Source organism: Mesorhizobium sp. WSM4898, assembly GCF_029625845.1.
Taxonomy (GTDB): domain Bacteria; phylum Pseudomonadota; class Alphaproteobacteria; order Rhizobiales; family Rhizobiaceae; genus Mesorhizobium.
In genome coordinates this window covers 54,453-282,812 of the sequence record NZ_JARTVQ010000002.1, presented here as the reverse complement: position 1 = coordinate 282,812, position 228,360 = coordinate 54,453, and the positions used below count along the sequence as shown (strand labels likewise).

Sequence of the window (228,360 nt, the reverse complement as noted above, 5' to 3'; positions counted from 1 at the left end):
TCGATCTCGCTTTCCAGATCGGCGACCAACAGGTCGCGTTCGCGCGGCGCCCAGCGCGGCTGGTCGAGCTCGGTCAGCTTGCGATAGATGCGGCGATGGATCTCCAGCACCGTGACGCGCTTGGCCTCCGTGGGGTGCGCGGTCATGGTCGGCCCGACACATAGCTCATCGAGCGTGGCCTGGACTTCCCCCGCCGAGCGGCCGTTCGCCGCCATCTGCGCGACCACGCTGGCGAAAGACCCGGGCACCTCGTCGGCGCCCGCGCCTTGTTCGAGTTCGCGCCGCGCCCGCATGGCAAGCAACTCGTCGGCAATCGTCAGCAACTGGAACCACACGCCGCTCGCCTGAAGCGCCGGGATGCGCTGTTCCGCGGCGAGAGAGACAAGCGACCGACGCCCGCTCAGAACGGCGGCGACCTCGGGCTCACGAGCGCTTGCGACCTGAAGCAGCAGGCGCAACAGGAGGCTGCGCTCGTCCTCGCGAAATTTGATGCGTCTGCTCTGTTCCAAACCGCTTTCCTCGGCTGCATCGATTGCAACTGCAGCAGCGCCTTGAATGGAGGGCGGCGCCGGCTGTCAGGCGACCCGATCGGGGACGGGGCGGCCCTCGAAGAAGGCGGTCAGGTTCTCCACCACCTTCATGCCCATCGCCACCCGCGTTTCCTCGGTCGCGCTGCCGAGATGCGGCAACAGCACGACGTTCTCCAACTGCTTCAGCGCTTCCGGAACGGCGGGCTCGTCGGCAAAGACGTCGAGACCTGCACCTGCGATCTCGCGCCGTTGCAGTGCACCGATCAGGGCATCCTGGTCGACGACGTCGCCGCGCGCGGTGTTGATCAGGAAGGCGCCGCGTTTCATCAACCCCAGGCTTCGAGCATCGATGAGATGGCGGTTTTCCGCGCCGCCCGGACAGTGCAGCGAGACGAAATCGGATGCCGTAAGCACATCGTCCAAAGTCGGCAACTGCTCCGCGCCCATAGCGCGCGTCTCGTCATCATCGACCGGCGACCGGTTGAAGAATACGATCTTCATGCCGAAGCCGAAATGCGCGCGCCTGGCCGTCGCTTTGCCGATGCGCCCCATGCCGACAATACCCAAGGTCTTGCCCGACACTTTTGCCCCGGCCATGTGGGTCGGCGACCAGCCTCGCCACTCTCCGGCTCGCAGCTGCCGCTCGCCTTCGCCGGTCCGGCGCGCGACGGCCAGCATCAGGCTAAGTGCAAGGTCGGCGGTGCAATCCGTCAGCACGCCAGGCGTGTTGGTCACCACGATGTCGCGGTCGCGGGCTGCCGCGACATCGATATGGCTGAAGCCGACGCCGAAATTGGCGATGATGCGGGTGCGGGCGGCGTTCTCGGGAAATACCGCAACCGGCAAGCGGTCGCTGACCGTCGCCAGGATCGCGTCGAAATGCGCGAAGGCGGAAGTCATCGCGGCAGGGCTCAGCGGCTCGTCGCTGTCGTTGAACGTCGTGTCGAAGCGTTCGGCGAGGATCGCTTCGACAGCCGCCGGCCATCTGCGGGTGACAATCAAACGCGGTTTCATCGAGTTTCCTGCTGATCGACGGGCCGCCGCGACGTTTGCGGCGGCCCAGACTTCACATTTTGTGGACTATGCGGCCGTGGCCCGGCCGTCACGCCGCCTTCTTGGTCCGCGCCAGCGTATCAGCCACGACCTCGCCGAAGGAGGCAGGCGTCGGCACGATGACGACGCCTGCGTCTTTCAGGATCTCGACCTTTTCCTGCGCCGACTCGCCGAAGGCGGAGATGATGGCGCCGGCATGGCCCATGCGGCGGCCCTTCGGCGCCGAGAGCCCGGCGATGTAGGCGATCAGCGGCTTTCGCATGTTGTCGCGCGCCCAGATCGCGGCTTCGGCTTCCTGTGGTCCGCCGATCTCGCCGATCATCACCACGGCGTCGGTGTCCTCGTCGCGCTCGAAGAGCTGAAGGATATCCTTGAAGGACGAACCATTGATCGGATCGCCGCCGATACCGACGCTGGTCGACACACCGATCCCCAACGCCTTCATCTGCGAGGCGGCCTCGTAGCCCAGCGTGCCCGAGCGCCCGACGATGCCGACGCGTCCGGGGAGATAGATGCTGCCGGGCATGATGCCCATCAGCGCCTGTCCGGGCGTGATGACGCCGGCGCAGTTCGGGCCGACGAGCCGCATGCGGTCTTCGAAGCGGTATCGGCGCATGTAGCGCTTCACCTGCATCATGTCCTGGGAGGGGATGCCGTCGGTGATGCAGACGCAAAGCTTAATGCCGGCGTCCGCCGCCTCCATGATCGAATCGGCGGCGAAGGGCGGCGGCACGAAGACGATGCTCGCCTCGGCGCGGGTCTCGCGCACAGCACCCTTGACGGTGTTGAAGACGGGCAGGCCGAGATGCGTCTGGCCGCCTTTGCCGGGGGTGACGCCGCCGACCAGCTTGGTGCCGTAGCGCTTCATGTCGTCGGCGTGGAAGCTGCCGATCTTGCCGGTGAAACCCTGGACGATGACGCGCGTGCTGCGGTTGAGCAGGATTGCCATTTCTCGACCTCCCTCAGGCTGCTTTCTTGTTCTTGGTGGCTTCGCGCCAGGCGGCGACGGCCTTTTCGGCGGCTTCGGCCAGCGTGTCGGCGACGATCACCGCCTCGCCGGAGTCGGCCAGGATCTTGCGTCCTTCCTCGACCTTGGTGCCGGAGAGGCGCACCACCAGCGGCACGTCGACGCCGACCTCGCGGATCGCCTTGATGACGCCTTCGGCGACCCAGTCACACCGGTTGATGCCGGCGAAGATGTTGACCAGGATGGTCTCGACATTCTTGTCGCCGAGCACGGCGCGGAAGGATTTCGCCACCCGCTCGGGCGAAGCGCCGCCGCCGATGTCGAGGAAATTGGCCGGTTCGCCGCCGGCGATCTTGATCATGTCCATCGTCGCCATGGCAAGGCCTGCGCCGTTGATGATGCAGCCGATATTGCCGTCCAGCCCGACATAGGAGAGACCGCGATCGCTCGCAAAAGTCTCGCGCGGGTCTTCCTGGCTCTTGTCGCGCAGTTCCGAGATTTCCGGGCGGCGGAACAGCGCGTTCTCGTCGAACGACATCTTGGCGTCGAGCGCGACGAGGCTGCCGTCGCGGGTCACCACCAGCGGATTGATCTCCAGCATCGAGGCGTCGTAGTCGCGGAACACCTGGTAGCAGCCGAGGATGGTCTCGGTGGCCTTGCCGATCAGGTTGCTTTCAAGTCCGAGGCCGAAGGCGATCTCGCGCGCCTGGAAGCCTTGCATGCCGACGCCCGGATCGACGGTGGCGCGGATGATGGAATCCGGCTTCTTTTCGGAGATGTCCTCGATCTCCATGCCGCCGGAGGCCGATGCCACGATCATGACGCGCTCTTCCTTCCGGTCGAGCACGAAGCCGAGATAGAGCTCCTGCGCGATGTCGACGGCTTCCTCAAGATAGAGGCGCGAGATCAGCTTGCCGCGCGGGCCGGTCTGCTGGGTGACCAGCTTGCGGCCGAGCATTCCCTCAGCGGCGTTGGATATCTCCTCGTCGTTGGAGCAGAGCTTGATGCCGCCGGCTTTGCCGCGCGCGCCGGAATGGACCTGCGCCTTCAGCACCCATTTCGAGCCGCCGATCTCGCGCGCTCGGTAGGTCGCCTGCTCGGGGCTGTAGGCAAGGCCGCCGCGTGGCACGTGCACGCCATGACGGGCGAGCAGTTCCTTGGCCTGGTATTCGTGAATGTCCATCTTGTCCTCCCGGTAATCTAATGCGCTGCGCTATGCGTCTGGCTGGCGCGCTCGATCGCCTCGCTCACCACCAGAACATTGCGCGCCATGCGCTCCGAGGCAGCGTCGATCATCTTGCCGTCGAGCGCCGCCGCGCCCTTGCCGAGCGCCTCCGCTTCCTTGAGCACCTCAAGGATGCGGCGGGCGCGCGTGACCTCCTTTTCCGGCGGCGAGAAGACGTCGTTGGCCAGAGCGATCTGCGAGGGATGGATCGCCCATTTGCCTTCGATGCCGAGTGCGGCGGCGCGCCTGGCGGCTGCTGTGTAACCTTCGGGGTCGGAGAAATCGCCGAACGGTCCGTCGATGGCGCGCAAGCCATAGGCGCGGCAGGCGACAGTCATGCGCGACAGGGCGAAATGCCACTGATCGCCGGGATAGTCAGGGTTGAGGCCGCCGATGCTGACGGTGCGCGCCTTGTTGCTGGCGGCGTAATCGGCGACACCGAAATGCATCGCTTCGAGCCGGCCGGGCGTGGCGGCGATCGCCTCGACATTGGCCATGCCGAGCGCGGTTTCGATCAGCGCTTCGAGGCCGACCCGGGTGTTGAAACCCTTGGCCATCTCGATCTGGTTGACCATGGCCTCGACCATATATAGGTCCGCCGGTACGCCGACCTTCGGCACCAGGATCGTGTCCAGCCGGTCGCCGGCCTGTTCCATGACGTCGACCACGTCGCGGTACATGTAGTGGGTGTCGAGGCCGTTGATGCGCACCGATACGGTCTTGCCCTTGGCGCGCCAATCGATGTCGTTCAGCGCCTGGATGATGTTCTTGCGCGCGCGCTCCTTGTCGGGCGGCGCCACCGCGTCCTCGATGTCGAGGAAGACGAAGTCGGCGGCACTGTTCGCCGCCTTGTCGATCATTTCCGGGCTGGAGCCGGGAACCGCCAGCTCGCTGCGCTGGAGCCTGAGCTTCTTGAGGTGGTTGATGGTGTGGCTCATCGTCCGTTCCTCACGCCGCCTCGGCGACCGGCATTGCGGCCGTGCGCCGGAAATGCTCGATCGCAGCCGCCACGCCCGAGCCCGGCGCCAGGCGCACGCCGCAATCAAGCAGCGCCATTTCGGCCGCCGACAGCGAGGCGCAGACCATCACCTCGTTCAGCCAGCCGAGATGGCCGATGCGGAAGACCTTGCCGAAGACCTTGTTGAGGCCGCCGCCGAGCGATGTCTGATAGGTGCGGTAGGCGCGCTTGACGACGTCGCCGCTGTCGATGCCTTCCGGCACCAGGATCGCGCTCACCGTATCGGAGTGCCATTGCGGCGCCTTGGCGCACAGCTTCAGCCCCCAAGCGTCGACCGCCTTGCGCACGCCTTCGGCCAGGCGATGGTGGCGCGCGAAGATGTTCTCCAGCCCTTCCTCGGCGATCAGGTCGAGCGAGGCGCGCAGGCCGCGCAGCAGCTGCGTGGCGGGCGTGTAGGGGAAATAGCCGGCGTCGTTGGCGCGGATCATGTCATCGAAGGAGAAGTAGCAGCGCCGGTGGGTCGCGACTCGCGACGCCGCCAGCGCCTTCTTGCTGACCGACAGGAAGCCGAGGCCGGCGGGAAGCATGAAACCTTTCTGTGAGCCGCTTACCGCGCAGTCGACGCGCCATTCCTCCTGACGGAAGTCGATCGAGCCGATCGACGAGACCCCGTCGACGAAGAGGAGCGCTGGGTGGTTCACCGCATCGAGCACCGCTCGGCAGCCGGCGACGTCGCTGGTAACGCCGGTCGCGGTCTCGTTTTGAGTGCAGAAGACCGCCTTGATCTGGTGCGACTTGTCCGCCCGCAGCCTTTCGGCGTAGAGGTCGAGCGGGACGCCGGTTCCCCATTCGCAATCGATGACGTCGACGTCGAAGCCGAGGCGCTCGGCCATATCGACCCACAGATGCGAGAACTGGCCGAAGCGCGACATCAGCACCCGGTCGCCCGGATTGAGCACGTTCGTCATCGCCGCCTCCCAGGCGCCGGTGCCGGACGACGGATAGATGAAGACGCGGCCGGTCTCGTTCTTGAAAACCTTCTTGATGTCCTCGAACAGCGGCAGCGTGAGATTGGGGAAGGAGGCGGCGCGCATGTCTTCCATCGGCAGGTTCATCGCCTGCCGGACCTCTTCAGGAATGTTGGTGGGTCCAGGGATGAAAAGATGGGTAAACCCGGCCATGCGCAAACTCCTCCTACGTTTTGGGATGCTGGAGGAAGTTTCGTGTCGATGGCGCCGAGCAACAACACCTTGCCGGGTAAGTTGTCGCCACGCGCGGGTAGGTCGAGCCTACCCGATCCGCCTACCCGAAAGGCGATTTGGAGCCGCGTCTCCTCTCGTTGGCATAGAGCGCGACAGCCATGGCGCGGTTGCGCACGTCAAGCTTGTCGTAAAGATTTTTGAGATGGTACTTCACCGTGTTCTCGGAGATCCCGGTGCGGGTCGCGATCTGGAGATTGGTCCAGCCATCGGAAAGCACCGCAAGCAATTCGCGCTCACGCACGGTGAGTTGCGACAGCGGCGTATCGTTGACCTTGTTGATGTCGATGTAAGGGATGCAGATGCGCCCATGCGCGACCGCCAGGATCGTCTCGAATATGATCGAGGGATCGTCGAACTGAAAGCAATAGCCCTGGGCGCCGAGCCGCACGCACTGCTTCAGGATGCCGATGTCATGATCATTGGAAAAGACCGTGATGCGCAGGTCGAGCTTGCGGTTCTGGACTTCCGCCAGGACATCGGCGCCATCCATGTCGGCGAGCTTCCAGCCGATGACGGCGACGTCGAACCCGGTGTTCGCCGCCAATTCCAAGAATTGCTTGCCGCTCGGCACGGAGCTCAACAGCTCGAAACGCCCGTCGCATTCCAGCATCTCGCGAAGCGCAGACACGACAAGCGGATTGCGCTCGGCGACGATAACACGCACGCGCTGCTCGCCAACTGCTTCGTTCGTTTTCCGGGACTTGAGGTTCAAGGCCTGCCGATTGTCCTGTCGATCTCGCGCTTGCCGATCCACCTGGACCTGCATCATGGCAATTCTGCCCCAACAGCAAAAGGGCGCTCTTTCCGCAGCGACATGCGCTGTCGCGGCGGCTGAACCCGCAAATGCGGCGCGACCCGCCCTTACCGGGAGGCGTCGCGGGGACATTTCTCTGAATATTCCGCGCGCTACGGCTATATTTTCTCAGGACGAATCGTGTCTCGACCCTATCTGCCGCATAAGCATCGGATTTCCCGAAATGCGGTTTCCACTTTTCGGGCTCATGCTCTAGACCTGATTCACACCCTTTCCGGATTGCTGTTGGCGGGAGGCGCTGGTGGAAGGCCAGGACAGAGAGACGACCGGCGCCAGGACCGTCGAGGAAGGCGGCGCCGACATCTATGGCGAGGACGGCGCCGTCCGTTCTGCCTTCCTTGCGCAGATCGGCGCGGCCATCGCCGATCGCGACACGCTCATCTTAAAACGCGAAGTCGACGACCTGCATCAGTCGGAACTCGGCGATCTGCTGGAAGCACTCCATCCCGAGCAGCGCCGCGCGCTGGTCGAATTGCTTGGCTCGGATTTCGACTTTTCGGCGCTGACAGAGGTCGATGAGGCGATCCGGCTCGACATCGTCGACAATTTGCCCAACGAACAGATCGCGCAGGCGGTGCAGGAACTCGATTCCGACGACGCCGTCTACATCCTGGAAGACCTCGACCAGGAGGACCAGGACGAGATCCTGTCGCAACTGCCGTTCACCGAGCGCATCCGGCTGCGGCGCGCGCTCGACTATCCGGAAGAGACGGCCGGCCGGCGCATGCAGACCGAGTTCGTCGCCGTGCCGCCGTTTTGGACCATCGGCCAGACGATCGACTACATGCGCGAGGACAAGAACCTTCCCGATCGCTTCAGCCAGATCTTCGTCATCGACCCGAGCTTCAAACTGCTCGGTGCCATCGATCTCGACCAGATCCTGCGCACCAAGCGCGCGGTGAAGGTCGAGGAGGTGATGCATGAGACGCGCCATGCCATCCCCGCCACCATGGACCAGGAAGAGGCGGCGCGGGAATTCGAGCAGTACGACCTGCTCTCGGCCGCCGTGGTCGACGAGAACGAGCGTCTGGTCGGCGTGCTCACCATCGACGACGTGGTCGACGTCATCCAGCAGGAGGCAGAGGAGGACCTTCTGCGCATGGGCGGCGTCGGCGACGAAGAGCTATCCGACACCGTGCTTGCGACCTCGCGATCGCGTGTGCCGTGGCTGCTCGTCAATCTGGTCACGGCGTTTCTCGCGGCCTCGGTGATTGGCCTGTTCGACCAGACCATCGAGCATATCGTGGCGCTCGCTGTGCTGATGCCGATCGTTGCCGGCATGGGCGGCAATGCCGGCTCGCAGACGATGACCGTCACGGTGCGGGCGCTGGCGACCAGGGATCTGGACATCTACAACGCCGCCCGGATCATCCGCCGTGAGGTGGGAGTGGGCTTCATCAACGGCATCGTCTTTGCGGTGCTGATCGGCATGGTTGCTGGACTGTGGTTCCACGACCCCAACCTGGGCGGCATTATTGCGGCGGCGATGATCATCAACATGTTCGCGGCGGCCCTGGCAGGCATTCTCATCCCGCTGCTGCTCGACCGCTTCAAGATCGACCCGGCGGTAGCCTCCGCCGTCTTCGTCACGACCGTCACCGACTGCGTCGGCTTCTTTGCATTCCTCGGATTGGCCACGTGGTGGTTTGGCGTTCCCTGAGACAGTGCTATAATTGACTTTTACGTAAATGCCGTGCGACGTTGCCCTGGGGTCAGATGCCGATTCCGGCACAGACGGGGTTGATTGGAGAAAGGGCGACGCTTCTGCGTGGCGATGCCTGGACGTTTGGGCGTGGGAGCGAGAATGCGGGAATATTACACGATCACAGAGCTGACGCGCGAATTCGACGTGTCCACCCGGACGTTGCGGTTCTATGAGGACGAGGGGCTGGTGCAGCCGATCCGGCGCGGGCGCACGCGGCTGTTTCGCCCGTCCGACCGGCATCTGATCCGCCAGATCATGCGCGGCAAGCGGCTCGGCTTCTCGATCGCCGAGATCCGCGAAATCATCCAGATGTACAAGGAACCGCCCGGCGAGGTCGGCCAGCTCAAGCTGATGATCAAGCGCATCGAGGAAAAGCGCGAGGACCTGCGCCAGAAACGGCGCGACCTCGAGGAGACGCTTGCCGAGCTCGACCAGGCCGAGGAGTCCTGCGTGGAGCGGTTGGCGGAGCTGGGCGTGAACACGTAGCCCGCTGACAGCCAAAGAATTCAGCTAGGCTAACCGTCGCAGACGTTCGAGATTGGCCGGAGCTTTCGAACTTCGTCATCCCACGGCGGAGCAGCCGCGAAGCGGCGTCGCGGCTTGCTTCGCCCTAGGATGTCACGGATGCTTCTGCTAATCGCCGAGGTGCGGCCCTGCTCGCACCCAGCAACCTTCATTGTCGATACAGCCTCAGATCCAGCGCCGGACCCGCTTGGCGTAATCGCGGTATTTCTTGCCGAACTTTGCCGCCAGTATCTTTTCCTCCTTCTCGATCGCCATTTTCTGCGTCGCGAAGGCAGCGAGGAAGGCAAACAGCAGGAACCATACGATGCCGGTGATGAAGGAGACGCCGATCAACAGCAGCGTATTGGCGAGATACATTGGGTTGCGGGTGATGCCGAAGGGCCCCGATGTCACCAGATGGTCGGGCTCGGCATTGGGATTGAGCGTCGTCCTGGCGCGCACCATCGCGCGGATCGCGGTAACCCAGAGCGCTGCCACGCCAAAGAGCGCTACCCAGCCGGCGCCGACGAGGATAGCGCCGAATATGTCCCCGATCCAGGGCAGCGGGTAGAGCATGCCGAGCACGACGCTCAGTGCGATCGCCACGACATAGATCACAGGTGGCCAGGGGATGATCCCGTGTCCGGGCTTTGCGATGCCTGTCATTGCTGCCCTCCTTCCATCTCGTCCTCGGTCGCGGCGGTACAAGTGCTCGCCAGATCGGCCAGATGCGATTTCCAGGCGCTGGACTGGTCGTTGCTGTAGAGCTTGTCGAGAGACCCTTCGCCCTTCAGCGTGTCCAGCATGCAGCCACAATAGCTGGAACAGAACTTGCTGTCCCGTTGCTGTTCGCACTGCGCCTGGCAAGCCGACAGGAAACCAGCGTCCTTGTCTTGTGGCGCGGCCGGCATGGCCTGCGAGAACAGCCACACCGCGCCGAACAGAAGCGGCTGGTGGATGAGATAGAAGGCGAGGCTGTGCCGGCCGATAAAAGTCAGCGGGGTCGACCAGCGGCCGGGCATCCAGGTCGCCAGCCGGGCGAGAAGCCCGGATGCCGAAGCGAGCTTGACGACCGCGATGCCGGCAAGCACTGCGCCGAACCATGGAAACAGCGGCACATAGTCGTTCGAGCGCGGGTTGGTCGGCGACAGTCCGACCCACCACAGCGCCGGATGGTCGAAGACTTCCGACCGCAGATAATAAGGCGCCGCAATCACGGCCGCGGCGACGATCGCCGTCAGCAATGTCGGCAGCCTGAGAAAAGCCAGGCCGAGCAGGCTTGCCAGCGCGATCTCGTGCAGGATGCCGAAGAAGATGAAGCCGTCCGGCGTGGCGATATAGGTGACGACCGAGATGGCGATCGCCGCACCCGCAACCATCGCAAAGCGCTTCCAGAAGCCAGGCCAACGGATATGGCGGCCATGTGCGAGGAACAGGCTGACACCGACCAGGAACAGAAAAGTCGAGGCGATGCAGCGGGCGTAGAGCTTCCACCAACCGAAGGCGGTGAGGCCCGGCGAGGTGTAGCCGAAGTTTTCGAGATCCCAGGTGAAATGATAGCTCGCCATCGCGATCAGCGCGATGCCGCGCAGGACGTCGATGGCGACGATGCGGCCGTGTTTCGGCGCGTCTTGAACGGCGACGCCGGTCGTCTGAAGGGTCATTGATCTCGCAATCCGATTCAGTCGTGCCAAACGACTATCACGGTTCGGGCGAACAACAGAGGGTGGATCGGCTGTTGCCATTCCGGCGGCATGGCAAGCCGCTTTAGGCCAGCGGCGGAAAGCCTTTGGCCGGCTTCGCTTTTCGGCCTCTCGGAGTCGGTTTCCTGCTACCGGTCCGCTACTGGTCCGGCCAGATTTGGCGAGCGATTCACTTTTCGGAGGGCCGATGTCCACCCATGTGCGCCATCCGATCTGGCTTCCGGCTCTCAGGCCCGCCGATGCGCGCACCTTCGCTTCGCTCTATGCGGTCGAATCCTTTGCTCGCGCCACATCTCCAGCGTCATCCCGATTCAGGCTTACGAGATCCTGCACAATGAGCAGATCGTCTCGATCCTCTACACCATCGTGTCGCTGCTCGGGCTGTCGGTGACGCTGTTCATGCCGATGCTGATCCGCCGCTTCGCGCGGCGCTGGATCTACACGGCCGGCTGCCTGATGCTGGCGATCGGCTCGGTGTTCTTCGTTACCCACACGCTGCCGGGACAACTCGCCGGGATGCTGTGCCGCGTCATGGGGGCGAGCGCGCTGTCCATCACGCTCAACCTCTACATCATGGACCACATCCGCAAGACCGACTTCATGCAGGCGGAATCGCTGCGCATGGCTTGGTCGATGTTCGCCTGGACCGGCGGGCCGACGCTTGGCATTTTCCTCTATACGCAGTTTGGCATCTATGCCGCGCATGGCGCGGTCGTGGCTTTCGCGCTGGCGCTGCTGGCGTTGTTCTGGACCTACCGACTGGGCGACAACCCTTCGATCCGTCCCGGCAAGAGCCGTCCGATCAATCCGCTCGCCAATATCGGCCGCTTCGTCGCGCAGCCGCGGTTGCGTCTCGCGTGGCTGATCGCCTTCGGCCGCTCGTGTTTCTGGACGACCTTCTTCGTCTATGGCCCGCTGTTCATGGTGATCACGGGCGAGGGCAAGCTTGCCGGCGGGCTGCTGGTTTCGGCCGGCAATGCGCTTCTGTTCATGGCGATCTTCTGGGGCAGGGCGGGAAAGCGCTTCGGCGGCCGTCGGACCATGGCTTTCGCCTATTTCGCCATGGCGGCGATGCTCTTCGTGGCCGGCGGCGTCGGCGCCGCCGCGCCGCTGCTCACCGCCGCCTTCCTGCTCGGCGGCGCCTTGTTCACCATTGCGCTCGACGCGCTGGGCTCGACAGCCTTCATGCGCTCAGTGCGTTCCTATGAACGAGCGCAGATGGCGGCTGTCTACCGAACCTATCTCGATTTCTCCGAGCTGACGCCGCCGCTGGTCTATTCGGTGGTGCTCTCCTTCTTCGGTCTCGGCTCGGTGTTCGTCACGCTCGGCCTGTTGGCCGCCTTCTGTGGCTTCTTCACCTGGCGCTATCTGCCGAAGTCGTTTTGACCGGCTGCAACGCGGCATGGCGCCCACGCACCCACTCGTGGAAGCGGCGCAAATCGTACTCCTCGGGCATCAGCACGCCGGCCTGGTGGCGGATCGAGTGCATGCCCTTCTGGTTGATCTCGCAGATCGCGGCGTCCTCCTCCAGCACCTGCGCGCCGAAGGCGACGATGTTGTCGATATCGGTTTGTGCCAGGGCATCGGGCGCGAACAGCCATTCGGCGGTGAGTTCCGTCTGCTCCGGCCCGAGCGGGGCGAGACGCACCGTGCGGACATAGTCGACATGGCCGACGACGAACATCGAGGGCAGCGAGGTAGCGTAGGTCTGGCCGGCGGCTCGCTCGGCCGGCGTCAGCCCGGCAAAGACCGGCCCATGGACGCGTCCGTCGCGCGACCAGGTCTCGGCGCCGGCGCGTAGGCCGCCGGAAAACTCCGGCGCATCATTATCCGCATAGCGCGCCCATTCCGGATCGTCATGCCTCGCCATCAGGCCGCGCCCATAGATCGGCACCAGCCGCGACAGGTCCTTGTGCACGCCCGGGCAATGCAGGCATTCGTTGAAGTTCTCCCAGAAGATTTTCCAGTTGCAGTTCATCACCTTGGTGAGCCGGTGCCCGGGGACGAGCGTCTCCAGCGGCCAGTTCGAAAGATCGCGGGAGGCGGAGTCGAAGGAGGCTTCCCCCGAGCCATCGGGATCCTCTGCGAGATTGATGAAGACGAAGCCGCGCCACACTGACAGCGCCACCCGGTAGAGCGGATAATTTTCCTTGTCGAAGCCTTCGGGCAGCGATTTCGATGGGACACGGACGAGATCGCCGCGCAGCGAATAGGACCAGGCGTGGTAGGGGCAGGTGAGCAGCCTTGCCTTCAGCCGCCCTTCGCTTTCCAGGCAGAGCTGCGAGCCGCGATGCCGGCAGGTGTTGTGGAAGGCGCGCAAGCTCCCGGCCTCGTCGCGCAGCACGACGACCTCCTGCGAGCCGATACGCGCGGTTCGAAAGGCAAGAGGTTCCGCGAGATCGGCTTCGCGGCAAACCATGAGCCAGCTCCGATACCAGATCGCTTCGAGATCGAGCCGGTAAGCGTCGGCTTCCCGATAGGCGCTTGCAGGCAACGTCGGCTCGAGGCTGGTGAGGCCATTGTAGCGGCTGTGTTCGCTAGGATTTGGCTGCATGAGCGGCTCCCCTTGGCTGATGACAGCCGACACCCGGGCAGGACCGTTGTCAATTGCGCGGCCATTGTCGCTTCCGGGTGCTGCCCTTAAGGTCACTTCGTAATCGCCTGCGGTTTCGCCGGCTGCCCAGGATTGCAAAGTATGCCTGCAAGAACGATGTCGCTGACCGTGGAACTGGTCGCCCGCTGTTTTCGCGCGGTCGATGACCCGGGGCCCGACCCGGATGCCGAGCATCTCGTGGACAGCGACTATGAAGCCATGCTGGATGCATTCGAGGCCGAGCTACCTGCAACCGAGCCTCTCTGGCTGTTCGGCTACGGCTCGCTGATCTGGAAACCGGAAATCGAGCATTTTGAGGAGCGCGTCGCCGTGGCTCGCGGCTGGCATCGCTCCTTCTGCATGAAGATGACGCGCTGGCGCGGCACCAAGCAAAGCCCCGGCCTGATGATGGCGCTGGATCGTGGCGGCCAATGCAAGGGCGTTGCTTTCCGCCTGAACGGTGGTGACCGCCGGCAGGCGCTGGACAGGCTTTTTCGCCGCGAGATGACGCTGAAGCCGACCAGCTACCGGCCGCGCCTGCTGCAACTCGCAACCGACAAGGGGCCGTTGAGAGCGCTTGCCTTCGTCATCAATCGCAAAGGCACGACCTATGCCGGCCCACTCAACGAAGACGAGGTGGTCGAAAGGCTGGCGACCTCGTGCGGCCACTGGGGTTCAGGCGCCGACTATCTCTACAACACGGTGAAGAACCTCGAACAGCGCGGTATTCACGACCGCCATTTGTGGCGATTGCAGCAGCTCGTCGCCGAGCGGATCGCCGGATCTTAGTCCGAAACCGGTGCCGCAATCACGCTGCGGCGTGACGGAATTTGGTTTGCCGGTCGCGACGATTCTGCCTATAGTCGCTGGCGTCGTCGGTTCCGTTTTTGGAGCCAAGAGGGAATGCGGTGAGGGTGGAGTCTTTGCCCTAAGCCGTGGCTGCCCCCGCAACTGTGTGCGGTAGTCCTCTCCATAGACCACTGAGGTTTGTCCTCGGGAAGGTGGGGAAGGGTGCGAATCCGCGAGCCAGGAGACCTGCCGGCGACAGGAAAGTTGACTTCGATGCCCTCGGGTGGAGGGCGAAAGGACAAGACATGAATACCGCTTCCGTCGCCCTCGGCGCCTCCGTCTCCTCGCAGTCGCGCATCATGCAGCTGGCTCTCGCCGCGCTGCTCGGCATTTTCGTCGTCGGTTTCGTCGGCTTCTCGCACATCGATGCGGTCCACAACGCTGCCCACGACTATCGTCACTCGATGGCTTTTCCCTGCCACTGACGAAGGCCCGATATCATGAATCTGTTTCGCAACGTCGTGTTCGTCGCGGCGATCGCAGGGCTCGTGGCGGGCATCGCGCTTGCCTGCATGCAGGCCTATGCGACCGTGCCGCTGATCCTCAAAGCGGAAGTCTATGAAAAGGCGGGCGGCGGTCATCACCACGACCATGCCGCCAACACTGGAACTGGCACTGCCATGAGCTCGGCCGAACCGGCGGGCAATGCGATGAGCAGCGCCGCTCCTGCGTCGACGGAAGCGGCGGCTCCGACCGAGGACGAGGGCTGGGCTCCGGCCGACGGCTTCGAGCGCTTCGCCTTCAACGTTGTCGCAAACATCGTCACCGGCATCGGCTTCGCGCTGATCCTGGTCGCGGTCTCGGAATTCGCCGGTGGCATCGGCAGCTGGCGCCAGGGCGTGTTCTGGGGCCTTGCCGGCTTTGCGGTTTTCACGCTCGCGCCCGGCCTCGGCCTGCCGCCGGAACTGCCGGCCATGCCGGCGGCGGAACTTCTGCCGCGCCAGATCTGGTGGATTTCGACGGTGGCCGCAACCGCGGTCGGCCTTGGATTGATCGCCTTTCGCAAGTCGCTGCCCTTGGCAATTCTGGCGGTCGTGCTGATCGTCGCTCCGCACGTAGTCGGCGCGCCGCAGCCCGTCAGCTTCGAGACGGCGATTCCCGAGGGGCTGCACCATCAGTTCGTGGTGGCGGTGACCCTCACCGATCTGGTCTTCTGGCTGGTGCTCGGTGCGGCCGTCGGTGTGGTGCGCGGCCGCTTCACCGGTACGTCGACCAGCCTGCGCGACAGCTTTGCCTGATCGCGCGGAGCGCGCATGCCGAGTGCCTGGTGGCGGCAAGCCCGTCGCCTTGGGCCTATATCGCCACCGCGCAGGCCTATGACGAGGAGATGCGCGAGCGCATCGCGCTGCATCGCTCGCGCCGCGGCAAAGGCTGGGTCACCGTCGATGCGCCGCTCGACCTGGTCGGCGCGATCGACGCCTTGCCCGATCACCAGCCGGTGCTTATCGATTGCCTGACATTGTGGCTGAGCAATCATATGCTGGCGGACCACGATATCGAGGCCGAGTGCCGGCGGCTCTCGGATGTGCTTTCGCAGCCGCGCGGACCGTGGTTTGTGGTGTCTAACGAAGTCGGGCTCGGCATCGTGCCGGACAATGCGCTGGCGCGCCGGTTCCGCGACGCCGCCGGGCGGCTCAACCAGCAGGTCGCGGCTGTCGCCGACAGCGTGCTGATGATGGTGGCGGGGCTGCCGCTCAAGGCGAAGTGACATGGGCGAGATCAAAGACACGATCATCGACTACAAGGATGCCGAACGCCATCGAGCCAAGATGGCCAAGCGCAAGGCGGTGCAGGATGCCGAGGTGGCCGGCAAGACGATCGAGAAGGGACTGCTGATCGTCAATACGGGGCCGGGCAAGGGCAAGACCACGGCTGCGTTCGGCCTGGCGCTGAGGATGCTTGGCTACGGCAAGCGCGTCGGCGTCGTCCAGTTCATCAAGGGCAAATGGCACACGGGCGAGAAGGATGCCTTCGCCGCCTTCGGCGATCGCGTCGTCTGGCACGCGATGGGCGAGGGCTTCACCTGGGAGACGCAGGACCTGAAGCGCGACATAGCCGCCGCCGAGGCTGCCTGGGCGAAGGCGCTCGAGCTGATTGCCGACCCTTCGATCAGCCTCGTCGTCCTCGACGAGCTCAACATCGCTCTGCGCTACGATTATCTCGAGCTGGAAAAGGTGGTCGCGGCGCTGAAGGCGCGCCGCGAGGGCCTGCATGTCGTCGTCACCGGCCGCAATGCTAAGCCGCTGCTGGTCGAGGCGGCCGATCTCGTCACCGAGATGGGGCTGACCAAGCACCATTTCGCGGCCGGTGTGAAGGCGCAGCAGGGGATTGAATTCTGAGGCGCCTTAGCCGCCGATCAAAATGGTCAGGTAGATCACCGTCGCCGATAGAATCGCGAACAGGCCGATCAACAGCCCGTCGGCGACGCGATAGAGTTCCAGCGCCTGCCTTATGTCGGTGCTTTCGGCCTCGCGCCTGCCGCCTTCGCCCATGAAGGCATCCTCGACGACCTCGCCGCCATAACTGCGCGGTCCGGCCAGGGCGAGCCCCAGCGCGCCGGCCATGGCGGCTTCCGGCCAGCCGGCATTGGGCGAACGGTGCTTCTTCGCGTCACGCCGCATGACCTGCCAGGCGTTGCGGGGGTCGGCGCCCTTGACGATGAAGGCCGCCAGCACAATCAGCAGGCCGGTGAGCCGCGATGCCGGCAGGTTGACCAGGTCGTCGAAGCGAGCGGCCGCCCGGCCGAAGGCCTCGTATTTCGGCGTGCGGTGGCCGATCATGGAATCGGCGGTGTTGGCGGCCTTGTAGGCAGCACCCCCGGCCAAACCACCGACACCGGTCCATATGGCAGGCGCGACGATGCCATCGGAGAAATTCTCTGCCAGGCTTTCGATCGCGGCGCGGGCAACGCCCGCCCTGTCGAGCTTGTCCGGATCGCGGCCGACGATGCGCGAAACGGCGATGCGGCCGAGCGTCAGGCCACCAGTCTCCAGCGCATCGGCGACATCCTCGACATGCTCGGCGAGGCTCTTCTGCGACAGAAGCGAGGAGCTGAGAATGGCCGCGATGACCAGGCCGGACGGAAAGATCAGCCAGAGCAGGACATGCAGCGTCAGGCCGATGGCCGCCGGCACCAGCAGGATGACCAGAAGCGCCTGGACGCCGCGGCGGCGACGCAATTCGTCGGAATCGGTGGCGCGGTTGAGCCTGCGATCGAGAAAGGATATCAGCCTGCCGATCCAGGTTACCGGATGACCGATGGCGTTGAACAACCAGTCCGGATAGCCAAGGGCACGTTCGATGGCGAGTGACAGGAAAGCGATCAGGATCGACATGAAGCTTCTAAGCGGAGCGGTTGCAGCGGTTGATCACGGCGGCAGCCTTGGCCGGGCAAGCGCGCTCTTCCCTCATGCGCCACAGCCTTTCCTTGACCTCTCGACAGGTATCAATCCGCACTCCTATCCGCTTTTCGATCTGCCCGCCACCGCCCTGTCACGATTGCCCGAGCCAGGACGACTGCGCGAATTGGCCGAAATTGCGGCCAAGGCGTATGGCGCGCGGTCGGCGGCGCATGTCGTGGCCGCGCCCGGCACGCAGATCCTGTTGCCGCAGGTCGCTTCGCTGGTGAAGCCCGGCAAGGCACTGGTGCTGGGTCCAACCTATGCCGAGCACGCCAGGGCGGCCGCGATTGCAGGCCACGCGGTTGTGGAGGCGCGCGACTTCGACGCCTTGGCGGACGCTGACCTTGCCGTGCTGGTCAACCCGAACAATCCGGATGGGCGAGTGATCGAAAGGCACCGCCTGGTCGGCCTTGCTGCGCGGCTTCGCGCGAAGGGCGGTCTGCTGGTGGTCGACGAAGCCTTCATGGATGTCGGCCCGGTCCAACACAGCCTTGCCGGCGATGTGGGCCAGGGTGGTATGGTGGTGCTGCGCTCCTTCGGCAAATTCTTCGGCCTTGCCGGCGTCAGGCTTGGTTTCGCGCTGGCCGACCAACTGACCGCCGAGCGGTTGGAGGCGCAGCTTGGGCCATGGGCTGTCGCCGGTCCTGCACTTGAATACGGAATCCGCGCATTGGCGGACGCCGAGTGGCAGGATGACATGCGACAGGGCCTGGCAGCCGATGCCAAGCGCCTCGACGCGCTGCTCAGCCGGTTAGGTATCGCGGTCGCCGGCGGCACCTGTTTGTTCCGCTATTTGTCTTTCTCTGATGCTGCCTCCCTGTTCTCCGCTCTTGGCGAACGCGGTATCCTGGTCCGTCATTTTGCCGATCGACCGCAGGTCTTGCGCGTCGGTCTGCCCGGCAGCGAAGAGGAGTGGCAGCGGCTCGAGAGCGCGCTTGCAGCGTGGGCCTCGCGGCGCGACTATGCGCCGAAGGAGTGCTGACGATGATCCATGTCTGTTCGCTGTCGAAGGTGGAGGAGACCGTTGCGAGAACCGGCGCGGAGCGCTTGCTGTCGCTGCTCGCCGACGGCACCGGGATGATCCGTCCGGCCTCGATACTGGCCGAAAACCATCTGCATCTCGTCATGCACGACATCGTCGCCGCGCAGGAAGGCATGACCATGCCGGGCGAGGAGCATGTGCGCGCGCTGCTCGACTTCGCCTATCGCTGGGACAGGGCCAAACCGATGGTCGTGCACTGCTATGCCGGTATCAGCCGCTCGACGGCATCGGCCTATATTATCGCGGCGGCACTGGCGCCCAAACGCGACGAGGCGGAGCTGGCGAAGACGCTGCGCTTTCTCTCGCCGTCAGCGACGCCCAATCCAAGGCTGATTGCCGTTGCGGATATGTTGCTTGGGCGAGAAGGCCGGATGATCGCGGCGGTCGAAGCAATCGGGCGCGGTGCAGATGCCTTTGAAGGGATTCCGTTCGAACTCAGCATTAGAGATTGAGCTCGCACTGTTCCGCTACGCCAGCCAGTCGGCAAGCCTCGCCTTACGCACATCCCTGGCCAGGCTGATGAAGCCATCGGCCTGATGCTCGGCCGTGAGCCGGCCTTTTTCGGCGGTGGCGATGCTGGCGTCGCCGACCACGCCGTTCGGATTGAGGTCGCTGGCGATCCAGGCGAAGGCGTGCGTTCCGGTGTGCCGCAGCAGGGCGAATTCCTTTTCGGCGCGACCGACATTGGAGACGAAATTGTCGGCCTTGCCCATATCAACGAGATCTGGCCGGAAATGCAGCATCAGCGAGGTCTCGACATCGCCGCCATGGATGCCGTGACGGTCCTCGAGCTCGGTATACATGCCGGAGGGACGGCCGAAGCGCTGCCAGCTCGTCTTCACCGCCAGCATCTTTGCGCGCACGCGCAATTCGCGCGTGACAATGCCCATGATCTCCTCGTTGCCGCCATGCGAGTTGACGACGATCAACTTTCTGACCCCGGCGCGGGCGACCGAGAGGCCAAGCTCCGTCCAGGCGTCGACCAGGGTGGTGGCCGGCAAGGTGAGCGTTCCCGGCGCATGCAGATGCTCGTTCGACTTGCCCACCGCCTGCACCGGCAGGAGGCGGATGTCGATGTCCTCGGGCAGGCGCGCAATCACCGTCTCCAGCATGCCCATCATGATCGAGGTGTCGGTCGAGACGGGAAGGTGAGGGCCATGCTGCTCGACCGCGGCCACCGGCAGAACGGCAATCGTCGCTTCCGCGTCGATCGAGGCGTATTCGGTCGTCCGATAGTCGCCCCACCACACACGTCTTGTCGTCACTGTCGTCTCCCGATGGTCTGCTGTTCGGCCCGAAGGTCTAAAGCGCCTGGGCATTCCGGGCAACAGCTAGCCTGCTGCCAGAACCTCCACCTCAACCTTGAATTCCGGGCGGGCAAAACCTGAAACGATCATCAGCGTCGAAGCGGGCGCCGGATCGGAAAACAGGCGATTGCGAACGTCCATATAGGCCTGCAGATGCGCGCGATCGGTGACGAAGGCGTTGATGCGCACGACATCGTTCAGCGTCAGCCCGGCTTCGCTTAAGATTGCGGCAATATTCTTGAAGCAAAGCTCGGTCTGCGCGCCGGCATCCTCCGGGACGGCGTCATCCGGCGCGATGCCCAACTGACCCGAACATAGCACAAGGCGCTTTCCCGCTGGAATTTCAACGCCATGGCTATAACGGGCAAAGGGCGGCTTGATCGACTTGGGGGCGAGATAATTGAGCATGGCATTCTCCTGTCGGCAGGCAGACTAAGGCCGGATTCATGAAAGCTTCAAGATGCGGTGCATGCCGCCCGGGCGATTATGGACAGGCGTCCAAAAAATGGGCACGATGCCATTTGTACAGCATGACCCGTCCGGTCTCGGCAATGACTGCCGCGCAAGCAGGCGGCCCAAGGCGGTGGCATGTGTCTTGCTTCTTGAACCAATGGAGTGGAGCCCAGCGCGCAGCGCGCCGGAGCCAAGAGAGGGTGATGTTTATGTACGGAAAAGAAAAAATCCTGGCGGGTGCGATCGCGCTGCTTGCTGCCAGCACGCTGGGCGCTGCGGCCAACGAGAAGGTCACCTTTGGCACCAACTGGCTGGCCGAGCCGGAACATGGCGGCTACTACCAGGCGATCGCCGACGGAACCTACGCCGCCTGCGGCCTCGACGTCACCATCATGCAGGGCGGCCCGCAGGTCAGCGGCCGGCCGATGCTGCTGGCCGGCAAGATCGATTTCTACATGGGCGGCAACCTGCTCTCGGCCTTCGACGCCGTGCAGCAGGGGATTCCGATGCGCGTCGTCGCCGCCGACTTCCAGAAGGACCCGCAGGTCATCATGTCCCATCCGGGCGAAGGGCTGGACAAGTGGGAGGACCTGAAGAACGCCGACCAGTATATCCTCGGCGACGAGGGCGCACAGACCTTCTTCCAGTGGATGGTGACCGATCTCGGCTTCGATGCCGCCAAGCGCGTGCCATACACCTTCAATCCGGCGCCCTTCATCGCCAACAAGAAGTCGATCCAGCAGGGCTATGTCACGTCGGAGCCCTACGCGGTGCAGAAACAGGGCGGCTTCGTGCCGAACCAGTTCCTGCTCGCCGACAATGGCTGGGATACTTATGCCACGACCATCGAAGTGATGCAGGACACCATCGACAAGCGGCCGGAGGTGGTGCAGTGCTTCGTCGATGGCTCGGCCAAGGGCTGGTACAACTACCTCTACGGCGACAACAAGGCCGCCAACGAGATGATCAAGAAGGACAATCCGGACATGACGGATGAGCAGATCGCCTTCTCGATCGAACAGCTGAAGAAGTTCGGCATTGTCGATTCCGGCGATACGGAAAAGCTCGGTATCGGCGGCATGACCGAAGCGCGCATCCAGAGCTTCTACGACAAGATGGTCAAGGCCAAGGTCGCGCAGCCGGGCATCGACATCAAGAAGGCCTATACGCTCGCCTTCATCAACAAGGGGGTCGGGCGGGAGCTGAAGAAGTAAGGCGGCCTGCCTGAGATGATCCAGGAGAAAGTGGCGCAGGCAACGGCATCGGGTGAGAGCCCGATGCTGCTTTCCTTACGCAATGTCGGCAAGGTCTTTTCCAACGGCGTCACGGCGCTGAGCAAGGTCGACCTGACGATCCGCGAAGGCGATTTCCTAAGCCTGCTCGGGCCCTCGGGCTGCGGCAAGTCGACGGCGCTCAGGTTGATCGCCGGCCTGTCGACGCCGACCTCCGGTCAGCTCGACTGGCGCGGCTCGATCGACCGCTCGAATATCGGCTTCGTCTTCCAGGAGCCGACGCTGCTGCCATGGGCCAGCGTCTTCGACAATGTCTGGCTGCCGCTCAGGCTGAAAGGCGTATCGCGCGCGGAGGCCAAGCCCGCGGTGATGGAAATGCTGTCGCGCGTGCACCTCACCGGTTTCGAGAATGCCGTGCCGCGCGAGCTTTCCGGCGGCATGAAGATGCGTGTCTCGATCGCACGGGCTATGGTGACCAAGCCGCGCATTCTTCTGATGGACGAGCCCTTCGCGGCGCTCGACGAGATTACCCGCTTCAAGCTCAACAACGATCTTCTCGAGCTTTGGCAGGACGAGCGGTTTACCGTCGTCTTCGTCACCCACAGCGTCTTCGAAAGCGTGTTCCTCTCCAGCCGTGTCGTCGTCATGGCGGCACGACCGGGCCGCGTCCACGGCGAGCTTGCAATCGAAGCGCCTTACCCGCGCGACGAGGCATTCCGGACTTCGCCCGACTATGCGGCGCTCTGCCGGCAGGCCTCGGACGTGCTGGTCAATGCCATCAACTCAACCGCCGGACCTCATCATGACGGCCATTGAAAACAATGCCCTGAAGCTCGACCCGGAAGAGGCGCGCCGCGTCCGCCAGGAGCGGCTGGAGCGGATCGGCAAATGGGTACTGCCGCTGGCGATCATGGTGCTTGCGATCTGGCTGTGGGATCGCATCTGCGTCTGGAACGGGATCCCGCAATACATCCTGCCGCGCCCGGGCGTGGTCCTGCAGACGCTGCATGACGATGCCGGGCTGTTGTTCTCTTCGCTGCTGGTGACGCTCAGGATCACCTTCCTCAGCCTGCTGCTTGCCGTCATCGGCGGCGTCGGGCTGGCGGTGCTGTTCGCGCAGTCGAAATGGGTGGAGATGTCGTTCTTCCCCTTCGCCATCGTGCTGCAGGTGACGCCGATCGTGGCGATCTTCCCGCTGATCAACATCTACATCAACAACCAGACGACCAAACTCCTGCTCTGTGCCTGGATCGTCGCCTTCTTCCCGATCCTCTCCAACACCACGCTCGGGCTGAACTCGGTCGACCGCAACCTGCGCGATTTGTTCAAGCTCAACGGCGCGACCCGCTGGCAGCAATTGCGCTATCTGCGCCTGCCGGCGGCGATGCCCTATTTCCTCGGTGGGCTGAAGATCGCCGGCGGCCTGTCGCTGATCGGCGCCGTGGTGGCCGAGTTCGTCGCCGGCGCGCAGGGGCAATCGTCCGGGCTTGCCTCGCGCATCATCGAGGCGGGCTACCGGCTCAATGCTCCCAGGCTGTTCGCGGCGCTGATCCTGATCTCGCTCACCGGCATCCTGATCTTCCTCGTGCTGTCGCTGGTGTCGCATCTCATCCTGCGCCGCTGGCACGAGAGCGCGCTGAAGCAGGAGCGCTAGGGTGCCTGAATGTTGATCCCAGCCTCTGGTCGTTACCAGCTCGCCAACGTCCGCGTTCATCAATCGCTGACGCCGGGCCTTGCCGCAAGCTTCGATGCCGATGGTTTTGCGCTTGCCGACATTGCCGTCGCCGACCGCAAGATTGCTAGCGTCATTGCGCACGGCAAAGCCGAGCAGCCATTCGACGCAATCGACCTTGGCGGCCGCATCGTGCTGCCCTGCTTCGTCGACTGCCATACGCATATCGACAAGGGCCATATCTGGCCGCGCAAGCCAAATCCCGACGGCACATTCATGGGCGCGCTCAACGCAACTGCCGCCGACCGCACCGCTCGCTGGAGCGCGGAGGACGTGGCGAGGCGCATGGATTTCTCGCTGCGCTCAGCTTACGCGCACGGTACCAGGGCCTTGCGCACGCATCTCGACAGCGTGGCGCCGCAGGAGGAAATTTCCTGGCCGGTGTTCGAGACGATGCGGGAAAAATGGCGAGGCCGGATCGAGCTGCAGGCCGCCTGTCTGCTTGGCATCGAAGGCGTGCGCGACAAGGCCTGGTTCGAGCGTCTGGCGAAACGCGTCGGAGCGGCCAAGGGCGTGCTCGGCGTTGTCACTTACATGGTGCCCGACCTCGAGGAACTGCTCGACAAGGTGTTCGCTGAAGCCATAAAGCATGGGCTCGACCTCGATTTCCATGCCGACGAGACGGACGACGTCGCGGCTGTCTCGCTGAAGAAGATCGCCGAGGCTTCGCTGTGGAACGGTTTTGACGGCAATATCCTGATCGGCCATTGCTGCTCGCTGGCGCGCCAGCCCGACCTCGAGGTTCTCGACACGCTGGATAAGGTGGCAAAGGCCGGATTGGCCGTAGTGTCGCTGCCGATGTGCAACCTCTATCTGCAGGACCGGCGCAACAACCACACCACGCCGCGCTGGCGCGGCGTGACGCTGCTGCACGAGATGAGGGCGCGCGGCATCAAGGTGGCGGTCGCTTCCGACAACACGCGCGACCCGTTCTACGCCTATGGCGACCTCGATATGCTGGAGGTATACCGCATGGCGACACGCATCCTGCACCTCGATCACCCTGTCGGTGACTGGCCGAAAGCGATAGCGGCGACGCCGGCCGAGGTGATGCGGCTGGAAGGTGTCGGCACTCTCGCCGCCGGCGGCAGCGCCGATTTCATCGTCTTCAAGGGACGCAGCTGGACCGAATTGCTGTCGCGGCCCGAATCGGATCGCATAGTGGTGCGCGAGGGCAGGGCGATCGAGCGCCGGCTGCCCGACTATGCTGAACTCGACGAATTGATGGTGTGATGATGGATATCGCAGCGCTGAAGCGCGATCTCGAAGGCCTCAAGATCGACGACCATCCGGCCATCGTCCAGCAGAAGAGCCGCGACTTCTACTGGTACAGCCCCGTCCTCAAACAACAGCTCGACCATGTCACCGGCGACCTGATTGTGACGCCGAAGAACGAGGACGAGGTGATCCGCGTTTTGGCCGCCTGCCACCGGCACGGCGTTCCAGTCACACCGCGCGGCAGCGGCACCGGCAATTACGGACAGGCGATGCCGCTGTCGGGCGGCATGGTGCTCAACCTCGCCGAGATGAACGAAGTCAAGGCGATCGTGCCGGGCCGCGTGGTGACCGGGCCCGGAGCGGTTCTGGCCGACATCGATCGCGCCACGCGGGCACATTCCGCGCAGGAACTGCGCATGTCGCCCTCCACCTACAACACCGCCTCCATCGGCGGCTTCGTAGCCGGCGGCTCGGGCGGTATCGGCTCGATCCGCTGGGGCGGATTGCGCGATCTCGGCAATGTGATCCGGCTGCGGACCGTGACGATGGAGGCGGAGCCGCGCGTCATGGACCTCTCGGGCGAGGACGTGCTCAAGGTCATGCATGCCTATGGCACCAACGGCATCATCACCGAGGTTGAGATGCCGCTCACGGCCTCCTACGATTGGGTCGATGTCATCGTCGGCTTCGACGATTTCATGGGTGCCGCGGGCTTCGGCAACGACCTCGCCGAGCAGGACGGCATATTGGCGAAGCTGATCACGCCGATCGCGGCACCCATCCCTTACGATTGTTTCAAGCGGCACCAGAAGTTCTTCCGGCGCGAGCAGAGCATCGTGGTGTGCATGATCGCGCCGCACGCGATGGATGGGTTCCTCGCGTTCGTCCGGGCCAGCAAAGGCGAAATCGTCTTCCGGGCCGACCAGGAGACCGACCTCAAGGGATTGCCGCCGGCCTACGAGCTGACCTGGAATCACACGACTCTGCGCGCCATAAGAGTCGATCCGACGATCACCTATCTGCAGGCGCGCTATCCGTCGCCGGACCATCTCGCGCACGTCAAGGCGATGGTCGACCGCTTCGGCGACGAGGTGCCGGCGCATCTCGAATTCATCCGCTTCGACGGCGCGATCGGCGCCGCCGGGCTGCCGCTGGTCCGTTTCACCACGGAAGAAAGGCTCGACGAGATCATCCGTATCCACGAGGACAATGGCTGCTGGATCTTCAACCCCCATCGCTACACGCTGGAAGAGGGCGGCATGAAGCAGACTGACGAGGTTCAGCTTGCCTTCAAGCGCGAGACCGATCCGCAAGGATTGCTCAACCCCGGCAAAATGATTGCCTGGGAGAATCCGGGCTATGACTATCGCTCCGGCAAGCCGTTCCTGTTCAAGGGGCTGCAAAGGGCGAGGTGATCGCGATGAGCGCCCGGCGCTGCACCCTCCTCTGGCCTGTCGCATTTGGCGACATCTCCCCCACAAGGGAGGAGATGTGGCATGGGACAATAGGGGTTTGTCGAGCTGACCTGCGGGATCCACTCCCGTGAACATCCTCGTGCTCTACGCACATCCGGTGGAGACCAGCTTCAACGCCGGACTGCATCGGACGATCGTCGAGCGGCTCGGCGCGGCGGGCCACACGATCGACGACTGCGACCTCTATGCCGAGGATTTCGATCCGCGGATGACGCGCGCAGAGCGGCTCGGCTACCACGATCAGCGCGGGCCGAACGAGGCGGTCGCCGGTTACATCGCAAGGCTTCAGAAGGCGGAAGCGTTGGTGCTGTCGTTTCCGGTCTGGAATTACGGCTATCCAGCTATCCTGAAGGGCTACTTCGATCGCGTCTTCCTGCCCGGCGTATCGTTCAAACTGGTCGACGGCAAGGTTCGGCCGACGCTGCACAACATCCGCAAGCTCGCGGCCATCACCACCTACGGCGGCAGTCGTTTTCGCGCCATGCTGATGGGCGATCCGCCGCGCAAAATGGTGAAGCGCACGCTGCGGGCCACCATCAAGCCAGGCGCCCCCGTCTCTTACCTCGCACACTATTCGATGAACCTTTCGACGGATCAGACGCGCAAGGCCTTCATGGCGAAGGTGGCCGCCAGCATGGATCAATTCTGATGCGCGTGCTGGTGGTCTATTGCCATCCGGTGCCGGAGAGCTATTGCGCCGCGATCCGCGACATGGCGATAGAGGTGCTGACGAGACGAGGCTGGGACGTGAGGCTGCTCGATCTCTATGCCGAGAAGTTCAATCCGGTAATGAGCTGCGAAGAGCGGCGCTCCTACAACGAGCGCGCGCCTGAGGATCCCGCGCTCCGGCCGCATATCGAGCATCTGCAATGGGCCGAGGCGATCCTCTTCATCTACCCCACCTGGTGGTACGGATTGCCGGCGATGCTGAAGGGCTGGTTCGATCGCGTGTGGGCGACCGACATCGCCTTCAAGCTGCCGCGCGGCAGAGGCCGGATCCAATCGCTGATGACCCATGTGACCAAGGTCGGCGTCATCACCACCTGTGGCGCGCCGACGTGGTGGAGCGTCGTTGTCGGCCAGCCCGGCCGCAAGACGATCCTGCGCGGCATGCGCGCCATCTGCGCCCCCCGCTGCAAGACATTCTTCCTGGCGCACTACCTGATGGATTCCTCAACGCCGAAGAGCCGGACGGCGTTTCTGGCGAAGGTAAGGGCGAGGCTGGAAAGCTTTTGAGGATAGCTCTCTTCTCCCTGTTAAATGAGGAGAAGATGGCGGCAGCAGATGAGAGGCGGCGTCGCAAAGGTGTGGCGCTGCCCCTCATCCGCCCTTCGGGCACCTTCTCCCCGTTGAACGGGGAGAAGGGAACGCTGCGCTACATCCGCACCCGTTCAGCCTTCGCGTCGTACATCGGCCTCAACGATGCTTCCGCGGCGAAGCGTTCGCCGGCGATCTCGACCTCGTAGGATGAGCCCAGCACATCCGCCTCGCTCTCGCCCTTGCAGGGCACATAGCCGAGCCCGATCGCGCCGCCGAGATGATGGCCGTAATTGCCCGAGGTGATCGGCCCGACGATCATGCCGTCGCGCAGGATCGCCTCGTTGTGGAATAACAGCGGCTGCGGGTCCTTGAGGCGGAACTGCACCAGCCTGCGGCTCAACCCGGCTTCCTTCTTCCTGAGCACCGCGTCACGGCCGATGAAGTCGCTCTTGGCCGTCTTCACCGCGAAGCCAAGGCCTGCCTCCAGCACATGGTCCTCGTCGGTGATGTCGTGGCCGAAATGGCGGAAGGCCTTTTCGATGCGGCAGGAATCCAGAGTATGCAGGCCGCAGAGCTTCAGCCCGACATCGGCGCCGGCTTCAATGATCGCCTCGAAGACATGGGCGGCCTGATCGGTCGAGACATAGAGTTCCCAGCCGAGCTCGCCGACATAGGTAACGCGATGGGCACGGGCCAACCCCATGCCGATCTCGATCTCCTGGAAGGTGCCGAACGGATTGGCCTGGTTGGAAAAATCGTTGGGGCTCACCTTCTGGATCAGTTTCCGCGAATCGGGGCCCATCAGGCAGATGACCGCTTCGGCAGCGGTTACATCGGTAATCACGACGAATTCGTCGGCGACGTGCCGCCTCAGCCAGGCGAGGTCACGCTGCAAGGTGGCGCCCGGCACGACGAGGAAATAGGCGGTCTCGGACAGCCGCGTCACGGTGAGGTCGCTCTCGATGCCGCCTTTGGCGTTGAGCATCTGCGTGTAGACGATCTTGCCCGGTTCCACGTCCATGTCGTTGGCGCAGAGCCGCTGCAGGAAGGCACAAGCGTCGCGGCCTTCAACGCGGATCTTGCCGAACGAGGTCATGTCGAACAGGCCGACGCCGTTGCGCACGGCGAGGTGTTCCTCGCGCTGGTTGTCGAACCAGTTCTGCCGCTCCCAGGAATAGCGGTATTCGCGCTCCTGTCCTTCGCGGGCAAACCAGTTGGCGCGCTCCCATCCGGCGACTTCGCCGAAGACGGCGCCACGGGCCTTCAAATGCTCGTGCAGAGGCGAGCGGCGCACGCCGCGCGAGGTCGCCATCTGGCGGTAGGGGAAATGATCGGCGTAGAGCAGGCCGAGCGTTTCGGAGACGCGTTCCTTGAGGTAGCGACGGTTCTTCTGGAAGGGCTGGGCCCGGCGGATGTCGACCTCCCAGAGGTCGAAAGGCGCCTCGCCGTCATTGATCCACTGCGCCAGGGCCATGCCGGCCCCGCCGGAGGAAACGATGCCGATCGAATTGTAGCCGGTCGCCATCCAGTAGCCGGAGAGTTCCGGCGCCTCGCCGAGATAGTAGCGATCGTCGGGAGTAAAACTCTCGGGGCCGTTGAAGAAGGTGTGGATGCCGGCGGTGCCCAGCATCGGCATACGATTGACGCCCATTTCGAGGATCGGCTCGAAATGGTCCATGTCCTCGGGCAGCTGGTCGAAGCAGAAATCCTCGCGAATGCCGTCCATGCCCCAGGGTTTCGCCACCGGCTCGAAGGCGCCGAGCATCATCTTGCCGGCGTCTTCCTTGTAGTAGGCGCACTCGTCCGGCACGCGCAGCACCGGCAGGCGGGTGAGGCCGGGGATGGGCTCGGTGACGAGATAGAAATGCTCGCACGCGTGCAGCGGGATGGTGACGCCGTTCTGCCGGCCGAGCTCGCGCGCCCACATACCGGCGCAGTTGACGACGATGTCGGTCTCGATCGTGCCCTGGTCCTCGCCCTGAGCCCAGGAGACACCGGAGACGCCGCCGTTCCTGGTGTGGACCTTGGTGACCTTCACGTTTTCGATAACCGTCGCTCCGCGTTGCCGCGCGCCCTTGGCCAGCGCCATGGCGATATTGGCGGGGTCGCACTGGCCGTCGAGAGGCAAATGCACCGCGCCGACCACATCGGAGACGTTGAGATGCGGGTACAGCTCCTTGACTTCGGTTGGCGAAATCTCGCGCACGTCGACATCGAAGGCGCGGGCTAGCGAAGCCTGCCTATAAATTTCATGCTTGCGTTCCTCGGTCAGCGCCACGGTGATCGAGCCGACCTGGCGCATGCCGGTGCCGACGTCGGTCTCCGCCTCGAGCTTGACGTAGAGGTCGGCCGAGTATTTCGCCAGCCGGGTCATGTTCTGCGAGGCGCGCAGCTGGCCGATCAGGCCGGCGGCGTGCCAGGTCGTGCCGCAGGTGAGCTGCTTGCGCTCAAGCAGCACGATGTCGTTCCAGCCGAGCTTGGCCAGATGATAGGCGACCGAGCAGCCGGAGACGCCGCCGCCGATAATGACCGCGCGAGCTTTGGTTGGAATGGTTTTGGTCATGCGGCCTCGCGGCGGTAGTCGGAAGCGAAGCGGCGCACGCGAAGCGCTGCTTCCTGAAGGACAGGTTCAGGCTGGCAGAGGCTGACGCGGATGTGACCGGCGGCGGCCTCGCCGAAGCTCGAGCCGGGCATGACGCCGATCTTCTCCTTGTCGAGCAGCGCCCAGGCGAATTTCTCGTCGTCGGGCTCGATGGCCGATATGTCGAGCATGACATACATGCCGCCTTCGGAGCCGCGCACGGTGACTTCATTTGCGCCGCGAATGGCGTCGAGGAACACGGCGCGGCGCCCGGCGTAACGCTCGGCTATTTCGTCCACGCCGTAGTGGTTTTCAAGCGCCTCGGCGCAAGCGATCGAGATGAAGGCCGGCAGGCCGTAGGTGGTCACCAGGTTGAGATCGGTCATCAGCGCGATCATCGCCTTCGGGCCGGTGAGCCAGCCCATGCGCCAGCCGGTCATGCCGTGGCTTTTCGACATGGAATTGATGACCAGCGTGCGCTCGGACATGCCGGGCAGCGAGCGCGGCGAGATGTGCTCGCCGCCGCCGAGCGTCCAGTAGACCTCGTCGGACAGCAACCAGAGATCGTGCTCCTTGCAGATTTCGGCCAATTGCTCGAGCCGTTCGCGCGAATACACTGCGCCTGTCGGGTTGTTCGGGGTGTTGATCAGGATGGCGCGCGTGTTGGGCCTGAGCGCCGCGCGGATCCTGTCGGCGCGCGGCTGGAAGCCGTCCTCGGCCGGCGTTTCGACCACGGTGAAGCTGGCGCCGGCGGCGCTGAAGGTGTTGGGGTAGGTGGCATAATAAGGCGCGACGACGATGGCGTGATCGCCGGGGTCGAGCACGCCGTGCACGGCGGCATAGAGCGCGCCCTGACCTCCGGCGGTGGCGATGACCTCGTCGGGCTCCGTCAGGACGCCGGTGCAGGCCGAGGAGGCCGCCGCCATCGCCTTGCGCAGGCGCGGCAGCCCGGAAAGCGGCGTGTAGTGGTGGTTGCTGCCGCGGACGGCGTTCACGCAGGCCTCGATCGTTTGCGACGGCGTGTCGAAATCATGGTCGCCGACCGAGAGCACGATGATGTCCTCGCCGGCTGCCCTGCGGGTCCAGGCGGCGAAGTGGACTTCCCAGCCATCCTTGCCCGATGGCACGATGCCGGTAATGCGCTTTGATGGTTTTGGCATCAGGCTACTCCCGAGATGTGATGGCCGGCCTCAATGAGCTGGTCGCGTAGCGCAGCGATGTGAGCCGGCCCGACTTCGCAACAGCCGCCTACAATGCTGGCGCCAGTCTCGACCCAGCCCATCGCCTGGTCGGCATAGGCGTGCGGATCGAGATCATGGCGCGCGTGCAGCACGTCGACCGTGCCGCCATGCTTGAGCGCCTCGACCGAGGTGAAGCCATTGGCATAGGCGCCAACCGGACCGCCGAGGGCCAGCAGTTCCGGCAATGCGGCGGCAATGGCTTCGGGCCGGCAGCAGTTGAGCAGCCGTGCCGCCACCGGCAGATCGCCGAGGGCGCTAGCCGCGGCGGCAATGCTCTCGCCGCTGCGCAGGCGGGGCGTGCCGTGGTCGGCGAGAGTCCAGGATACCCAGACCGGCTTGCCGCTCTCGCATGCCGCGGTGACCGCCGCGCGAGCCTCGTCGGCGGAAGCCATGGTCTCGCACAGGAACAAATCGACGCCTTCTGCCTGTTCGGCGACGATGCGGCGGTAAATGGCGAGTGTGTCCTCGAAGGAGATGGTCAGCGCCGGCGCGTAGCTGCCGAACAGAGGCGAGAGGCAGCCGGCGATGGCGGCTTCACCCGCTTCGTCGCGCGCCTGCCGGGCGAGCTCGATGCCGCGCTTCTGCAGAGGCTTAAACAGCTCTTCCGCGCCCTCGCGCGCCAGGCGCTCGGGCGTGGCCGAATAGGTGTTGATGGTAATGACGCGGGCGCCGGCACGGATGAATTCCGCATGCAGGTCGCGCACCAGTTCCGGTTCGTCGATCAGCACTCTGGCCGACCACAAAGGCGTCGGTTCGGACTGACTGCGACGGACCAGCTCCTGGCCCATGCCGCCATCGGTAAGAATGACGGATGTCATGCTCTCAACCTTTCGTTCTTCGGATCCCACAACGGCTCGTCCTTCTGCACCACCGCCTTGAAACGGTCGCCGAAGATTTCGACCTCGACCGCCGTGCCGGGCTCGGTCAGGTCGGAACGCAGCATGCCGAGCGCGATCGACTTGTCGACGCGATGGCCCCAGCCGCCCGACGTCGTCTCGCCGACAATCTTGCCGTCATGCCAGAGCGTCGACATATAGGGCGCGTCGCAATCGCTGGGGCTTTCTACGACCAGCGTGACGAAGCGTTTCTTCACGCCCTGCTGCCTTTCGTTGAGCAGCGCCGCCTTGCCGCGGAAGTCGGGCTTGTCCCATTTGACGAAGCGTTCGAGCCCGCCCTGCAGGATCGAATAGTCGGTCGAGAGGTCGCCTTTCCAGGCGCGGTAGCCTTTTTCCAGCCGAAGCGAATCCAGCGCGTACATGCCGAAGGGCTTTAGGCCATGCCTCTGGCCGGCGGCCCAGACCGCGTCGAAGACGGTAGCCGTGTCCGCGACCTTGGTGTGGATCTCCCAACCGAGCTCGCCGGCGAAGGAGACGCGCACCAGCTTCGCCCAGCGGCCGGCGATGGTCGTCTCCTGATGCGTCAGCCAAGGCAGGGAAAGATCGGCGTCGCAGACGTCAGCAAGAATAGCGCGCGAGTTCGGGCCGGCGAGAATCTGGGTTGAGTATTCCTCCGTGCGATCGGTCAGCTTGAAGGCCGCATCGGCCGGCATGCGCGACTTCAACCATTCGAAGTCGTGCCACTGCGCGACGGCCGCGGTGATTAGCGTCATCTGGTCCTCGCCATGGCGCACGACCGACATTTCGGTAACGATGCGGCCCTTATCGTCCGCGAAATAAACCAGGCCGATGCGGCCGGGCTTCGGCACGAGGCCGGTGACCTGCAGGGCCAGCCATTCGGCGGCGCCCGGACCTTCGAGGTTGAAACGCGAGAAGCCGGGCAGGTCGAGGATGCCGGCTGCGTCGCGCACAGCCAGGCATTCCTCGCGAACGCGCTGCTGCCATGGCCCGTCGCGGCGGAAAGTCAGCGTTGATTCTTCCGAAATGTCGTCGCCCGGTTGCGCGTACCAGGTGGCGCGCTCCCAGCCGTTATAAGCGTCGAACTGGCCACCCCGCGCTTTGACGCGCTCATGCAGCGGCGAGTGCTTGCGGTCGCGGCCGGCCGGCCAGGCGTGGCGCGGGAACTGGATGGCGTATTCGTTGCCGTAGATCTCCATGCCCTTGGCAACGCAATAGTCGGGTGCCGAAGCAAAGGCGGTGAAGCGGCGCGGATCGCAGGACCACATGTCCCATTCGGTCTGGCCCTCGGTCACCCATTCGGCCAGCACCTTGCCGGCGCCGCCACCTTGCGCAATGCCGAAGGTGAAGACGCAGGCCTCGAAAGCATTCGGCACGCCGGGCATCGGACCGATCAGCGGATTGCCATCCGGCGCGTAAGGGATCGGCCCGTTGATCACCTTGGAAAGGCCTGCGGTGCCGAGGATCGGCACACGGGCAACGGCATCGGCAAGGTAATGCTCGAGACGGTCGAGATCGTCCGGGAAAAGCTGGAAGGAAAAATCCTCCGGCATCGGATCGTTGTGGCCGACCCAATGCGCGCGGCAATTGCGCTCATAGGGACCGAGATTCATGCCGGTCTTTTCCTGGCGCAGGTAGTAGGAGGTGTCGACGTCGCGCAGCAACGGCAGTTTCTTGCCCTGTTCCTTGGTCCATGCGGCCAGCTCGGGGATTTCCTCGAACAGGATATATTGATGGCTCATCACCATCATCGGCACTTCGCGGCCGAACATTTTTCCAACTTCGGCGGCGCGATAGCCGGCGGCATTGATCACGATCTCGCAGCGGATCTCGCCCTGCGGCGTCGCCACCACCCATTCGCCGTTTTCGCGGCGAACGCCGGTGACCGGGCAGAAGCGGATGATTTTCGCGCCCATGTCGCGCGCACCCTTGGCAAGCGCCTGCGTCAATTGCGCGGGATCGATGTCGCCGTCGCTCGGATCGTAGAGCGCGCCTTTCAGCTCATGCGTCTCGATGAAGGGGTAACGGCGCTTGATCTCGTCGAGGCCGACGACGTCGATGTCCATGCCTTGATAGCGGCCCATGCCTTTGGCGCGCTGGAACTCCTGCATGCGCTCCTTGGTGTGGGCGAGCCGCAACGAGCCGGTGACATGGTAGTTCATCGGATAGTCGACCGCGTCGGCGAGGCCCCGGTAGAGCTCGGTAGAATAGCGCTGCATGTTCATCAGCGACCAGGACGACGAGAAGGTCGGCACGTTGCCGGCCGCGTGCCAAGTCGAGCCGGAGGTCAGCTCGTTCTTTTCCAAGAGCACGCAGTCGGTCCAGCCCGCCTTGCAAAGGTGGTAAAGTGAGGAGGCGCCAACGACACCGCCTCCGATGATCACCACGCGTGCCGTGGTCGGCAAACCGGCCATGTTCTCCTCCAACATCAAAAGCGCGTCAGGACGCGCTTTTGATTCTTTGTTTCATGCAGGCCTTGTCCCAAAAACCGCGGCACAGTTTTGGGCGGCATGCATTGGTTCAGTACACCGGTGGCGAAACCACCCAGATGACGACCGCCGGGTCGGCGCCAGGATTGCGCCAGCGGAACGGCTTGCCTTCGAAGCGGAACGAGTCGCCTTCGCTGAGCCGATGCCAGACGCCGCCGATCTCGAGCTCGAAAGTGCCCGACGCGACGTAGCCCGCTTCCTCGGTCGGGCGGCGCGCTTCGGTCTTCAATTCCGCGCCCGGCGCGAAGACCGAGCGCAGCATCTCGAAGCTACCGCCAAGATCGGGCGACAGAAGCTCCTCCACGAGGCCCGATTCGCTTGTGCCAAGCGAGCGGCGGCTGCCGGCGCGCACAACCACGCCGCGCTCCTCTTCGGCAGGCACGTCATGGCTGAAGAACAGGCTGAGCGGCACGCCGAAGAGTTCGGCGAAGGCCCGCAGGTCACCAAGCGAAGGGATCGACAAGCCGCGCTCGACCTGGCTGACCCAGCCTACCGAGCGGTCGAGCTTCAGAGCAATCTCGGCAAGCGTCAACCCGCGGGCCTTGCGCAGCGCACGAATGTCGCCGGCCAGCAGCCGCTCGCCATTGTCCTGCTCCGATCTGATGGCGGTCGAGGTCACCCGCTCCTCGTGAAAAAATCTGCTCAAATTTCATGAGAAAGCAAGTGCATGAAAAAATCAAGTGAATTTTCATGCAACGCAAGATTTGCTTGCGCCATTTTGGCGGTTGATGCAAAGCCTCGCCATCGAATCGCGAGTGGGGCGTCCGGTCGAGGACCAGTTAGTTATTTGTGTCTGCCTATGGTCGTTGCGGGAATCGGGTTGCCGGGTCCAGCCATGCGTGAAGGGACGGCCCATGCTGGAGAAGAATGACCGGAGCACGCTCGACGCAGCGATCGTCGATGAGGCGATCATGTCGCGCCGGTCGGTGCGCGCGTTTTTGCCCGACATGGTCGACGACAGCACAATCCGCGCCATCCTGACGGTCGCGGCAAGGGCACCCTCGGGCACCAACATGCAGCCCTGGCGTGTCTATGTGACCAAGGGCGAGGTGAAGCGGCGCATCAGCGACGCCATCCTCAATTCGGGCATCCGCGCCGAAAAGGCCGAATGGGACGAGTACCGTTACTATCCCGACCAGTTCTTCGAGCCCTATCTCAGCCGGCGTCGCGCCAACGGTTTCGGTCTCTACGGCGCGATCGGCATCGGCCGGCGCGAAGTCGACAGGATGCGGGCGCAGCACGACCGCAACTTCGTCTTCTTCGACGCGCCGGTCGGCCTGATCTTCACGGTCGACCGGCGGCTGAACAAGGGCTCGTGGATCGACTACGGCATGTTTCTGCAGAACATCATGGTCGCGGCACGGGGCAGGGGCCTGCATACCTGTCCGCAGGCGGCTTTCGCGCCCTATCACCGGCAGATCCGCCCGGTGCTCGACATACCAGACGAGGAGATCGTGGTCTGCGGCATGGCGCTTGGTTATGAGGACACGTCCAAGCCCGAGAACGAATTCCGCACCGACCGCGCGCCGCTCGAAGACTGGGTGACGTTCGCGACATAGCTCTCCGGCGCGGATCGCAGCCCGATGTGCTAATCCGTGCCGATATGCCCGCCATGGCCGCTGACATGGGCACCGTCCTGCGGGGTGAGCCTGAAATAGGCGAGCAGCGCGCAAAGCGTGATCAAGCCTTCGACAACGAACAGGAGCCGGTAGTCGTTGACGCTCGCCTGGCCGCCGCCGGCGAGCAGCGAGAGCATGGCAGCGGCCAGACCGACGCTGATCGCCACCGCCAGCTGCCAAAGGATGTAGTACAGGGCGCTGAAGCGCGAGAGCTGCTCGGGCGCGATGTCCGAGTAGGCGAGGTTGCCGGTCGAGGCCCACTGCACCGAACGGAAAAGGCCGAAGGCGAAGATGTAGGCAAGCACGATCCAGGGAGGCGTGCTTTCCTGCATCAAGGCAAAACCTGCGACCAGCAGGGCGGCGATCGGCGTGTTGACGATCAGAACCCGCTTGAAGCCGAAGCGGTTCAAGATGCGCGGCATGAAGAAGCGCATAAGCAGCGAGCCGATCGCCGCGACGAAGGTCAGCGATCCGGCCTGCACCGCGCTCATACCGAAGCCGAGCTGGAACATCAGCGGCAGCAGGAAGACAACGGAGCTTAGCCCTATCGTGTCGAGCCCGCCGCCGGTCAGAAAGCTGATGCGGAAGGTGCGGATACGCAGCAGATTGAGGTCGAGCAAAGGGTTTCGGGCCCGCAGACAATAGAAGGCGGCGACGGTGAGGATGGCGATTGCCAGGCCAAGCTCGACGCCGATAATGCTGGCGGCGGCGTCCTTCGCGGCAAGCGAATCCATGCCGAAGACGAGCAGCGCCATGCCGCCGCCGACTAGCAGGAAGCCGGGAAAATCGAAAGGCGTGCGGACCGGCTTGGTGGTCGTGGGGAACAGCGAGGCCGCGAGCAACGCGGCCGTCAGCGCGATCGGTATGTTGATGTAGAAGATCCAGCGCCAGGAGACGTAAGTGGTCAGCGCGCCACCGACGAGGGGCCCGACCAGCGGGCCGGACTGGCCGGCGAGCGAAATATACATGTTGATCCTGAGCGTGCGGTCGCGCGGAAAGCTCGACAGGATCACGACCTGCCCGAGGGTGCCCATCAGCGCACCGCCGAAGCCCTGCAGCGCGCGAGAGCCGACCAGCATCCAGATGTTTTCCGACAGGCCGCAGAGGGCCGAGGCGCTGGCGAAGACCAGCAGCGCAAAGCAATAGACGTTGCGCAGGCCGAAGCGGTCGGCCAGCCAGCCGCCGAGCGGCATCGTGACGATGAGGCTCGCGACATAGACGGTGATCAAAAGCCCGAGCTGGCTCGGCGGGCGGCCAAGGCTTTCGCCGATGCCGGGCAGCGCGGTCACAATGACATTCTGGTCGAGGCTCGTCATGAACACGCCGCACGCGACGGTCGCCGGCAACAGCAGCGACGGGTCACCCGCCGGAGCAAAGCGGGTCGTGGCTGTCGCCGTAGTCTCTGCGGTCATGGAAGGATGTTGTCGAACCGGTTGCCTGAGGGCTCCGAGAGCCGCGTTCCTTATCTATCGTCTTCGCTGGCCCAAGGCTCAAGCGGCAGTTGTGGCCGTCGATAATGCCACGCGCCGGCTGAACCAATCCCCGGGTGCTGCTTGCTCAGAGGCAAATTCGGCACGGAAAACCGCCGCGCAGTTTCCTGGAATTGCGCTTAGTGCACCTCGTAGCCGACTTCGTCGCTCGCGTGGCACAAGGCCTTCCAAAAGGAGCGCGCGAAGGAGCGGAACACATAGATGTCGAATTGGTCGCCACCGGTGCGCTGGATCTGTGCAAAGACATCGTGGTGGTTGGTCGAGCGGCCGGCGCCGAGCGGGAAGGCCGGCAAGGCGAAGTCGATAGCGAAGAATTTCGCCATCACCCACTCCGCTTTCGGCCCGGCGATGCGAATCGCGGTGCGGCCATGCGAGAGATCGGTAATCGTGCCGATGGACGGCGTGATCAGGCCGGTGAACGCGGAAGCCAGGCCCTCGGCCTCGTCAACCACGGTGAATTTGCCCGGCGCGAATCCGAACGCGGCTTTCGCGCCGTTGACGACGCCGCCGCCGGCTCCATCCGGCAGGGCAAGGCCTGTCACCTTGTATATGCCGGACATCAGCCGCTTCTCCTCGCCCGGCCATGCTGCGAGCTGCAGGATCGAGCCCGGCCGCGTTTCGGACAGGATAACGTCAACGCCATGCTCGAAATTACCGTGCGAGCCTGGATGATAGACCGGTTCAAGCGGCGACAGCCGCTCAGGCAATTGCCGCTCGGGAAGTTGTCGTTCAACCATGCATGCGGCTCCCGTCCGGATCGTAGAAATGGTTGGAGACGATCTCGACCGGCCCGAACCGGTTGCGCAGCGGATCGGAGACGAAGGCGCGCGTGCCGTGGCGCGCCTTGCCGCCTTTGACAAGCGCAAGCGCTATGTATTTGCCGAGCGCCGGCGAATAGCAGCAGGCGGTGATATGGCCGATCGAATCGTGCGGGTTCGCTTCGTCGAGTTCCTCGACGATATGTCCGCCACCGTTGAGCGCGCGGTTGTCGAGAGCGATCAAGCCGACAAGTTCCAGCCGGTCCGGGGCGATCAGGCCTTCGCGATCCATCATGGCGGAACCGATGAAGGGCTTCTTCTTCGACAGCATCCAGTCGAGATGCAGGTCGCGCGCCGTGGTGCGGCCGTCGATCTCCGCGCCGGTGACGTGGCCCTTCTCGATGCGCATGGTGCCAAGCGCCTCGAGCCCGTAGGCGACCAGGCCGAAAGGCTTGCCGGCCTCGATGAGAGCCTCCCAAACGCGCGTTCCATAGCCGGCGCCGGAATAGACCTCGAAAGCCATCTCGCCGGAGAAGGAGAGGCGGCAGATCATCACCGGCACGCCGGCGATCTCACCGTGCACAATGCCCATGAAGGGAAGCGCGGCGTTGTCGACGGCCGTGCCCTTCACGCAGGCAGCGAGGATCGCCCTGGCTTTCGGTCCGCCGATCGCGGCCCCCGCCCACTCGTCGGTGACGGAGGTGACGGTGACCTTCAGTTCCGGCCAGATCACGTCGAGGAAATACTCCAGATGCTGCATCACCTTGCCGGCATTGGCGGTGGTGGTGGTCATCAGGAAATCCTGTTCGCCAAGCCGCCATGTGGTGCCGTCGTCGAAGGCAAGCCCATCCTCGCGCAGCATCAGACCGTAGCGGGCCTTGCCGACCGCGAGGGTGGAAAACATGTTCGTGTAAACGCGGTCGAGGAATTCCGCCGCATCCGGGCCCTGAACGGCGATCTTCCCAAGCGTCGAGACATCGACGATGCCGGCGCTCTCACGCGTTGCCGCGGCCTCGCGGACATAGGCCTGCTCGACCGTCTCGCCGGCGAGACCGTAGATCATCGGGCGGTACCAGAGACCGGCCGCATACATGGTCGCGCCGTTGTCGATGTGCCAGTCGTGCATCGGCGTCAGCCGCTCGGGCTTCAGGTCGCCGAAGCGCTCGGCCGCCAGCGAGCCGATCGACACGGCCGTGTAGGGCGGCCGGAACCGCGTCGTACCGACTTCGGGGATCGGCTTGCCCAGCGCCTCGGCCATGATGGCGAGGCCCGGCACGTTGGAGTTTTTGCCCTGGTCGGTCGCCATGCCGAGCGTGGTGTAGCGCTTCAGATGCTCGACCGAGACGAAGCCCTCGCGGTGCGCGAGCCGCACATCCTCGGCGGTCACGTCGTGCTGGAAATCGACGAAGCTTTTGCCCTTGGCCTTGATCTCGAAGACTGGTGCCGGATCCGGTTCGCCGGGGACGGCCTCCACGACGAGTAGCGGAGCGGAGGACGCGCTTCCGCCGGCGGCCTGAAGGCCAGCCGCGCGGCCTTCGGCAATGGCTTCCGCGGTCGTGAAACTGCCGGTGAAGGCGCCGGCGCCGATCCAGCGCTGCGTCGGCTGCGGCGGCAGGAAGGCCTGCCTGGCAGGGTTCCATATGGCCCTGGCTCCAGCCTGGCTGGCGAGATGGATCGTCGGTGACCAGCCGCCCGACATCAACAGGCAGTCGGCATGGATGCTGCGCTCATCGCCGCTCAGCGCGCCGTTCATCAATTCGAAGCGCCGCACCTTGAGACCGGTGAGCGCCTTGCCGCCTTCGGTCGCAACCACGGCATGGCCGGCAAGCAGCTCTGCTTCGGCCTGGCTCGCCAGCCTGCTCATCTCGTTCGACACGTCGCTGCGGACATCGACGATGGCGACGACGGCGGCCCCGGCCTTCTTCAGTGCAACGGCGGAACGATAGGCGCTGTCATTGTTGGTGAACAGTGCGATGCGTCCACCGGGCAGCACGCCATATTCATTGGCGTAGCGTTCGGCCGCATGCGCCAGCATGACGCCCGGACGATCGTTGCCGGGGAATACCAGCGGACGCTCGAAGGAGCCGGTGGCGAGAACCACCGTTTTGGCGCGGATCGCCCAGTAGCGCTGGCGCGGCTCGCCCTTGGCCGGAACTTCCTTGTGGTCCGTCACCCGTTCGAGCGCGGCCAGCGTGTTGCCGTCGTAATAGCCCCACACCGTCGTGCGCGGCAGAAGGCGGACATTGTCATTGCCTTCGAGCTGGCCGACGATGCGCGCCGCCCAGTCGGCTGCCGACGCCCCGTCGATGGTTTCGCCCGACCAGTTGGCGGAGCCGCCGAACTTTGCTTCGAGCTCAGCCAGGATCACGCGGGCGCCCTGGTCGGCCGCGGCCTTCGCCGCCATCAGCCCGGCCGGGCCGGAACCGACGACCAGCACGTCGCAGAAGGCGTTCATGCGCTCGTAGCGCGAGGTATCGGGCGCGGTGCCGGCTCTGCCGAGGCCGGCGGCGCGGCGGATGAAATGCTCGCAGAACATCCAGAAGCGCGTGCCTTTCAACGGACCGATCACCGGTCCCATGAAGGTCTTGTAATAGAAGCCGGCCGACAGGAGCTTGCCGCCGAGCTGGTTGAGCGCGCCGATATCCCAGGCGAGCGAGGGGGAGCGGTTCTGGCTGACCGCGACCAGCCCGTCATAGATCTCGACCATGGTGGCGGGAATGTTGGGCTCGCGCACCTCGCCGCGCAGCACCGTCACCAGAGCGTTCGGTTCCTCGACGCCGGCGGCGAGCAGGCCGCGCGGGCGATGGTATTTGAACGAACGGCCGAACAGCGTCACGCCATTGGCGAGCAGCGCCGAAGCCAGCGTGTCGCCGGCGTGTCCGGTATAGCGCGCGCCGTCGAAGGTGAAGCGGATGGTGCGCAGCCGGTCGATGCGGCCGCCGGTTTCTGTGCGGCGAGGGCTCACTGGTGGCCTCCCGCTTTGTGGCCCGCGGACTTGTGTCCGCCACGGGCAAAGGCAGTGCTCAAGATTTCATGGGTTAAGGTGTTTCGCACCACCCGCAGATGCGCGCGGCAGCCGCCGGAATGCTGCCAGATCTCATTGTGGTCGCCGGCCGGGTTCAGCCGGTCGTAGACATAGGCATTCCAGGCGTCGAGATCCTGCGAGGCAGGCTGCGGCCGCTCGCGGTTGCCGTCGCCCTGGTAGGTGAACTCAATGACATCGCGCGGGCCGCAATAGGGACAAGTGATCAGCATATGATTCGAAACCTAATGCAGCCGCGGCGTCGCGCCCTGGCCTTTGTCGTCGATGATGAGGCCGCGATAGAAACGGTCGAGCGTGAAGGGCGCGTTGAACTCGTGCGGCTCGTCCTTGGCGATGGTCCAGGCAAAGCACCATCCTGAGGCTGGCGTTGCCTTGAAGCCGCCATAACACCAGCCGCAATTGAGATACATGCCGGGCAGCGGGCCGGTGGTGATGATCGGCGAACCGTCCATCGTCATGTCACAAAGCCCGCCCCAGGAGCGCAGCATGCGCACCCGCGCCAGGCCCGGGAAGAGTGCCAGCATCTCGCTCATCACCTCGTCGACGACGGGCAGGCTGCCGCGCTGGGCATAGCTGTTGTAGCCGTCGAGGTCCCCACCATAGACGAGGCCGCCCTTGTCGGATTGCGAGATGTAGAAGTGGCCCATGCCGAAGGTGAGAACGGTGCCGATGATCGGCTTCAGCGATTCCGAGACGAAGGCCTGCAGAACGTGGCTTTCGATCGGCATATGCGAAATGCCGGCAAGCTGCATGACTTGGCCAGTGCTGCCGGCCACCGCAAGCGCCACCTTCTTGGCGCGGATATCGCCGCGCGTCGTCGTCACACCGGTGATGCGGTCGCCGTCGCGCAGGAAGCCGGTGACCTCGCAATTCTCGATGATATCGACGCCGCGCCGGTCGGCGCCGCGCGCATAGCCCCAGGCGACGGCGTCGTGGCGCGCGGTTCCGGCACGCGGCTGCATCAGCCCGCCAAGGATTGGAAATCGCGCCGAGCCCGAAACGTCCAGGGCCGGAACAAGGCGCTTGATCTCTTTGACGCTCATCAGTTCGGCGTCGACGCCGAGATGACGCATGGCATTGCCGCGCCTTGCGTAGTCGTCGAGCTGAGCCGGCGTGTGCGCGAGGTTCAGGCAGCCCCGCTGGGAGAACATGACGTTGTAGTTGAGGTCATGCGACAGGTTCTCCCACAGCTTCATCGAATGTTCGTAGAAGCGGGTGTTCTGCGGCAAAAGATAGTTGGAGCGCACCGCCGTGGTGTTGCGGCCGACATTGCCCGAGCCCAGCCAGCCTTTTTCCAGCACCGCAACATTGGTGATGCCGTGCTCCTTGGCGAGGTAATAGGCGGTCGAGAGCCCATGGCCGCCGCCACCGATGACGATCACATCATAGGACGCCTTGGGGTCCGGCTTGCGCCAGGCCGGTTTCCAGTCCTGGTTGCCGTTGAGCGCGTTCTTGAGCAGCGAAAAGGCTGAGTATTCCGCCATTCTTCCTGTCGTCCTTTTGGTGCGAGCCGGCAGACTATAGAGCAGGCGAGAAGCGCAAAGCCAAGATTGCGCCATCGCTTTTCGACAGGCCGACTTCGATCCGCGCCGAGGCCCGCGGATGGAGACGTCTTGCCGCCTGATAGGCCGGTCTTTATCAAGGGCAGGATTTTCGAAGATTTTTCGGCCGTGAGTCGCCCGTCACGTCATGATTTTCCGACTGCTCCGCCTGATCCTGATCGCCATTGTCGCCGTCGCGGCGCAGCCCTCGCCCGGCGCGATGGCGCAGGCGATCGGCCAGGGCTCCACGCAGCTCATCGCCGACCAGACCAAGGCCATCCAGGATCTGACGGCCAAGACCGACGGACTGGAGAAGAAGTTAAGCGCCCCAGACCAGGACGACGCCGGCCTTGTCGACATCCGCTTGCAGCTCGAGGATATTTCACGGGCGGCGCTGAACAGCGCGCTCGCGTTCCGTTCACGCCTCAACGACATCAACGCGCGCATCGCGGTATTAGGGCCGCCGCCGGCCCAGGGGCAGCCGCCGGAGCCGGCGATCGTCGCCAACGAGCGCGCGGCGCTTACGGCCGAGAAGGCCGAGATCAATGCCGTGGTCGCCAGCGCGCAGAACCTGTCCATCCGCATCAGCGGGCTGGTCGACAGGATCGCCACGCTACGCAGTCAGCTTTTCCGCAGCGTTCTGACGAAACGCTACGAGTTGAGCGATGCGCTGAGCCCGCAGGCCTTTTCCGACGCGCACGACCAGTTCACCGGCCTCTATAAGGCGGTGGCGTCCTGGCTCACCTTCGCATTGAAGTTCAAGTTCCAGGCGATGCTTGCGGCGACGCTGATGGCGCTGGCGCTGGCGGCCGTGCTGCTGATCGGCGGCAGGCGTCTCTTCGGCCGCATCTTCGAGGCCGATGCTTCGGTGGAAGAGCCGTCGTACCTGAGCCGGCTTTCGGTGGCGTTCTGGTCGACGCTGCTGCCGACCGTGGCGCTCGGCGCGTTCCTCGCCTCGACCGTGTTCTTCTTCAACTATTACAACGTCCTGCGCGGCGACATCGGCGAATTCCTCAACGCGCTGCTCTCGGTCGTCGCGGTGGCGTTCTGCGTCAACCGGCTGACCAATGCCGCCCTTGAGCCGCGGCTGCCGAACTGGCGGCTTATTCCAGTCGCAACCGGACCGGCGCGTTGGCTGGTGCGGCTGGCCACCGCCATGGCCGTGGTCCTCGGCTTCAACTACTTCCTGTCCGTCGTCAACGAGAAGATGGGCTCGCCGCTTTCGCTGACGATCGCCAGGAGCTTCGTTGCCACCGTCATCGTGGGCGTCATCCTGATCCTGATGGGTGTGCTGAAGCCTTTCAGGGCGAAGGACGGCTCGTGGCGCCCGTGGCCGGCCTGGCTTCGCTTCATTGCCATCGGGCTCGGCGTCTCCACAATCGCCGCGGCACTGCTCGGCTATATCGGTCTTGCGCTTTTCGTCTCTATTCAGGTCGTCGTCACCGGCACCACGCTGATCACCGCCTATATCGGCTTCCTGTCGGCGCGGGCGATCGGCGAGGAGGGCGGCTTCGCCGACACTTCGGTCGGGCGCTGGCTGTCAGCCAATTCCAGCTATGAGGACACCGCGCTCGACCAGCTCGGCCTGGTGGTCAGCATCGCCATCAACCTGATGATCGTGCTGGTGTTCCTGCCGCTGATCCTCTTGATGTGGGGCTTCCAGCCCGGCGATATCGAAACCTGGGCCTTTAAGCTCGCAACGGGCGTGACCATCGGGTCGGTGACCATCTCGGTGCTCGGCATCCTCACCGGCATCGTCGTCTTCGCCATCGGCTATTTTCTCACGCGCTGGTTTCAGGGCTGGCTCGACGGCTCGGTCATGGCGCGCGGCAAGGTCGACACCGGCGTGCGCAATTCGATCCGGCTGGCGGTTGGCTATGCCGGCGTCGCGCTTGCAGCGCTGGTCGGCATATCGGCGGCGGGCATCGATCTTTCCAATCTGGCGCTGGTCGCCGGCGCACTTTCGCTGGGTATCGGCTTCGGCTTGCAGAACGTCGTCTCGAACTTTGTCTCCGGGCTGATCCTGCTTGCCGAGCGACCGTTCAAGGTCGGGGACTGGATCGTCGCCGGCGACATCAGCGGCACGGTCAGAAAGATAAGCGTGCGCGCCACCGAGATCGAGACGTTCCAGCGCCAGTCGGTGATCCTGCCGAACTCGAACCTCATCAACAATGCGGTCGGCAACTGGACGCACCGCAACAAGCTTGGCCGCGTCGACATCAAGGTGGGCGTCGCCTATGGCAGCGACGTCAAGCGCGTCCACGCCATCCTGCTCGGCATTGCCCGCGCCCATCCGATGGTGCTCAAGAACCCCGAGCCCTTCGTGCTGTTTGCCAATTTCGGCCCGGCTGCACTGGAATTCGAGATCCGCGTGTTCGTCGCCGACGTGTTGAACGGCAGCATCGTCCAGAACGACATCCGATTCGCGATCTTCGACATCTTCGAAGACGAGCACATCGAGATCCCGTCGGCGCCCCGCGCCGTGGTCGAGAGCAAGAAGCATGAGCCATGGCCGATCGACGACGACAAGATCGAGGCCGAATTCGCCGAACGCGAGCGGCTGGAAGCGGAGGCCGCGGCCGAGCAGGCGCGTCTGGCTAAAACCAAGAGAAGAGGCCGCAAGCCCGACCCCGACTAGCTTTGGCGGCCGCCGAAGCCGATTGTGGCATGAATGCGGCATTCAGTTGCGGTTCACGTTACATCTCATATAAGCTCTCACGCAAAGGGCGAGAATGCCTTGCGAAATTGAACAGAGGCGGTGTGGAAACACCGGAATTGCAATGTGGAAGTCTGTCGTTGCCGCCGTCGCTTTCCTGGCCCTTAGCGGTTCGGCTTTTGCCGCCAGCGCGGTCAACAAGGACGCCCAGACGCGGACGTTGATCGTGACCGAAGGCGGCGGCAAGACCGAGCTGGCGCTGGCCGCCGGCGAGACTGTGGAGTTCTGCCCGAATGGCTGCTTCGTCACTCTGCCCAATGGTGATCTCGAAGCGCTGACCGGTTCGGAAACGGTCGAGATCTCCGGCGGCGTCGCGCGGATCAAGTAAGAACTCCTTGAATATGATCGGCAAGGCCGGGCGTTTGTCCGGCCTTTTATCGTTCCGGTAGCCGCTGCTTAACGATAACGCCGGAAGTGTTCCCGTCGTGGCTAAGCTCAAGACTGCCAGCTGCCAGGTCGGCTTCCAGGCCGAGGACTTCGGGGTTTTCGCCTGAGCGAAATCGCATGTGGAGCCGAGCCGGCGCGGCGGGTCGCGCGGCATCCGCGATGTGTCGCAAACAGGCGGTAGCTCAATCTGCGTCCTCTGCATATTCTGGCGCAATTCGAACGGGCGCCGGCGCGCCCGCTTTAGCACTTTGGAGTCGCGGGCATGGCAGAGTTTCCGAAAAAGGCGAAGGTCGTCATCGTCGGTCTTGGCGGTATTGTCGGCGCGTCGGTCGCCCATCACCTGATCGAGCGCGGTTGGGACGACATCGTGGGCATCGACAAGTCGGGCATCCCGACCGATATCGGCTCGACCGCGCATGCCTCGGACTTCTGCTACACGACCAGCCACGATTTTCTCTCCTGCTGGACGACGCTCTATTCCATCGATTTCTACGAGAAGATGGGGCATTACGCGCGCATCGGCGGCCTCGAAGTCGCGCGCGTCGGCGACGATGGCCGCATGGACGAGATCAAGCGCAAGATTGCTTCCGCCAAGGCATTCGGCACCCGCGCGCGCCTGATCGAGCCGGCCGAGATCAAGCAGAAGTTCCCGCTGATCGAGGAGCATCTTGTGCAGGGCGGGTTGTGGGACCCCGACGCCGGTCTCGTCATCCCGCGCTCGCAGACGGTGGCCGGCAAGCTCGTCGACCAGGGTGTCGCTTCCGGCAAACTCCGGGCTTTCGCCAACACCTCGGCCAAGGACCTGATCGTCGAGAACGGCCGCATCAAGGGCGTCGTGACCGAGCGCGGCACGATCGAAGCCGATTATGTGGTCGTCTGCACCGGCATTTGGGGCCGGCTGACCGCGGCACTGGTCGGCGAAGACCTGCCGGTCATGCCGATCGACCACCCGCTGACCTTCTTCGGCCCGTATAACGAGTTCGCCGGCACCGGCAAGGAGATCGGCTGGCCGCTGCTGCGCGACCAGGGCAACTCGGCCTATATGCGCGACACCGGGGATCCCAAGACCGCGGAGGGCGGGCAGATCGAATGGGGCTATTACGAGGAGACCAATCCGCGCCTTTGCCATCCGCGCGACCTGCTGGAAAAAGACCAGGCGCGGCTCTCGCCCTCGCAGCGCGACCTCGACATGGAGCAGATCATGGCGCCGCTGGAGCGCGCCATGGAACTGACGCCGATCCTCGGCGAGCTCGGCTACAATGAAGGCCATTCCTTCAACGGGCTGCTGCAGGTGACGACCGATGGCGGGCCTTCGATGGGCGAAAGCCAGAAGGTCAGGGGCCTCTGGTACGCCGTCGCCATCTGGGTCAAGGACGGCCCGGGTATGGGCAAGCTGATCGCCGACTGGATGACCGACGGCCGCACCGCGATCGATCATCACGCCATCGACTATGCGCGCTTCTACCCGCACCAGACGAAGGAAGAGTTCATCTGGGATCGCTGCACCGAGACGGCGATGAAGGTCTACAATCCGGCGGTGCATCCGCGCGAGCCGTTCTCCAAGGGCCGCAACATCCGCCGCTCGCCGTTCTGGGAGCGCGAGAAGGAACTCGGCGGCTACTTCATGGAGCTGGGCGGCTGGGAGCGCGCCCATGGCTATGCCGCCAACGAGCATCTCCTGGAAAAATACGCCAACCGCGTCCCGGTGCGCGAGAATGAGTGGGACAACCGCCATTTCTGGCGCGTCTCCAATGCCGAGCATCTGGCGATGAGCGAGGATTGCGGCATCGTCAACCTCTCGCATTTTTCGATGTACGACGTGGAAGGGCCGGACCATGTCGCGCTGCTGGAATGGCTGTGCGCGGCCAAGATCGGCGGCGACAACAATATTGGCAAGGGCATCTACACCCACTTCCTCGACGAGGAAGGCATGGTGCGCGCCGACTTCACCGTGATCCGCATGGCCGATCGCTGCCGCGTGATCGACGGCGCCGACGCCGGGCCGCGCGACTTCCGCTACATGCAGCGCACCGCGCAGGACAAAGGTTTCGATGTCACTGTCACCGACGTCACCGAAAAATACGTCACCATCGGCATCTGGGGGCCGAATGCGCGCACGACCCTGCAGAAGGTGGTCGAGGACCCGAACGGGCTGACGCCGGAGAATTTCCCGTTCGCGGCGATCAAGCCGATCAGGATCGGCGGCAAGGACGTCACCGCCTTCCGCATCTCCTATGTCGGCGAGCAGGGCTGGGAACTGCATATGCGCTATGAGGACGGGCTCGCCGTCTGGGACGCGCTGCGCTCGACCGGTGTCATGCCGTTCGGCGTCGAGACCTACGCCAACACGCGCCGCATGGAGAAGAGCCTGCGGCTGCAGAACGCCGACCTCTTGACCGAATACAATCTGCTCGAGGCAGATCTTGCCCGCCCGAAGGTCAAGGAGAACGACTTCTGCGGCAAGGCCAAGCACCTGGAATATCGCGCCCGCGAGCATCAGCCGGCTATGCTCTGCACGCTGGTGATGACCGAGAACACCGATTCCAAGGGCGTCGCGCGCTATCCGGTCGGCATCATGCCAGTGCAGGATCCCGCGACCGGCGAGACGCTGGTCGACGAGCTCGGCCGGCGCTCCTTCACCACGTCGGTCGCCTACGGCCCGACCATCGGCAAGAACATCGCGCTCGCCTATCTGCCCTGGGCCTGCTGCCAGGAAGGTCGCAAGCTGCAGGTGGAGTATTTCGGCGAGACCTATCCGGTCGAGGTGGCCGGCGTCGGCTACAAGCCGCTTTACGACCCGGAGAATCTCAAGCCGCGCAGCTAAGCGAGCGCGCGTTCGTCCGGATTGGTGGAAGGCCCGGTCGACGCCGGGCCTTTTTGCTTTGTTCATGCGCGATTATCGCTTACCGTTGCGTCATGTCCGCTTTGGGCCGAACAAGGCATTGGCTTTCCGGCGCCGCCGCGCTGGCGCTGCTCCTCGGCCCGCCCACGCGATCGAGTGCGATAGAGCCGGTAGATGTCGAGCTGGTGCTCGCAGTCGATGTTTCGCTCTCCATGTCGCCGGCCGAACTCGAGATCCAGCGCCGTGGCTATGCGGCGGCACTGACGGATGACAACGTGCTCAAGGCCATCGCCGACGGCGTCCACGGCAAGATCGCGGTCACCTATGTCGAGTGGGCCGGCACTAGATGGCAGCGGGTCGTCGTACCGTGGACAGCGATTGCCAATCGCGCCGACGCCGAACGGATCGTTGCGCAGATGAACGCACGTCCGCCGGACAGCGCGCGACGTACTTCGATCTCCGGCGCGCTGGCCTTCGGCAGCGACCTTTTCGCCGAAAGCGGCTTTCAGGGGACCAAGCGCGTCATCGACGTTTCGGGCGACGGACCCAACAACCAGGGCGCGCCGGTCGACATCACGCGCGACGAGGTGGTGAGGCAGGGCATCACCATCAACGGACTGCCGCTGATGACAAGGGGCGGGTACGGCGGCGCCTTCGACGTCGCCAATCTCGACCGCTACTACAGCGACTGCGTGATCGGCGGGCCGGGCGCCTTCATGATCCCGGTCAACGACTGGACGCAATTCCCGGAAGCGATCCGCCGCAAGCTGGTGCTCGAGCTCGCCGGCCCGGCCTCGCGGCAATGGGCGGCAGAAGAGGCGGCTCACCCGCCGGTCGTGCTTGCCGACGACAGGCCGGCCGCCGATTGCCTGGCCGGTGAGAAGATGTGGCGCAACCGCGGCTGGATGATGGATAGCCGGTGACGGTCGGCAAGCTCCGCCGGAGCGGGGTTCGGACTTGCTTCCTCGTGTAGCACAATGGCAAAATGTGATCGGGCCCGCGCCATCGCGCAACGCGATGAAATGAGGAAATATTGCATGAAACGTTTGGTCATCCTGGCGGCGCTTGCGTCGACAATATTTGCCGGAAGCGCCAGCGCCCAATTTTACGGCGAGGCCGCCTGCGTGCTGTTCGAGAATGCGAACTTCCGCGGGCGCTCGCTTGCAATGGGTCCTGACGACGCCGTCAATTTCCGGGGCGGCTTCTGGAACGACCGCGTTTCCTCGGTGCTGGTGCGGCGGGGCTGCACGCTTGTCGCCTATGAGAATGCAGGAAGGCGCGGCCGCTCGATCGAGCTCAATCGCAGGGTCCGCGATTTCGGAGGTTCCGGCTGGAACGACCGCATCTCGTCCGCGGAGTGCTATTGCGACCGATATTGAGCTGCTCGAACCTGCCAGCGGTCATAACGCAACGCTGAAAAACAGCCCGGAATTCTCGGCGCTGAAGGCGCAGTTGACCGAGGACAATCCGCATCGAGGCGATACGGACCGCACAGCCGCCGTAGGTTTTCGTAGCCTTGTCGCTTAGGCGGCCAGCAACTGCTTGCGGTCGACGCGCTCCTGCTGCGGCGAGCGGGCATAGAGCTCGCGGTAGCATTTGGAGAAGTGCGAGGCCGAGACGAAACCGCAGGCGACAGCCACTTCCACCACGGGCAGCGACGACTGGATGAGCAAATGCCTGGCGCGGTCGAGCCGGATCTCGAGATAATAGCGGGCAGGCGAGCGGCCCATCTCGGTGCGGAAGAGGCGCTCGATCTGCCGGCGCGACAGATCGACATGGTCGGCGATCTCGATCAGCGACAGCGGCTCGGAGAGGTTCGCCTCCATCAATTCAATGATGGTCAGCACCTTGGAATTCTGCACACCGAGACGGGCGCGCAGCGGCAGGCGCTGGCGATCCGTCGGGCTGCGCACGCGGTCGGTCAGCACCTGCTCGCAGACGCGGTTGACGAGGCTTTCGTCGAAGTCGTCGCCGATCAGCTTCAGCATCATGTCGAGCGCCGCGGTGCCGCCTGCGCAGGTGTAGACATTCTGGTCGATCTCGAAGAGGTCGGCGAAGACATTGGCCTTGGGAAAGGCCTCCGAGAAGCCCGGCAGGTTTTCCCAATGGATGGCGCAGCGCTTGTTGGAGAGCAGGCCCGCAGCCGCCAGGATGTGCGCGCCGGTGCACAGGCCGCCCACGGCGACGCCACGGTTGTATTCCTCGCGCAGCCAGGCGAAGGCCGACTTGTTATGATAGCGCTCGACATTCATGCCGCTGCAAACGATCGCCATGTTCGGGCGGTCCGGCCCGGCCATCTTCCTGCGCTCTTCCTCGAGCGAGGTGTTGACGGCGCATTCGACGCCGTTCGAGGCGCGCACGGGCTTGCCGTCGATACTGGCCAGGCGCCAGCTATAGGCCTCGTAGCCGAGCATCCGGTTGGCCGAGCGGAGCGGGTCGAGCGCCGTTGCGAAGGCGATCATGGTGAAGTCGGGGATGAGGAAGAACACAAACGATCTCTTGATCGGGTGCTTGACGGCATTCACGGGAAACCTCACGCGGCCATGACGCGAACAGAATGTCGCTAATAGCATAGCGACATCAGGAAAAATCATTCCTGTCAATCGGCTAGACGGCTAAGCGACGATTAAATTTGCGACACGGGTCGCAAATGGGCAATCGTCGATGGCGCGAGACCGAAGGTTGCTACTTCAGGTTCCAACGAATGCGCCGTCAGAAGAAAAACGCCGCCACGGCGGAGCCGGGCGACGTTGAATTTCATTCAGCGCGACGGCAACCAGGTGCCGTTCGAAACTGCTGTGTCAGGCAACGAAGCCGAGGCGAGCGGCAGCCATGGCGCCGGTCTGGCCGGGCATGGTCTTGGCAAGACGCTGACGCTCAAGAGCGGTCGTCAGGTTCATTTTGCGACGGGGGAACAGGCGGGCAAACAGCTTCATCATCATCTCCATTTGGTTGCTCAGACGGGTCGCCTTCGCTTAATGGAGTGGGGCAGCTCGTTTTTGCTGGCGGTGATATAGGCCTGCTCCAGCCAAAACTAAATCGCAAAAACGAAGCGCTTGTTATGAAAAGCGACATCCCATGCGACTTTTTTGAGCTCTGCGCTCGAAATTTACTATTAGTTACAGCGCTTTAATTCGAAACGGACGTCGCTATGCGAGTGCTTCATATGCGTCATGCGACGGCCGCATGGCTGGAAAAGTCATTTGAGTACAAACAAAAGGGCCTGCCGGTCTGACACGCGGCAGGCCCTTAGCACGTGATGCACACTTATTTACTTGGCTCCGGCCCAGGTTCCCACGCCGTAGCGCAATCCAGTCTTGGCATCGGCGGCTTCCGGCCAGCCGATATCCTTCTGCAGTTCGATCGGCAGCGCATGGATTGCGCGTTCGGTCTGGTAGCGAGCGCGGGCGGCACTGAATTCGGTCGCGAGCCGACCGATAGACGACAGGATAGACATTTTCTTTCTCCTCGATTCGGGCAGGGAGGCGCCCGGCAATTGGTTACGTCAGGTCTGTTTCAGCTTCATTTCATGTCGAGTGCAGGCCTGTATCATGGTCGTTCGATGGCTGCTTTTGGCAGCATCCTGCATCGATCGAGTTGACTATGCGCTCGAAGTGATGTTCAATCAAACGAAATGGAATGATCATTTGCATCAGAAAAATTGAAGGCAAGCTCCGATGAACGCCCCACTCAACCATCCTTTGCCGCTGCTCGATCTCGACGTGCTGCGCACCTTCGTGGCGATCGCCGAGACCGGTAGCTTCACCACCGCCGCCAATGCGGTCTTCCGCACCCCCTCGGCCGTCTCCATGCAGATCAAGAAGCTCGAAGACATTCTCGGCCGTTCCGTCTTCGCGCGCGACGCGCGCTCGGTGACGCTGACCACGGACGGCGAGATGCTTCTCGGCTATGCCCGGCGGCTTTTGTCGATCAACCGCGAAGTGGTGTCGAAGTTCATCATTCCCGACATTGTCGGTGTGGTCAGGCTTGGCTCCCCGGACGACTATGGCGAGCGCGTGCTGCCCCACGTGTTGAAGCGCTTCGCGCAATCGCATCCGTCGATCGCCGTCGACGTCACCATCGACCAGAGCGTCAATCTGCGCCGCCGCATGGACGACCGTGCGCTCGACATCACGTTGCTCACCAATTCCTACAAGACCAGCGCGGTCGGCGCCGAGGTGCTGCTAACCGAGCCGATCGTCTGGGCCGGCGCCAAGGGCGGCTGCGCGCATCTGCGCGAACCGCTGCCGGTTTCGCTTTGGGAAGAAGGCTGCGCCTGGCGGGCCGGCGCCCTGGAAGCGCTCGGCCGGGAAGGCCGCAACTACCGCATCGCCTATATGAGCGCTCATACCGCCGGCCAGCGCGCCGCCATCATGGCCGACCTTGCCGTCGCGCCGCTGCCGAAGTCCTTCCTCGGCGACGAGATGGTTTCGCTGGGCGCGAAGGACGGCATGCCCGATATCGGCACCTACAATCTCGCCATGGTGGTGGCACCCGATGCCAGCGCGCCGGTGAAGGCGGTTGCCGACCACATCCGCGCGACCTTCGAACTGTTCCGGGAAACCGGCAAGTTCTGAGCTATTCGGCCGCCGGCGCAGGTCGCGCCGCATAAGTGGTTCGGCGTGATGCATGGGCTCGCTGCGGTAGGATCTCGGCTGTGAGGAAGTCGACGATGCTGTCACGTGCGCGCCGCGCTTCCGGCATATCGATCAGCGGCCAGACGTGGAACATGCCTTCCTCGTAGACGACCTCGACCTCGATTCCTGCGGCGCGCGCCCGTTCGGCGAAGATCAGATTGTCGGGGCTGAGCAGGTCGCGCGAGCCGGTGAGCAGCAGCGTCTTCGGCAGCACCGAGAGATCGCCGTAGAGCGGGCTGATGTGCCAGTCGGAGCGGTCGATGCCGGCGCTGTAGAGCCGGATCGCCTCGAGCCCGCCGGGGATGCCCAGCCAGGGGTCGTTGCGTTCGGCTTCGAACACTTCCGGATTGGACAAGGACATATCGAGGCCGGGCGAGATCAGCACGTGGCGCGCCGGCGAGGGCAGGCCTTCCTCGGCGGCCATCATGGTGAGCACGACTGCCATGTTGCCGCCGGCGGAATCGCCCATGAAGACGATGTTCTCGGCATTGGTCTCTTGCAGCATGCGCCGGTATACGTCGCCGACCATGCCGAACATGTCATGGAAATTGTACTCCGGCGCGATCGGATAGATCGGCACGGTGATGCCGAAGCCCAGCCGCTCCGCCATCTCGGCAATCAGCACCCAGTGATAGGACGTGATCTGAAAGACGAAGGCGCCGCCATGCAAATAGAGGATACGCCGGCGCTCGCCCGATTTCGGTGCGATCTCATAGACGGGGAAACCATCGACGCTGGTCTCGGCGATATCCAGCCGCGCCTTCAGAAGAGCCGGCGGATGATAGTCTTCGGTCTTGCGGGCGTAGGCGATCCAGCGCTGCAGATTCTCGGGACTGGAAAAGGCCTTCTTGCGGCTGTGCCTGAGAATGAACGAAACGACGTGGCTTTTCAAACTGGGCATACGGAACACGGATCGGTCGAGCCGACTAAGAGAAATTCCCCCTGCTATGCGAAGATTGTAGTTAGGTTGAAAATGTCAAGGTTCGCAGCGGGCACATCGGCGTGATGCGACGGCGGTCGCGTCAACGGCGCCCTGGCAGCAGCGCGGCGCGCAACTTGTTGTCGCCGATCGCCGAGGCCGCTTGCCGGCCTCGGCGCTTGCCGAGCAGCTTACATTTGTCGGCGAAGGTCATCAGCGGGCGGTTCCCAGGAGCAGCGCGTGCAGGGCTGCCTGCGGGTCGCTCGGCGGCGAAGCCGGCCAGCCGATATCCTTCTGCACATGCACGGGCAGGTCGTTGAGCGCGCGGATCGCCTTGCTCCGGGCATGAGCCTGCCTGATGGTCACGCCGAAGCGGCCGAGGTTATCGAACATCGACATAGTGGGTTCCTCCGGAAGGTCGCGCCGGCTCGAAGACATTTCGCGCCAGCCCTTCGATGGCGGGCTAAATGCGCCCGGCATGTTTCCGGCGGATTTCACGAAAACAGCGTTCCGGTTTCCGGATCGATGGATCCGGAAACATTTGCATGCATACGAACTAAAGAGAGGCGTCGGGCGAAGGGGACCCTATTCGCGCCCACGCCGCGCCGCCCGTTCCTCGCGCGAGCGCCGGCGCGGGGTGGCGTCGCCTGCGGTGCCGTCCTCGCCGACCGTCTTGCGCGGCGGCAGCTTCACTGCGGCCGCGAGCTTCGGGAAAGGGTCGACCTTGTTCGGCAGGGCCATGGCGTAGACGAAGTGCTCCTGGAATTTTGGTTCCAGCGCGGTTTCGATCTTTTCGATCCTGCTCACCGTCTCCTCGATCTCACGGCGGTAGCCGCGATTGAGGAGCGCCATGCGCGCGCCGGCGCCGGCGGCGTTGCCGACGGCCGAGACCTTGTCGAGATCGCAATCGGGAATGAGCCCCAGCACCATGGCGTATTTCGGGTCGATGAAAGAACCGAAGGCACCGGCGAAATGGATGCGGTCGACATGGTCGGTGTGCTGCTTTTCCATCAGCAGCTTGGTGCCGGCGTAGAGTGCCGCCTTGGCGAGCTGGATGGCGCGCACGTCGTTCTGGGTGATGGTGATCTTCGGCTCGCCGTCCTTCAGCACATAGGAGAAGGTGCGGCCGTTGGCGACGATGCGCGGCGAGCGCGCGCCAAGCGATCCGTCGACGACGCCGTCCTCGGAGATTATACCGGCGAGATACATCTCGGCCACCACTTCGATGATGCCGGAGCCGCAAATGCCAGTGACGCCGGTCGCCTGCACGCTTTCGGCAAAGCCCGGCTGATCCGACCAGAGTTCCGAACCGATGACGCGGTAGCGCGGCTCAAGCGTGTCGGGATCGATGCGCACGCGCTCGATGGCGCCGGGCGCCGCGCGCTGGCCGCCGGAAATCTCGGCGCCCTCGAAGGCCGGGCCGGTGGGAGAGGAGGCCGCAACGACGCGCGTGCTGTTGCCGAGCACGATCTCGGCATTGGTGCCAACGTCGACGATCAGCATCATCTCGTCCTGGCGGTGCGGACCCTCGGAGAGCGTGACCGCGGCTGCGTCGGCGCCGACATGGCCGGCGATACAAGGGAGCATATAAAGGCGCGCGCCCTGGTTCAGTTTCAAGCCGAGATCGGAGGCCTTGATGCGCACGGCGCCGGAAACGGCGAGCGCGAACGGCGCGCCACCGAGCTCGGTCGGATCGATGCCGAGAAACAGATGATGCATTATCGGATTGCCGACGAACACCGCGTCGAGGATGTCGTTGCGCTGGACATTGCCTTCCGCACAGACCTTGTCGACCAGGCCGGAAACGGCCTCGCGCACGGCGACCGTCATGCCCTCGCGGCCGTCCGGGTTCATCATCACGTAGGAGACGCGGCTCATCAGATCCTCGCCGAAGCGGATCTGCGGATTGGAGGTGCCGGAAGAGGCGGCGACGCGGCCCGACAGCAGCGACACGAGATGCATGGCGATGGTCGTCGAGCCGATGTCGCAGGCGAGCCCGTAGGCCTCGTTCTTCAGGCCTGGCCACAGCGCGATGACGCGCGCGATGTCGCTGTCCGCATCCTTGTGGATGGCGGCGGTGGCGGTCCAATTGCCCTTGCGCAGAATGCCCTGCACTTGCGGCATGAGATAGAAGTCGAACTCGACGTTCTTGAAACCCCAGTCCTTCATCAAGGCGATCTTGAGTCGGTCGAGGTCGCCGAGCGGCTTGTGCATGTCGGGCTCTTCAATCTCGACATAGCACATGCGGATTGCCGTATCGCGAGCGATAACCCTGGTGTCGGCTGCCTTGCGGATGGTCTGGGCGTTGATGACCGTGTCCTGCGGCACGTCAATGACGAGGTCGCCGAGAATCTGCGCCGAGCAGGAGAGGCGGCGGCGCTCGGGCAGGCCGCGCACGCGCTCGTAGCGCTCTTCCTTGGCGCCCTTGGGCGAGATGTGGTCGTTGGCAGAGACGATCTTGTGCTTGGCGAAATTGCCTTCCTGCACCTCGATCTGGCAGCGCCCGCAAGTGGCGCGGCCGCCGCACACACTCTCGACATAGACGCCGAGCTGGCGCGCGGCGTCCAGCACCGGCGTGCCAACGGGAAACCGCCCGCGCTTGCCTGACGGCATGAACAGCACAAGCGGATCGGTGATGTTGGGCGGGGGATTCATGCTGGCACGCGTCTCGATGGCAATTGCCGATACCGTTTAACGGATCGTTTTACTGTTGGGTGGAGTGTACGTTGGTCCAGGGGCCAAACATGTCGGATATTCTGCTGCCCGCCATCTTCACCGCTTTCACCATGGTGCGCGTGCTCAAAGGCCCATGGCTGCGCAATCCGCAATATCTGGCCTCCGGAATTCTCGGCGCGATCGTCGGAGCGCTCCTGCTCCACGCATTCTGGCCCGCCTACGACGATGATGTCATCGTCGGCGGCGGCACAGGCATCTTCGGATCCTGGGCTGGAATGGCGTTGTTCGACGCCATATTGGGCGTCGCCTGACCGCAAAGCAGACTTCTCCGACCGCATCGACGATGCGACCGGATCAGCGCTGTTTGCAATGCGGCTCACGATTGCGCGCTTACCCCCTGGCCATGCGGGCTTCACGACCGCCGCGGCGACGCCCGCCGGCAGCGGCGGCGCCATCGCCAGGGGCGGTGACCGCGACCGGAGCCGCGACCGCATGGCCGCCTTCGGCCGGCTTGTAGTCCTTGTAGGTGCGGATCCAGTTGGTGCAGTTCTCGTCGGTGCCGTTGAGCACGTTGGCGCCGCGCACGGCCTCCATCTCCTGCGGGCGGACCGGATTCATGATGGCGCTCGTCATGCCGGCGCCGATCACCATCGGGATGAAGGCGGCGTTGATGCCGTGGCGATGCGGCAGGCCGAACGAGATGTTGGAAAGGCCGCAAGTGGTGTTGACCTTGAGTTCCTCGCGCAGACGGCGCAGCAGTGCGAACACCTGGCGGCCGGCATCGCCCAGCGCGCCGATCGGCATCACCAGCGGATCGACGACGACGTCATGCGCGGGAATGCCGTGATCGGCGCAGCGCTCGACGATCTTCTTGGCGACCGCGAAGCGGACGTCCGGATCCATCGAGATGCCGGTCTCGTCATTTGAGATGGCGACGACCGGAACGTTGTATTTCTTGACCAGCGGCAGGATGGCTTCGAGCTTCTCTTCCTCGCCGGTGACGGAGTTGACCAGCGGGCGCCCCTTGGCGACCTTCAGCGCCGCCTCGATCGCGGCGGTCACCGAAGAGTCGATCGACAGCGGCAGATCGACCAGGTTCTGCACGATCTCCAGCGTCTGCACCAAAAGCGCCGGCTCGGTCGCATTGGGGTCGACGGCAGTGACGCCGGCATTGACGTCGAGCATGGTGGCGCCGCAGGCGGCCTGTTCCAGCGCATCCTTGATGACGGTCTCGAAGTTGCCGGCCACCATCTCGGCGGCCAGCTTCTTGCGGCCGGTCGGGTTGATGCGCTCGCCTATCACGCAGAAGGGCTGATCGAAGCCGATGACGATTTCTCGGGTCGCCGAGGCGACGATGGTGCGGGTCATGCAATCTCTCCGTCGGGATATAAAGAGTTCTTTATATCGTTATCTGGTCTTGTTCAAGCGGACGGGTGCCGGCCGCGCCTTGGACTTTAAGTTCATGTATGTCGTTGCCCCAAACCGGTTCTCACTTTTGGGCGACATACATCAATGCGCGGTCTTCACCATGTCGACCTGGGTTTCGGTAATCTCGTCGTGCAGTATGTGGTCGAGCCGCTCCGCGACGATCTGGTCGTCGCGACGGATCTCCCGTTTCCAGGGCTGGCGGCCTTTCAGCACGCCGGATTCATCGACGATCTCGGCGACATACTCTTCCTGGCGGTAGGCCATCACATGGACGCCGGCGACGCCCGCAATTTCCTTCACCTCGTTGATGATGTCGATGCAGAGCTGCTTGCCTTCCTTCTTCTGGTCCTGCGCGCCTTCGAGCCGCTTGATCACCGCATCGGGGATATGGATGCCCGGCACGTTGGAGCGGATCCATTTGGCGGTCTTGGCAGAGGCGAGCGGCCCGACGCCGCACAGGATGAAGACTTTTTCGGTGTGGCCGAGGTCGCGCGCCTTTTGCATGAAGGTTCGGAACATCGGCACATCGAAGCAATATTGCGTCTGCACGAATTGCGCGCCGGCGGCGATCTTCTTGCCGAGATGGATGGGACGGAAATCGTAAGGCGGCGCGAAGGGGTTTACGGCAGCACCGAGGAAGACCTGCGGCGGCGTCGTCAGCTTGCGGCCGGACAGGAACTTGCCGTTGTCGCGCATGATGCGGATGGTTTCGAGCAGCGACATGGAATCGAGGTCGAAGACCGGCTTGGCGCCCGGCTGATCGCCGGCCTGCACGCCGTCGCCAGTGAGGCAGAGCATGTTGGCGACGCCCATTGCCGCCCCGCCCAGCACGTCGCCCTGAATGGCGATGCGGTTCTTGTCGCGGCACGCGATCTGCATGATCGGGGCGTAGCCCATGCGGGTCAAAAGCGCGCAGATGCCGACCGACGACATGTGGCAGTTGGCGCCGGAGGCGTCGACCGCGTTGATGGCGTCGACCCAACCGTCGAAGATCTTGGCTCGGTTGTAGACGTCTTCAGGGTCGGCGCTGTCGGGCGGGTTGAGCTCGGTCGTCACCGCGAACTCGCCGCGGCGCAGCACGCGCTCCAACCGACCGCGCGACGAATGGCCGGGCAGGGGATCGAGCGGCAGGTGAACGCCGGCCGGGTTCTCGTCGCGCTGGTGGCGGATGCTCATGCTGAAGCTCCGGGGTTCTGCGGGTTCTGGGCGGCTTCACGCGCCGCGGCCGCCTGCGCGGTCACCCTGAGCCAGGCCGAGGTTTCGCGCAGCGACTGATCGACCGGCTTCTGCACGGTGAGGATTTTGTCGCCATGCTTCATGTTGCGGGAGCCTTCCCAGGCCTTGACCCAGACGCAGGGCATGTCCGGCTCGACCTCGCAATTGCCGTTGGCGCGTACGCCGCCGCAGGGGCCGTTGCGCAGCTGCTTCGGGCAGTTCATCGGGCACGACATGCCAGTGGAGGAGAGCACGCACTGGCCGCACATGCGGCAGTCGAACATGAAGCCCTTGACGCGTTTCTCGACGAATTTCACCGGCGCTTCGACGCGGCCGTAGCCGATGCCCTTCCACAAAGGATGCAAGAGCAGGAAGACATCGGCGAACCTGCCATAAAACCATTCGAGCAGTCGCGAATGGCGGATGGACCACAACCTCACGGCAAAAGTGCGCTGAACGCGGCGTTGCGGCGACACGTCCGCAGGCTTGTAGTCGGACTTCGGCGCCGCCTTCTTGACCAGGGTCGCCTGGGTGACCGCCGGCTGCTTCTCAGACATTTTCTTTCCCGCCAGCCTTGACCAGAGCGACCAGCCGCTCGCGGTCATATTTCGTATCGAGTTCCTGGTAGGCCTTCTCGACCTCGGCTTCGATGTCGTCGCCGACCGGAACCGGATCGGCCTTACGCCATTCGGCGAGGTAATCGTCGGTGCCGCCGGCGCCGGTGCGCATGGCGCACATGTCGATCGCCTCGGTGAAGCGCAGCGGCAACTCGCGCTTGGCGTTCTGCCGGCCTTTCTTGACGATGACCTGCGCAGGGATATCGCGCCAATAGACGACGATCAGATCGGCCATGAATTCTCAACTCCTCGATGTTGGGAGCATTGCCGCATGCGCCCTTGTGCCGCTTGTTATGGGACGACGCGCGCGCCTTCAAAAGCGACGCTGGCGATGACGCAAAGCGAGTGCTGAATTTCCGACGCCGGCAGATTACCAGACGCGCTTCGTCAGGCCGGTCCAGAGGTAGGACCAAATCGTCGGGTGAAACCACTGTTTCGAGGGCAGGCCGGGATCGATCGTCGTAAGTTTTCCCGCCAGCGCCTCGGCCACTGCCTGGACGCAGATGTCGCGGGAAAATGCCGCCTGCCGCAGCGCGTAGCTGGCGATGGTGTCGCCGCGTTTCGACTTGCCGCGCGCCTGCTTCAGCACTCCGCCGGTGTCGACGCCGGCATCGACCAGATGCACAGTGGTGCCGAAATTCCCTCGATCACCGGAGGCCAGCGCCCAGTAGCCGCCATTCATGCCACGATATTTCGGGGCAATGCCGGCGTGATAGTTGAGCACCGGGCAAGGCATCTTCGCGAGCATATTCCTCGACAGCAGCCGGCAGCCGGCGAGGAGCACGACGCCCGGCCCGATCTTCTCGATCGCCTGAAGGCATTCCGGACCGTTGGCGGAAGGCACATGGATGATCGTCTGGGTCGGGCGAGGTTCTGTCTCGAGCTTTTCCTCGGCAATCAGCCGTGCAGCATGGCCGGCAAAGAACCGCTTGCCAAGCCTGGTCAGCACCATCGTGCCGAGCTGGCCGATGGCCGAGATCCAGCCCTGGCGGCGGGCGCGGCCGAGCAGCAAACGCTTTTTTGATTCAGGGGTTTCGAGGATGACACTCACAGGGCCGACGCGATCGGCGATGGCGTTGACGATTGCCCAGATATGCGGACCGCCTTCGGTGACGACAACAGTCCGCCGCGGACCGGATTCCGACGTTGCCATGGCAAGCACCCGCTCTCAAAGTCGGGCGCATGCTAGGGAGAGCGGGTTAACCCTTAGTGAGCCAATGGTCGCGCATGATCCTGGTCCGAAAACTTTGCAACTTTTCGGGCTCAGTCAGCGCTTGAATTCCATGATGTCGAGCTTCGATTCATAATAGGGCGCGGGGAATTCGATGCGCCACTCGGTGGCACTGTTGCGGAAGGCATAGCCCACTTGGTCGCTTTCGGCGCCGCTGCCATAGGGCTTGGCCTTTTCGTCATTGACCGAAAACGAGCCGAGATAGATGGCGCGCTTCTCACCGTCGTCGAAGAAGCGACCGGTGGTGCGCTGCGAGCCGCTGATCTTCTGCAGCCGCCAACCCGAGCCGTCCCCGGTGACCTTACACTTGAACCAGCCATAGATAACTAGCGGGCTCAAGCCGCCGGCCTTGATGGTGCGACATTTCCAGTTGCCGGTCAGATCCTTGCCGGAGAAAGCGACCAGCGGCTTGGCGAGCAGCGCATCGAGCTTGACCTCAGCCGGATCGCCGGCCTTTGCCTCTTCGAGAGCCGCCTTGCGCGTTTCGCCATATTTATCCAGTCGCGCCTTGTCGGCGGCGGTGATCAGCTTCTGCACCTCGCCATCGGCATAGGCGGGCAGGGCGAAGCCGATAAGGCAAAGGGCGGGAAGCAGCAGGCGAGGGATCATGGACGTTTCCCGAATCGGTGGCTGGAATAGCTGTTTGGTCTGCTTGGGGCACAACTTACCCGTTCGCAGGCCGCTGTCATCCGGCTTGCCAGCGGAGGCGAGGGGGCTTCGTCTGCAAGTCGATCGTCCGACCCGCTGGCCGCCGTTGAAGCAGCCCTGCGAGAGCCTCAAGCGTTGGCTGCCGCCCGCGCCAGTTCGCTCGTCAGATCGCCATAGCCGGTCGAGCGACGCTCGTAGGCGAGGCCGAGCATGGCGGCGGCTTTCTCGGCAACCTTGTCGAGATCCGGATCGTCGGTTTGCGCGAGATAGATCAGCTTCTCGTAATTGCCGAAATAGTCCTTGATAAGCTCGGGATGCCTGTCGAGCCCGAGCGGCTTGATGAAGAAGGCGTCGAATTGGCGACAGAGGAAGTCGGTCATGTAGAACGACATCATGTCGCCGTCGGCGACCTTCGCATAGGCGTCCATGCCCTGGTAGAAGGCGAAGCAATGCGGGCCGGCCATGCGCTCCACGCCATGCTTCTCGATCACGTGGTCGAGCATGCCGCCGGTGCCGCAATCGGCATAGCCGACGAAGATGTGGTTGTAGCCTTCCGCTTTGGCCTTTTCGATGGCCTTGTCCATGGCCGGCGCGATGCGGTCCGGATAGAAGTGGAACTCGGCCGGCAGGCAGGTCAACTCAAGGTGATCGAGCTTTAGCTGTTGCTTGACGGCCAAAACTTCGCGCGCAATCATCCCGCAGGCGATGACGAGCAGCCTGTCTGTTTGATTCGGTTTCGTTTTTTGCGTTTTGACCATGAACCAGTCGAGCCGGTTTTCGCTGCGGGGCTAATTATCTGTTGAGGGAGACACCCATGAAACTGCTACGCATCGCGCCGATTGCCATCCTTGCCTGCGCGCTTGCACTCACCGCCTGCGCCAACACCATTCGAGGCGTCGGCAAGGACGTCAAATCGACGGCGAGGGCGGTCAAAGACACTGTCGCCAACTGATCGTTCAGCCTCATCATCATCTGGGAACAAAAAAGCCGCGCTGCAAGGCGCGGCTTTTTTCGATCCATCCTGATGCCCTGGGATCAGGCGGAAGCGCGAACGTTGTGCTTGCGCTTCATGAAGTCCTTGGCGGTCTCGACCGCCACCGCGGCATCGCGGCAATAAGCGTCGGCGCCGACGGCCTTGCCGAATTCCTCGTTGAGCGGCGCACCGCCGACCAGCACGACGTAATCGTCGCGAATGCCCTTTTCCTTCATCGTGTCGATGACGACCTTCATATAGGGCATGGTCGTGGTGAGCAGCGCCGACATGCCGATGATGTCAGGCTGATGCTGCTCGATCGCTTCCAGATATTTCTCGACCGCATTGTTGATGCCGAGGTCGATGACATCGAAGCCGGCGCCTTCCATCATCATGCCGACGAGGTTCTTGCCGATGTCGTGGATGTCGCCCTTGACGGTGCCGATCACCATCTTGCCCTGCTTGGGCGCGCCGGTGGCGGCAAGCAGCGGGCGCAGGATGGCCATGCCGGCCTTCATGGCATTGGCCGAGAGCAGCACTTCCGGCACGAACAGGATGCCGTCGCGGAAATCTTCGCCGACGATGCGCATGCCTTCGACCAGCGCCTCGGTCAGCACCGTGTAGGGCTGCCAGCCGCGCTCAAGAAGGATATGCGTGCCTTCCTCGATCTCTTCCTTCAGCCCGTCATAAAGGTCGTCATGCATCTGCTGCACGAGTTCCTCGTCGGAAAGCTCGGAAAGGATGATCTCGTCGTCGGACATTTTTTCCTCGGGCTCCTTGCTGCTCGGAATGCTTGCTGCAGCTCAAAAATCGATGCGCCAATACCTAACCCGCGAGGGCAAGGTAGCCATAGCTGATTTGCGACTTCCCGCAAAAGGAAAGCGACTGAAAAGTTGGCGGTTTTCTTGTCGATTTTGCGACAGGCGTTGGCGCTGGCGGGCCGTTTCCAATAGGGTGCATGGCTACGATCCGGAAAGAAGCGGCGGCGAACCGGCCGCCAGCCAATTCAGGCCCAAATCTAAAATCTATAGGAAGAACGATCATGAGCGATAACGCGGCAGTCGAGCAGGAAGCGTCGGGCGGACGACGCGGACGCGGCGCCAGCGGCGGCGCGGCGGCCAGGCGCGCGGCGCGCGCAGGCGGCGGTCCGGGCACCCAGCTCACCTATATCAAGCGCAAGATCAACGTCTACGAGGTCCTCGACGAGGAAGGCCTGGCGCTGATCGAGAAGAACACAGACACGGTGCTGGAAGAGATCGGCATCATCTTCCGCGACGACGCCGAGGCGCTCGCGCTGTGGAAAGAGGCCGGCGCCGATGTGAAAGGCGAGCGCGTGCATTTTCCCAAGGGGCTTTGCCGCTCGCTGCTCAAGACCGCGCCTTCGATCTACACCCAGCATGCGCGCAATCCGGAGCGTTCGGTGCAGATCGGGGGCAAGGGAACGGTGTTCGCGCCGGTCTACGGCCCGCCCTTCGTGCGCGACCTCGACGGCAACCGCCGCTACGCAACGCTTGAGGATTTCCAGAATTTCGTGAAGCTCGCCTATATGGCGCCGTCGATCCACCATTCGGGCGGCACGGTATGCGAGCCGGTCGACGTGCCGGTCAATAAGCGCCATCTGGACATGATCTATTCGCATATCCGCTATTCGGACAAACCGTTCATGGGCTCGGTGACGGCGCCGGAGCGGGCCGAGGACACGGTGGCGATGGCCAAGATCGTGTTCGGCGAGGATTTCGTCGAGAACAACACGGTGCTGACCAGCCTGATCAACGCCAACTCGCCGATGGTGTTCGACGAGACCATGCTCGGCGCGCTGAAAGTCTATTCGCGCCACAACCAGGCCTGCATTGTCACGCCGTTCATCCTGGCCGGCGCGATGAGCCCGGTGACGGTTGCCGGAACGCTGACGCAGATCCTGGCCGAGGTGCTTGCCGGCGCCTCGTTCACGCAGCTGATCAGGCCCGGCGCGCCGGTGCTGTTCGGCACTTTCGCCTCGTCGATCTCGATGCAGTCGGGCGCGCCGACTTTCGGCACACCGGAACCGTCGCTGGTTTCCTATGGCGCAGCGCAGCTCGCCCGCCGGCTCGGCCTGCCGTTCCGCACCGGCGGCTCGCTCTGCGCCTCGAAGGTCCCGGATGCGCAGGCGGCCTATGAGAGCGCCAACACGCTGAACTCGACCATCCTTGCCGGCACCAACTTCGTGCTGCATTCGGCCGGCTGGCTCGAGGGCGGCCTCGCCTCCTGCTACGAGAAATTCATGATGGACATCGACCAGCTCGGCATGACGCAGAAATTCGCCGAGGGCGTCGACCTGTCGGAGAACGGCCAGGCGATGGACGCCATCCGCCAGGTCGGTCCGGGCAGCCACTATCTCGGCTGCGACCACACGCAGGCGAATTTCCAGACCGCCTTCTACCGCTCCAACATCGCCGACAACAATTCCTACGAGCAGTGGCTGGCCGAAGGCGAAAAGACAGCGCCGCAGCGCGCCAACGAGCTCGCCCGCCGCTGGCTGGAAAGCTACGAAGCACCGCATCTCGATCCGGCGATCGACGAGGCACTGAAGGATTTCATCGACAGGAAGAAGGCCTCGATGGCCGACGCCTTCACTTGAAAGGAGCCCGAGTCAGGCCGGGCTAAAGTCGCCAACATCATCCATAAGGAAGTCTGGCGGAGCGCGTTCTCCGACCCGGACAAGAAGGGATGATCTTTTCGCGCGGCACGATCGAAGGGACCGCGGCCGCGCTTGCCGCCCACGGCCTGATCCTTCGGGGCGGCTTTCGCTTCGCCAGTGATGAAACGGCGCCTGCGGGGCTTTCAGGCGCGCCTGCCAAGTCCGCCCTCCTGGTCGGGCAGGCCGGCGTCGCACTCTGGCCGCACTTCCAGCGCTGGCTTGGGCAGCGGGCCAGCGGGATCGTCAACCCGCTCGACACCTGGTCGCGGGAGGTGATCGGCGCGGTGGCGCAAGCGTTCGGCGCTCGCGCCGTGTCGCCCTCCGACAGGCCCTATCTGCCGTTCCAGCAATGGGCGATGCGGGCGGAAGGGTTGAAGCCGTCGCCGCTCGGCATCCTCATGCATCCGCAGTATGGGCTCTGGCATGCCTATCGCGGCGCGCTGCTGTTCGAGGAAGAGATTTTCCTCCCCGAACCTCAAGAACCGATTCATCTCTGCGACACATGCGTCGAAAAACCCTGCATGAATTCCTGTCCGGTCGATGCCTATTCCGAGCAGGGTTTTGCCCATGAAGCCTGTCTTGGGCATGTGCGCGGCCCCGGAGGCGGCCTGTGCCGCACGAGCGGCTGCCTCGACCGCAACGCATGTCCCTACGGGGCGGACTATCGCTATCCGCCAGAGGTGCAGGCCTTTCATATGGCGGCCTTTGCTCGGCTGTAAGATGAAGGCCAACCGCACGAAATCTTGAACGCCAGGCTCCGGGATTGTCTTGCCGGGCCGCTCCAGCCGGATATCTATCGCGCGGACAGACGACGGAGAGCAGCATGGCCAAGCAAGAGATCGAGATCGAAACCCGGGACGGGAAGGCCAAGGCCGGGCTGTTCCGACAGGCGGCGGCGGCCAGGGCCGGCGTCATCCTCTACATGGATATTTTCGGCCCGCGGCCGACGCTCGACCAGATGGCCGAACGCCTCGCACGGCATGGCTATGCCGTGCTGTTGCCCGATCTGTTCTATCGCAGCGTGCCCTATGGACCGTTCGACCCGAAGACTGCGTTTGCTGAGGATAGGACCAGGGCTCAACTGACGGCGCTGAGCGGTGGCACCACGCAAGAGATGACCATCCGCGACAGCGCGGCCTTCCTCGATGCGCTCACTGCCGAAGGCCTGGACGGGCCGGTCGGCGTCGTCGGCTATTGCATGGGCGGCGCGCGGGCTCTCAATGCCGCCGCGGCCTATCCCGACCGCATTGCTGCCGCCGCCAGCTTCCACGGCGGCAATCTGGCAAGCGACGCGCCCGACAGCCCGCACCGGAAGGCGGCGTCGATCAAGGCACGCATCTACGTCGGGGTCGCCGGCGTGGACCGTAGCTTTCCGCCGGAGCAATCAGCCCGGCTGGCAGAGGCGCTCAGGGTCGCCGAAGTCGACCACACGATCGAGAACTATGTCGGCGTCGGTCATGGCTGGTGCGTCAAGGACCACAGCGTCTATGACGAAGCGGGCGCCGAGCGCCATTGGAAGCGGCTCATCACGCTGTTCGCCGAAACCTTGGGGTAGGGTGCGGAGGCTGCCGCAAAAAAATCTTTCCATCGCCCCAAGGAATCGCCATTAGCCTTCGTCCAACAGGCAAATGACGGCGATGATGCTGGACGACAGCGAAGCCTCCGATGCCGAATTGGTCGGGCGGGCGAGGGGCGGAGACCGGGGGGCTTTCGGCAAACTGCTCGAAAGGCACTATGGCTTCGTCTATCGCGCCGCCTATCGCTGGTGCGGCCGCAAGGCCGATGCCGAAGACATCGCCCAGGATGTCTGCGTGCGGCTCGGTCGGGCAATCCGCGACTATCAGGGCAATGGCGCGTTCACGACCTGGCTCTACGCCATGACACTGAACGCTTCGCGCGACATGATGCGCAAGCGCGCCCGCGACAGCGCCAAGACCGAGGCCTTCGGCACGTATGCGCTGATCGCGGGGGAGGGCTCGGCGGAAGCCCAGGACCCGGCCGAGGCGCTGTGGGCGGCGGTGCGCATGCTGCCGGACAAGCAGCGCGACGCGGTGCTGCTCGTCTATGGCGAAGGGTTGAGCCACGCGGCTGCGGCCGAGGTGATGGCGATCTCGGAGGCGACGGTTTCCTGGCACATCCATGAAGCGAAGAAACGGCTGAAGCTGCTCATGCGCTCAGCCGGGGAAGTGTGACCATGGTCGACGACAACGAACTCGAAAGGCTGCGAAATCTGGCAGTTCCGGCGCCGGACAGCGAAGCGCAAACGCGTGCGTTGGCCGCCGCGATGCACGCCTTCGACTTGAACGAAAAAATTTCGACCGCCCCCCAAGGATCGCCGGCAGGTCTTCGTCTCACGGAGCGAGCACAAAGGCTCTGGAGAGAGATCATGCAACGGAAACTCATTGCCACCCCGGCCCTGACCGCGCTGGTCGCGCTGCCTATCGCCGGCTATGCCGCTTTTGAGATGCTGAGGGAGCAGCCGCCCGTTATTTCAAACGGGAAGGTCACCGAAACGGTGGCCGACAAGCCGGTTGCGCAGAAGCCGATACCGAACCAGCCCGCGATCAGCGAGCCGCTGGCGGCCGCGCCTGCCAAGGAGAAGAAGACCGGCGCCGACAGCGAGAGGCGTGTCGAAGACGAGGCGCAGGTCGCACCGGCATCGCCGCCGAAAACTGAATTGAGCCGATCCGATGATCGGACCAGGCAGGAATACGGGGCGTTGGAGGACTTTGCCAAGCAAGTACCACAGGCGCTGCCTGCGCCGCCGCCTGCACCTGCGGAGGTTGACCAGCTGGCCGCCGGCGGACGAGCGAATGCCCAGGCGCCGGCAACCGCCATGCAGCCTGCAGAGATGCCGGCTGGCGCCGTCGCTGGTTTCGGGCCGAGGGTTCAGCCGGCGCCCATGCCGGCCGATCAAATGCAGCCGCAAGAGCAAAACCGCGACCGCATCGAGACCTTCAAGACCAATCCGGTGCACCAAGCTGCCCAGGATCCGGTGTCGACCTTCTCGATCGATGTCGACACGGCGTCCTATTCCTTCGTCCGCCGCTCGCTGAAGGAAGGTATTCTGCCCGACCCAGGCACGGTCCGGGTCGAAGAGATGATCAACTACTTCCCTTATGACTGGAAGGGGCCAGACTCGGCCGCGACGCCGTTCAATTCGACTGTCACCGTCATGCCGACGCCCTGGAACGAGCGCACCAAGCTGATGCATGTTGCGATCAAGGGTTTTGACGTGAAGCCGGTCGAGGCGCCGAAGGCAAACCTGGTGTTCCTGATCGATGTTTCGGGTTCGATGGACGAGCCGGACAAGCTGCCGCTCTTGAAGTCGGCGTTCCGGTTGCTGGTCAGCAAGCTCAAGGCCGACGACACCGTCTCCATCGTCACCTATGCCGGCAATGCCGGCACGGTGCTGATGCCGACAAAGGCCGCGGAAAGGCAGAAGATTCTTGCAGCGATAGACAATCTGGAGCCAGGCGGTTCGACCGCCGGCGAGGCAGGCATCAAGGAAGCCTACAAACTTGCGCAGCAGTCTTTCGTCAAGGACGGCATCAACCGCGTGATGCTTGCCACCGACGGCGATTTCAACGTCGGCCAGACCGATGACGACGACCTCAAACGGTTGATCGAGAAGGAGCGCAAGACCGGCGTGTTTCTCTCGGTGTTCGGCTTCGGCCGCGGAAATCTCAACGACCAGATGATGCAGACCATCGCCCAGAACGGCAATGGCACGGCCGCCTATATCGACACGCTTGCCGAGGCCGAGAAGGTGCTGGTCGAGGACGCGTCCTCGACGCTCTTCACCATTGCCAAGGATGTGAAAATCCAAGTCGAGTTCAACCCGGCCAAGGTCTCGGAATACCGGCTGGTCGGCTATGAGACGCGGGCGCTCAAGCGCGAGGATTTCAACAATGACCGCGTCGACGCCGGCGATATCGGTTCCGGCCATTCGGTGACGGCGATCTACGAGGTCACGCCCAAGCGAAGCGGCGCCGAGCAGGTCGATCCGTTGCGCTATGGCGAGGCGAAGGTCGACAATGGCGGCGTTGCCAATGCGGGCGAATATGCCTTCGTAAAAATCCGCTACAAGCTGCCGAACGAGAATGTCTCGAAACTGATCACGACACCGGTGACCGCGGCCAACGAGGTGCCGTCCTTCGATGAAGCCGGCGTCGACCAGCGCTTTTCGGTCGCGGTCGCGGCTTTCGGGCAGAAGCTGCGCGACGCGGATCAGACGGCGAATTTCGGCTACGACCGGATCCTGGAGATCGCCAACGCCGCGCGCGGCGCTGATCCGTTCGGCTACAGGGCGGAATTCCTGTCGCTGGTGCGGCTAGCCTCGTCGCTGGGCACCAACAGATAGGGCGGGTGCCGTCCATGGAACAAAAAGCCGGCGGAGGACCTGCCGGCTTTTGCCGATCGTTAAATTGCGCGGCTTTTCCGGAACTTCATCGCAATGCCCTCCTGTTAGTCAAAGCTGATAGAAGTGAGGGGCTGGAATTGCATATCACCGGGAACGTGACGCCGACTGCGGGCAATCTTCAGACGCGAGCACCGTCCGCTCCGTCGGCGGAATCCGCGCGGATCAGGAATAATGTCGATGCGGCCCGCGACACGGCGCTCTCTGCGCTCAACAACGACCGCTTTCGCGTGATGCTGGAGCAGATCAGCGACCCGCGCGCGTCCGGCGCGTTGATGACGATGGGCGCCGACGGCAAGAACAGCGCCGCCACCGATCTCGGTACGGCGCTGTCGCGCTACGCTGAAAACAGCGAATAGAGCAGGCCAACTTCAGGCGCGGCTGCGCCGGCGTTCGCGACGGCCTTCGCCTGCCTCGGCAGCGCTCGCTATCTTGTTGCGCATCGGCCCGATGCGCTCGACGATGGACTCGACCGTCGGACGCGCCGACTTGGTGTGCGCGTCGAGCGCCTTGCGCATCGCGGCAAGGTGAGCGAACGAGGTGCCGCAGCAGCCGCCGACGATCTTGGCGCCCGCATCGACTGCCAGCCGGACATAGTCGGCCATCAGTTCGGGCGTGCCGGAATAGTGGATCTCGCTGCCGCGGAATTCCGGAATGCCGCAATTGCCCTTGACGATCACGGTGGCTTCCGGCTCCGCGTCGGTCATGTCGAGCAGCGAGGCCAGGATGTCGGCTGCGCCGACGCCGCAATTGGCGCCCACCCCAAGCGGAGCCTGCGACAGTCCATCCGCAACGCCGTGGATATCCTTGGGCAACAGCCCCATCATGGTGCGGCCGGCCGTATCGAAGGAACCGGTATAGGTGTAGGGCAGGCCGACGCGGATCGCGGCTTCGGCCGCGGCGCGGATCTCATCCGGCGCCGACATGGTCTCGATCCATGCGACTTCGGCTCCGCCGGCCTTCAAGCCCTCGATCTGCTCGGCAAAGGCATCGACCGCTTCCTCATAGGACATAGCGCCGAGCGGCACCAAAAGCTCGCCGGTCGGGCCGACGGAGCCGGCAACGATCACCTTGCGGCCTGCCTTGTCGGACACCGAACGGGCAATTTCGGCGGCGCGCTTGTTCAAGTCATGCACGCGGTCCTGAGCGTGATGCAGCTTCAGCCGATGACGGGTGCCGCCGAAGGAATTGGTCAGGATGATGTCGGCGCCGGCATCGACGAAATTCTGATGCAGCGCGGCGATGGTGTCGGGCGCCGTCTCGTTGAGCAGCTCGGGGGCTTCGCCGGCCTCAAGTCCCATCGCGAATAAATTGGTGCCGGTGGCGCCGTCGGCCAGCAGCACGCCTTTTTCGGCAAGCAATGCGTCGATTGGATTGGTGGCGGTCATGGCTCTGGCTTTCGTGTCCTGAATTCAAATAACGATATAAAGAAGTCTTTATATCTAGTCAACGAATATGAGGCCCGCTCTTGCGTGAGTTTCCTAAAACGACGGTCGGCCAGGTTGGTCGCCGCATGCCAGCATTGCGATAGCGGCCGCGTTCAGACAAAGCCTGAGGTGAAGGAGATGCCGGCCAGTTTCTGCGTGAAGCTCGCAGCCTCATGCGCGTTGACATCGGCGGCTCGGATCAGATTGTCGAAGTGGCTGGTCAGGGTACGGACCGGCTGGGTGGCGTTCAACACCAGATACATATCGCCGACATAGATTGCGGCGCGGTACGGCCCGAAGATCGTATAAGGGATCGAATAGCGCATGCGGCCGTCATAGAGGAACAGGCGGAAGGTCGGGTAAAGGTCGTCGAGGAGCGTTGCCATGTGCAGCAATTGCCGGCGGCGCTCGGCTTCCGGGAACCGGTCCCAGACGCCGAGTCCGCGTGCGAAAATCTCCAGCGTATGGCGCGGCATGCAGACCTCCATGTCGGTCTCGGGCCGCCTGTTGTAGTCGATGCGGTATTGCGTTTCGCCGGCCTGCGCCTCGCGGCTCTTGTTGGTAATGCCGGCCTCGTATTCGACAAGGGCCTCGGTGCGCAGGAGGTCCGGAATGCCCGCCGGCACGTAGCGGATCTTGGTGCCGACCGCCTCGGCGTGCCATTTGGCAAGTAGCGTGCGGTCAAAGCCGTCCGGCGCCTCCTCGATCTCGAGGCTTTCGCGAATCTCGCCGGTGACGCCTTCGTCCTGGCTAAGGCCCAGCAGCCAGTCGAGCGATACCTTGAACTCGGCGGCAATGTTGAGAAGCGTCTCGGCGCGGGGCAGGCGCGTCGAGGCGCCCGACAGGAGTTGCGACAGCGCCGAACGATCGATGCCGACGGCGCTCGCGAAGGCCGACTGGTTCAAGTCCGAGCGTGTCAAGAGCAATTTCAGGCGCTCTCGGAAGACCGTCGACAGATCACGCTTGTCCATCACGCCGCTCCTTTCCAGTGGAGGAAAAATTTGCGCCCAGGCCTGCTGGTTAGGTGCTCAGGCGCAAATGAATCCCCAAATCTGTTTACAATATATAACATCTGCAGCTAAAAATGCGCATTCGCAACAGATTGTTCACTTTGTCGCGTTGCGACAACGACAGGCTCCTGACACAATGCTGTCAGGAATCAAAGTGGTTCCGGCGACTGGAAGGCAGTGGTCGATAGCATGACTGGCATACGCAAGAGACATAGCAGCACACCGGCCGTGGAATGGCCGACAGTATTCCTCACACTGTTCTGTTATGGCGCTTGGCTTGCCACCGGCTTCCTGCTTTGGCCTTCCTATCCGCTGCTGGCCCTTGTCGCCTTGGCCTTGATACTGGCCCTGCAATCCTCGCTGATGCACGAAGTGCTGCATGGCCATCCGACCCGCAACGCCAACATCAACGAGGCCTTCGTCATCCTGCCGATCGGGCTGGTCTGGCCGTTCCGCCGTTTCAAGGCGATCCATCTTCGCCACCACGCCGACGAGCGGCTGACCGACCCGCTCGACGATCCGGAAAGCTACTACCAGGCGCTCTGGATGCATGCGGAAATGCCGCCAGTGATGAAGGTCCTGCTCAAGATCAACAACACAATGGTCGGCCGCTTCGTTCTCGGACCTTGGCTGTCGTCGATCGGCTTCTTCCTCGAAGACGCCAGACAGATGGCCGCCGGCGACAAGGCGATCCGCAAAGCCTGGCTGCTGCATGCGGTCGGACTTGCAGTGGTCGTGCCGATCGTGACCTTCGGCTTCGGCATCCCGCTCTGGCTCTACATACTTGGGCCGGTGTGGCTCGGCCAGTCCCTGATTTCGGTGCGCACCTATGCCGAGCATCAGTGGTCGGAACACCCGGAGGGCCGCACGATCATCGTCGAGCGGTCGCCGCTCTCCTTCCTGTTCCTCAACAACAACCTGCATTTCGTGCACCACAAGAGCCCGACCGTCGCCTGGTACAGACTGCCGAAGATGTTTCGCGATGGCCGCGAAGAATGGCTGCGGATGAACAACGGCTACGTGTATCCGAATTATTTCGCGCTGATCAAATCATTTGCCTTCAAGGCCAAGGAGCCGGTGGTGCATCCGGTGCTGCGCCGCGCGCCCGAACCCGGCCGTGCCTTCAAGCCGCGCATCAGAGCGCGTAATGTGAGTGGACTTGGCACGGCTCCGGTGCCGGCTGAGCCGCCGAAAGAGTAATTTCGAACTTTCGCGACTGCTTTATCGCCGCGGAATTCAGGCGCCGATGACCGCCTGTTTTGAAAGCTGTTCGTCATGAGCAAGTTGATTGCGGCTCTGCCGATGTATGACTGGCCGGAAGTTCGCGGCGAGATCGACGCGCAATGGGCGCAGCTCCGCGACGCTTTTCGACGGAGGGGTATCGACGCGCCGGAAAGAATGACGCGCAGCAATCGCGACCTGCCGCCGGTGTCCGGCGGCATCCAAGACGGCGCCGGGACGCTGATAGCGCCCGACCCCGCGACATTGCCCCCGGACGAGTTCGACTTTCACCAGCTCTGGCTGAGCCCGGCGCTGCTTTTCGGACAGACCTGCTGGGGGCCGATGGAGCTCGGCCTTGCCAGGCATGTGCAGGTGGTCGCTCAGCCAAGCTATGACGCCTTCGAGGGCGGGCAGGGCGAGCTCTATTCCAGCGCGCTGGTGATGCCGGCTGATGGCGGGCCGTCGGTTGGCTCGCCCGCGGATGGCAAGGCCGTCATCCCGCTCGATCTCATCCGCGGCAAGCGCTTCATCTTCAACAATCCGGATTCGATGTCCGGGCTGCTCGGGCTGACGCGCGACCTGGAGGCGATCGGCGAAAGTCTGGGCGTCTTCGCCTCGTGCGGCGAAAGCGGCGGCCACCGGTCGTCGATCGTCGCCATCGCCGAGGGCAGGGCCGATATCGCCGCCATCGACTGCCAGAGCTGGGCATTGGCGCAGCGATTCGAGCCGGCGGCGCGGCGCGTGAAAGTGGTCGGCTGGACGACCAGGCGGAAGGGATTGCCGTTTATCTCGGCCAGGGCCACATCGGCGGACGTCGTTGCGTCCATGCGCGAGGCCATCGCCGAGCTTGGCTTGGACGGGTCAGTTGCCAAGCAGCTTTTCGTCGAGCGGGTAGGCTGAGAGTTTTTCGTTGCCGGTCTCGGTGATGAGGATCTGCTCCTCGATCTTGACGCCCTCGCGGCCGCCGAGCCTGCCGATATAGCTTTCCACGCACAGCACCATGCCGGGTTCCAGGACGCCATCCGGCGTGTCGTCCGTCCAGTCGCTGGCATGCGGCAGGGTCGGATATTCGTCCGCCAGACCGACGCCGTGGTAGAGCACGCCGTAGCGCGCCGGGAAGCAGTCTCCCGGCGGCACGGCGGAGCGTTCGACGAGATCGCGAAAGGAAATGCCCGGCCGCATCAATACTGTGTTGTGGGCGATCTGGTCGGCGGCGATGCGGAACAGATCACGCTGCTCGTCGGACGGCCGGCCATTGCCGCAGAGCCAGGTGCGCGAGAGGTCGGCGCAGAATCCATAGGGACCGATGAGGTCGGTGTCGAAGGCGACGAGATCGCCGTCCTCGACGATGCGCGACGAGCATTCCTGGAACCAGGGGTTGGTGCGCGGCCCGGACGACAGAAGCCGGGTCTCGATCCATTCGCCGCCGCGCGCGATGTTGCCGCGATGCAGTTCCGCCCAGAGTTCGTTCTCGGAAATGCCCGCCTTCAGCGCCGCTTCCATCTCGCCCATCGCCGCCTCGCAGGCGACAATGGCGCGGCGCATGGCGAGGATCTCGTCGGGCGACTTTATGAGGCGCGCATTCTCCATCACCGCCTCGCCATTGCCGACCGTGATGCCGTGGCGGGCAAGCTCTTCGACGCCTTCCGGGTTGACGTGGTCGACGGCGATCCGCCGATTGCCGCCGCCCTGCTCGGCAAGGAGCTCGGCGATGCCGGCTGCCCAGCGACGGACCTTCTTGTCGGTCAGCTCGCCGCTATAAAGATACATCCACGACACCGCCGGCCGCACCTCGTCGACGACGCCGGCGTGATCCGACAAATGCTCGCAGGAGAAATAGTCGAACAGCACCACAGGACCTTCTGTGGCGACGAAACAGTGGCGGGTCGGATTGTGCGCGACCCAGAGCTGCATGTTGGTCGAATCCGTCGCGTAGCGGATGTTGACCGGGTCGTAGAGCAGGGCGCCCGCATAGTCGCGGCGCCTGAGCTCAGCGCGGATGCGCTCGAGCCGATAGCTTCGCATGGCAGGCAGGTCTGGAGAGGCGATGCCTGCCGCCGCCCATTCGGCTTCGGCTACCGCGCCATAGCCCAGAGCGTGCTGGTTGAGCGCGGCAGCCTTCTCGCGGGAGGCGGCGCGCAGCGCCTCGACGGAGCCGGGTTCGAACGGCATGATCTTGCGGTGGCGGCCGAAACGTTGTGTGTCCATGCGGTCCCCTGGCTGTCTATTGCGGCGTCATCTTGTGCAGCCTGGTGATCGTGACCTGGCGCGGTGCGTTCCCCAACTGCGGCACCGCGATGCGCCGATGGACGGTGTCCATCACATAGCCGGCCTCGGTGATCCTCTTGAAGATGACGGAAGCCGGTTCCTCGTCATCCGCGAGCACAAGCACCGCGGGCTCGCGGATCGATTTGGCGAAATCGGGTATCTCGTCGTCGAGCACGATGAGATCGGGATCGACGAGGCGGAGATTGCCGATCCAGAACCAACTCGAGACCACAGTGCCGACCGGTCCGTCGGCTGTCAGCTGACGATGGAGCGAAGCGTAATCCAAGCGCACGATGCTGCCGCGGTTATCGCCGCCGTGGACCTGCATGTACCAGCTTACCGGAAGCACCAGGATGGCCATCATGGCGCCGACGAAGACGATTGTCGCTTGCGTCTTCCTGCCCCTTTCCCCCATCGCGTCCAGCCGCATGGCAATGGCGACTGGCAACAGCACGAATACGGGCAGCATCCAGCGATCGCGAAACTGTGTGATGCCGCCCGCCAGCACCACCACGAGCGTGATCAGCAAGGCGAAGCCTATCGCTCGCCAGACCAGCGTCTCTGGCCACGCTGCGGCCTCGGGCGGTGGTGCGGATTGCTTGCGCGCCAGGAAAAACGCGACGGCAAAGATCGTGGCCGGCAGCCCGGCGAAATTGAGTATCGCATTGCCCAAGCCGCGGATGCCGCGAGACAGAGTCTTTGCCGCGCTGCCCCCCTCGGCGACGCCCAGGCCACCGCTGTGCGCCAGCAGGTCTCCCAGATGCGTGAGGCTCCAGTAGAATGTGGGCAGGCAGGCGAGGATCGCCACAACCACACTGATCAGGAAACGGCGATCGAAGATCGCCTCACGTGTTTCGCGGACGGACAGCGCCGCGAGGAACAGCGCAGCGAGAAAGATCACCTCATTGTATTTCGACAGCATTGCGGCAGCCGTCGCCAAGCCAAGCAGCACATACGCGGTAGTCGAGCGCCGTTTCTGCAACTCGGCGATCACCAGCAGCAGCAGCGATGAAAAGCAAAAAACCGCGACCGAGTGGGTGAGGGCATGCTGCATCTCCCATACGATCTGTGGAAACAGCAGCAGGCCGAACATGGCGGCGGTCGCCGCGCGGGCCGTGTAGCCCAGGCGGCGCACTGTGGCGAAGGACGCGACCAATCCACCGGCCAGCAGCGTGTATTTGACGATCTTGAGCGCGAGAATGCTGGTTCCAACCAGCGAGGCCGTGAGGATGCCGAACCAGGTGTATAAAGGCGGCTGCGAGCCGCCATAGCCGGCCGCGAGGAAGCGCATCGCCATCAACTGTTCGGCGTCGTCGACGCCGACGCCAGTGCCCACGAAATGGGACGAGAGCGGCATCACCAGGATCTGGACCAGGCAATAGGCAAGTGCAAACGCGATTGCGGCACTGAAAGGACCGACCCGTTCATCGCAGAGCCAGTCGGTCCATTTCTCCAGCTGCCGCAAGGGTCGTCTTCTCATCTGATGCATTGGTGGCCGGTTGCTATATAGCCGGCCACCAACACGATCCGAAAGCGGTACATTGCGGCTTCCTGGAATCAGGTGCGCATCTTCTCGCCGCTCGGGTCGAAGGGCGGTTCGACGTTGATGCGGGCCGGGCGGCGGTGGCCGAGGATCTCGATCTCGAACAGGCCGGCGCTCTCGTCCTCGGCAAGGGCCGCCGGCACATAGCCCTGCGCCATCGACTTTTGCACGTAGTGCGCATAGCCGCCCGAGGTCACCCAGCCGACAACGCGCCACTCGCCATCGACGATGCCGCGCACGGCCGAAGCGCCTTCGGCGGCTTCGGAGCCGCGCACTTCCTTGCCCGTCTCGTCGAAGCGCGGCGCGCCGTAGCCATGCGGTTTCTCCACCGTGCCATAATCCTTGCTGACCTTGGCCCAGATCGGCTCGTCGCCCATCACGTCGGCGTCCGCAGCATCGACGATGAAGGAGACGCGGCGCAGCTTCGGCCCTTGCGCCTGCTCCCTGGCAGCCGCCTCGCGGCCAATGAAGTCGTTCTTCTCCAGCTTGATGAAGCGGTCCATCGAGCCTTCGAACGGCCCGTAGATCGGACGCAACTCGCGGAACCAGGTTGGGAAGTTCTTTTCGAGACGCATCGACAGCAGCGCGCGCATGCCGAAATCGACGAGGCCGAATTCCTCGCCTGCTTCCTTGATCGCCTTGTAGACGAGGCGCTGATAGGCGGGGGCCATCCAGATCTCGTAGCCGAGGTCGCCGGTATAGGTGATGCGGTTGACCATGCAGGGCGCGCCGCCGACCGCCATCTCGCGGAAGTCCATGAAGCGGAAGGCCTTGGTCGAGACGTCGACGTCCACGAGTTTCTGCAGCAAATTCCGCGAGCTCGGTCCGGCGATGGACAGGCCGACCAGCGTCTGGTCGAAGCGGTGGATGCGCACAGAACCATCCTTGGGCAGGTGCTTCTCGAACCAGCGCATATGGTATTTCTGCGCGGCCGAAGAGCCCCAGATCATGAAACGGTCCTCACCGGTCTTGGCGATGGTGAAGTCGCCGATCAGCCTGCCGAACTCGTTGACCATCGGGGTGAGCACAATGCGGCCGGTCTTCGGCATCCGGTTGGTCATCAGCCGGTTGAGGAAATCCTCGGCGCCCGGCCCGGAAACTTCGTACTTGGCAAAGTTGGCGATCTCGGTGACGCCGACCCGTTCGCGCGTCGCGCGAACTTCCTCGCCGATCGGGCCGAAATCGTTGGAGCGGTGGAAGGAGACGATGTCCTTTGGCTCGGTGCCCTTGGGCGCGAACCAGAGCGGGGTTTCCAGTCCCCACGAGTCGCCCATGACCGCATTGTTGGCGAGCATCGTGTCGTAGAGCGGCGTCGTCTGCGCCGGCCGGGCGGCCGGCAGTTCCTCGTTCGGGAAGCGGATCGAGAAGCGCCGCGAATAATTCTCGCGCACCTTGGCGTTGGTGTAGCGCAGCGTCGCCCATTCGCCGAAGCGGGCGACATCCATGCCCCAGACGTCGAAGCCCGGATCGCCGTGCACCATCCAGTTGGACAGCGCCAGGCCAACGCCGCCGCCCTGGCTGAAGCCGGCCATGACGGCGCAGGCACACCAGAAGTTGGTCAGGCCCTGGACTGGGCCGACCAGCGGGTTGCCGTCGAGCGCGAAGGTGAAGGGGCCGTTGATGATCTGTTTGATGCCGGCCTTCTCGATGCCGGGGAAATGCTTGAAGCCGATCTCCAGCGACGGCGCGATGCGGTCGATGTCGGGTGGCAAGAGTTCATGACCGAAATCCCAGGGCGTGTTGACCGGCGACCATGGCTTGCAGGCTTTTTCATAGGTGCCGAGCAGGATGCCGTTGCGCTCCTGGCGGGTGTAAATCTCGCCCTTGAAGTCGAGCACGCCGATCATCTCGCGGCCGGTCGATCTGTTGAATTCCTCGACCTCCGGCATCGGCTCGGTGAGCAGGTACATGTGCTCCATCGCCAGCACCGGCAGCTCGACGCCGACCATGCGGCCGATCTCGCGCGCCCACAGCCCGCCGCAATTGACGACATGCTCGGCTTTCACCGTGCCTTGCTCGGCGACGACGTTCCAGGTGCCGTCGGCTTCCTGCGTCAGCTCGACGACGCGGTTGCGCAGCACGATCTCAGCGCCGAGTTTTCGCGCGGCCTTGGCGTAGGCGTGGGTCGTGCCGGAGGGGTCGAGATGGCCTTCGACGGGATCCCACATGGCGCCGACGAAATTCTTCTCGTCCATCAGCGGGAACATCGCCTTGGCTTCGAACGGCGTAATCAGCTCGGTATCCATGCCGAGATAGCGGCCCTTGGCGTGGGCGAGCCGCAGGAAATCCATGCGCTCGGGGGTATCGGCCATCATCACGCCGCCGGTCAGATGCAGCGAGCAGGACTGGCCGGAAAGCTCCTCGATCTCCTTGTAGAGCTGGACGGTATAAGCCTGCAGCTTGGCGACGTTCGGGTCGCCGTTCAGGGTGTGGAAGCCGCCCGCCGCGTGCCAGGACGAGCCGGAGGTCAGCTCCGAGCGCTCGATCAGCATGATGTCGGTCCAGCCGGCCTTGGCGAGGTGGTAGAGCACCGAGCAGCCGACGACACCGCCGCCGATGACAACCGCTTTAACATGGGATTTCATGAAGATAGGTCCGTTCTTGCAGAGACTGAATCGAGTGAGCGGGGCGTGAAAGATCAAAAATCGGTCGGCGCGCCGCCTTCGGCGCGGCGCTTCTCGACGAAGTCGTTGAGCTCCTCGCGGATGGCAGGGTCCATATAGGGCTCTTCGTATGCCGCGAGGCGCTCCTTCCACACCTTGTTGGTGCGTTCCAGCGCCGTCGGCGAGCCCGCCTCGGTCCAGGTCTCGAAATTGCGCCAGTCGGAGACGATCGGCGAGTAGAAGGCTGTCTTGTAGCGCTCCTGCGTGTGCTGGGTGCCGAAGAAATGGCCGCCCGGGCCGACCGACTGGATGGCGTCGAAGCCGAGCGCGTCTTCGGAGAGATCAAGCGGGGTGAGAAATTCGGCCACCATCTGCAGGAGGTCGATGTCGAGGATGGTCTTTTCGTAGGAGCAGCGCAGGCCGCCTTCCAGCCAGCCGGCGCCGTGCATCATCAGATTGCCGCCGCCCTGGATGGCGCCCCAGAGCGAAAAGACGCTTTCATAGGCCGCCTGCGCGTCGACCGTGTTGGCGGCGCAGGTATTTGAGGTGCGGTAGGGGATATTGTAACGGCGGGCGAGCTGGCCGCCGGCGAGCTGCGCCTTCATGTATTCGGGCGTGCCGAAGGCCGGTGCGCCCGACTTCATGTCGACATTGGAGGTGAAGCCGCCATAGCCGACCGGCGCGCCCTTCTTCACCATCTGGGCAAAGGCGATGCCGGAGAGCGCCTCGGCATTCTGCTGCACCAGCGCGCCGGCGATGGTGACGGGTGCCATGGCGCCGGAGAGCGTGAATGGCGTGACGATCACCGCCTGGCCCATGCTGGCCATTTGGATGATGCCTTCCATCATCGGCACGTCGAGCTTGAGCGGCGAATTGGTGTTGATGATGGTGAAGACCGACGGCTCCTCCATCAGCTGCTCGCGGCTGACGCCGCGCGCGATGCGGGCGATCTCGATGCCGTCGACATTGCGTTCCTTGCCGAGCGAATAGATGTGGAAGACCTTGTCGGTCAGCGTGGCGAGGTCGCGGATGCATTCGAGATGCCGGACCGAGGGATGGATGTCGATCGGCTCGACCGGATAGCCGCCGGTGCACTGCAGGATGTTGTGCATCTGCGCCAGGCGCAGGAAATTGCGGTAGTCGACCTGGTTGCCGGGGCGGCGGCCGCGGTCGAGGTCGGAGCAGTTCGGCGCCGAGGCCATCATCGACAGAATGACGTTGTTGCCGCCGAAGCGCAGATTGTGCGCCGGGTTGCGGGCGTGCAGCGTGAACTCCGGCGGACAGTACGCGATGAGCTCGAGGATCATGTCGCTGTCGAAGCGAACGCGCTCGCTGCCTTCGCGAACGTCGGCGCCATGCGCCTTCATGATGCGGCGGGCTTCGTCATGCAGCACGTCGACGCCGATCTCCTTCAAAACGCGCAGCGAGGCGAGGTGGATCGATTCCAGTTCGTCGTCGGACACCAGCCTGGTGGGCACCAGCGGGTTCTTAAGCTGCCGGAACGGCGGCTGCTCGAAGGCTGCCGATCCGCCGGCGCGTTTGCCAGCACGGCCGCCGCGGCGGGCGCGATCTGTTGCCAATGCCGGTTCGGCGGGATGAAGGGCGGCAGTCATGAGAGGCCTCGTGGGGATGCGAAAGTGGTCGGCATAATGGACCGGCGGCAATGCTGCCGGTAAGGAGGCGGCGACCACTAGGGCGAGGGAAGCGACATGACGGAAGGGCAGATTGGCCCGCCGAATTGCCGCCGCCAAAGCATTCCCTGCCGGCGTTCCTGACAAGGATTGGCTGGAACATGCGCCCTTGCCGTCAGTTGGCCCTTACGGCTGTCGCCGGCAGCGGCTAAGCCTGCGTTGAATGGAGCAGGAATGATGGCTCTGGCGAAATCAGAGACTGGCGAGACGGTGCAGTGGGCCGCGATTACCGGCGTGATCGCGACCGTGTCGGTGTTCGCCATCGCGCAGGGGCTTTCCTATCCGCTGCTGAGCTTCATCCTGCAGCGTCAGGGCGTGTCGCCGGCGGTGATCGGCCTGTCGGCCGCGATGACGCCGGTCGGTTTCATCCTGTCCTCGCCGCTGATCCCGGGGCTGGCGCGCCGGTTCGGAGCGGGGCGGACTGCGCTCATCTGCGCCGGGCTCTCGGCCCTGGTGCTGGCGCTGATCGGCTGGACCCAGGACGTCTATTTGTGGTTCCCACTGCGCTTCCTGGTCGGCGAGGTCACCAATCCGCTTTATGTGCTCAGCGAAATCTGGGTGATCGCGCTGGCGCCGCCGTCGCGGCGCGGGCGCGTCATGGGCATCTATTCGACCATCATCTCGGCTGGGTTCGCGGCCGGACCGCTCTGCCTGCTGGCGGTCGGCACGGAGGGTTGGCCGCCTTTTCTGGTCGGCATCTTTGCTTTTCTTTTCTGCGGCGCCTGCCTGGCGGTCGTGGTGAAACGTCTGCCTAGGGTCGACGAGGCAGGTGAAAAAGTTTCTGTGCTGGGCTTCATGCCGCTCGCCTGGCTGCTCCTGTCGGCGGTCGTCGCCGCCGCCGGTTTCGAGCAGTCGGTGCTGGCGCTGCTTCCCGTCTATGGCACCCACTTCGACATTCCCGAGACGCGCATGTCGGCGCTGCTGTCGATGATGATCGCCGGCAACATCGCCATGCAGGTGCCGCTCGGCCTGCTCGCCGAAAGACTGACGGCGCGCCTCGTGCGATTCGGCTGTGTCTCGGTGACGGTTCTTGGCTGCGCGCTCTTGCCGGCGCTCATCGAGACGCCGCTGATCTGGCCTTGCGTCTTCATCTGGGGCGCGGTGTCCTACGGGATCTATACGATGTCGATCATCGAGCTCGGCGAGCGTTTTACCGGCTCGGCGCTGGTCGCGGGCAATGCCTCCTTCTCCTTGATGTGGGGCGTCGGTGGCATCCTCGTGCCGCCGCTGACCGGCGGTGTGATGGACCTGATCGGCGCCGCAGGGCTTCCGGTGACGCTCGGCGCGATCTGCGCGGCGCTGGCTGTAGCCACCGTCATTCGCCGGCGGGTGATGCAGGGCCGGCTGGCTGAGCGCAGGCAGCGCTGCTCTTGAATGTTGGCACGGCGAACGCGATGTAGGCAGGGCCGCCAGACCCGGAGACCAGCATGACCAGCCCGATGACCCAAACCCAGCCTGAATTGCCGGTCGAGGATCCTTTCCTGTGGCTGGAGGATCGCAACGGCAAGGAAGCGCTTGAGTGGGTCCATCGCCAGAATGCGACGACTGTCGCCGAACTGCAGGGCGATCCATCCTATCAGGCGGCATTCGAGACCGCGCTCGACCTGATGACGGCCGAGGACAATATCCCGGTCGGATCGGCGCTCGCCGGTTACGTCTACAATTTTTGGCAGGACAAGACCAACGCGCTGGGCTTGTGGCGCCGCGCGACAGTCGCCTCCTACAAGACCGACAAGCCGGATTGGGAAACGATCCTCGATTTCGATCAGCTCTCGGCCAAGGAAGGCGTGAAATGGGTGTTCGGTGGCGCGAGCCGGCTCTATCCCGATTTCGACCGCTGCCTGCTGTTCATGTCGCCGGACGGCGGCGACGCCAGCGAGATGCGCGAGTTCGACATTGCGAAGAAATCCTTCGTCGAGGACGGGTTCCGGGCACCGGCTTCGAAGTCGGGGTTTTCCTGGCTGGACAGGGATACGGTGATCGTCTCGGCGGCTTTCGAGGACGAGGACAAAACTCAGTCAGGCTATCCGCGGGTGATCAAGCTCTGGCGGCGTGGCACGAAGCTGGAGGAGGCGACGCCGATCTTCGAGGGCGAAAAAAATCATCTCGCGGTCGGCGGCGGCGTGGAGTTCGATGGCGACAAGAAACATGTCATGCTCGGCAAGACCATCGACTTCTTCACCTCGCACAGTTTCCTTCGGCTGGCTTCGGGCGAGAACCGGCGCATCCCGCTGCCCGACGACGCGACCGACACCGCGATCTTCAAGGGACAGCTGGTCTTTGGCGTCCGCAGTCCGTGGACGGCGCCGGACGGCACGCGCTGCCTGCCGGATGGGCTCTATTCCGTGGATTTCGACCGCTGGATTGAAACCGGTTCGTTCGAACCGGTCGAGACGCTGCTCAAACCGGAGCCCCGCGTTTCAATCGCAGGTCTCGCGAGGACGCAGGACCGGCTGTTCATCAACCTGATGGACAATGTGCGCGGCAAGGTCGTCGTTTGCGACCGCACCGGCAATGGCTGGTCGGTGAAGCCGGTCGACCTGCCCGACAAGGGCAATGTCGGCATCAGCCATGCCGAGCATTTCGGCTCCAGCGTCTCCTTCTCCTTCACCGATTTCCTGACGCCGAGCTCGATCATATGGTCGGACGACAATGGCGACACACTTCAAACCGTGAAATCGCAGCCGGCGCGCTTCGATGCATCGCCCTATACTTCGGAGCAGTTCGAGGCGCGCTCGAAGGACGGCACGATGATCCCGTATTTCGTCGTCAGGCGGCGCGACCAGACGGGACCGGTGCCGGCGCTGCTCTATGGCTATGGCGGCTTCGAAGTGCCGCTCTTGCCCGGCTATGCCGGGATCCGCGGCAGGCTCTGGCTGGACAAGGGCCATGCCTATGTGCAGGCCAATATCCGCGGCGGCGGCGAGTTCGGCCCGGCCTGGCATCAGGCGGCGCTCAAGGGCAAGCGCCAGAAAGCGTTCGATGATTTCGCCGCGGTCGCCGAGGATGTGGTCAGGCGCGGCATCACCACGGCGGCACAACTCGGCATCCAGGGCGGCTCGAATGGCGGCCTGCTGACCGGCGTCTCGCTGACGCAGCGTCCGGAGCTGTTCGGCGCCGTCATCATCGACGTGCCGCTGCTCGACATGCTGCGCTACACCGAACTGCCGCCCGGTGCCTCGTGGATGGCGGAATATGGCGATCCGTCAAAGCCGGAGGAGGCTGCATGGCTCGCCGCCTATTCACCCTATCAGCGTGTGGCGACCAGTGCCGTTTATCCGCCGGTGCTGCTGATGACCTCGACCGCGGACGACCGCGTCCATCCGGGGCATGCGCGCAAGATGGCGGCGCGGCTCCAGGCCGCCGGTCACGGCAAGACGCTGTTCTTCGAGGAGACCGAAGGCGGCCATGGCGGGCGCGGCGATCGCCGGCCCCAGGCCGCGCAAACGGCGATGCGCTACGTCTTTCTGCAGCGCACGCTTGCCGGTCCAGCTTGAATTGCTGGCCGTTGGCGGCTTAAGGTGCCGCCATGGTCCGCATCAGCACATCAGGCGCCTTCGGGGTCGCGGTGACGCCGTCACCGCGCACGCTGCGCGCCGAGCTTTTGCGGCTGTGCGCCCGCATCGGCTATTCGCCGCCCCGTTTCCTCTGACGAATCCGCCCCGGCCACCGCCGGATTGATTCAAGAGGAAAGACAAACCCATGACCTATCAGAACTATTCGCTGAAGCAGCTTCAGCAGATCGATGCCGCGCATCACCTTCATCCCTTCACCGACCATAAGGAACTGCGTGAAGCGGGCTCTCGCATCATCACCCACGCCAAAGGGCCGTTCATCTATGATTCCGACGGAACGGAAATCCTCGACGGCATGGCGGGCCTCTGGTGCGTCAATGTCGGCTACGGCCGCGACGAACTGGCGGAGGCCGCCTGCGCCCAGATGAAGGAGCTGCCCTACTACAACTCCTTCTTCAAGTGTTCGACGCCTACACCGGTGCTGCTGTCGCAGAAGCTGGCGGAACTGGCGCCGGAGCATGTCGGTCAGGTCTTCTACGGCTCGTCCGGTTCCGAGGCCAACGACACAGCGCTGCGGCTCGTGCGCCACTATTGGGCGCTCGAAGGCAAGCCTGAGAAGAACCGGATCATCTCGCGCAAGATGGCCTATCACGGCTCGACGATCGCCGGCACCTCGCTCGGCGGCATGGAGCCCATGCACAAGCAGCTCGGCGGCGCGGTGCCGAACATCGTCCATGTGATGATGCCCTATGCCTATGAGCTCGCGCTGGCCGGCGAAAGCGACCACGATTTCGGCCTGCGCGCCGCCAAGGCCGTCGAGGACGCCATCCTCGAAGCCGGCGCCGACAAGGTCGCCGCCTTTATCGGCGAGCCGGTGATGGGTGCGGGCGGTGTGAAAATCCCGCCGATCAGCTACTGGCCGGAGGTGCAGCGCATCTGCCGCAAATACGATGTGCTCTTGATGCTCGACGAGGTGATTACCGGCTATGGCCGCACCGGCGAATGGTTCGCGGCGCAGACCTTTGACGTCCAGCCCGACACCATCACCACCGCCAAGGCGCTGACCTCCGGCTACCAGCCGCTGTCGGCGCTCCTGGTCGGCGACCGCATCAGCAGGACGCTCGTCGAAAAGGGCGGCGAGTTCTACCACGGCTACACCTATTCCGGTCACCCGGTCGCGTGCGCGGTGGCCCTGAAGAACCTCGAGATCATTGAACGGGAAGGTCTGGTCGAGCGCGTCAGGACCGACACCGGTCCCTATTTCGCGCAGGCGCTGCAGGAGCGCATCGCCGGCCACAGGCTGGTCGGCGAGATGCGCTCGATCGGTCTTATGGGTGCGATAGAGATCGTCAAGGACAAGGCGACCAAGGAACGATACCTGCCGTCGGGAAGTGCGGCGGTCGTCGTGCGCGATCACGCGATCTCGCAGGGCATGATGCTGCGCGCCACCGGCGACACGATGATACTGTCGCCGCCGCTGATCTGGACGCGCGACACCATCGACATGTCCTGCGAGCGCATCGCCAAGGCGCTCGACCTTGCGGAGGCGGATTTGCGGAAGCGCTGAGAAAACACAGCCGGGCGCCCTTGCTGGAGGGTGCCCGGCGACCCGAATCTGCAGCGAAGCCTTGCCCAGACGCAAAAACCGCGTCCCAGAAGGGAACGCGGCTTTGCCAGATACGCATGGCGTTTCGCTACTCGAGACCTGCGAAACTTACGGGCTCCGGTACGCGAGACCTGATCCGGAGCGCCGGGCGGTTGCGATGTCCGCCTCGCAGTCCGTTTTAAAGGCACATCGTTACCGGTGAGTTAGCGAGACCTTAAGCAAATCTAAATTTGCCGGATTTCTGTCGAAAAAAATTGCTAATAACCCTTTGCAAGCAGCTGCTTAGGTTTGATCGCCGCGCAGGAAATTTATGATGCCGGAAAAGTCGGCGCCTGCGTTGCCCTGCGCATTGAACAGAGCGTAGAGCTGCGTCGCCTCGGCGCCCAGAGGCGTCACGGCGCCGGCGCTTTGCGCGGCTTCCTGCGACAATTTCAGGTCCTTGAGCATGAGGGCGGCAGCAAAACCCGGCTTGTAGTCGCGGTTGGCGGGCGACGCCGGAACAGGGCCGGGCACCGGGCAGTAAGTGGTCAGTGACCAGCACTGGCCGGAGGAGGTGGAGGCGACGTCGAACAGCGCCTGGTGCGACAGGCCGAGTTTCTCGGCGAGCACAAAGGCTTCGGCGACGCCGATCATCGAAATGCCGAGAATCATGTTGTTGCAGATCTTGGCGGCCTGGCCGGCGCCGTCACCGCCGCAATGAACGATGCGGCCGGCCATCGGCTTCAGGATCGGCTCGGCAGAGGCGAATGCTGCATCCGACCCGCCGGCCATGAAAGTGAGCGTGCCGGCGGTGGCGCCGCCGGTGCCGCCGGACACAGGCGCGTCGATCGAAGGCAAGCCGTGCCTGGCGGCAATGGCGTGAGCCTTGCGTGCCGATTCGACATCGATGGTCGAGGAATCGATCAGCAAGGCGCCTTTCTTCGCCTTGGGCGCGATGTCCTCGTAGACCGACAACACATGCTTGCCGGCGGGAAGCATGGTGATCACCACGTCGGCGTCCTTCACCGCGGCGACGGCATTGGCCATGACGGTGACGCCATGCTCTTTTGCGATCGTGAGGTTCTCCGGCACGAGGTCGAAGCCTTGCACCGCATACCCCGCCTTTACGAGGTTGGCAGCCATTGGGTTGCCCATATTGCCAAGGCCGATGAAGGCGATCGTTGCCATCGTTGTCTCCCGAAATTTGCTGCTTCAGCGGCCGATCAGCGTTCGCGCGATGATGACGCGCATGATCTCGTTGGTGCCTTCGAGGATCTGGTGGACGCGCAGATCACGCACCAGCTTCTCGATGCCGTAATCGTGCAGATAGCCGTAGCCGCCATGCAACTGCAGCGCCTCGTTGGCGATGTCGAAGCCGATGTCGGTGACGAAGCGCTTGGCCATCGCCGACCATTTGCCGGCATCCGGCGCCTTGCGATCGAGCTTCGAGGCGGCGGCATAGAGGAAGATGCGGGCCGCCTGCAGCTCCGTCTCCATGTCGGCCAGCCTGAACTGCAGGGCCTGGAACTGGTTGATCTTCGATCCGAAGGCCTTGCGCTCGCTCGTGTAGGCGAGCGCCTTGTCGAGCGCCGACTGCGCGCCGCCCAGCGAGCAGGCGGCGATGTTGAGCCGGCCGCCGTCGAGCCCGGCCATGGCCATGCCGAAGCCCGCGCCTTCGGTGGCAAGCAGGTTCTCGGCCGGCACCTTGCAATCCTCGAAGATGACCTGGCGGGTCGACTGCATATGCCAACCCATCTTGTGCTCATTGGCGCCGAAGGAGAGGCCGGGCGCATCCTTGGGCACCACCAGGGTCGAAATGCCTTTGGGCCCGTCGCCGCCGGTGCGCGCCATGACGACATAGAGGTCGCTGTCGCCAGCGCCGGAGATGAACTGCTTGGCGCCGTTCAAGACATAGTCGCCGCCGCTCCTCACCGCTCTCGTCTTCAAGGCGGCGGCATCGGAGCCGGAGCCGGGCTCGGTCAGGCAATAGCTCGCCAGCCATTCCATGGAGGTCAGCTTCGGCAGGAAGCGCCGGCGTTGCTCGTCGCTGCCGAAGCGGTCGATCATCGACGCCGCCATGTTGTGGATGGAGATGAAGGAGGAGAAGGCCGGATCGGCATGCGCCAGCGCCTCGAAGATCAGCACCGCATCCAGCCGACCGAGCGCCGAGCCGCCGACATCGTCGCGGACATAGATGCCGCCCAGGCCGAGCGGCCCGGTCTCGCGGATCACGTCGGCCGGAAAGTGCTTTGCCCGGTCCCAGTCGAGCGCGTTCGGCGCGACCCGATCGGCCGCGAAGGCCTCAGCCATCTCCTTCATGGCGCGCTGTTGCTCGGTGAGTTCGAATTGGCCAGTGCCCGCATCGACTGCCGCGTCCATGGCGTGCTCCCTGTCGTTTCAGGCCTTGTGGCCTGTCGTTTTTGGCTTTGCGCAGCGATCAATCTAGACCAATGATGCCGCCGCGCAACCCAGCCCGCCGTGGACCGGCTGTGCATGGATTGATCAACGGAGTCTTGCGTGCCGACAATTTTCGATCAGCTGCTGGACCGGTTCCACTTCTATCTCGCCGGCATCGACAGCGATCTGGTTGCGGACGCCGTCGCGCGCATCGATTGGCACATGCCCTCTCGTTCGCGCGAACCACGTGCGCTTCGTTGCCTTCGCCATCTCGATCGGATTGCGGAGCTTGCGCCGCGGGACGCCGGGCCGCTGACGCGGTTCATCGCGGACCATCGCAATGAGCTGTGCTGGGGCCAGACTTATACCGCTGCCGATTTCGGACAGCTCTTCATCGACAATTACGGCTGGCTGGAGGTGTTCGGCACGCGGGGGCATTTCGCCAATGACGAGGTCGCGGGCGGCCTGCTGATCCTCGGGCCCGACAGTGTCTACCCAGACCACCACCACACCGCCGAGGAGATCTACATTCCGCTGACCGGCAGCACCGAGTGGAGCATGGGCGGGGCCGGCTTTCGGGTTCGAGCGGCGGGCGAAATCATCCACCATGCGTCCAACGTCAATCACGCCATGCGTACCGGCAAGGAGCCACTGATGGCGCTCTATATCTGGCGAGGTGGACCGCTCGCGCAGAAATCGATCATCGGCGCGGAGGGCAGGGGCTGATGGCCAGGGCGATCATGCTGCAAGGCACCGGCTCGGATGTCGGCAAGACGGTGCTGGTGGCGGGGCTCTGCCGGGCAGCAAAAAAACGCGGACTGAAGGTCAGGCCGTTCAAGCCGCAGAACATGTCCAACAACGCCGCCGTCGCCGACATCCCCGGCAACAACAAGACCGGCGGCGGCGAGATCGGCCGCGGGCAGTGGCTGCAGGCGCTGGCCTGCGGGGTGAGGCCGACCGTGCACATGAACCCGGTGCTGCTCAAGCCGCAAAGCGACATCGGCTCGCAAGTGGTGGTGCAGGGCAAGGTTTTTGGCGAGGCGCGGGCGCGCGACTATCAGGCAATGAAGGCCAGGCTGATGGATGCGGTGCTCGATTCCTGGGCGAAGGTCGGCGAGGACGCCGACCTCGTCATCGTCGAGGGCGCCGGCTCGCCGGCCGAGATCAACCTTAGAAGCCGCGACATCGCCAATATGGGCTTTGCCACGCGTACCAACGTCCCGGTGGTGCTTATCGGCGACATCGACCGCGGCGGCGTCATTGCTTCCGTCGCCGGCACGCATCTGATCCTGCCGGAGGAAGACCGGCGCATGATCGCCGGCTATCTCATCAACAAGTTCCGCGGCGATGTCTCGCTGTTCGACGATGGGGTCAGCGCCATCGGCAAGTTTACCGGCTGGCGCTGTTTCGGCGTCGTGCCCTGGCTGAAGTCCGCGGCAAGGCTGCCGTCCGAAGATTCGGTTGTGCTCGAGCGACTTGCCTCGGGCGAAAGGCGGGCGCTGAAGGTGGCGGTGCCCATGCTGGCGCGGATCGCCAACTTCGACGATCTCGATCCGCTCAAGGCCGAGCCGCAGGTCGAGGTGGTGTTCGTGCCGCCGGGAAAGCCGCTCCCGGAAGATGCCGGGCTGGTGGTCATTCCGGGCTCGAAATCGACCATCGGCGATCTGATAAAATTCCGCGAGAATGGCTGGGATCGCGACCTTGCCGCGCACCGCAAACGCGGCGGCCATGTCGTCGGCATCTGCGGCGGATATCAGATGCTCGGCCGCAAGGTTCGCGACCCCGATGGCATCGAAGGCAGCGTCATCGAGACGGAGGGCCTTGGCCTGCTCGACATCGAGACGGTGATGGAACCGGAAAAGACGGTGCGCAACTCGAGCGCTCATTCGGTGCAATTCGGCCTGCCGCTCGAAGGCTACGAGATCCATCTCGGCCGCACCACCGGCCCGGACGCCGCGCGGCCTTCGGCGATCATCAACGGCCTCGAGGACGGCGCGGTCTCCGCCGATGGCAAGGTTATCGGTACCTATCTGCATGGGCTGTTTGCAGCGGACGCTTTTCGCGCGGCCTACCTTGCGAGCCTCGGGGTCAAGGATGGGGGCATCGACTATCGCGCCGAGGTCGAGAAGGCGCTGGACGAGGTCGCGGCCGAGCTGGAGAAGCATCTCGACTGCGATGCGATTTTCGGGCTGGCGCGGTAGGTCCTCCCGTCGATGCGCATACGCTTGCCATTAGCGAAAGCTTCCGCCGCATCGTCATCCACGGGCGGAGCAAGGAGCGAAGCGACGCGGCGCAGACCCGAGGATCCATTCCGTGACGGTAAGGCGTTGCTACCGTGCAGAATTCTGCTCCTCTGCGCCCTTCGATCGAGGTCACGGAATGGATCCTCGGGTCTTCGCGTCCGCTTCGCTCCCGCTCCGCCCGTGGATGACGAAGTTCAGGCGTTTTCGCCAGCCGCAAATGCCGGCGCGGATAGCAACTACGCCTTCTCGCCCGCCTTCGGCCAGTAGGTGCCGAAGGACCAGACATTGCCTTCGGGGTCGAGGCAGATGAACTCGCGACTGCCATAGTCGCGGTCGACCAGTTCCTGGGTGATCCTGGCGCCGGCCTTCTTCGCCTTGGCATAGGCGGCATCGGCGTCATCGACGGCAATGTAGATGGACTTGCCGCCGCCACCGCCGGGCTCGCCGACCATCTTGCCGTAATCGTCGTCGCGCGCGGTGCCCAGCATGATCATCGAGGACCGAAAGGTCAGTTCCGCGTGGTGAACGATGTCGCCATCGCCATAACGGGCGCGCAGTTCGAAGCCGAAGGCCTCGCTGAGCCAGTCGATCATCCTAGCGGCGTTCCTGTATCGCAGGGCTGGATAGAGACGGGGTGCTTCGTTTGTTGCTGGCATGACAATATCCCTGTGCTGGTTGAATGGATGCCAGTCTGTGCGAAGGCGGTTTCCACGTCTTGAAGAAATGTTACCTCGCCTGAAGCTTAGATCCACGTGGCGAGCCCGGATGGCGTTTCGCCGGCAAGCTGACGGAATTCGCGCACCAGATGCGCCTGGTCGGCGTAGCCGCAATCGGCGGCGATGCCGGCCCAGTTGTCGTCCTGCCGCTTCGACAGCGACAGCGCGCGGTTGAAGCGCACGATGCGTGACAATGTCTTCGGGCCGATGCCGGTCGCGTCGGTGAATTTCGCCGCCAGATGCTTGCGGCTCCAGCCGATCTCGCTGGCGAGCGCCGAAATGCGGGTGGGGCCGCCCGATGCGATGACCGTCCGGTAGGCCCAGGCGATTTCGGGCGAAAGCGCATGCGCGTCCGCGAGTCGGCCTGCGATGAAACCCTCGGCAATGTCGAAGCGCTTGTCCCAATCCGACGCTTCGCCGAGCTGTTCGCGCAGCGCGATGCCATCAAAGCCCATCGCATCGTCCAACCCGACCATGCGGTCGCGCAACTCACTCATCGGCAGGCCGAAGAATTGCCTGGCGCCAAGCGGCGTGAAATTGACCTGGACACAGCAGGCGGCGCCGAAGGATTCGATCATGACCGGGCCGGCATAGAGACCGGCGGCGAAGCTGGCGTAGCGATCGTTGTCGCCCGGGCTGCGGCCGAGCCCGATGGCGAAGGCTTCGGCGAAGCTGATCACCAGGGGTACGGTCAGCGAGGCATATTCGACCATGCGGAAATGGCCGGGCAATATTTCCCGATAGCCGCAGATATCCGTGACGATGCCTGCGAGCGGGGCGGCGGGTTTGCGCCGCACCATCTCGGAATGGAGGGCGGGAGAGCGAGTATCCTCCCGATGGCGCTCCGTCTCGTCGGACATGCCGCAAGCCTAGCAGAACACGCTCGCAAAAATCAAAAGCGCCCGGCAGGGCCGGGCGCTCCGAGTTGCTCCACACTTTTCCTGGATTGCTTTAGGCGCCGCGCATCAGGCAGCCGCCGGCGAGCACGACATAGGCGATGAGCATGATCCACACCGACGCGAGAGGAATGAACGCAAGAAGGCCGAGAGCGGCGAGAAGGCCGATGGCGGCGATGACCAACGAAATAATGAACACGATCTGCGTGGGCGCACTAAGATTCATGTCTGGTCCCTCCAACATGATTCGCAACACCCGAATTCTACCAGCAGGACAGTCACACACCAATGAGTTGGCGTAGGGGATTGGCCGGGTCGGCAAGCAGCTTCACCGCCAGCGCTACACACACGATCACCAGCAGCGGCTTGATCAGTCTTGCGCCGATTTTGATGGCGAGGCCTGCGCCGAGGCGGGCGCCCAGAAACTGGGCGACACCCATCATCAGACCGATCTTCCAGTCGATGACGCCGACGGCGGCGAAGACGACGAAGCCGCCGATGTTGGAGGCGAAATTGAGCAGCTTGGTGTGCGCGGTCGCCTTGAGCAGACCATAGCCGGCAAGGCTGACGAAGGCGAGCATAAGGAACGAGCCCGTGCCTGGGCCGAACAGACCGTCGTACAAGCCGATGGCAGGCACAACCGTTAGGCCGAATAGGAGCGGTGACAGACGCTCTGCGCGGTCAACGTCGTTCATGTTGGGTTTGAACACGAAGTATAGAGCGATCGCGATCAAGAGAACCGGCAAAAGGGCACGCAGGAAGTCGCCGGGCACGATCGTCGCCAGCAGGGCGCCGATGGCGCCGCCAACAAGGGCCAGCAGCGCGGAAGGCAATTGTCGGCGCAAATCGACCTGGCCGTTCGCGGCATAGTGGATCGTGGCCGAGCCGGACCCGAACATGCCCTGCAGCTTGTTGGTGCCGAGCGCTGCCACCGGAGAGAAGCCCGCCAGGAGCAGCGCCGGGATGGTGATCAGGCCGCCACCGCCGGCGATCGAATCAACGAAGCCCGCCGCGAAAGCGGCAGCGGTGAGCATGAAGACAGTCTGCAAGGTAAGGTCGATCATCGGGCTGTGGGTCAAGGCGGGGGACGGCTGCTTCCATCATGCTTAGACAGTTTGCGCAAGACCGATTCCACGCTAACAATTTCAACGGAATCGCAAGGGGAGGCTTACGGCGATGGCGCTGCTCGACCAGATACGTTCGATCTTCGACGGCGACCCGGGCGTGCGCAAGGTAGCGGACGATCCGGTGCTGTCGGCCGAGCTTCTGATGCTGTTCCGGATGATCCTGGCCGACGGCGCGGTGTCGGAGAGCGAGATGGTAGCCTTCCGGCACATCTGCAAGGAAGCCTTCGGCATTCCCGAAGCCTCGATCGACAGCGTCGTCGAATATCTCAACGACTACGGCTACGAGACCAACGGCTCACAAGCGATCGCGCTGTTCCGCGACCTCGATGTCGAGCGGCGAAAGCTGCTTGCGCGCCACATGGCCGAGATCGCGAAGGCGGATTCCAAGCTTGCCGAGAGCGAGGTGAAGCTGCTGCGTCGCACGCTCGACTTGCTCGACATCAGCCCGGTGGATTTGGTCAAACCGGAGGGCTGAGCGCGGGCTCGCGGCTTACCCTTGTTCCTGCATGCGTCGCGCGATCGCACGGTGAAGGTCCGGCGCCGCCGCGACCAGCGCCTGCGCGGCTTCCGAGCGCGGGCTGTCGAGCACATCGGCCGTCCTGCCGCGCTCGACTATCTTGCCCTCATGCATGACCAGCACTTCGTCCGACATGGCGCGGGCAACCGTCAGGTCATGGGTGATGAACAGATAGGCGATGCCGAGCTTCTGGTTAAGCTCGGCGAAGAGGTCGAGGATCTGGGCGCGGATCGAGACATCCAGCGCCGAGACCGGCTCGTCGGCGACGACCAGTTTCGGGCGGGTGATGATGGCGCGGGCGATCGATAGGCGCTGGCGCTGGCCGCCCGAGAATTCATGCGGATATTTGTCCATGTCGCGCGGGCCGAGTCCGACCTCATGCAGCGCATGCGCGACCATCTCGCGCCGCTCGGCTTTCGACGGCTGGGTCTCGAGAAGATGCAACGGCTCGGCAACCAGCTTCTCGACCTTCTGGCGTGGATCGAAGGAGCCGTAAGGGTCCTGGAAGACAACCTGCATGTCGCGCCTGGCCGGCTTCAGCTCGGCCTCTGACTTGCCGGTGATGGTTTGGCCGCGAAAGCGGATTGAGCCCGCCGTCGACTTGTCCAATGCCAGGATCATGCGGGCGAGCGTGGATTTGCCACAGCCGGAACGGCCAACGAGGGCTACCGACTGGGCCGGCTCGATGGTTAGCGATACATCGTCGACGGCGTGGATTGGCTCTGCCGCTCGGAACAAGGATTTGCGCCGACCCGGATAGTCGCGGCTCAGGCCTTCGACTTCGAGCAGCGGCTTTGCCGAACCGGCAAGGTGTTTTTTGGGCCGCGCCGGCACATGCATGGAAGCCAGCGCCAGCTCGCGCGTGTAGGGGTGGTGTTGTGCCGACAGCGTGCGCGCGGTGTCGCCGGCTTCCATCACTTCGCCACCGCGCAGGATGGTCAGGCGGTCGGCCATCTCGGTCACTACCGCAAGGTCGTGCGAGATGAGCAGCAGGCCCATGCGGTTTTCGCTGACCAGATCGCGCAGCAGGTCGAGGATCTGCGCCTGCAGCACCACATCGAGCGCCGTGGTCGGCTCGTCGGCAATCAGCAATTTTGGCTTCAGCGCGCAGGCGATGGCGATGACGACGCGCTGGCGCTGCCCGCCGGAGAGCTCATGCGGGTAGCGCGACAGTGGGAACTTGGCTTCCGGCAGGCCGACACGGTCGAGCATTTTTCGCGCGCGATCCTCGGCCTCGGCGCGGCCCGCCCTGGTGTGCCAGCGAATGCCCTCGGCCACCTGCTCGCCGATGGTCTTGACTGGATTGAGCGCCGTCATCGGCTCCTGGAAAACCATGCCGATGTCGTCGCCGCGCAGCGCGCACATCTGGTCCTCGCTCGCTGCAAGGAGGTCGATGCCGTCGAAAGTGACGCGTCCGCTGGTTTGAGCTAGATGCGGCAGCAGGCTCATGATCGTCAGCGCCGTCATCGATTTCCCGGAACCGGATTCGCCGACCAGGCCGACCACCTCGCCAGGCGCAATCGCAAGCTCGACCTGCTTCAGGATCCGCGTTCCGCCGATGACAAGCGATAGGTTCTCGATCTGGAGCAGGCTCATCGCCGCCGCCGCGATTTCGGATCGAGGATGTCGGCGATGCCGTCGCCGAGCAGGTTGAGCCCAAGCACGGTCACGATGATCGCCATGCCGGGAAAGATTGCCATCCACGGCGCCGTCACCATCCGCGTCTGCGCGTCGAACAGCATGCGGCCCCAGCTCGGCATTGGCGGCTGCGCGCCCAGGCCCACATAGGAAAGCCCCGCTTCGGCGAGGATGCCCAGCGCAAACTGGATCGTGCCCTGTACCAGCAGCAGCGTCGCGATGTTGGGCAGGATGTGCTCGACAGAAATCTGCGTCATGCCCTTGCCGGCAGCGCGCGCGGCGAGGATGAATTCGCGCGGCCAGATCGCCAAGGCGCCGGCGCGGGCGACGCGCGCGAAGACCGGGATGTTGAAGATGCCAATGGCGATGATGGCGTTGACGGCGCCCGGCCCGAAGATGGCGGTGATCATGATCGCCGACAGTAGTGCCGGGAAGGCGAAGACGAGATCGTTGATGCGCATCAGCGCCTCGTCGGCAAGGCCGCCCCGCGCCGCCGCGAAGGCGCCGAGCGGCACGCCGATGCCCATGCCGATGCCGACCGCCACGAGCGCTACCGCGATCGAGTTGCGTGCGCCGACCATGATCATCGAAAGGATGTCGCGACCGAAATGGTCGGTGCCGAACCAATGCGTCCACGAGGGCGCCTGCGTCTTGTCTGCGATGACCAGCTTGGTGACGTCGTAGGGCGTCCATACAAAGGAGAGCAGCGCAATCGCGGCCACCAGCAGCGTGATGGCGAAGCCGATCAGAAAAGAGCGGTTGCCGAAGGCTTTGGCCAGAACCCCGGCAAGCGTTTCCTCGGGCAGGTCGACGCGCATTATCATTGCCGGCCCCTGAGCCGCGGATCGACAACGGCGTAGGAGAAGTCGACCAGCAGATTGACGGCGATCACGGCGGCGACCAGCAGCATGACGACGCTCTCGACGACGATCAGGTCGCGCTGGGTGATGGCTTGGAAAACCAGCCGTCCAAGCCCCGGCAGATAGAAGACATTCTCGATGATGATGGTGCCGGCAAGCAGGAACGCGAATTGCAGGCCGAGAATGGTGAGCACCGGGATCATGGCGTTGCGCAGCGCGTGGCGCCAGAGCACGGCGCGGTAGGGCAGGCCTTTGGCGCGGGCGGTGCGGATATAGTCTTCGTTGAGCACCTCGATCAGCGCCGAGCGGGCGACGCGCGCCAGGATCGCCGCCTGCGGCAGCGCCAGCGCGATGGCCGGTAGCAGCAGCGATTTCACCGCCGGCCAGATCCCGGCGCCCCAGCCAGGAAACCCACCCGCCGGCACCAGCCGCAGCCAGACGGCGAAGAGATAGATCAGCATCAGCGCGAACCAGAAATTCGGCACGGCAACGCCGAGTTGGGCAGCGCCCATGGCGAATGTGTCGCCGGCCCGGCCCTGGCGGCCGGCGGAAAACACCCCGACCGGAATGGCTATGACGGTCGACAGCGCCAGCGCGATTAGCGCCAGCGGCAGGGAAACGACGACGCGCTCACCCACGAGGTCTATGACGGGAACCGAATAGGTGTAGGAGCGACCGAAATCGAGGCTGAGCAACCCGCCCGCCCAGTGCAGGTAGCGCAGGACAAGCGGCGCGTTCAGGCCCATCTGGTTGCGCAACAGCTCGACCTGGTCGGCGCTGGCGTTGAAGCCCAGCATCAGGCGCGCCGGGTCGCCAGGCAGGATTTCCATCACCGCAAACACCACCATCGAGGCCAGCACCAGCGTGATGGTCGCGATGATGAGGCGCTTGAGGAGATAGGTGGCCATGGGAGGCGATCAGGCGACCGCGCCGGCGTCAATCCGTCCACTTCACCTTGGTAAGGTCATTGGCCTGAATCGGTGCATTCTCCCACAGGCCCTGCAGCTTCGCGTCCCAGACCCCGACCTTCGGCAGCTCGTAAAGGAAGCCGACCACGGCGTCGTCGGCGAGGATCTTCTGCGCCTCTGCCAGCAGTTCCTTCCGCTTCGCCTCGTCCGAGGTCAGGTTGAGCTTGGCGATGATGGCATCGAAGGCCGGGTTGTCGTAGTTGAAGTAATAGTCCTTGCGCGAATAGATATCGATGTCGTTCGGCTCGGTGTGGGAGACGATGGTGAGGTCGTAGTCCTTCTTGGTGAAGACCTGATCCAGCCATTGCGCCCATTCGACGGGGATGATCTCCAGATCGATGCCGACATCGCGCAGATCGGACGCGATGATCTCGCCGCCAAGCCGCGCATAGGACGGCGGCGGCAGCTTCAGCGTCGCCTTGAAGCCTTTTTCTAGGCCGGCTTCCTTCAGCAGTTCCTTGGCCTTGTCGACATTGTGCGGATAGAGGCCGGTGAGGTCGACATAGTCTTTGTTGGCGGGCGACATATGCGAGCCGATCGGCACTCCCAGGCCCGCCGAGGCGCCGTCGATGATCGCCTTGCGGTCGAGCGCGAAGGAGATGGCCTGGCGCACCTGGAGCTTGTCGAAGGGCGGCTTCTTGTTGTTTATCGAAAGAATCGTCTCGCCTTCGGTGGAGCCGATCACCACCTTGAAACGCGGGTCGTCCTTGATCTGAGAGACGCTGTCGGGATCGAAGAAGGGGAAGGCCTGGATGTCGCCCGAAAGCAGCGCCGGCACGGCGGCGGCGGCGTCGGGTACGATGCGGAACTCGACCTTGTCGAGCGCAACCGGGGCACCCCAGTAATTATCCGACTTCACAAGCGTGATCGACGAGCCCTTGGCCCAGTTCTGGAACTTGAAGGGGCCGGTGCCGACCGGCTTTTCCTTGTTGGTGTCGGCCGATTTCGGCGACACCATCACCGCGTCGCCCCAGCCCATATTGTACAGGAAGGAGCCTTGCGGGTTTTTCAGCGTGACCTTCACCGTCGCCGGATCGACGACATCGACCTTGTCGATCTGCGCGAACAGCCCCTTTTGGGCGTTGACCGAATTGTCGGCCCGGGCACGGTCGAGAGAGAATTTCACGTCGTCGGCGCTGAAATCGCTGCCGTCGTGGAATTTCACGCCGGTGTGCAGCTTGAAAGTGTAGATCTTGCCGTCATCCGAGATGGTCCAGCTTTCGGCAAGGTCGGGGATCACCTCGCCGTTCGGACCGATGCGGGTGAGACCTTCGAAGACATTGGCGTAGAGCACCTCGTCGATGGCGGCGGCGGCGCCCGCGGTCGGATCGAGATGCGGGGGTTCGAGCGGAATGCCGATGACGAGGTCGGTACGGGCCGAAAATGCCGACGTGGCGGCCGCGAAAGTAAGCACAGCGGCGGCCAAAATGGTCTTCCACAATTTCATTGCCGAACTCCCATACGGTCAAACGGACAAGCCCAGCGGATAGAAGCGTGATTTGGCCTGTGAGTAAATTGCGTTTCGTGCTGCCGGGTGGCGCCAAGGGAAATGTTTTTCCCGATCAGCCGGTCGTACCGCGCAGCAGCACGTTGAGGCCGATCGCCATTACCTTGGCCGCGTCCACCATGTCGGCGATGCCCACCCATTCGTCCGGCCGATGCGCGAGATCGAGGATGCCGGGGCCATAAGCGATGCAGTCGTAGATCTGGCCAATGCGGGCAACATGCTTCTGGTCGTAGGTACCGGGCGAGATGACGTATTCCGGCTCGCGGTCGAAGATTTCCATGATGCCCTTGGCGACGGCTTTCACCACCGGCGCGTCGCGCTCGGTCATCAGCGGCAGCACCTCCATCAGGTCGCGGATCTCGTAGTCGAACTTTTCTCGCTCGCGCTTCAGCCGGTCGAGGATGCCGGTGACTTCACCCTTGACGGTGGCGAGGTCTTCCTCGAGCAGGAAGCGGCGGTCGATGGTCAGCCGGCAGGAATCCGGCACGTTGGGCGAGGGCAGTCCCGGCCGGAAATCCTCGGTCTGGCCGCCATGGACAGAATTGATGTTCATGGTCGAGCGCCGGGCGCCCTCGGGCACCACCGGCATGCGCGTCACCTTGCGGTCGAGCGCCGGGAAAAGCTCGTCCTCGAAGGCCTGCACGACGGCACCCATATGGCGCACCGCGTTGTCGCCGAGGAACGGCATCGAGCCATGCGCGATCTCGCCCTTGGTCTCGATCTCGGCCCACCAGACGCCGCGATGGCCAAGGCAGATGCGGTCCTTGTTCAGCGGCTCGGGGATGATGACGTGGTCGACCCTCGGCTTCGAGAAATAGCCGAGCTTCGCCAGATGGGCGACGCCGCCGAACCCACCGGATTCCTCGTCGACCGTGCCGGATATTTCTATGGCGCCGGGAAAGTCGGGATAGACCTCCATGAAGGCTTCGGCGGCAATGACAGAAGCCGCCAGCCCGCCTTTCATGTCGCAGGCGCCGCGGCCGTAGACCCTACCTTCCTTCACCAGGCCGGCGAAAGGATCGACGGTCCAGCCTTCGCCGGCCTCGACCACGTCGATATGCGAGTTGAAATGGACGCAGGCACCGGGCGAGCGGCCGTCGAAGCGGGCGACGACATTGACGCGCGGGTAGCGGTCGGTGTCGCCGGGCGTGCCTTCTGCGCGAATGAATTCGGTTTCGAAGCCGAGCTTCTTGAGGCGCATGCCGAGATACTCGGCGCATGGCCGGTAGGCCTCGCCGGGCGGATTGACGGTCGGCAAGCGGATGAGCTCGGCGGTCAGCACTATCAGGTCGTCGACCCGGTCATCGACGGCCCGGAGGAGTCGTTCATTCATCCTGCCGATTGAAAAAGCAACGCGGCGCTTTTGCAAGCTGCCTTTCGCGGCTGCCGGACAATGATTGAGGGCGGGCTCGCGCTTAAACCGTTGAGAGTGGGTGGCGGCCCAGCAACTATGACGGGAAATCATTCAAATTCGCGAAATCGAATTGGCGAATATGTCACGGAGTGTGTGGTACTTAACGCACCTGCCGGCAAAAATGATGGAAAAGAACCACGTGATGGCAGGGGGCAATCGAAGGGGTTCATCGCATGAAAAAGTCCATCCTCATGGCGGCCGTGCTGGCAACCACGTTGCTTGGCACGTCGATCGCAAGCCGGGCGGCTTCGCTGGTCGCCAATATCGACGTCTCGACGCAGACGATGACCGTCAGCAGATACGGCCAGGTGCTGTATCGCTGGAATGTATCGACGGCCCGCAGGGGCTACTTCACACCGCGCGGCAGCTACCGGCCGCAATGGACCGCGCGGATGTGGTACTCGCGCAAGTATGACAATTCGCCGATGCCGTATTCGGTGTTCTTCCGCGGCGGCTACGCCATTCACGGCACCGGCGCCGTGAAGTATCTCGGGCGTCCGGCCTCGCATGGCTGCGTGCGCCTGCATACGGCCAATGCCGCGACTTTCTATTCGATGGTGAAGGAAGCCGGCTACGGCAACACGCGAATCGTCGTCACCGATTGAAACGGGCCGGAGAGGGCTGCCTAGGCCGCAGGCAGCATTTGATGGCTGCGCCTGCTCGGAGCGTTGCAGCAATGCCGCACATGCTTCGAAAACAAACAGCTTATACTAGCGTGAGCATCGCCGAAGCTGGTTTGCATGACGGCGCAGTGGTAAGTACGAAGCGTTGTTCTGGCTGCTTGGGGACTTTAATGTATCGATTTCTATTGAGCGCTGCGATCGCGGCAACCGCAACCTCGGCTTTTGCTGCCGATGCACCCGTTCTTCTGGACCAGGAACTCGCGCAGCCGCATATATCAGGTTATGGCGAAATCTATCTCGGAGGTCTCTATTTCGCGACCCCCGGGGACGACTCGGATGGCACGACTGCCGGCGGCGCCGTTCGGGTGAATTTCCCGATCGACGCCCGCTGGAACATCCAGACCGACGCGGTGATCGATTCGCTTTGGGTCGAAGGCACGAACATCTACAGCTACGGCGGTGCGATCCACGGTTACTGGCGCGATCCGAGCTCATATGCGCTGGGTGGATTTGCTACGATAAACGGATTTGGCGGCGATAACGGCATCGGTGACGCAGACCTTTACACTTTCACCGTCGGCCCGGAGGCACAGGCCTATTTCGGCAACGTGACGATCTACGGCCAAATTTATTATGGCCAGTTGCGGGCCAGCGGCTTTTCGGAGCATTTGGACAACTGGGGCGGCCGTGGAGTGGTGCGCTTCTTCGCCCAGGACAATCTCCGTTTCGATGGCGAACTCGGGTTCTCGAGGCTTTCCGCGGATGGTGGCCACCTCGATACTGTCACAGCCGCCTTGCAGGCTACATACAGGTTCGATGGGACGCCGTGGTCGGTATTCGGGCGCTACCAGTTGGATCACCTGACCATCTCGGAGGCTTCAGGCAGCGTGAACATCCACAAATACGTGGTTGGCCTGCGGGCAAGCTTCGGCTCGGACACACTGCTTTCCGAGGATCGCAACGGTGCCACGATGGATACGTTCCGGCCGAACTTCACCATCCCCGCTCCGCTTTGAGACAGCAGAACCTGGAGCCGCGTGGACTTGGTCCTCGCGGCTTTGCGTTGCGCATTGGACGCAACACGCCTAGCAGCAGGCTATTTCAAAGCGGTTTAGCGTTTGATCCAGACGAAAGCGATCTGAACGTTCTGGGCCGCTTTAGCTGATCTTGGCCCGCTCACGCCGCTTACGTCGCCGGCCGCTCATCTCCCAGCGCTTGTGGAACCACATCCACTGTCCGGGATCCTCGCGCACCCAGCGCTCAACGACGTCGGCGAGCAGCTGCGTGGTGGCGTGAACATCGACGCTGCCGGTTTCGGTGCGCGGCAAGTCGAGCTTGTCTTCGATTTCCAATCGGAAACGGTTTCCCGGCAGCCTGACGCAGCGCGCCGGATAGACATCGCAGTCATAGTGGCGGGCGAGCATCCCCAGCACGGGATTGCTCTGGCAGGGGCGACCAAAGAAGGTCGTCTCGACGCCGTTCGTGAATTTCTGATCGACCAGCACGCCGATATTGCCGCCGTTTTCCAGGATGGCGGCAAGGGCGAACGATGCGCCGGTCGAGGACGGCAGCAGGCCTCCCATGCTCGAGCGGCGTGTCGAGTGGATGTAGTCGGCAAGGTAGGGATTGTTGGGCGGGCGGAACAGTGCCGTGATGTTCATGCCGAAGGTGGCGGCGGCGACCGGCAAAAGCTCGAAATTGCCGAGATGGCCGGTGAACAGGATATGCGGCTTCTTTTCGCCTGCGATTTCGACGAAATGCGCGATGCCGCTGACCTCGACCCGGCCCGGCTTGGCGGCATTCGGGTCAAAATCGAAGAGGGCATCGAGGAAGATGTATTCGGCGGCAAGCCGGGCCATGTTGCCCCACATGTCGGACGCGATGGCCTCGATTTCGGCATCGCTCTTTTGCGGATAGGCAAGGCGCAGATTGTTGACGGCCACCCGGTGCCGTCCGACCATCGGCCCGATGCGGCGGGCGACGCGGTCGGCGAAGTTGAGCGCGCTGTCAGGCGGCAAAAGGCGCAGCAGGCCGATGACCGCCATGGCAAGCCGCGCCACCAGCCAGTGCTCCATTTGGCGTAGCCGCCGGCCATAGCGGAACATGAAGTCCCGGCGGGCTTTCTTGAGTACCTTGCCGACCATCTTGTCTTAGGAAACGCGAAGAATGATCTTGCCGAAGACGTCGCGGCCTTCCATGCGCTTCAGCGCGGCGCCGATGTCGTCGAAGCCGACTTCGGTGTCGATCACGGGCGCGACGAGACCGGCCGCCATCTTCTGCATGGCATCGGCCATGTTCTCCATGCGGCAGCCGAAGGAGCCGAGCAGCTTCAGCTGTTGCTGGAAAAGCTGCATCAGATTGACCTGCGTCGAGACGCCGGAGGTCGAGCCGCAGGTGACGAGGCGGCCGCCGCGCTTCAGGCACAGCATCGAGCCGGCAAAGGTGTCGGCGCCGACATGCTCGAACACGACATCGACGCCCTTCTTCTTCGTCAGCTTGCGCACCACGCCTTCGAAGCGATCCTCGCGATAGTTGATGACATGGTCGGCGCCAAGCGCCTTCGCCTTGTCGATCTTGTCGTTCGAGCCGACCGTAGTGATGACCGTGCAGCCCATGCGCTTCGCCAATTGGATGGCTGCGGTGCCGATGCCGGAGCCGCCGGCATGGACGAGGATGGTTTCACCGGGCTCCAGTTTCGCGTTGTCGAACAGCATATGCTCGACCGTGCCGAAGGTGACGGGTGCGACGGCAGCGCCGATATCGGAGACACCGGGCGGCGCAGGCACCAGGAGACGGGCAGGCAGGTTGATCTTTTCCTGCGCGAAGCCGTCGAGATGAAAACCGTGGACGCCGGAGACGTGCTCGCAAAGATTGTCGCGGCCCTCGCGGCAGGCACGGCAGAGCCCGCAGGTTCGCGCGCCGTAGATCGACACCAGTTGCCCCGGCAGGAGGGTGGAGACGCCGGGTCCGACCGCCTCGACCTCGCCCGAGGCTTCGGCGCCGACGACCAGCGGCAGCTTGCGCTTGGCGAAGGCCATGCCGCGCCAGCCCCAGACGTCGATATGGTTGAGCGCCACCGCCTTGATGCGGAGCGTCACTTCACCTTGCGAAGGCGGCGGGGGAGGCGGAAGGTCCACCGTTTCAAGGCGGCGGTCCTCGATAAGTTGCAATGCGCGCATTTGGCCTGTTGGTACTTTGGAAGCGGGAAAACGTCCGCTTAGACCGGTTCCCGCGCCATGACAAGGCAGGTGTTCTGGCCGCCGAAGCCGAAGGAATTCGACAGAACCGTGCCGACCTCGGCGTTGCGCTTCTTGTTTGGCACCACGTCGAGCACGATTGCCGGATCAGGATTGTCGTAATTGATGGTCGGCGGGATGACGCTTTCGCGCATGGTCATCAGCGAGAACGCGGCCTCGACCGCGCCGGCGGCGGACAGCGTGTGGCCGATCATCGACTTGTTCGACGAGATCGGCATCGAGCCGATCCGCTCGCCGAACACGGTCGACAGCGACAGATGCTCCATCTTGTCGTTTTCCGGCGTCGAGGTGCCGTGCGCGTTGACGTAGTCGATCTCGTCTTCGCTCAAGCCGGCATCGGCAAGGGCGGCGCGTACCGCGGCGATGGCCGGCGAACCGTCAGGCTTGGAGCGGGTGCGGTGGAAGTCGTCGGCGCGCTCGCCGCAGCCACGCATTATGCCGAGGATAGTGGCACCCCGGGCAAGTGCCGCCTCCAGCGATTCCAGCACAAGCGCGCCGGAACCCTCGGCAAGGACAAAACCGTCACGGTCCCTGGAGAAGGGCTTCGAGGCCTTTTCGGGAATGTCGTTGTGGGTGGAAAGCGCCGAGAGCAGCGAGAAGCGGATCAGGGCTTCGGCCGTGGCGGAACCGTCGGCGCCGATCGACAGCGCCTTGTCGCATTCGCCGCGGCGGATCGCCTCGACACCGAGCTGGATGGCGGTGGCGCCTGACGCGCAGGCTGTCGACAGCGTGATCGGCAGGCCGCGCGTGCCAAAACGATCGGCCAGGCGATCGGCGATCGAGCCGAACTGGGTGGTCTCGAAAATGCCGAGCTCCTTCAGTCCGCGCGCCACGCGCAGCAATCTCTCGGAACCGCTTTCCTTCTTGTCGGAATTGTAGAGCGAGAAGCGGTCGGCCCAATCGAGCTCGACCGGCGGCGAGGCGAGAAAGAGCGGGCCGCCGAAATCGCCGGAATCGAGGCCGGCCTCCGACACCGCTTCCTGGGCGGCCGTCTCGGCCAGCTCGTAGGTGAGGGGACTGGCACCCTTGGAGCTCGACGGCAGGAAATCGACCATGCCGGAGATGCGGGTGTTCAGATGATCGACGGGAAAACGGGTGATCGGATGGATGCCGGATTTGCCTGAGGTCAGCGCCGCCCAGTTGTCGGCCTTGCCGACGCCAAGCGAAGTCACCACGCCGATGCCGGTCACGGCGACGATAGGCCTGCCCATGTGATCGCGGAGATTGGCCATGTTCTGTCTGTCTCGCTCTAAGCGGCCTTGATCAGCCCCAGGCCCTCGAATTGGTGATAGCCGATCGCCGTTGCAAGGACGGAGCTGGGGGCGCCTTCGAATGGTTGCTCCACTGTGGCATCGAAGACAGGGTAGGGGGCCTTGCGGTCGACGGCGAGCGCGGCAAGCGCCACGGCGAAGGGGAACTGCGCTTCCTTCATGTGGCCGGTGAGCGTCGAGAAGGCGCGCACTGCAAGCGCCGGGTTGGCATCGAGTGCCACCTTTTCGGCCGCCGTGGCGGCATGGGCGCCGGAGGCACCGGAAATGGTCAGCAATTCGCCGGCGGGCAGCGCCGCCTGCTTCAGCAAAGCGGCGATTTCGGCATTCAGCTCGCCGCGCCGGCGCCTCGCCCGGCCGGAAACCACAGGACCGAGCTCAGCATAGATCTTGCGACCCCGGCTCTGCGCATGCTCGCGCTGTTCGAGCACCAAGAAAGCGCCGCCCGAGCCCGTCACCACGCCGCCGCCTTCCGCGCCCTGTCTTTGCCAGACCGGTCTCCACGGGCCGCGATGCAGATAACCGGCGAGCTCATAGCCGAGCAGCATGTCTGAGTGCTCGGTCTGGAAGGCGCCGCCGACCAGCACATGGGTCGACTGGCCGGAGCGGATGCGCGCGGCGGCCGTCTCAACGGCAGAGACGCCGGCGCCTTCCTCGCCCATGAAGGTACGAGACGAGCCGGTGACCTTGTGCACGATGGAGATGTTGCCGGCGAGCAGATTGGAAAGCTGGGCGAGGAACAGCGTCGGCCGCAATTCCGTGGTCAGCTTCTCGTTGAGCAGCACGTCGCGGTCGTTGCGGCTCTCGGACGCCGCCAGGATCGCGCTGTCCACGGCCTCGTCGCGCTCGCCGCCGCCGGCCGCCACAACCATGTCCATGGTCGCGCAAAGCTCGTCATTGCCCTTGATGCCGGCGTCGTCCAGCGCCAGGCCGGCGACATAGGTGCCGAGCCGCTGCCAGGTCTCCATCTGGCGCTGGTCGCCGCGCTTGGCGATCTGCAGGTTCCAGTCGATCTCGGGCAGGGGATGAATTGTGTAGGGCGCAAAGCGCGTCGCATCGAGCACCGGCTCAACGCCCGGCCGGGTCAGCTTCTGCCAATGCGCGTCCGGTCCTTCTCCCAGCGAAGAGACAAGGCCGATACCGGTGATGACGACGTCGCGCGGGCTGCTCATGAGCGGCTTTGCTGGTCAGGCTGGAGGTGGGACAAGGTCGCGCTCGTCAGGCGGCCTTGGCCGCGACCAGCGCGTCGATCTTGGCGCACAGGTTCTGCATGACGAAGTAGTCGTCGGTCGAAGCCTTGCCGTCATTGACCTCTTGCGTCCACTTCTCGAGCGGCACCTTGATGCCGAATTCCTTGTCGATGGCAAAGACGATGTCGAGGAAATCGAGGCTGTCGATGCCGAGATCGTCGATGGTATGGCTTTCGGGCGTGATGGTGTCGATATCGATCTCGCTGGTGTCGGCAATGATCTTGGCGACTTTCTCGAACGTGGTGGACAAGGGCTCTTCCTTCGGTTGCGGGCGGAATCTGTCCGCATCTTGTTTTGGCGCTGTCTAATCGGTTTTTCCGGGCAGGAAAAGGCCTGACACGCCGCGCGCAGATGGGATGCCGGCTTTGTGGACGCAAGAAGGGCCGCCGGGTTGCCGGCGGCCCTTCCCATTTTACGTGGCGTAAGCTCAGCCTTCGCGGAGCTTGACCAGATCGTTGAGCAGCCCGCCCGTCCCGTTGTGGACGGTCAGGCGCTCGACCTTGCCGGCGATAGCCTCGAGAGCCTCAAGCTCCTTCAGCCGCAGCATCACCGGGTTCTCGGCCATCACCTTGGCCGTGTTGAGCAGCGAACGCGTGGCGTTCGTCTCCTCGCGGCGGCGGATGACGTTGGCTTCGGCCTGCTTCTCGGCCGAAACCACCTGGTTGAGGATCTCGCGCATCTCGCCCGGCAGGATCACATCCTTGAGCGCGATATCGCTGACCTCGAGACCGATCGCGGCCATGTCGGAACGCACCTTGGCGGCTGCCTCCTCATCGACCGTGATCTTCTTGTCGAGGATCTGGTCGAGGGTGAGCGCGCCGAGCGTCTTGCGGAAGGCGTACTGCAGGGCGCGGTAGAGGGCTTCCGAGAAGTCCTTCACCATGCTCACCGCCGTCACCGGTTCGACGACCCGGTATTCGGCGGCGATGTTGACGCGGATCGTCACGCGATCCTTGGTCAGCACTTCCTGCCCGGCGACATCAAGCGACTGCCGCTTGAGGTCGACGACCTTCACCTGGACCATGCGCCCGACATTCCAGAAGGCGTGCACCCCCGCGGCAAGCGTGCGGGTGTAGACGCCGTCCACGAACAGCAGACCGACCTGACCGTCCACGACCGGATGCAGGAACATGTGTTCCGTCTTCCGGGCCTGGCCGATCCGGCGCATCAAGGCCGGATCGACGGCCAGATCGGCCCCCGCGTCGACGGAGGTCACCGCCCACGGGCCGGCATCCGTCCACAGCACGAGCTTGCGATCCGGAGCGAGAACGGCATGAAGGGCGCCGTCGCGCTCGATCACGGCAATGTCGGTGCGCCCGGTGCGAACCACGGTGAAGTGACGCGCGGCCACATCCGGGAGCTTGTCGAACAATGCCTTCTCGTAGGCCGAAACGAATTCCGGGTTCTTCAGGTCGTGCCTGGAGATTTCCAGGTTTCCGCGCCGGTTGTCGAGCCAATGTTCGCCCGGCATCAGGACAGCCTGGATCTCGCCCTTGTAGAGGGCAACGGCACGTTCATTTTCCTTCACGAGGACGCGCTGGCGTCCCAGAACCTTTTCGAGAATGGTCTTCATTGTCTTTACTCCTGTCGGGCATGGCCCCATGTGAGGCGTCACGTCATGCGTCGATCGTCCTTTCATTTCTCGTTTCGTTTCCCGGCACGAATGATCCGGAGACCGGTGGCATCGCCAGGCGGCGGGCCTTCGGGAGCGGATCGCGGGGCGGCAAGGCGGGCGCCGGCGCCCGAAGGCTCCTTTGCCGGCATTGCCGCGCCTTGATCGTCACCGCGAGCCTGGCCGCAAGCCGATGGCATCGGACCGTTCGATACGGCCTCGGCCCGAAGGCTTAGCCGTCCGCCAGGTCTTCTGCATTCCGGTCCCCGGACCGTTTTGGATAACACCACCCAAAGGTGTCGGCCTAACAGGCCGTTGGAGAAGGAATCGAACCTTCGACAATCAGATTATGAGTCTGACGCTCTAACCAAACTGAGCTATCCGTGGTGCTGATGAAGGGACTCGAACCCCTGACCTCCGGACCCAAATCCGGCGCTCTTCCTCTGAGCTACATCGGCGATCCCAACACTCCGAAACGGCGCCGTACACAGCGCGGCAAAGCTGGCTGCGCGGGCGGAGACGAAAGCTCCAACCGTTGTGCTCGCTTCGGTTTTCGTGACCGGGAGCGCGCCTATAGACCCTGCGACGGCTTGTCGCAAGCGGCATTATCGCGGGGGCTTGCGGCTTCTTGCGGCTGTGGCATTTCGGCCACAGTGCTGAGCTGGGCAGACCTATGCCGTCAGAAGGTGACGCGGCCGAGCACTTTGAGGCCGTCTCCATTAGGCGCCACGACCACGGCCTCGCCCTCGCGCGGCGAGACGCCGGTGAGCGCCTGGATGTTTTCCAGATGCGTGACCAGCACCAGATTGTCAGAGCCGGAATAGCCCCGGATCTCCTTCATCACCGCCTCCATCTGAGCGGCCTTCTCAGCCGAATCGGTCTTGAGCAAGTCGAGCGGCGCAAATGGTTTCGGTTCGGCCTCGAAAGCGATGCGGGCGGTGTCAAGGCAGCGGCAGTAGCGGCTGGAGAGCACACGCTCGATGGGCGCTGCGCGCGCCGCAAACAGCGCCCCGATGCGGCTTGACTGCTGCTTGCCGCGCTCGGACAGGTTGAGCTGGGTGGCGCAATTGCCGATGTCGAAATTCGCCGGATCGGTGGTCCCGGTGACGAAGGCATGCCTAAGCAGGACGATATGGCCGCCATCGCGCAGCAGCGCCCAGCCGGCGTCGGTTGCGTGGGCGAGGGTGGGAACGGCAAGCAGGAAAAGCGCCAGGGCAAGTCGCAGCATGTGAAGTCCTTATGGCGGCCGGAGAGGCCGGGGCCATCTTCGGCATATAGGGACCGCAAAGCCGGCTGAAAAACAAGCAGAGGACCAACGGTCGGCCGGAGAACGGCCGATTGCACGGCGCTCGAGGCTTGCCTATCACGGTAAAGATGTCTCCGCCCGAACAATGACGCCGCTCACCGAAACCGTCCTCTTCGTCTTCAGTCTCGTTGCGCTCGGCTATCTCGCCGGCCTTACCGGCTATCTGAAGCCGGCAAGTGGTGAGGGCATATCCGAATTCGCCGTCAACGTGGCTATGCCGCTGCTCTTGTTCCAGACGATGGTGAACTCCGATTTCCATGGCGTGGCGCCGTGGTCGCTGTGGAGCGCCTATTTTGCGGCGGTTGCCGTCACCTGGTCCGCCGGGCACTTGGTCATGACGCGCCTCTTCGGCCGCGATGCCCGCGCCGGCATCGTCGGCGGCGTGTCCTCGGCCTATTCCAATGTCGTGCTGCTTGGCGCGCCCTTCATCCTCGGCATATTCGGCACCAGCGGCTTCGAGGTGCTGTCGCTGCTGGTCTCGATCCACCTGCCTGTCATGATGATGGCGTCAATCGTGCTGTTCGAGATGTTCGGTCGTCGCGACGACGAGTCTGTGCATCCGTTGCGCGTCATCCGGAATTTCCTCAGGCGGCTGTTCGTCAACCCGCTGATCATCGGCATTCTCGCGGGGCTCGCCTGGCGCTTCATCGGCGCGCCGCTGCCGCCGCTGATCGAGCGGCTGGTCGACGCGCTGGCCGATACGGCCGGGCCGGTGGCGCTGTTTGCGATGGGGCTCAGCCTGCGCCGCTTCGGCATTTCCGGCAACGTGCGCCCAGCGCTCGCGCTGTCGGCGCTGAAACTCTTCCTGATGCCGGCCTTGGTGCTGCTCGCGGTCTGGCTGCTCGGCCTGCCGCCGCTGACGGCAAAGGTCGCCGTGGTCGTGGCGGCGCTGCCTTCCGGCATCAATTCCTATCTCATCGCCGTCCAATTCAACACCGGCCAGGCGCTGGCGTCCAACCAGATGACGATCGCCACGGCCAGCGCGGTGCTCACCACATCCTTCTGGCTGACGGTGGTCCTGCATGTGTTCGGCTAGCGCTCGTTTTTGCTGGCCCAACCCCTATATGCCATCTTGTGATTGCTTGCCGGGCTTTCCCTAGGTAAGAGCAATGCGCCAGCGTGCAGCCTTGCACGCCCCCGAATATCCAGAAAAACGGCCGATCAGCGCGCCGAAACGGAGGCCAGACCATGCTTCAGAAAACCAGTCATTTCATGCGCCAGGCCAATCTCATCAACGGCGAATGGGTGCAGGCCGACAGCGGCCAGACCATCGACGTCAACAATCCGGCGACCGGCCTGAAGATCGGCACCGTGCCGAAGGCCGGCAAGACCGAAACCCGCCGCGCCATCGAGGCCGCCGATGAAGCATTCAAGAGCTGGCGCAAGACCACCGCGCTCGAGCGCTCGAAGCTTCTGCGCAAGCTGCACGACGCAATGATGGACAATCAGGACGTGCTGGCCGAGTTGCTCACCATCGAGCAGGGCAAGTCGCTGTTCGAATCCAAGGGCGAGATCGGCTCGGCCGCGAGCTATATCCTCTGGTTCGCCGAGGAAGGCCGCCGCACCTATGGCGACATCGTGCCGTCGCCCTGGGGCGACCGCCGCATCCTGGTGACGAAGGAGCCGGTCGGCGTCATTGCCGCCATCACGCCATGGAACTTCCCGTCCTCGATGCTCGCCCGCAAGCTCGGACCGGCGCTGGCCGCGGGCTGCACGGCCGTGGTCAAACCGGCCTCGCAGACGCCTTATTCGGGTCTCGCCTGGGGCGCGCTCGCCGAAGAGGTCGGCTTCCCCAAGGGCGTCATCAACATCCTGACCGGTTCGGCCGGCGAGATCGGCGACGAGATCTGCGCCAACCCGCTGGTCAAGAAGATCACCTTCACCGGCTCGACCGAGGTCGGCAAGATCCTGATTCAGAAGTCGTCGACGACGGTCAAGAAAGTGTCGATGGAACTCGGCGGCAATGCTCCGTTCCTGGTCTTCGACGATGCCGACATCGATCGCGCCGTCACCGGCGCCATCACCGCGAAGTACCGCAATTCCGGCCAGACCTGCGTCTGCACCAACCGCTTCCTCGTCCAGGCGGGTATCTATGACAAGTTCGTCGAGAAGCTGGCCGCTGCCAGCAACAGTCTGAAGGTCGGCTCCGGCCTGGAAGAAGGCGTGCAGCAGGGGCCGCTGATCGACGAGAAAGCGGTCGAGAAGGTCGAGGAACTGATCGCCGATGCCACCTCGAAGGGCGGCAAGGTCGTTGCCGGCGGCAATCGCCATGCGCTCGGCGGCTCGTTCTTCCAGCCGACGGTCATCGCCGACGCCACGCCCAAGATGCGCTTCATGAAGGAAGAGATCTTCGGGCCGGTCGCCCCGGTGTTCAAGTTCGAGACCGAGGAAGAAGCGATCGCATTGGCCAACGACACCGAGTTCGGCCTCGCCTGCTATTTCTACACCGGCGATCTCGGCCGCGCCTTCCGCGTCATGGAAGGGCTGAAATACGGCATGGTCGGCGTCAATGAAGGCCTGATCACCACGCCCGAGGCGCCGTTCGGCGGCGTCAAGGAATCGGGCCTCGGCAAGGAAGGCGGACATCAGGGCATCGAGGACTATCTCGACACCAAATATGTCTGCCTCGGTGGCCTCGGCCTCTGACACCGCTTGACTGGCGGGGCAGGCATCAGGCCTGCCCTTGCCGGAGATGGCCGGCGTAGTCCACAGATCAATGAACTGACGTTTTCGGGCACAGCGATGAAGGACGGCGAGGTCTTCGGCACGACGCAGGCGGGCGAGGCCGTTCGCCGCTTCACCATCCGTGGCGGTGGTCTCACGGCCAACATCATCGGGCTTGGCGCGATCATCCAGGATCTGCGGCTCGCCGGCCATGATGCGCCGCTGGTGATGGGCTACGACCAGTTCGAGCCCTATGAGACCGACCGCGCCTATTTCGGCGCCGTCGTCGGCCGCTTCGCCAATCGCATTCGCGACGGCCGCTTCACCATCGCCGGCAAGCGCTACCAGACCGAGCGCAATTTTCTAGGGAAACACACGCTGCATGGCGGCTCAGAGGGCTATTTCCACCGGCCATGGTCGGTCTCGCTGCACGGGCGCGATTTCGTGACGCTGACACTGCACGATCCCGATGGCACGATGGGCTTTCCAGGCGCGCTGGACGTCACCTGCACCTACCGGCTGAAGATCCCCGGCACGCTCAGCATGGAACTGACCGCCACATGCGAGGAGCCGACGCTCTGTAATCTTGCGCAGCACTCCTACTTCAATCTCGACGACGGGGGCGCGGGCGACATTCTCGACCACCGGCTGATGCTCAATGCCGGCGCTTATACGCCCGTCGACGCAGAGATGATCCCGACCGGCGCGGTGAAGCCCGTCGACGGCACGCCCTATGACTTCCGCCAGGCGCGGCCGCTGCGCATGGAATCGGAAGGCGAGCAGCTTCCCTACGATCTGAATTACTGCCTCGCCTCCAGCCGTGGACCGCTGCACCAGGCAGCCTGGGTGCAGGGCGCCAGTTCCGGCGTCGAAATGGAAGTCTGGACCACCGAGCCCGGCCTGCAGCTCTATATCGGCCAGTATGTCGCGCCGTCCTCCCCTGGGCTGGACGGGCGCGGCTACAAGGCCTTTTCAGGCTTCTGCCTCGAAGCTCAGACCTGGCCCGACGCGCCGAACCGGCCCTATTTCCCACAGGCCACGCTTTGGCCGGGCCAGATCTACCATCAGGTGACGGAATACAGGTTCCGGCTCCCTAGCTAGATCCCAAAGGCTGTTCTTAGAATCTCGAACGGCGCGAGCGCGCCGCGCACCTGTACGACGGCCGCAGCCACCCGATGCGCGCGCCGAACCGCGTCGACTGGGGCGTGACCGGCAAGCCGGGCGGCGAGATAGCCGCCGTTGAAGGAATCGCCGGCGCCGGTTGTATCGACAGGCGAGGCGACATGCACTGCCTCGATTGTTTCCGAGGCGCCGTCCATGGCAATCAATGCCGGCTGCTCGCCGTTCTTGACGACAACCTCGCCGACCACTCCTCCGAGACGCCTGGCAGTTGTTTCCGGCGCCTCATCGCCAAACAGCATCTGCTCATCCGGAAAAGTGGGCAATGCGATATCCGCGACGGCGAGCGCTTCCAAGATCGCAGCCTGCGCGGTTTCACGGCTCGGCCACAGCCTGGGACGGTAATTCGGGTCAAAGGCGACCAGCGAACCCGCCGCGCGTGCTGTCGCGACGGCCGAAAGCAGGGTTTTGCGCGCGGCATCATCCAGAATTGCCAAAGTGATTCCGGAAAAATAGACAAGCGCCTGGTTTTCAAGACTTTTCGCCAGTGCCGCTGCATCGGAGGCAAGCTGGCGCGCGGCAGCATCGCTTCGCCAGTAAGTGAAGGCGCGCTCGGCTCCAGTGAGCGTGATGGCGTAAAGGCCCGGTCTTGCGCCGGCAATGACCGGGCTGCTGCCGATACCAATGCCGTTCTGGGCTAAGAACGCGATCTGATCGCGGGAAAAAGGGTCGTCGCCGAAGGCCGAGACATAGGTCGCGGGCCGGCCGGGGCTGAGCGCATGCAGCGCCCATAGCGTATTGAAGGTGTCGCCGGCAAAGCCCATACGCCAGTTCGGTCCTGCCTGGCCCGACAGTTCGAGCATGCATTCGCCGATCGACGCGACACCATTGGCTTCCATATGACTTGTCCTCCTAAAGCTTTGGTGCTGTAGCTTTTTGCAGCCAGCAGCGCCATGCTTGGCGCAGGCCGATTTTTGCGCCAGAAGCGATTTCCCACAGGCGGGAGGGATGCTGCGCGCAGCCCGTGACGTTATCAGCCGAAGAGGAGCCGGTTTGGCATCGATATGGCGTTACATTCTTGCGGGTCTCGGTCTTGCTGCCCTGCTGGTCGGCATTCTGACTGTCGTCTACCTGACGGCGCCGCATTCGGCACCGGGCCCCGATACGTCGCGTTCGAAAAAGACGGCGAGCGGCCTGTTCGTTGCGAGCTTCGAGCCGGAGCGCGGCGTCATCCGGCAGGGCGAGCTGCAATCCTGGCTGCTGACGCTGAAGACCTCCGCCGGCGCTCCGGTGGAGGGGGCCGCGATCACCGTTTCCGGCGGCATGCCGCAGCACAATCACGGCCTGCCGACCAGCCCGCAGGCGACCGACTATATGGGGGCGGGACGCTACCGCATCGACGGCGTGAAATTCACCATGACCGGCTGGTGGCAATTGCGCTTCGCAATCTCGGCGGCGGCGGGTTCCGATTCCGTCGTCTTCAACATCGTGTTGTGAGCGGCCGATGAAGCGTCTTCTCCGCCTCGCAAACCTGTCCGCTCTGGCTGCGCTCGCTTGGCTTGGCGGTTGCGGCGAGCCCGAGTTCAGCGACGCCGAGAAGAAGGCCATCGCCTCGCTGGCGTTGAACACGCTGCCGGCGCTCAAAGCGGACATGACGAACCAGTATGCCGATGTGCCGGCCGCTGCGGCGCTCGGATCGACGCTGTTCTTCGATGTCGGCATGAGCCGCGGCGGCACCGTGTCCTGCTCGACCTGCCACAAGATCGACCGTCAGTTCCAGGACGACCTGCCGCGGGCGGTCGGCGTCGGCCACACCAATCGCCGAACCATGCCGCTGGCCGGCGTGGCGCGCGATCCTTGGTTCTTCTGGGACGGACGCCGCGACAGTTTGTGGGCGCAAGCGCTGACGCCGCTCGAAAACCCGCTGGAGCAGGCCGGCAACCGCGCGGCCTTCGCGCATTACATCAAGGAGCGGTTCGGCGAGCGCTATGAGCGCATTTTCGGGCCGCTGCCCGATCTTTCCACCGTGCCGGCCAATGCCAGCCCGCTCGGCACCGAGGCCGAAAAGGCGGCATGGAACGCCATGCCCGCCAGGCAGGCCGAAGACGTCAACCGCGTCTTTGCCAATATCGGCAAGGCAATCGCGGCCTTCGAGCGCTCGATCGAACCTGGGCAGACGCGTTTCGACCGCTTCGCGATCGACCTCGCGACCGGCACCAAGCCGCAAGGCGATGCTGCCTTCTCGCCGGAAGAGATCCTCGGGCTGAAGCAGTTCATCGGCAAGGCCAATTGCGTGACCTGCCATAACGGGCCGCGCTTCACCGACAATTCGTTCCACAACACCGGCGTGCCGCCGGTCAAGGATCTGCCGCCCGACCGCGGCCGGGTCGATGCCGTGGCTCAAGTGCAGGCGGACCCGTTCAACTGCTTCGGCAAGTTCCGCGACGGCGATGAAAGCGCCTGCCGCGAATTGCGCTTCATGGTGAAGGACGGGCAGCAACTCGTGCGCGCCTACAAGACGCCGTCGCTCAGGGGGGCAGCTACGCGTGCGCCCTACATGCATGCCGGGCAGTTCTCGACCCTCGACGAGGTGGTGGCGCATTATTCGAAAGCGGCGCCCAGCGTTGAAGGCGTTTCGGAGATCCACCCGCTCGAGCTTTCCGATCGCGAGCGCGCGGCTCTGGTGGCGTTCCTGAAGACTCTGTCGGAGTAGAGTCTTAATTTTGCGCGATTCCGGACGGAAAACGGCTGCGCACCTTTCCTGGAATTGCGCTAGCGATCCTTCACCGTTTCCATCGCGACGAAGGTGGAAGTCTGTGCCACGTGGGGAAGGGCCGAAATGCGCTCGCCGAGCACGCGGCGGTAGGCGGCGATATCGGTGGTGCGGACCTTCAGGAGATAGTCGAAGCTCGACGCCATCATATGGCACTGCTCGATCTCCGGCACGCCCTGCACCGCGCGGTTGAACGCGTCGAGCGCCGCCGAGCGCGTATCCGACAGCTTCACCTGGACGAAGGCGACATGTCCTTCGCCCATGCGCTCCCGGTCGATAATCGCGCGATAGCCTCTGATGTAGCCCTCCTTCTCAAGACGCTTCACACGGGCCTGCACCGGGGTCTTCGACAGCCCGACCTTCAAAGCCAGCTCGGACATTGAAAGCCGGCCGTCGCGCCCGAGCGCGGCCAGGATGTTGCGGTCAATGCGGTCCAATTGGTCTTCGCTCATCGGTCCTACGGTCAAAATGGCGGGAGCTAAGCCTATACGATAGCTCGAATGGACTGTCTCGTCGATTTCTTTGGACCGACCTGGGCTCCCAGCTGTGCTAGCGTTGCGCCAATCGGTCCGGCGACCGCCAGACCTGCTCGCTAACGCTTGCTCTCAGGATCCGACATGCCGCTCGATGCCATCCGCCAGCAGATCCGCGCCAACTATTTGCCCGACGAAGACGAGGCGGTGAGGCGACTGTCCGCGGCTGCCAGGCTTTCGGCGGAAGAGCGCAAGGCGATCTCGGCGCGTGCGGCCGATCTGGTGCGCGCGGTGCGCGGCTCGAGCGACCCTCGGCTGATGGAGGTTTTTCTTTCGGCTTATGGCCTGTCGACCAAGGAAGGCGTGGCGCTGATGTGTCTCGCCGAGGCGCTACTGCGCGTTCCCGATGCCGAGACGATGGACGATCTCATCGCCGACAAGATCGCGCCCCATGACTGGTCGGCGCATTCGGGCAGCTCGAGTTCCATTTTCGTCAACGCCTCGACCTGGGCGCTGATGCTGACGGGCCGCGTGCTCGATGAAGGCGAGGGCGGTATCGAAGGCACGCTGCGCGCCATGGTGCGCAGGCTCGGCGAGCCGGTCATCCGCAAGGCCGTGGCGGCGGCGATGCGCGAAATGGGCGAGCAGTTCGTGCTCGGCCGCACCATCGCCGAAGCGGTCAAGCGCGGCCGTCCGATGACGCAGAAGGGCTATCTCTATTCCTTCGACATGCTGGGTGAGGCGGCCCGCACCGAGGCTGATGCGCTGCGCTATCACCGCGCCTATGCGGATGCGATTTCCTCGCTCGACGCGGGGTCCAATGGCCCGGACATTCGCTACAACCACGGCATTTCGGTCAAGCTTTCGGCACTGCATCCACGCTATGAGGTGGCGCAGAAGGAGAAGATGCTGCCGGTAATGGCCGAGCGGCTGTTGTCGCTGGCGCTTGCCGCGCGGCATTCGCGCATGGGCCTCAACATCGATGCCGAAGAGGCCGACCGGCTCGATTTGTCGCTCGACGTCATCGAACGCGTGCTCGCCGAACCGGAGCTTGCCGGCTGGGATGGTTTCGGCGTCGTCGTCCAGGCCTATGGCCCGCGCGCGGCCTTCGTCATCGACTGGCTCTATGCGCTTGCCAAAAAATACGACCGCAAGATCATGGTGCGGCTGGTGAAGGGCGCCTATTGGGACACCGAGATCAAGCGGGCACAGACGCTTGGGCTTGCCGGCTATCCGGTCTTCACCCGCAAGACCAACACCGACGTCTCGTATGTGGCCTGCGCGCGAAAACTGCTGTCGATGACCGACCGCATCTATCCGCAATTCGCCAGCCACAACGCGCACACGGTGGCTGCCATCCTGTCGATGGCGAAGGATCGCGACTCCTTCGAATTCCAGCGTCTGCACGGTATGGGCGAATCGCTGCACGAGACGGTGCGCAAGGCCGAAAGGACGCGCTGCCGCATCTACGCGCCGGTCGGTGCGCATTCCGACCTGCTCGCCTATCTGGTGCGGCGGCTCTTGGAAAACGGCGCCAACTCCTCTTTCGTCCACCAGTTGACTGACGAGGAGGTCGAGCCGGAAGAAATCGCCCGCGACCCGCTGGAGGCTGTAGAGAAACAAGGCCCCGCCGCCAATCCGGCGATCGCGCGGCCCGCCGCGATCTTCGGCGCCCACCGGCGCAATTCAAAAGGGTTCGACATCAGTGATGCGGTGACTCTTGCAGCCATCGACAGGGCGCGGGCGGAATTCGCGGGAGCGGATCGCTGGCATGCCAAGCCGATCACGCGCGCCGCCGGCTACGGCAAGCCGCGCCAGATCGTCAACCCGGCCAAGCCCGATGAGGTCGTCGGCACCGTGCAAGAGGCGGCGGCCAAGCAGGTCGCGACGGCCGTTCGCATCGCTGTGGAGGCGCAGCCGGCCTGGGCAAAACGCCCGGTTGCCGAGCGCGCCGCGATCCTCAACCGCGCCGCCGACCTCTACGAGGCCAATGCCGCCGAGTTCTTCGCTTTGGCCACTCGAGAGGCCGGCAAGTCTTTGGCCGACGGCATCGCCGAAGTGCGCGAGGCGGTCGATTTCCTGCGTTACTATGCGGCCGAGGCGGCGAATGCCGAAGCGGGCACTGAAGCCCGTGGCGCGATCGTCTGCATCTCGCCGTGGAATTTCCCGCTGGCCATCTTCACCGGCCAGATCGCGGCGGCGCTCGTCACCGGCAATTCGGTGATCGCGAAGCCCGCCGAGCAGACGCCGCTGATCGCCTTCCGCGCCGTCGAGATGCTGCGCGAGGCCGGCGTGCCGGAGGATATCATCCAGCTCCTGCCGGGTGACGGTGCGTCGGTCGGAGCGCCGCTCACCGCCGACCCGCGCATCGCAGGTGTCTGCTTTACCGGCTCGACCGAGGTCGCCAAGCTGATCGAAAAACAGCTGGCCGAAACGGCGGCGCCCGATGCCATGCTGATTGCCGAGACGGGTGGGCTGAACGCCATGATCGTCGATTCCACGGCGCTTCCCGAGCAGGCGGTGCGCGACATCCTCGCCTCCGCCTTCCAGAGCGCCGGGCAGCGCTGCTCGGCGCTGCGCGTGCTCTACGTGCAGAAGGATGTCGAGAAGAAGATGCTGGCCATGCTGAAGGGCGCGATGGAAGCCCTCAATGTCGGCGATCCGTGGCTGATCTCGACCGATGTCGGCCCGGTCATCGACGATGAGGCGCAGGCCTCGATCGGCGACTACTGCAAGAAAAAGGGGCTGGAGGGGCGCCTCATCGCCAAGCTCGAAGCGCCGGCTGCCGGCCGCTTCGTCGCGCCGCATGTCTTTCGGGTCAAAGGCATCGAGGAGATGGAGCGCGAAGTGTTCGGTCCGGTGCTGCATGTCGCCACCTTCGACGCCGACGACATCGACGCGGTGATTGCCGGCATCAACCGCAAGGGCTACGGCCTGACCTTCGGCCTGCACACCCGCATCGAGGGCCGCGTCCAGCATTTCGTCGACGGCATCCATGCCGGCAACATCTATGTCAACCGAAACCAGATCGGCGCCGTCGTCGGCTCGCAGCCCTTCGGCGGCGAGGGTCTGTCCGGCACCGGGCCGAAGGCCGGCGGGCCACATTATCTGCGCCGCTTCCGCAAGGGCCCGCAAGCCGGAACGGAAGTCGGCGACGGCCACAAGGTGACGGCGACGGAACTCGCGGACAATCTGCCGGACCCGACGCTTGGCGGTTGGTCGACGCGACCCGATCGCGTGGCGATTCTGAGAAAACATCTGCGCGGCAAGGGGGCTGCGGCCATCGCCGCCGCAGCGGGCCTCGATTTCGGGCAGGTCGACCTGCCGGGCCCGACCGGCGAGGCCAACACGCTGTCGCTGGCTCCGCGCGGACGGGTGCTCTGCCTCGGGCCGGATGCCGAGACGCTGCTTGCGCAGACAATCCAGGCTTTAGCCGCCGGCAATGCCGTTCTGGCAGTGGCGCCAGGCGCGCCGGCGGCGCTGTCGGCGTTGACCGGCAAGGGCCTGCCACTGGCGGCGATCGACGGTCGGCCGGACCCAGTCGAGGCGCGCTCGCTGCGCGTCGACGTCGTTGCCTTCTCCGGCACGCCGGAAGCGGCGCGCATCGTGCGCAAGGTGGTTGCCGAGCGCGCCGGGCCGATCGTGCCGCTGGTCAGCGAAGTGCTTAATCCGGCGGCTTATGCGCATGAGCGCGCGGTCTGCGTTGACACGACGGCGGCCGGCGGCAATGCCAGCCTGCTCGCGGCAGCCTAATCAGGTGCGGGAAGGCCGCCGCGTTAGCGGCGGTCAGGCGCCCTCGACGACCAAAAACCCTTCGAACTCGGGGTGGCCAAGATAATGCACCTTGGCGGTGCCGGCGTTGCGATGGGCGGCGCGGAAGTTCTCCGACTTCGTCCAGGCGATGAAATCGCGGAGGCTTTAAAAAGGGCCGATCTGCGCCTTGAACACCCAACTTGATTTGCCGGTCTCGGGTGGAATGGGAGGGAACGGGGCTTGCTTGCGCACCAGCGTCAAAGCGAACTGATCGAGCTCGGCGGACCCTGAACTTTCAGTGAGCTGCAGGTCGCTGACGCTGCCGTCGGCCGCGACGACGAAAACCACCCTGGCGTTGTTGCGAGCCTTGGCCTGGATCGATTTCGAAACGCGACGGTTGGCGCGCGCAAGTTTCTTCTGGATTTCACCGCTGTAGTGGGATTCCAGGGCATTGCCGGCAGCGGCCTGTTTCTTGCCCTTGCTGGCGGCAACTGGCGCGTCGCGTGTATCGCCATCCGCCGTGCCGCCGGTTGCATTGGTCTGGTCTGCCCCTGCCGATGGGGCTGGGGCGCTCGATGTCGCACTGGGGACCGGTGGCTGTTGAGGCTCGGCAAGGGGCGCTTCAGCGCTTTGCAGTTCGGTCGCGGGGGTAGGTTTGCTGTCGTCGCGGACACTCTGGTCATCCTGGCGTGGGCTGGTGGCCGCCACGATATCCGGCGCGGAAGTGGCTTCCTTGACAGCCTGCGGCGGAAGCTGAGGCGTCGGAGGCTCGCTTGCTGGTTGCTGCGCTTCGACCGGCGGAGCGGGCTGCGCGGACTGGCGTTTCACCGGCTGCGGATCGGGCACCAAGGTGACATCCACGGCGCCGGACGACTGGTCGTCCAGGGCGCTGCCGGTGACGTTGGCGCCGGACTGATCTGTGCCCTCGGCCCGAATCGCGTCCATGGAGTCGAATATCCCGGCAGGCGCGAGCAGGAACGCGGCCGCCGCAGCGCCATGGAGCAGGCCGGAAGCGATGATCGCCACCGGCCATTTGCGATGCCCGACCGATTGCCGCGGCTGCATGAGCGGCTCGGCCGGCGTGATCGCCGGTTCGCTGCCTGCATCGGAGGAGTGATTGATGTCCTGCATGTCTCGCGCCGAGACCTGCCGTACGCGATAAGAAATTGTCAAATCAAGATCGGTTGCCGCCCATGGCCCACGCCATGGCATCTCCTGGCGGGCCGGATGCAATCCCCACCTCTATACGCCGAAGGCGATGGCGGTTTTAGTCGAGGTTTTCAGGTCGCGCATGCAGGCCGTCGGCTCGACGCCGGTTCCAGCGCATTCCGTCGCGCTGTTGATCAGCACGCGGCCGAGCTTGCCGCAGTCGGCGCCCGCGAGATCGAAGCGCGTGACTTTCGTCTTGCCGACCGGCAGGTCCTTGAAATCGAGCACGGTGAGGCGGTCGACAACGCCGGACTCATTGAACAGCGCGATTTCGAAAGCGGACTTCGACAGGTCGGCGCCGAGCGCGTTGTTGACGACGAAGGTCAGCCGGCAGCCCTTGTCCGAAGGCTGCACGGCGTTGAGTTCGAGATTAAGGGCCGGCGCTGGCGCGGACTGGCCGCGCGCCGGCACCGGGCCGAGCGACATCGCCAGCGCCGAGGTCAAGAGACAGAGCGATGTCGTCAAGTTCATGGTTCTCAGCCTCCAAAGCGCATGGTTGCCGCAAGCTTCAGCGTGACGCCCGGTTCATAGAGGACGGCAGTCGTGCTTGCGTTGAGCGGATTGGTGTATTTGACATCGAACAGATTGTCGGCGCGGACGTCGAGCTTGAGGTTGTCGGTCGCCTGGTAACTGGCAAAGGCATTGACCAGCGTATAGTCCTTGGCCACCGGATTGCCCTTGGGCTTGCCGTTATATTGCACTTCACCGCCGACGGTGAGCCTGTCCTCGAGGAAGCGAAGGCCGAGCTGCGCCGTCACCTGCGAGGAGGGAATGGTGGCAAGGTCGGCCCGCTCGCCCTCATACGAGATGGTGTGGCCGTTGATGATCGAGGCCGAGAAGCCCGCATAGCCCCAGCCGGCGTCATAGACGCTTTCCAGTTCAAAACCGTTGATCTTGGCCTTGGCGAAGTTCTGATACTGGAAGCAGATCGGGATGCCGGGGCCGAACGGGCAGCCGCTGGTCGGGTCGAAGGCCGACAGCGTGACGCCGTCGATATAGTCTTCGACATTGTTGTTGAAATAGGCGGCCTTGAGCCGCAGAGCGTCGCCGCCTTCGAAAATGTCGTTCTGCTTGTAGTTGACGCCGAACTCGACGGTCTTGCCGGTCTCAGGCTTGAGATTTGGATTGGGCAGGAAGGGGAAGGTGACGCCGGCCGGATGGTTACCGCTGATCAGCGTCTCCGTCAGCGAGGGTGAGCGGTAGCCTTCCGCATAGGTGCCGTAAAACTGCAGGCCGGCGAGGTCAGCGCTTTCGAAGGGCGATACGCCGACGGTGATGCGCGGCGACAGCCGGTCGCCTGATGTCTCGTGCTCGGAGTCCTTCAGGCTGTACCTGTCGTAGCGCAGGCCGGTGATGACCTCCAGCCATTCCCAGGTCAGCTTGTCCTGGACATAGGCGCCGGAGACGTTGCGCTTACCTGACGGCGTGTAGAAGCTGTCGCCGCCGGCTGTGCCCCCGGTTTCGACGTCGTCGCCGACCCAGTCACCGCCGTAAGTCAACTCATGCGCAATGCCGGCGGTCTCGAATCGCGACGTGTTCCATATGTCGATGCCGGTCGTCCCGACATCGAAAGTCGAGAGCGACCCGGCGGGCAGCACCACGGGCAGGCCGGTCGTCGGATCGAAACGGTTCTGCGGGACGAGCGTCGTCAGATCGAGAAGCGTCTTGTTGTAAGAGGCGTTGATGTGGAGATCGAGCCAGCTTTTGGCATCGTCGGTGATGTTGTAGCGGGCGGTGAAGGTATTCGATTTCAGGTCGACATCGTTGGCCGGAATGCCGCCACTGGTCTCTGTCCACCCGTCCTTCGAGCCGACCCAGCCGAGCTTCAACTCGCTGTTCTCGGTCGGGCGAATGGTGGTCTTGAGCAGGCCGCTCAGCACGTCGAAGCCGGTGCCGGCAACGGTGTCGCCGCCACCGTTCTTGTAGTCGCCGTAGTCGCGGTAGACGATGTTACCCAAAACGTCCCAGTTCTCGTTGAAGCGATAGGCGCCGCTAGCGCTGGTGGTCCAGCCCTTGCCATTCGTTTCATAGCGACCGGTGGCGGAAGCCGCCCAGCTTTCCTCCGGCTTGAGGAAATCTCCGGCGTCCTTGGTTTCGAAGAACACCACTCCGCCGATGGCGCCGGAGCCATAGGTGTTGGCGACCGGGCCGCGGATCACGTCGACGGATTTGATGAGCTCGGGATCGACATAGAAGGTCGACTGCGTGCCGTGGTCGGAGCGCTGGAAATCCTGCCTGGCGCCGTCGACGATCACCGCCACGCGGCCGAAATCCTGCAGGCCGCGGATGTTGATGCTGGAGCTGACGCGTCGCGCGTCGGCCTGCACTGCAACTCCCGGCACGCCAAGCAGCATCTCGTTCGGCGTCGTCGCCATGCGGCGCTCAAGCTGTTCCTTGTCGACATGGCTGGCCGAGGCCAGCGACTGGATCGCCGTCTCGCCGGTGCGGCTGATGACGAGGATCTTGTCGAGCAGCGTCGAGTCGCCTGCACTTTTCTGGTCAGTCTTCTTTGTCTGGTCGCTCTGCTGGTCAGCCGCCGGCTGGGTGGCCTGTTGCGCTTTGGCCGCCGGCATACAGAGCGCGATTGCCGCCGCGCCAGCCAGCAAGGCCGCCATTTCCTTCGCCATCGGCCGATCTGTCGGCCGTCCCCAATTCACCAACCCCATGCCCCAACTCCAGATTCTCAGGCTCGATGCTGGCTGGCGCGGGGCTCGCTCGCATTTTTGATCGCGTCCGGCGTCTTAAATGTTGACTCATTTAGTCCGGTAATGCACGACTAGTAAACATGAGAAATCGAGTCAAGAATTTAATCGGCATTTGACGAGGCGACCGGCCCGGTGGCCGGCACAGGAAAAAGGGACCGAATGAGATGAACAGCCATAACCCAAGCGACTTTCACTACCGCGGCCGCCGCTCCGACGACGTGCCCGCGCGTTTTGACCGCGTGGCGATGTCAGTGCGCACGCTCTCCAGCAACGCGCTGTTCCAGGGCGAGCATGAGATCGGCATCGAACATCATGGTGCTCTCTACCGTCTGAAGATCACCCGCCAGGGCAAGCTGATCCTCAACAAGTAAGCACGATCGGCAGACGAACAGGGCAGACAAAAAGTGGGCAGGTGGACGATATGGACCAACGCGTGAAGCCGTCGCCGGACGAGATCCGGGGTTCGCGGGAAGACAATCCGAAGATGCGCGAGCGCGATTTGGCGGCCCAACTCGGCATTTCGGAAGCAGAGCTGGTCGCGGCACATTGCGGCCATGGCGCCGTGCGCGTCGAGCCGCGCGTCAATGACTTGCTGAGCGGCCTCGAAGCGGTCGGCGAAGTGATGGCGCTGACCCGCAACGAAAGCGCCGTGCACGAAAAGCTCGGCGTCTACGACAAGGTCGTCACTGGCAATCACAACGCCATGGTGCTCGGCGAGAACATCGACCTGCGCATCTTCCCGAAAGTGTGGGCACATGGCTTTGCCGTCGAGAAACGCGACGGGGGCGAGATCCGCCGCAGCCTGCAGTTCTTCGATGCGGCCGGCGAGGCCGTTCACAAGGTGCATCTGCGGGCAACCTCGAACCTCTATGCTTACCAGAAGCTGATGGCGAGCCTTGAATCGTCGAACCAGGAGCCGACGATCGCAATCGCCTCAAGCGCGCCGGAGGACGAAGTGGAGGTGCAAGCCTTGGTAGCCAGCATCGACGACCTCCGCGACCGCTGGAGCCGGATGACCGACGTGCATCAGTTCTTCGGCATGCTGAAGACCCTGAAGCTCAGCCGCCGTGAGGCGGTGCGCATGGTCGGCCAGGACTATGCATGGCTGCTCGACAATGATGCCGTCAGCGCCATGTTTCACCACGCGGCGGAAGGCGAGATGCCGATCATGTGCTTCGTCGGCAACCGCGGCTGCATCCAGATCCATTCCGGCCCGATCAAGTCGGTCAAGCCGATGGGACCATGGATTAACGTGCTCGACGAGACCTTCCACCTGCATCTGAGGACCGATCACATCCATGAAGTCTGGGCGGTGCGCAAGCCGACCAAGGATGGCCATGTCACCTCGCTCGAGGCTTACGACGCCAAGGGGGGCATGATCATCCAGTTCTTCGGCAAGCGCCATGAAGGCGAGGGCGAGCGCGACGACTGGCGCTTCCTGGCCGAGAACCTGCCCCGCATCCCCAGCCCGACCGCTGCATGAGGCGAGACTCGATGCGTGTCGTTCACCGTTTCCGCTCTGGGCTTGCGCTGCTGGTCGCCGTTCTGCTTGCCGCCGCCGCTATGCCTGCCGGAGCCGATGAAGGTAGGGCCGTCTTCTCCGACACCTCGCGGATTGCCGCCATCGGCGGCTCGATCACCGAGATCGTCTATGCGCTCGGCGAGGAAGGTCATCTCGTCGCCCGTGATTCGACCAGCTCTTTCCCGCAAGCCGCGCAGAAATTGCCTGATGTTGGCTATATGCGCGCGCTGTCGCCGGAGGGCGTTCTGTCGGTCAATCCATCGGGGATTCTAGCCCTGCATGGCAGCGGCCCGAAGGAAACCGTCGACGTGTTGAAGAAATCGAGCGTGCCCTTTATCGAGGTGCCGGAGCGCTACAGCCATGAAGGCATCCTCGAAAAGATCCGCACCGTCGGGAGGGCGCTGGGGGTCGAGGCTAAGGCGGAGCAGCTCGCTGCGGAGACGGACGCGAAGCTGAAGTCGGCCGAAAAGCAGACGGCCGCGATCAAGGAGCGCAAGCGCGTGCTGTTCGTGCTGTCGATGCAGGGCGGCAAGATCCTGGCCGCGGGCAGCGATACGGCCGGCGACGGCATCATCAGGCTTGCCGGCGCCGTCAACGCGGTCGAGGGTTTTTCGGGCTACAAGCAGCTGTCCGACGAGGCGATCGTCACCGCAAGGCCGGATGTGCTCCTGACCATGAAAAACGCCGGTCCACCGATCTCGGAAGATGAGCTGTTCGCCAATCCATCGATCGCTTCGACGCCCGCGGGAGCTGCCCGCAAGCTGATCAGCATGGATGGCGGCTACCTGCTGGGCTTCGGGCCGCGCACGGCCGCGGCCATCCACGACCTCGCCGTCTCGCTTTACGGCAATCAGGTCACGGACTGAGCGGTGATGGCCGAACAGTCGATTGCGGGGCCGGCGGGCAGGGTGAGGGCATCCGATGGCGACCGCTCGGCGCGGGCAAGGATCGTCATCCTGCTTTTGTCTGTCGCGCTTGCGCTGTCCATATTCCTGTCGCTGACCTCGGGCGCTTCGGACGCGTCCGCCGTTCGCGTCATCCGCGACTGGCTGACCGGAGGCGTGCCGGCCGATACGGCGCTCGCCGCGCGCCACCGGCTGATCGTCTATGACATCCGCATGCCGCGCGTGCTGCTCGGCGTGCTGATCGGCGCCGCGCTCGCCGTCTCCGGCGCGGTGATGCAAGGACTGTTCCGCAACCCGCTCGCCGATCCCGGCCTGATCGGCGTTTCGGCCGGCTCGAGCCTTGGCGCGGTGGCAATCATCGTGCTCGGCACAACCTGGCTTGCGCCTGTCACGCTCGCCCTTGGCACGCTCGCCCTGCCGCTGGCAGCCTTCCTCGGCGGCCTGGCGGTGACGCTGCTGCTCTATGCCATTGCGACGCGCCACGGCCGGACGTCAGTCGCCACGATGCTGCTCGCCGGCCTGGCGATCGCCGCCCTTGCCATGGCGCTGACCGGCATACTGGTCTTCGTGGCCGACGACAGGCAATTGCGCGACCTCACCTTCTGGCAGCTCGGCTCGCTTGGCGGCGCCACTTGGCCGAAAATCGGCACGGTCGGACCGGTGATCTTGCTGGCACTGGCGACGATGCCGTTTCTGTCGCGCGGCCTCGATGCGCTGGCGCTCGGCGAGGCGACCGCCGGCCATCTCGGCATTCCGGTCCAGCGGCTGAAATACACGGCCATCGTCGGCGTGTCGGCGGCGGTCGGTGCGTCGGTCGCCGTCAGCGGAGGCATCGGCTTCATCGGCATCGTCGTGCCGCATCTGTTGCGCCTCGCCATCGGTCCGGAAAACCGCTACCTGTTGCCGGCCTCGGCCTTGCTCGGCGCCTCGCTGCTTCTGCTTGCCGACGCGGTCGCCCGCACCATCGTCGCTCCGGCCGAACTGCCGATCGGCATCGTCACGGCAGTGGCCGGCGCGCCGTTCTTCCTGTGGATCCTGCTGCGCAAGCGCGGCGTCATTGATCTGTGAGCAGCCGATGATCGAAGCCCGGGACATCTCCGTAGCGATCGGCTCCAGGCGCATCGTGTCGCGTGTCGATTTCACGGCGCGGCCGGGCGAGGTAACGGCAATCGTCGGGCCCAATGGCTCGGGCAAGACGACGCTGCTCAAGGCGCTAACGGGCGAGCTCTCCTATACCGGCACTGTCATCCTCAATGGCCGAGACCTGGTTTCCATGAAGCCGGTGGAGGCAGCGACGCATCGCGCCGTGCTGCCGCAGTCCACCACGCTGTCCTTTCCCTTCACGGTGCTAGAGATCGTTCGTCTCGGCCTGATCGGCGGGCGTTCCGGGGTGCTGCCCGGCGAGGATGCGCGCTTGCCCGAGCGGGCGCTGGCGCGTGTCGATCTCGACGGCTTTGCCTGCCGCTTCTACCAGGAGCTTTCAGGCGGCGAGCAGCAGCGCGTCCAGCTTGCCCGTGTGCTCTGCCAGGTCTGGGCGCCGGTGCTCGAGGGCAGGCCGCGCTACCTTTTCCTCGACGAGCCTGTCTCCAGCCTCGACGTCAAGCACCAACTGATCATCATGAATATTGCGGGCGATTTCGCGCGGCGCGGCGGCGGCGTGGTGGCGATCCTGCACGACCTCAATCTGACGGCCATGTATGCCGACCGGATTTTCGTGCTCTCTCGTGGCCAACTGGCTGCCGCCGGCTCACCGCAAGAAGTGCTCAATGACGAGCTGATCGAAAAGGTGTTCGACTGCCGGCTCAAGGTCGGCGCACTGCCTGCTGGAAGTGTTCCGTTCGTGTTGCCGCAATCGGCAGCTTAGGCAGCCGGGGCGCGCTGCTCCAGGAGATCGATGCCAAGCAGGTGGCGCACATTCGGGCGCGCGGCGACGAGGTCGGCGATCGTGTAGCGGGAGAGCACGGCGAAGAAGGCATTGAGCGCTTCGCGCAGTGCCGAATTCAAGGCGCAGCTGTCGACCAGCGGGCATTCGGCGGCGTCGTTCTCGAAGCACTCGGCCATGGCGAAGCTCTCTTCGGTGACGCGCACGACGTCGAACAGGCTGATCTGCTCCGCCGGGCGGCCGAGCCTGACGCCGCCATTGCGGCCGCGCACCGTCTCGACCAGGCCGGCCTCGACCAGCGGCTGCAGGATCTTGAACAAAAACAGCTCCGAAACCGAATAGGCGGTGGCGATCTCGGGGATGCGGCTCAGGCGGTCGCTGTTCGCGGCGCAATACATCAGTATGCGCATCGCATAGTTCGTCTGGCGCGTGAGCCGCATGTGGTATCCTCGCGAAATGAGCTTGGGCCGAATATGGCCCATAGTTTGGAACAATTCCAGACTGGACCGCTACATAGCTGAATAAACTTATCAACTTTTTGTGCGTGTCCGCTGCATCGCGCCGCAATGCGCTTTGAGCGAGCGTTTCCCCGGCGCAGGCCCTAGATAAGTCCGGGTGCAATAGGGAAGGCCTTTCCATGTCACAATCAGCTCAGGCCCTCGCGCCGGTTCGATTCGACGCCGATGCGCAGGCAAAGCTCTCGGCATTGCGGCGGACCAAGTTCGTCGCCGCCGCAGCGCTTGGCCTGTGCATCCTTGTCTTCGCGCTCGCCAAGTCTTTAGAGATCACCCATCCGTGGCTCGGCTTTGTTGCCGCGTTCGCCGAGGCGGCGATCATTGGCGGGCTGGCCGACTGGTATGCGGTCGTGGCGTTGTTCAGGCGCCCGCTCGGCCTGCCGATCCCGCACACGGCCATCATTCCTGAGAACCAGCACCGCATCGCCGACAATCTCGGCCGGTTCATCGAGGCCAATTTCCTTGCGCCGGAGCCCGTGCGGGAAAAGCTCGCCGAGGTCGACTTTGCGGCCCTCGTCGCCGACTGGTTGGCCGACGCCGAACGCGCCGCCGACCTGTCGCGATTCGTCGCCCGCCTGGTGCCGCAGACGCTGACCGCCGTGGAGCAGTCCGGGCTGCGCGACTTCGTCACCAGCCGCTTGCTGGAGCAGATCGAAAAGGTGCCGCTGGCGCCTTTAGCCGCGGAGCTGTTGTCGGCGCTCACCGACGACCGGCGCCACCAGAAACTGTTCGACGAGTTCACCAGGGTGGTCGGGCGCTTCCTGAACGACGAGAAGGCGCTGGCGACGATGCGCGAAAAGATCCGTGAGGAACTGCCGTCGCTGTTCAACTTGTTTCGCGCCGACGCCTATCTGCTCAAGAAGATTGTCGCTTCCGCCGGGTTGCTGCTGGAGGAGGTGCGGGCCGATCCCGATCATCCGGCGCGCGCCGAGTTCGACCGTTTCGTACTTCGCTTCGTCGAGCGGCTCAGGACCTCGAAGCAATATGCAAGGCGCGCCGAAAAGCTGAAGCGCGATTTCCTGGGCCGTCCGGAAGTCAGGGCTCTCGCCGGCGACACTTGGGCAAGCCTGCGCTTGTTCATCGAGCAGGACGCCAACGCGGCCAATTCGACGATTCGCGAGCACCTCGCCAACCTGTTCGTCGAGGTCGGACGACATTTGGCCGACGATGCCCAGATCAGGGCCGACATGAACCAGGGTTTTGTTGTGGCGCTCGCCTCCTTCGTCGAAAGCCAGAAGAGCGGCGTGTCGAAATTCATCGCCGATCAGGTCAAGCGCTGGGATCTGGCCCAGCTGACGCGGCTGATCGAGATCAATATCGGCAAGGACCTGCAGTATATCCGCTTCAACGGCATGGTGATCGGCGGTCTGGCCGGCTTGGCACTCTATACGGCGGAGCGGCTGCTTCTCCTCAATTGACGCGGACCGGGCGCGCACTATTCTCCCTAGTGGGCGCTGTAAGAGCGGCAGATCGGGAGGCGACGACATGGCAAGACAACCGGAATCCGACTCTTTTCTGGACATCTTCAGCAGGTTCGGCCGCGACTTGAAGCTGCCGAAGGTCGACATCCAGGCGATCCTCGATCACCACCGCAGGAATCTCGAGGCTCTGGAGAAGTCGGCCCGGGCAAGCGCCGCCGGCGCGTCATCCATTCTGTCGAGACAGCACGAAATGGTGCAGGAGGCGCTCGGCGAAATTACCCGGATGGCACGCAACTACCAGCCTCCGGGCAATCCGCAGGAGTTGATGACGAAGCAGGTGGATTTCGCCAGGAAATCCTTCGAGACAACGCTGAAGAATGCCGGCGAGGTCGCCGACCTGGTTCGGAAATCCGGCACCGAATCGGTCGAAATCCTGCGCGACAGGATCAAGGACGCGATGGCGGAAATCCGGGCCGGCTACGACGGGAAGTGAGCAATCCAGGGCGCCTATTCGGGTTTTCCGGATCGGGTTCAGGCGGCTGAGCAATCGGCGCGTGCGGCTGCGCGTTCGCGGCTTGCCGTAAAACCGTCAAGTCTGAGGGTGAAATCGAGGCGCCGCGAATTGACAGGAGCCGCCGGTTCATGGTCGGGAGATTGGCAGAAGCCAGCAGGAAAGCAGGAATGACGGAAAATCGGCCGAGGACGCCGCCGACCTTCGAACAGTTGCGGACAATGGCCGGCCAGGAGATCGGCGTGTCGGACTGGACGACGGTCGACCAGCAGCGCATCGACCAGTTCGCCCAATGCACGGGCGACCACCAGTGGATACATGTCGATCCGGAGCGCGCGAAGCGGCAGAGCCCGTTCCGCACTACGATCGCGCATGGCTATCTGACGCTGTCGATCATCGGCGCGCTGGCGCTGGAGATGGGCATCGTGCCGGAAAACACGCAAGCCGCCTTCAACTATGGCTTCGACAAAGTGCGCTTCCTGGCGCCGGTGAAGTCCGGCGCACGTATCCGGCTGCGCACGACGCTGCTCACCATGGAAGACCGCGGCCCCGGCCAATATCTGATGAAGGCCGCGAACACCGTCGAGATCGAGGGCGAGCAGAAGCCGGCGCTGACTGCCGAGACGCTGGTGATGATGTATGAGCGCCGCAAGCGGGCAGGCGCCTAAGCTCTGCCGCTGCCGGGCTGCGACGCGCCTTTGCGGCGGGACGCGGCCATTGCCCTTTCAAGCACTCTGAAGTTGCGCTTATCGGCGCATTGGGCGACGTTGAAACGCATGAAGCGGCCGGCGGAGTGCGACAGGCTGAAAGCGTTGCCGGGCGCCAGCACGACATTATCCGCCAGCGCATGGCGGGCGACATCGGCGGCGTCGATGGCGTCGGGCAGGCGGCACCACAGGAACATGCCGGCCCCCTGATCGATCCAGGGCAAAACGTCCATTGCTTTCAGCCTGCCGGCTGTTTCGGCCATTGCGCGCGACAGGCGGGTGCGCAACTGCTCGACATGCTTGCGGTAGATGCCGTCCTTCAGCAGAGTCAGCACCAGTTCCGAGGAGAGTCTCCCGCCGCCGAAAGTCGTGGCGATCTTGAGGTCAATCAGCCGTTCCATCCAGTCGCGGGGCGCGGCGATGAAGCCGCATCGCACCGAAGCCGACAGCGTCTTGGAGAAGGAACCGATCTGGACGACGCGGCCGAGGCCATCGAAGGCCGCCAGCCGCGGCGCCGGCGCGTGCTCGAAATCGGCGAAGATGTCATCCTCGACGATGGCGAGATCCGATTGATCGGCAAGCTTGAGCAGCCGGTGCGCTATAACCGGCGAGAGCACCGCGCCGGTTGGGTTGTGAAGCGCGGAATTGGTGATGTAGAGGCGCGGCCGGTGCTCGGAGAGCGCTTGCGCGAAGAGGTCGATATCGGGCCCCGAGGGTGTCATCGCGACACCGACCACTTTGGCGCGATGCGCGCGCAGCAGCGCATGGAAGTTGAAATAGCAGGGATCGTCGACCAGCACCGCATCGCCCGGCTCGAGGAGCAAGCGGCACAGCAGGTCGATCGCCTGCGTCCCGGACTCGGTGAGCATGATCTGATCCGGCGAAGCCTCGACGCCGTGCGCCGACAGGCGGCGGGCAAGCAGCTGCCGCAGTGCCGGCAGGCCGAGCGGCGTGCCGTAGTCGGCAAGCGTCGCATCGTCGGCTCGGGCGGCGCCGCGCAGTGCTTGCCGCAACGCGGCCTGAGGCATCCAGGAAGCCGGCAGCCAGCCGCAGCCCGGTTTCAGCATATCGTCGCCTGCCTCCAGGGCTTGCCGCGAGACCCAGAGCGGGTCGACGGCGCGGTCGAGCCGCGGGCCGATCTCGGCCAGCGACAGCGGCGCAAGCGGGCCGGCAGCAAAGAAGCCGGAGCCCGGCCGCGAGCGGATCGTGCCTTCCGCCGCAAGCCGCTCATAGGCCTCGACCACCGTAGATTTTGACACCTGCATCGTGCCGGCGAAGGCGCGGATCGAAGGCAAGCGCGCGCCCGGCGTCAGGAGGCGCGCGGCGATCCGCTGCCGGATTGCCGACATGACGGCTTCGACGAGCGTTCCGGCATTCGTCGCCTTCGGGTCGGGAGTGTCCATCTGTACTTCCCTGTCGACCAATACAGTTTTGCGGAATTGTACCCCATTGTCTCTGGCGATGCCATGCGCTGCGCCGGTACAGAAGCGCAAACGGAGCGGATGATGGATAAGAGTTTCAACGGCTGGCTCAACGGCTTCATCGGCGTACTGATCTTCAGCGGCTCGTTGCCGGCGACGCGCGTGGCGGTGGTCGATTTCGACCCGACATTCCTGACATCGGCCCGTGCGGCGATCGCTGGCCTGCTCGGCATCGCAATGCTGTTCCTATTCCGCGAGAAGCGCCCGGATCGCGGCGATCTGGTCTCGCTGGTCATCGTTGCGCTGGGCGTCGTGGTTGGCTTTCCCCTTCTAACGGCGCTGGCGCTCAAACATGTCACGGCGGCGCATTCCATCATCTTTGTCGGCCTGCTGCCGCTGGCGACAGCGATCTTCGGTGTGCTGCGCGGCGGCGACCGTCCGCGCCCGGCCTTCTGGCTGTTTTCCTGCCTGGGCAGCACGCTCGTCGCGGGTTTCGCGCTGTCGCAAGGCGTGACCGCCTCACCGGTCGGCGACGGGTTGATGCTCGCAGCCATCATCGCTTGCGGGCTGGGCTATGCGGAAGGTGCGGCGCTGTCGCGCAAGCTCGGCGGCTGGCAGGTGATCTGCTGGGCCTTGGCGCTGTCGCTGCCGGTCATGTTGGCGCTGAGTTTTGCGACCCTGCCGCCGTCTTTTGCCACTGTCGGCTCCGGCGCATGGATCGGCCTCGCCTATGTCTCGCTGTTCAGCATGCTGATCGGCTTCGTGTTCTGGTATCGCGGCCTGGCGCAGGGCGGCATCGCCGCGGTCGGGCAATTGCAACTGCTGCAGCCCTTCTTTGGCCTGGCGCTCGCAGCGAGTCTGCTGCACGAGCAGGTCAGCCCGCTGATGGTGGTGGTCACGCTCGGCGTGGTGGCCTGCGTGTTCGGGGCGAAGAAGTTCGCCAGGTAGGGAGCCTACTCAAAACTTCGTCACCACGCCGATGCCGATGCCCTCGAAGCCGCCCATCGCCATCAATGCGGCTGGCGCCTCATCGAGGCTGATCCTTTTGCCGACCAACAGTTCGGGCTTCAGCTTGCCGGTGCGAATCATGTCCATCATGGCGGAATAGCGGTAGGCCTGCATGCCGTGGCTGCCGAGGATTTCGAGCTCGAAGGCGATGACCTTGTCCATCGGCACTTGCGGGCGGGCATGGTCGCCCAGCATCAGCCCGACCTGAACATGGCGACCGCGCCGGCGCAGATTGGCGATCGAGTTGAAGCACGTGGTTGGATGGCCGAGCGCGTCCATCGACATATGCGCGCCGCCGTTGGTGATCTGCTTGACGGCCTTGACGACATTGGGCGTGGTCGAAGCGTTGATGGTCGCGACCGCCCCGATCCTTTTCGCAAACTCCAGCTTCTCGTCGGTGAGGTCGATGGCGATGACATTGGCGCCCATGGCGCTGGCGATCATGATCGCCGAGAGACCGACACCGCCGCAGCCATGCACCGCCACCCACTCGCCGGGCGTCACCCGGCCCTGGTCGACGATGGCGCGGAAGGAGGTGACGAAGCGGCAGCCGAGGCTGGCGGCAGTGGCGAACTCCATCTCGTCCGGCAGGCGTACGAGATTGGTGTCGGCATGCTCGATGCCGACATATTCGGCGAACGAGCCCCAGCCCGTGAAGCCAGGTTGGGTCTGGTGCTCGCAGACCTGATGGTTGCCGGAGTTGCATTCGAAGCAGCGGCCGCAGCCGACGGCGAAAGGCACGGTGACGCGGTCGCCGGCCTTCCAGCGGCTCACCTGCTTGCCGGCGGCGACGACGACGCCCGCCAGTTCATGGCCGGGGACATGCGGCAGCGTGATGCCGTCGTCATGACCCATCCAGCCATGCCAGTCGCTGCGGCAAAGACCGGTCGCCTCGACCTTGATGACGACGCCATCCCCCGCCGGCTTGGGGTCAGGCACGGTCTGGATCGTGGGAGCTTCGCCGAATTTTTCGAAGACGACAGCTTTCATGGGAGTGCTTTCTATCCAGTTCAAAGGGCAGGGCGATTTTGGGTAATAGGTCCCAAGCTAAGTCGGCAATGGTGATTGGTCGAGCAATGGTTGCCGCTTGCAAAACCACTCGCCGGCTTCGGCATCCCATGGCCAAACACCGGAGGTTGTCGGAAAGATAAGCTGCAGAATCCCGAAAACGGGCCCGTTGTAAAACCATAGGTCCCAACCGAAATATTCAGGGTAGTGGTCGGGATGGACCGCACCGAATTGACAGTCGAAGCCACCTCGCAGGAAACCCGGCGCCCGCTCTCCAACCTTGAACCTCTCGCCGCTGCGCACTCGTCGGCAATACTCGTTGCGGATGGTCTGCGAAAGCTCCGGCTTGAGCCCGATGACGACCAGCTCAGGGGCTTTGAAATTGTACTCTATCCCCACCGAGTAAGCGAATGGCGGGTGGTCGTCGTCCTCCAGCACGCAGAGAATATGACAGCCATACTCCTCCATATCGGCGAGCGTCTTAGCCTCGTCGGGATCCCTGGCTTCCCTACTCGGCATCGATCTGGTTCTGCGGCGCAGCCTTCTGGAACGCCGGCAGCGCCATGCAGGCGGCGTGGATGCGCGAGATCACCGGATAGGCCGCCATGTCGACGCCGAAGCGGGCATTGTTGGTGACCTGCGCGGCGAGGCAGATATCGGCGAGCCCCGGTGTATCGCCATGGCAGAACCTGCCGGTCTCGGGCGAGGCGGCCAGAATCTTTTCAAGCGGCTGGAAACCTTCATTCACCCAATGCCGGAACCAGTTGACGACATCCTCGTCGCCGGCGCCGAACAAGGTGCGCAGCGAGGTGAGCACGCGCAGATTGTTCACCGGATGGATGTCGCAGGCGATCATCTGCGCCAGCATCCGGACCCTGGCGCGTCCCAGCGCATCCTTGGGCAACAACGGCGGCTCGGGCTCGATCTCGTCGAGATATTCGATGATCGCCAGCGACTGGGTTAAAAGCGTTCCGTCGTCGAGCACCAGCGCCGGCACCAACCCTTGCGGATTGACCGCGAGATAGGCGGGCTCGAGATGCTCGCCATGGCGCAGATGGTGGGGCACATAGGTGTAGGCACGCCCCTTCATCTCCAGCGCGATCCGCACCCGGTATGAGGTGGAGGATCGATAATAGTTATGGAGGATGAGGTCGCTCATCGCCTCGGCTGCCCGATGGTGACCTCGACGGCGCCGATGCCGTCGACGCCACCAGTGATCTTGTCGCCCGCCTGAACCGCGCCAACGCCGGCCGGCGTGCCGGTGAAGATCAGGTCGCCGGGCTGGAGCTCGACCGACTCGCTGCAGATCGAGACGACATCGGCGACGGGCCAGATCAGCTCGGCGAGGTCGCCGTCCTGTTTTACGTCACCGTTTACAGCGAGCCAGATGCGACCCGTTTCGGGATGGCCAGACCTTGCGACCGGAAGCAGCGGGCCGCAAGGCGCGGAGAAGTCGAAGGCCTTCGACCAGTCCCAGGGGCGGGCCGCTTTCTTCGCTTGGTCCTGCAGGTCGCGGCGAGTGAGGTCCACGCCGACGCCATAGCCCCAGACATGCGCGAGCGCCTCGGTGCGAGGGATGCGGAAGCCGGCCTTGCCGATCGCCACGACCAGCTCGATCTCGTGGTGGAGATTGCCAGTCAGCGGCGGGTAGGGGATCTCGGCGCCGCTGTCGACCACGGCGTCGGCCGGCTTGGTGAAGAAGAAGGGCGGATCGCGCTCGTCATTGCCGAGTTCTCGCGCATGCGCCGCGTAGTTGCGGCCAACGCAGAAGATGCGGCGCACGGCAAACCGTTCCGCCGAGCCGGTCACCGCGACCGAAGCGATCGCGGGCGGAGGGAGGACGAAGTCTGCCATAGGCGGTCTCTGCGTTGGAAATGAATCGATCCGCACATTCGGCCGATTTCGGCAGGCGGGCAAGGCATGAGGCCACGAAACATTGCCGACCATGGCGGGTTCACCAAGCGGCGGCAGGACCCGCCGCGGCCCCTTTTTCTTTTGTGTTCGCAATCGGTTGGCAGGAACTGCCTGTGAATTCGCTGCTTCGCACTTGCACAAGATTATCCCGCACTGCAAAATAACTGCGGCGGGGAAAACGAAGCGGTTCCAGGCACGGCTATGCCGGGACCTCGAGTTGCGAGGGACGGGCATGACCGACATCTCCGCGACGGCCGGCGTCCTGCCGCGGGCCGCAGCCGACAAGGCGGCACGGGCAAGGCTGGCCTATCTCGACGGCTGGCGCGGCCTGTCGATCGCCTTCGTGCTGATCGGCCATTTCTTTCCGATTCGCGGCATCAATCTCGGCGTGCTCGGCGTCGAGTTCTTCTTCGTGCTGAGCGGCCGGCTGATGGGGGAAATCCTGTTCGTCGAGCGCTTTCCGCTGAAGAAGTTCTTCAAGCGCCGGTTCGCCCGCGTCTATCCAGCCCTGCTGGTGTTCGTGGTTGCCGTCATGATCGGGCTCTCCGGCACCTTCATTGCCTTCAAATGGAAGGCGGCGCTTACCGCGCTGACATTCACCTACAACTATGCCGGCATTCTCATCAATCGCGCGGGCGCGCTCGACCATATCTGGTCGCTTGCCATCGAGGAGCATTCTTATGTCATCCTGGCGCTGATCAGCGTGGCGGTTTCCAGGCGCGCGAATGTCGTGCGCCTGCTTGTCATGCTGTCGCTGCTCGCTATGGCCAACGGCGCTATTTCCTACTGGGTCTTCGGCATGGACTACGAAACCAGCTATTGGCGAACCGACGTGCATATCGCCTCGATCCTGCTGTCGGCGGCGATCTGCCTGCTCAAGGCCGATGGACACCTGCCGGCATTCCTCAGGAGCCGGCATCTGGCGCTGGCGGCCGCGGTCGGGGGAATCTTGCTGTTCCTCGATCCGGTGCCGACGCCCTTGCACTATCTGCTGGGCGTGCCGCTGCTGGCGCTCGCCGTCAACACGCTCGACTTCGCCGGCGGCTATCTGACCGGCCTACTGTCATCGCGGCCGATGGTGATGCTGGGGCTGTGGTCCTACTCGCTCTATCTGTGGCAGCAGCCCTTCTACAAATTCGTCCATGACCGCGACGTGGCGCCGATCCCGATGCTGGGCGCGGTCTTCGCCTGCGCCCTGGCGAGCTACTACATCGTCGAGAAACCGGCGCGCGGCTGGCTCAACCGCAATTGGTGAGGAGGTCAGGCCTTGCCGGTTTTTTGTGCGGCGAGATAGCGCCGAAGCCCGGCTTCGCCGCGAGGTGTGGTCCAGCGGTGATTCCACGCGAAAGCCGGTCTGAGCAAGGGTGCCAGGAGTTTGAGGATCGGCCTCTCCACGATGACCTGCCAGGTGAGCTTCACATGCGTTCCGCTTCCGGCTGGCGACAGCTCAGCCCGCCACAGGCCGTCGAAATCGCCGAAGGTCTTCACCACCACCAGCCGGCCAGGCTCGAGCTCCGCGGCCTCGATGATGAAGTTCAGCTCGTAGGGCAGGGCGCCTCGCGCCCTGGCTCTTGCCCGTGACCCGACGACGGCCTTGCCTTTCTTGTCGAGCGGCTCGACTTCCTTGTAGGCGTCGCCCCACCAGAGCGGCAGCAACTCGGCGTCGGACAGAACGTCCCACACTTCCTGCGGCGTGGCATCGGGAATGTTCCAACTCTCGTCGAAGCGGAAGACGTTGCTTGGCATGATGTCACGCCCCCGGCACGCGAAGACGATACATTAGCTGCAGCTTCTGTTTGTGGCCAGTGCGGCGGCCGCATGAGACCTTGTTTGGTTCATGGTTGAAAGCCTCTGGCTTCCAGGGCCATGCGCTAGTCGATCGGCTTGGCGTAGTAGCGCACCGACTTCCTGCCGCCGTGGATCACGGCATCGCCGACCTCGGCAAAGCCGAGCGCCGCGTGAAAGGCATCCGATGTGGGGTTCGGGGGATTGGCATTGACCTCGCAGGTTACGATCGTGTGGCATGCGCGCCTGACATGCGCGAACAGATCCTCGTAGACACGGCGGGCATGGCCACGGCCGCGCGCTTCGGGCGCGACCACCACCCGGTCGACATAGACGAAGCGGGGGTAGCGCTCACGAAACCAGAGGAAGTTCGGGCTTTCGTAGCTGGCATCCTGATCGAAGCACATGATGAAGGCTTCGAGCGCCCCGATGCGGCGCGTGTAGAAAGCCTGCCCGATCAGGAATGACAGGCGCTCCGGCTCCAGCCAGGACAACTCGGCGGCATGCTCGTTGTTGAGAGCGAGAATGGCGGCCTCGTCGGCAAGCGAAACGCGTTCGATCGGCGAGCAATCTTTCGACATCGTCACTTCCGGCATCAGACCCTCGCGGCCGCGATCGTTGCCGCCGCCAAGTCCTGGTCGGTCACCGTGTTGCGGTACTCGCGATCGAGATCGGTGCCGCCCATGCCGACATGCGGGTTGCGGTGGCGCATGGCGCTCGGCACGTCGGCAAGCGCGGCGAAATGCATCTCGGTCAGTCCGGTTTGCCGGCGAACCTCGCCGATATTGTCGGGCGCCAGCCCGCCGCAGCCGAGGATGATGATGCGTGCGCCGGCCTGGCGAACCAAGCGCGCGAGCAGATCGACGCCCTCCAGCGCCGTGTCGCGTTGCCCGCTGGTCAGCACGCGGCCGACCTTGCAGCGGATCAGCGCTTCGAGCGCCTCGGCCGGGTCACGCGTCATGTCGAAGGCGCGGTGGCAGGTGACATTGAGGGGACCGGCGGCGCGCACCAGTTCGCTCATTCTCGCTTCATCGATTGCGCCGACAGCGGTCAGGCAGCCGACGACGATGCCGGCCACGCCGAGATCGCGCAGCGCGCCGATATCGGCCAGCATCGATCGGTATTCCGCCTCGCTGTAGAGAAAATCGCCGCCGCGCGGGCGCACGATAACATGAAACGGGATGGTCGCACGTTCGAGGGCTACGCGCACCGTGCCGAGGCTCGGCGTAATGCCGCCTTCGACGAGGCTGGCGCAAAGCTCGACCCGGTCGGCGCCGGCGGCCTGCGCGGCAAGCAGCCCGTCAATGCCTTCGACGCAGAGTTCGATCAGGGGCCTTTGAGTGTCGGTCACCATCATCTATCCATGTTGAAGAGAAAGCGCAGCCCTAGCATTGGGGCGATCGAGGCGAAAGCCGCATCAATCGGTCCAGCAAGCGACGCGGTCACTTTGCGCTTCCGGTTTTGTTCGGCGCGCAGTTATTGATTGCTCAAGCCTTGGAGCGCCCGCCCTACCGCGGAACAGCTGAGCCCCGTTGCCTCGCTACTGCTTCAGGATTGTGTTCTTGGCGCCTTGTTCGACCTGGTCGATCACCAGCAGCTTCACCGGGTCGCTGCCGATATTGGTCGCCTGATGCCACTGGCCGATCATCTCGACGATGAAATCGCCGGTCTTGTAAGTGTTGCTGCTGCCGGTCTCGACGTTGGTGACCTTGAGGGTGCCTGCCTCGACATAGGCATAGCGCGGGAAGGGATGTTTGTGCACCGGCAGCGTCGCGCCGGGCGCGATCTGATAGGCTGAGACCTGGACCTCGACATTCTTCTGCGGCAGCTTGATCGGCTGGCCGGATGCCGTCGTCGTCTTCGACGCCAATGGCGTCACGACAACAGGTGTGGCCGAACTGTCCAGAGCGTCGGCGGTGGTTGCATAAAAAGCGGCCGCCAGCAGCAGCGCCGATGCCGGAATGTTTCGCACGATTTCCTCCCGAAATGATCGGCAAAATCGCCTAAGCGCTGTCGACTCGCAAGGAGAAAGGATTTGGGGCTTCCCGGGCTGTATGAACTATCAGCTGCCAGGTCCTTCAAATCTGCCCCCCACTTGGGTGCTGCCGCACCCAGTCCCTTGATCGACCGGAATCATCCCCTAGTTAGTTTCCCTGGCGTAGTCGCGAGTTGCCTGGGGGTGCTGCGCCGTTCTGACCGCATGCGGCGGAAGGACGGCCGGCCGAAGCGCCTTTGGAGGGTGCCGTGCGTCAATATCTGGGATCCAGCTTGGCCCATCTCGCGTTCGCGTGCTCTGTCGCGATAGCTTGCGCGGGAGCCGCGGCCGGCGGCGAGCGCGGCCAAGGTCATAACGCTGGTGGCGATCACGGGAATAGCGGCGGTCATGGCGCTGGCAGCAACAACGGTCAGCACAACGGAACTAGCGGCGATCCCGGTGGCTCCGGCGGCAGTCCGCCGTCTGACCCACCGTCCCCACCGTCTAACGATGACGGAAGCAGCCCCACCACAACCGGGTCAGTGACGTCAAGGGCGGGCGTAGCCGGCAACGGCGGAAGGTCGCTCGACCTTCCGCCCGCCCTGCTGCCCTTCGAAGACAGCGCTATTCCACTGGCAGTCCATCCAATTGAAGTGCTGCCGGGTGTCCCGGACAACATCGTTCGTGCCTGCCGTGAGGCAATCGAGCAGGCCGCAGCTCAGTTTGGCGCGACTAGTGTGCGCGTCAGCAGTGCAGGTTCCGTACGGCGGTTGAGCCGACAGAGGATATCGGCTCCCGTCCAGGTCAGCATCGACTACGGATATCAAGGCGGCGTCGAGACGCGCCAGGCGCCGGTCGGCTGCGAATTGAACGCGAAAGGCAGCGTGATCGGGCTGACATAGCGCACAGTGGGAGCCCTCGCCGTAGACGTCGAGTTCAGGCTGCCCAGCCCCGATTTTCCAGGGCAGTCGTTCCAGCTCAGTCCAACGTCGAATGGCTTGGCCGGAGGGAAAACGGAAGCGTGATGGCACGCACACGGATTTCGCGCGACGGTTTGCGAACCTTGCTGGACGTAGTCTTCTTTTGGCTGACAGCTTTCGTCTGGCCTGCGCCGGCCGATGCGCGGCCAGTGCGCGGCTTCAGCGGCGGCTCTATCTGAGCGTCGCGGCGCTGAGCCCGAAGCTTGTCATTATCGGCACGCGCGGCGGCCAGCTCGCGGGCGAAAGAAACCGTCGCTTCACGTTGCTTGTCCAGAGCCTCCTTCAGCCTCATGGCGGCCTGTCCCAAAAGTTGGCGGGCTGTGTCACGCTCGAGGCGGGCTTTGTTGAGGTTCTCTCCGACCGACACTGCTGAAGCGCGTTCTCGTTGCAGAGCCTGCGCCGTCTCGGCAGCACTCTGCTCCGCGCGCTCTTTCGCTGCGACCGCCTTGGTGCGCTCCTGTAACGCCGCGTCGCGCTCCAACCGGGCCTTGTCGAGGTCCTCCCGGGTCGCGACTGCCGAAGCGCGTTCGCGCTCCAGCGCCTGCGCCGTCTCGCTAGCAGTCTGCTCCGCACGTTCTCTCGCCGCGACAGCCCTGTCTCGCTCCTGCAACGCCGCATCGCGCTCCAGCCGGGCTTTGTCGAGGTCCTCACGGGCCGCGACTGCCGAAGCGCGTTCGCGCTCCAGCGCCTGCGCTGTTTCAGTGGCAGCCTGCTCGGCATGCACTTTCGCCGAGACAGCCTTCGCTCGCTTCTGCTCAGCCGCGTCGCGCTCGAGGCGGGCTCTGGTGACGTCCTCTTGGGCCGATATTGCTGAAGCGCGTTCGCGTTCCAGAGCCTGCGCCGTCTTGGCGGCAGTCTGCTCGGCACGCTCTTTGGCTAAGACGGCCTTGGCTCGCTCCTGTTCGGCCGCGTCGCGCTCGAGCCGGGCTTTGTCGAGGTCCGCACGGGCCGCGACTGCTGAAGCCTGTTCCCGCGCCAATGCCTGCGCCGTCTCGGCAGCAGTCTGCTCAACCCTTGCTCGCGTCGCGGCGGCACCGGTCCGTTCCCGCTCAGCCGTGTCCGCGATCGCGGCCTTGGACTGCTCCATTTCAGCGATGTCGCCACGAAGGTCCTCCGACTTCCGGCGCTCCTCGTCAAGCATCCCGCTCGCTTGCGCCAGCGAAGCCTCGGCTTTGGCGCGATCCCCGGCGGCTTTGGCTTCCAGCTGTTCAATTTGCGCTCGCGCTTGCGCTAGGTCGCGCGCCATCTGTTCGGTTCGCTCCCGTTCGAGGCGAGCAGCGGGCATCTGTATAAAGACATGGTCGATGGTTTCGCTGATCCGCGCGCGGATATCTTGCGCAATCCACCGCAATGCCTCGAGCGTGCGGGCTGCCACAAGTTCGTTGCGCAAACGCTCCTCGCTGGCGTCGTCCGCGGCTGCCATGCTTGTCTTCAGCACCTCGATCTGCTTGCGCGTCTCAGCGAGCGCACTCTCCAGAGAGGCACTCCTGGCGCGCTCCTCCTCCATCGCTCGGTGCTCCTGGCCAGCCAATTCCGTTGCTGCTGCTGCCTGAGCACGAGCTGCCTCGACCTGTGCTTCGGCAGCGGTGAGATCCGGTTTGGGCAATTCGCCGTTCGTGGGTGCGTCGGTTGATGCCGTGCTGGCAGGAATCTCCAAGCGGTGTGAAAGATCGGGAAGGGAGTAGCTATCGGCCCGCGAAACAGCGGGGGCGCTTTCGACCGGCTTTTGTCTCGTCAACGCATAGCCAAGCGGCACGGCCAGACAAATTGCGGCGACGCTCAAGCGTAACAAGGGGCTCGTCGGCCTGCGAACACGGGGAGGTAAGGCCATGGCGAAGCTTGTCGCCGGAGCGAAAGCATCGGGCAGGTCCTCGCGCGAGTTCTCGCCCGCTTCGGGCGTCGTGTTGAGATAATCCTTTCGCACCCCGGACTTACCGGAGTTTAGACCCTGAACATCCGGGGCCGGGGGCACGGCGGCCCGGGAAGAAGCCGGCTTGGCTGCAAGATTGCGTGGGCGATCCCAGGCCCAAGAAGCCTCATCGAGGGGAATAGGCGTGCTTTCGCTCAGGTAGCCATACTGGTGACGCCGTCTCGCTGCGATGAGGATACGCCGGACCACAAGGAAGAAGCCTACCAATACAAATATTGTCATCCCGCCCAGGAGAGCGAGACCTGTGTCGTCTGCGTAAAACCCGGCAAGATCTGACATCGCCGTACCTGCGCGGTTTCCGATGTAACTTTAAGCTCGTGAAGCGGTGTGTGGCTCCTCGCCCTGGCTAACTTTGCTGCTGCCTTCGAAGCTGTCACCGCTTCGGCCCCAGTACTGGGGGAATTTTGTCGATGCATGGCTGGGCGCCGGTCGAAAGCCAGCTCGCGCCTCTCCATCCTCAACGTCCCGGGGAGTTCTCCCACGGTGCGCGCCATGCCACCATTTCGGAGTCTGGACGCTCCATCGTAAAGTTTAAGCTAGGTCACAGACCTCGGTGGTCAACCATCTGGGCGACAGTTCGGCCATGCAAAATGGCCATCGCGGTGCCCGGCACGAGCGCCAAGACTCCCGCGGCTACCTCATCAAGCTCGACGAACTGCTGACGATGCCGAAATCGGCAGGCCATTTGGTCCTGCTGCCGAGAGAGGATCTGGCACTTGGCGGATCTCAGTAGATCGTCATGAGGATCGGGAGGTAACTGCCTGCTCGCAATTGTTCGATTGCTTCGATGGCGGGATAGGCTGCGGGGAAGTACAGTCCATCCTGGAAGTTGCGCTTGAGCGCTTTCGGGGAGAAGACAACTTCGGCAGAGTCCGTATATTGGGACAGTTTCGGCCAGAACAGCGGCGTACAGCGCGCATAGGAATCGTATTGCGAGCCGAAGATCGTCTTCAGGTGTTCGGCCTCCTTGGCTGCCGTGATGACCAAGATCCAATAGCTGAAAAATCCCAGCGCCAGAGCGACGGCGATCGATCCATGGATCAATCCGATTCCAGCTGCTCCAAGCGTAGAAAAGAGATAGAGCGGGTTTCTGGTCAACGAGTAGGGGCCGGAGGTAATCAACTCCAGATTCTTCTTTGAACCGATATAGAGAATGCTCCACATCCTGCCAATGAAGCAGGTGAGGACCAGGCCGAGACCCGCCATCTGGATCAGCTCATGTGCGCCCCCACCCAATCCGGGGTGCGAAAACAGGATAACAGTTGCGGCAACCAGCCCCGCTGCCCGAGCGGCGTTTATCCGCATCCTTTGATTGACTGGTTGAACTCTCATCGAGGCCCCCGGGAATGAAGAGGCCGCGTTTCTGGGCTCCGCATTTTGACGGCACCCCCCGATATGCGGCTCGCTTGCGCTTGCCAGGCTTTGCTGGCCGTGCGGTTGAACAGGAGGGATATCGATCATTGGATCGTCTCCTCGGTAAGCTGAAGGAAGACGTCCTGGAGCCGCCCGCTCTCGGCCTCGAAGGCGAGGATCGGCATCTCGGCGCGGATCAGGACGTTCGGGATTTCGTTGTTGAGCTGGCGGCTTGGAGGTGTTTTCGTCGGATCAAGAAGCTCGACGCGCAGCCAGCCCGCGTCTCCATTGACAAAATGTCCCGTGATAGGCTGCAGAATGGTCGTCAGGATGCGGATGGAGGTCGGTTCTGTGTCGATCGTTCCCCCTGCGCGCCGGCCGGGTTCTTGGCTTCCTCGGCCCAAACGGCGCTGCAGGCAAAACGCCTTTCGTGACCCATAGGACTTGTTAGGGTCTTCGGGCGCGAAGACGTGAGCAGATGAGCCGGGCGCTACGGCGACACTTCCGCGAGACATTCAGTGCAGGCTCCCTCGTGCCTGCCAGCACGCTTTCAGGTTGACGCGCCTATTTATCGCTGCGGTCGTTAGGCTTTACGATTCGGCAGTTGAGCTGACTCGCTTGCGACGGGATTACCCCTTTTTGCGAAGGGGCCTCGTCCGTGATGTCCGACATCAACGCCAGAGTGGGCTTAACCGACAGCGGGATTTCGGCTCATTGTAGCGCTTGAAGGAAGTCGTCGCCGAGCAGGCGCTGGAGCTGCGGCCGCAAAAGAGCATGATCGCGACGGGAGCGACGACCGGAACGGCGCCACCTCACGCTGGGGTCCGGAACCTCGGGTGAGCCGCTACGGCTTTCGGTTAGGCCGGCAAAGCCGATTTGGGCTATCGGTCCGCCGGCGCGCTTTGTCCTATCTTGGGTTTCCAACGTCGGGCAACGGTCGCACTGGCTCCCTTAGCCAGCCTACGCTCCGCTGGCGCGGCGGGTCGGTTGCGCAACACTTGTCAACTTGATGGGTCGCAGTGCTGCAGGCGAAGCTCGCGCAAATACGTACAAACCGCACACCGCCAGCAGAGCCATAAGCAAGGAGTACGCGAACTCGGCCCCCGGCAGAGGCGGCAAGCGGCACTGCGTGCTTGTCTGGTCGAGTCCAGTGTTGGTGCTCCGATGAGATCATATGAAGGAGGTCTCCCATGAAACCTGCTGGTTACTACCTAGCGCCCGGCGCGTTCGTCCTCGTGCTTGCCGGGGCGACCGGCGCGTCGGCCGCGGAACAGCCGATCGCCTGCAAGAAGGTGCCGTTGGTGGTGCGGGACATGTTCCACAAGGATTTTCCCGTCGCCAAGGTCAAGGCATGCGCCCGCGAGGTCGAGAACGGAGAACTGGTTTTCGAGATAGCAAGCGTCGAGGGCGCAATGACGCGCGATGTGCTCTACCATAAAGACGGCAAGGTCATCGTCGTCGAGGAATCAATTCCGATGGAAGCGGTGCCTCAATCGGTGCGTGCGGCCGTTGATACGAAATTCGCAGGTGGAAAGATCAAGCTTGCGGAGAAGCTGATGCGCGACGGCAAGGTGAGTTACGAGTTCCAGATAAGCTACAAGGGCAAGAACGTTCAGCCCGTCTTCGATCCGGATGGAAAGGAAGTGAAGGGCTGATGGGCGAAACTCTTGCACTGAAGGGTCGCTGACATAGCTTCAATCAGCCTGAGAGAAGAAACAAGTCCGGCGCAGGCAGACGGGCTTGCGGACCTCACTCGAGTTCAGCAGAAGGCAGCCGTCAACAAGCGTCGGACATTCGGACGATCGAGCCTACCTGCCTAACTTCACGTGTCCACCGAACTGGAGCGTCGCGCGCACACTGAAGGTGTGCGTTCTCTCGTCCTCAGCATTCTCCGCGAATGTGTAGCCGGCGCCGAGGTTCCATTTCGCCGCGCCGGACGGCGCGTCTTCTTCTTCCCCAGACGCGTAAATCACTTCGAAATTCGCCAATTGCTCGCGGGTGTCCGGGCCGTCGGCGACAAAGTTCCGCTGATGCGTGTAGGTGGCTATGTAGGTCATAGGTTGCACTTCCAGCGCGACAGAGCCGGTGAGAAGCAGAGCGTCGTCCGGACCGCCGTCGAAATGCTTGAGGTAGGCCGATTCGCCGAGAAGCCTCAGTGTGTTCCCGTTAAGGTCGAAGCTTCCAGTGGCGGCAGCAAGGTAGGCCAATTCATTGCCGGTCCCCGGCAGCGGTTCCTCTTCTTCTTCCTCCTCCTCCCCTGTGTCGGCGGACAGCCCGGGCTTCTGGTATCGGATGCCAAGGCGATAGCCGAATTCACCGTCCTTGTAACAATCGCCCTTTTCCGCCCCTTTGCAGCCATCAAGGGTAACCGAGAATGAGGATAAACCGGTGGTGTTGCCGGCACCGCCATCCGCCAGCGCGAGCCGTCCACGGTTGGTAAAGAGCGACTCGCTGAGGAACGTCCGGTCGGTCGTGAATACCGTCGCGGCCAGGGCATTGTTCAGCCCAAAGCCCTCGAAGCCAACAACAGCTTCGCCACCCAGACGTTCGTCAGCGTCAAAAACAGACGCCAGATCCGGGGCGTGTATCCCCGGCAGGGCTTCGCTGGCCAGGCTGAACACCGTGTCGAACTTTCCGACCCTCACGGTCAGGGGATCGACCTTAGCGAGGGCGTAGAGTTCACCAACATAGGTGCCGATCCCTTGAAAGGCCGCATTCTCCCCGGGTTCCGGGTCGACCACGGGCTCGGTAATGATGGCACTCACGAACCGAAGATAATCCGTCGGCGCGTAAAAAAGATCGAGCTCGAACTTCGGAAACAGCACATTGGATCTCAGGAAAGACGGATGTGCGCCAAATATCCAGTCGTTCTGCAGCTCCGCGGTAGCCTCGTACCCCGCGCAGGGCGCAGCGCATTCTTCGGCCAGAGCCGGTATCGTTTCTTCGGCCAGAGCCCGCTCGTGCTCCTCCGCCAGTGTCGAAGCCGAAGAGTACAGCAGCCCTATGCCACTAAGCGCTAAGATAAAAAGGCGAATGACCGGCGAGCCCCCATGAGATGCACCACGCGTCGATGATATCCGATGGTTCCACTGTGGCAACTGCGATTTCGTCATTTTGTCCCTGACAAATGCGACTTGTCCCATACAAACGCAAACGTGTCGCATCTCTACAACACTTCTTTGCTATTCCGCGCCCGGTACGCTCGCCGAGAACTGCCGGCGCAGCAAATGGGCAATCCCGCTTCGCCTTCCTCGAATCCTTATCCACATGGCATTAAACGGACCGAGGCAAATTGCGCCACAGAACGTCCAGCCTTTTGCTGGAGACAGACACACGCGCACACAACCGACGCGAGCACTCACGCGTGAGTCGCTATCATAATAAATTTGTATGAACTATTTCTCTACTCCGAAAGTTAGAGACCGTCGGATATACGGTAAAAGCGCCTTGCAATATTGATTAATTATGCGGCGCCCTCCCGCATGATACGCTTTGGCACTGTCTCTGATCTGTCGCAGGCGCGCTTTCGTGCGCCCGCGGAATCGTGGGGGATTGCCGTGCTGCAAACGCTCGTCAAGCTGAGTCTCGAATTTCGGCATCTGGTCATAGCCGCCGCGATACTTCTGGTAGCGGCGGGTGCCGTTCTTCTTCCCAAAGCCAAAACCGATGCTCTTCCCGAGTTCGGGGCGCCGGTCGTGGAGGTGCAGACCGAGGCGCTCGGCTTGTCGACAGGCGAAGTAGAAAGCCTGGTGACCATCAATCTCGAAGAGATTCTGACCGCGACGCCCTTCCTCAAATCAATTCATTCCAAGTCGGTGCCGGGGATGGCTTCGGTGTTGCTCACCTTCGAGCCCGGCATGGATCCAATGAAAGCCCGACAAATGGTGCAGGAGCGTCTTACGATGGCTTGGGCCCTGCCCAATGTCTCGAAGCCGCCCACCATGCTGCAGCCGAAGTCGGCGGCAGGCCGCGCCATGATCGTCGGACTATCGTCCAAGACCGTGTCGCTGATCGACATGTCGGTGCTGGCCCGGTGGACGATGACGCCGAAGCTGCTCAGCGTGCCGGGCGTCGCCAACGTCGCGATCTGGGGCCAGCGCGCTCGCCAGCTTCAGGTGCAAATCGAACCTCAGCGCCTCGAATCGGCAGGCGTCTCGCTCGATGAAGCCGTAGAGAGCGCCGGGGATTCGCTCTGGGTCTCGCCGCTCAGTTATCTGGAAGCGTCAGTACTCGGAAGCGGAGGCTGGATCGACACGCCGAACCAGAGGCTCGGCATCCAGCATGTGCAACCGATCAGCAAGGCCAGCGACCTGACGAAGGTTGCTGTCCCGTCTTCCGCGCTCAGGCTAGGAGACGTGGCCGAGGTCGTCGAAGGCCATCCGCCGCTGATCGGCGATGCGATGATCAACGGACAGCCTGGCCTCATCCTCGTCGTCGAGAAGCTTCCCAACGTCGACACCAAAGCGGTCGTAGCGGGGGTCGAAGCTGCGCTCGCGGAGTTGAGCCAAGGCATGCCGGGCATCGACATCGACGCCTCCCTCTACCGCGCCTCCGACTATGTCGACAGCGCCTTGGCCAATCTGGTCCGGATGGTGATCGCCGCCATGGTGGTCGTGTCCGTAGCCCTCTTCCTGTCCTTGACGCCGGTCGGCACGGCGAGCGTCGCCGTCGTCGCGATCGTCCTGTCGTATGTCGCGGCACTTGTCGCTCTCTATTTCAGCAGCCCGATCTTCAACCTGATCCACCTGGCCGGCCTCGCGGCCGCGCTTTCCCTCGTGGTCGACACTGCGGTAGTGGCTGCCGAGGCCCTCGGGCGACGCCTTCGCGCCGGTGGCGGCCGTCCGCTCGCCGCGCCTCTATTCGATGCGATCGGCGAAATCGGCAAGCCAATGATCTATGCAGCGGTGATCGGTCTGCTGGCGGTCGCTCCGATACTCGGACTCGACGGCGAAACCGCGGCATTCTTCCGGCCGCTGGCTCAGGCCTATGGCGTCACGGTGGCCGCTGCCATGGTCGTCGTGCTCTTGGCGGCGCCCGCCCTCGCGATGGTTTTTTTTCGTTCGGGCAGCGCAGCAGGAAACAGGTCCGAACCTGTGGTGGCGCGGCTGTTCGGTGCGGCCTATGGGCGGCTGCTGGGGAGGTTCTCGGCGACGACCGGTCCTGCCTATGCGATCGTGGGTCTCGGAGCGTTGGCGCTACTCGCGGCGACGCCCGCCCTGAAGTGGTCGCCGTCGCCGTCCTTTGACGAAGGCACCGTCCGCGTTTCGTTCAAGGCCGCGCCGGGTGCATCCTTGCCCGCCATGATCCGCACGATGGCGCGACTGGAATCCGAAGTCCGCGCAATCGATGGAGTCAGCTCTGTCGCTGGCCATCTCGGCAGGGCCATCACGGGCGACCAGGTCACCGGCATCGAATCCGGGCAGCTCTGGATTGGACTCGACGAGCGGGGGAACCGAGCCGCCGCACTGTCGCAAATTCGCGACACGATGGAAGGCTTCGCGGACCTCGAGGTGAAGGTTGAAGGCTATCTGGCCAGTACGGCCGGGCGGATCTTCGCCGACGCCGGCGAACCAGTGGTGGTCCGCATCGAAGGGGCCGAGACGGCCGTGCTTGAAGAGCAGGCAAAGCTCGTCGCGGCGAGAATCGCCGCCGTTGACGGCATCAACTCCGTACGCATCGACAAGAACGCTTTCTCGCCCGAAATCGAGGTCAAGGTCGACGTTGCGGAGGCTGCCGCACGTGGACTGAAACCGGGAGACATCCGGCGCGCGGCAGCGACGGTCTTCGCCGGGCTCGAGGTTGGCAATCTGTTCGAGCAGCAAAAGGTCTTCGAAGTGGTCGTTTGGGGGGCTCCCAACGCACGAAGCAGCATCGCCGACGTCGAGAATCTTCTGATCGAAACGCCTGATCGCCCGCATACACGCCTTGGCGATATCGCCGAGGTGCGGATGGTGCCGCAGTTGAGCACCATCGAGCGTGACGGCGTCACGCGCAGCATGGACGTTCACGCCAGCGTCGCAGGCCGCAGCGTCACGGCAGTGGCGGAAGATGTGGCGGCAGAGCTCAAGAAGGTGCAGCTCCCCTTCGAATACCATGCCTACGTTCGGGGCGAGTATGCCGAGAGCCGTGCAGCCATGCTGCAGGTGACGCTCTTCGCAGCGTCGGCGGCAATCCTGATCTTTTTCCTGCTGCAGGCGGCGCTGCAAAGCTGGCGACTGGCGATCGGCATGTTCCTTTCGCTGGTGGCAGTGTCGGGTGGCGTCGCGGCGATCCTCGTGGCGGTAACGGGCACCGTTTCGGTTGGGGCGCTTGCCGGACTTCTCGCCGTCCTCGGGCTTGCACTCCGCAACGGTCTGGTTCTGGCCAGCCGCGTCGATCAGACCGGGGAGGGTGACGAATCCTGGCCGGACCGTGTCGCGGCGGCCGCGCGCGAGCGCTTCGCGCCCATGCTGACGAGCACGCTGGTCACCTGCCTCGCCTTCGTTCCCGCAGTGGTCATGGGCAGCGCCGCCGGTCTGGAGATTTTGCATCCAATGGGATGGGTCGTGATCGCAGGCGCAGTCATTTCAGTCCTGATCAATCTGTTCGTCCTACCGGCCATGATGCTCCATTCCGGCCCGGTTTCACGACGCCTTGGAGGAGTTGCACATGCTTCGCAATAGGCTTTTTCTTAAGTCATCCCTCGTCGCCGGTGTGGCTTTCGTCGTGGTTGCCACGGGACCCCTCGCGGCCGCGGAGTCGCCCGCAGGCGCGCCTGCCAAGCTGGTAGAGGTCGCAGGTTCCCCATTTCCACGCGTGGTTCTGACCGAACAGGCTGCCAAACGACTGAGCATCCAGACCGAAGCGCTGCGGGAGGAGACGGCCAAGCGGTGGATGATGATGAACGCCCAGGTCGAGATTGCGAGCGGTGAACCGTCGGTGAATGCAATTACGGAGACGGCTTCCATCGCGCCGGCCGGTGAAAGCGGCCAAGCACGGCAATCCCTGATCAAGGTGCCTGTGGACGCGGCGAGCCAGATGTTGATCGCGGTTGTCGACGACGAGGATGACGAGGACGAGACCGGCGACCACGACGAGTTTGCCGAGATTTTCGGCGTCGCCAACCCGGCGGACGAGGATAAGGACGGTCTAGTGGTCGTGCTGCTGACCGGCCAAGGCCGCTCCGGTAAATATTACACGGCGCGGCCGGTGGCGGTGAAGGACCGGGACGACGGGCGGTTCTTTGAATTCCTCGAGGCAAGCAGCGGCGTCAAGCCAGGCGATCATGCGTTCGTGGCGATGAAGGCGCCGGAGAGCGGCAGCATGGCGAAGATCGTGCCCTACTCGTCGGTTGTCTATGACGAGCACGGGGACAGCTGGCTCTACTCCAATCCGGAGCCGCTCGTCTTCGTCCGCCAAAAAGTGGCTGTCGAGCGCGTCCTTGGCGACATAGCAGTGCTGTCGGACGGACCAGCGCGCGGTACGCCGGTCGTGTCGGTCGGCGCGGTCGAGCTGATGGGGGTTGAATTGAAGTTTGGCGGCCACTGAGCGGGCGTGAAAGACATTCCGTCGCTTGCGAACGCCTGAGTTAGCCGGCCTCCAATCATCCGAACAAAGGACAGGGCCATGTTCCGCTGGATCATCGGCACGAATCTGAAATACCGGTATCTGGTACTGGCCGCGGCAGCGCTGATGGTGCTGCTGGGTCTGGACGTGTTCCGCAAGATGCCCGTGGACGTCTTCCCCGAATTCTCCCCGCCGCTGGTGGAGATTCAGACCGAGGGTATCGGCATGTCGACCGCCGAGGTCGAGGAGCTGATCACCATTCCCCTCGAGGATGCACTGCGCGGCACACCGGAACTCGACGTCATCCGCTCGAAGAGCGTGATGTCGCTGTCCTCCATTGTCATGATCTTCAAGCGGGGAACCGACATCATGCACGCCCGGCAGCTCGTCCAGGAGCGCGTGCAGCTTGCGTCGGCAAGACTGCCGTTCGGCTCGAGCCCGCCCGTCATGCTGCAGCCCTTGTCGTCGACCAGCAGGACCATGAAGATCGGCCTTTCGTCGAAGGAGCTCACTCAGCTCGACCTGTCGATGACCGCCTATTGGAAGATCCGCTTCCGCCTGCTGCGCGTGCCCGGCGTCGCCAACGTGGCGATGTGGGGCGAAAAGCTCAAACAGCTGCAGATCCAGGTCGATCCCGCACGCATGTTGAAACACGGCGTGACGCTGAACGAGGTCATGGAGGCTTCGGCCGATGCGCTGGACTTCGGCCTGCTGCCGATGTCGAGCTCAGCCAAGAGCCAGACCGTAGGCTTCATCGACACCGACAACCAGAGGTTGTATGTCGGCGCCGACATAGCGTCCAGCGTGAAGCTGGAGGACGTCAAGAGAATTCCGGTCGAGTCAAAAGCCGGCGAGCGACTGGTACTGGCGGACTTTGCCGACGTCACCTGGGGGGAACCGCTGCCGATCGGCGACGCTGTGATCAATGACGGTCCCGGCATGATGCTGATCGTCGAGAAGTTCCCGTGGGCGAATACGCTGGAGGTCACGCGCGGCGTCGAGGCCGCCTTCGCCGAAATGAGGGACGGCCTCAAGGGCATCGACGTCGACCTGCAGATCTTCCGCCCGGCGACGTTCATCGAGCTCTCGATCCATAATCTGACAATGGCCTTGCTGGTGGGATCGGTCCTGGTGGTCTGCGTTCTCGGCGCCTTCCTTTTCGAGTGGCGGGTGGCGCTCATCAGCCTGCTGGCGATTCCGCTCTCCCTGGTCGCGGCGGGACTTGTTCTCTACTGGCTCGGAACGACCATCAACACGATGGTGCTGGCCGGCTTCGTCGTGGCGGTGGGATCGGTGGTGGACGACGCTATCATCGACGTTGAAAACATCACGCGGCGATTGCGCGAGAATCGCCGCAGCGGCGCTGGCAAATCGGTGGCATCAGTTATCCTGGAAGCATCGCTCGAGATCCGCAGCCCGATCGTCGCCGCGACCCTCATCATCGTCATCTCGGTCGTCCCTGTGTTCTTCATGGGTGGTCTGTCGGGCACTTTCTTCGTACCGCTGGCGACGTCCTATTCCATCGCGCTCCTCGCTTCGATGGCCGTGGCGCTGACGGTGACGCCGGCACTCTGCCTTATCCTGCTTCAAGGAGCGCCGATCGAGCGCGTCTCGCCGCTTGTCGGGCGGTTGCAGCGAGGCTATGCCGCCATGCTGTCGCGGATCATCGCGGCTCCTCGCACGATCTTTGGGATCACCGCGTTCGTCGTGGTCGCGGGATTGGGCGTTTGGCCGCTGCTCGGAACCTCGCTCCTGCCCTCCTTCAAGGAACGTGACTTCCTCATGCACTGGCTGACGCCGCCCGGGACATCGCATGCAGAGATGTACCGGATGACGGTGGCTGCCAGCAAAGAACTGAGATCCATTCCCGGGGTGCGCAACTTCGGCGCTCACATCGGCCGGGCGCTGGTGGCCGACGAGGTGGTGGGCATCGACTTCACGGAGAACTGGATCAGCGTCGATCCGAAGGTCGATTATGACGAGACCCTGAAAGCGGTTCAGGACACGGTCGGCGGCTATCCCGGTATCTATCGCGACGTCCAGACCTACCTTCGCGAGCGCGTGAAGGAAGTGCTCACCGGGTCGGGCGAGTCGATAGTGGTTCGGATTTTCGGGCCTGACGCGGCGATGTTGCGCGAGCAGGCGGTGAGGGTCCGCGACGCCCTGACCGGCATCGAGGGCCTGATTGACCTACACGAGGAGCCGCAGAAGACGGTACCGCAAATTCAGGTCACCGTGGATATCGCCAAGGCGGCTTCCAGGGGTCTCAAGCCCGGCGATGTTCGTCGCGCTGCTGCCGTGATCTTCGCCGGTCACGAGGTGAGCGACGTTCATCGCATCGGAAAGGTGTATGACGTCATGGTATGGTCGACGCCCAAATCGCGGCGCGGCCTTGACGACGTACAGAACGTTCTCCTGGATACCCCCGACGGCGGTCAGGTCCGCCTCGGCGACGTTGCCGAAGTCAAGATTGCCCCGGTGGCCAGCACCATAAAACGTGAGAACGCCTCGCGCCGCCATGACGTGCATGCCAACGTGCGCGACCGCGACCTGGGCTCGGTCGTCCATGAGGTTGAGGAGCGCCTGGCCAAGTTCGAGTTTCCGCTCGGCTATCATGCCCAGCTGCTGGGCGAGGCGGCGGAACGCAGGGCTGCGCAAAGCAGGCTCGTCTATGCCTCTGTCGTCGCCGCGGTCGTAATCTTCATGCTGCTGCAGGCCTCCTTGAGAAGCTGGAGGCTCGCTGCCCTGGTTTTCCTGTCACTGCCGGCCGCTATGGTCGGCGGGGTCATCGCCGCGTATCTGGGCGACGGCATCATCTCGCTAGGCGGCCTCGTGGGGTTCCTGACGGTGTTGGGCATCGCGGCCCGCAACGGGGTGCTTCTGATCCACCATTTCCTGCATCTGGAGCGCGAGGAGGGCGAGCCCTTCGGACCGGAACTTGTCCTGCGCGGCGCGCGTGAACGCCTTTCGCCCATTCTCATGACGACGCTGGCGACCGGTCTTGCGCTCGTCCCCCTGGTTGTCACCGGCAACATTCCCGGGCAGGAAATCGAACATCCGATGGCCATCATCATTCTGGGCGGGCTGATCACGTCAACGCTTCTGAACCTCTTCGTCGTGCCTGCCATCTATCTCAGACTCGGTTCGCTGCAGGCGCGATCGCCGGCGCGGGCCACAGGTCTCGGCCTGGAACCATCTCTCCTTTGATGCAAAGCCCGAGATCTAGACCAGAACGTTCGTGACTCTACCGCATCCAATCCACCGGCTATACCGTTGGCGATCTCGATCGCGCAGCGAAACAGCATGACAACTTACAAAACTCGGAGGACTTGGAGCAGCAAGGAACGGATCCGTGATTTCGTCTTCCCAAAGCGGGCAGGCCAACAGGGCTGGGCCTAGCCGGCGGGCCTAGGAAACGAAATACGGCACCGGCTATACGCTCCTGCCGCTATGATGGGCACGCATCCATAAGTGAAGCAACGTCGCTAATTCCCGCGCGGTCTGGGTTTTGGTCCTGGAAGGCTTTCGCACGGATTTGCGGCCAATCTGGCGATTCGCGGATCTCTTAGCCAGACAGTCTTCTTTCTTCTTTCCAGAATCTCGTTGCGGCCCACATCGACGGCCGATTGGCCTTTCGCGGCAAGGGCATAGTCGGCTCGGTTCGTTCGATAGTCTTCCTTTTGGATGGACATCTTTTTCCTCCCGGTCCGCGGTCTTCCCTCCACTAGCCTGGACGGGAGAACACTAGCTGCCGATGCATGGCAGGAGTCTACAAATTGAGGATTGTATTAAAATGATACACTCCACCCGTTCGTCTCACGCGCGCGCCACCCAGCATTGCCCTGAACCGGCCTGTATGCCGCGCGCCTATTATCCTCGTCCTCGCTTTCGGGATGCTGTTCCGGACCGCATCATCTGCCTGCTCCTCAACGCACGCTTGGCAGCCTTCGTCGAACGATTGGCTATCACCATCGCAATCTCGCTCATCGGCGATAGCGCCCCTTGCCGCTCAATCATAGCCGGCCTCGTGGCCCGAGCAGTCATCCGTGCAATCATAGCCGTGGAAAGTCTCTTGTGCAGTTGCCGAGGCGGCAACAAGGCCTGTCCGTGCAAGATGCTCACGCCACAGTACCGGCTCCCAGGCGGGCAAGCAGGGCGAGTTATGCTATATACGTCGCGTTCTTGGTCGGATACGAGCCGATGGATCAGGAAAGACTTCTGGCCGCAGTCCTCCTAGCTGATGTCGTGGGCAGCACGCCGCTCTATGAGCGCATCGGCGACGATGCAGCTCTGCAGCAGATCTCGGATTGCCTCGACGCGATACGCGAGATCGTCGCCCGGCACGGCGGTGACTTCATTTACTCGAAGGGCGATGACGTGCTCAGCCTGTTCGACAGTTCGGAGGCGGCGCTGAGGGCCGTCTTCCAAATCAGCAGCGAACTGACGAAAGGGCCGTTGCACGCCCGGATCGGATTGCATTTCGGGGCGGTCATTCGCGCGCGGGGCGCGGTATTCGGAGACGTTATCAATGTCACCGCAAGGTTATCCACCACGGCCAACCCCGGGGAGGTGCTGATCAGCCAGAGCTTCTTCGAAGCCCTTTGCGCGGATAGCCGCAGTGCCCTGCGGCTCCTCGACAAAATGGCTTTCAAGGGAAAGCAAGAACTCTTCGATGTCTATACCCTGGGGAGCGAGGATCGGGCCCTCAGTACGCAAATCGTCAGCCGGGGCACGGTTATCGAGAGACGCTCCGCCCCGCCGCGGCAGATCAATCTGGTCATCCGCTATGGAGATCAGTTGCGATCCTGCCGAAACAACGAGTTGGTGACGATCGGCCGATCCCCGGAATGCAACATCGTCATCCAGCGGCCCTGGGTCTCAAGGCACCACGCGACCTTCACCATTTCGAATGGCAAGGCCGTGCTTATCGAGCGAAGCTCGTCGGGCACCTTTGTGTCGATGGGACCCGACCATGAGGTATTCGTGCGCCGCGAAGATATTCTTCTCTTCGGCTCCGGCGTCATCTCGCCTGGACGGAGATCGTCCCTCGGCGACGCCCAAATCCTTCACTACGAAATTATCTCAGACTGACCCGGCCGGGCTTGACCGTTGCCGCATGCTGCCGGATCCAGCGCCGCGCGCTTGTAGAATCGGAAGTTTATTCAGTGAAATTCAATGGCGATTGGCTCCCCGGGCCGGATTCGAACCAGCGACCAACCGGTTAACAGCCGGTTGCTCTACCACTGAGCTACCGGGGAACGGAGGCTCTGACGTGAGTGGCGCAGCCTATAGCAAACACCTTTCGGCTTTGCAAAGCAGCAATTCGCAATTTTTCTGCAGTTTTTCGTGCGGCGATTTGTGGCATCGCTTCGGCGTGCCCACATATGAGCGGCTTGACACCGGCATGGAACAATGCGGCTGGTCGTCCTTTGGTATTTATGACATCGGCCGCGCAGATGGGATCTGGCTTTGAATGACGGCAACTGACGACGATAACCCACCGGCGCGCAAGATCACGGTCTTCGGCCGCGACTTCTCCATGCCGCGCTCGCGGGGATTGCGGATCGCGATCGGCGTGCTGCTCACAATCGGCGGGATTCTGGGCTTTCTGCCGATTCTCGGTTTCTGGATGGTTCCGATCGGCCTGCTGGTCCTGTCCTACGAATTCGCACTGGTGCGTCGTCACAGGCGCCGCTTCGTGGTCTGGTGGGAACGCCGCCGCCGGCCGGATTGAGAGCTTTGCAGGGAGAACGTCCGGCAGGTGCCGCCGACACCATCGGGATCGGCCGCAAGCAATCGGCAACCACTGCCTTCGATGAGGAATGGGAAAGCATCGGGAATGACTTGCCGGTGCTTGACGACCTTTCACCGCCAACATATTGAGTTGCCCCGGAACGCCGGGAGCATGGAAGGCCTCGTGGCGGAGTGGTTACGCAGAGGACTGCAAATCCTTGCACCCCGGTTCGATTCCGGGCGAGGCCTCCAATGCCCGGGCTCCGGCGCTATCGCGCCGGGGCGCTAGGTTCCGGTCGAATTGGCCCGCGTCATTTGCCTGGAAATCGGATCGGGCGCGGGCAGCGAATTGGGCGCGGGAAGCGGGTTGGTTGGGACATGAACGCTGATTTCTCCGAACGCCGCGTGAAGATGGTCGATGGCCAGATCCGCACCACCGATGTGACCAGCGCGCCGCTGATCGAAGCGATGCTTTCCGTGCCGCGCGAGGCTTTTGTCGGCGCCGGGCAGCGGGACCTAGCCTATATCGACGAGGACATCCGCATCACCGATGGCGTCAGTGGCGGCGGTGCCCGCTATCTGATGGAACCGTCACCGCTCGCCAAGCTTTTGCAACTGGCCGAAATCAGCGACACCGATTCGGTGCTCGATGTCGGCTGCGGCACCGGCTATTCGGCCGCGCTGCTTTCCCGAATCGCAAAATCGGTGGTTGCGCTCGAAAGCGACCCGGCGCTTGCCGAAGCCGCGAAGTCGACCCTTTCCGCACTGGATTGCCAGAACACCACCGTAGTGATCGGGCCGTTACCGCAGGGTCATGCCGCCGCGGCGCCCTATGACGTCATCTTCATCGGCGGCAGCGTCGAGGAGGTGCCCGCGGCATTGCTCGGCCAGCTCGCCGAGGACGGACGGCTGGTTGTGGTCGAGGGGCAGGGCAACTCCGGCGTTGCGCGTCTTTTTGTCAAGGCCGGGGGGGTTGTAACCGGCAGACGCGCATTTAATGCGGCAATTAAGCCACTACCGGGGTTCGAACGTGCTCATGCGTTCGAATTTTGAGCGGTTTTGCCTTGCAGCGAAGGCGCTGACATGATCGCTTGCGCTTGAACAATCGTTGCTGATTTGCTTCACGTGCATTTTCGGGGGCTGTCAGCGGGGGACGATAAACACGCGGCGCTATCTGATCCGGAAGGAAAAGGTGCGCGGCGTGGTTCCCATGCAAACGAATGAGGGATAATACGTGCCGCCCCTACACAAGACTTTTCTATCAGCCATACTTGTTTCGGCGACCGCGCTTTCGCCGCTGGCAGCATCCGCCGAAACCATCACCGGCGCGCTCGCCAAAGCCTATCAATACAATTCCCAGCTGAATTCCGCCCGCGCGGGCACCCGTGTCACCGACGAGGGCGTGGCCATCGCCAAGTCCGGCTACCGCCCGACGATCAGGGGATCGGCTAGCATCGACTACACGAGCAGCCGCAACAACAACCTTGGTCAAACCTTAAATATCACTACGGGGAATTTCGGGGTTGAGATCGACCAGACGCTGTTCGACGGCTTTCAAACCAAGAACAATGTCGCCGCCGCCGAAGCGCAGGTCAGGGCCTCGCAAGAAAGTCTCCGCAACACCGAAGAGAACATCCTGTTCAACGCGGCAAGCGCCTACATGGATGTGATCCGCGATCGCCAGATCGCGGTCCTGACCGCACAGAACCTGCAATTCCTGACCGAGCAGGCGCGCGCCGCGCGGTCGCGCTTCGAGGTCGGAGAGGGCACCCGCACCGACGTCGCACAGGCCGATGCCTCGCGGGCGACCGCGGTGGCGCAACTCGCCAGCGCTCGCGCGACGGCGCTGGCGAGCGCTGCGACCTACCACCAGATCATCGGCGACGAGCCGGGCAAGCTCAAGGCGGCCGCGCCGGTTGGAAAGCTGCTGCCGGGAAGCCTCGATTCGGCCTTCGCCATCGCCGCCGCGGAGCATCCGGCCATCCTTGCCACCGAGCATCTCGTCGACGCCGCGGCCTTTTCGGTTAAGTCGGCCGAAGGGGCGCTATTGCCGCAGCTTTCCGCCAGCGCCGGGATTTCGAGCCAGTATCGCAACACCTCGCCCGGCGTTTTTGCATCGGCGGGTTCCGAAGGAACGACCAATTCGGCCAATATCGGTGCAACGCTTACCGTGCCGATCTATTCGGGCGGGCGCACCTCTGCGCTGGTCCGCCAGTCGAAGGAATCGCTCAGCCAGGCCCGCATCGAGGTCGACGTCAGTCGCGACCAGGTGCGCCAGGCCGTGGCTTCGGCGTGGACGCAATACACCGCCGCGCGCGAAAGCGTGGATGCCAACAGGCAGGTGATCGCCGCCGCGCAACTGGCGCTCAACGGCGTCATCGAGGAACGCAATGTCGGCCAGCGCACCACGCTCGACGTGCTCAACGCGCAGAACGCCGTCATCACCGCCAAGATCAACCAGGCGAGCTCCGAGCGCGATGTCGTCGTGGCGAGCTACGCCATCCTGTCGGCGATTGGCCGCCTGTCCGCCGGCCAACTCGGCCTGGCGGTCACGAAATACAACCCGGAAGAGCATTACAACGCCGTCAAGGACAAGTGGATCGGGCTGCGCACGCCGGACGGCCGCTGAACCTTTGGCATTTCCAAAAGCGCCGCGTGTCTAATGGATGCGCGGCGCTTTTGCATTGGAAACCAGACAGTCGGCTGTCGGCGGCTTAGCGAGCTAATCTGTTGAAATCCAACGTCTCCCCAGATTGGGGATTCTCGGATGACGATCGGTCGGTTACGCTGTCCGCATTGATTCGAATTCCGGTCTTGCCGGAATGGAAATCTTGAACAAGTCACAAAGGCGGCGGATGTGACGATGGCGACAGCGAGCAGCGCGCAGCGCGAACCTTCCATGGAAGAGATACTTGCTTCCATCCGAAGGATCATCGAGGACAGCGACACCGGCCGCAAGCAACCGGCGGCGGACAACGGTGACGTTCGCCAGGACCTCCGGCCGACGCCGGCGGCGCAGACGGCCGACCTTGATGCCTTCCGTTCCGAGCTCAACGTCGGATCCGCTCCCAGCAAGCCGGTGAGTCTGGCGGAAATACAGGCCCAGCTTGCGGCGTCCGATCCGACGATCGCCGAGACGAGCCCTGAACCGGTGAAGACCGCGCCTGCTCCCACCACCCTGGCGGAAGTCGGGGCCAGGGCAGCCGCCGAGCCGGACACCCCGGCGGTTGCGGGGAGCGCGGCGAGCGTGCCGCAAAGTGCCGATACCATCGTCGCCGATTGGCGGCGCGAGATCGCCGCCGTTGGCGGAAGTTCCGCCAAGGCGAAGGTAGCAACTCCGGAAGTGACACCCGAAGTCGAGATCGACGACGAGGATCTTGCCGCGCCAACGGCCGAAACCGCGGCGCCCGGCAACGTTTCGGCGCCATCCTCGTCCGACCTGCCGCCAGCCCGGCCGGCAATCCTGTCCGAGCATACGGGCCGTCAGGTCGCGGCGGCCTTCGGCGAGCTTTCCGATGCCTTCGCCAGCCGCAGCAAGAAGAGCTTCGACGAGATGGCCGAGGAGATGCTGCGGCCGATGCTGCAGGACTGGCTCGACAACAACCTGCCGACACTGGTCGAACGGCTGGTGCGCGAGGAAATCGAGCGCGTGGCGCGCGGCGCGCAGTGATTTCGTCTGGGCTTTCAGCGTAAAAGGCGCCGCCGTCGGGCGGTGCTTTTTATTTCCGCGAAAATGCGGCCGCGCGATTTGTCTTGCGATGAGCAATGGGCTTGCCGCTGATCGCCGCAAGCCTATCTGGGCAAGGCGGGCTCATCCTTCTCGCGGTTGACTCGGCCAAGAGCTTCCGATTTACACCGGACGCTTGTTCCCGACAGTTCGGACTTCCTCCATGCTTGATAAAACCTACGACGCCAAGACCGTCGAGCCGAAGATCGCCAAAATCTGGGAAGAGGCCGATGCGTTCCGCGCCGGCGCCGGCGCAGAGGAAGGGGCGGAAGCCTTCACCATCGTCATCCCGCCGCCGAACGTTACGGGCTCGCTGCATATGGGGCACGCGCTCAACAACACGCTGCAGGATATCCTGGTGCGGTTCGAGCGCATGCGCGGCAAGAATGTGCTGTGGCAGCCGGGCATGGATCATGCCGGCATCGCCACGCAGATGGTGGTCGAGCGGCAGCTGATGGAGAGGCAGATCCATCGCCGCGACCTGACGCGCGAGGAGTTCATAGAAAAGGTCTGGGAGTGGAAAGCCGAATCCGGCGGCGCGATCTTCAACCAGCTGAGGCGGCTCGGTGCCTCGGCCGACTGGAGCCGGGAGCGCTTCACCATGGACGAGGGTCTGTCCAAGGCGGTGCTGGAGGTGTTCGTCACCCTCTACAAGGAGGGGCTGATCTACAAGGACAAGCGGCTTGTAAACTGGGATCCGAAGCTGTTGACGGCCATTTCCGATCTCGAGGTCGAGCAGCATGAGGTCAACGGCAATCTCTGGCATTTCCGCTACCCGGTCGAAGGCCTGGCGTTCGATCCCGAGAATCCGAAGACGTTCATCACCGTCGCCACGACACGCCCGGAAACCATGCTGGGCGACACGGCGGTGGCGGTTCACCCCGACGACGAGCGGTTTCGCGACCTGGTCGGCAAGAACGTCATCCTGCCGATCGTCGGCCGCAGGATACCCGTTGTGGCGGATGAGTATTCGGATCCGGAAAAGGGTTCCGGCGCGGTCAAGATCACCCCGGCGCATGACTTCAACGACTTTGAGGTCGGCAAGCGCCACAAGCTGCCGGCGATCAACATCCTGACCGTCGAAGCCTACATCAAGCTCAAGGATAACGAGGAGTTCCTTGCAGGTCTTGAAGTGACGCCGCAGCGCCAGGCCGTCTGGGATGAGCTCGACGGGCTGGATCGCTTCGTGGCGCGCAAGAAGATCGTCGAGCTGATGGAAGCGGGCGGCTTCCTGGAAAAGGTCGAGCCGCATCGCCACACCGTGCCGCATGGCGATCGCGGCGGCGTGCCGATCGAGCCGTTCCTCACCGACCAGTGGTACGTCAACGCGGCGGAGCTCGCCAAGCCGGCCATTGCCTCTGTGCGCGAGGGCCGCACGGACTTCGTGCCGAAGAACTGGGAGAAGACCTATTACGACTGGATGGAGAACATCCAGCCCTGGTGCATCTCGCGGCAGCTGTGGTGGGGGCACCAGATTCCGGCCTGGTACGGGCCGGACGGACGCGTCTTCGTCGAGAAGACCGAAGAGGAGGCGCTGGCCGCGGCGGTCGAATATTATTTGGCACTGGAAGGACCGTGGAAGGCCTGGGTCGAGGACAAGCTTGAGAATTTCAAGCCGGGCGAGATCCTGACGCGCGACGAGGACGTTCTCGACACCTGGTTCTCCTCGGCGCTGTGGCCGTTCTCGACGCTCGGCTGGCCTGACCAGACGCCGGAGCTGAAGACCTACTACCAGACCGACGTGCTGGTGACCGGCTTCGACATCATCTTCTTCTGGGTGGCCCGGATGATGATGATGGGCCTGCATTTCATGAACGAGGAGCCGTTTCACACGGTCTATGTTCATGCGCTGGTGCGCGACAAGAACGGGCAGAAGATGTCGAAGTCGAAAGGCAACGTCATCGACCCGCTCGACCTGATCGACGAGTATGGCGCCGACGCGCTGCGCTTCACCTTGACCGTGATGGCAGCGCAGGGGCGCGACGTGAAGCTCGACCCGGCGCGTATCGCCGGATACCGCAATTTCGGGACCAAGCTCTGGAACGCCACGCGCTTCGCCGAAATGAACGAGGTCGCCAGGAACGACGATTTCTGGCTGCACGACGCCAAGCTCGCTGTCAACCGCTGGATCCTGACCGAGCTGACGCGGGCGGCGCGGGCGATCACGGAGGGCATCACCACCTACCGCTTCAACGAGGCGGCGGGCGCCGCCTATCGCTTCGTCTGGAACTTGTTCTGCGACTGGTATCTCGAACTGCTCAAGCCGGTGTTCATGGGCGCGGACGAGGCCGCCAAGGCGGAGAGCCGGGCCTGTGTCGCCTTCGTGCTGGACGAGATCTACAAGCTGCTGCACCCGATGATGCCGTTCATGACCGAGGAGCTGTGGGCGCAGACCGCGGGCGAGGGGAAGGAACGCACCTCCCTGCTTTGCCACGCTGCCTGGCCCGCGCCCGATTTCGAGGATGACGAGGCTGCCGCCGACATCAACTGGCTGGTCGAGCTCGTCTCCGGCATTCGCTCGGTGCGCTCGGAAATGAACGTGCCGCCGGCGGCGATCGCGCCGCTGGTGGTGATCGGCGCCAATGCCATCACGCAGGAAAGGCTGGACCGCCACGCCCAGGCCATCAAGCGGCTGGCGCGTGTCGGCGACATCGCGCTGGTCGATGCGCCGCCGAAAGGCTCGGCCCAGATCGTTCTCAACGAAGCGACCGTCTGTCTGCCGCTCGGCAGCCTTATCGACCTTCAGGCCGAAGCAACGCGGCTGCAGAAGGAACTGGCCAAGGTGACCGAGGAGATCGCCCGCCTGCACAAGAAGCTTTCCAACGAGAAGTTCGTCGCCAACGCGCCGCAGGAGGTGGTCGAGGCAGAGCGCGAAAAGCTCGCCGAATATCGCGAGGCGCAAGAGAAGCTTTCAGTTGCCCTGACCAGGGTCCGAGACGCCGGGTGACCGGCAAGATTCGGCTTCACTGGAGGGCGCTTTACGAAGCGTCACCACGCTCGTATACGGGCCTGCCGTTGGGTTAATTTTGACGTAAACGGAAAGTTTTGGCCCCATTGTTGCCGTAATGTAACAATGGGGCCCAGTCCGATCAAAATGGCCCGTTTTTGAGCTGTTTCGGACCGTTTTTGCAATTTTTTCTCTCAGTCCGATGCCGAGTGGGCCGCTTTTAAGGCTCAATGGGCGGTCGATGACCATGGCGAAAATACGAGCTGTCAAGGTGTACATGTACAGCTCACGAATTCGTTGTTGCGCCGTTAACCTGAATTGGTTCTAGCTTGCCCCACTTCGTGTTTCGGGGAGGATTTCCATGAACGTTTTGCGGCTCAAAGCACTGCTGGGGGCAGGGTGCTTTTCGCTGGCTTTGATCGGAGCGGCGATGCACCCGGCGCATGCCGGTGGGCTCGAGCGCGGCGGCTACGACATCGACCTGCTGTTCGACCCGGCGCCGTTCGCGACGGAAGCGGAAGCTACCTATGTGATGCCGGATCGCAAGTACAAGAATGCGACTGGTCTGAATGGGACATTCAATTTTCTCAGTTCCACGGCGGATGGCGCCGAGGGTTATTGGGTGCCGCGCATCGGGGGCAAGGTTCAGGTTGTGCCGGGCGTCGACTGTATGATCGACTATTCACAGCCGTGGGGCGCTCACACCGCCCCTGGCGCGTCGTGGAATGGCGCTTTTTCCAACGTTGAAACGGACATCAAGAGCAATAACTACGCTGGTACCTGTTCATACAAGTTCGATGTCGGTAAGGGCCAGCTCCGCTTTATCGGCGGCGCGTTCTACCAGGATATTTCAGGCTTCAAGCAAAGCTTAGTGGGTTTCAATCCAGTTGGGCCGTCACCGATTGGCCGCGTCGACCTGGAGGCCAGCGGCTGGGGCTGGCGCGCTGGCGTTGCCTACGAAATCCCTGAGATCGCACTCCGCGCCAGCTTGGTCTATAATTCCCAGGTCAAGCTCGACAACATCTCCGGCACCCTGACGTCACCGACATTACCCACGGGTTCTGCGCCGATCTACGGCAGCACTCAGTACATGCCGGACTCCGTGGAGTTGAAATTGCAATCCGGCATCGCGCCAGGCTGGCTTGCTTTCGGTTCGATCAAATGGGTGAACTGGAGCGTGCTGCAGAGCGTTCCCATTTGTATTGTCGGGACTCCCACCGCCGCATGTTTTACGGGCAATGATGCTTCCGGCTCTCTTCAGGCCACCTCGCTGGACCTGATGTATCGCGACGGTTGGACGGTGTCCGGCGGCATAGGCCATAAGTTCAACGATCAGTGGAGCGCCGCCGGTCAGCTCACCTGGGATCGCGGCACTTCGCACGGCTATGGCGCGCAGACCGATACTTGGACACTCGGGGGCGGCGTCGCCTACACGCCGCGGCCGAACATCGAGGTTCGGTTGGCTGGTGCATTCGGTGTGCTGACCAGCGGGCATTCCGGCATCGTGACCGGAGACAACGGTTATCAGGCCGGCACCGACGCCAGCTACGACTTCGGCAACGATCTGGTCACGGCGATCTCGGGTGGCATAAAGATCAAGTTCTAAGCCGCTCCCGCAATTCCGCGAAGAAGGCCGGGCACCGACCGGCCTTTTTCTATTGGGCATCAACGGCCTGGGCTGGTTGGCCGATCCTGTGTTGCAAATTAGCTGCACAGCCGGCGCTTCAGACGATTGTGACGTTTCAGCAACAGTTTATGAACAACCCCGAAGCTAAAAGGCTAGCCGAGGGAACTGCCCATTTCCCGCCATAAACCCGGAGCAACTCGAGTAGGTCTCGGGACGCGTGCCAGGTTGGCCCGGCGATGGGACCGGCCGCGGGGTGTGCGGCAAGGACGACGATGGACGCCAAGGCAATCTCCAAGGCCAAGCTGCCCAGCCGCTACGTGACCGAAGGTCCGGCGCGCGCGCCGCATCGTTCATACCTCTACGCCATGGGATTGTCGGCGGCCGAGATCGCGCAGCCGCTCGTCGGCGTCGCCAGCTGCTGGAACGAGGCCGCACCCTGCAACATCTCGCTGATGCGCCAGGCGCAGGTGGTGAAGAAGGGCGTCGCGGCCGCCAATGGCACGCCGCGCGAATTCTGCACCATCACCGTCACGGACGGTATCGCCATGGGCCACCAGGGCATGAAGTCGTCCCTGGTGTCGCGCGAGGTGATCGCCGATTCAGTCGAGCTCACCATGCGTGGCCATTGCTATGACGCGCTGGTCGGGCTTGCCGGCTGCGACAAGTCGCTGCCCGGCATGATGATGGCGATGGTGCGGCTCAACGTGCCGTCGATCTTCATTTATGGCGGTTCGATCCTGCCCGGCAGCTACCGCGGAAGGCAGATCACCGTGCAGGATGTGTTCGAGGCGGTCGGGCAGCATTCGGTCGGCACGATCTCCGATGCCGAGCTGCTCGAGATCGAGCAGGCCGCCTGTCCGTCGGCAGGGTCGTGCGGCGCCCAGTTCACCGCCAACACCATGGCCACGGTCGCCGAGGCGATCGGGCTGGCCTTGCCCTATTCCTGCGGCGCGCCGGCGCCCTACGAAATGCGCGACCGGTTCAATTTCGCCTCCGGCGAAAAGGTCATGGAGCTGATCGCGAAAAACATCCGGCCGCGCGACATCGTTACCCGCAAGGCGTTGGAGAATGCCGCGACGGTCGTGTCGGCCACCGGCGGCTCGACCAACGCGGCACTGCATCTGCCGGCGATCGCGCATGAGGCGGGTCTCAAGTTCGACCTCTTCGACGTGGCGGCGATCTTCGAAAAGACGCCTTATATCGCCGACCTCAAGCCCGGCGGCAAATATGTCGCCAAGGACATGTTCGAGGCCGGCGGCATTCCGCTCTTGATGAAGACGCTGCTCGACCACGGCTATCTTCACGGCGACTGCATGACGGTCACTGGCCGCACTTTGGCCGAAAACATGGAGCACGTTGCCTGGAATGAGAGCCAGGATGTTGTGCGTCCCGCCAATCGGCCAATCACCAAGACAGGCGGCGTTGTGGGCTTAAAGGGCAACCTCGCCCCCGAAGGCGCGATCGTGAAGATCGCCGGCATGTCGGAGCTGAAATTCTCAGGCCCGGCGCGCTGCTTCGATTCGGAAGAGGAGTGCTTCGAAGCGGTCACGCAGCGCAATTACCGGGAGGGCGAGGTTCTCGTCATCCGCTACGAGGGGCCGCGCGGCGGTCCGGGCATGCGCGAGATGCTGTCGACGACGGCAGCGCTCTACGGCCAGGGCATGGGCGGCAAAGTGGCGCTGATCACCGACGGCCGTTTTTCCGGTGCTACACGTGGTTTCTGCATCGGCCATGTCGGGCCGGAGGCGGCGGTCGGCGGGCCGATCGGGCTCATCAAGAATGGCGACGTGATCTCTATCGATGCCGTTAATGGCACGATCGAGGTGGCGCTGTCGGATGCCGAACTGGCGGCCCGGGCCAAGAAATGGAAGGCGCGCAAGACCGACTATCAGTCCGGCGCGATCTGGAAATATGCGCAGACCGTAGGGTCGGCCCGCGACGGCGCGGTCACCCATCCGGGCGGCGCAAAAGAAACACACTGCTATGCGGACATTTGAGGTGTTGAGGTCATTTGTCTTGCCGGCACTGGTCGCGGTGGCGACCTTGGGCGCCGTCGGGCAGGCCATGGCCTTCGATGACAAGGTGTTCGACGACAAGACCGGGGTCAAGCCGCAGTCGAGTCCGTGGGCGGTGTTCCAGTTCGGCTTCTCCGCCTACAAGAACGGCCACAAGGACCAAGCGGTCGAGGCCTATAAATATGCCGCCGAGAACGGCCAGATCGGGGCCACCTGGAAACTTGCGCGCATGTATGCCCAGGGCGACGGCGTGGCCCGCGACGACTATGCCGCCTTCAAGTTCTTCTCGGAGATCGTCGACCAGGATGTCGAGCCCGGCTCGCCCGAGGAAAGCTATGTCTCCGACGCGCTTGTCGCGCTCGGCGACTATCTGCGCAAAGGTATCCCCGGCAGCCCGGTCGAGGAGAACGAGGTTGCGGCGCAGGAATACTACATGCGCGCCGCCGCCAACTACCGCAACCCGAACGCCCAGTTCGAGATCGGTCAGATGTTCCTCAAAGGCGAGGGCGGCGTGAAGGCCAGCGTCAAACAGGCTGGGCGCTGGCTGCAACTCGCGGCCGAAAAAGGCCATGCCGGTGCGCAGGCGACGCTCGGCAACCTGTTGTTCCAGAGCGGCAAGATCGTGCGCGGCCTGGCGATGATGACGGCTGCCTTGGAGCGTGCCCCGCCGGCGGATCAGCCCTGGATCCGCAGCATGCAGGAAGAGGCCTTCGCCGCGGCTGGCGAAGCCGACCGTCGCACGGCGATTTCGCTCGCCGACGACATCCTGACCAAGGGCAACAACGGCGACCAGTAGGCCGCAGCTTCGGCTTCAATTTTCGGTAGGTTCCGTCGGCGCCGTGATCGAGGTCGGGTGCAGTTTCGGCGCCTGATTCTCGCCGGGGCAGTCGTCCTGGACCTTCGTCCAGGACGTGTTGTTGAGAACCATGTCGCAGCGGGCGAGGTGACTTTCGCCGGCAATCGTCAGGCAGGCCGTCTCACCGATCTTGAACGATTTGCCGTTGGCAAGACACTCCGGCGCCGCGAGCGCCGGCGCGGCAAACGCCAGCGCAAGGCCGACCGGGCAAAGAACAAATCGGATCGCCATCGAACCCCCGCAACAATCCAGCATCAGACGCGCGATTTGTGGCGACATCAGGGTTCGGCAAGAGCCCGCAAGCAGCGCCTTCAGGCCGGCTGCAAGCGCAGATCGATGGCCACCGGCACGTGGTCGGAAGGTTTTTCCCAGGCGCGGACGTGCTTTTCCACCGAGGCCGACGAGAAGCGGTTGGCGGCTTCGGGAGACAGCAATAGATGGTCGATGCGGATGCCGTTGTTCTTCTGCCAGGCCCCGGCCTGATAGTCCCAGAAAGTATAGACATCGGGCGAATCGGTCACGGCGCGCACGGCTTCCGTGAACCCGAGATTCTTCAGGCGCCGGAAGGCCTGCCGCGTCTGAGGCTGGAATAGCGCGTCACTACGCCAGTTTTCGGGGAACCTGGCGTCGGCGGGCTCGGGGATGACGTTGTAGTCCCCGGCCAGCACCAGCGCTTCCTCGAGCCTCAGCCGCTCTTCCGCCCAGCGCTCTAGCCTCGCCATCCATGACAGCTTGTAGGAAAACTTCCGCTCGTCCTCGACTGGGTTGCCGTTTGGCAGATAGAGGGAGGCGACCCGCAGCGCGCCCTTATCGGTCGAGAAGACGCCTTCGATGAAGCGCGCGTGGTCGTCGGCATCGTCGCCAGGCAAACCGCGATTGACCTCGTCGAAGGGCAGCTTCGACAGGAGAGCGACGCCGTTGAAGCTCTTCTGCCCGTTGGTCTCGACATTATAGCCCAGCGCCTCGATCTCGGCGCGCGGGAACTGGTCGTCGACCGTCTTGATCTCCTGCAGGCACACGATGTCCGGCGCGCTCTCGGTCAGCCAGTGGGTGAGGTTGCCGATGCGGGCGCGAACGCCGTTGATATTCCAGGTGACGATCTTCATGCGGACCTCAATGTTCTTCCGGCGCAAGGCGTTCGACGAGGCCGATCGTATTGCCTGCCGGATCCTTTAGAAAGGCCATCCATTCGCTTTCCCCCGCCGGACCGAACCGGCCCTCGGTGTCGCGATGGACCAGCGCCGGCGACGCGGTGAAAGGAACACCGGCGGCTTTCGCCTCGGCATGGAAGGCCTCGAGGCCGGCAATATCGAGATAGACGGTGCCGGGGGGCACGCCGTCGCCAAAAAACAGCCGCACGCCGCCCGCGATGATGAAGGCGATGCCCGGCGGATCGTAGCGCGCATGCACGCTCATGCCGAGCACATCGTGCCAGAAAGCCAGCGTTCTATCGAGATCGCGCCCGGCCGACAGCGCGACCTGACGGACCGCGCCGACCGTGGGCATTGGCGGCCCGCTAGACGGAGAAGCTGGTGCCGCAGCCGCAGGAGGCGACGGCGTTCGGGTTTCGGATCTGGAAAGACTGACCCATAAGGTCATCGACGAAATCGATCACCGAGCCGCCCATATAGACCAGCGAGAGGTCGTCGATGAGGATCGTGGCGCCATCCTTCTCGATGGCTACGTCGTCGTCGTTGCGACTATCGACGAGATCGAACTTGTAGGAGAAGCCGGAGCAGCCGCCGCCTTCGACGGAAACGCGCAAGGCATTCTTGCCCGGCTCGCCGGCCAGAATCCTGGCGATCCGCTTCGCGGCCGCTTCGGTCATTTCGACCTTCATGGCAGTCTTGGCATCCGCGCCCATCGGCGTCACCTTGCTTTCGGTTTCCCATGATAGGTATGAAGCGGACGGGGGCAAGTCAACTGGTGGGCGAATGGGCAAGGATGCTCTCGGTGAGATCGGTTTCGGCTACCGGCCGCGCGCCGTTTACGCGAGCGATCCGGCGCGCTCGCGCGGCCGCCTGTTCGATGAGCCGGAAAGTCCGACCCGGACGCCATTCCAGCGTGACCGCGACCGCATCATCCATTCCACCGCCTTCCGCCGGCTGAAGCACAAGACGCAGGTGTTCATTGCGCATGAGGGCGATCACTACCGCACCCGGCTGACGCATTCGATCGAGGTGGCGCAGATTGCCCGCGCCCTGGCACGCGCGCTGCGCGGCGACGAGGATCTGGCGGAGGCAGTGGCCTTGGTGCACGATTTCGGTCACACGCCTTTCGGCCATACCGGCGAGGAGGCGCTGAACGAAAAGATGGCCGGCTGGGGCGGCTTCGATCACAACGCGCAGTCGCTGCGCGTCGTCACCCGGCTCGAGCGGCGCTACGCCGAGTTCGACGGGTTGAACCTCAGCTGGGAGACGCTGGAAGGGCTGGTCAAGCATAACGGGCCGCTTACCGATGCAAGCGGGAAGGGGCTCAAGGGCCCCGTGCCGCAGGCGATCCGCGACTATTCCGCGCTGCACGACCTCGAGCTCGACCGCTTCGCCGGCATCGAGGCGCAGTGCGCCGCGATCGCCGACGATATCGCCTACAACACGCATGACATCGACGACGGCCTGCGTGCCGGCCTGCTGACGCTGGACATGCTGGAAGGCATCGGCCTGCCGGGCTCGATCCTGAGTGGCGTGCGCGCCCGCTACCCGCAACTCGACGACGTTCGCACCGGCCACGAGCTGATGCGGCGGCAGATCACGCTGATGGTGGAGGATGTCATTGCTGCCGCTGCCGCCAATATCGAACGCCTCAAGCCGGACAGCGCCGATGCGGTGAGGGCGGCGGGTGAGACGATGGTCACCTTCTCGGCCGAAATGGCGGCAGCCGAAAAGGAGCTGAAGGCCTTTCTTTACAAGCATCTCTACCGGCATGCCGAAGTGATGCGCGTGCGGGCCGACGCCGAGCAGATCGTCCGCGACCTGTTCGATGTCTATTTCGCCGACCCGCGCGCCATGCCGGACGGCTGGCGCGAAGGGCTCGACAGGGCGCAGGATCGCATCAAGGCGCGCAGCGTCGCCGATTTCCTGGCCGGAATGACCGATACCTATGCGCTCAAGGAGCACAGGCGATTGTTTGACCATACGCCGGATTTGGGCTAGGGCGAGCCACGATTTTGTCGGCCAAGCAGCCGGTCCCTCTTAAAGCCCAGAGCATACCCGATGAATATCTTCGCCGATTTCAACGCGCGGATCGTAAAAGCCGTCGAAGCCCTTGATCTGAAGAACAAGGATGGCGGAGCGCTGGATCTGTCGCGCATCGCGGTCGAGCCGCCGCGCGACGCCAGTCATGGCGACCTTGCCACCAATGCGGCGATGGTGCTGGCAAAGCCCACCGGCCAGAACCCGCGCGCCCTGGCCGAGCAGCTGACCGCAGCGCTGCGCAGCGATGCCGACATCGCTTCCGCCGACGTTGCCGGCCCGGGCTTCGTCAATCTCCGGCTGAAGGACGGCTTCTGGCAAGCGCATTTGGCAGTGCTGCTCGGCGAGGGCCGCAACTATGGCCGCTCCAAGATAGGCGGCGGCCGCAAGGCCAACGTCGAGTATGTCTCGGCCAATCCGACCGGCCCGATGCATGTCGGCCATTGCCGGGGCGCCGTCGTCGGCGACACTTTAGCCAACCTGATGGCCTTCGCCGGCTACGACGTGACCAAGGAATATGTCATCAACGATGCCGGCTCGCAGATCGACGTGCTTGGACGCTCGACCATGCTGCGCTATCGCGAGGCGCTCGGCGAAGCCGTCGGCGAGATTCCGCCAGGCCTTTATCCAGGCGACTATCTGATACCCGTCGGGCAGGCGCTGGCCGAACAGTTCGGCCTCGGCCTGCTGGAGATGCCGGAAGACGAGGCGCTGGCGATCGTCAAGGATCGCACGGTCGACGCGATGATGGCGATGATCCGCGAGGATCTGGCGCTGCTCAACGTGCATCATGACGTGTTCTTCTCCGAACGCACGCTGCATGCCGACAACGCCAAGAAGATCCGCGCGGCAATCGCCGACCTGACGCTGAAGGGCCATATCTACAAGGGCAAGCTGCCGCCGCCGAAGGGCGAGAAGCCGGACGACTGGGAAGACCGCGAGCAGACGCTGTTCCGCTCGACCGCGGTCGGCGACGACATGGACCGGGCGCTGGTGAAATCGGACGGCTCGTTCACCTATTTCGCCGCCGACGTCGCCTATCTCAAGGACAAGGTCGAGCGCGGCTTCGTCGATCTCATCTATGTGCTCGGCGCCGACCATGGCGGTTACGTCAAGCGGCTCGAAGCGCTGGCGCGCGCGGTCGCCGGCGACACGGTCAAGCTCACGGTCCTGCTCTGCCAACTGGTGAAGCTGTTCCGCGACGGCGAGCCGGTCCGGATGTCGAAGCGGTCAGGGGATTTCGTCACGCTGCGCGACGTGGTGGAGGAGGTCGGCCGCGACCCGATCCGCTTCATGATGCTCTACCGCAAGAATGATGCGCCGCTCGATTTCGACTTCGCCAAGGTCACCGAGCAGTCCAAGGACAATCCGGTGTTCTACGTGCAATACGCTTCCGCGCGCTGCCACTCGGTGTTCCGGCAGGCGAGCGAGCAATTGGGCGAAGCGAATTTCGACCGCGACCGGCTTGTGGCTTCGGTTGCGTCGCTGACGGACGAGGGCGAAATCGGCCTGATCCGGAAACTCGCTGAATATCCACGGCTAATCGAATCCGCGGCGCTTGCGCTGGAGCCGCACCGGCTGGCATTCTACCTCTACGATCTGGCGTCGAGCTTCCACGCACACTGGAATCGGGGCACCGACAACCCAGACTTACGTTTTGTTAAGGTTAACGACCCACAATTGACGTATGCCAGACTGGGGCTGGTGCAGGCTGTTTCGGATGTTTTGACCTCCGGCCTGACGCTGATAGGAGCTGATGCGCCTACCGAAATGCGTTAGGTTTGACTAAAAAGCCTGTCACCTTTTGCCCACATTGCGCTGGTAAGGGCCAACCCTGCGCGACGTCCATGGCGTCCGACTGTGTGCGAGTTCGGGAACAATAATGGCAGACAGAACCCAGCTGAAAGTAGCCGCAAGCAATCATATCGCCGACGACGATCCGTTCGCCGAACTGACCCGCATCATGGGTTTCGATCCGCGTCAACCGGTCAGGCCGCAGTCGCCGGCGGCCGCAAAGGCTGCGCCCGCGAACCAGGCTGCCGATGGGGCCGACTTCGACATCGACCTCGAAAAGGAGCTGATGGGCGACTTCGACATTGCCGAGGAAAGCGAGCCGGTGGCGCAGCAGGCTGCCCAGGCTGCGCCGGCTTACTGGGCTGCCACTCTCAGCGACGACGAGCTCGCCGCTTCTCTCGAACGGGATTTCGTCTTTGACGATGCGGCGGATCACGCCCATTTTGCCACGCCCGCTGTTGCCACGCCCCCTGCGCCGGAGCCGGCAGCGGACACGGCATTTGACGATGATTTCGACAAGGCGGTCGCGCGTTCGTTGGAAGTCTCGCCCGTGCAGGACGACCTTTCCGTCGACCAGGAAATGGCGGCCTCGCTGGATGAGGGCTTCTGGATCGACGACCAGCCTGACACGGACGAGAGCGCCGCCGCGGCCGCCGAGCCTGCGGCTGTCGAGCCTGCTGTCCTTGAGCCTGCGGACGAGACGGCGTTCGACGCCGATTTCGACACTGCGGTCCAGTTGTCGCTCGAGGACGAGTTGGCCTTCGATGACCGTGATATTGAGCCCGAAGGCGCCGACGTGCAGCCGATCGAGGCTCACGCCGCTGTCGACCAGCCGATCGCCGCTGAAGACTACGAGAGTGGGTCCGATCAGGCCGAATTCGTTCGGGCCGCAGTTGATCAGGCCCATTTCGATCAGGCCCAATCTGATCAGGCCCAATTTGAGCAGGCGACGGCTGATATCGCCATGGATATCGATCAGCCGCAGCACCTGATCCTGGAGCAGGAACTGTCGGTCGATGACGAGCCATCGCCGGCTCTCGAGGCGCCTGTTGAGGCCGAGCATTTCGCCGCCGATCCCGAGCCCGCCTTCGATCCCCAACCCGATCACGGAGCTGTAGCCGATCAGGTCTTCGAAGACGATTTCGAGCTCAGCTTCCGTGACGCGCTTGCCGAGGAGCCGGAAGGCCCGGCTGTCGATCCTGAACCGGTCGCCGGTCACGAGGCTGCGGCTGAAGAGGTCTTCGGAGACGATTTCGAACTCAATTTCGACAACGTGCCGTCTGGGGAATCGGAAGCGCCGGCTGCCGAGCCCGTCGCCGCGGCGGAGCCGCCATTTGCCGAGCCTGCTCCTTCTGCATCGGCACCGGTTCCGCCGGTTGCGGCAGTCGACCCGGCTAAGCCGGCCGCAGGCGAGCGCAGCCTGGAAGACGAACTCAATGCGCTGCTTGGCGCCATGACGGCGCGGCCAATTCCGGTTGCGCCGGTCCCGGTTGCTCCTGTTCCGGCCGCCGCATCGGCACCGCGGTCGGTCGTTCAGCCGGCTGGCGATACCGACCAGAAGGCTGGCGTGGGCGATGAGCTCGATTGGGACCTCGACGCACGCAACGAGCCCGCCTACGGCACGCAGATCGCCCAGTCCGCCGATGCCGATCTCGATAGGCTGCTCGCCGGCGAACTCGACCGGCAGGGCTTCGAAGGCGCGGCTTCCGAACAGGATGCCGAACCCAGCATAGATTTCGATGACGAGGCTTTCGACGCCGCCTTCGCCAAGGGCATCGAGATGGACGCGCCTGTCGCGCCTGCCGAACCGCCAAAGTCGTGGAGCCGCGTGACCCCGGTCGCAGCGCCGGTGCACGCCTCTTATGTCACGCAGCCTGCGGCTACGGCGCCGCAAACCGCGGCCCCTGCCTACGAACCGGTGGAGGATTATTCCGCATACGCCAAGCCGGCGCCGCAGATGCCGACGCCTGCCTATCGTGCGGAGCCGGCGAAGGACTATGCCGGTTACGCCACGCCGGCCCCGGCGCCGCAGATGTCGGCGCCTGCCGATCGTGAGGAGCCGGCGAAGGACTATGCCGGTTACGCCACGCCGGCCCCGGCGCCGCAGATGTCGGCGCCTGCCTATCGTGAGGAGCCGGCGAGGGACTATTCCGCTTACGCCAAGCCAGCCGCGGCGCCGCAGTCTCGCCAGCAGGAGAAAATGCCCGATGTCGAGACGGTCGACGTGCCGGAGCGCGTGGTGGCGTTGGCCGACGACCTCGACATTCCGGAGCTCAGCTTCGAGGAGGATCAGCCTGCGGCGCCTGCCTATGACGATCTCGATGCCGAGTTTGCCGGCCTGCTTAGCGAGATGAACGCAACCGAGATCGCTCAGGCGCCTGTGCAGAGCCGGGGCTATGAGGACGACTCCCACAATGCCGGACTCAAGACCGGCTACGACCGCCGCGAGTTGCGGGCCGAGACGGCCGCTGCACCGGCGACCCTGTCCTATGCCGCAGCTGCAAGCCAATTCGATGCAGACGATTTGCCCGGCAGCCGGCCGGTCTCGCAGGCGGACGACTTCGCCGTCGACGAACTTGACTACGATCCTGAGCTCGACGAAGCGATGACTGTGCCCGGCTTTGCCGAGCGCGAAGCCGCGAAGCCGCGAAGCCGTGGCATTATGCTTGCCGCGCTCGTCGGCGCCGTTGTGGTCGCGGGCGGTCTCGGCGCTCTCGCCTTCTCCTTTGGCGGCAAGGGCGGCAGCGAAGCGCCCGTGATCGTGAAGGCGGACAATTCGCCGATCAAGGTCAAGCCGCAAAACCCGGGCGGCACCGTGGTGCCGAACCAGGACAACAAAGTCTATGACGCCGTGGCCAAGGGTGGGGCGGCCAAGCCCGCCGAACCGGCGCAGCAGAAACTGGTGACCAACACCGAGGAACCTATCGACGTGGCGTCCAAGGAACCGGCGCAGAGCCGGATCGTCGACCTTTCGCCTGACGACACCGACGCCGCGCCTGGCACCAACTCAGCCGGCAATGCGGCCGCGGCAGCGCCGGTTCCGGACACAGCAGCTCCGGCCGCAGCCGCGCCGGCACCGGCCGCAGCCGCGCCGGCACCGGCCGAAGCAGCGCCGGCTCCGGAAGCCGCAGCGCCGGCACCGGAGGCCGCAGCGCCCGCACCGGACGCAGCAGCGCCGGCTGACGCCCAGGCCGCCGCCCCCGCAACCCCACAGCAGGCCGCTCCGGCGCCGAAATCGGAAGACCGCATCGCCCAGGTTCTGCAGGAGGCAGACAAGGGGACCAACAACGATGTCGTCGCCGTGGCGCCGCGCAAGGTGAAGACCATGATGGTGAAGCCTGACGGCTCGCTGGTTCCGCGCGAGGATCCGGCTCCCGCGCCGCAGGTCGCGGCAACCGAACCGACCGATCCGGCGCCGCAGCACGTCGCTTCCGCCGGGCAGGGCGATGCCCAGCCGACAGGCGCCGTCACGCCGGCAACCGATCAGGCTGCCGACCAGGGCGGTGATGACCAAAGCGCTGCCGCCGCGGTGAAGCCAGCCGCCGCGGCGAAGACCGAAGCCAGGGTCCAGTCCGCCAACACGCCGGCGAAGGTGCCGGTGGCGCCGCCGCGTCCGTCCGATCAGCCGGTCGATATCGTCGGCGAGGTCAAGCCCGACCAGGTCGCCTCCATCGATCCGGCGGCGGCAGGCGGCGGCTCGTGGTCGATGCAGATCGCTTCGCAGCCGACGGTTGAAAGCGCCCAGTCCACCTACCAGGACCTGCAGCGCCGTTACGGAAGTGTGCTCGCCGGACGCACAGCCAACATCGTCAAGGCGCAGATCGCCGGCAAGGGCACTTTCTACCGAGTCCGGGTCCCGGCCCAGTCGCGCAACGACGCGATCAATCTGTGCACCAACTACAAGGCGGCCGGCGGCACCTGCTTCGTGTCGCGCTGATCATTTACCACCGTTCAGAGCCGGCGTCGCCGCGAGGCCGCGCCGGCTTTTTCGTTGTGGACGGCTGTCGTCATTCATGCGGCACCGGTCAGGGGTGATTCCCCTTTGGTTCGCAAAACCTTAGAGCGGTTCAGCGCCGGCAGAATCACCGAACCCGCATAACTCCTTGTTTTTACGGAATTCCGGACGCAAAACCGTTACACACTTTTCCTGGAATTGCTCTAAGCTTCGATCCATGACCGAATCAAAATCCATGATCCTCGGCTGCGCCGGGAAATCCCTCACTGAAGATGAAATCCGCTTCTACGGCGACGAACGTCCTTGGGGCTTCATCCTGTTCGCGCGCAATGTCGGCGAGACCGAGCAGATCCGCGACCTGGTCGCCTCGATGCGCGAGAGCGTCGGACGCCCGGATGCCCCGGTCTTCATCGACCAGGAGGGCGGCAGGGTGCAGCGCCTGCGACCGCCGCTGGCGCCGAACTATCCTGCAGGCGGAGCGCTCGGCGCGCTTTGGCGCGAGGATCGCGAGGCCGGCCGCCGTGCCGCGTGGCTGCTCGCGCGGCTTCACGCCTTCGATCTGCTGCGCCACGGCATCACCGCCGACTGCCTGCCGGTGCTCGACGTGCCCATTGCGGGCGCCAGCGATGTCATCGGCGCGCGCGCCTATGGTATGGAACCAAATGCCGTGATCGAGCTTGGCCGGGCTTCGGCCGAGGGCCTGATGTCGGGTGGCGTCCTGCCGGTCATGAAGCATATTCCCGGCCACGGCCGCGCCTTTGCCGATACGCATTTCGCGCTGCCGACGGTCGACACGCCCCTCGCCGAGTTGCGGCAACATGATTTCGCCCCGTTCAAGGCGCTCAACCACCTGCCGATGGCGATGACGGCGCATGTCGTCTACAGCGCGATCGACCCGGACAATCCGGCGACGACCTCGGCCAAGGTCGTCAACGAGGTGATCCGTGGCGAGATCGGCTTCGAAGGGCTCCTGATGAGCGACGACACCTCGATGAAGGCACTTTCTGGGGATTTCCCGACAAAGGCGGCCGCGATCCTTGCGGCGGGCTGCGATCTCGTCCTTCACTGCAACGGCGTTTTCGAGGAAATGTCGGGGATCGCGTCGCGTGCGACGGTGCTCGAAGGCAAGTCCTTGGCGAGAGCGGAGCGGGCGCTGGCCTATATAAACGACCGCGACGTCGCGGACGAAAGCACCATACGCGCGGAATTCGCCACCTATTTCGACGCGGTGGCCTGAACCGAAGGGAAAGCAAGGCAAGTGGCGGAAACATTGGACAGCAAGGCCGCGAAGGCCGCACCGATGGACCGTCTGTGGGCCGAGAACGACGAGTCACGTCTGACCGGCGATCCGTCGCTGGTGGTCGATGTCGCCGGCTTCGAAGGCCCGCTCGATCTTCTGCTGCATCTGGCGCGCAACCAGAAGGTCGATCTCGCCCGCATCTCGATCCTGGCGCTCGCCGAGCAATATCTGGCCTTCATCGAGAAGGTGAGGGCGCTGAGATTGGAGCTCGCGGCCGACTATCTGGTCATGGCGGCATGGCTTGCCTTCCTCAAGTCGAAGCTGTTGATCCCGAAACAGCCGGGCGAAGAGGGCGAGAGCGGCGAGGAACTGGCAGCGGTGCTGCAATTCCGGCTGAAGCGGCTGGAGGCGATGCGTGATGCCGCTGCGCGGCTGGTCAACCGCAACCGGCTCGGCCGCGACGTCTTCGCGCGCGGCATGCCGGAAATGGTGATCGTCGAGAAGCGCAATGCCTATTCGGCCTCGCTCTACGATCTGCTGACCGCCTATGCGCAGCAGCGCCAGCGGCAGGCGATCAGCAACGTGACGATCGCCAGGCGCGCCGTATGGTCGCTGAAGGACGCACGCGACGTGCTGGCACGGCTGGTCGGAACGATTGGCGACTGGACGGCGCTCGACAGCTTCCTGATCCAGTATCTGGCGGCGCCGGAAGAAAGGCGCACGGCAGTCGCCAGTTCGTTCGCCGCGACACTCGAAATGGTGCGCGAGGGCAAGCTGGAAGTGCGGCAGGATCAGGTCTTCGCGCCGATCTATCTGCGCGGCCGCGCACAAGGGGTCAAGGCAGCCGAGGTGGCATCATGAGTGAACGCGCCAACGCTTCGGTCATCCCGTTCAAGGTCGAACCGGAAGCCGAGATGGCCGAGCAGGGTTCTATCGAGAACCCCGCCGAGCGGCTGCAATTGTCGGAAGCAGTCCGCATGGCCGAGGCGATCATCTTCGCCAGTGCCGAGCCGGTCAGTGAAAGGCAACTGGCGGCGCGCCTGCCCGAGGGCGTCAACATCGCGGCGGCAATGGCCGATCTGCAGGAAATCTACGCCAAGCGCGGGGTCAACCTGGTGCGGGTCGGCGACGCCTGGGCGTTCCGCACCGCCGGCGACCTGGCTTTCCTGATGAGCCGGGACTCGGTCCAGCAGAGAAAGCTTTCGCGCGCGGCGCTCGAAGTGCTGGCGATCATCGCCTATCATCAGCCGGTCACCCGCGCCGAGATCGAGGATATCAGGGGGGTCGAGACCTCGAAGGGCACGCTGGACACGCTGCTGGAGACGGAGTGGGTCAGGATGCGCGGCCGGCGCCGCACGCCCGGCCGTCCCGTGACCTACGGCACGACCGACGCTTTCCTCGATCACTTCGCGCTGGAGGAGATCCGCGACCTGCCCGGCATGGAAGAGCTGAAGGGCGCCGGATTGCTCTCGACGCGCATGCCGTCCAATTTCTCGATGCCGGTGCCGCCGGCCGATCCAGACGCGCTGGCCGAGGACGAGGATGCGCTGACCGATATCGACCTCGAGGAGCTCGGATTGCTCACGCCGCGCGTCACCGAAGAGTGAGTGCGAAACCGATACGAATGGTTTATTAGCAGGGGCTGCGCGGATTCGTAGCAAGGCGCTCACGCCGAAAGTGCGTGACATCCGCTAGCCATTTTACCAACTTCATTGCGGTTGTGTTTGAATCCCCGAGCGAAAACGCATAGATCATCGCCGAGGGAAAACATTCGAGAGAGATTGTTATGGGTTCACTATCGATATGGCACTGGCTGATCGTTCTGGTCATCGTGCTGCTCCTGTTCGGCCGCGGCAAGCTGCCGGAGCTGATGGGCGACATGGCCAAGGGCATCAAGAGCTTCAAGAAGGGCATGGCTGAGGACGATACCGACGACAAGCGGACCGTCGAGCACCGCGCCGACGAGACCGTATCGCCGGGCAAGGAAAAGGTCAGCAAGAGCTGAGTCCGGTTGTTGCTTTGAGCACGTCGTTGTCCCAGAACCCTTTCGTGTTTTTGGGCGACAGGCTCTCGTTGGAATAGATTGCCATGTTCGAAGTCGGCTGGAGCGAGCTGCTGGTGATCGCGGTCGTCATGATCGTGGTCGTCGGGCCGAAGGATTTGCCCAACATGCTGCGCACGTTTGGCCGCACCGCGGCCAAATTGCGCGCCATGGCGGGCGACTTCCAGAAGCAGTTCAACGATGCCCTGAAGGAAGCCGAGCTTGACGATGTCAAGGACTCGGTCGACAGCCTTCGTGGGCTCAGCCCGATGAACGAAATCCGCAAGCAGCTCAATCCGTTCGAGCAGGCGGCGGCCGACGTTCGGGCCGGCGTCGATACGATGATGAAGCCCAAGCCGGCTTCCGATCAGGCGCCCTCGGATGCAACGACCCCGCAGCCTGCCGAGCCGCTGAAGAACGGCGCGACGGAAATCTCAGGCATCAACGGAACCGACGTCGCCCCGGCTGTGCCGATGTCCCCGCCAGCTGCGCCGATCTCCCCGGCCTTGACTGAGGCCTCCGTGACCACGCCCATTGCGGAGACCGCCGGGTCCGCCCAGCCGGCGAAAAAAGTGGCCGCGTCGAAGGCGAAAGCCGCCGGTGCAGCGGCGAAAGCCGCATCGGCCAAGGCTCCGGCGACTAAAGCCCCGGCGAAATCTGCGCCGGCGGCGGCAAAGGTCGCAGCGCCTGCTAAGGAAGCGGCATCCAAGGTTGAGGCCAATCCCGCGGCGAAGAAGCCGGCCGTGAAAAAGGCCGCCGATGCCAAGAAGACGGCAGGAGCCGCCAAGTGAGCGTCTCGGACAAGGAGAGGGAAGAGATCGAGAAATCCTCGGCGCCGCTGATCGAGCACCTTGTCGAGCTGCGCCGGCGGCTGATCTGGTCGCTGGGCGGCTTCTTCATCGCCTTCCTCGCCTGCTTCTTCTTCGCCAAGCGCCTGTTCAACCTTCTGGTCGTCCCGTTCAAATGGGCGACGCAATGGGCTGGGCTCGACCCGCACAAGGTCGAGCTGATCTACACGGCGCCGCAGGAGTTCTTCTTCACCCAGGTGAAGCTCGCCATGTTCGGCGGCATGGTCATCGCTTTCCCGCTGATCGCCACGCAGATCTATAAATTCATCGCGCCGGGTCTCTACAAGAACGAACGCAGCGCCTTCCTGCCGTTCCTGATTGCGTCGCCCATCCTGTTCCTGATGGGCGCCTCGCTGGTCTATTTCTTCTTCACCCCGATGGTGATGTGGTTCTTCCTCGCCATGCAGCAGGTCGGCACCAACGACCAGGTGCAGATCTCCTTGCTGCCGAAGGTGTCGGAATATCTCAGCCTGATCATGACGCTGATCTTCTCCTTCGGCCTGGTGTTCCAACTGCCGGTGGTGACCAGCCTGCTGACGCGCGTCGGCCTTCTGTCGTCGCAAGCGCTGGCCGAGAAGCGCAAATGGGCGATCGTCATTGCCTTCGTCGTCGCCGCGGTGTTGACCCCGCCAGATCCGATGAGCCAGATCGGCCTCGCTCTTCCGACCATCGTGCTCTACGAGGTCGCGATCTTCACTTCGCGCCTGATCGAGCGCAGCCGGGAGCGCGACCGTCTGGCGCGCGACAGGCAGGAAGAGGCAGACAGCACTGTCGCCGGAAAGACGCCGGACGCGCCGTCAACCTAGCGCTAAACCTGGTCCCAGGCCTGAAAAACACGGCTGCCGGCTGCTGCTGTCTTGCATCGATCAGGGATGCGGTTTACGCCCTCGAACCTTACTCGAGGACGGAAAGCCATGCTTGACATCAAATGGATTCGCGACAACCCGAAGGCCCTTATCGAAGCGCTGGTGAAGCGCTCGTGGTCGGCTGAAGACGCCCAGTCCGCCGTCGAGGATCTGATCGCCAGGGACGAGGAGCGCCGCACCCATCTCAGCGAATTGCAGGTCAAGCAGGAGCGCCGCAATGCCGCTTCGAAGGAAATCGGCAATGCCATGCGCTCGGGCGAGGCCGTACTTGCTGAAAAGCTCAAGGCCGAGGTCGGCGAGATCAAGGCGTTCATCCAGAACGGCGAGGCGCGCGAGCGCGAACTCGACCAGGCGCTGAACGACGCGCTTGCGGTCCTGCCCAACGTGCCGCTCGACGACGTGCCGGTCGGCAAGGACGAGCACGACAATGTTGTCAAGCGCGTCGTCGGCGATGTGCCGACCCGCCCGAACTGGGTGAAGGAGCATTTCGAGATCGGCGAAGCGCTCGGCATGATGGATTTCGAGCGTGCGGCGAAGCTGTCCGGCTCGCGCTTCACGGTGCTGAAGAGCCAACTGGCGCGCATGGAGCGCGCGCTCGGCCAGTTCATGATCGACCTGCACACGACAGAGCACGGTTATGAGGAGATCCAGCCGCCGCTGATGGTGCGCGACGAGGTTCTCTTCGGCACCAACCAGCTGCCGAAATTCGAACTGGACCTGTTCTTCACCCCGCATGGGGACGGACGGCTGGGCCTGATCCCTACGGCGGAAGTGCCGCTCACCAACCTAGTGCGCGAGGAGATCACGCCGCATGAGAAGCTGCCGCTGCGCTACACGGCGCTGACGCCGTGCTTCCGCTCGGAAGCGGGCTCGGCCGGCCGCGACACACGCGGCATGCTCCGCCAGCATCAGTTCTACAAGGTCGAGCTGGTGTCGATCACCGACCAGGAAAGCTCGCTCGCCGAGCATGAGCGCATGACGCAATGCGCCGAGGAGGTGCTGAAGCGGCTCGGCCTGCCGTTCCGCACGGTGACGCTCTGCACCGGCGACATGGGCTTTGGCGCACGCAAGACCTACGACATCGAGGTCTGGCTGCCGGGCCAGAACGCCTATCGCGAAATCTCGTCGTGCTCGGTCTGCGGCGACTTCCAGGCGAGGCGCATGGATGCCCGCTACAAGGACAAGGACGGCAAGGGCAACCGGTTCGTGCACACGTTGAACGGCTCCGGCACTGCGGTCGGCCGCGCTCTCATCGCCGTCATCGAAAACTACCAGAATGAGGACGGCAGCGTAACCATTCCTGAAGTGCTGCGGCCTTACATGGGTGGTCTCGCCAAGATCGAATCGAAATGAGTTCATGCGCATCCTGCTGACCAATGATGACGGCATCCACGCCGAAGGCCTTGCGTCGCTCGAGCGCATCGCCCGAACGCTCTCGGATGACGTCTGGGTGGTGGCGCCCGAGCAGGACCAGTCCGGCTACGCGCATTCGCTTTCGATTTCGGAACCGCTCAGGCTGAGGAAGGTCGGCGAGAAGCATTTCGCAGTGCGCGGCACCCCCACCGACTGCGTCATCATGGGCACGAAAAAGATCCTCCCCGGGCCGCCTGACCTCATCCTTTCGGGGGTCAACTCCGGCGCCAACATCGCCGACGACGTTACTTATTCGGGCACGGTGGCCGGCGCAATGGAGGGGGCGCTGCTCGGTATCCGTTCGATCGCGGTCAGCCAGGCCTATTCCTATCTCGGCGAGGACCGCGTCGTCCCTTACGAGACGACCGAAGCGCTGGCGCCGGCGCTGCTCGAAAGGCTGATCGCAACGCCGCTGCCGGAAGGCGTGCTGCTCAACGTCAATTTCCCGAACTGCGCACCCGACGAAATCGAGGGCACGGTCGTCACCGCGCAGGGCAAGCTCGTGCACAGCCTTTGGGTCGACGAGCGCCGCGACGGTCGCGGTCTGCCTTATTACTGGCTGCGCTTCGGCCGGGAGCCGGTCGAAGGCAAAAAGGGCACCGATCTTTACGCGCTGCGCAACCGGCTGGTGTCGGTGACGCCGCTGCAGCTCGACCTGACCGCCCATGAACTCCGCGACCAGCTGACCAAGGCGCTGTCATGACCATGGCTATCGACGACCGTGAAGGTTTCGCCGCTTTCCTGCTGCGGCTGCGCGGCAGGGGCACGGCGCCGAAGGCGCTGGTCGCCGCGTTCGAGGCGACTCCGCGGCGCGGCTTCCTATCCGCACAGTTCCATTCGATGGCCTGGTCGGAAGGCATGCTGCCGATCGAATGCGGCGAGGCGATCGAGGGCGCGGACCTGCAGGCGGCGGTGGTTGCGGCTTTGGCCATCGAGCCGGGCAACCGCGTGCTCGAGATCGGCACCGGGTCTGGCTATACGGCAGCCGTGATGTCCAGGCTCGCCGCGCGCGTCGTCAGCGTCGACCGCTACAAGACCTTGACCGAGCAGGCAAAGCAGCGTTTCGAGGCGCTCGGCATCAGCAACGTCATCGTACGCCAGGCCGACGGCTCCAACGGCCTGCCCAACGAAGGGCCGTTCGACCGCATCATCGCCTGGGCGGCCTTCGACAGTCTTCCGCGCTTCCTGCTCGATCAATTGTCGAGCGGTGGCGTCGTCATCGCGCCGATCGGCCCGGAGGAGGGCGAGCAGGTGCTGGCCAAGCTCACCAAGGTCGGCAGCCGTTTCGAGCGCGAGGACATCGGTATGGTCAGGCTGCAGCCGGTCCTGCGCAGCGTTGCCGCGGTGATCTAGCGCGCCAGCCCTGCGATCGACGGCTAACCACGCCGAACGCGCCTGCAGACCATCACTCCAGTCAGCCGCCCCAGCGGTAGTTCAGGCGCAAACCAACGAGATCGACATCCTGATCGATGCGCTCGGTGCTGAAGAGGCCTCCCGGCGCGCCAACGACCGTGAAGGTGGTGGTCTTGTCGGGCATGAACAGGTGATCGTATTCGATCGCGAGTGACCAATTCGGAGCAAAGCCATATTTAAGACCGGCACCCAAGGCACCGCCCCAGCGGGTCTGATCGTCTGTCTCGCCGGCGGGCGTGTCGGGGAAAAGAGAACATCGAAACGGTCGTGAGTCACGGCCGCGCCTCCCTTGACGTACAAGAGGGCGTTGTCGACGCTGTACCCGACTTGGGCGGTCAGCAAGCCAAACCAAGCGAAGGCGTGGTCGAGTGAGGTGGTGCCGCTGCTCGCCCGGTCTCATTTCGTGCGATTCGCCGGTTCCCGAGACGTCCGTCTCGTCTCGGCCGGCACGATCTGTCCGGACTTCGTCGCGCCTGTCGAAAAATGTTTTAAGAAAATTTTCGGCGGATTCTAATGGGTTAACCGGCCAGTAACATTAACGCGCTTTAATCATGACCAGTTTGTACCGGGTCTGTGCGGGTTAGTGCGATGCAATTCAATGGTTTGAAGGCAAACGGACGCAATCTGGCGCGCGGCTGCGCCGTCCTGATGATCGCCGGTGCCGCGGCAGGCTGCAGCTCCCAGGCGATGCGCTTCAATGGTGTCGACGACGTCTTCACATCGTCCACCAACAATCAGCGCGCCATCATCAACAAGCAGAATGTCGACCAGCCCTATCCGGGCGATACGGTCGCGCCGGCCCCAGTCGACGGCAGTCACACCCAGTCGGTGAGCCGCTCCAGTCTCGAACCGGTGACGTCCCAGCAATTGCCGCCGCCCTCGGCGCCGGCCGCCGCCAAGCCGATACGCACCGCCTCGGCCCCGGCACTTGCGCCGGCTCCTGCCGCGCCGCATCTCGACAGGACGGCCACCAACACAGTCGCGCCGGCCAAGCCGTTCAAGACCGCCGAGCCCGACGCGGTGCGCAACGCAAGCGCGGCGCCACACGCGACCGAGATCGTGGTGAGGGAAGGCGAGACGATTTCCGGTCTCGCTCGGCAATATCATGTGCCGGCCGATGCGATCATCAAGGTCAACGGGCTCGATGCCAACAAGGGCATCAGAACCGGCCAGAAGATCGTCATTCCGGCCTATGCCTATTCGAGCAAGGGCGGGCCGAAGGTTGCCGACAGCACCAAGCCCGCCAACACACCGAAGCAGCCCGCCGGCGCGCCGGAGAAGGTTGCCGTGCTGCCGCAGCAGCCAAAACTCAAGGACGGCAAATCCGCCGCGCAGGTCGATGCATCGGCGGCGGCCAGCGGTTCGAAGAGCGCCACGCCCGCCCAGATGGCCGAGGCAAAGCCGGCCGGCGCCGGCGGTACCTACACCGTTCAGCAGGGCGATTCCCTGTCTTCGATCGCCCGCAAGACCGGCGTCGGCGTCACGGCGCTCAAGCAGGCCAACGGCATGAAGGACGGCCTCTTGAAGATCGGCCAGACGCTCAAGGTTCCGGCCGGCGGCACCGTTGCCGTCGCTGCCGCGAAGCCTGTCGCGACCAAGCCGACCGTCGATCCGGTGACGACGGCAACCACGCAGCCGCCGGCAAAGACCACACCGTCGGAGACGCTCGCCTCCTACACGCCGCCGAAGAAGGACGCCAAGGTCATCCAGCAGGCCGAGGACGACGATGCAGTGGCGCCGGATGCGACCGGCATCGGCAAGATGCGCTGGCCGGTGCGCGGCCGCGTCATCTCCGGCTTCGGCTCCGGCAAGGACGGCGTCGACATCGCGGTGCCGGAAGGAACGCCGATCAAGGCGGCCGAAAACGGCGTCGTCATCTATGCCGGCGACGGCCTCAAGGAGTTCGGCAACACAGTGCTGGTGCGCCACGAGAACGGCCTGGTCACCGTCTACGGCCATGCCAGCTCGATCGAGGTGCAGCGCGGCCAGAAGGTCAAGCGCGGCCAGGAGATCGCGCTGTCCGGCATGAGCGGCACCACGGACTCGCCGAAGCTGCACTTCGAGGTGCGCAAGAACTCTGCTCCGGTCGATCCGAGCGGCTATCTCGAATAGAACAAGAACAAATTGCGGGCCGCCTGACCTCCAGTCCGGCCCGCCGGCTTCAGCCCGCTCCGCCAGGAGCGGGCTTTTTCAGTGCAGCCGGTGATGGGCTATCAGTCCTTGAGCGGCTTGCCGAGCCGTCCGGCAAGATCCTGGGTGAACTGCCAGGCGACGCGGCCGGAGCGGCTGCCGCGCGTCGTTGCCCATTCCAAGGCTTCCGCGCGCAACGTCTCGGGATCAATCGCGAGGGCATGGTAACGGACATAGCCGTCGATCATGTCGAGATATTCGTCCTGCGAGCATTTGTGGAAGCCGAGCCACAGGCCGAAGCGGTCGGAGAGCGAGACTTTTTCCTCCACCGCTTCCGACGGGTTGATCGCGGTCGAGCGCTCATTGTCGATCATATCGCGCGGCAGCAGGTGCCGCCGGTTCGACGTGGCGTAGAAGATGACATTGGCCGGGCGGCCCTCGACGCCGCCTTCGAGCGCTGCCTTGAGCGACTTGTAGGAAGTGTCGTCATGGTCGAAGGAAAGGTCGTCGCAAAACAGGATGAAGCGGTAGGGCGCCGCCTTCAACAAGCTCATCAGCTTGGGCAGGGTGTCGATGTCCTCGCGATGGATCTCGATCAGCTTCAGCGGCCGGTCGAGCTTGTCCGAGGCGTTGACCTTGGCGTGCACGGCCTTGACCAGCGACGACTTGCCCATGCCGCGCGCGCCCCACAGCAACACATTGTTGGCGGCGAAGCCGGACGCAAAGCGCTCGGTGTTGTCGAGCAGGATGTCGCGGACCCGGTCGACTCCGCGGATCAGGCCGATGTCGACGCGATTGACCTTGTGGACCGGCTCCAGGTAGCCGGGATCGGCCTGCCAGACGAAGCAATCGGCCAAGCCGAGGTCGGTCTCGGGAACCGGTGGCGGCCCGAGACGGGAGACCGCGTCGATCAGGCGGTCGAGCTTTTTGTTCAGGGCATCCAGGCTATCGGTCATTTCCGGTCTTTTTAACTTGGCAATCACGGAACGTGAAACGGATCCGCGGCTGCGCACCAAGAACCAACTGCAAGCTTCTGTTGTAGCACGATCTTTTCGGCCGGCTCCAACCGGCTTCCGGCTGCGACGCTCTAGCACGCGCCAAACGGCTGGAAAAGCAACGGATTCGGCGGGTCGCGCAGTTGCATTGGCAACTTTACCGACTATATTCCGGCCAAAATTTCGCGCGGCCGTCCCGGCGGTATTTCACCATCCAGGAGTTTCTTGATGTTCGTCACACCGGCATACGCCCAAGGCGTCGGCACCTCGCCCGATATGTTCATCAGCATTTTGCCGTTTGTCCTGATTTTCGTGATCATGTATTTTCTGATCATCAGGCCGCAGCGCACGCAGTTGAAGAAGCGCCAGGAAATGCTGGCCGCAGTGCGCCGCGGCGATACGGTGGTGACCGGCGGCGGTTTCGTCGGCAAGGTGACCAAGGTGATCGACGACAATGAACTGGAGATCGACCTTGGCGGCGGGACCAAGGTGACGGCGCTGCGCTCGACGATCTCCGACGTGCGCGTCAAGGGCGAGCCGGTGGCGAACCAGAACGCCAAGAAGTAATCACCACCTCGATGGCGGAACGCTGCCGCTTGTACGCCTGAACGGATAAGAACGAATGCTTTATTTCTCGCGCCTGAAGATGATCCTGATCTGGCTGGCCGTGGCCGTGACAGTGGTCCTCGCCGCGCCCAACCTGTTTCCGGCAAGCATGCTGGCGCAACTGCCGAGCTGGGTGCCGAAGCGGCAGATGACGCTCGGCCTCGACCTTCAGGGCGGCTCGCACATCCTGCTTGAAATGAATCAGAACGATCTGATCAAGGATAGGATGGAGACGACGCGCGACGAGATCAGGACGCTGCTGCGCGAGGCCAATCCCAAGATTAACTACACCGGCCTTTCCGGTTCCGGCCGCACCGTGCAGGTTCGCATCACGGACCAGGCTCAACTCGACCAGGCCAAGAAGGTCCTGAAACCGCTGACCGATCCGGTGGCGGCGGGACTGTTCAGCGGCGGCTCCATCCAGGAAATGTCGCTGGATGACTCCGAGCCCGGCCTGCTCAAATTCACGGTCACCGACGCCGGCCTGAAATACCGCACCTCGACGGCTCTGTCGCAGTCGATCGAAGTGGTCGAGCGGCGCGTCAACGAGCTCGGCACGACCGAGCCGATCGTGCAGCGGCAGGGCGACGACCGCATCCTTGTCCAGGTGCCGGGCCTGCAGGATCCGCAGCGGCTGAAGGAGATCCTCGGACAGACCGCCAAGCTGACCTTCCAGATGGTCGACCAGTCGATGCCTGTGCAGGATGCGCTGAAGGGCCGTCCGCCCGCAGGCTCTTCCGTCCTCTACTCGCAAGACGATCCGCCGGTCCCCTATCTCATCGAAAACCGCGTCATCGTTTCCGGCGAAAATCTGGTCGACGCGCAGGCGACCTACAATTCGCAGACCAACGAGCCGGTGGTTTCATTCCGTTTCGATTCCAAGGGAGCGACACGGTTCGGCCAGGCGACGGCGCAGAATGTCGGCAAGCTGTTCGCCATCGTCCTCGACAACCAAGTGATTTCGGCGCCGCAGATCCGTGAGCCGATCCTGGGCGGTACCGGGCAGATTTCCGGCAATTTCACCCCGCAGAGCGCCAATGACCTTGCCGTGCTGCTGCGCGCCGGCGCGCTGCCGGCAACGCTGACGGTCATCGAAGAGCGAACGGTCGGTCCAGGCCTCGGCCAGGATTCCATCCATGCCGGCAAGGTGGCGGGCGTGATCGGTTCGATCCTCGTCGTCGCCTTCATGTTCGTCGCATACGGCTTCCTCGGCTTCCTCGCCAACATCGCGCTGGCCGTCCACGTGGCGATGATCGTTGCGCTGCTGTCGCTGCTGGGCGCCACGCTCACTTTGCCCGGCATCGCCGGCATCGTGCTCACCATCGGCATGGCGGTGGACTCCAACGTTCTGATCTATGAACGCATTCGAGAGGAGCGGCGACTTGGCCGCTCGGTGATCCAGTCGATCGACACCGGCTTCGCCAAGGCGCTGGCAACGATCGTCGACTCCAATGTCACGTCGCTGATTGCCACCGTGGTGCTGTTCTGGCTGGGCACAGGACCGGTCAAGGGTTTCGCCATCACCTATGCGATCGGCATTCTGACCACCGTTTTCACCGCCTTCACCTTCACCCGCATGCTGGTGTCGATCTGGCTGCGCCGCGCCCGTCCGAAGGAATTGCCGCGCGCGCCGGTCACCTTCATTCCGCCCGGCACCAGGATCCCGTTCATGGGTATCCGCCGCTGGACGTTCGCTTTGTCCAGCATCTTGTCGATCCTGTCAGTTGTCGGGTTCCTCACCATCGACATCAATTACGGCATCGACTTCAAGGGCGGCTCGATGATCGAGGTGCAGTCCAAGCAGGGCGACGCCGATCTCGGTGACATCCGCAACAGGCTCTCCGAGCTCAACATCGGCGAGATCCAGGTGCAGCAGTTCGGCGCGCCGAACGACGTTCTGATCCGCGTCGGCACGCAGGACGCCGGCGAGAATGCCGAGCAGACCGTCATCGACAAGGTGCGCGGCGAACTGCAGGACCAGTATGACTTCCGCCGCGTGGAGGTGGTCGGACCGACGGTCTCCGGCGAGCTCGCCAAGCAAGGCACGATCGCCATGCTCATCGCGCTGGTCGGCATCCTGCTCTATGTGTGGTTCCGCTTCGAGTGGCAGTTCGCCGTCGGCGCCATCATCGCCACGGTGCACGATGTGGTGATGACCATCGGCTTCTTCGTCATAACCGGACTGGAATTCAACCAGTCGTCGCTCGCGGCGATCCTGACCATCATCGGCTACTCACTCAACGACACCATCGTCGTCTATGACCGCGTCCGCGAAGACTTAAGAAAATACAAAAAGATGCCGTTGCCGCAGCTGTTGAACAACGCCATCAACGAGACGCTGTCCAGAACCACGCTGACCTCGGTGACCACCATCCTGGCGCTGTTGGCACTGGTGCTGTTCGGCGGCGAGGTGATCCGCTCCTTCACGCTGGCGATGCTGTTCGGCGTGGTGTTCGGCACCTATTCGTCGATCTTCATCGCCGCGCCGCTGCTGATCCTCTTCAAGCTCAGGCCGCAGGCCGCAGCCGCCGAAGAGACCAAGCCGGCGAACGGCAAGGCCGTGGCGACCTGAAGCCGTCAGAGCCGGATGATCTCAGGTCGAGTCGAACTGAGATCTGGATCCGCTCTAAATCAAAGAGATAGAGCATAATGTCGTCCGAAAACCGCTCCACCTTTTCGGCATCATGCTCTAGCCCCATGGCCAAAGGCATCGTCATCCGAGAGGCGCATTTCCCGGGCAGGGCGCCGGTCGAGGCCTATGGCAATGGCGGGTTCCGCTTTGCCGACATGTCGCATCGAGGCTCGCTGCTGTGCCTGCCGTCCGGTATCCATGGCTGGGAGCCGGCCGATCCGCTGGCGCTAAAAGCTTCGGACTTCGACAAGCTGTTCGCCCAGGCCGACAAGGTAGAAATCCTGCTGGTCGGCACCGGCAAGGATCTGCGGCCGCTGCCGGCTGCACTCCGCTCCGCGCTGAAAGAGGCCGGCATTTCGGCCGACCCGATGTCGACGGGCGCGGCCGTGCGCACCTACAACGTGCTGCTGGCCGAGGACCGTGCCGTGGCCGCAGCGCTGATCGCCGTCGATTGATGGCCGGCATGCCCAACATGGTCATGGATGCGGTGCGTGCCGCAGACCATGATCGCTATCTGTCCGCGCTCTACGCGCCCGCCGACAGGCGTGACGCGTTGCTTGCGCTCTATGCCTTCAATGCCGAGGTCGCCGGCGTTCGCGACCGCATCCACGAGCCGCTGCCGGGCGAGGTCCGGCTGCAATGGTGGCGCGATGTCCTCTTGGCCGAGGGCGAGGCGGAGACAGGTCATCCGACCGCCGACGCGCTGAGGGCGGCGATCGCCGCCAACCATCTGCCGAAGGCCGCTTTCGAGAACATGCTCGAAGCGCGTATCTTCGATCTCTACAACGATCCGATGCCGTCGCGGACCGACCTTGAGGGTTATTGCGGCGAGACGGCCGCGGCGATCATCCAGCTTGCGGCCATGGTGCTCGATCCGAATGCCGCGCCACGCTTTGCCGAACTGGCGGGCAGGGCGGGCTGCGCGCAGGCCATCACCGGCTTGCTGCTTTTGTTGCCGCTGCACCGTCGCCGTGGACAGTGCTTTATCCCCTCCGATATCCTGGCAGCCGCCGGCACCTCGCCGGAAGAGTTCGTCAAGGGCGACGGCGATGCTGCCGCGGAGCGCGCGGTCGGGGCGATGATCGCGCTGGCGCGAGAGCATCTCGGCGCTTTCGAGAAGGGCGCGTCGGCTCTCCCCGCGTCGCTGCGCCCCGCCTTCCTGCCGCTGGCGCTCACACATGCCTATCTCGACAGGATGGAAAAGCCGGGTCGGTCTCCACTCGGGGGCACTTCGACCCTCTCAACCTTGCGCCGGCACTGGCTGCTCTTGCGTCATGCCATGCATGGCTGGACGCCCCTTTGACGTAAACGTCAACCATGCTAGGGGTTCTGCGCGTGGACTCGCATCAGAGAAATGCGAGCCAGCGGAGGACCGCCTTTCCATGAGCCTGCCAGTTTTGGTCGTCCTTGTCGTGTTCGGCATCGCGCTGTCGGTGGCGGCCGTGCATTTCACCGGCGGTACGGCGACCGCGACGCTTGCCGGGGCTGAACACGCGCTCGCACGTTTTGCCGAAGACTTTCCAGACGAAAAGCCTGGGGCGGTCAGGCTGACATCGGACAGGCAAGCCGCCATCCTGGAACTCGACCCGCAGCGCTGCGGCATTGTCCAGAGCATCGGCGACTGTTTCCTAACCCGCATCGTCACGCCGCGGGATGTGCTCGCCCTGGTGCGGGAAGGTAATGTCTTGTCGCTGAAAATGGATGATTTCACCTGGAAAGGCGGGCGGTTTGCCCTCGCCGACGAGGCAGACGCGCTGACCGTGGCGGCGGTGCTGCTGAGGCACGATCAGATCCGAGAGGCGGCGTGATGGACGATTACAATTTCCCGCAGGTCACCCAGCTTGCCATCCCGTTCTTCGTCACGGCGATCCTGATCGAGCTCTGGCTGGTACGCACCGGCCGCGCCAAGGGATCGTTCGAGACGCGCGACACGCTGGCCAGCCTGATGATGGGGACGGGCAATGTCGTCGCCGGCCTGCTGCTCGGTGTCGTATCCTACTGGGCGCTGCTGTGGCTCTGGCAGTTCCGTTTCTTCAATCTCGGCCTGTCGATCTGGGTGTTTGTCGCCGCCTTCCTGCTCGATGATTTGCGTTACTATGTCTACCACCGCATCGCGCATCAGGTGCGCTGGGTTTGGGCCGAGCACGTCAACCATCATTCCAGCCAGCATTACAATCTCTCGACGGCGCTGGCCGAGCGTCAGACCCGGCATCATCGCATCCTTGAACATGCCGATCCATTCATGGAAGGCGACCTTCAGCGGGTTGAAGGTGCCGATGTTCTTGACAATGCCGTAGCGCGGCCGGTCCTCGTCCAGTTCCGCAACGAAAGTGCCGAACATGCGGTCCCAGATGATCAGCGTGCCGGCATAGTTGGCGTCCAGATAGCGCGGATTGGTGGCGTGGTGGACGCGGTGGTGCGAGGGCGTGTTGAAGACGAATTCGAACCAGCCCCACATCTTGCCGATCGTTTCGGTGTGGATCCAGAATGCCAGACGAGGTTGAAGCCGAAGACGAACGCTCCGGCAAAGCTGGACCGGTCTCTTCACCTTCATGTTCGTGCTGCAGGCGCCGCTGGTGCTGCTCGGCTTCCATCCGGCCGTCATTGCGTCTCAGCTATCTGATCCGGCCGCCAGGCTGGAGCCATGACGGCTCGCGCGATACGTCGGAGACGTTGAAGGCGGCCTATGTGCGGAGGAATCCGTCCGAAGCAGGAAAGCCGGGATTGCCGGCGGCGAGTGCCGAGCCGGCGGAGTAGCTATTCCGCTGCCTGCGCCTGCGAAGGCAGGCCCAGCCACACGCGACAATCGGCCAATGCGCGCGCCGTGATCGCGCGGCGCTTGGCAACGGTCTTGTCCTTGCCGCGCAGGCGCTTGCCTTCAGACTTTGGAGCCTCGACCGGCGGGAACAGGCCGAAATTGACGTTCATCGGCTGGAAGGAGCGCTTGCCCGGCTCGTCGTCGGAGACGATGTGGCCGCCGGTAATATGGTTGAGCAGCGCGCCGAAGGCCGTGGTCGACGGCGGCAGTGAGGCCGCCCGGCCGAGCCGTTCGGCCGCGGCGAAGCGGCCGGCGAGCAGGCCGATCGCGGCGCTTTCGACATAGCCTTCGCAACCGGTGATCTGGCCGGCAAAACGCAGGCCGGGGCGCGACTTCAGCTGCAGCGACGGATCGAGCAGCGTCGGCGAGTTGATATAAGTGTTGCGGTGCAGGCCGCCGAGCCGGGCGAATTCGGCATTCTCCAGTCCGGGAATGGTGCGGAAGATGCGGACCTGCTCGGCATGCTTCAGCTTGGTCTGGAAACCGACCATGTTGTAGAGCGTGCCCAGCGCATTGTCCTGGCGAAGCTGCACCACTGCATAGGCTTTGACCGACGGATTGTGGACGTTGGTCAGCCCCATCGGCTTCATCGGCCCGTAGCGCAGCGTCTCGACGCCGCGCTCGGCCATCACCTCGATCGGAAGGCAGCCGTCGAAATAGGGCGTGCCTTCCCACTGCTTGAACTCGGTCTTTTGGCCCTCCAGCAACGCCGCCACGAAGGCGAGATATTGCTCCTTGTCCATCGGGCAGTTGATGTAGTCCTTACCGGTGCCGCCGGGGCCAACTTTGTCGTAGCGCGACTGGTACCAGCAGGTGTTCATGTCGATGGTGTCGAAATGGACGATCGGCGCGATGGCGTCGAAAAAGGCGAGCGCATCGGCGCCGGTTGCTTCGGCAATCGACTGCGCAAGCGAAGGCGCGGTCAGCGGACCGGTGGCGATGATCGCTTGGTCCCAATCCGCCGGCGGAAGTCCAGGCACTTCCTCGCGCTGGATGGCAATCAGCGGATGCGCTTCGATTTTTGCGGTTACTGCCTCGGAAAAACCGTCGCGGTCGACGGCTAAAGCGCCGCCGGCCGGGACCTGGTGCGCGTCGCCGGCGCTCATGATCAGCGAGCCGGCGAGCCGCATTTCGGCATGGAGCAAGCCAACCGCATTGGTCTCGGCGTCGTCCGAGCGGAACGAGTTGGAGCAGACGAGCTCGGCGAGCCCGTCGGTCTTGTGCGCGTCGGTGCCGCGCACCGGGCGCATCTCGTGCAGCACGACCGGCACGCCGGCTTCTGCGATCTGCCATGCGGCTTCGGAGCCGGCGAGGCCGCCGCCGATGACGTGAACGGGATCTTTGCTCATGAGCGCCGAGATAGTCGCTTGGCGCGGCGAATGCAATTGCCGGCTTCGAGGGGCCGACTACCTCCAAAACAACAACACCCGCCGGGGGAGGAGGTCCGGCGGGTGTCGTTTTGGGGGTCGATCCTCGGGAGGAGGTGAAGATCGACCATATTCGTCATTGCCGGGGAGGAGGTCGGCTTTGACGAAATTCCTTCCGCCAATTGAAGGGGCGGATCCTTTCGGAGAACAACGCCCGCCGGGGGAGGAGGTCCGGCGGGCGCCGTTTCGGTGGTCAACCTTCGGGAGGAGGTAAAGGCTGACCGTATCCGTCAGGGTCGGGGAGGAGGTCGACCCTGGCGAGATTCCTTGTCAAACCGCCTTGCGGGCGATCATCTTGATCTCGTCGCGAACGATGCCGAGATCATTGAGCTGGCGGTTCGAAAGCCGACCCAGCTCAGAAACCGTCTCGCGATAAACGCGCCAGTTACGGTAGCTGCGGATCAGGTTCATTGTCTTGCTCTTCTCAAAAACTGGTTCGGACCATTCGCGGTCCGAAGCGGATTAGACCGCCTTGCGAGCGACGTAGTGGATGTCGCTGCGGCTGATGCCGAGGTCGGTCAGTTCACGGTTCGACAGGCGGCTCAGCTCGGAAACGGTGTCCCGGTAGCGGCGCCAGTTGCGGTAGTTGCGGATCAGGTTCATGGTAGTGCTCGTTTCGTCTTTGGTTCGGATCATTCCGTTTGTGTACGAACGGAAAATAGGCAGGGTCATATCGGTTTAAAAGTGCCATTGGTGCATCGCAGCAATGCAAATTGTGCAATGCAACATTAACGGCGATTCACGCTTGCGACATAAGGAAGACCGAATCGGAAAATGCCGTTGCGTCAACGATTTGCGGCGCACGGTTGTAAAAATGGCCAAGCTCGGGGGGAACGGATGGCGGGCTATGCGACTAAGGTGAGGGCCGATATCGCCCGCTGGCGGGCGGCGGGCCTGATCGACGCGCCGACGGCGGACGCATTGACGCGTGACGTTGCCGCCAACGATCGCGCCTCGCTGAGCTTCGGCTCGATCCTGGCGATGATGGCGGCGTTGCTGTTCGGTGCCGCGATCCTGATCTTCGTCGCCGCCAACTGGGAAGCCATTCCGCGCCTGGCGCGTGTGACGGCGCTGTTTGCTGTCATCCTCGGCGGCTATGTCGGTGGCGCCGTTCTGAAGACACGCGACCATGCGGCGATCGGCGAGGCGCTATGGATCATCGCCGCCGCGGCCTTTGGCGGGTCAATCGCGCTGATCGGTCAGATGTATCATCTGTCGGGCGACGAGGCTTCGGCATTGCTGACGTGGTGCGCCGGCACGGCGCTGGCGGCGGTCGCATTGCGCTCGAACCCGCTCACCGTCGCCTCCGTCGGCATCGCCGATGCCTGGCTGTTCCTTAAATGGGGAGGATTTTTCCGCCGGGCCGAGTTCCCGCATCTCTTCGCCGCCATCATGCTGGTGCTGTTCGCCATTTCATTCTGGACACGCAGCCAGGCGGCGCGGCACGTCATCATCCTTTCGATCGTATTCTATCTCCTGCTGCTGGCGATCGACCACAACACGCTCCAGGTCGCGATTCCGCTCGTGCTCGTCTCGATGCTGCTGTTCGCGGCAGCGATCTTTGTCGCCGAACCCGTCGACAGCGTCGTGCAACTCGGCGGCAGGCTGCCATTGCATGCGCTCATCGGCTTTCTTGCCGGCCTCGCAATGGTCCAGTTCGAACTGGCCGATGAGGCGAGCTACAACAGCGGCTTTGCCATTGCCTCGGCAGCCGCGCTTGCCGGCATCGTCGCGGCGATCATGCTCGGCGGCCGTGAAAGCAGAGGCTTGCGCTGGGTGGCGTATGCCGGCTTTGCCTTCGAGCTCGCCATTATCTATGTGGTGATGTTGCAGTCGATGCTCGACACGGCGGGCTTCTTCCTGTCCGCGGCCGTGCTGCTGGGAATACTGGCGCTGGTCATCATCCGCGTTGAAAAACGAATGAAGACGCCCGCCGGAGGAGCAGCGGCATGAGCGGCAAAAGACTGATCATCGCGGCGCTGGTGACGGCGCTTGTCCAAATCGGCTTGCTGGGCTGGATCATCGCCGGACGCGCGGCGATCCTGCGCAACGGCAAGGAGGTCCTGCTCAAGGTTGAGCCCGTTGACCCGCGCGATCTTCTGCGCGGCGATTATATCTCGCTTGGCTATGACATCTCGCGCATCCCGGTGAAGCTTATCGCCAACATTCCGCCGGGCAAGTTCACCAGCAATGACTCCGAGATCGTCGTCAGGTTGAAGAAGGCTGTGGACGGCTACTGGCAGCCGAGCGCGGCATGGTTCGAACAGGCGCCGGCGCCTGCCGCTTCCGATGAGGCCGACATTGTCGGGCATGTAGCGGATGGCTGGGATCTGCGCTCACCCGAGATGACGATCACGCCGGAATACGGGATCGAGCGTTTCTACCTGCCGGAGGGCAAGGGGATGGCGATCCAGAACGACATGCTGCGCGTGCGGCCGTTCGGCGTCAAGCTGGCGCTCTCCGCCAATGGCAAGGCGCAGATCAAGGCGCTCATGGACGGCGACAAGACGCTGTTCGAGGAGCCGCTTTATTAGTGTGTTCGGGCCTGGGCGTCAGCGCGACGGTCCGCGTTAACGACGGTCCTGGTTATGGCCGGACATCGCCCGTCTCGGCGATGATTTTGGGATAGGGACCGATCGATATCGTATAGCTGAAGTCCGCTACGCCTTTCTCCTGCTTGTGTGTCGAGGGGCTGCGCACAATCCAGTCGTAGATGCCTGAGACCTTGCAGCGATCGTTGGCGCAGCTGACCGCAATGCTGTCATTGCGGACGTTGTATCCGCGTTCAGGCCATCGCTGGTAATAGCTCCTCTTGTCCTCAATGATCGAACTTAGGTTCGTCAACTTGCCATGATAGTCGACCGTGGGAGCGTAGGACGCCTGAGCCTGAGCAAGAGCGAAATCGTTGTTATCGCCATGATGCTCGATGAGGTCCCTGACGAAGGTGACCGCAACGCTTTCCGGCTGTTGCCTGGCGTCGGGCGCAGGAGCGGACACGGACGCAGGATCCGGCGTCGTTGATACCTGCAATGCATCTGCTTGCGGCTGGTTCGCTGCGGCATTGGTCACACGCAACTCTGCCATTTCGCTGGCCGACAGGTACCGTATGTCATGCTTGTCATAGCTCGAAGCCAATTCCATCAGCTTGGGATCCGCTCCCATCTCGATCACATAGGATATGATTGCGGCCGTGCCGAACTGGAAACGGGCCTCCGCGTCTTCATTTGACATCCCGTCGGCCGGTTTGAGGGACGGCCGATGAACGCCGATGGAACCTGGTTCGGCAACGCGGTGGACGCCGCCCAGGAAGGCCAGTGAGCAGGCTGAAGCGCACTGCAATTGGCGAAGCTGAAAAGTATCCAACCCCGCCGCGCGGATCAGTCGCCCCAAGCGAATCGCACTGCCGACGTTGCCGCCGCGGGAGTTGAATACGATCATCCTGGCCCTGCTGCTCGCAACCGCGTTGCTGAAGGCGTTCAGGGGTTCATTGGCGCCAAACTCACCGGATACAAGAAGCATTGGCTGCTGGCCCGGAGAGGAAACCGAAGTGTACTCCAAGGCCTCAACGTGACATGTCGCTGCCGCGACAGCCGACCCAGCCGCCAGAACCAGAGAAACTAGGCGCACAAGCTGACAGAGCCCCAACCTGCCTGTTGCTGCGACTAAGAACCTGTTGACGCGCTATTTCAAGGGAATTGCACACGAAAAAGCGGATTGTCTGCTCGAGCCTTGCGTGCGCCGCCAGAAGTTGATGGCTCCGGTCCTTCCTTGCAAAGGTTCGGGGACACGCTTCGCTCTGACGACCATAGGGTGACCTACACCAGAAGCTCGCCAAGGCGAAGGGTGGTGCGGATGAAGGGACTCGAACCCCCACGCCTTTCGGCACTGGAACCTAAATCCAGGGCGTCTACCAATTCCGCCACATCCGCGCTCCCCGGCAATCCCATGTAGCCATCATTCTGTCAATGTCGCGGTCCAAGTCACCGTCATTCTCGTAATCGCGAAGATGGTTGAAAATTAGCCTAGCCTGTGACAAAAGGCGTGTCGAATGTGACGGGACGCGACTATCCGCTTCTGCCGAATGCAAGAAGAAGTAGGAAAAACAAAGACTTCTTCACATTTTGGAAGCGCAGTTCAGGAGAGTTTGAGCCGCATTGGCGGTCAAATCACCAGGTTCCGTACCAAAGCCATTTCCGGCAAGAATATACCGGCAGGCTGTGAACGGCTAAGGACCGTTTGGCAGCCTCGTTGGTGAAAACAAAGGTTTTAGGATGCAGGTCACCGAAACGCTCAACTCCGGTCTCAAGCGCGAGATCAAGATCACCGTGCCGGCCGGTGACATGGAAGCCAAGCTGATGGCGCGGCTGAACGACGCCCGCGGCAAGGTGCGGATCAACGGTTTCCGCCCGGGCAAGGTGCCGGTGCAGCACCTGCGCAAGATGTACGGCAAGTCGTTCATGGCCGAGGTGGTCAACGAGATCCTCAACGACTCGACCCGCTCGATCATCTCGGGCCGCGGCGAAAAGGCCGCCATGCAGCCTGAAGTCATCATGACCGAGGACGAGAAGGAGGCGGAGAAGATCCTGGCCGGCGGCGCCGACTTCGAGTTCCGCCTCAATTACGAGGTCATTCCGGCCATCGAGGTCAAGGATTTCTCCGACATCAAGGTGACGCGTCAGGTTTACGACGTGCCGGAATCGGAGGTCGACGACCAGGTGAAGCGGGTCGCTGAATCGGCTCGCAGCTACGAGCCCAAGGAGGGCAAGGCCGCCGAAGGCGATCGCGTGAGCATCGATTATGTCGGCAAGATCGGCGGCGAGGCGTTCGCCGGCGGCGCCGGCACCGACCAGCCGCTGGTGCTGGGCTCGAAAGAGTTCATCCCGGGCTTCGAGGACCAACTGGTCGGCACCAAGGCGGGCGATGAGAAGCAGGTCACGGTGACCTTCCCGGAGAACTACCAGGCAGCGCATCTGGCCGGCAAGGAAGCCACCTTCGACGTCACCGTCAAGGAAGTGGCCAAGCCCGGCGCGCTCGAGATCAATGACGAGACGGCCAAGAACCTTGGCCTGGAATCGCTGGAGCGCCTGCGCGAGATCGTGCGCGGCCAGATCGAGAACCAGTTCGGTTCCATGACCCGCCAGAAGGTGAAGCGCCAGCTGCTCGACCAGCTCGATGCCGCCTATTGCTTCGAGGCGCCGTCGAAGCTGGTCGAGGCCGAGTTCAACAACATCTGGGCGCAGGTCAACCGCGACCTCGAAGCCGCCGGCCGTACCTTTGCCGACGAAGAAACGACGGAGGAAGAGGCGCGCGCCGAATATATGCGCCTGGCCGAACGTCGCGTGCGTCTCGGCTTGGTTCTTGCCGAGATCGGCGAGAAGGCCGGGGTCACCGTGTCGGACGATGAACTGCAGCGCGGCCTGTTCGAGCAGGTTCGCCGCTTCCCGGCCAACCAGCAGCAGGAAGCTTTCGAGTTCTACCGCAGCAACCCCGAGGCGATTAATTCGCTCCGCGCGCCGATGTTCGAGGAAAAGGTCGTCGACTATTTGCTGGGCCAGATTTCGGTCGAGGACGTGAAGGTCAGCAAGGAAGAGCTGATGGCGGACGACGAGGAGGCCGAGAGCGCCAGCAAGGCGAAGCCGGCGAAGAAGGCTTCCTCCAAGAAAGCCGAGGCCAAGGCCGGCGAAGCAGCCGGTGAGGCGGAAGAGCCCAAGAAGAAGGCCGCGCCGAAGAAGAAGGCCGCCAAGGACGCCGAGTAAAACCGGCGATAAGCTGATTTCGAAAGGCCGCCCACGAGGCGGCCTTTTTCGTTCATGTTCTCTGTTGTTGCTGCGGGGCAACCGCTTCAGATGAATGCACGCTGCTGGCGATACCGAACATTGATGATTATCTGCTCGATATCACATTGCGCAGGGTCGTTTGGAGGCGTCGGTGGGTGTGGCATTCACGATGAGGGGCGTGGTCGTTACCGCGGCGCTCTTGCTTGCCGCGGCCGGTGTGGCAGAGGCCGGACCCGATCTCGGCAACTGGCGCGTCGACGCCGGCAACGACGGCCAGGTCACTGCGTCGCTATACGCCACCAACAAGCTGATCACCGGCGGCGGCGCGCTGGGCTACAGTCCGGTGCTGACGCTGGCTTGTCGACCGGGCGGCGAACCGCGTTGGAGCGAATGGCTGCAACTCAACGATTCAGTCTCCGCCAGCCGCAAGATCACCATGTCGGTCATGGTCGATGGCGGCGGCAAGTTCGATGAAAGCTGGTCTGTCGGCCCACGCGGTAAAATGCTGGTCAGGGACGGAGCCGATGGCATCAAGCGGCTGGTTTCGGCGAGCCGGCTGTTGCTGTCATGGCGCTTCGGCCTGCTGTCGGGACGCGGCGAGGCCGATTTCGAACTCGCCGGACTGTCCGAGGCGATCGGACAGATGGCTGCAAGCTGCAATACCGATCCGCCGTGAGTCTCAGTACACGGCCTAAAGGGCGTCGCGAGGAGCCGGACTCAGGCGACGCGCTTTAGGTCCGTGTTTTGATGCATGTCGTTCTGCCAGAACCGCTGCGCAGCTTGGGCGACGTGCACCTTCGCACAAATTGCCGTTTCTACCCATTGGCTTGATACTGTGGTATGTAGATGCCGCAATTCCATTGGTGGGACCACGGATATTCCGCTGTACCGTGCAGGCCGCCCCAGCGCAGCTGGCGTGGTGCGCATCGTCCGGCGCAGATGACGATCGATCAGGGAGGAATGCCATGCGCGCAATCGCACTTTTCATCGCCTCGGCGGCCACGATCTTCATTGCAAGCCCTTCGCGGGCGCAGGATGCAGCCGCAGGCGAGAAGGTCTTCACCAAGTGCAAGGTCTGCCACATTGCAGACCAGGACCAGAACAAGGTCGGCCCGTCTCTGCACGGCGTCATCGGGCGCACGGCGGGCACGCATCCCGGTTTCACCTTTTCCCCTGCTATGATCGAGGCCGGAAAATCCGGCATCAAATGGGATGAGCCCACGCTGACGAAGTATCTTCAAGACCCCAGGGGCATGATCAAAGGGACGAAGATGGTGTTTCCCGGCCTCAAGAACGATCAGGACGTAGCCAACGTCATTGCTTACCTGAAACAGTTTTCGAAGTAAGCGGGCCCCTTCCAGGCCCGTCGGTGGCGCCGGCTCGCTCCGACCGAAGGCGGCCGGCATGACGTTGCTGAAGTGTGGCCGCCGGCGCCGTCATGCAGGCAGCGCAAAGAATCCCAGCACCAACAGAATGGCTATGCCAAGGCCGAGTATGAGAAGCGTTCGCGTGTCCATGACGTTCGCCTTCGACCAGGCGCATGACCTGGAAATCGGGAAAGGATCACGGCCAATCGAAGTGATCCAGCCTCCTTTGCGCGTACCGGAGGCACTGCGTTGTAGTTGTATAAGAATACCGCAAAAAAACCTCTCGAACCAGCGTGGAGCTCTGGCCGGCCACCGCACCCTCGTTCCAATGAAAAGAGACAAATCGGGCGCAATGGAGTATGTTGGCTGCCGGTGCAGGTCGCGGTTTTGCGTGGCCAACCATGCAGAGCGGTAGCACCGCGAATCCGCGACCTTGCCGGACCCTGGTCTGGAGGAATGGTCATGGCAAGCTTTCACGTCATTGCAGGCGCTAGCGAAACGCTCGAGCATACCAGAGTGAGAAAGATCGGCCTTTCCGATCTTTTCGACGCGCTCAGGCGCGGTGTCGACGATTTCATGGTGAAACCCTCGCATATCGTGTTTCTGTGCATGATCTATCCGCTCGTCGGCGTGGTGCTTGCTACCTGGACATCGGGAGCGAACGCGCTGCCACTGCTGTTTCCGCTGGTGTCCGGTTTTGCGCTGATCGGCCCATTCGCGGCGATCGGTCTTTACGAGATCAGCCGCAGACGGGAAGCCGGGCTCGATGCATCCTGGCGCCATGCCTTCGAGGTCAGGAACTCCCCGGCGCTGCCGGCCATCGCCGCGGTCGGGATCATGCTGTTCGCGATCTTCATCGCGTGGCTTTTGACCGCCAAAATCTTCTACGAGCAGCTGTTCGGTCCCGCGCCCCCGGCATCGCTGTCCAGCTTCATCGCTGAGATATTCGCCACCGGGCGCGGTTGGACCCTGATCGTGCTGGGTCACGCCATCGGGTTCGTCTTCGCCGTGGTCGTGTTGTGCACCACCGTGGTGGCGTTTCCGCTGCTGCTTGATCGCGATGTCGGCGCCTACGAAGCCATTCACACTTCGGTACGCGTAGTGCTGGCGAACCCCATCGTAATGGCCGTCTGGGGACTGATCGTCGCCGTTGGGCTGATCCTCGGTTCGCTGCCGGTGTTCGCGGGGCTGGCGGTTGTGCTGCCAGTCCTCGGCCATGCCACCTGGCACGTGTATCGTAAGGTCGTGGAAGCGCCGGCCGCCGCCCCAAGACCGGCGAACTCGTAGACCCTGTCGAGCACGGGCTGGAGTGCCGGTGCTCTCACAGGGCCGGGTGGCTGAAGCGTGCCCGACGCGCGCCTGTGGTCAGGTCGCGGAAATCCTTGCCGCTGACATGCACAAGGGTCTTGTGGTCGCCGCCCTCGAAATAGATATCGGCGGCGTCGCCGAGGCTTTCGTCCAAAATGACCGGCACGTCATAGGCCGCGCCGATCGGCGGCACGGCGCCGATATCGCAATCGTCGAAGAGCGAGACCACCTCGTCCTCGGAAGCGAGCCCGAGGCGCTTGTCCATGACGTCCTGGAGCTTGGCGAGTTCGATCCTGTGGGTGCTTGGGACCACGGCCAACGCATAGCCGAGCTCGTGGTGAACGACCACGGACTTGGCCATCATGCTGCCGGGCACGTGGGCGGCAATGGCGGCCTGCCTGCTGGTTGCAGTCCGATGATGCGCGACGGTGTCGTACGGGATTCCCTTGCCGTCTATGAAATTCCTCAGTCTGTTCGCTATCGTCATTTTCCGCGTCCTTTGCTTGAGTTCACGACGCATATCAAAACCAAACCGCCGGTTGTTTCGAGGCACCGGCCATTTCGGGCTGATTAGGCTGCGGTTTATCCGAACCGCGCGTCAGGGGCCGGGCCCGAAAAACGCGATGCGGGTCAGCAGCGTATAGTCGGCCTCGAAGACCATCATCGCCACGAAGACCAGCACCAATATCGGCGGCAGGATGATCGCATACATCATCGCCAACCGTTCCCAGGCCATGTGCATGAAGACGGCCACGATCAGTCCTGCCTTGAGCATCATGAAGATCAGGATCAGCGACCATCTGAGATAGCCGTGCAGGCCGAAATAGTCGACCATATAGGAGCAGGCGCTGAGTATGAACAGCCACACCCAGACCACCAGATAGAGCTTGATCGGGTGTTCCTGGTGCGTGTCCGATTTGCCGGCGGTCGCTGCATCGTGGGTGGAGTGCAGCGCCTGTTGTCCGAGACCGTTTGCGGTTGCTTCAGCCATTTCGTCCTCTCAGCAAAGCCTGCCTCTCACCAAAGATAGAAGAAGGCGAAGATGAACACCCAGACCAGGTCGACGAAGTGCCAGTAGAGTCCCATGATCTCGACATTCTCGTAGTGGCCCCGGCGACTGGTGAAAAACCCTGGACGCCCGATGTCGTAATCGCCGCGCCAGACTTTTCGCGCCACGATGATCAGGAAGATGACCCCGATGGTGACGTGCGTGCCGTGGAAGCCGGTGATCATGAAAAAGCATGAGCCGAATTGCGCGGCTCCCCAGGGATTGCCCCAGGGCCGCACTCCTTCGGTGATGAGCTTGGTCCATTCGAAGGCTTGCATGCCGACGAAGGTTGCGCCGAGCGCGGCGGTCAAAAGCATCAGGATCGCGGTTTTGCGGCGCTCGCGGCGGTAGCCGAAATTGACCGCCATGGCCATGGTGCCGCTGCTGGAGATCAGCACGAAGGTCATGATGGCGATCAGGATCAGCGGGACCTCCGACCCGCCGATGTGCAGCGCGAAGACCTTGCTTGGGTTGGGCCACGGCACGCGCGTCGACATGCGGGCGGTCATGTAGGAGAGCAGGAAGCAGCCGAAGATGAAGGTGTCGCTGAGCAGGAAGATCCACATCATGGCCTTGCCCCAGGACACGTTCTTGAACGCGCGCTGATCCGAGGCCCAGTCGGCGGCAATCCCGCGCCAGCCCTGGGGGCGATCCAACTGGCTGCTATCCGTCAGTGTCGTCTCGGCCATCGCCAGTCTCCTAGGTCAGCAGCCGTTGGCAAATGCTCACGAATGTCGCCGCCCAGCCGGCCAGGACGGCGAAGATGCCGAGCCAGACGAAAAGCAGGAAATGCCAGTACATCGCGCAGAGCTCGATCCCGAGGCGAAGCCGCTGCGGCCGGGCGCCCGTCCAGGCGCCGATGCTCGTCCTGCCAAGGCCGACCAGCCCGCCCAGTATGTGCAGGCCGTGCATGGCGGTGATCAGATAGAAGAAGCTGTTGGCCGGATTGGAGTCCAGCAGGTAGCCGTCATCGGTCAGCTGCCGCCACGCGATCAGTTGGCCGATGAGGAAGGCGAGGGCGGTCAGCCCGGCCGTCGCAAGACCGAGCCTGACCATGTCCGTCTGGCCTCTGCGCGCCGCGATCACGGCGCATTGCAGCGCGACGCTGCTCAGCACCAGCACGCCGGTGTTCAGCCAGAGCAGGCGCGGCAGCGGCAGAGGCCGCCAGTCCGGCAGACCCATGCGCATGAAATAGGCGCTGGTGAACAGCGAAAACAGACAGCCGACGACCGCGAGGAAGACACCGAGGCCGATCTTGGCGGTGGGCAGGGCCGATCGCTCGAGGCCGACGAAATCCCCGGCCAAGCCTTGCTCGAGCCACGGCTTCGCGGTCAGCCGCTGGTGCGAAAGCCACCATCCGGCAAAGCCGGCGATCACCAGCAGGAAGACCAGGATGACGCTCATGCCGGCTCCCTCGATGGGATGAAGGAGCCCGGCACGTTCTGCGGGATGAAATCCTCCTTCGCGCCCGGCACGCTATAGTCATAGGCCCAACGATAGACGATCGGCAGCTCCTTGCCGAAATTGCCGTGCGCCGGCGGCGTCTGCGGCGTCTGCCACTCGAGCGTCGTTGCCCGCCACGGATTGCCGCCGGCGTCACGGCCGTGACGGATGCTCCAGATCAGGTTGAACAGGAACACCATCTGGGCGAAGCCGACCAAGAAGGCCATGATGCTGATGAACGAATTCAGATGATGGGCCGACTCCGTCATGATCGTCATGTCGGTCAGTTCGGCGTAGCGGCGCGGTACACCAATCAGGCCGATATAGTGCATGGGGAAGAAGATCAGGTAGGCGCCGAGGAAGGTGACCCAGAAGTGAAACTGGCCGAGCGCCTCGTCCAGCATCCGTCCGGTGACCTTCGGATACCAGTGATAGATCGCGCCGAAGATCACCAGGATCGGGGCGACACCCATCACCATGTGGAAATGGGCAACGACGAACATCGTGTCCGACAGGGGAACGTCGACGACGACATTGCCGAGGAACAGCCCCGTCAAACCGCCATTGACGAAGGTGACGATGAAGGCGAGCGCGAAAAGCATTGGTATCGAGAGATGGATGTCGCCGCGCCACAGGGTCAGCACCCAGTTATAGACCTTGATGGCGGTCGGAACGGCTATGATCAACGTCGTCGTGGCGAAGAAGAAGCCGAAATAGGGGTGCATGCCGCTGACATACATGTGGTGCGCCCAGACCACGAAGCTCAGCGCGCCGATGGCGATGATCGCCCAGACCATCATTCGGTAGCCGAAGATGTTCTTGCGCGCGTGCGTGCTGATGAGGTCGGACACGATGCCGAAGGCCGGCAGGGCCACGATGTAGACTTCCGGATGGCCGAAGAACCAGAACAGATGCTGAAACAGGATCGGGCTGCCGCCACTGTGCTGCAACTGTTGGCCCATCTCGACGATCGCCGGCATGAAGAAGGAGGTGCCGAGCGCGCGGTCGAGCAGCATCATCACACAAGCAACGAACAGCGCCGGGAAGGCGAGCAGAGCCATGACGGTGGCGGTGAAGATGCCCCATACGGTGAGCGGCAGGCGCATCAAGGTCATACCCCGCGTGCGGCCCTGCAGCACCGTCACAACATAGTTCAAGCCACCCATGGTGAAGCCGATGATGAACAGGATGAGCGAAGAGAGCATCAGGATGATGCCCCAGTCCTGGCCACCCGGCGTGCCGGTCATGATCGCCTGCGGCGGGTAGAGCGTCCAGCCGGCGCCGGTCGGTCCGCCGGGCGCAAAGAAGCTTGCGACGAGAACGAGCACCGCCAACAGGTAGACCCAGTAGCTCAGCATGTTGACATAGGGGAAGACCATGTCGCGGGCGCCGACCATCAGCGGGATGAGATAGTTGCCGAAGCCGCCGAGGAAGAGTGCGGTGAGCAGGTAGATCACCATGATCATGCCGTGCATGGTGATGAACTGGTAGTAGGCCTCCGGAGTAATGAAATCGAACGTGCCGGGGAAGCCGAGCTGCAGGCGCATCAGCCAGGACAGGAACAGCGCTACAAAGCCGATCGCCGTTGCCGTTGCCGAATACTGGATCGCTATGACCTTGGCGTCCTGCGAGAAGACGTATTTCGTCCACCAACTGTGCGGATGGTACAGTTCCATTTCCCCGACTTCGGCGGGGGGAACGGCATCTGCGGGTGTGACGTCGACCATGGGAGCACCTCCCTGTTCAGCGGGCCTCGACAGTTTCGACTTTTGCCCCGACGTCCAAAGCGGACGCCATTGTCTTTCCTGGCAGCGGGTTCGCCGAGCCCGTTTGCTGAGGCGCCGACAGTTGCGCAAAAGTCTGCTGCTGCCCGAGCCAGGTCAGGTAATCCTGCTCGGTGTCGACCATCACCATGCCATGCATCAGCGGATGTCCCTGGCCGCAGAGCTCGGCGCACAGGACCTGGAAGGTTCCGGTCCTTGTTGGAGTGAACCAGAAATAGGTGACCGATCCCGGGATCATGTCCATCTTGGCGCGGAATTCCGGGATGTAGAAATCATGCAGCACGTCGATCGAACGCAGCAGCATCTTGACCGGTTTGCCGACCGGCAAGTGCAGGTCCGCCGCCTCGACCACGACGTCGTCCTGGCCGTTGGGATCCTTTGGGGCGATGCCTAGCGGGTTCTCAGCGGCTACTTCACGGGTGTCCGAAGTGCCGAGCTTGCCGTCCTTGCCTGGCAGGCGATAGCTCCACTGCCATTGCTGAGCAACGACCTCGATTTCGGTCGCATCGCTCGGCACGTTGACGAAGCGGCTCCAGACGAACAGGCCGGGAACGAGCAAGGCGGTGACGCCGATCGCAGTGACGATCGTCAACCACCATTCGAGACGCTTGTTCTCCGGTTCGTATACCGCGCGATTGCCTTCGCGATGGCGAAAGCGGAACACGCAATACGCCATGAAGAGCACAACGGCGGCAAAAACGACGCCGGTGATCCAGAAGCTGATGATGATGGTGTGGTCGATATAGTCCCAGTTCGAGGCAATCGGCGTCCACCACCATGGGCTCAGGAAGTGGAACAACACCGAGCCCACGACGATCAAAACGAGTACAAGCGCGATGGCCATGTCCCGTCCTCCGGTATTTCATGGGAGCGCGAAGCATCCAACGCCAATACCAAGCCGCATCATGCTCGATTTCCGGTTGAAATTCCAGAGCCGACTAGCTGATGTGCAAAACGTTGCTGCGCGCCCGGACCTTTTGGGGCGGGGGGCCTTGGCGCAGCGGGCCCTTCGTCGAAGCATTGCCCTTACGGACAATGTGCAGAGGGATGAATGGCCGGCTAGATGCCGCTGGCGGGTAGATCAACTAGTTCATTTTAGGCGTGCGGACGGCTGCCCTGGCCTTTTGCCGGCGAGATTTGACCGCCTCCAGCAGTTCGCGTTCGCTGGTGTGAGCATTTCGAAAGATGGCCACAACCAATACCGCTAGAATTTCGGCGTCCGGGTCCAAAGGATCGAGCTGTTCATCTGCGCAGACCTGATTGAACACGCGTTCGCAAACGGCCAGATCGAGAGGGCTAAGGCAGGTGCGATTGAAACGCCGACGCAGCATTTGAGCGAACCTTTCAGCGCCCGCCGCCCGTGCTTTGCGGCGGGGCCTTGTCACCGAGGCTTGAAAAGATGTTGTCCCCAGCTTCTAGTAACGTTACTCCATGCTCGGCGATTGTGTTGTCAATAATCCCAAAATCTGTGCGCAGTCCCTAGATCTATATTGGCCGACCCGCATGAGCTGGTAATAGTCTTGCCGTTTGTTGTCGGGTATACGGAAGCCGCGTCGAAAGTCAGCCGCCTCTTTCGGGGCGCGAGTGCAGCCAAGTTTGCTGGCGCTGACTTTCAAACTCGCCAGTGAGCATCCGAGCTTTGCCGCAATGTCTTTCAATGGCTCGTTGTTGACATATCCATCAAGAATTATCTTGCGGCGAGCTTCTCCTTTGACTTTTTCATTCATTACCTGGTCTCCTCAACGTCGCTTTCATGATGTCGGAATCTATAGGCGCCGGTCTGAAGTGTGTCGTTAGCCTCGTATCCAGAAACTTATCTCGGGATGCATTTCTTATTGTAACCCAGCGTGATCGACGATGCGGTCCACAGGCTTGCCAGATCCCGGGATACACCACATGATTGCGGGGGCATGGGCATACCGGAATCGGATATGGCACCACGCGCGATGGACGCTAAGGAGCAAGACGAGGCGCCTACCGGGCCTGTACCGGAGCGCGAGCGACGGCGTTGGCCTCGCGACGTTCAACCCGACAATGAGGCGGCTCGGCCAATCGCGCCGGCACTGGAACCGCTGTCCTTTTCAACGCTCGAACTGGCAGCAGAGGATCAATTCCCCGCTTGGCAAGCGCATGTGGCACCGCTTGTCGAGGTCAGGCTGCCGGATGACAAATCGCTGGACGACGGCTTCCCCGCAGCGCACAAGGCTTGGAATCTTGGCGGCATGCTGATCGTTGAACAGCGGACACCGGCGCACAGTTATATCCGTTCCGCCGCAAAGCTTCGGTCCAGCTCGATCGATCATTGGTATGTCGTCTTGCCACATACCGGCCGGTCGTGGACGGAGGTCAATCGCCATGTCGCGGAGGGCCAGCCGGGCAAACTTGAGATCAGGTCGCTGGGCTACCCGTTTCGGGGGAGGATGACCGAATCCGAAAGTCTCGTTCTATATTTGCCGCGTGATTTGTTCGCCGACGCGGCGGCAACCCTCGACGCAAACAACAATTCAATTCTTTCCGGCAATTTTGCAAACCTTTTGATCGACTATGTCGACGGCATCGTAACAAGACTGCGCAGCCTCACCGCTGACGACCTGCCTCGCATCGTACACGCAACCCGCAGCATGATCATTGCGTGCCTAGCGCCGCCGGCCGAACATGCGGCTGCGGCCGAACAACTGGCGAGTGTCGCGCTGATGGAGCGGGCCCGTCGATACGTCCAAAACAACCTGGAAGCGGCTCATCTGACGCCGGATTCCATGTGCCGGGCGCTCGGTGTTTCGCGATCTCGTCTCTACCAGCTGTTCGAACCGAGCGGTGGGGTGCTTCATTACATTCAAAGTCGCCGACTTCTAGCGGCCCATGTTGCGCTCAGCGATCCGGCGGACAGCCGGCGCATCGTTCAAATTGCGGAGGCCTTCGGGTTCAGTTCAGCGGCAACTTTCAGCCGGGCGTTCAGCAAGGAGTTCGGTTACAGCCCCCGCGAAGGGCGCAGGACGACGGTGTTGCCGCGCCCCGCCCACTCTGTTTCGCTTGGCGAGCACGAGAAGACCTCCTCGTTTGAAGGATGGCTCAAGGCGCTTGGAAGCTGATCATAGCATCCGCGGCGGGCGTTTCATCAGTATGCCCGGAGTGATACTGGATCCGGCGACAATCCTTGCCGGGCAAGCGATCCTTGGCTGGCGGTACCCCATTGGCAAAATCCCTGGCGAGAGATGCCGTGCCGATCGAGATATGTACGCCCGGATAAGTATCTGGATGCGCAGCTAACGACAGCGCGGCCTTATTCGTAGATGTTCGCTGTGACTTAGCGGGGGCTCGGCACAGGCGGCAGGTTTCCAAGTTGGGGGGAATATCGCACCGCCTGTGCCGACCGCGCCGCCGCAAACCGTCAAAGGCGTAAGTGAGTCAGCGTGCCAAGGCCGGGGCGGCCGGCTGGTGTTCATTCCGCCGCAAAATAGCTTAGTGGGGGCTCGATGGCTTAGTGGGGGCTCGGCACAGGCGGCACAAGTTGGGGGACATCGGATCGCCTGTGCCGCTCGCGCTGCCGCTATCCGTCGAAGGTGTGGCGTAGTTGAGTAGCGTGCCAATGGCCGGGGGCGGCTGGCCGGTGTTCATTGCGTCGCAGAATGGCTTAGTGGGGGCAAGGCACAGGCGGCAGGTGTCCAAATGGATACCGGATCGCCTGTGCCGCTCGCGCCACCGCTATCCTGCAAAGATGGTGGCGTAGTTGAGTAAGCGTGACAAGGTCGACGACGAACGGCTGGAGTTCATTCCGCCGCAGATACCAACTCTTGTCGAGCGGCCGCCCGAAGATGAAGGGTGGGTCCACGAGGCCAAATTCGACGGCTACCGCACGCAAATCATCATTGATAAGAACGGCGCGCGTCTTTACAACAAGAACGGACGCGACTGGACGACTAAATACTGGCCCATCGCGCTAGCTGTCGACCTGCCATGCCGGGCTGCCATTCTCGACGGCGAGGTGATTGTCTCAGGCGGGCGTGGCTCGCCCGGTTCTCCTGAGCTGGAAGCCGCGATCTGGAACGAGCCGAGCCGGCTGGTGTTCGTCGCTTTCGACATCCTCCATCTCGACGGTCGCAATCTTATCCCCTTACCCCTGCTGCAACGCAAGCAAGCGCTGTGGCGACTGGTTGAGCCTGGCCTCGGCAAGATCCAATACAGCGAGCATTTTGAGGGCGACGCGCTCGCGATCTTTCGCGCCACCGAGAAAACGGAGCTCGACGGCGTCATCTCGAAACGCGCCGATAGCCCCTACCAGAGCGGACCGTCGAAAACGTGGCTGAAAACCAGATTTTTGAGAAAGCCGATCTCGAAACACTAGGTCTGTGATCGAGCCCAGGCCGCGAATTCCGCTCTGTCCTGTGGATCGCAATATTTCGAATCACGCCTGGCGCGACGCCGATTATCTGCCGATTCGCAATTTATTAACAATGAATGAACGTCCATCGTGGAATAACCTGCCCGCCAATCACAGCGGAGGATCCATTGCAATTACAGCGCATGCACCGCTTGTTGAAATAGCGAGTTGAAAGTTTGCCAAGCTTGTTACTTATGCTATTTCTAAACTGGGGGACGCTAATTTTCACCGCCTACGGAGGTGGCTTTTGCGTTCAGAGGCATCAGGCGTCGGCACGCAGAATGAGGAGTCGTCCTCAAGCGATGGTTCACGTGCCGGCGAAGCGCTTCTCGCTAACCTGTTGGCGAATACGACCGAACTTCTATCGTTCTATGATAGCGACTTCCGCCTAACTCACTACGCCGCCAGGCTTAAACGCCTGTACGGAGGTGCGGTTGTGCCAGGCGCCGCCATTTGGGAGATCTATCCAAGCTTCCTCGATACGAGGTGCCGCGACGAATTTCTTCGGGTGTTCCAGGGCGGCTCTGCGGCAAGCATTGACCTGCCGCGCTCATCGGGCGAAGCGCCCCGCTCCGTTTTCGTCTTCGGCACTGCAGATGGTGTGGGAATCATCGAATCCCGGGAGCAGGGGGAGCGCAGCGCGGCGCAGGAGCAGGAGCATATGATTCTGCTCCATCAGGCGACGCACGACGTGCTGACGGGACTGCAGAATCGGCGGCGATTCGGCGAGCGGCTGCAGCAAGCGCTGGCGGCCATCGGCGGATCTCAGCCGAAAGCCGCCCTGCTGCAAATCGATCTTGACGATTTCAAAGCGGTCAACGACACGCTCGGCCATGGGGCAGGCGACACGCTTCTGCAACTCGCGGCAGGTCGAATCCGCGACGCGCTGGAGGACGGCGAATCTGCATACCGGTATGCCGGCGACGAGTTCGCCGTCATCCAATTGGGCAAGGAGCAGCCCGCGGAAGCCGAGCGCCTCGCCACATCGCTGGTCAACTCGTTCAAGGACCCTTTCGTCATCAACGGCATTCCCGTCTTCGTCGGTTCAAGTATCGGAATCGCTTTCGGGCCGGAGCACGGGACCGATGGCGAGCAGCTGATGAAAGCCGCAGATATTGCTCTTTACGCAGCCAAGACCGATGGTCGCGGCTGCGCTCGAACGTTCAATCGCTCGATGCTGTTGTTGCTCGAGCAACGCGAAAATCTGAGGCGCAGCCTTCGAACCGCGCTGGAGCGGGGCGAGCTTTACCTGGACTATCAGCCGCTCATCAGGCCTCCTTCGTCGGTGATTGGTTTCGAAGCGCTGCTGCGGTGGCGGCACCCCGAGATCGGAATCATTCCGCCCGGCGTGTTCATACCGATCGCCGAAGCGGACGGTCTGATGGACGAAATTGGACGATGGGTGCTCGAGCAAGCCTGTCGCCAGGCATTGGCGTGGCCTTCTGCGCTGACAGTCGCAGTCAACCTGTCGCCGGCTCAGTTCCTAAGCGGTTCGCTGACGGACACGGTCGCTCAGATCATCGACGCAGTTGGAATCCGAGCTGAAAGGCTTGAACTCGAGATAACCGAAACGGTTCTTCTTGAGAAGACTATCGACAATATAGATACATTGAATACGTTGAACGTCCTGGGAATACGAATCTCGCTCGACGATTTTGGAACATACTATTCATCCTTGAGCTACCTTAAGAATTTTCCGTTCGATACCTTGAAGATAGATCAATACTTCATCGCGGACCTGGAGACGGATCTGAAGAGTCAAACGATTGTGCGATCGATCATAAGTCTGGCGCACGGCCTGGGAATTAGCGTCACCGCCGAGGGGGTCGAGACGTCGGCGCAGGCACGGTGGCTGATCAAGGAAAATTGCGATTACCTGCAAGGCAATTTCATGGGACGGCCGCTCGGATCCGAGGCAACCGGCGATTTCATCAGGCGGTCGCCGCCGAACGGGCTGGTAGCGATGGAGGAATCAAATCGGGCGCGCTAGCCACTTGCACCGTTTGTAAATCGGAGGGCTGTAAAAACGATCGAGCTAGATGCCGCGCAATGCGGGACTGGCTCATCACGAGGCGGTCAAACTTCCGTCCCGGAGTTCATCGCGTCACCTGGGCTCAAATACGGATGGAATAGGAGAGGATGCGGATGGGATCTGTTCATCATGACCCGGTTGGCGAACCGACTTTTGAGCCGATGATCCAGATCGACATGGAAATCAAGACTTTTGTCTCCGCTTGGAAACACTGCGATTATGTCTCGACGTACATCGCCCGGATGATCAGTCAAAACAGATCAGACTCGGTGCGGCATTCGAATCTCTTTTCCTCTGCGTTCAACGAATTACTGGAAGTCGCCTTTCGTACCCGCCACGCCGACGGCGAACTGGCATGCAGGGTGTCTCGCTATGGCGCCACGGACAGGATCGAGCTGACATTTCCCTGCATGCCGGAGGAGCGCCAATTCTACGAAGAAGCCGTTTCGCAAGTCGCGGGATTTGAGGCCAAGGAGCGATATCTCAATTCTGTGTCTGGGGATCTGGCGCCCAGCCGGGAGGTGGTACTCCTGGAACTGGCTGTCGACTACAACGCGGCACTCAGGGTCGAGGAAGCCGACGGCGATGCGATCACGCTCGTCGTGGATCTTCCGCTTGAGGGCCTGCAACATTGAGCCCTTACAACCTGCACGCGCGCTTCAAGGCGCAGTACGATGCGAACAACCAGGAGTTCTCAATATCTGGGGTGGTCCGGCCTCAGGCGATCGATGAGCTTGGGCCCAGCCTGGCATTGCTCCGCGATGCGATCGGCCGAGTACGCGGCGTTCTCTACGTCAATGTCAGGCGCTTGGCGCAGATGAACAACGCTGCATTTTACGCCTTTTCGAGGATCATCATCGATGCCTGTCGCGCTCGACCCGATCTCAAATTTGTTGTCATCACGTCGAGCGTCGTCGGATGGACCTCGCGAAAATTCGGTCGGCTGAGCGGAATCGAACCGAACATCGCGGTCGAGGAGTATGACAGCGAATTCTATCCAGGGCAGGGCTTCCTCGAGGAAGGCGGGTTCGTTCCAATCCTGCGCACGCAGACAAAGATGACCTGGCGCCACGAGCGTGCAATCCTGCCGCGACATGGCATGAGACCCGGGATCGTTATGGCCGACATCTGTTGCGGGATCGGCGATTTCGCCGTGCTCGTGCAGAAAGAGTTCCAGCCGTCGCGGATTGTCGCCCTCGACCACTCCATATCAAGCCTGGACTACGCCCGACGCGTGATGCGGGAGTTCGATATCCGGGGCATCGAATATACTTATGGCGATGCCTCGGAAATGCTGCTCGACGAGGAGCAGTTCGACTTGGTCACCTGCCGACATTCGCTTCAAATCTTCAATCGACCGGAACTCATCCTCAAGGAACTCTACCGCATATGCAAGCCAGGCGGGCGGGTCTACATCACCAACGAGAAGAATTCGCATTGCCTCGGCGAGCCGCGCGCCGAAAGCATCCGTTGGACATACAATGAAGTGGCGAAGCTGTTCGCGCATTTCGAAATGGACGTCGAGCTCGGGCCCAAGAGTCGGCGATATCTGATCGAAGCCGGATTCGACGACATACGTGTCGAGACCTTCACCGTCACCAACTTGGACGGAGATCCGCAGGACTTCGCCGATGTCATTGTCGCCTGGGCCGATGTCTATGCCGGCGAGATGGCCATCAAACGCGGCGACGGGCCGGAGTTCGTTGCACGGTTCCGGCAGGGTTTCCAGGATCACATATTCGCAGCGCTACACCCCAAGGGTTATGCGGGTTGGCCGATCTGGGTCGCATCGGGGCGAAGGCCGCAATGAAAGCCGACGATCAGCCTACACCGCGCTTCGGCCTGCGCTCCTTCCGGGCGAAATTCGTCTTGGTCGTCGGCGGCGCCGTGTTGTTCGACCTCTTGCTGAGCGGTGGCCTTGCGCTCTGGAACGTTCAAAAGCTGTCGCGCGACGCCACGTCGGAAGTCGGTGAGGGCCTGACCACCGCAAACCAGGAATACATTCGCTCCTATGCCGACTCGACAGCGTTAAGCGTCGACCTCCTGCTCGATCGAGTTCATGGGGACGTGAAGGCGCTGGCCGGCGTTCTGCAGGCCCAGACCGACCATCCGAGCCGGCAGCGACAGGTCGGAGCAACCCTTTCGCAGGAGGCACCCGGCTCGGTGAAGGTCGTCTATGACGCGAAGGGCGATTGGGCGCAGAACCTGCCGGGCGCGCCTTCCGTGATTAGCGTCTGGGGCTACTTGCTGGGCGCCGACCACACGCCGTTGCCGAGCGTTGAGCAGGAAATCGAAGACAGTACCGTTCTGGATCTCGTCGCGCCGACCCTTATGGCCAGCGGATCGCCAAAACTGCAGATGTACTATATTGGTCCGAAGGAACGCCCGATCTTCAGGACGGTACCGTATACGGACCAGGCACAGACCTTCGACCGACTCTATCCGGGCCACAACAAGGCGGAGTTCTGGGAGTTCTTCTTTCCGGGGATCTACGGGTCATGGCAGCAATGGGCGAGTGATCCAGCCTCACGTCCAGTCCCCGACGACATCACTCAGACAGCGCCCTACACCGATGCGATCACGGGAAAGCTGATCGTCAGTTTCTTCCACCCGCTGTGGACGCGCGACCGTACCGGCATCGCTGGTGTAGCGGGTGCAGACATCACTCTCGATCAACTCGCGGAAGTCGTCGAGCGCGTCAAGATCGCCGAAACCGGGTTCGGCTTCCTCACCATGTCGACCGGCAATGTAGTGGCGATCAATCCATCGGGCGAGGCGATCATAGGCCTGACTTCATCCAACGATGCGGGCACGCAGGGCGTCACCGGCCTGGAGAGGTCGCTGCGGGGAAGCACGCAGCCGGCCATCGCGTCGCTGCCGCTCGACCAGAACAATGACGGTGTCATTCAGCATATCATGCTCGACAACAAGGGCGAACACGTACCCTACATAGTTGTCCTCAAAAGATTGAAGCCGACCAATCTGTGGAGCTCGGGACCGATCAAGTCTGAAACGATGTCGGTCGGAATCGTCGTTCCAGAACGCGAAATCTATGCGTCCCTGGTCGCCGCGCAAAAGAGTATTTCTCGCGCGACCAATCGTATTCTGCTCTTTCAGGTCGCCGCCATCGTCGTTTCGCTTCTGATTGTATTTGCGGCAGTGCTCGGCATCTCGAAGCGGATCACGGCCGGCCTCAGGGCGCTTGCCAGCGCCGCCCAGAGGCTACAGTCCAAAGACTATTCGGTCCGCGTTCGCGTTCCAACGCGCGACGAGGTTGGAGCGGTCGGGGTCGCCTTCAACCGCATGGCCGAGCAGATCAGCTTTCACACGGAAAACCTCGAGCAACTCGTCGACGAACGCACCAGGGAACTCGGCGACGCAAATCAGGAGATTTCCGCGCTCAACGAAAAGCTGCGGGACGAGAACGTCCGTCTCGGCGCCGAACTCGCGGTCGCCAGGCAAATCCAGATGATGGTCCTGCCGAAACCGTTCGAACTCGAAGCGATTCCGGGGCTGGAGATCGCGGCCTACATGCGGCCGGCCGACGAGGTGGGCGGGGACTACTACGACGTCCTCCAGAACGGATCACGGGTCAAGATAGGCATCGGCGACGTGACCGGTCATGGTCTCGAGAGCGGCGTGCTGATGCTGATGGTCCAATCCGTTGCACGCGCGCTGCAGGAGGCCAACGAAGGCGATCCGCATCAGTTTCTGGTTCGTCTGAACAGGGCCATCTACAAGAACATCGAGCGGACGAACACCGACAAGCATCTCTCGCTGGCCTTTCTTGACTTTGAGGACGGGCGGGTAACGCTATCCGGCCAGCACGAGGACATTCTCGTCGTGCGTGCGGATGGGGACGTCGAACGTATCGACACGCTCAATCTGGGTCTGCCCGTTGGCCTGGAGAACGACATCTCGCAGTTTGTTGACACGCGAGACATCGTGTTCGGGAGCGGCGACGTAATCGTGTTGCACACCGACGGTGTGACCGAGGCGGAAGATGAAGACAGAAGACTGTTCGGGTTCGATCGCCTCTGCAAGAGCGTGCAAAAGCGCCATGGCAGGAGCGCCGAGGACATCAAGACCGGGATCATCGAGGATTTGATGGCTCATATCGGAATCCAGAAGATCCACGACGACATCACACTCGTGATCATAAGGCATACGTAGGATGACAGCGCTGTTCGGTACGCCTGACATTGCAATCGGGATGAAGGGGAGCGTCAGTCGCGTGCGGCTGTTCGACGGACCTCTCGACTTGAGTTGGCGTCATTGCGCCACGACCTCGGACTTCATTGCCGATCTTTTCGCGTTGCGCTTTCAGTCGTCGCGCAATGACTACATGGAGGTGCGGCATAGCATCGGATATCTGGTCAACGAACTCATCGAAAACGCCGTCAAGTTCCGCGCACCAGGCGAAATCGTGGTTGAGGCGTCGATGGATTCGGAGTGCTTCAAGCTGAAGGTGTCGAATGACGTCGATGGTGAAATCGCGTCCGAGTTCCAAAGCCTTCTGGCGGACATCACGGTTGGCGACCCAAAGGACCTGCTGATACAGCGGATTGAGGCGAATGCCGCGAACCCCGACGTGGGGAGCTCCGGGCTTGGATTGCTGACGTTAATGAGCGACTATGGCGCGCGCTTGGCCTGGATATTCAGCCCCGCCGATGAAAACGATCGTATTTGCCTGGAAACATATGCCTCCATTCCGATCTCGCAAACTCACAACTAGATGAAGCGAAGCCAGATATGGAAATCAAGACAGACGACTACCGCGTGTGGACTGAGGGAAGCGATATCTTTTTCGACGGTGCAATGCGGCTTGCCAGTTCCGAGGCAGGTGCGCCGATCACGGCTTTGGCGACCAGTGTTCTTGCCTCAAATCCCGCTTCCATCACACTCAATTTGAAGGACCTTCACTTTCTCAACTCTTCCGGCATCAACCTGCTGGCGAAATTTACCATCGAGGTGCGCAAGCATCCCGATGTTCGACTTGTCGTGCGCGGAACGCCCGACATACCCTGGCAATCGAAATCATTGCCGAACCTGAAGAAGCTGCATCCCGCTCTGGTGCTTTTGATGAACTAACGTCAACGCGTCTCGATCGAGCCATTGCCCGCGAGGTGCCCGCCGTCGGATGATTTCCAGCTGATATTCGGGACTGTCAGATCAGCAGCAGGCCCTTCATCGAGGCATTGCCCTTGCGGCCGATGATGATGTGGTCGTGCACGGCGATGCCGAGCGGCTTGGCCGTCTCGATGATCTGCTTGGTCATGTCGATGTCGGCGCGCGAGGGCGTCGGGTCGCCGGACGGATGGTTATGCACCAGAATGATCGCGCTGGCGGAAAGTTCGAGCGCGCGCTTGACCACCTCGCGCGGATAGACAGGCGTATGGTCGACCGTGCCGGTCTGCTGCACCTCGTCGGCGATCAGCCCGTTCTTCTTGTCGAGGAAGAGAATGCGGAACTGCTCGCGGGCCTCGAAGGCCATGGCCGAGCGGCAATAATCGAGAAGCTGCGTCCAGTTCGACAGAACCTCGCGGCCGCGCACTTCGCCGCGCGCCATGCGCTGCGCCGTGGCGGCGATGACCTTGAGATCGGTCGCCACCGTCGGCCCGATGCCCTTCACTTCCTCGAGCAGGGACGCCGGCGCGCCGAGCACTTCGGCAAGCGAACCAAAGCGCGCGATCAGCGCCTTGGCGATCGGCTTGGTGTCGACGCGCGGGATCAGCCGGAAGAGAAGCAGCTCAAGCAGTTCATAGTCGGGCAGGGCGTCCGCACCGCCGGCCAAGAAGCGTTCGCGCAGACGATCACGATGGCCGTGGTAGTGCGGCTTCTCAACAGGCGCCACCTCTTTCTTCGGCGGCTCTACCCAGGCTTCAGAGAAAAACGCCCGCTCGTCCTCGACTTTTCCCATCGCCCGCCCACATCGCTGATCGAAAGAAGACCTTGCCAGAGACTAAAGCATGATTCTGAAACGCGAAACGGTTCTCGATCATTTCAAGAAAGTAGCCGGGAGCGTTGCTGGGACATATCAAGACGCCGTGACGATGAGGGCTGCATCGCCTATTGGCGAGCGTTAAACATGAGCACCTTCGGCAGCCTGCTTCTTCACCGTTCTTGCCCCGCTGACCGAAACAGCGATGCCGAGGACGACAAGGGCGGTTCCGAGAATGTGGATCGTCGTGATGGTCTCACCGAGAAGAAGAAACGAGAGCGCGAGTGCCGCGACCGGCAGCACTGCCATGAACACGCCAGCCTCTCCGCCGCTGGCGCGCGCGGCTCCTGAATACCAGAGCCAGAAGCCGATCACGGTGGGAAAAATGCTGATATAGACTGTCGCCAATAGGGCGGCAGGTGCTGCTGCAACGGTGCTAAACGCGACAAGGGCAGCGGCGAGCGGCAAGGTCAGCACCAGTGAAATGCTGCTCATCAGCGCCGCGAGATAGAGCGGCGCCAGCGGCTTGCTGATTCTCTTGTTCAGGATAGCAAACAGTGCTTCGCCGGAAACAGCGAGGACCACCAGCAGGTTACCCGCCAGCAGCTTCAGATCGAGGCCAAAGCCCTTGGCAGAGGCGACATTGACAAGAAGTGCGCCTGCCGTGACAGCGCCGATGGCGATCCATAGCTTGGCGCCAAGCCTCTCCTTCAAGGCCAGCGTTGCAACGAGGGCAGCCAATACAGGCAAAAGGCCGTGGATGACGCTGGCATTGGCACTCGTCGTCAAGGTCAAGGCGAGGATCATTAGAATGCTATAGCCGGCGCTGCCCGCGGCCGCCTGAATCATCACAATCATATATTCCTTTGCCAAGAGCCGCGACCGCGGCGTGCTTGTCAGGAAGACGAGTCCCCAGAGGATCGGCGTCGAAATCAGGAAACGCAGGGGAACGGCGAGGAAAGGGTGCATGCCGCCGGCAATGATTTTCGAGGCCACCACGCCGGATCCGACCAGCGTCATGGCTATGGTCATGAGGGCGCCTGCAATGATGCGTTGCGAATCCATGTGTTAGCCTACGGTATAGGGGGCGCGCGAACGCGCCTCCTTCAGCGCAAGAGCCCACCACTTGAGTTGGTGGAGCATGGTTTTGACAGCGCCGGAGCTGCGCTTCGGATCGAGCGGGCCCGCACCATCAGCAAAATGCTCCCACACCCCGTGAAAGCTTACTGCGTCCCGGACGGTGACGGCGTGGAGCTCGGCAAATACCTGCCGAAGATGTTCGACGGCCCTCAACCCGCCGGAAACGCCACCGTATGAAACGAAGCCGACCGGCTTGGCGTGCCACTCTTCAGTAGCCTGGTCGATAGCGTGCTTAAGATGACCGGGCATGCTGTGATTGTATTCGGGGGTGACGACAACGAAGGCGTCTGCCTTGGCGAGCTTACTCGTGAATGCCTTCATCGCCGGTGTCGGCTCCGCCAAGTGCCGGCTGGGCAGATCAATGTCTGCAACATCGATGCGGGAAAGCTCGAAATCGCCCAGTCTCTGCGCCTCCTGGGCAAACCAGTGTCCGACCTTGTCGCCATAGCGTCGTTCCCGCGTGCTGCCGATCAGCGCTGCGAGCTTGAGCCGTTCAGTCACTTCGCTCTCCTGTCTCAGGCCAGGAAACTGATGACACATCGGGGCGATCGATGGGATTGCTAAAAGTTGGCGCTTTCTGATCTAATTGATCGATCATGCTCGACGCGCTCACTCTCGATCAGATGCGGATGTTCCTGGCCGTGGCGGACGCGGGTAGCTTTCGCCTGGCCTCCATGCGGCTCGGTCGCGCCCAGTCGGCGGTAAGCCACGCGATTGCCAATCTGGAGACCGAACTCAAGACGGTCCTGTTCGACCGGTCGACTCGTCGGCCGACCTTGACCTCGGACGGACGGGCCCTGCTGGACGACTGTCGCTCGCTGGTTCTACGCGCCGATCTGCTGCGCGCGAAGGCGCAGGGTATGGGCAGCGGCATTGAAATCGAGCTTGCGCTGATGGTGGACACGCTTGTTCCATTGCCGGCCGTCGGCAGGGCTCTTGAAGCCCTCCACGCCACCTATCCGACGGTTGGCGTCCGGTTGCAGATAGGTACCCTTGGGGAACCGATCGATTGCCTCCTGCAGGGCACGGTCGACCTCGCGATAACGGTGGGCGAAGACCTGCGCGATTCGCGCCTGGAATTCGATTCCCTCGCGCCGCTGTCGATGGCGGCGGTCGTCGGTGCTGGGCACGCTCTGGCCTTGATAGCGAAGAAAGGCCGGGTGAGTACGCCAGAGCTGGCCGATCACATCCAGATCGTCCTGATGGACCCTTCTCCTCGCTCCCATGGCCGCGACTATGGCGTGCTCTCCCAGCGCAAGTGGCGGGTGGGTAGCCAAGAGGCGAAACTGGCGTTGATCAGAGCAGGCATCGGTTGGGGGCGGCTTCCACTTTGGTTGATCGAGCAAGATCTTGTCGAAGAGCGGCTCGTGCAGCTTTCAGCCGCTGCGCTTGGTGAAAATGGGACAACGAAGAGCTGGGTCTATCTTGCCCGACGGCTCGACAAACCCTTGCTGCCAGCAGCCAGGTGCCTCAGGTCCGCGCTTCTGGCCGGAGCCGGGCTTGGGAATCCTGCCGATGCCGTGCCTGCGGCAGACTAATCCGGCAAGCCGGGGCGGTCGAGCTTCTTTGGCGACAGCGTGAAGATCTCGCAGCCGCTATCGGTGACGCCGATCGTATGCTCGTACTGTGCCGACAGTGAACGGTCGCGCGTCACCGCCGTCCAGCCGTCAGAGAGCACCTTCACATGCGGGCGGCCGAGATTGATCATCGGCTCGACGGTGAAGATCATGCCGGGCCGCATCTCGACGCCTTCGCCGGCGGTGCCGTAATGCAGGATGTTCGGCGCGTCATGGAAAAGCTGGCCGACGCCGTGGCCACAGAAGTCGCGCACCACCGAGCAGCGCTCGGCCTCGGCATAGGTTTGGATAGCGGCGCCGATCGCGCCGGTGCGAGCGCCCGGCCTGATTGCGGCGATGCCGCGCATCAGGCATTCGTAAGTCACCTCGAGCAGGCGCTCGGCGGCGCGCTTGATCGTGCCGACCGGATACATGCGCGAGGAATCGCCGTGCCAGCCGTCGAGGATGTAGGTGACGTCGATGTTGACGATGTCGCCGTCCTTGAGCGGCTTGTTGTCGGGAATGCCGTGGCAGACCACGTGATTGATCGAAGTGCAGGACGATTTGGTGTAGCCGCGATAGTTGAGCGTGGCCGGCAACGCGCCGTGATCCATGCCGAACTCGAAGACGAAACGGTCGATGGTCTCGGTGGTGACGCCGGGCTTCACCATCGACACAAGCTCGTCGAGACAGCGCGCGGTGAGATCGCAGGCCTTGCGCATGCCCGCGAACCCTTCCTCGCCATAGAGGCGGATCTGGCCGGTGTTTCTCAAGGGGGCCGTTGCGGCGTCGAGATAGGTAACCATTCTTGTCCGTTCGCGGGTTGGCTCCTGACGCGAGCCGGTGCGGAAATTTTCTTCAGATTTGGCACTGGAAGCCGCAAGGTTCAAGGACGAAGTGCCTGCAACCGGTTTGCCGAGGGAATATTCGCTGGGCGGGCGCGTCTGGGTGTCGCAAAGCTTTCCTTGCACCATCCCTTGAGGTAGCCGGGTCAGGATGCAGGAGATTTACGCCCGTTGACGGCACCGGAACGCGCAAGATCGACGCTGCTGCCAAGCAGGACCGCGTGCTCGGCCCTGATGGCGCTGCTTGCGCTTGCGCTGGTGAGCTTCGCCCAGGCCGAGGTCTCCGCCTCGACAGCGTCTGCCCCGGGCGGCGCCGGCATCAGCGCGATGCGGCAGGGCGTAACGCTTGCCTGGCTGAGGATCGCCGGCAAGGCGCAGGCCCTCGAAGCCCGCGCCGGCCGGCCGCTGCCGGTAAAGCTCGTCAGCGGCAATCCCGCCATTCTCGCTCCCGCATCCGATTTCCTTGTCGCTGGCGGGCTTTGCCGCAGGCCGGCATCGCGCCTGCCTTTGTGGCCGCGCCGCTCTCGCATCCCAATCAGCCCCGCGCGCCACCAACCGCCTGAGTCAGGCGGTCGCTGGCCGCAGCTTCCTCACCTCAACTTTTCCTTGCGCGCCGCGACCTGGCGACGGCGACCGGCCGTCGGCAGGTTGCGTGGCGCGTCCATTGGACATTTCTCGATGCAACGTATCAAGACATTCAAGACACTCACGCGCGCTGCTTCGGCAGCCGCGTTTCTCGCCGTCCAGGCAGTCATCTGTATAGCCACTGTTTATTGGGCCTTAGCCGCAACGCTTCGCGTGGAAAGGACGGTGGCGTCGTGCTCGGCGTCGTCTTCGCAGTGCCGTCCGCCTATCTGCTGATGGCGGTCTCGCGCATGGCCTACGAGGCGGAGAGGGAGCCGGCGAACCGGTAGACGCAACCTCGACAGGGCGATGCCGGTTGCATCGCCCGGTCGAACGATGTGGCCAGAGCGCCGATCTGCCGCGGCAGTCGCCGGGCCCGCACCGCACTGAGGTCACATTCCTGCGTCAAAAGCCGGTCAAAGAACTTTTCAGAACGAACGGCGTCGCTCCGACTTCGCCAGTTCGGGAGACAGGGAATGGACAGACTGCAATTCGAGGTGCCGGTGCGCATCACGCCCGCGCCTGGCCTGCCGGTCGAGGAAATCTACAGCGTCGAGCAGGCGCTCGATTTCCTGCAGAATTGGCCGAAGCGCCGGCAGGGCAAGGTTTATGACGCCGCGTTTAACTCCTGCTTCGGCGCGACGGTCGATGTGGCAAGCGCCGAGGAAGCGTGCCGGGCCTTCATGGCCTTCTGCCGCGTCAGCGGTTTGCTTGCAAGGGACATGATGTTGCCGCTGAAGCGCGGCGGCAGCGCAAGAGGATTTCGCGAAGCGAGGGCGTGACGCGTCAACCGGCGAAAGATACCCCTCTGTAGTGCATTCCCACCTGCACGCCGCGAACGATCAACCTGGACAGGATCTCCATGTCCAGCGGCATATCCGGGCGCCACACATCAAGCAACAAGGCGATACGCGCCTGATCGGCGCTGTTCATGACCTCGTGCTCGAAAGTGTCGTCCCACAGCAGGCATTCGCCGTCGGCGATCCGCTTTTCCTCATGGTTGATCATCATGATCGTT

The 228,360-nt window shown here is 63.4% G+C and carries 211 protein-coding genes, 5 tRNA genes, 5 pseudogenes and 1 riboswitch (2 of these 222 running past the window's edge); of the genes and pseudogenes, 113 read left to right on the top strand and 108 right to left on the bottom strand.

Translation table 11 applies throughout. The features are described 5' to 3' along the window. The 7 genes from P9228_RS08825 to P9228_RS08795 form a co-directional block, all read right to left on the bottom strand. Positions 1-509 carry the 5' portion of a phosphoenolpyruvate carboxylase gene (locus tag P9228_RS08825; protein ID WP_278053045.1) on the bottom strand. 2,176 nt of this gene lie to the left of the window's left edge, so only the first 509 of its 2,685 coding nucleotides appear in the window; its start codon is at positions 507-509; its stop codon lies off the left edge, out of view. A gap of 66 nt (positions 510-575) precedes the next feature. Continuing rightward, positions 576-1,544: a D-glycerate dehydrogenase gene (locus P9228_RS08820; protein WP_127239922.1), complete on the bottom strand. Its 969-nt coding sequence runs from the start codon at positions 1,542-1,544 to the stop codon at positions 576-578. A gap of 88 nt (positions 1,545-1,632) precedes the next feature. Continuing rightward, entirely contained in the window at positions 1,633-2,532 is a 900-nt protein-coding gene (sucD, locus tag P9228_RS08815; protein ID WP_067001220.1) for a succinate--CoA ligase subunit alpha, read from the bottom strand. A gap of 13 nt (positions 2,533-2,545) precedes the next feature. Next, positions 2,546-3,733: a malate--CoA ligase subunit beta gene (locus P9228_RS08810; protein WP_278053044.1), complete on the bottom strand. Its 1,188-nt coding sequence runs from the start codon at positions 3,731-3,733 to the stop codon at positions 2,546-2,548. Between the two features lie 17 nt (positions 3,734-3,750). Then, the gene (locus tag P9228_RS08805) at positions 3,751-4,713 is read right to left on the bottom strand and encodes a CoA ester lyase (RefSeq protein ID WP_278053043.1); all 963 of its coding nucleotides are present in this window, start codon (positions 4,711-4,713) and stop codon (positions 3,751-3,753) included. Positions 4,714-4,723: 10 nt separating this feature from the next. After that, positions 4,724-5,914: an aminotransferase class V-fold PLP-dependent enzyme gene (locus P9228_RS08800; protein ID WP_095778527.1), complete on the bottom strand. Its 1,191-nt coding sequence runs from the start codon at positions 5,912-5,914 to the stop codon at positions 4,724-4,726. Positions 5,915-6,035: 121 nt separating this feature from the next. Continuing rightward, positions 6,036-6,659, bottom strand: coding sequence for a response regulator transcription factor (locus P9228_RS08795; protein ID WP_278053041.1), 624 nt, complete (start codon positions 6,657-6,659; stop codon positions 6,036-6,038). Positions 6,660-7,050: 391 nt separating this feature from the next. On the opposite strand from P9228_RS08795, the gene mgtE reads away from it, so the two are divergent. Both mgtE and P9228_RS08785 read left to right on the top strand, forming a co-directional pair. Beyond that, positions 7,051-8,469 (top strand): magnesium transporter, encoded by a 1,419-nt coding sequence (mgtE, locus tag P9228_RS08790; protein WP_067329211.1) that lies wholly within the window; start codon positions 7,051-7,053, stop codon positions 8,467-8,469. Between the two features lie 144 nt (positions 8,470-8,613). Continuing rightward, positions 8,614-9,000, top strand: coding sequence for a MerR family DNA-binding transcriptional regulator (locus P9228_RS08785; protein WP_040969921.1), 387 nt, complete (start codon positions 8,614-8,616; stop codon positions 8,998-9,000). Positions 9,001-9,204: 204 nt separating this feature from the next. Here P9228_RS08785 and P9228_RS08780 read toward each other — a convergent pair whose 3' ends face one another. Both P9228_RS08780 and P9228_RS08775 read right to left on the bottom strand, forming a co-directional pair. After that, positions 9,205-9,684, bottom strand: coding sequence for an isoprenylcysteine carboxylmethyltransferase family protein (locus P9228_RS08780; RefSeq protein WP_067329213.1), 480 nt, complete (start codon positions 9,682-9,684; stop codon positions 9,205-9,207). Further along, complete coding sequence (locus P9228_RS08775) at positions 9,681-10,682, bottom strand: DUF1624 domain-containing protein (protein WP_095825698.1); 1,002 nt, start codon at positions 10,680-10,682, stop codon at positions 9,681-9,683. The genes P9228_RS08780 and P9228_RS08775 overlap by 4 nt, the downstream gene beginning before the upstream one ends. A 226-nt stretch (positions 10,683-10,908) precedes the next feature. Here P9228_RS08775 and P9228_RS08770 point away from each other — a divergent pair. Further along, positions 10,909-12,107, top strand: a pseudogene (locus tag P9228_RS08770) (MFS transporter). Here P9228_RS08770 and P9228_RS08765 read toward each other — a convergent pair. After that, on the bottom strand, positions 12,076-13,275 hold the full coding sequence (locus tag P9228_RS08765) for an aromatic ring-hydroxylating dioxygenase subunit alpha (RefSeq protein WP_127215867.1): 1,200 nt from the start codon (positions 13,273-13,275) through the stop codon (positions 12,076-12,078). The pseudogene P9228_RS08770 and the gene P9228_RS08765 sit on opposite strands and share 32 nt — an antisense overlap. A gap of 141 nt (positions 13,276-13,416) precedes the next feature. On the opposite strand from P9228_RS08765, the gene P9228_RS08760 reads away from it, so the two are divergent. The 5 genes from P9228_RS08760 (at position 13,417) to cobO (ending at position 16,502) form a co-directional block, all read left to right on the top strand. Further along, positions 13,417-14,103: a gamma-glutamylcyclotransferase gene (locus tag P9228_RS08760; protein ID WP_095780833.1), complete on the top strand. Its 687-nt coding sequence runs from the start codon at positions 13,417-13,419 to the stop codon at positions 14,101-14,103. Between the two features lie 70 nt (positions 14,104-14,173). After that, a riboswitch (cobalamin riboswitch) is annotated at positions 14,174-14,372 on the top strand. Positions 14,373-14,408: 36 nt separating this feature from the next. Continuing rightward, entirely contained in the window at positions 14,409-14,588 is a 180-nt protein-coding gene (locus tag P9228_RS08755) for a CbtB domain-containing protein (protein ID WP_066999556.1), read from the top strand. 15 nt (positions 14,589-14,603) lie between these two features. Continuing rightward, complete coding sequence (locus tag P9228_RS08750) at positions 14,604-15,401, top strand: CbtA family protein (protein ID WP_067329223.1); 798 nt, start codon at positions 14,604-14,606, stop codon at positions 15,399-15,401. Continuing rightward, a complete protein-coding gene (cobU, locus tag P9228_RS08745; protein WP_278054033.1) occupies positions 15,398-15,871 on the top strand; it encodes a bifunctional adenosylcobinamide kinase/adenosylcobinamide-phosphate guanylyltransferase in 474 nt (157 codons plus the stop codon). Before P9228_RS08750 ends, cobU begins: the two co-directional genes overlap by 4 nt. 1 nt (position 15,872) lies before the next feature. Next, positions 15,873-16,502: a cob(I)yrinic acid a,c-diamide adenosyltransferase gene (gene cobO, locus P9228_RS08740; RefSeq protein ID WP_095825696.1), complete on the top strand. Its 630-nt coding sequence runs from the start codon at positions 15,873-15,875 to the stop codon at positions 16,500-16,502. Between the two features lie 6 nt (positions 16,503-16,508). Here cobO and cbiB read toward each other — a convergent pair whose 3' ends face one another. After that, a complete protein-coding gene (gene cbiB, locus P9228_RS08735) occupies positions 16,509-17,498 on the bottom strand; it encodes an adenosylcobinamide-phosphate synthase CbiB (protein WP_066999568.1) in 990 nt (329 codons plus the stop codon). Here cbiB and cobD point away from each other — a divergent pair. Together cobD and P9228_RS08725 are read left to right on the top strand one after the other, a co-directional pair. Continuing rightward, complete coding sequence (gene cobD, locus P9228_RS08730; protein ID WP_278053033.1) at positions 17,497-18,546, top strand: threonine-phosphate decarboxylase CobD; 1,050 nt, start codon at positions 17,497-17,499, stop codon at positions 18,544-18,546. The genes cbiB and cobD overlap by 2 nt on opposite strands. A 2-nt stretch (positions 18,547-18,548) precedes the next feature. Next, on the top strand, positions 18,549-19,058 hold the full coding sequence (locus P9228_RS08725; protein ID WP_067329232.1) for a tyrosine phosphatase family protein: 510 nt from the start codon (positions 18,549-18,551) through the stop codon (positions 19,056-19,058). A 15-nt stretch (positions 19,059-19,073) separates the two neighbouring features. Here the strand turns inward: P9228_RS08725 and P9228_RS08720 are convergent, their stop codons facing one another. Then, complete coding sequence (locus tag P9228_RS08720) at positions 19,074-19,871, bottom strand: creatininase family protein (protein WP_095801965.1); 798 nt, start codon at positions 19,869-19,871, stop codon at positions 19,074-19,076. 66 nt (positions 19,872-19,937) lie between these two features. Beyond that, positions 19,938-20,321 (bottom strand): RidA family protein, encoded by a 384-nt coding sequence (locus P9228_RS08715; protein ID WP_067329236.1) that lies wholly within the window; start codon positions 20,319-20,321, stop codon positions 19,938-19,940. A gap of 254 nt (positions 20,322-20,575) precedes the next feature. Here P9228_RS08715 and P9228_RS08710 point away from each other — a divergent pair, with 254 nt between their 5' ends. The 7 genes from P9228_RS08710 to P9228_RS08680 all read left to right on the top strand — a co-directional run bounded on the left by P9228_RS08710 (position 20,576) and on the right by P9228_RS08680 (position 27,259). Further along, complete coding sequence (locus tag P9228_RS08710; protein ID WP_067329238.1) at positions 20,576-21,580, top strand: ABC transporter substrate-binding protein; 1,005 nt, start codon at positions 20,576-20,578, stop codon at positions 21,578-21,580. 15 nt (positions 21,581-21,595) lie between these two features. Then, entirely contained in the window at positions 21,596-22,414 is an 819-nt protein-coding gene (locus tag P9228_RS08705; protein WP_127323701.1) for an ABC transporter ATP-binding protein, read from the top strand. Then, positions 22,401-23,252 (top strand): ABC transporter permease, encoded by an 852-nt coding sequence (locus tag P9228_RS08700; RefSeq protein WP_127239510.1) that lies wholly within the window; start codon positions 22,401-22,403, stop codon positions 23,250-23,252. The genes P9228_RS08705 and P9228_RS08700 overlap by 14 nt, the downstream gene beginning before the upstream one ends. A 12-nt stretch (positions 23,253-23,264) precedes the next feature. Further along, positions 23,265-24,563: a cytosine deaminase gene (locus P9228_RS08695; protein WP_278054031.1), complete on the top strand. Its 1,299-nt coding sequence runs from the start codon at positions 23,265-23,267 to the stop codon at positions 24,561-24,563. A gap of 2 nt (positions 24,564-24,565) precedes the next feature. Next, positions 24,566-25,963, top strand: coding sequence for an FAD-binding oxidoreductase (locus tag P9228_RS08690; protein WP_278054029.1), 1,398 nt, complete (start codon positions 24,566-24,568; stop codon positions 25,961-25,963). Positions 25,964-26,090: 127 nt separating this feature from the next. Next, positions 26,091-26,672 carry an NAD(P)H-dependent oxidoreductase gene (locus tag P9228_RS08685; protein ID WP_278053030.1) on the top strand — a complete coding sequence of 194 codons (582 nt, stop codon included), beginning with the start codon at positions 26,091-26,093 and terminating at the stop codon, positions 26,670-26,672. Then, positions 26,672-27,259, top strand: coding sequence for an NAD(P)H-dependent oxidoreductase (locus tag P9228_RS08680; RefSeq protein ID WP_278053029.1), 588 nt, complete (start codon positions 26,672-26,674; stop codon positions 27,257-27,259). Before P9228_RS08685 ends, P9228_RS08680 begins: the two co-directional genes overlap by 1 nt. A gap of 139 nt (positions 27,260-27,398) precedes the next feature. Here the strand turns inward: P9228_RS08680 and P9228_RS08675 are convergent, their stop codons facing one another. The 5 genes from P9228_RS08675 to P9228_RS08655 all read right to left on the bottom strand — a co-directional run bounded on the left by P9228_RS08675 (position 27,399) and on the right by P9228_RS08655 (position 35,067). Next, positions 27,399-29,846, bottom strand: a complete 2,448-nt coding sequence (locus P9228_RS08675; protein ID WP_278053028.1) for an FAD-dependent oxidoreductase — start codon at positions 29,844-29,846, stop codon at positions 27,399-27,401. Then, on the bottom strand, positions 29,843-31,024 hold the full coding sequence (locus tag P9228_RS08670) for a pyridoxal phosphate-dependent aminotransferase (protein ID WP_278053027.1): 1,182 nt from the start codon (positions 31,022-31,024) through the stop codon (positions 29,843-29,845). The genes P9228_RS08675 and P9228_RS08670 overlap by 4 nt, the downstream gene beginning before the upstream one ends. After that, positions 31,024-31,923, bottom strand: coding sequence for a homocysteine S-methyltransferase family protein (locus tag P9228_RS08665; RefSeq protein WP_127239513.1), 900 nt, complete (start codon positions 31,921-31,923; stop codon positions 31,024-31,026). The genes P9228_RS08670 and P9228_RS08665 overlap by 1 nt, the downstream gene beginning before the upstream one ends. Next, complete coding sequence (locus tag P9228_RS08660) at positions 31,920-34,373, bottom strand: FAD-dependent oxidoreductase (protein ID WP_278053026.1); 2,454 nt, start codon at positions 34,371-34,373, stop codon at positions 31,920-31,922. The genes P9228_RS08665 and P9228_RS08660 overlap by 4 nt, the downstream gene beginning before the upstream one ends. 106 nt (positions 34,374-34,479) lie before the next feature. Further along, positions 34,480-35,067, bottom strand: a complete 588-nt coding sequence (locus P9228_RS08655; protein ID WP_176477717.1) for an XRE family transcriptional regulator — start codon at positions 35,065-35,067, stop codon at positions 34,480-34,482. A gap of 235 nt (positions 35,068-35,302) precedes the next feature. On the opposite strand from P9228_RS08655, the gene P9228_RS08650 reads away from it, so the two are divergent. Continuing rightward, positions 35,303-36,007 carry a nitroreductase gene (locus P9228_RS08650; RefSeq protein WP_095801957.1) on the top strand — a complete coding sequence of 235 codons (705 nt, stop codon included), beginning with the start codon at positions 35,303-35,305 and terminating at the stop codon, positions 36,005-36,007. 29 nt (positions 36,008-36,036) lie between these two features. Here P9228_RS08650 and P9228_RS08645 read toward each other — a convergent pair whose 3' ends face one another. The 5 genes from P9228_RS08645 to P9228_RS08625 all read right to left on the bottom strand — a co-directional run bounded on the left by P9228_RS08645 (position 36,037) and on the right by P9228_RS08625 (position 42,842). After that, the gene (locus tag P9228_RS08645) at positions 36,037-37,479 is read right to left on the bottom strand and encodes an MFS transporter (protein WP_278053025.1); all 1,443 of its coding nucleotides are present in this window, start codon (positions 37,477-37,479) and stop codon (positions 36,037-36,039) included. A gap of 197 nt (positions 37,480-37,676) precedes the next feature. Beyond that, positions 37,677-38,264, bottom strand: coding sequence for a sarcosine oxidase subunit gamma (locus P9228_RS08640; protein WP_347404287.1), 588 nt, complete (start codon positions 38,262-38,264; stop codon positions 37,677-37,679). 22 nt (positions 38,265-38,286) lie between these two features. Further along, complete coding sequence (locus P9228_RS08635) at positions 38,287-41,280, bottom strand: sarcosine oxidase subunit alpha (RefSeq protein ID WP_278053023.1); 2,994 nt, start codon at positions 41,278-41,280, stop codon at positions 38,287-38,289. After that, the gene (locus P9228_RS08630) at positions 41,277-41,570 is read right to left on the bottom strand and encodes a sarcosine oxidase subunit delta (protein WP_067329272.1); all 294 of its coding nucleotides are present in this window, start codon (positions 41,568-41,570) and stop codon (positions 41,277-41,279) included. Before P9228_RS08630 ends, P9228_RS08635 begins: the two co-directional genes overlap by 4 nt. A gap of 12 nt (positions 41,571-41,582) precedes the next feature. Further along, positions 41,583-42,842, bottom strand: coding sequence for a sarcosine oxidase subunit beta (locus P9228_RS08625; RefSeq protein WP_095780816.1), 1,260 nt, complete (start codon positions 42,840-42,842; stop codon positions 41,583-41,585). 205 nt (positions 42,843-43,047) lie between these two features. Between P9228_RS08625 and P9228_RS08620 the strand changes: the two genes are divergently transcribed. The 5 genes from P9228_RS08620 (at position 43,048) to P9228_RS08600 (ending at position 50,223) form a co-directional block, all read left to right on the top strand. Continuing rightward, positions 43,048-45,537, top strand: a complete 2,490-nt coding sequence (locus P9228_RS08620) for a mechanosensitive ion channel family protein (RefSeq protein WP_278053020.1) — start codon at positions 43,048-43,050, stop codon at positions 45,535-45,537. 142 nt (positions 45,538-45,679) lie between these two features. Then, a complete protein-coding gene (locus P9228_RS08615; protein WP_066999629.1) occupies positions 45,680-45,943 on the top strand; it encodes a hypothetical protein in 264 nt (87 codons plus the stop codon). 321 nt (positions 45,944-46,264) lie between these two features. Then, a complete protein-coding gene (locus P9228_RS08610) occupies positions 46,265-48,826 on the top strand; it encodes an FAD-dependent oxidoreductase (protein WP_278053019.1) in 2,562 nt (853 codons plus the stop codon). Between the two features lie 92 nt (positions 48,827-48,918). Continuing rightward, a complete protein-coding gene (locus tag P9228_RS08605) occupies positions 48,919-49,767 on the top strand; it encodes a DUF1194 domain-containing protein (RefSeq protein ID WP_095825683.1) in 849 nt (282 codons plus the stop codon). A 114-nt stretch (positions 49,768-49,881) separates the two neighbouring features. Next, the gene (locus P9228_RS08600; RefSeq protein ID WP_067000849.1) at positions 49,882-50,223 is read left to right on the top strand and encodes a peptidase inhibitor family I36 protein; all 342 of its coding nucleotides are present in this window, start codon (positions 49,882-49,884) and stop codon (positions 50,221-50,223) included. A 144-nt stretch (positions 50,224-50,367) separates the two neighbouring features. On the opposite strand, the gene P9228_RS08595 is transcribed toward P9228_RS08600, so the two are convergent. Beyond that, entirely contained in the window at positions 50,368-51,369 is a 1,002-nt protein-coding gene (locus tag P9228_RS08595) for a GlxA family transcriptional regulator (RefSeq protein ID WP_066999637.1), read from the bottom strand. Positions 51,370-51,594: 225 nt separating this feature from the next. Here P9228_RS08595 and P9228_RS08590 point away from each other — a divergent pair, with 225 nt between their 5' ends. Beyond that, positions 51,595-51,861: a hypothetical protein gene (locus tag P9228_RS08590; RefSeq protein ID WP_164748305.1), complete on the top strand. Its 267-nt coding sequence runs from the start codon at positions 51,595-51,597 to the stop codon at positions 51,859-51,861. 254 nt (positions 51,862-52,115) lie between these two features. Here the strand turns inward: P9228_RS08590 and P9228_RS08585 are convergent, their stop codons facing one another. Further along, entirely contained in the window at positions 52,116-52,301 is a 186-nt protein-coding gene (locus P9228_RS08585; protein ID WP_066999640.1) for a hypothetical protein, read from the bottom strand. 220 nt (positions 52,302-52,521) lie between these two features. On the opposite strand from P9228_RS08585, the gene P9228_RS08580 reads away from it, so the two are divergent. Beyond that, on the top strand, positions 52,522-53,421 hold the full coding sequence (locus tag P9228_RS08580) for a LysR substrate-binding domain-containing protein (RefSeq protein WP_066999645.1): 900 nt from the start codon (positions 52,522-52,524) through the stop codon (positions 53,419-53,421). A gap of 1 nt (position 53,422) precedes the next feature. Here P9228_RS08580 and P9228_RS08575 read toward each other — a convergent pair whose 3' ends face one another. The 3 genes from P9228_RS08575 to P9228_RS08565 form a co-directional block, all read right to left on the bottom strand. Beyond that, a complete protein-coding gene (locus P9228_RS08575) occupies positions 53,423-54,382 on the bottom strand; it encodes an alpha/beta hydrolase (RefSeq protein WP_127239521.1) in 960 nt (319 codons plus the stop codon). Positions 54,383-54,613: 231 nt separating this feature from the next. Next, positions 54,614-54,799: a hypothetical protein gene (locus P9228_RS08570; protein ID WP_067329623.1), complete on the bottom strand. Its 186-nt coding sequence runs from the start codon at positions 54,797-54,799 to the stop codon at positions 54,614-54,616. A gap of 186 nt (positions 54,800-54,985) precedes the next feature. Next, a complete protein-coding gene (locus P9228_RS08565) occupies positions 54,986-57,055 on the bottom strand; it encodes an ASKHA domain-containing protein (RefSeq protein WP_066999654.1) in 2,070 nt (689 codons plus the stop codon). Positions 57,056-57,144: 89 nt separating this feature from the next. Between P9228_RS08565 and P9228_RS08560 the strand changes: the two genes are divergently transcribed. Then, positions 57,145-57,387, top strand: a complete 243-nt coding sequence (locus P9228_RS08560) for a hypothetical protein (RefSeq protein WP_245299687.1) — start codon at positions 57,145-57,147, stop codon at positions 57,385-57,387. 79 nt (positions 57,388-57,466) lie between these two features. Here the strand turns inward: P9228_RS08560 and P9228_RS08555 are convergent, their stop codons facing one another. From P9228_RS08555 to P9228_RS08525, 7 genes are all read right to left on the bottom strand, one after another. Further along, positions 57,467-58,444 carry a methyltetrahydrofolate cobalamin methyltransferase gene (locus tag P9228_RS08555; RefSeq protein ID WP_095778498.1) on the bottom strand — a complete coding sequence of 326 codons (978 nt, stop codon included), beginning with the start codon at positions 58,442-58,444 and terminating at the stop codon, positions 57,467-57,469. A gap of 141 nt (positions 58,445-58,585) precedes the next feature. After that, a complete protein-coding gene (locus P9228_RS08550; RefSeq protein WP_127243229.1) occupies positions 58,586-59,680 on the bottom strand; it encodes a methylenetetrahydrofolate reductase in 1,095 nt (364 codons plus the stop codon). Next, positions 59,677-60,276 (bottom strand): methylenetetrahydrofolate reductase C-terminal domain-containing protein, encoded by a 600-nt coding sequence (locus P9228_RS08545; RefSeq protein ID WP_066999668.1) that lies wholly within the window; start codon positions 60,274-60,276, stop codon positions 59,677-59,679. The genes P9228_RS08550 and P9228_RS08545 overlap by 4 nt, the downstream gene beginning before the upstream one ends. Further along, the gene (locus P9228_RS08540) at positions 60,269-60,571 is read right to left on the bottom strand and encodes a virulence factor (protein WP_066999671.1); all 303 of its coding nucleotides are present in this window, start codon (positions 60,569-60,571) and stop codon (positions 60,269-60,271) included. The genes P9228_RS08545 and P9228_RS08540 overlap by 8 nt, the downstream gene beginning before the upstream one ends. A 135-nt stretch (positions 60,572-60,706) precedes the next feature. Continuing rightward, positions 60,707-61,489 carry a formyl transferase gene (locus P9228_RS08535; RefSeq protein WP_095825679.1) on the bottom strand — a complete coding sequence of 261 codons (783 nt, stop codon included), beginning with the start codon at positions 61,487-61,489 and terminating at the stop codon, positions 60,707-60,709. A gap of 114 nt (positions 61,490-61,603) precedes the next feature. Then, entirely contained in the window at positions 61,604-62,176 is a 573-nt protein-coding gene (locus tag P9228_RS08530; protein WP_278053009.1) for a DUF4893 domain-containing protein, read from the bottom strand. Between the two features lie 167 nt (positions 62,177-62,343). Continuing rightward, complete coding sequence (locus P9228_RS08525; protein ID WP_095825677.1) at positions 62,344-62,973, bottom strand: DUF1638 domain-containing protein; 630 nt, start codon at positions 62,971-62,973, stop codon at positions 62,344-62,346. A 56-nt stretch (positions 62,974-63,029) separates the two neighbouring features. On the opposite strand from P9228_RS08525, the gene P9228_RS08520 reads away from it, so the two are divergent. Further along, positions 63,030-63,167 carry an entericidin A/B family lipoprotein gene (locus P9228_RS08520; RefSeq protein ID WP_019858698.1) on the top strand — a complete coding sequence of 46 codons (138 nt, stop codon included), beginning with the start codon at positions 63,030-63,032 and terminating at the stop codon, positions 63,165-63,167. An 83-nt stretch (positions 63,168-63,250) separates the two neighbouring features. Here the strand turns inward: P9228_RS08520 and P9228_RS08515 are convergent, their stop codons facing one another. Then, on the bottom strand, positions 63,251-63,949 hold the full coding sequence (locus P9228_RS08515; RefSeq protein ID WP_066999684.1) for a B12-binding domain-containing protein: 699 nt from the start codon (positions 63,947-63,949) through the stop codon (positions 63,251-63,253). A 281-nt stretch (positions 63,950-64,230) separates the two neighbouring features. Between P9228_RS08515 and P9228_RS08510 the strand changes: the two genes are divergently transcribed. The 6 genes from P9228_RS08510 to P9228_RS08485 all read left to right on the top strand — a co-directional run bounded on the left by P9228_RS08510 (position 64,231) and on the right by P9228_RS08485 (position 70,644). Further along, positions 64,231-65,805 carry a trimethylamine methyltransferase family protein gene (locus P9228_RS08510; RefSeq protein WP_067329317.1) on the top strand — a complete coding sequence of 525 codons (1,575 nt, stop codon included), beginning with the start codon at positions 64,231-64,233 and terminating at the stop codon, positions 65,803-65,805. A gap of 89 nt (positions 65,806-65,894) precedes the next feature. Further along, positions 65,895-66,584 (top strand): hypothetical protein, encoded by a 690-nt coding sequence (locus tag P9228_RS08505; protein WP_278053008.1) that lies wholly within the window; start codon positions 65,895-65,897, stop codon positions 66,582-66,584. Between the two features lie 104 nt (positions 66,585-66,688). Then, the gene (locus P9228_RS08500; protein WP_278053007.1) at positions 66,689-67,420 is read left to right on the top strand and encodes a dienelactone hydrolase family protein; all 732 of its coding nucleotides are present in this window, start codon (positions 66,689-66,691) and stop codon (positions 67,418-67,420) included. Positions 67,421-67,493: 73 nt separating this feature from the next. Continuing rightward, complete coding sequence (locus P9228_RS08495) at positions 67,494-68,057, top strand: RNA polymerase sigma factor (protein WP_278053006.1); 564 nt, start codon at positions 67,494-67,496, stop codon at positions 68,055-68,057. A gap of 2 nt (positions 68,058-68,059) precedes the next feature. Further along, entirely contained in the window at positions 68,060-70,228 is a 2,169-nt protein-coding gene (locus P9228_RS08490; RefSeq protein WP_278053005.1) for a von Willebrand factor type A domain-containing protein, read from the top strand. A gap of 14 nt (positions 70,229-70,242) precedes the next feature. Further along, entirely contained in the window at positions 70,243-70,644 is a 402-nt protein-coding gene (locus tag P9228_RS08485; RefSeq protein WP_245466794.1) for a hypothetical protein, read from the top strand. 12 nt (positions 70,645-70,656) lie between these two features. Here the strand turns inward: P9228_RS08485 and bmt are convergent, their stop codons facing one another. Both bmt and P9228_RS08475 read right to left on the bottom strand, forming a co-directional pair. Continuing rightward, positions 70,657-71,673: a betaine--homocysteine S-methyltransferase gene (gene bmt / locus P9228_RS08480; RefSeq protein WP_278053004.1), complete on the bottom strand. Its 1,017-nt coding sequence runs from the start codon at positions 71,671-71,673 to the stop codon at positions 70,657-70,659. 152 nt (positions 71,674-71,825) lie between these two features. After that, positions 71,826-72,683, bottom strand: coding sequence for a helix-turn-helix transcriptional regulator (locus tag P9228_RS08475; protein ID WP_067329332.1), 858 nt, complete (start codon positions 72,681-72,683; stop codon positions 71,826-71,828). Positions 72,684-72,911: 228 nt separating this feature from the next. Here P9228_RS08475 and P9228_RS08470 point away from each other — a divergent pair, with 228 nt between their 5' ends. Beyond that, a complete protein-coding gene (locus P9228_RS08470; protein WP_278053003.1) occupies positions 72,912-73,922 on the top strand; it encodes a fatty acid desaturase in 1,011 nt (336 codons plus the stop codon). Positions 73,923-73,997: 75 nt separating this feature from the next. Further along, positions 73,998-74,843, top strand: a complete 846-nt coding sequence (locus tag P9228_RS08465) for a PhnD/SsuA/transferrin family substrate-binding protein (protein ID WP_278053002.1) — start codon at positions 73,998-74,000, stop codon at positions 74,841-74,843. Here the strand turns inward: P9228_RS08465 and P9228_RS08460 are convergent. The 4 genes from P9228_RS08460 to P9228_RS08445 all read right to left on the bottom strand — a co-directional run bounded on the left by P9228_RS08460 (position 74,805) and on the right by P9228_RS08445 (position 81,970). Then, complete coding sequence (locus P9228_RS08460; protein ID WP_127241752.1) at positions 74,805-76,151, bottom strand: Xaa-Pro peptidase family protein; 1,347 nt, start codon at positions 76,149-76,151, stop codon at positions 74,805-74,807. The two genes, P9228_RS08465 and P9228_RS08460, sit on opposite strands and share 39 nt — an antisense overlap. Before the next feature lie 16 nt (positions 76,152-76,167). Then, positions 76,168-77,676 (bottom strand): glycosyltransferase family 39 protein, encoded by a 1,509-nt coding sequence (locus tag P9228_RS08455; RefSeq protein WP_278053001.1) that lies wholly within the window; start codon positions 77,674-77,676, stop codon positions 76,168-76,170. A gap of 92 nt (positions 77,677-77,768) precedes the next feature. After that, the gene (locus P9228_RS08450; RefSeq protein WP_278053000.1) at positions 77,769-80,339 is read right to left on the bottom strand and encodes an FAD-dependent oxidoreductase; all 2,571 of its coding nucleotides are present in this window, start codon (positions 80,337-80,339) and stop codon (positions 77,769-77,771) included. Positions 80,340-80,392: 53 nt separating this feature from the next. Beyond that, the gene (locus P9228_RS08445) at positions 80,393-81,970 is read right to left on the bottom strand and encodes a trimethylamine methyltransferase family protein (RefSeq protein ID WP_066999726.1); all 1,578 of its coding nucleotides are present in this window, start codon (positions 81,968-81,970) and stop codon (positions 80,393-80,395) included. A gap of 255 nt (positions 81,971-82,225) precedes the next feature. Between P9228_RS08445 and P9228_RS08440 the strand changes: the two genes are divergently transcribed. Genes P9228_RS08440 through P9228_RS08425 form a run of 4 tightly spaced genes read left to right on the top strand, consistent with a single transcriptional unit; the run spans position 82,226 to position 87,130 of the window. Then, entirely contained in the window at positions 82,226-83,422 is a 1,197-nt protein-coding gene (locus P9228_RS08440) for an MFS transporter (RefSeq protein ID WP_278052999.1), read from the top strand. Between the two features lie 53 nt (positions 83,423-83,475). Continuing rightward, a complete protein-coding gene (locus P9228_RS08435) occupies positions 83,476-85,545 on the top strand; it encodes a prolyl oligopeptidase family protein (protein ID WP_278052998.1) in 2,070 nt (689 codons plus the stop codon). Between the two features lie 32 nt (positions 85,546-85,577). Then, positions 85,578-85,700: a capsid protein gene (locus P9228_RS08430; protein ID WP_066999731.1), complete on the top strand. Its 123-nt coding sequence runs from the start codon at positions 85,578-85,580 to the stop codon at positions 85,698-85,700. A gap of 50 nt (positions 85,701-85,750) precedes the next feature. Next, entirely contained in the window at positions 85,751-87,130 is a 1,380-nt protein-coding gene (locus P9228_RS08425) for an aspartate aminotransferase family protein (protein WP_278052997.1), read from the top strand. A gap of 321 nt (positions 87,131-87,451) precedes the next feature. Here P9228_RS08425 and mmsB read toward each other — a convergent pair whose 3' ends face one another. Further along, on the bottom strand, positions 87,452-88,336 hold the full coding sequence (gene mmsB / locus P9228_RS08420; protein ID WP_095778484.1) for a 3-hydroxyisobutyrate dehydrogenase: 885 nt from the start codon (positions 88,334-88,336) through the stop codon (positions 87,452-87,454). A gap of 24 nt (positions 88,337-88,360) precedes the next feature. Further along, positions 88,361-89,527, bottom strand: coding sequence for an isobutyryl-CoA dehydrogenase (locus tag P9228_RS08415; protein ID WP_278052996.1), 1,167 nt, complete (start codon positions 89,525-89,527; stop codon positions 88,361-88,363). 138 nt (positions 89,528-89,665) lie between these two features. Between P9228_RS08415 and P9228_RS08410 the strand changes: the two genes are divergently transcribed. Then, complete coding sequence (locus P9228_RS08410; protein ID WP_278052995.1) at positions 89,666-90,271, top strand: dimethylsulfonioproprionate lyase family protein; 606 nt, start codon at positions 89,666-89,668, stop codon at positions 90,269-90,271. After that, the gene (locus P9228_RS08405) at positions 90,271-91,746 is read left to right on the top strand and encodes a cobyric acid synthase (RefSeq protein ID WP_127325156.1); all 1,476 of its coding nucleotides are present in this window, start codon (positions 90,271-90,273) and stop codon (positions 91,744-91,746) included. Before P9228_RS08410 ends, P9228_RS08405 begins: the two co-directional genes overlap by 1 nt. Positions 91,747-92,024: 278 nt before the next feature. Here P9228_RS08405 and P9228_RS08400 read toward each other — a convergent pair whose 3' ends face one another. The 4 genes from P9228_RS08400 to P9228_RS08385 all read right to left on the bottom strand — a co-directional run bounded on the left by P9228_RS08400 (position 92,025) and on the right by P9228_RS08385 (position 94,464). Beyond that, complete coding sequence (locus tag P9228_RS08400; RefSeq protein WP_095801926.1) at positions 92,025-92,444, bottom strand: VOC family protein; 420 nt, start codon at positions 92,442-92,444, stop codon at positions 92,025-92,027. Positions 92,445-92,530: 86 nt separating this feature from the next. Continuing rightward, positions 92,531-93,364, bottom strand: coding sequence for an AraC family transcriptional regulator (locus P9228_RS08395; protein ID WP_278052994.1), 834 nt, complete (start codon positions 93,362-93,364; stop codon positions 92,531-92,533). Positions 93,365-93,455: 91 nt separating this feature from the next. Further along, a complete protein-coding gene (locus tag P9228_RS08390; RefSeq protein ID WP_082954093.1) occupies positions 93,456-93,626 on the bottom strand; it encodes a hypothetical protein in 171 nt (56 codons plus the stop codon). A gap of 52 nt (positions 93,627-93,678) precedes the next feature. Beyond that, positions 93,679-94,464, bottom strand: coding sequence for a TSUP family transporter (locus tag P9228_RS08385; RefSeq protein WP_127245699.1), 786 nt, complete (start codon positions 94,462-94,464; stop codon positions 93,679-93,681). Positions 94,465-94,576: 112 nt separating this feature from the next. Between P9228_RS08385 and P9228_RS08380 the strand changes: the two genes are divergently transcribed. Next, positions 94,577-95,002: a TerB family tellurite resistance protein gene (locus P9228_RS08380; protein ID WP_066999766.1), complete on the top strand. Its 426-nt coding sequence runs from the start codon at positions 94,577-94,579 to the stop codon at positions 95,000-95,002. 15 nt (positions 95,003-95,017) lie between these two features. On the opposite strand, the gene P9228_RS08375 is transcribed toward P9228_RS08380, so the two are convergent. The 5 genes from P9228_RS08375 to P9228_RS08355 all read right to left on the bottom strand — a co-directional run bounded on the left by P9228_RS08375 (position 95,018) and on the right by P9228_RS08355 (position 101,350). Further along, complete coding sequence (locus P9228_RS08375) at positions 95,018-96,640, bottom strand: dipeptide ABC transporter ATP-binding protein (RefSeq protein ID WP_095825656.1); 1,623 nt, start codon at positions 96,638-96,640, stop codon at positions 95,018-95,020. Continuing rightward, a complete protein-coding gene (locus P9228_RS08370) occupies positions 96,637-97,506 on the bottom strand; it encodes an ABC transporter permease (RefSeq protein WP_067329386.1) in 870 nt (289 codons plus the stop codon). Before P9228_RS08370 ends, P9228_RS08375 begins: the two co-directional genes overlap by 4 nt. Then, positions 97,503-98,450: an ABC transporter permease gene (locus P9228_RS08365; RefSeq protein WP_127214088.1), complete on the bottom strand. Its 948-nt coding sequence runs from the start codon at positions 98,448-98,450 to the stop codon at positions 97,503-97,505. The genes P9228_RS08370 and P9228_RS08365 overlap by 4 nt, the downstream gene beginning before the upstream one ends. 28 nt (positions 98,451-98,478) lie before the next feature. Beyond that, entirely contained in the window at positions 98,479-99,957 is a 1,479-nt protein-coding gene (locus tag P9228_RS08360; protein WP_278052993.1) for an ABC transporter substrate-binding protein, read from the bottom strand. Between the two features lie 115 nt (positions 99,958-100,072). Further along, positions 100,073-101,350, bottom strand: a complete 1,278-nt coding sequence (locus tag P9228_RS08355) for an acetylornithine deacetylase/succinyl-diaminopimelate desuccinylase family protein (protein ID WP_278052992.1) — start codon at positions 101,348-101,350, stop codon at positions 100,073-100,075. A gap of 254 nt (positions 101,351-101,604) precedes the next feature. Between P9228_RS08355 and P9228_RS08350 the strand changes: the two genes are divergently transcribed. After that, complete coding sequence (locus P9228_RS08350; protein ID WP_278052991.1) at positions 101,605-102,036, top strand: L,D-transpeptidase; 432 nt, start codon at positions 101,605-101,607, stop codon at positions 102,034-102,036. Between the two features lie 203 nt (positions 102,037-102,239). Beyond that, positions 102,240-103,070: a hypothetical protein gene (locus P9228_RS08345; RefSeq protein ID WP_095801920.1), complete on the top strand. Its 831-nt coding sequence runs from the start codon at positions 102,240-102,242 to the stop codon at positions 103,068-103,070. Between the two features lie 141 nt (positions 103,071-103,211). Here the strand turns inward: P9228_RS08345 and P9228_RS08340 are convergent, their stop codons facing one another. From P9228_RS08340 to P9228_RS08300, 9 genes are all read right to left on the bottom strand, one after another. Next, positions 103,212-104,198: a lipid A biosynthesis lauroyl acyltransferase gene (locus tag P9228_RS08340; RefSeq protein WP_278052990.1), complete on the bottom strand. Its 987-nt coding sequence runs from the start codon at positions 104,196-104,198 to the stop codon at positions 103,212-103,214. A gap of 6 nt (positions 104,199-104,204) precedes the next feature. After that, a complete protein-coding gene (locus P9228_RS08335) occupies positions 104,205-105,233 on the bottom strand; it encodes a zinc-binding dehydrogenase (RefSeq protein WP_278052989.1) in 1,029 nt (342 codons plus the stop codon). A 38-nt stretch (positions 105,234-105,271) separates the two neighbouring features. Further along, complete coding sequence (locus tag P9228_RS08330; RefSeq protein WP_127243382.1) at positions 105,272-106,543, bottom strand: beta-ketoacyl-ACP synthase; 1,272 nt, start codon at positions 106,541-106,543, stop codon at positions 105,272-105,274. Between the two features lie 17 nt (positions 106,544-106,560). Next, complete coding sequence (locus P9228_RS08325) at positions 106,561-107,751, bottom strand: beta-ketoacyl-ACP synthase (protein ID WP_095801918.1); 1,191 nt, start codon at positions 107,749-107,751, stop codon at positions 106,561-106,563. Positions 107,752-107,797: 46 nt separating this feature from the next. Continuing rightward, positions 107,798-108,079 carry an acyl carrier protein gene (locus tag P9228_RS08320; RefSeq protein WP_066999801.1) on the bottom strand — a complete coding sequence of 94 codons (282 nt, stop codon included), beginning with the start codon at positions 108,077-108,079 and terminating at the stop codon, positions 107,798-107,800. A 177-nt stretch (positions 108,080-108,256) separates the two neighbouring features. Continuing rightward, positions 108,257-109,402 carry a slipin family protein gene (locus P9228_RS08315; protein ID WP_278052988.1) on the bottom strand — a complete coding sequence of 382 codons (1,146 nt, stop codon included), beginning with the start codon at positions 109,400-109,402 and terminating at the stop codon, positions 108,257-108,259. Positions 109,403-109,756: 354 nt separating this feature from the next. After that, positions 109,757-109,825 (bottom strand) — tRNA-Met (locus P9228_RS08310). Next, positions 109,826-109,899 (bottom strand) — tRNA-OTHER (locus tag P9228_RS08305). A gap of 221 nt (positions 109,900-110,120) precedes the next feature. After that, positions 110,121-110,669, bottom strand: coding sequence for a histidine phosphatase family protein (locus P9228_RS08300; protein ID WP_066999807.1), 549 nt, complete (start codon positions 110,667-110,669; stop codon positions 110,121-110,123). A 163-nt stretch (positions 110,670-110,832) separates the two neighbouring features. On the opposite strand from P9228_RS08300, the gene P9228_RS08295 reads away from it, so the two are divergent. From P9228_RS08295 to P9228_RS08285, 3 genes are all read left to right on the top strand, one after another. Continuing rightward, complete coding sequence (locus P9228_RS08295) at positions 110,833-111,783, top strand: AEC family transporter (RefSeq protein ID WP_095825646.1); 951 nt, start codon at positions 110,833-110,835, stop codon at positions 111,781-111,783. Positions 111,784-111,935: 152 nt separating this feature from the next. Then, complete coding sequence (locus tag P9228_RS08290; RefSeq protein WP_095801915.1) at positions 111,936-113,393, top strand: NAD-dependent succinate-semialdehyde dehydrogenase; 1,458 nt, start codon at positions 111,936-111,938, stop codon at positions 113,391-113,393. A 96-nt stretch (positions 113,394-113,489) separates the two neighbouring features. Then, the gene (locus P9228_RS08285) at positions 113,490-114,512 is read left to right on the top strand and encodes an aldose epimerase family protein (RefSeq protein ID WP_095778465.1); all 1,023 of its coding nucleotides are present in this window, start codon (positions 113,490-113,492) and stop codon (positions 114,510-114,512) included. On the opposite strand, the gene P9228_RS08280 is transcribed toward P9228_RS08285, so the two are convergent. Continuing rightward, positions 114,509-115,429 (bottom strand): sugar kinase, encoded by a 921-nt coding sequence (locus P9228_RS08280; protein WP_067329424.1) that lies wholly within the window; start codon positions 115,427-115,429, stop codon positions 114,509-114,511. The genes P9228_RS08285 and P9228_RS08280 overlap by 4 nt on opposite strands. A gap of 154 nt (positions 115,430-115,583) precedes the next feature. Here P9228_RS08280 and P9228_RS08275 point away from each other — a divergent pair, with 154 nt between their 5' ends. Beyond that, positions 115,584-116,027 carry a FixH family protein gene (locus P9228_RS08275; RefSeq protein WP_067329635.1) on the top strand — a complete coding sequence of 148 codons (444 nt, stop codon included), beginning with the start codon at positions 115,584-115,586 and terminating at the stop codon, positions 116,025-116,027. Between the two features lie 7 nt (positions 116,028-116,034). After that, positions 116,035-117,243, top strand: a complete 1,209-nt coding sequence (locus P9228_RS08270; RefSeq protein ID WP_278052987.1) for a cytochrome c peroxidase — start codon at positions 116,035-116,037, stop codon at positions 117,241-117,243. 59 nt (positions 117,244-117,302) lie between these two features. Here the strand turns inward: P9228_RS08270 and P9228_RS08265 are convergent, their stop codons facing one another. After that, positions 117,303-117,755 (bottom strand): Lrp/AsnC ligand binding domain-containing protein, encoded by a 453-nt coding sequence (locus P9228_RS08265; RefSeq protein WP_095778463.1) that lies wholly within the window; start codon positions 117,753-117,755, stop codon positions 117,303-117,305. Between the two features lie 165 nt (positions 117,756-117,920). Between P9228_RS08265 and putA the strand changes: the two genes are divergently transcribed. Continuing rightward, on the top strand, positions 117,921-121,529 hold the full coding sequence (gene putA, locus P9228_RS08260) for a bifunctional proline dehydrogenase/L-glutamate gamma-semialdehyde dehydrogenase PutA (protein WP_278052986.1): 3,609 nt from the start codon (positions 117,921-117,923) through the stop codon (positions 121,527-121,529). 33 nt (positions 121,530-121,562) lie between these two features. Here the strand turns inward: putA and P9228_RS08255 are convergent. From P9228_RS08255 to P9228_RS08240, 4 genes and pseudogenes are all read right to left on the bottom strand, one after another. Then, positions 121,563-121,685: pseudogene (locus P9228_RS08255) on the bottom strand (antibiotic biosynthesis monooxygenase); the annotation flags it as partial. Positions 121,686-121,694: 9 nt separating this feature from the next. After that, the gene (locus tag P9228_RS08250) at positions 121,695-122,660 is read right to left on the bottom strand and encodes a TonB family protein (RefSeq protein ID WP_278052985.1); all 966 of its coding nucleotides are present in this window, start codon (positions 122,658-122,660) and stop codon (positions 121,695-121,697) included. Between the two features lie 111 nt (positions 122,661-122,771). Next, positions 122,772-123,209 carry a hypothetical protein gene (locus tag P9228_RS08245; RefSeq protein ID WP_127326061.1) on the bottom strand — a complete coding sequence of 146 codons (438 nt, stop codon included), beginning with the start codon at positions 123,207-123,209 and terminating at the stop codon, positions 122,772-122,774. A 5-nt stretch (positions 123,210-123,214) separates the two neighbouring features. Next, complete coding sequence (locus P9228_RS08240) at positions 123,215-125,404, bottom strand: TonB-dependent hemoglobin/transferrin/lactoferrin family receptor (RefSeq protein WP_127404261.1); 2,190 nt, start codon at positions 125,402-125,404, stop codon at positions 123,215-123,217. Between the two features lie 203 nt (positions 125,405-125,607). Between P9228_RS08240 and hemP the strand changes: the two genes are divergently transcribed. The 5 genes from hemP to P9228_RS08215 are packed head-to-tail and all read left to right on the top strand — an operon-like array spanning position 125,608 to position 129,734. Continuing rightward, positions 125,608-125,814, top strand: coding sequence for a hemin uptake protein HemP (hemP, locus tag P9228_RS08235; RefSeq protein ID WP_278052984.1), 207 nt, complete (start codon positions 125,608-125,610; stop codon positions 125,812-125,814). A gap of 50 nt (positions 125,815-125,864) precedes the next feature. Then, a complete protein-coding gene (locus P9228_RS08230) occupies positions 125,865-126,926 on the top strand; it encodes a hemin-degrading factor (RefSeq protein ID WP_278052983.1) in 1,062 nt (353 codons plus the stop codon). Between the two features lie 11 nt (positions 126,927-126,937). After that, a complete protein-coding gene (locus P9228_RS08225; RefSeq protein WP_278052982.1) occupies positions 126,938-127,831 on the top strand; it encodes a hemin ABC transporter substrate-binding protein in 894 nt (297 codons plus the stop codon). Positions 127,832-127,837: 6 nt separating this feature from the next. Next, positions 127,838-128,938 (top strand): iron ABC transporter permease, encoded by a 1,101-nt coding sequence (locus tag P9228_RS08220; protein WP_278052981.1) that lies wholly within the window; start codon positions 127,838-127,840, stop codon positions 128,936-128,938. Positions 128,939-128,945: 7 nt separating this feature from the next. Beyond that, positions 128,946-129,734 (top strand): heme ABC transporter ATP-binding protein, encoded by a 789-nt coding sequence (locus tag P9228_RS08215; RefSeq protein WP_278052980.1) that lies wholly within the window; start codon positions 128,946-128,948, stop codon positions 129,732-129,734. On the opposite strand, the gene rirA is transcribed toward P9228_RS08215, so the two are convergent. Continuing rightward, positions 129,731-130,192, bottom strand: a complete 462-nt coding sequence (rirA, locus tag P9228_RS08210) for an iron-responsive transcriptional regulator RirA (RefSeq protein ID WP_066999863.1) — start codon at positions 130,190-130,192, stop codon at positions 129,731-129,733. The genes P9228_RS08215 and rirA overlap by 4 nt on opposite strands. A gap of 197 nt (positions 130,193-130,389) precedes the next feature. Here rirA and P9228_RS08205 point away from each other — a divergent pair, with 197 nt between their 5' ends. The 3 genes from P9228_RS08205 to P9228_RS08195 all read left to right on the top strand — a co-directional run bounded on the left by P9228_RS08205 (position 130,390) and on the right by P9228_RS08195 (position 132,867). Further along, positions 130,390-131,685 (top strand): DUF445 domain-containing protein, encoded by a 1,296-nt coding sequence (locus tag P9228_RS08205; protein ID WP_095801904.1) that lies wholly within the window; start codon positions 130,390-130,392, stop codon positions 131,683-131,685. A gap of 67 nt (positions 131,686-131,752) precedes the next feature. Next, complete coding sequence (gene phaP / locus P9228_RS08200; protein WP_066999869.1) at positions 131,753-132,181, top strand: TIGR01841 family phasin; 429 nt, start codon at positions 131,753-131,755, stop codon at positions 132,179-132,181. A gap of 188 nt (positions 132,182-132,369) precedes the next feature. Continuing rightward, on the top strand, positions 132,370-132,867 hold the full coding sequence (locus P9228_RS08195; RefSeq protein WP_066999871.1) for a MaoC family dehydratase: 498 nt from the start codon (positions 132,370-132,372) through the stop codon (positions 132,865-132,867). On the opposite strand, the gene P9228_RS08190 is transcribed toward P9228_RS08195, so the two are convergent. Further along, entirely contained in the window at positions 132,864-134,309 is a 1,446-nt protein-coding gene (locus P9228_RS08190) for a PLP-dependent aminotransferase family protein (protein ID WP_278052979.1), read from the bottom strand. The genes P9228_RS08195 and P9228_RS08190 overlap by 4 nt on opposite strands. Before the next feature lie 102 nt (positions 134,310-134,411). Here P9228_RS08190 and P9228_RS08185 point away from each other — a divergent pair, with 102 nt between their 5' ends. Then, positions 134,412-135,275 carry a DMT family transporter gene (locus P9228_RS08185; RefSeq protein ID WP_278052978.1) on the top strand — a complete coding sequence of 288 codons (864 nt, stop codon included), beginning with the start codon at positions 134,412-134,414 and terminating at the stop codon, positions 135,273-135,275. Positions 135,276-135,284: 9 nt separating this feature from the next. Here the strand turns inward: P9228_RS08185 and P9228_RS08180 are convergent, their stop codons facing one another. From P9228_RS08180 to P9228_RS08165, 4 genes are read right to left on the bottom strand one after another with little or no spacing between them, the layout of a single operon-like run. Beyond that, a complete protein-coding gene (locus P9228_RS08180; RefSeq protein WP_067329463.1) occupies positions 135,285-136,325 on the bottom strand; it encodes a zinc-dependent alcohol dehydrogenase family protein in 1,041 nt (346 codons plus the stop codon). A gap of 57 nt (positions 136,326-136,382) precedes the next feature. Further along, positions 136,383-136,862, bottom strand: a complete 480-nt coding sequence (locus P9228_RS08175; protein ID WP_278052977.1) for a DUF4262 domain-containing protein — start codon at positions 136,860-136,862, stop codon at positions 136,383-136,385. Beyond that, positions 136,852-137,502, bottom strand: coding sequence for a maleylacetoacetate isomerase (gene maiA, locus P9228_RS08170; protein WP_127404049.1), 651 nt, complete (start codon positions 137,500-137,502; stop codon positions 136,852-136,854). Before maiA ends, P9228_RS08175 begins: the two co-directional genes overlap by 11 nt. Continuing rightward, positions 137,499-138,197 carry a fumarylacetoacetate hydrolase family protein gene (locus P9228_RS08165; RefSeq protein ID WP_095825631.1) on the bottom strand — a complete coding sequence of 233 codons (699 nt, stop codon included), beginning with the start codon at positions 138,195-138,197 and terminating at the stop codon, positions 137,499-137,501. The genes maiA and P9228_RS08165 overlap by 4 nt, the downstream gene beginning before the upstream one ends. Positions 138,198-138,489: 292 nt before the next feature. Between P9228_RS08165 and P9228_RS08160 the strand changes: the two genes are divergently transcribed. Then, on the top strand, positions 138,490-139,512 hold the full coding sequence (locus tag P9228_RS08160) for an acyltransferase (protein WP_127245672.1): 1,023 nt from the start codon (positions 138,490-138,492) through the stop codon (positions 139,510-139,512). A 5-nt stretch (positions 139,513-139,517) separates the two neighbouring features. On the opposite strand, the gene P9228_RS08155 is transcribed toward P9228_RS08160, so the two are convergent. From P9228_RS08155 to P9228_RS08135, 5 genes are all read right to left on the bottom strand, one after another. Then, positions 139,518-140,003 (bottom strand): SRPBCC family protein, encoded by a 486-nt coding sequence (locus P9228_RS08155; RefSeq protein ID WP_095778449.1) that lies wholly within the window; start codon positions 140,001-140,003, stop codon positions 139,518-139,520. A 125-nt stretch (positions 140,004-140,128) separates the two neighbouring features. After that, entirely contained in the window at positions 140,129-140,623 is a 495-nt protein-coding gene (locus P9228_RS08150; protein WP_278054027.1) for a GNAT family N-acetyltransferase, read from the bottom strand. A 14-nt stretch (positions 140,624-140,637) separates the two neighbouring features. Further along, on the bottom strand, positions 140,638-141,396 hold the full coding sequence (locus P9228_RS08145; RefSeq protein WP_278052976.1) for a copper homeostasis protein CutC: 759 nt from the start codon (positions 141,394-141,396) through the stop codon (positions 140,638-140,640). A 186-nt stretch (positions 141,397-141,582) separates the two neighbouring features. Then, positions 141,583-142,014, bottom strand: a complete 432-nt coding sequence (locus P9228_RS08140) for a cupin domain-containing protein (protein WP_067329481.1) — start codon at positions 142,012-142,014, stop codon at positions 141,583-141,585. Between the two features lie 981 nt (positions 142,015-142,995). Beyond that, complete coding sequence (locus P9228_RS08135) at positions 142,996-144,921, bottom strand: hypothetical protein (protein ID WP_278052975.1); 1,926 nt, start codon at positions 144,919-144,921, stop codon at positions 142,996-142,998. A gap of 559 nt (positions 144,922-145,480) precedes the next feature. On the opposite strand from P9228_RS08135, the gene P9228_RS08130 reads away from it, so the two are divergent. Further along, the gene (locus P9228_RS08130; protein WP_127240287.1) at positions 145,481-145,660 is read left to right on the top strand and encodes a hypothetical protein; all 180 of its coding nucleotides are present in this window, start codon (positions 145,481-145,483) and stop codon (positions 145,658-145,660) included. Here P9228_RS08130 and P9228_RS08125 read toward each other — a convergent pair. Further along, complete coding sequence (locus tag P9228_RS08125) at positions 145,654-146,388, bottom strand: isoprenylcysteine carboxylmethyltransferase family protein (protein ID WP_278052974.1); 735 nt, start codon at positions 146,386-146,388, stop codon at positions 145,654-145,656. The genes P9228_RS08130 and P9228_RS08125 overlap by 7 nt on opposite strands. Here P9228_RS08125 and P9228_RS08120 point away from each other — a divergent pair. Both P9228_RS08120 and P9228_RS08115 read left to right on the top strand, forming a co-directional pair. After that, positions 146,388-146,714: a hypothetical protein gene (locus tag P9228_RS08120; protein ID WP_278052973.1), complete on the top strand. Its 327-nt coding sequence runs from the start codon at positions 146,388-146,390 to the stop codon at positions 146,712-146,714. The genes P9228_RS08125 and P9228_RS08120 overlap by 1 nt on opposite strands. A gap of 756 nt (positions 146,715-147,470) precedes the next feature. Continuing rightward, positions 147,471-147,935, top strand: a complete 465-nt coding sequence (locus P9228_RS08115) for a hypothetical protein (protein ID WP_127240283.1) — start codon at positions 147,471-147,473, stop codon at positions 147,933-147,935. Positions 147,936-148,088: 153 nt separating this feature from the next. Here P9228_RS08115 and P9228_RS08110 read toward each other — a convergent pair whose 3' ends face one another. Beyond that, positions 148,089-149,393, bottom strand: a complete 1,305-nt coding sequence (locus tag P9228_RS08110) for a hypothetical protein (RefSeq protein ID WP_278052972.1) — start codon at positions 149,391-149,393, stop codon at positions 148,089-148,091. A gap of 369 nt (positions 149,394-149,762) precedes the next feature. Here P9228_RS08110 and P9228_RS08105 point away from each other — a divergent pair, with 369 nt between their 5' ends. From P9228_RS08105 to P9228_RS08090, 4 genes are all read left to right on the top strand, one after another. Continuing rightward, entirely contained in the window at positions 149,763-152,942 is a 3,180-nt protein-coding gene (locus tag P9228_RS08105) for an efflux RND transporter permease subunit (RefSeq protein ID WP_278052971.1), read from the top strand. Beyond that, entirely contained in the window at positions 152,929-153,807 is an 879-nt protein-coding gene (locus P9228_RS08100) for a hypothetical protein (RefSeq protein WP_127245666.1), read from the top strand. The genes P9228_RS08105 and P9228_RS08100 overlap by 14 nt, the downstream gene beginning before the upstream one ends. 78 nt (positions 153,808-153,885) lie before the next feature. Further along, on the top strand, positions 153,886-157,032 hold the full coding sequence (locus P9228_RS08095; protein WP_127214973.1) for an efflux RND transporter permease subunit: 3,147 nt from the start codon (positions 153,886-153,888) through the stop codon (positions 157,030-157,032). A gap of 993 nt (positions 157,033-158,025) precedes the next feature. Next, entirely contained in the window at positions 158,026-158,916 is an 891-nt protein-coding gene (locus P9228_RS08090) for an FHA domain-containing protein (RefSeq protein WP_127214974.1), read from the top strand. 92 nt (positions 158,917-159,008) lie between these two features. On the opposite strand, the gene P9228_RS08085 is transcribed toward P9228_RS08090, so the two are convergent. Next, a tRNA-Asn gene (locus tag P9228_RS08085) sits at positions 159,009-159,083 on the bottom strand. Between the two features lie 14 nt (positions 159,084-159,097). Here P9228_RS08085 and P9228_RS08080 point away from each other — a divergent pair. From P9228_RS08080 to P9228_RS08035, 10 genes are all read left to right on the top strand, one after another. Beyond that, positions 159,098-159,298, top strand: coding sequence for a hypothetical protein (locus tag P9228_RS08080; RefSeq protein WP_095780750.1), 201 nt, complete (start codon positions 159,098-159,100; stop codon positions 159,296-159,298). After that, positions 159,299-159,559, top strand: coding sequence for a hypothetical protein (locus tag P9228_RS08075; RefSeq protein WP_066999931.1), 261 nt, complete (start codon positions 159,299-159,301; stop codon positions 159,557-159,559). It begins immediately after the preceding gene. A gap of 177 nt (positions 159,560-159,736) precedes the next feature. Then, a tRNA-Cys gene (locus P9228_RS08070) sits at positions 159,737-159,810 on the top strand. A gap of 126 nt (positions 159,811-159,936) precedes the next feature. Then, positions 159,937-160,611 carry a protein-L-isoaspartate O-methyltransferase gene (locus P9228_RS08065; RefSeq protein ID WP_095825620.1) on the top strand — a complete coding sequence of 225 codons (675 nt, stop codon included), beginning with the start codon at positions 159,937-159,939 and terminating at the stop codon, positions 160,609-160,611. 181 nt (positions 160,612-160,792) lie between these two features. Then, entirely contained in the window at positions 160,793-162,187 is a 1,395-nt protein-coding gene (locus P9228_RS08060) for a TolC family outer membrane protein (RefSeq protein ID WP_067329516.1), read from the top strand. 234 nt (positions 162,188-162,421) lie between these two features. Next, complete coding sequence (locus P9228_RS08055; protein WP_278052970.1) at positions 162,422-163,228, top strand: PopZ family protein; 807 nt, start codon at positions 162,422-162,424, stop codon at positions 163,226-163,228. 220 nt (positions 163,229-163,448) lie between these two features. Continuing rightward, positions 163,449-166,232: a valine--tRNA ligase gene (locus tag P9228_RS08050; protein WP_278052969.1), complete on the top strand. Its 2,784-nt coding sequence runs from the start codon at positions 163,449-163,451 to the stop codon at positions 166,230-166,232. Positions 166,233-166,593: 361 nt separating this feature from the next. After that, positions 166,594-167,838 carry an OmpP1/FadL family transporter gene (locus P9228_RS08045; protein ID WP_278052968.1) on the top strand — a complete coding sequence of 415 codons (1,245 nt, stop codon included), beginning with the start codon at positions 166,594-166,596 and terminating at the stop codon, positions 167,836-167,838. Positions 167,839-168,131: 293 nt separating this feature from the next. Then, complete coding sequence (gene ilvD, locus P9228_RS08040; RefSeq protein WP_066999948.1) at positions 168,132-169,856, top strand: dihydroxy-acid dehydratase; 1,725 nt, start codon at positions 168,132-168,134, stop codon at positions 169,854-169,856. Next, positions 169,843-170,670 (top strand): tetratricopeptide repeat protein, encoded by an 828-nt coding sequence (locus P9228_RS08035; RefSeq protein WP_278052967.1) that lies wholly within the window; start codon positions 169,843-169,845, stop codon positions 170,668-170,670. Before ilvD ends, P9228_RS08035 begins: the two co-directional genes overlap by 14 nt. 15 nt (positions 170,671-170,685) lie before the next feature. On the opposite strand, the gene P9228_RS08030 is transcribed toward P9228_RS08035, so the two are convergent. The 4 genes from P9228_RS08030 to erpA all read right to left on the bottom strand — a co-directional run bounded on the left by P9228_RS08030 (position 170,686) and on the right by erpA (position 172,594). Further along, a complete protein-coding gene (locus tag P9228_RS08030; RefSeq protein WP_278052966.1) occupies positions 170,686-170,961 on the bottom strand; it encodes a hypothetical protein in 276 nt (91 codons plus the stop codon). Positions 170,962-171,041: 80 nt separating this feature from the next. Continuing rightward, complete coding sequence (gene xth / locus P9228_RS08025) at positions 171,042-171,836, bottom strand: exodeoxyribonuclease III (protein WP_095825616.1); 795 nt, start codon at positions 171,834-171,836, stop codon at positions 171,042-171,044. A gap of 7 nt (positions 171,837-171,843) precedes the next feature. Next, positions 171,844-172,236, bottom strand: coding sequence for a VOC family protein (locus tag P9228_RS08020; RefSeq protein WP_095778431.1), 393 nt, complete (start codon positions 172,234-172,236; stop codon positions 171,844-171,846). Positions 172,237-172,246: 10 nt separating this feature from the next. Beyond that, entirely contained in the window at positions 172,247-172,594 is a 348-nt protein-coding gene (gene erpA / locus P9228_RS08015; RefSeq protein WP_066999964.1) for an iron-sulfur cluster insertion protein ErpA, read from the bottom strand. Positions 172,595-172,664: 70 nt separating this feature from the next. Between erpA and P9228_RS08010 the strand changes: the two genes are divergently transcribed. The 12 genes from P9228_RS08010 to P9228_RS07955 all read left to right on the top strand — a co-directional run bounded on the left by P9228_RS08010 (position 172,665) and on the right by P9228_RS07955 (position 187,431). Continuing rightward, on the top strand, positions 172,665-173,882 hold the full coding sequence (locus P9228_RS08010) for a deoxyguanosinetriphosphate triphosphohydrolase (RefSeq protein WP_278052965.1): 1,218 nt from the start codon (positions 172,665-172,667) through the stop codon (positions 173,880-173,882). A 60-nt stretch (positions 173,883-173,942) separates the two neighbouring features. Beyond that, the gene (argS, locus tag P9228_RS08005) at positions 173,943-175,700 is read left to right on the top strand and encodes an arginine--tRNA ligase (RefSeq protein ID WP_278052964.1); all 1,758 of its coding nucleotides are present in this window, start codon (positions 173,943-173,945) and stop codon (positions 175,698-175,700) included. A 103-nt stretch (positions 175,701-175,803) separates the two neighbouring features. Beyond that, positions 175,804-179,652, top strand: a complete 3,849-nt coding sequence (locus tag P9228_RS08000) for an SPOR domain-containing protein (RefSeq protein WP_278052963.1) — start codon at positions 175,804-175,806, stop codon at positions 179,650-179,652. Between the two features lie 235 nt (positions 179,653-179,887). Continuing rightward, the gene (gene nagZ, locus P9228_RS07995) at positions 179,888-180,907 is read left to right on the top strand and encodes a beta-N-acetylhexosaminidase (RefSeq protein WP_278052962.1); all 1,020 of its coding nucleotides are present in this window, start codon (positions 179,888-179,890) and stop codon (positions 180,905-180,907) included. A 63-nt stretch (positions 180,908-180,970) separates the two neighbouring features. Beyond that, positions 180,971-181,771, top strand: coding sequence for a ScpA family protein (locus P9228_RS07990; protein WP_278054026.1), 801 nt, complete (start codon positions 180,971-180,973; stop codon positions 181,769-181,771). Continuing rightward, positions 181,768-182,517 (top strand): SMC-Scp complex subunit ScpB, encoded by a 750-nt coding sequence (gene scpB, locus P9228_RS07985; RefSeq protein WP_066999981.1) that lies wholly within the window; start codon positions 181,768-181,770, stop codon positions 182,515-182,517. Before P9228_RS07990 ends, scpB begins: the two co-directional genes overlap by 4 nt. A gap of 179 nt (positions 182,518-182,696) precedes the next feature. Further along, a complete protein-coding gene (locus P9228_RS07980) occupies positions 182,697-182,915 on the top strand; it encodes a twin-arginine translocase TatA/TatE family subunit (protein ID WP_066999984.1) in 219 nt (72 codons plus the stop codon). 83 nt (positions 182,916-182,998) lie between these two features. Continuing rightward, positions 182,999-183,742 (top strand): Sec-independent protein translocase protein TatB, encoded by a 744-nt coding sequence (gene tatB / locus P9228_RS07975; RefSeq protein WP_278052961.1) that lies wholly within the window; start codon positions 182,999-183,001, stop codon positions 183,740-183,742. Continuing rightward, entirely contained in the window at positions 183,739-184,605 is an 867-nt protein-coding gene (gene tatC / locus P9228_RS07970) for a twin-arginine translocase subunit TatC (RefSeq protein WP_095801862.1), read from the top strand. The genes tatB and tatC overlap by 4 nt, the downstream gene beginning before the upstream one ends. 108 nt (positions 184,606-184,713) lie before the next feature. Further along, positions 184,714-186,018 carry a serine--tRNA ligase gene (gene serS / locus P9228_RS07965; RefSeq protein WP_127216658.1) on the top strand — a complete coding sequence of 435 codons (1,305 nt, stop codon included), beginning with the start codon at positions 184,714-184,716 and terminating at the stop codon, positions 186,016-186,018. A gap of 4 nt (positions 186,019-186,022) precedes the next feature. After that, a complete protein-coding gene (gene surE / locus P9228_RS07960) occupies positions 186,023-186,781 on the top strand; it encodes a 5'/3'-nucleotidase SurE (protein WP_095825609.1) in 759 nt (252 codons plus the stop codon). Next, positions 186,778-187,431, top strand: coding sequence for a protein-L-isoaspartate(D-aspartate) O-methyltransferase (locus P9228_RS07955; RefSeq protein WP_095780736.1), 654 nt, complete (start codon positions 186,778-186,780; stop codon positions 187,429-187,431). The genes surE and P9228_RS07955 overlap by 4 nt, the downstream gene beginning before the upstream one ends. A gap of 61 nt (positions 187,432-187,492) precedes the next feature. On the opposite strand, the gene P9228_RS07950 is transcribed toward P9228_RS07955, so the two are convergent. Next, entirely contained in the window at positions 187,493-187,684 is a 192-nt protein-coding gene (locus P9228_RS07950) for a hypothetical protein (RefSeq protein WP_278052960.1), read from the bottom strand. Between the two features lie 395 nt (positions 187,685-188,079). On the opposite strand from P9228_RS07950, the gene P9228_RS07945 reads away from it, so the two are divergent. Continuing rightward, a complete protein-coding gene (locus P9228_RS07945; RefSeq protein ID WP_067329568.1) occupies positions 188,080-189,603 on the top strand; it encodes a LysM peptidoglycan-binding domain-containing M23 family metallopeptidase in 1,524 nt (507 codons plus the stop codon). 101 nt (positions 189,604-189,704) lie between these two features. Here P9228_RS07945 and P9228_RS07940 read toward each other — a convergent pair whose 3' ends face one another. Continuing rightward, positions 189,705-190,577 (bottom strand): ATP-binding protein, encoded by an 873-nt coding sequence (locus tag P9228_RS07940; protein ID WP_278052959.1) that lies wholly within the window; start codon positions 190,575-190,577, stop codon positions 189,705-189,707. A 267-nt stretch (positions 190,578-190,844) separates the two neighbouring features. Here P9228_RS07940 and yajC point away from each other — a divergent pair, with 267 nt between their 5' ends. The 6 genes and pseudogenes from yajC to P9228_RS07910 form a co-directional block, all read left to right on the top strand. Then, entirely contained in the window at positions 190,845-191,183 is a 339-nt protein-coding gene (gene yajC, locus P9228_RS07935; RefSeq protein WP_067000009.1) for a preprotein translocase subunit YajC, read from the top strand. 55 nt (positions 191,184-191,238) lie between these two features. Then, entirely contained in the window at positions 191,239-193,794 is a 2,556-nt protein-coding gene (gene secDF / locus P9228_RS07930) for a protein translocase subunit SecDF (protein ID WP_095801856.1), read from the top strand. Between the two features lie 125 nt (positions 193,795-193,919). Beyond that, positions 193,920-194,309, top strand: coding sequence for an Mth938-like domain-containing protein (locus tag P9228_RS07925; protein WP_067329577.1), 390 nt, complete (start codon positions 193,920-193,922; stop codon positions 194,307-194,309). An 8-nt stretch (positions 194,310-194,317) separates the two neighbouring features. Continuing rightward, entirely contained in the window at positions 194,318-195,157 is an 840-nt protein-coding gene (locus P9228_RS07920; protein ID WP_245322445.1) for a phytoene/squalene synthase family protein, read from the top strand. Between the two features lie 79 nt (positions 195,158-195,236). After that, positions 195,237-195,662: a hypothetical protein gene (locus tag P9228_RS07915; RefSeq protein ID WP_067329583.1), complete on the top strand. Its 426-nt coding sequence runs from the start codon at positions 195,237-195,239 to the stop codon at positions 195,660-195,662. Continuing rightward, a pseudogene (locus P9228_RS07910) lies at positions 195,662-196,045 on the top strand (sterol desaturase family protein); the annotation flags it as partial. The gene P9228_RS07915 and the pseudogene P9228_RS07910, both read left to right, overlap by 1 nt. Here the strand turns inward: P9228_RS07910 and P9228_RS07905 are convergent. Then, positions 196,040-196,374: pseudogene (locus P9228_RS07905) on the bottom strand (sterol desaturase family protein); the annotation flags it as partial. The pseudogenes P9228_RS07910 and P9228_RS07905 overlap by 6 nt on opposite strands. On the opposite strand from P9228_RS07905, the pseudogene P9228_RS30980 reads away from it, so the two are divergent. Further along, a pseudogene (locus P9228_RS30980) lies at positions 196,374-196,611 on the top strand (hypothetical protein); the annotation flags it as partial. The pseudogenes P9228_RS07905 and P9228_RS30980 sit on opposite strands and share 1 nt — an antisense overlap. On the opposite strand, the gene trmFO reads toward P9228_RS30980, so the two are convergent. The 3 genes from trmFO to P9228_RS07890 all read right to left on the bottom strand — a co-directional run bounded on the left by trmFO (position 196,612) and on the right by P9228_RS07890 (position 198,702). Then, positions 196,612-198,021, bottom strand: coding sequence for a methylenetetrahydrofolate--tRNA-(uracil(54)-C(5))-methyltransferase (FADH(2)-oxidizing) TrmFO (gene trmFO, locus P9228_RS07900; RefSeq protein ID WP_127245637.1), 1,410 nt, complete (start codon positions 198,019-198,021; stop codon positions 196,612-196,614). Between the two features lie 348 nt (positions 198,022-198,369). After that, positions 198,370-198,510 (bottom strand): DUF1127 domain-containing protein, encoded by a 141-nt coding sequence (locus tag P9228_RS07895; protein WP_067000031.1) that lies wholly within the window; start codon positions 198,508-198,510, stop codon positions 198,370-198,372. A gap of 51 nt (positions 198,511-198,561) precedes the next feature. Next, positions 198,562-198,702: a DUF1127 domain-containing protein gene (locus tag P9228_RS07890; protein WP_006335194.1), complete on the bottom strand. Its 141-nt coding sequence runs from the start codon at positions 198,700-198,702 to the stop codon at positions 198,562-198,564. Positions 198,703-198,936: 234 nt separating this feature from the next. Here P9228_RS07890 and P9228_RS07885 point away from each other — a divergent pair, with 234 nt between their 5' ends. Together P9228_RS07885 and P9228_RS07880 are read left to right on the top strand one after the other, a co-directional pair. Next, positions 198,937-200,052, top strand: coding sequence for a DUF2157 domain-containing protein (locus tag P9228_RS07885; RefSeq protein ID WP_278052958.1), 1,116 nt, complete (start codon positions 198,937-198,939; stop codon positions 200,050-200,052). Then, positions 200,049-200,633: a GDYXXLXY domain-containing protein gene (locus P9228_RS07880; protein WP_278052957.1), complete on the top strand. Its 585-nt coding sequence runs from the start codon at positions 200,049-200,051 to the stop codon at positions 200,631-200,633. Before P9228_RS07885 ends, P9228_RS07880 begins: the two co-directional genes overlap by 4 nt. A 52-nt stretch (positions 200,634-200,685) precedes the next feature. Here P9228_RS07880 and P9228_RS07875 read toward each other — a convergent pair whose 3' ends face one another. Continuing rightward, entirely contained in the window at positions 200,686-201,618 is a 933-nt protein-coding gene (locus P9228_RS07875) for a hypothetical protein (protein WP_278052956.1), read from the bottom strand. A gap of 325 nt (positions 201,619-201,943) precedes the next feature. Further along, positions 201,944-202,028, bottom strand: a tRNA-Leu gene (locus P9228_RS07870). 342 nt (positions 202,029-202,370) lie between these two features. Between P9228_RS07870 and tig the strand changes: the two genes are divergently transcribed. The 4 genes from tig (at position 202,371) to P9228_RS07850 (ending at position 206,530) form a co-directional block, all read left to right on the top strand. Continuing rightward, the gene (gene tig, locus P9228_RS07865) at positions 202,371-203,855 is read left to right on the top strand and encodes a trigger factor (RefSeq protein ID WP_278052955.1); all 1,485 of its coding nucleotides are present in this window, start codon (positions 202,371-202,373) and stop codon (positions 203,853-203,855) included. Between the two features lie 190 nt (positions 203,856-204,045). Continuing rightward, positions 204,046-204,552 (top strand): hypothetical protein, encoded by a 507-nt coding sequence (locus P9228_RS07860; RefSeq protein WP_067000878.1) that lies wholly within the window; start codon positions 204,046-204,048, stop codon positions 204,550-204,552. Positions 204,553-204,841: 289 nt separating this feature from the next. Beyond that, positions 204,842-205,222, top strand: a complete 381-nt coding sequence (locus P9228_RS07855) for a cytochrome c family protein (protein WP_067000047.1) — start codon at positions 204,842-204,844, stop codon at positions 205,220-205,222. A gap of 483 nt (positions 205,223-205,705) precedes the next feature. Next, on the top strand, positions 205,706-206,530 hold the full coding sequence (locus tag P9228_RS07850; RefSeq protein ID WP_278052954.1) for a DUF2189 domain-containing protein: 825 nt from the start codon (positions 205,706-205,708) through the stop codon (positions 206,528-206,530). A 34-nt stretch (positions 206,531-206,564) separates the two neighbouring features. Here the strand turns inward: P9228_RS07850 and P9228_RS07845 are convergent, their stop codons facing one another. The 8 genes from P9228_RS07845 to P9228_RS07810 form a co-directional block, all read right to left on the bottom strand. Continuing rightward, entirely contained in the window at positions 206,565-207,038 is a 474-nt protein-coding gene (locus tag P9228_RS07845; protein ID WP_067325364.1) for an aminoacyl-tRNA deacylase, read from the bottom strand. 111 nt (positions 207,039-207,149) lie between these two features. Then, positions 207,150-207,542, bottom strand: coding sequence for a cytochrome C oxidase subunit IV family protein (locus P9228_RS07840; protein ID WP_082980618.1), 393 nt, complete (start codon positions 207,540-207,542; stop codon positions 207,150-207,152). Between the two features lie 26 nt (positions 207,543-207,568). Next, positions 207,569-208,288, bottom strand: a complete 720-nt coding sequence (locus P9228_RS07835; protein WP_127324699.1) for a heme-copper oxidase subunit III family protein — start codon at positions 208,286-208,288, stop codon at positions 207,569-207,571. Between the two features lie 10 nt (positions 208,289-208,298). After that, entirely contained in the window at positions 208,299-209,003 is a 705-nt protein-coding gene (locus P9228_RS07830; protein WP_067000057.1) for a cytochrome c oxidase subunit 3, read from the bottom strand. Then, the gene (locus P9228_RS07825) at positions 209,000-210,769 is read right to left on the bottom strand and encodes a cbb3-type cytochrome c oxidase subunit I (RefSeq protein WP_095779206.1); all 1,770 of its coding nucleotides are present in this window, start codon (positions 210,767-210,769) and stop codon (positions 209,000-209,002) included. Before P9228_RS07825 ends, P9228_RS07830 begins: the two co-directional genes overlap by 4 nt. Before the next feature lie 16 nt (positions 210,770-210,785). Further along, entirely contained in the window at positions 210,786-211,670 is an 885-nt protein-coding gene (locus P9228_RS07820) for a cytochrome c oxidase subunit II (RefSeq protein WP_067000063.1), read from the bottom strand. A 241-nt stretch (positions 211,671-211,911) separates the two neighbouring features. Beyond that, entirely contained in the window at positions 211,912-212,157 is a 246-nt protein-coding gene (locus P9228_RS07815) for a hypothetical protein (RefSeq protein WP_067000066.1), read from the bottom strand. A gap of 93 nt (positions 212,158-212,250) precedes the next feature. Further along, positions 212,251-212,553: a hypothetical protein gene (locus P9228_RS07810; protein ID WP_127214219.1), complete on the bottom strand. Its 303-nt coding sequence runs from the start codon at positions 212,551-212,553 to the stop codon at positions 212,251-212,253. A gap of 204 nt (positions 212,554-212,757) precedes the next feature. Here P9228_RS07810 and P9228_RS07805 point away from each other — a divergent pair, with 204 nt between their 5' ends. The 8 genes from P9228_RS07805 to P9228_RS07770 all read left to right on the top strand — a co-directional run bounded on the left by P9228_RS07805 (position 212,758) and on the right by P9228_RS07770 (position 222,327). After that, the gene (locus P9228_RS07805; protein WP_278052953.1) at positions 212,758-213,915 is read left to right on the top strand and encodes an AraC family transcriptional regulator; all 1,158 of its coding nucleotides are present in this window, start codon (positions 212,758-212,760) and stop codon (positions 213,913-213,915) included. A 638-nt stretch (positions 213,916-214,553) separates the two neighbouring features. Further along, positions 214,554-215,168: a DNA ligase gene (locus P9228_RS07800; protein WP_278052952.1), complete on the top strand. Its 615-nt coding sequence runs from the start codon at positions 214,554-214,556 to the stop codon at positions 215,166-215,168. A 376-nt stretch (positions 215,169-215,544) separates the two neighbouring features. Next, positions 215,545-217,194, top strand: a complete 1,650-nt coding sequence (locus tag P9228_RS07795) for an EAL domain-containing protein (RefSeq protein ID WP_127214241.1) — start codon at positions 215,545-215,547, stop codon at positions 217,192-217,194. Between the two features lie 155 nt (positions 217,195-217,349). Then, the gene (locus P9228_RS07790; protein ID WP_095829875.1) at positions 217,350-217,871 is read left to right on the top strand and encodes a ubiquinone biosynthesis methyltransferase UbiE; all 522 of its coding nucleotides are present in this window, start codon (positions 217,350-217,352) and stop codon (positions 217,869-217,871) included. Further along, positions 217,868-219,046, top strand: coding sequence for a class I SAM-dependent methyltransferase (locus P9228_RS07785; RefSeq protein ID WP_127241307.1), 1,179 nt, complete (start codon positions 217,868-217,870; stop codon positions 219,044-219,046). The genes P9228_RS07790 and P9228_RS07785 overlap by 4 nt, the downstream gene beginning before the upstream one ends. After that, the gene (locus P9228_RS07780; protein WP_278052951.1) at positions 219,043-221,409 is read left to right on the top strand and encodes a SpoIIE family protein phosphatase; all 2,367 of its coding nucleotides are present in this window, start codon (positions 219,043-219,045) and stop codon (positions 221,407-221,409) included. The genes P9228_RS07785 and P9228_RS07780 overlap by 4 nt, the downstream gene beginning before the upstream one ends. A 1-nt stretch (position 221,410) precedes the next feature. After that, positions 221,411-221,971 carry an ATP-binding protein gene (locus P9228_RS07775; protein WP_170950193.1) on the top strand — a complete coding sequence of 187 codons (561 nt, stop codon included), beginning with the start codon at positions 221,411-221,413 and terminating at the stop codon, positions 221,969-221,971. Positions 221,972-221,988: 17 nt separating this feature from the next. Then, entirely contained in the window at positions 221,989-222,327 is a 339-nt protein-coding gene (locus P9228_RS07770; RefSeq protein WP_067000080.1) for a hypothetical protein, read from the top strand. A 76-nt stretch (positions 222,328-222,403) separates the two neighbouring features. Here the strand turns inward: P9228_RS07770 and radC are convergent, their stop codons facing one another. The 3 genes from radC to P9228_RS07755 all read right to left on the bottom strand — a co-directional run bounded on the left by radC (position 222,404) and on the right by P9228_RS07755 (position 224,818). Then, positions 222,404-223,156 carry a DNA repair protein RadC gene (gene radC / locus P9228_RS07765; RefSeq protein ID WP_095826131.1) on the bottom strand — a complete coding sequence of 251 codons (753 nt, stop codon included), beginning with the start codon at positions 223,154-223,156 and terminating at the stop codon, positions 222,404-222,406. A gap of 162 nt (positions 223,157-223,318) precedes the next feature. After that, positions 223,319-224,242 carry a DMT family transporter gene (locus P9228_RS07760; RefSeq protein WP_127248583.1) on the bottom strand — a complete coding sequence of 308 codons (924 nt, stop codon included), beginning with the start codon at positions 224,240-224,242 and terminating at the stop codon, positions 223,319-223,321. A 3-nt stretch (positions 224,243-224,245) separates the two neighbouring features. Further along, positions 224,246-224,818: an NAD(P)H-dependent oxidoreductase gene (locus P9228_RS07755; protein ID WP_278052950.1), complete on the bottom strand. Its 573-nt coding sequence runs from the start codon at positions 224,816-224,818 to the stop codon at positions 224,246-224,248. A 95-nt stretch (positions 224,819-224,913) separates the two neighbouring features. Here P9228_RS07755 and P9228_RS07750 point away from each other — a divergent pair, with 95 nt between their 5' ends. Then, complete coding sequence (locus P9228_RS07750) at positions 224,914-225,855, top strand: LysR family transcriptional regulator (protein ID WP_278052949.1); 942 nt, start codon at positions 224,914-224,916, stop codon at positions 225,853-225,855. Here the strand turns inward: P9228_RS07750 and map are convergent. Continuing rightward, positions 225,852-226,679: a type I methionyl aminopeptidase gene (map, locus tag P9228_RS07745; protein WP_067000098.1), complete on the bottom strand. Its 828-nt coding sequence runs from the start codon at positions 226,677-226,679 to the stop codon at positions 225,852-225,854. The two genes, P9228_RS07750 and map, sit on opposite strands and share 4 nt — an antisense overlap. 185 nt (positions 226,680-226,864) lie before the next feature. After that, positions 226,865-227,158 carry a hypothetical protein gene (locus tag P9228_RS07740; protein ID WP_278052948.1) on the bottom strand — a complete coding sequence of 98 codons (294 nt, stop codon included), beginning with the start codon at positions 227,156-227,158 and terminating at the stop codon, positions 226,865-226,867. A gap of 660 nt (positions 227,159-227,818) precedes the next feature. On the opposite strand from P9228_RS07740, the gene P9228_RS07735 reads away from it, so the two are divergent. Continuing rightward, a complete protein-coding gene (locus P9228_RS07735; RefSeq protein ID WP_095826127.1) occupies positions 227,819-228,124 on the top strand; it encodes a DUF982 domain-containing protein in 306 nt (101 codons plus the stop codon). A gap of 4 nt (positions 228,125-228,128) precedes the next feature. Here P9228_RS07735 and P9228_RS07730 read toward each other — a convergent pair whose 3' ends face one another. Further along, positions 228,129-228,360 carry the 3' portion of an aspartyl/asparaginyl beta-hydroxylase domain-containing protein gene (locus P9228_RS07730; protein ID WP_095826126.1) on the bottom strand. 455 nt of this gene lie beyond the right edge of the window, so the window shows 232 of its 687 coding nt (coding positions 456-687); its start codon lies off the right edge, out of view; the stop codon is at positions 228,129-228,131.

Coding starts and splice junctions, on each gene's coding strand:
- P9228_RS08505 (WP_278053008.1), top strand. CDS start 65,895: ATGATCTTTTCGCGCGGCACGATCGAAGGGACCGCGGCCGCGCTTGCC.
- P9228_RS08195 (WP_066999871.1), top strand. CDS start 132,370: ATGACGGAAAATCGGCCGAGGACGCCGCCGACCTTCGAACAGTTGCGG.
- P9228_RS08045 (WP_278052968.1), top strand. CDS start 166,594: ATGAACGTTTTGCGGCTCAAAGCACTGCTGGGGGCAGGGTGCTTTTCG.
- P9228_RS08690 (WP_278054029.1), top strand. CDS start 24,566: ATGGATATCGCAGCGCTGAAGCGCGATCTCGAAGGCCTCAAGATCGAC.
- P9228_RS08145 (WP_278052976.1), bottom strand. CDS start 141,396: ATGGTGACCGACACTCAAAGGCCCCTGATCGAACTCTGCGTCGAAGGC.
- P9228_RS08065 (WP_095825620.1), top strand. CDS start 159,937: ATGAACGCTGATTTCTCCGAACGCCGCGTGAAGATGGTCGATGGCCAG.
- P9228_RS08010 (WP_278052965.1), top strand. CDS start 172,665: ATGGGCAAGGATGCTCTCGGTGAGATCGGTTTCGGCTACCGGCCGCGC.
- P9228_RS08150 (WP_278054027.1), bottom strand. CDS start 140,623: ATGTCGAAAGATTGCTCGCCGATCGAACGCGTTTCGCTTGCCGACGAG.
- P9228_RS07835 (WP_127324699.1), bottom strand. CDS start 208,288: ATGGCCGAGACGACACTGACGGATAGCAGCCAGTTGGATCGCCCCCAG.
- P9228_RS08075 (WP_066999931.1), top strand. CDS start 159,299: ATGACGGCAACTGACGACGATAACCCACCGGCGCGCAAGATCACGGTC.
- P9228_RS08615 (WP_066999629.1), top strand. CDS start 45,680: ATGTGGAAGTCTGTCGTTGCCGCCGTCGCTTTCCTGGCCCTTAGCGGT.
- P9228_RS07780 (WP_278052951.1), top strand. CDS start 219,043: ATGAAAGCCGACGATCAGCCTACACCGCGCTTCGGCCTGCGCTCCTTC.
- P9228_RS08490 (WP_278053005.1), top strand. CDS start 68,060: ATGGTCGACGACAACGAACTCGAAAGGCTGCGAAATCTGGCAGTTCCG.
- P9228_RS08465 (WP_278053002.1), top strand. CDS start 73,998: ATGAGCAAGTTGATTGCGGCTCTGCCGATGTATGACTGGCCGGAAGTT.
- P9228_RS08580 (WP_066999645.1), top strand. CDS start 52,522: ATGAACGCCCCACTCAACCATCCTTTGCCGCTGCTCGATCTCGACGTG.
- P9228_RS07990 (WP_278054026.1), top strand. CDS start 180,971: ATGGACCGTCTGTGGGCCGAGAACGACGAGTCACGTCTGACCGGCGAT.
- radC (WP_095826131.1), bottom strand. CDS start 223,156: ATGGGAAAAGTCGAGGACGAGCGGGCGTTTTTCTCTGAAGCCTGGGTA.
- sucD (WP_067001220.1), bottom strand. CDS start 2,532: ATGGCAATCCTGCTCAACCGCAGCACGCGCGTCATCGTCCAGGGTTTC.
- P9228_RS08000 (WP_278052963.1), top strand. CDS start 175,804: ATGGCAGACAGAACCCAGCTGAAAGTAGCCGCAAGCAATCATATCGCC.
- P9228_RS08500 (WP_278053007.1), top strand. CDS start 66,689: ATGGCCAAGCAAGAGATCGAGATCGAAACCCGGGACGGGAAGGCCAAG.
- P9228_RS07955 (WP_095780736.1), top strand. CDS start 186,778: ATGACCATGGCTATCGACGACCGTGAAGGTTTCGCCGCTTTCCTGCTG.
- P9228_RS08550 (WP_127243229.1), bottom strand. CDS start 59,680: ATGAGCATCCGCCACCAGCGCGACGAGAACCCGGCCGGCGTTCACCTG.
- P9228_RS08710 (WP_067329238.1), top strand. CDS start 20,576: ATGTACGGAAAAGAAAAAATCCTGGCGGGTGCGATCGCGCTGCTTGCT.
- P9228_RS08095 (WP_127214973.1), top strand. CDS start 153,886: ATGTTCCGCTGGATCATCGGCACGAATCTGAAATACCGGTATCTGGTA.
- P9228_RS07885 (WP_278052958.1), top strand. CDS start 198,937: ATGGCGGGCTATGCGACTAAGGTGAGGGCCGATATCGCCCGCTGGCGG.
- P9228_RS08715 (WP_067329236.1), bottom strand. CDS start 20,321: ATGCTCAATTATCTCGCCCCCAAGTCGATCAAGCCGCCCTTTGCCCGT.
- P9228_RS07925 (WP_067329577.1), top strand. CDS start 193,920: ATGGCCAAAGGCATCGTCATCCGAGAGGCGCATTTCCCGGGCAGGGCG.
- P9228_RS07920 (WP_245322445.1), top strand. CDS start 194,318: ATGCCCAACATGGTCATGGATGCGGTGCGTGCCGCAGACCATGATCGC.
- P9228_RS08520 (WP_019858698.1), top strand. CDS start 63,030: ATGAAACTGCTACGCATCGCGCCGATTGCCATCCTTGCCTGCGCGCTT.
- P9228_RS07850 (WP_278052954.1), top strand. CDS start 205,706: ATGGCAAGCTTTCACGTCATTGCAGGCGCTAGCGAAACGCTCGAGCAT.
- yajC (WP_067000009.1), top strand. CDS start 190,845: ATGTTCGTCACACCGGCATACGCCCAAGGCGTCGGCACCTCGCCCGAT.
- mmsB (WP_095778484.1), bottom strand. CDS start 88,336: ATGGCAACGATCGCCTTCATCGGCCTTGGCAATATGGGCAACCCAATG.
- P9228_RS08240 (WP_127404261.1), bottom strand. CDS start 125,404: ATGGGGTTGGTGAATTGGGGACGGCCGACAGATCGGCCGATGGCGAAG.
- P9228_RS08400 (WP_095801926.1), bottom strand. CDS start 92,444: ATGCCAGCAACAAACGAAGCACCCCGTCTCTATCCAGCCCTGCGATAC.
- P9228_RS08175 (WP_278052977.1), bottom strand. CDS start 136,862: ATGCCGAGTAGGGAAGCCAGGGATCCCGACGAGGCTAAGACGCTCGCC.
- P9228_RS08190 (WP_278052979.1), bottom strand. CDS start 134,309: ATGGACACTCCCGACCCGAAGGCGACGAATGCCGGAACGCTCGTCGAA.
- P9228_RS08575 (WP_127239521.1), bottom strand. CDS start 54,382: ATGCCCAGTTTGAAAAGCCACGTCGTTTCGTTCATTCTCAGGCACAGC.
- P9228_RS08570 (WP_067329623.1), bottom strand. CDS start 54,799: ATGTCGATGTTCGATAACCTCGGCCGCTTCGGCGTGACCATCAGGCAG.
- P9228_RS08295 (WP_095825646.1), top strand. CDS start 110,833: ATGACGCCGCTCACCGAAACCGTCCTCTTCGTCTTCAGTCTCGTTGCG.
- P9228_RS08125 (WP_278052974.1), bottom strand. CDS start 146,388: ATGATCGATATCCCTCCTGTTCAACCGCACGGCCAGCAAAGCCTGGCA.
- P9228_RS07895 (WP_067000031.1), bottom strand. CDS start 198,510: ATGAACCTGATCCGCAGCTACCGTAACTGGCGCGTTTATCGCGAGACG.
- P9228_RS08375 (WP_095825656.1), bottom strand. CDS start 96,640: ATGAGCCTGCTCCAGATCGAGAACCTATCGCTTGTCATCGGCGGAACG.
- P9228_RS08250 (WP_278052985.1), bottom strand. CDS start 122,660: ATGCAGGACATCAATCACTCCTCCGATGCAGGCAGCGAACCGGCGATC.
- P9228_RS08365 (WP_127214088.1), bottom strand. CDS start 98,450: ATGGCCACCTATCTCCTCAAGCGCCTCATCATCGCGACCATCACGCTG.
- P9228_RS08180 (WP_067329463.1), bottom strand. CDS start 136,325: ATGAAAGCTGTCGTCTTCGAAAAATTCGGCGAAGCTCCCACGATCCAG.
- cobD (WP_278053033.1), top strand. CDS start 17,497: ATGAAGCTTCTAAGCGGAGCGGTTGCAGCGGTTGATCACGGCGGCAGC.
- P9228_RS08560 (WP_245299687.1), top strand. CDS start 57,145: ATGTCGGATATTCTGCTGCCCGCCATCTTCACCGCTTTCACCATGGTG.
- P9228_RS08055 (WP_278052970.1), top strand. CDS start 162,422: ATGGCGACAGCGAGCAGCGCGCAGCGCGAACCTTCCATGGAAGAGATA.
- P9228_RS08495 (WP_278053006.1), top strand. CDS start 67,494: ATGACGGCGATGATGCTGGACGACAGCGAAGCCTCCGATGCCGAATTG.
- P9228_RS08725 (WP_067329232.1), top strand. CDS start 18,549: ATGATCCATGTCTGTTCGCTGTCGAAGGTGGAGGAGACCGTTGCGAGA.
- trmFO (WP_127245637.1), bottom strand. CDS start 198,021: ATGAGCAAAGATCCCGTTCACGTCATCGGCGGCGGCCTCGCCGGCTCC.
- P9228_RS07825 (WP_095779206.1), bottom strand. CDS start 210,769: ATGGTCGACGTCACACCCGCAGATGCCGTTCCCCCCGCCGAAGTCGGG.
- P9228_RS08110 (WP_278052972.1), bottom strand. CDS start 149,393: ATGACGAAATCGCAGTTGCCACAGTGGAACCATCGGATATCATCGACG.
- putA (WP_278052986.1), top strand. CDS start 117,921: ATGCCGCTCGATGCCATCCGCCAGCAGATCCGCGCCAACTATTTGCCC.
- P9228_RS07760 (WP_127248583.1), bottom strand. CDS start 224,242: ATGGATTCGCAACGCATCATTGCAGGCGCCCTCATGACCATAGCCATG.
- P9228_RS08430 (WP_066999731.1), top strand. CDS start 85,578: ATGGTCCGCATCAGCACATCAGGCGCCTTCGGGGTCGCGGTGACGCCG.
- nagZ (WP_278052962.1), top strand. CDS start 179,888: ATGACCGAATCAAAATCCATGATCCTCGGCTGCGCCGGGAAATCCCTC.
- map (WP_067000098.1), bottom strand. CDS start 226,679: ATGGTTACCTATCTCGACGCCGCAACGGCCCCCTTGAGAAACACCGGC.
- P9228_RS07810 (WP_127214219.1), bottom strand. CDS start 212,553: ATGAATGAAAAAGTCAAAGGAGAAGCTCGCCGCAAGATAATTCTTGAT.
- P9228_RS08675 (WP_278053028.1), bottom strand. CDS start 29,846: ATGACCAAAACCATTCCAACCAAAGCTCGCGCGGTCATTATCGGCGGC.
- P9228_RS08355 (WP_278052992.1), bottom strand. CDS start 101,350: ATGAATGAACGACTCCTCCGGGCCGTCGATGACCGGGTCGACGACCTG.
- P9228_RS08105 (WP_278052971.1), top strand. CDS start 149,763: ATGATACGCTTTGGCACTGTCTCTGATCTGTCGCAGGCGCGCTTTCGT.
- cbiB (WP_066999568.1), bottom strand. CDS start 17,498: ATGTCGATCCTGATCGCTTTCCTGTCACTCGCCATCGAACGTGCCCTT.
- P9228_RS07855 (WP_067000047.1), top strand. CDS start 204,842: ATGCGCGCAATCGCACTTTTCATCGCCTCGGCGGCCACGATCTTCATT.
- P9228_RS08545 (WP_066999668.1), bottom strand. CDS start 60,276: ATGTCTGAGAAGCAGCCGGCGGTCACCCAGGCGACCCTGGTCAAGAAG.
- P9228_RS08810 (WP_278053044.1), bottom strand. CDS start 3,733: ATGGACATTCACGAATACCAGGCCAAGGAACTGCTCGCCCGTCATGGC.
- P9228_RS08650 (WP_095801957.1), top strand. CDS start 35,303: ATGCTGGAGAAGAATGACCGGAGCACGCTCGACGCAGCGATCGTCGAT.
- P9228_RS08585 (WP_066999640.1), bottom strand. CDS start 52,301: ATGTCTATCCTGTCGTCTATCGGTCGGCTCGCGACCGAATTCAGTGCC.
- P9228_RS08780 (WP_067329213.1), bottom strand. CDS start 9,684: ATGACAGGCATCGCAAAGCCCGGACACGGGATCATCCCCTGGCCACCT.
- P9228_RS07840 (WP_082980618.1), bottom strand. CDS start 207,542: ATGGCTGAAGCAACCGCAAACGGTCTCGGACAACAGGCGCTGCACTCC.
- P9228_RS08485 (WP_245466794.1), top strand. CDS start 70,243: ATGGAACAAAAAGCCGGCGGAGGACCTGCCGGCTTTTGCCGATCGTTA.
- ilvD (WP_066999948.1), top strand. CDS start 168,132: ATGGACGCCAAGGCAATCTCCAAGGCCAAGCTGCCCAGCCGCTACGTG.
- P9228_RS07880 (WP_278052957.1), top strand. CDS start 200,049: ATGAGCGGCAAAAGACTGATCATCGCGGCGCTGGTGACGGCGCTTGTC.
- P9228_RS08165 (WP_095825631.1), bottom strand. CDS start 138,197: ATGGCAGACTTCGTCCTCCCTCCGCCCGCGATCGCTTCGGTCGCGGTG.
- P9228_RS08515 (WP_066999684.1), bottom strand. CDS start 63,949: ATGTCCGACGACGAGATCATCCTTTCCGAGCTTTCCGACGAGGAACTC.
- P9228_RS08020 (WP_095778431.1), bottom strand. CDS start 172,236: ATGCCCACGGTCGGCGCGGTCCGTCAGGTCGCGCTGTCGGCCGGGCGC.
- P9228_RS08425 (WP_278052997.1), top strand. CDS start 85,751: ATGACCTATCAGAACTATTCGCTGAAGCAGCTTCAGCAGATCGATGCC.
- P9228_RS08535 (WP_095825679.1), bottom strand. CDS start 61,489: ATGGCAACGTCGGAATCCGGTCCGCGGCGGACTGTTGTCGTCACCGAA.
- P9228_RS08805 (WP_278053043.1), bottom strand. CDS start 4,713: ATGAGCCACACCATCAACCACCTCAAGAAGCTCAGGCTCCAGCGCAGC.
- P9228_RS08760 (WP_095780833.1), top strand. CDS start 13,417: ATGCCTGCAAGAACGATGTCGCTGACCGTGGAACTGGTCGCCCGCTGT.
- secDF (WP_095801856.1), top strand. CDS start 191,239: ATGCTTTATTTCTCGCGCCTGAAGATGATCCTGATCTGGCTGGCCGTG.
- P9228_RS08435 (WP_278052998.1), top strand. CDS start 83,476: ATGACCAGCCCGATGACCCAAACCCAGCCTGAATTGCCGGTCGAGGAT.
- P9228_RS08670 (WP_278053027.1), bottom strand. CDS start 31,024: ATGCCAAAACCATCAAAGCGCATTACCGGCATCGTGCCATCGGGCAAG.
- P9228_RS08555 (WP_095778498.1), bottom strand. CDS start 58,444: ATGACCCGCACCATCGTCGCCTCGGCGACCCGAGAAATCGTCATCGGC.
- P9228_RS08700 (WP_127239510.1), top strand. CDS start 22,401: ATGACGGCCATTGAAAACAATGCCCTGAAGCTCGACCCGGAAGAGGCG.
- scpB (WP_066999981.1), top strand. CDS start 181,768: ATGAGTGAACGCGCCAACGCTTCGGTCATCCCGTTCAAGGTCGAACCG.
- hemP (WP_278052984.1), top strand. CDS start 125,608: ATGAACAGCCATAACCCAAGCGACTTTCACTACCGCGGCCGCCGCTCC.
- P9228_RS07735 (WP_095826127.1), top strand. CDS start 227,819: ATGGACAGACTGCAATTCGAGGTGCCGGTGCGCATCACGCCCGCGCCT.
- P9228_RS08645 (WP_278053025.1), bottom strand. CDS start 37,479: ATGACCGCAGAGACTACGGCGACAGCCACGACCCGCTTTGCTCCGGCG.
- P9228_RS08625 (WP_095780816.1), bottom strand. CDS start 42,842: ATGGCGGAATACTCAGCCTTTTCGCTGCTCAAGAACGCGCTCAACGGC.
- P9228_RS07830 (WP_067000057.1), bottom strand. CDS start 209,003: ATGAGCGTCATCCTGGTCTTCCTGCTGGTGATCGCCGGCTTTGCCGGA.
- P9228_RS08160 (WP_127245672.1), top strand. CDS start 138,490: ATGACCGACATCTCCGCGACGGCCGGCGTCCTGCCGCGGGCCGCAGCC.
- P9228_RS08245 (WP_127326061.1), bottom strand. CDS start 123,209: ATGAACTTGACGACATCGCTCTGTCTCTTGACCTCGGCGCTGGCGATG.
- P9228_RS08370 (WP_067329386.1), bottom strand. CDS start 97,506: ATGATAATGCGCGTCGACCTGCCCGAGGAAACGCTTGCCGGGGTTCTG.
- rirA (WP_066999863.1), bottom strand. CDS start 130,192: ATGCGGCTCACGCGCCAGACGAACTATGCGATGCGCATACTGATGTAT.
- P9228_RS07915 (WP_067329583.1), top strand. CDS start 195,237: ATGAGCCTGCCAGTTTTGGTCGTCCTTGTCGTGTTCGGCATCGCGCTG.
- P9228_RS07860 (WP_067000878.1), top strand. CDS start 204,046: ATGAGGGGCGTGGTCGTTACCGCGGCGCTCTTGCTTGCCGCGGCCGGT.
- P9228_RS08460 (WP_127241752.1), bottom strand. CDS start 76,151: ATGGACACACAACGTTTCGGCCGCCACCGCAAGATCATGCCGTTCGAA.
- P9228_RS08230 (WP_278052983.1), top strand. CDS start 125,865: ATGGACCAACGCGTGAAGCCGTCGCCGGACGAGATCCGGGGTTCGCGG.
- P9228_RS08445 (WP_066999726.1), bottom strand. CDS start 81,970: ATGACTGCCGCCCTTCATCCCGCCGAACCGGCATTGGCAACAGATCGC.
- P9228_RS08680 (WP_278053029.1), top strand. CDS start 26,672: ATGCGCGTGCTGGTGGTCTATTGCCATCCGGTGCCGGAGAGCTATTGC.
- tatB (WP_278052961.1), top strand. CDS start 182,999: ATGTTCGAAGTCGGCTGGAGCGAGCTGCTGGTGATCGCGGTCGTCATG.
- P9228_RS08315 (WP_278052988.1), bottom strand. CDS start 109,402: ATGAAGACCATTCTCGAAAAGGTTCTGGGACGCCAGCGCGTCCTCGTG.
- P9228_RS08265 (WP_095778463.1), bottom strand. CDS start 117,755: ATGAGCGAAGACCAATTGGACCGCATTGACCGCAACATCCTGGCCGCG.
- P9228_RS08340 (WP_278052990.1), bottom strand. CDS start 104,198: ATGGTCGGCAAGGTACTCAAGAAAGCCCGCCGGGACTTCATGTTCCGC.
- maiA (WP_127404049.1), bottom strand. CDS start 137,502: ATGAGCGACCTCATCCTCCATAACTATTATCGATCCTCCACCTCATAC.
- tig (WP_278052955.1), top strand. CDS start 202,371: ATGCAGGTCACCGAAACGCTCAACTCCGGTCTCAAGCGCGAGATCAAG.
- P9228_RS08775 (WP_095825698.1), bottom strand. CDS start 10,682: ATGACCCTTCAGACGACCGGCGTCGCCGTTCAAGACGCGCCGAAACAC.
- P9228_RS08395 (WP_278052994.1), bottom strand. CDS start 93,364: ATGTCCGACGAGACGGAGCGCCATCGGGAGGATACTCGCTCTCCCGCC.
- P9228_RS08660 (WP_278053026.1), bottom strand. CDS start 34,373: ATGGCCGGTTTGCCGACCACGGCACGCGTGGTGATCATCGGAGGCGGT.
- P9228_RS08290 (WP_095801915.1), top strand. CDS start 111,936: ATGCTTCAGAAAACCAGTCATTTCATGCGCCAGGCCAATCTCATCAAC.
- P9228_RS08330 (WP_127243382.1), bottom strand. CDS start 106,543: ATGGCCAATCTCCGCGATCACATGGGCAGGCCTATCGTCGCCGTGACC.
- P9228_RS08205 (WP_095801904.1), top strand. CDS start 130,390: ATGTCACAATCAGCTCAGGCCCTCGCGCCGGTTCGATTCGACGCCGAT.
- P9228_RS08630 (WP_067329272.1), bottom strand. CDS start 41,570: ATGCTGATCACTTGTCCCTATTGCGGCCCGCGCGATGTCATTGAGTTC.
- P9228_RS07790 (WP_095829875.1), top strand. CDS start 217,350: ATGGGATCTGTTCATCATGACCCGGTTGGCGAACCGACTTTTGAGCCG.
- P9228_RS07740 (WP_278052948.1), bottom strand. CDS start 227,158: ATGGCGGGATTGCCGCTGACGAGCTTTACCGGCAGCGGCCGGCCGGCG.
- argS (WP_278052964.1), top strand. CDS start 173,943: ATGAATATCTTCGCCGATTTCAACGCGCGGATCGTAAAAGCCGTCGAA.
- P9228_RS08600 (WP_067000849.1), top strand. CDS start 49,882: ATGAAACGTTTGGTCATCCTGGCGGCGCTTGCGTCGACAATATTTGCC.
- P9228_RS08035 (WP_278052967.1), top strand. CDS start 169,843: ATGCGGACATTTGAGGTGTTGAGGTCATTTGTCTTGCCGGCACTGGTC.
- P9228_RS07980 (WP_066999984.1), top strand. CDS start 182,697: ATGGGTTCACTATCGATATGGCACTGGCTGATCGTTCTGGTCATCGTG.
- P9228_RS07815 (WP_067000066.1), bottom strand. CDS start 212,157: ATGCTGCGTCGGCGTTTCAATCGCACCTGCCTTAGCCCTCTCGATCTG.
- P9228_RS07945 (WP_067329568.1), top strand. CDS start 188,080: ATGCAATTCAATGGTTTGAAGGCAAACGGACGCAATCTGGCGCGCGGC.
- P9228_RS08530 (WP_278053009.1), bottom strand. CDS start 62,176: ATGATCCCTCGCCTGCTGCTTCCCGCCCTTTGCCTTATCGGCTTCGCC.
- P9228_RS07770 (WP_067000080.1), top strand. CDS start 221,989: ATGGAAATCAAGACAGACGACTACCGCGTGTGGACTGAGGGAAGCGAT.
- P9228_RS08115 (WP_127240283.1), top strand. CDS start 147,471: ATGAAACCTGCTGGTTACTACCTAGCGCCCGGCGCGTTCGTCCTCGTG.
- phaP (WP_066999869.1), top strand. CDS start 131,753: ATGGCAAGACAACCGGAATCCGACTCTTTTCTGGACATCTTCAGCAGG.
- P9228_RS07940 (WP_278052959.1), bottom strand. CDS start 190,577: ATGACCGATAGCCTGGATGCCCTGAACAAAAAGCTCGACCGCCTGATC.
- P9228_RS08225 (WP_278052982.1), top strand. CDS start 126,938: ATGCGTGTCGTTCACCGTTTCCGCTCTGGGCTTGCGCTGCTGGTCGCC.
- P9228_RS08390 (WP_082954093.1), bottom strand. CDS start 93,626: ATGAATCTTAGTGCGCCCACGCAGATCGTGTTCATTATTTCGTTGGTC.
- P9228_RS08270 (WP_278052987.1), top strand. CDS start 116,035: ATGAAGCGTCTTCTCCGCCTCGCAAACCTGTCCGCTCTGGCTGCGCTC.
- P9228_RS08220 (WP_278052981.1), top strand. CDS start 127,838: ATGGCCGAACAGTCGATTGCGGGGCCGGCGGGCAGGGTGAGGGCATCC.
- P9228_RS08360 (WP_278052993.1), bottom strand. CDS start 99,957: ATGAAATTGTGGAAGACCATTTTGGCCGCCGCTGTGCTTACTTTCGCG.
- P9228_RS08750 (WP_067329223.1), top strand. CDS start 14,604: ATGAATCTGTTTCGCAACGTCGTGTTCGTCGCGGCGATCGCAGGGCTC.
- P9228_RS08765 (WP_127215867.1), bottom strand. CDS start 13,275: ATGCAGCCAAATCCTAGCGAACACAGCCGCTACAATGGCCTCACCAGC.
- P9228_RS08280 (WP_067329424.1), bottom strand. CDS start 115,429: ATGGAAGCCAATGGTGTCGCGTCGATCGGCGAATGCATGCTCGAACTG.
- P9228_RS08785 (WP_040969921.1), top strand. CDS start 8,614: ATGCGGGAATATTACACGATCACAGAGCTGACGCGCGAATTCGACGTG.
- P9228_RS08335 (WP_278052989.1), bottom strand. CDS start 105,233: ATGCGCGCATTGCAACTTATCGAGGACCGCCGCCTTGAAACGGTGGAC.
- P9228_RS08800 (WP_095778527.1), bottom strand. CDS start 5,914: ATGGCCGGGTTTACCCATCTTTTCATCCCTGGACCCACCAACATTCCT.
- P9228_RS08755 (WP_066999556.1), top strand. CDS start 14,409: ATGAATACCGCTTCCGTCGCCCTCGGCGCCTCCGTCTCCTCGCAGTCG.
- P9228_RS08620 (WP_278053020.1), top strand. CDS start 43,048: ATGATTTTCCGACTGCTCCGCCTGATCCTGATCGCCATTGTCGCCGTC.
- P9228_RS07875 (WP_278052956.1), bottom strand. CDS start 201,618: ATGCTTCTTGTATCCGGTGAGTTTGGCGCCAATGAACCCCTGAACGCC.
- P9228_RS08705 (WP_127323701.1), top strand. CDS start 21,596: ATGATCCAGGAGAAAGTGGCGCAGGCAACGGCATCGGGTGAGAGCCCG.
- P9228_RS07820 (WP_067000063.1), bottom strand. CDS start 211,670: ATGGCCATCGCGCTTGTACTCGTTTTGATCGTCGTGGGCTCGGTGTTG.
- P9228_RS07890 (WP_006335194.1), bottom strand. CDS start 198,702: ATGAACCTGATCCGCAACTACCGCAACTGGCGCCGCTACCGGGACACC.
- P9228_RS08300 (WP_066999807.1), bottom strand. CDS start 110,669: ATGCTGCGACTTGCCCTGGCGCTTTTCCTGCTTGCCGTTCCCACCCTC.
- P9228_RS08415 (WP_278052996.1), bottom strand. CDS start 89,527: ATGGACGCGGCAGTCGATGCGGGCACTGGCCAATTCGAACTCACCGAG.
- P9228_RS08525 (WP_095825677.1), bottom strand. CDS start 62,973: ATGGTCAAAACGCAAAAAACGAAACCGAATCAAACAGACAGGCTGCTC.
- P9228_RS07845 (WP_067325364.1), bottom strand. CDS start 207,038: ATGACGATAGCGAACAGACTGAGGAATTTCATAGACGGCAAGGGAATC.
- P9228_RS08155 (WP_095778449.1), bottom strand. CDS start 140,003: ATGCCAAGCAACGTCTTCCGCTTCGACGAGAGTTGGAACATTCCCGAT.
- P9228_RS08565 (WP_066999654.1), bottom strand. CDS start 57,055: ATGAATCCCCCGCCCAACATCACCGATCCGCTTGTGCTGTTCATGCCG.
- P9228_RS08380 (WP_066999766.1), top strand. CDS start 94,577: ATGGCGCTGCTCGACCAGATACGTTCGATCTTCGACGGCGACCCGGGC.
- P9228_RS08050 (WP_278052969.1), top strand. CDS start 163,449: ATGCTTGATAAAACCTACGACGCCAAGACCGTCGAGCCGAAGATCGCC.
- P9228_RS08350 (WP_278052991.1), top strand. CDS start 101,605: ATGAAAAAGTCCATCCTCATGGCGGCCGTGCTGGCAACCACGTTGCTT.
- P9228_RS08610 (WP_278053019.1), top strand. CDS start 46,265: ATGGCAGAGTTTCCGAAAAAGGCGAAGGTCGTCATCGTCGGTCTTGGC.
- P9228_RS08090 (WP_127214974.1), top strand. CDS start 158,026: ATGGATCAGGAAAGACTTCTGGCCGCAGTCCTCCTAGCTGATGTCGTG.
- P9228_RS08470 (WP_278053003.1), top strand. CDS start 72,912: ATGACTGGCATACGCAAGAGACATAGCAGCACACCGGCCGTGGAATGG.
- P9228_RS08405 (WP_127325156.1), top strand. CDS start 90,271: ATGGCCAGGGCGATCATGCTGCAAGGCACCGGCTCGGATGTCGGCAAG.
- bmt (WP_278053004.1), bottom strand. CDS start 71,673: ATGACCGCCACCAATCCAATCGACGCATTGCTTGCCGAAAAAGGCGTG.
- P9228_RS07750 (WP_278052949.1), top strand. CDS start 224,914: ATGCTCGACGCGCTCACTCTCGATCAGATGCGGATGTTCCTGGCCGTG.
- P9228_RS08510 (WP_067329317.1), top strand. CDS start 64,231: ATGAGCGATAACGCGGCAGTCGAGCAGGAAGCGTCGGGCGGACGACGC.
- P9228_RS08605 (WP_095825683.1), top strand. CDS start 48,919: ATGTCCGCTTTGGGCCGAACAAGGCATTGGCTTTCCGGCGCCGCCGCG.
- P9228_RS08475 (WP_067329332.1), bottom strand. CDS start 72,683: ATGGACAAGCGTGATCTGTCGACGGTCTTCCGAGAGCGCCTGAAATTG.
- surE (WP_095825609.1), top strand. CDS start 186,023: ATGCGCATCCTGCTGACCAATGATGACGGCATCCACGCCGAAGGCCTT.
- P9228_RS08450 (WP_278053000.1), bottom strand. CDS start 80,339: ATGAAATCCCATGTTAAAGCGGTTGTCATCGGCGGCGGTGTCGTCGGC.
- P9228_RS08100 (WP_127245666.1), top strand. CDS start 152,929: ATGCTTCGCAATAGGCTTTTTCTTAAGTCATCCCTCGTCGCCGGTGTG.
- P9228_RS08215 (WP_278052980.1), top strand. CDS start 128,946: ATGATCGAAGCCCGGGACATCTCCGTAGCGATCGGCTCCAGGCGCATC.
- P9228_RS08540 (WP_066999671.1), bottom strand. CDS start 60,571: ATGGCCGATCTGATCGTCGTCTATTGGCGCGATATCCCTGCGCAGGTC.
- P9228_RS08665 (WP_127239513.1), bottom strand. CDS start 31,923: ATGACATCCGTCATTCTTACCGATGGCGGCATGGGCCAGGAGCTGGTC.
- P9228_RS08325 (WP_095801918.1), bottom strand. CDS start 107,751: ATGAGCAGCCCGCGCGACGTCGTCATCACCGGTATCGGCCTTGTCTCT.
- P9228_RS08185 (WP_278052978.1), top strand. CDS start 134,412: ATGGATAAGAGTTTCAACGGCTGGCTCAACGGCTTCATCGGCGTACTG.
- P9228_RS08385 (WP_127245699.1), bottom strand. CDS start 94,464: ATGATCGACCTTACCTTGCAGACTGTCTTCATGCTCACCGCTGCCGCT.
- xth (WP_095825616.1), bottom strand. CDS start 171,836: ATGAAGATCGTCACCTGGAATATCAACGGCGTTCGCGCCCGCATCGGC.
- P9228_RS07805 (WP_278052953.1), top strand. CDS start 212,758: ATGGCACCACGCGCGATGGACGCTAAGGAGCAAGACGAGGCGCCTACC.
- P9228_RS08440 (WP_278052999.1), top strand. CDS start 82,226: ATGGCTCTGGCGAAATCAGAGACTGGCGAGACGGTGCAGTGGGCCGCG.
- P9228_RS08285 (WP_095778465.1), top strand. CDS start 113,490: ATGAAGGACGGCGAGGTCTTCGGCACGACGCAGGCGGGCGAGGCCGTT.
- serS (WP_127216658.1), top strand. CDS start 184,714: ATGCTTGACATCAAATGGATTCGCGACAACCCGAAGGCCCTTATCGAA.
- P9228_RS07775 (WP_170950193.1), top strand. CDS start 221,411: ATGACAGCGCTGTTCGGTACGCCTGACATTGCAATCGGGATGAAGGGG.
- erpA (WP_066999964.1), bottom strand. CDS start 172,594: ATGGGCGCGGATGCCAAGACTGCCATGAAGGTCGAAATGACCGAAGCG.
- P9228_RS08820 (WP_127239922.1), bottom strand. CDS start 1,544: ATGAAACCGCGTTTGATTGTCACCCGCAGATGGCCGGCGGCTGTCGAA.
- cobO (WP_095825696.1), top strand. CDS start 15,873: ATGGGCGAGATCAAAGACACGATCATCGACTACAAGGATGCCGAACGC.
- P9228_RS08030 (WP_278052966.1), bottom strand. CDS start 170,961: ATGGCGATCCGATTTGTTCTTTGCCCGGTCGGCCTTGCGCTGGCGTTT.